Source organism: Carnobacterium funditum DSM 5970, from assembly GCF_000744185.1.
Classification (GTDB): Bacteria; Bacillota; Bacilli; order Lactobacillales; family Carnobacteriaceae; genus Carnobacterium_A; species Carnobacterium_A funditum.
Window position 1 is genome coordinate 1,857,344 of sequence record NZ_JQLL01000001.1, and the last position, 230,686, is coordinate 2,088,029.

Annotated in this window: 222 protein-coding genes and 4 pseudogenes (2 of these 226 cut by a window edge); 172 read left to right on the forward strand and 54 right to left on the reverse strand. The window is 34.7% G+C overall.

Going from position 1 to position 230,686, the window contains the following annotated elements:
• Positions 1 to 975 carry the 5' portion of a YibE/F family protein gene (locus tag BR44_RS08675; protein ID WP_084676126.1) on the reverse strand. Its footprint begins 72 nt before the window's first position, so the window shows 975 of its 1,047 coding nt (coding positions 1-975); it begins with the start codon at positions 973 to 975; its stop codon lies beyond the left edge, outside the window.
• Positions 976 to 1,443: 468 nt separating this feature from the next.
• Between BR44_RS08675 and BR44_RS08680 the strand changes: the two genes are divergently transcribed.
• From BR44_RS08680 to BR44_RS08695, 4 genes are all read left to right on the forward strand, one after another.
• Positions 1,444 to 2,115 carry a haloacid dehalogenase type II gene (locus tag BR44_RS08680; protein ID WP_034551907.1) on the forward strand — a complete coding sequence of 224 codons (672 nt, stop codon included), beginning with the start codon at positions 1,444 to 1,446 and terminating at the stop codon, positions 2,113 to 2,115.
• Positions 2,116 to 2,526: 411 nt separating this feature from the next.
• The gene (locus BR44_RS08685; protein WP_051912652.1) at positions 2,527 to 3,333 is read left to right on the forward strand and encodes a DUF6544 family protein; all 807 of its coding nucleotides are present in this window, start codon (positions 2,527 to 2,529) and stop codon (positions 3,331 to 3,333) included.
• Between the two features lie 282 nt (positions 3,334 to 3,615).
• Positions 3,616 to 3,999, forward strand: coding sequence for a VOC family protein (locus BR44_RS08690; protein WP_211249895.1), 384 nt, complete (start codon positions 3,616 to 3,618; stop codon positions 3,997 to 3,999).
• A 221-nt stretch (positions 4,000 to 4,220) separates the two neighbouring features.
• The gene (locus tag BR44_RS08695) at positions 4,221 to 5,693 is read left to right on the forward strand and encodes a multicopper oxidase family protein (RefSeq protein ID WP_034551909.1); all 1,473 of its coding nucleotides are present in this window, start codon (positions 4,221 to 4,223) and stop codon (positions 5,691 to 5,693) included.
• A 101-nt stretch (positions 5,694 to 5,794) separates the two neighbouring features.
• On the opposite strand, the gene BR44_RS08700 is transcribed toward BR44_RS08695, so the two are convergent.
• Entirely contained in the window at positions 5,795 to 7,843 is a 2,049-nt protein-coding gene (locus BR44_RS08700; RefSeq protein WP_034551911.1) for a copper-translocating P-type ATPase, read from the reverse strand.
• A 450-nt stretch (positions 7,844 to 8,293) separates the two neighbouring features.
• Between BR44_RS08700 and BR44_RS08705 the strand changes: the two genes are divergently transcribed.
• From BR44_RS08705 to BR44_RS08720, 4 genes are all read left to right on the forward strand, one after another.
• A complete protein-coding gene (locus BR44_RS08705; protein WP_051912654.1) occupies positions 8,294 to 8,578 on the forward strand; it encodes an SHOCT domain-containing protein in 285 nt (94 codons plus the stop codon).
• Positions 8,579 to 8,640: 62 nt separating this feature from the next.
• Entirely contained in the window at positions 8,641 to 9,027 is a 387-nt protein-coding gene (locus BR44_RS08710; protein ID WP_034551913.1) for a DUF302 domain-containing protein, read from the forward strand.
• A gap of 60 nt (positions 9,028 to 9,087) precedes the next feature.
• Entirely contained in the window at positions 9,088 to 9,534 is a 447-nt protein-coding gene (locus BR44_RS08715; RefSeq protein WP_034551914.1) for a DUF305 domain-containing protein, read from the forward strand.
• Positions 9,535 to 10,342: 808 nt separating this feature from the next.
• On the forward strand, positions 10,343 to 11,002 hold the full coding sequence (locus BR44_RS08720) for an undecaprenyl diphosphate synthase family protein (RefSeq protein ID WP_034551916.1): 660 nt from the start codon (positions 10,343 to 10,345) through the stop codon (positions 11,000 to 11,002).
• 426 nt (positions 11,003 to 11,428) lie between these two features.
• Here the strand turns inward: BR44_RS08720 and BR44_RS08725 are convergent, their stop codons facing one another.
• Entirely contained in the window at positions 11,429 to 12,760 is a 1,332-nt protein-coding gene (locus tag BR44_RS08725) for a DUF1576 domain-containing protein (RefSeq protein ID WP_084676127.1), read from the reverse strand.
• Positions 12,761 to 13,174: 414 nt separating this feature from the next.
• Between BR44_RS08725 and BR44_RS08730 the strand changes: the two genes are divergently transcribed.
• Both BR44_RS08730 and BR44_RS08735 read left to right on the forward strand, forming a co-directional pair.
• A complete protein-coding gene (locus BR44_RS08730; RefSeq protein ID WP_034551918.1) occupies positions 13,175 to 13,666 on the forward strand; it encodes a PH domain-containing protein in 492 nt (163 codons plus the stop codon).
• Positions 13,659 to 15,098, forward strand: a complete 1,440-nt coding sequence (locus BR44_RS08735) for a PH domain-containing protein (RefSeq protein WP_034551919.1) — start codon at positions 13,659 to 13,661, stop codon at positions 15,096 to 15,098. The genes BR44_RS08730 and BR44_RS08735 overlap by 8 nt, the downstream gene beginning before the upstream one ends.
• A gap of 445 nt (positions 15,099 to 15,543) precedes the next feature.
• Here BR44_RS08735 and BR44_RS08740 read toward each other — a convergent pair whose 3' ends face one another.
• The 4 genes from BR44_RS08740 to BR44_RS08755 form a co-directional block, all read right to left on the reverse strand.
• Complete coding sequence (locus tag BR44_RS08740) at positions 15,544 to 15,942, reverse strand: hypothetical protein (RefSeq protein WP_034551920.1); 399 nt, start codon at positions 15,940 to 15,942, stop codon at positions 15,544 to 15,546.
• A 66-nt stretch (positions 15,943 to 16,008) separates the two neighbouring features.
• A complete protein-coding gene (locus BR44_RS08745) occupies positions 16,009 to 17,226 on the reverse strand; it encodes an MFS transporter (RefSeq protein ID WP_034551921.1) in 1,218 nt (405 codons plus the stop codon).
• A 619-nt stretch (positions 17,227 to 17,845) separates the two neighbouring features.
• On the reverse strand, positions 17,846 to 18,835 hold the full coding sequence (locus tag BR44_RS08750; protein ID WP_034551922.1) for an ABC transporter permease: 990 nt from the start codon (positions 18,833 to 18,835) through the stop codon (positions 17,846 to 17,848).
• A gap of 16 nt (positions 18,836 to 18,851) precedes the next feature.
• Entirely contained in the window at positions 18,852 to 19,754 is a 903-nt protein-coding gene (locus tag BR44_RS08755) for an ABC transporter ATP-binding protein (RefSeq protein ID WP_034551923.1), read from the reverse strand.
• A gap of 1,565 nt (positions 19,755 to 21,319) precedes the next feature.
• On the opposite strand from BR44_RS08755, the gene BR44_RS08760 reads away from it, so the two are divergent.
• From BR44_RS08760 to BR44_RS08770, 3 genes are all read left to right on the forward strand, one after another.
• A complete protein-coding gene (locus tag BR44_RS08760) occupies positions 21,320 to 21,682 on the forward strand; it encodes a DUF1801 domain-containing protein (RefSeq protein ID WP_034551927.1) in 363 nt (120 codons plus the stop codon).
• Between the two features lie 50 nt (positions 21,683 to 21,732).
• Positions 21,733 to 21,960 (forward strand): hypothetical protein, encoded by a 228-nt coding sequence (locus BR44_RS08765; protein WP_034551928.1) that lies wholly within the window; start codon positions 21,733 to 21,735, stop codon positions 21,958 to 21,960.
• Positions 21,961 to 22,024: 64 nt separating this feature from the next.
• The gene (locus tag BR44_RS08770; RefSeq protein WP_051912656.1) at positions 22,025 to 22,432 is read left to right on the forward strand and encodes a YrhK family protein; all 408 of its coding nucleotides are present in this window, start codon (positions 22,025 to 22,027) and stop codon (positions 22,430 to 22,432) included.
• Positions 22,433 to 23,092: 660 nt separating this feature from the next.
• Here the strand turns inward: BR44_RS08770 and pgmB are convergent.
• Positions 23,093 to 23,788, reverse strand: a complete 696-nt coding sequence (pgmB, locus tag BR44_RS08775; RefSeq protein ID WP_034551929.1) for a beta-phosphoglucomutase — start codon at positions 23,786 to 23,788, stop codon at positions 23,093 to 23,095.
• Between the two features lie 155 nt (positions 23,789 to 23,943).
• Here pgmB and BR44_RS08780 point away from each other — a divergent pair, with 155 nt between their 5' ends.
• The 11 genes and pseudogenes from BR44_RS08780 (at position 23,944) to gtfA (ending at position 35,152) form a co-directional block, all read left to right on the forward strand.
• Positions 23,944 to 24,378, forward strand: a complete 435-nt coding sequence (locus BR44_RS08780; RefSeq protein ID WP_034551930.1) for an RDD family protein — start codon at positions 23,944 to 23,946, stop codon at positions 24,376 to 24,378.
• On the forward strand, positions 24,356 to 24,649 hold the full coding sequence (locus BR44_RS08785; protein ID WP_034551931.1) for a hypothetical protein: 294 nt from the start codon (positions 24,356 to 24,358) through the stop codon (positions 24,647 to 24,649). Before BR44_RS08780 ends, BR44_RS08785 begins: the two co-directional genes overlap by 23 nt.
• Before the next feature lie 42 nt (positions 24,650 to 24,691).
• The gene (locus BR44_RS08790) at positions 24,692 to 27,025 is read left to right on the forward strand and encodes a glycoside hydrolase family 65 protein (RefSeq protein WP_034551933.1); all 2,334 of its coding nucleotides are present in this window, start codon (positions 24,692 to 24,694) and stop codon (positions 27,023 to 27,025) included.
• An 11-nt stretch (positions 27,026 to 27,036) separates the two neighbouring features.
• Positions 27,037 to 28,317 (forward strand): sugar ABC transporter substrate-binding protein, encoded by a 1,281-nt coding sequence (locus BR44_RS08795; protein WP_034551934.1) that lies wholly within the window; start codon positions 27,037 to 27,039, stop codon positions 28,315 to 28,317.
• Between the two features lie 75 nt (positions 28,318 to 28,392).
• Positions 28,393 to 29,298, forward strand: a complete 906-nt coding sequence (locus tag BR44_RS08800) for a carbohydrate ABC transporter permease (protein ID WP_034551937.1) — start codon at positions 28,393 to 28,395, stop codon at positions 29,296 to 29,298.
• A 9-nt stretch (positions 29,299 to 29,307) separates the two neighbouring features.
• On the forward strand, positions 29,308 to 30,144 hold the full coding sequence (locus BR44_RS08805) for a carbohydrate ABC transporter permease (protein WP_034551938.1): 837 nt from the start codon (positions 29,308 to 29,310) through the stop codon (positions 30,142 to 30,144).
• Positions 30,145 to 30,300: 156 nt separating this feature from the next.
• Positions 30,301 to 30,942: a glycoside hydrolase family 65 protein gene (locus tag BR44_RS11930; RefSeq protein ID WP_245592948.1), complete on the forward strand. Its 642-nt coding sequence runs from the start codon at positions 30,301 to 30,303 to the stop codon at positions 30,940 to 30,942.
• Positions 30,943 to 30,969: 27 nt separating this feature from the next.
• Positions 30,970 to 31,614: pseudogene (locus tag BR44_RS11935) on the forward strand (hypothetical protein).
• Positions 31,615 to 31,685: 71 nt separating this feature from the next.
• Entirely contained in the window at positions 31,686 to 31,853 is a 168-nt protein-coding gene (locus BR44_RS12070; RefSeq protein ID WP_281173141.1) for a hypothetical protein, read from the forward strand.
• 372 nt (positions 31,854 to 32,225) lie between these two features.
• Positions 32,226 to 33,248 (forward strand): LacI family DNA-binding transcriptional regulator, encoded by a 1,023-nt coding sequence (locus BR44_RS08820; protein WP_034551941.1) that lies wholly within the window; start codon positions 32,226 to 32,228, stop codon positions 33,246 to 33,248.
• A gap of 458 nt (positions 33,249 to 33,706) precedes the next feature.
• A complete protein-coding gene (gene gtfA, locus BR44_RS08825) occupies positions 33,707 to 35,152 on the forward strand; it encodes a sucrose phosphorylase (protein WP_034551942.1) in 1,446 nt (481 codons plus the stop codon).
• Positions 35,153 to 35,308: 156 nt separating this feature from the next.
• Here the strand turns inward: gtfA and BR44_RS08830 are convergent, their stop codons facing one another.
• Together BR44_RS08830 and BR44_RS08835 are read right to left on the reverse strand one after the other, a co-directional pair.
• The gene (locus BR44_RS08830) at positions 35,309 to 36,055 is read right to left on the reverse strand and encodes a TraX family protein (protein ID WP_034551943.1); all 747 of its coding nucleotides are present in this window, start codon (positions 36,053 to 36,055) and stop codon (positions 35,309 to 35,311) included.
• 649 nt (positions 36,056 to 36,704) lie between these two features.
• A complete protein-coding gene (locus BR44_RS08835; protein WP_156954942.1) occupies positions 36,705 to 37,934 on the reverse strand; it encodes a dicarboxylate/amino acid:cation symporter in 1,230 nt (409 codons plus the stop codon).
• Positions 37,935 to 38,202: 268 nt separating this feature from the next.
• Between BR44_RS08835 and BR44_RS08840 the strand changes: the two genes are divergently transcribed.
• Together BR44_RS08840 and truA are read left to right on the forward strand one after the other, a co-directional pair.
• Entirely contained in the window at positions 38,203 to 38,712 is a 510-nt protein-coding gene (locus BR44_RS08840) for an SOUL family heme-binding protein (protein WP_034551945.1), read from the forward strand.
• Positions 38,713 to 38,850: 138 nt separating this feature from the next.
• The gene (truA, locus tag BR44_RS08845; RefSeq protein WP_034553183.1) at positions 38,851 to 39,591 is read left to right on the forward strand and encodes a tRNA pseudouridine(38-40) synthase TruA; all 741 of its coding nucleotides are present in this window, start codon (positions 38,851 to 38,853) and stop codon (positions 39,589 to 39,591) included.
• A 260-nt stretch (positions 39,592 to 39,851) separates the two neighbouring features.
• Here the strand turns inward: truA and BR44_RS08855 are convergent, their stop codons facing one another.
• Entirely contained in the window at positions 39,852 to 40,082 is a 231-nt protein-coding gene (locus tag BR44_RS08855) for an SHOCT domain-containing protein (protein ID WP_034551948.1), read from the reverse strand.
• A gap of 317 nt (positions 40,083 to 40,399) precedes the next feature.
• Between BR44_RS08855 and BR44_RS08860 the strand changes: the two genes are divergently transcribed.
• Both BR44_RS08860 and BR44_RS08865 read left to right on the forward strand, forming a co-directional pair.
• Positions 40,400 to 40,615 (forward strand): MerR family transcriptional regulator, encoded by a 216-nt coding sequence (locus BR44_RS08860; RefSeq protein WP_051912658.1) that lies wholly within the window; start codon positions 40,400 to 40,402, stop codon positions 40,613 to 40,615.
• 309 nt (positions 40,616 to 40,924) lie between these two features.
• A complete protein-coding gene (locus BR44_RS08865; protein ID WP_034551950.1) occupies positions 40,925 to 41,479 on the forward strand; it encodes a TetR/AcrR family transcriptional regulator in 555 nt (184 codons plus the stop codon).
• A gap of 56 nt (positions 41,480 to 41,535) precedes the next feature.
• On the opposite strand, the gene BR44_RS08870 is transcribed toward BR44_RS08865, so the two are convergent.
• The 3 genes from BR44_RS08870 to BR44_RS08880 all read right to left on the reverse strand — a co-directional run bounded on the left by BR44_RS08870 (position 41,536) and on the right by BR44_RS08880 (position 45,062).
• A complete protein-coding gene (locus BR44_RS08870) occupies positions 41,536 to 43,239 on the reverse strand; it encodes an oleate hydratase (protein WP_034551952.1) in 1,704 nt (567 codons plus the stop codon).
• Between the two features lie 374 nt (positions 43,240 to 43,613).
• Positions 43,614 to 44,150, reverse strand: coding sequence for a hypothetical protein (locus BR44_RS08875; RefSeq protein WP_034551953.1), 537 nt, complete (start codon positions 44,148 to 44,150; stop codon positions 43,614 to 43,616).
• A gap of 369 nt (positions 44,151 to 44,519) precedes the next feature.
• Positions 44,520 to 45,062: a recombinase family protein gene (locus tag BR44_RS08880; protein ID WP_034551954.1), complete on the reverse strand. Its 543-nt coding sequence runs from the start codon at positions 45,060 to 45,062 to the stop codon at positions 44,520 to 44,522.
• A gap of 179 nt (positions 45,063 to 45,241) precedes the next feature.
• Between BR44_RS08880 and BR44_RS08885 the strand changes: the two genes are divergently transcribed.
• The 4 genes from BR44_RS08885 (at position 45,242) to BR44_RS08900 (ending at position 50,331) form a co-directional block, all read left to right on the forward strand.
• On the forward strand, positions 45,242 to 46,705 hold the full coding sequence (locus BR44_RS08885; protein WP_034551955.1) for a SulP family inorganic anion transporter: 1,464 nt from the start codon (positions 45,242 to 45,244) through the stop codon (positions 46,703 to 46,705).
• A 22-nt stretch (positions 46,706 to 46,727) separates the two neighbouring features.
• Positions 46,728 to 47,147: a universal stress protein gene (locus tag BR44_RS08890; protein WP_034551957.1), complete on the forward strand. Its 420-nt coding sequence runs from the start codon at positions 46,728 to 46,730 to the stop codon at positions 47,145 to 47,147.
• A 725-nt stretch (positions 47,148 to 47,872) separates the two neighbouring features.
• Positions 47,873 to 48,691 carry a ZIP family metal transporter gene (locus BR44_RS08895; protein WP_425393581.1) on the forward strand — a complete coding sequence of 273 codons (819 nt, stop codon included), beginning with the start codon at positions 47,873 to 47,875 and terminating at the stop codon, positions 48,689 to 48,691.
• Positions 48,692 to 48,972: 281 nt separating this feature from the next.
• Complete coding sequence (locus BR44_RS08900; RefSeq protein ID WP_034551962.1) at positions 48,973 to 50,331, forward strand: FAD-dependent oxidoreductase; 1,359 nt, start codon at positions 48,973 to 48,975, stop codon at positions 50,329 to 50,331.
• A gap of 304 nt (positions 50,332 to 50,635) precedes the next feature.
• Here BR44_RS08900 and BR44_RS08905 read toward each other — a convergent pair whose 3' ends face one another.
• From BR44_RS08905 to BR44_RS08915, 3 genes are read right to left on the reverse strand one after another with little or no spacing between them, the layout of a single operon-like run.
• Complete coding sequence (locus BR44_RS08905) at positions 50,636 to 50,923, reverse strand: putative quinol monooxygenase (protein WP_034551964.1); 288 nt, start codon at positions 50,921 to 50,923, stop codon at positions 50,636 to 50,638.
• Between the two features lie 16 nt (positions 50,924 to 50,939).
• On the reverse strand, positions 50,940 to 51,578 hold the full coding sequence (locus tag BR44_RS08910) for a nitroreductase family protein (protein ID WP_034551966.1): 639 nt from the start codon (positions 51,576 to 51,578) through the stop codon (positions 50,940 to 50,942).
• Between the two features lie 19 nt (positions 51,579 to 51,597).
• Positions 51,598 to 52,005: a MarR family winged helix-turn-helix transcriptional regulator gene (locus BR44_RS08915; protein WP_034551969.1), complete on the reverse strand. Its 408-nt coding sequence runs from the start codon at positions 52,003 to 52,005 to the stop codon at positions 51,598 to 51,600.
• Positions 52,006 to 52,910: 905 nt separating this feature from the next.
• Between BR44_RS08915 and BR44_RS08920 the strand changes: the two genes are divergently transcribed.
• The 7 genes from BR44_RS08920 (at position 52,911) to BR44_RS08955 (ending at position 60,978) form a co-directional block, all read left to right on the forward strand.
• A complete protein-coding gene (locus BR44_RS08920) occupies positions 52,911 to 54,179 on the forward strand; it encodes an HlyC/CorC family transporter (protein WP_034551971.1) in 1,269 nt (422 codons plus the stop codon).
• 241 nt (positions 54,180 to 54,420) lie between these two features.
• A complete protein-coding gene (locus BR44_RS08925; RefSeq protein ID WP_034551973.1) occupies positions 54,421 to 55,662 on the forward strand; it encodes an ABC transporter substrate-binding protein in 1,242 nt (413 codons plus the stop codon).
• Positions 55,646 to 57,316, forward strand: a complete 1,671-nt coding sequence (locus tag BR44_RS11360; protein WP_084676129.1) for an ABC transporter permease — start codon at positions 55,646 to 55,648, stop codon at positions 57,314 to 57,316. Before BR44_RS08925 ends, BR44_RS11360 begins: the two co-directional genes overlap by 17 nt.
• A gap of 4 nt (positions 57,317 to 57,320) precedes the next feature.
• The gene (locus tag BR44_RS08940) at positions 57,321 to 58,259 is read left to right on the forward strand and encodes an ABC transporter ATP-binding protein (RefSeq protein WP_051912660.1); all 939 of its coding nucleotides are present in this window, start codon (positions 57,321 to 57,323) and stop codon (positions 58,257 to 58,259) included.
• Between the two features lie 26 nt (positions 58,260 to 58,285).
• The gene (locus BR44_RS08945) at positions 58,286 to 58,948 is read left to right on the forward strand and encodes a TVP38/TMEM64 family protein (protein WP_034551976.1); all 663 of its coding nucleotides are present in this window, start codon (positions 58,286 to 58,288) and stop codon (positions 58,946 to 58,948) included.
• A 4-nt stretch (positions 58,949 to 58,952) separates the two neighbouring features.
• Positions 58,953 to 59,537: a CDP-alcohol phosphatidyltransferase family protein gene (locus BR44_RS08950; protein ID WP_034551978.1), complete on the forward strand. Its 585-nt coding sequence runs from the start codon at positions 58,953 to 58,955 to the stop codon at positions 59,535 to 59,537.
• 16 nt (positions 59,538 to 59,553) lie between these two features.
• A complete protein-coding gene (locus BR44_RS08955; protein ID WP_034551981.1) occupies positions 59,554 to 60,978 on the forward strand; it encodes a dihydrolipoyl dehydrogenase family protein in 1,425 nt (474 codons plus the stop codon).
• An 82-nt stretch (positions 60,979 to 61,060) separates the two neighbouring features.
• Here the strand turns inward: BR44_RS08955 and BR44_RS08960 are convergent, their stop codons facing one another.
• On the reverse strand, positions 61,061 to 62,137 hold the full coding sequence (locus BR44_RS08960) for an FAD-dependent oxidoreductase (protein ID WP_034551983.1): 1,077 nt from the start codon (positions 62,135 to 62,137) through the stop codon (positions 61,061 to 61,063).
• A 471-nt stretch (positions 62,138 to 62,608) separates the two neighbouring features.
• On the opposite strand from BR44_RS08960, the gene BR44_RS08965 reads away from it, so the two are divergent.
• The 5 genes from BR44_RS08965 to BR44_RS08985 all read left to right on the forward strand — a co-directional run bounded on the left by BR44_RS08965 (position 62,609) and on the right by BR44_RS08985 (position 69,815).
• Positions 62,609 to 63,922, forward strand: a complete 1,314-nt coding sequence (locus BR44_RS08965; RefSeq protein ID WP_034551986.1) for an FAD-dependent oxidoreductase — start codon at positions 62,609 to 62,611, stop codon at positions 63,920 to 63,922.
• 9 nt (positions 63,923 to 63,931) lie between these two features.
• Positions 63,932 to 65,398 carry a helix-turn-helix domain-containing protein gene (locus BR44_RS08970; protein ID WP_034551988.1) on the forward strand — a complete coding sequence of 489 codons (1,467 nt, stop codon included), beginning with the start codon at positions 63,932 to 63,934 and terminating at the stop codon, positions 65,396 to 65,398.
• A 327-nt stretch (positions 65,399 to 65,725) separates the two neighbouring features.
• Positions 65,726 to 67,234: a glycerol kinase GlpK gene (gene glpK / locus BR44_RS08975; RefSeq protein ID WP_034551990.1), complete on the forward strand. Its 1,509-nt coding sequence runs from the start codon at positions 65,726 to 65,728 to the stop codon at positions 67,232 to 67,234.
• A gap of 29 nt (positions 67,235 to 67,263) precedes the next feature.
• A complete protein-coding gene (glpO, locus tag BR44_RS08980; RefSeq protein WP_034551992.1) occupies positions 67,264 to 69,096 on the forward strand; it encodes a type 1 glycerol-3-phosphate oxidase in 1,833 nt (610 codons plus the stop codon).
• A gap of 2 nt (positions 69,097 to 69,098) precedes the next feature.
• On the forward strand, positions 69,099 to 69,815 hold the full coding sequence (locus BR44_RS08985) for an MIP/aquaporin family protein (RefSeq protein WP_034551994.1): 717 nt from the start codon (positions 69,099 to 69,101) through the stop codon (positions 69,813 to 69,815).
• 61 nt (positions 69,816 to 69,876) lie between these two features.
• On the opposite strand, the gene BR44_RS08990 is transcribed toward BR44_RS08985, so the two are convergent.
• Positions 69,877 to 70,434, reverse strand: a complete 558-nt coding sequence (locus BR44_RS08990) for a DNA-3-methyladenine glycosylase I (RefSeq protein ID WP_211249872.1) — start codon at positions 70,432 to 70,434, stop codon at positions 69,877 to 69,879.
• 314 nt (positions 70,435 to 70,748) lie between these two features.
• On the opposite strand from BR44_RS08990, the gene BR44_RS08995 reads away from it, so the two are divergent.
• On the forward strand, positions 70,749 to 71,174 hold the full coding sequence (locus BR44_RS08995; protein WP_034551999.1) for a cupin domain-containing protein: 426 nt from the start codon (positions 70,749 to 70,751) through the stop codon (positions 71,172 to 71,174).
• 444 nt (positions 71,175 to 71,618) lie between these two features.
• Here the strand turns inward: BR44_RS08995 and glnA are convergent, their stop codons facing one another.
• On the reverse strand, positions 71,619 to 72,965 hold the full coding sequence (glnA, locus tag BR44_RS09000; RefSeq protein ID WP_034552001.1) for a type I glutamate--ammonia ligase: 1,347 nt from the start codon (positions 72,963 to 72,965) through the stop codon (positions 71,619 to 71,621).
• A gap of 968 nt (positions 72,966 to 73,933) precedes the next feature.
• On the opposite strand from glnA, the gene BR44_RS09005 reads away from it, so the two are divergent.
• The 7 genes from BR44_RS09005 (at position 73,934) to BR44_RS09035 (ending at position 81,306) form a co-directional block, all read left to right on the forward strand.
• Positions 73,934 to 74,380 (forward strand): CopY/TcrY family copper transport repressor, encoded by a 447-nt coding sequence (locus BR44_RS09005; RefSeq protein WP_034552003.1) that lies wholly within the window; start codon positions 73,934 to 73,936, stop codon positions 74,378 to 74,380.
• Between the two features lie 19 nt (positions 74,381 to 74,399).
• Entirely contained in the window at positions 74,400 to 76,862 is a 2,463-nt protein-coding gene (locus BR44_RS09010; protein ID WP_034552007.1) for a heavy metal translocating P-type ATPase, read from the forward strand.
• Positions 76,863 to 77,109: 247 nt separating this feature from the next.
• Positions 77,110 to 77,313 (forward strand): heavy-metal-associated domain-containing protein, encoded by a 204-nt coding sequence (locus BR44_RS09015; RefSeq protein WP_034552010.1) that lies wholly within the window; start codon positions 77,110 to 77,112, stop codon positions 77,311 to 77,313.
• 136 nt (positions 77,314 to 77,449) lie between these two features.
• Positions 77,450 to 79,489, forward strand: coding sequence for a copper-translocating P-type ATPase (locus BR44_RS09020; RefSeq protein ID WP_034552012.1), 2,040 nt, complete (start codon positions 77,450 to 77,452; stop codon positions 79,487 to 79,489).
• Between the two features lie 242 nt (positions 79,490 to 79,731).
• Positions 79,732 to 80,733, forward strand: coding sequence for a type I glyceraldehyde-3-phosphate dehydrogenase (gene gap / locus BR44_RS09025; RefSeq protein ID WP_034552014.1), 1,002 nt, complete (start codon positions 79,732 to 79,734; stop codon positions 80,731 to 80,733).
• A gap of 42 nt (positions 80,734 to 80,775) precedes the next feature.
• Positions 80,776 to 81,045: a hypothetical protein gene (locus tag BR44_RS09030; RefSeq protein WP_034552016.1), complete on the forward strand. Its 270-nt coding sequence runs from the start codon at positions 80,776 to 80,778 to the stop codon at positions 81,043 to 81,045.
• 57 nt (positions 81,046 to 81,102) lie between these two features.
• Positions 81,103 to 81,306 (forward strand): heavy-metal-associated domain-containing protein, encoded by a 204-nt coding sequence (locus BR44_RS09035; RefSeq protein ID WP_034552018.1) that lies wholly within the window; start codon positions 81,103 to 81,105, stop codon positions 81,304 to 81,306.
• A gap of 359 nt (positions 81,307 to 81,665) precedes the next feature.
• On the opposite strand, the gene BR44_RS09040 is transcribed toward BR44_RS09035, so the two are convergent.
• The 6 genes and pseudogenes from BR44_RS09040 to BR44_RS09065 form a co-directional block, all read right to left on the reverse strand.
• Complete coding sequence (locus BR44_RS09040) at positions 81,666 to 82,301, reverse strand: TIGR01906 family membrane protein (protein ID WP_084676130.1); 636 nt, start codon at positions 82,299 to 82,301, stop codon at positions 81,666 to 81,668.
• Between the two features lie 21 nt (positions 82,302 to 82,322).
• Positions 82,323 to 82,520 carry a hypothetical protein gene (locus tag BR44_RS09045; protein ID WP_034552020.1) on the reverse strand — a complete coding sequence of 66 codons (198 nt, stop codon included), beginning with the start codon at positions 82,518 to 82,520 and terminating at the stop codon, positions 82,323 to 82,325.
• Positions 82,521 to 82,547: 27 nt separating this feature from the next.
• Positions 82,548 to 82,781, reverse strand: a complete 234-nt coding sequence (locus tag BR44_RS09050; RefSeq protein ID WP_034552023.1) for a hypothetical protein — start codon at positions 82,779 to 82,781, stop codon at positions 82,548 to 82,550.
• A 45-nt stretch (positions 82,782 to 82,826) separates the two neighbouring features.
• Complete coding sequence (locus BR44_RS12205) at positions 82,827 to 83,105, reverse strand: glutamate ligase domain-containing protein (protein WP_425393582.1); 279 nt, start codon at positions 83,103 to 83,105, stop codon at positions 82,827 to 82,829.
• A gap of 45 nt (positions 83,106 to 83,150) precedes the next feature.
• A pseudogene (locus BR44_RS12210) lies at positions 83,151 to 83,674 on the reverse strand (Mur ligase family protein); the annotation flags it as partial.
• Positions 83,671 to 83,982 (reverse strand): Mur ligase domain-containing protein, encoded by a 312-nt coding sequence (locus BR44_RS09065; RefSeq protein ID WP_034552030.1) that lies wholly within the window; start codon positions 83,980 to 83,982, stop codon positions 83,671 to 83,673. The pseudogene BR44_RS12210 and the gene BR44_RS09065, both read right to left, overlap by 4 nt.
• A 444-nt stretch (positions 83,983 to 84,426) precedes the next feature.
• On the opposite strand from BR44_RS09065, the gene BR44_RS11940 reads away from it, so the two are divergent.
• The 6 genes from BR44_RS11940 to BR44_RS09080 all read left to right on the forward strand — a co-directional run bounded on the left by BR44_RS11940 (position 84,427) and on the right by BR44_RS09080 (position 88,062).
• Positions 84,427 to 84,600: a hypothetical protein gene (locus tag BR44_RS11940; RefSeq protein WP_245592951.1), complete on the forward strand. Its 174-nt coding sequence runs from the start codon at positions 84,427 to 84,429 to the stop codon at positions 84,598 to 84,600.
• 143 nt (positions 84,601 to 84,743) lie between these two features.
• Positions 84,744 to 84,833: a hypothetical protein gene (locus BR44_RS12215; RefSeq protein WP_425393560.1), complete on the forward strand. Its 90-nt coding sequence runs from the start codon at positions 84,744 to 84,746 to the stop codon at positions 84,831 to 84,833.
• An 8-nt stretch (positions 84,834 to 84,841) separates the two neighbouring features.
• On the forward strand, positions 84,842 to 85,474 hold the full coding sequence (locus tag BR44_RS11945) for a M23 family metallopeptidase (RefSeq protein ID WP_245592952.1): 633 nt from the start codon (positions 84,842 to 84,844) through the stop codon (positions 85,472 to 85,474).
• The gene (locus BR44_RS11950; protein ID WP_245592953.1) at positions 85,461 to 85,622 is read left to right on the forward strand and encodes a M23 family metallopeptidase; all 162 of its coding nucleotides are present in this window, start codon (positions 85,461 to 85,463) and stop codon (positions 85,620 to 85,622) included. Before BR44_RS11945 ends, BR44_RS11950 begins: the two co-directional genes overlap by 14 nt.
• A 106-nt stretch (positions 85,623 to 85,728) precedes the next feature.
• Entirely contained in the window at positions 85,729 to 86,556 is an 828-nt protein-coding gene (gene lgt / locus BR44_RS09075) for a prolipoprotein diacylglyceryl transferase (RefSeq protein ID WP_034552033.1), read from the forward strand.
• Positions 86,557 to 86,895: 339 nt separating this feature from the next.
• Complete coding sequence (locus BR44_RS09080; RefSeq protein ID WP_034552035.1) at positions 86,896 to 88,062, forward strand: IS256 family transposase; 1,167 nt, start codon at positions 86,896 to 86,898, stop codon at positions 88,060 to 88,062.
• Positions 88,063 to 88,260: 198 nt separating this feature from the next.
• Here BR44_RS09080 and BR44_RS09085 read toward each other — a convergent pair whose 3' ends face one another.
• The 3 genes and pseudogenes from BR44_RS09085 to BR44_RS12220 form a co-directional block, all read right to left on the reverse strand.
• Positions 88,261 to 89,655: a sensor histidine kinase gene (locus tag BR44_RS09085; RefSeq protein ID WP_034552037.1), complete on the reverse strand. Its 1,395-nt coding sequence runs from the start codon at positions 89,653 to 89,655 to the stop codon at positions 88,261 to 88,263.
• Positions 89,639 to 90,340, reverse strand: a complete 702-nt coding sequence (locus BR44_RS09090) for a response regulator transcription factor (RefSeq protein WP_034552041.1) — start codon at positions 90,338 to 90,340, stop codon at positions 89,639 to 89,641. Before BR44_RS09090 ends, BR44_RS09085 begins: the two co-directional genes overlap by 17 nt.
• 536 nt (positions 90,341 to 90,876) lie before the next feature.
• Positions 90,877 to 91,480 (reverse strand): annotated as a pseudogene (locus BR44_RS12220) (transposase); the annotation flags it as partial.
• A 463-nt stretch (positions 91,481 to 91,943) separates the two neighbouring features.
• Here BR44_RS12220 and BR44_RS09100 point away from each other — a divergent pair.
• The 9 genes from BR44_RS09100 to BR44_RS09150 all read left to right on the forward strand — a co-directional run bounded on the left by BR44_RS09100 (position 91,944) and on the right by BR44_RS09150 (position 100,786).
• On the forward strand, positions 91,944 to 92,651 hold the full coding sequence (locus BR44_RS09100) for a response regulator transcription factor (RefSeq protein ID WP_034552043.1): 708 nt from the start codon (positions 91,944 to 91,946) through the stop codon (positions 92,649 to 92,651).
• On the forward strand, positions 92,635 to 94,002 hold the full coding sequence (locus BR44_RS09105) for a sensor histidine kinase (protein WP_034552045.1): 1,368 nt from the start codon (positions 92,635 to 92,637) through the stop codon (positions 94,000 to 94,002). The genes BR44_RS09100 and BR44_RS09105 overlap by 17 nt, the downstream gene beginning before the upstream one ends.
• 1,551 nt (positions 94,003 to 95,553) lie before the next feature.
• A complete protein-coding gene (locus BR44_RS09115; protein ID WP_051912664.1) occupies positions 95,554 to 95,748 on the forward strand; it encodes an SHOCT domain-containing protein in 195 nt (64 codons plus the stop codon).
• Positions 95,749 to 95,791: 43 nt separating this feature from the next.
• A complete protein-coding gene (locus BR44_RS09120; protein WP_034552052.1) occupies positions 95,792 to 96,172 on the forward strand; it encodes a hypothetical protein in 381 nt (126 codons plus the stop codon).
• Between the two features lie 73 nt (positions 96,173 to 96,245).
• On the forward strand, positions 96,246 to 96,434 hold the full coding sequence (locus BR44_RS09125; protein ID WP_034552054.1) for an SHOCT domain-containing protein: 189 nt from the start codon (positions 96,246 to 96,248) through the stop codon (positions 96,432 to 96,434).
• 37 nt (positions 96,435 to 96,471) lie between these two features.
• Entirely contained in the window at positions 96,472 to 96,780 is a 309-nt protein-coding gene (locus tag BR44_RS09130; protein WP_034552057.1) for an SHOCT domain-containing protein, read from the forward strand.
• Positions 96,781 to 97,378: 598 nt separating this feature from the next.
• Complete coding sequence (locus BR44_RS09140; protein WP_034552062.1) at positions 97,379 to 97,909, forward strand: adenylate kinase family protein; 531 nt, start codon at positions 97,379 to 97,381, stop codon at positions 97,907 to 97,909.
• A 533-nt stretch (positions 97,910 to 98,442) separates the two neighbouring features.
• Positions 98,443 to 99,069: a class I SAM-dependent methyltransferase gene (locus BR44_RS09145; protein WP_034552064.1), complete on the forward strand. Its 627-nt coding sequence runs from the start codon at positions 98,443 to 98,445 to the stop codon at positions 99,067 to 99,069.
• Between the two features lie 571 nt (positions 99,070 to 99,640).
• The gene (locus BR44_RS09150; RefSeq protein ID WP_034552066.1) at positions 99,641 to 100,786 is read left to right on the forward strand and encodes a DUF8173 domain-containing protein; all 1,146 of its coding nucleotides are present in this window, start codon (positions 99,641 to 99,643) and stop codon (positions 100,784 to 100,786) included.
• 271 nt (positions 100,787 to 101,057) lie between these two features.
• On the opposite strand, the gene BR44_RS09155 is transcribed toward BR44_RS09150, so the two are convergent.
• From BR44_RS09155 to BR44_RS09165, 3 genes are all read right to left on the reverse strand, one after another.
• A complete protein-coding gene (locus BR44_RS09155; RefSeq protein ID WP_034552069.1) occupies positions 101,058 to 101,912 on the reverse strand; it encodes a DegV family protein in 855 nt (284 codons plus the stop codon).
• Between the two features lie 418 nt (positions 101,913 to 102,330).
• A complete protein-coding gene (gene deoD / locus BR44_RS09160; protein ID WP_034552072.1) occupies positions 102,331 to 103,035 on the reverse strand; it encodes a purine-nucleoside phosphorylase in 705 nt (234 codons plus the stop codon).
• A 169-nt stretch (positions 103,036 to 103,204) separates the two neighbouring features.
• On the reverse strand, positions 103,205 to 103,864 hold the full coding sequence (locus BR44_RS09165; RefSeq protein WP_034552076.1) for a Crp/Fnr family transcriptional regulator: 660 nt from the start codon (positions 103,862 to 103,864) through the stop codon (positions 103,205 to 103,207).
• 66 nt (positions 103,865 to 103,930) lie between these two features.
• Here BR44_RS09165 and deoB point away from each other — a divergent pair, with 66 nt between their 5' ends.
• From deoB to BR44_RS09195, 6 genes are read left to right on the forward strand one after another with little or no spacing between them, the layout of a single operon-like run.
• Positions 103,931 to 105,103, forward strand: coding sequence for a phosphopentomutase (deoB, locus tag BR44_RS09170; protein WP_034552078.1), 1,173 nt, complete (start codon positions 103,931 to 103,933; stop codon positions 105,101 to 105,103).
• A gap of 34 nt (positions 105,104 to 105,137) precedes the next feature.
• Positions 105,138 to 106,163 carry a BMP family lipoprotein gene (locus BR44_RS09175; RefSeq protein WP_051912665.1) on the forward strand — a complete coding sequence of 342 codons (1,026 nt, stop codon included), beginning with the start codon at positions 105,138 to 105,140 and terminating at the stop codon, positions 106,161 to 106,163.
• A 14-nt stretch (positions 106,164 to 106,177) separates the two neighbouring features.
• Positions 106,178 to 107,710 (forward strand): ATP-binding cassette domain-containing protein, encoded by a 1,533-nt coding sequence (locus tag BR44_RS09180; protein WP_034552081.1) that lies wholly within the window; start codon positions 106,178 to 106,180, stop codon positions 107,708 to 107,710.
• Entirely contained in the window at positions 107,703 to 108,785 is a 1,083-nt protein-coding gene (locus BR44_RS09185; protein WP_211249873.1) for an ABC transporter permease, read from the forward strand. Before BR44_RS09180 ends, BR44_RS09185 begins: the two co-directional genes overlap by 8 nt.
• Position 108,786: 1 nt before the next feature.
• Entirely contained in the window at positions 108,787 to 109,734 is a 948-nt protein-coding gene (locus BR44_RS09190) for an ABC transporter permease (protein ID WP_034552083.1), read from the forward strand.
• Positions 109,734 to 111,026, forward strand: a complete 1,293-nt coding sequence (locus BR44_RS09195; protein ID WP_051912667.1) for an NCS2 family permease — start codon at positions 109,734 to 109,736, stop codon at positions 111,024 to 111,026. The genes BR44_RS09190 and BR44_RS09195 overlap by 1 nt, the downstream gene beginning before the upstream one ends.
• An 87-nt stretch (positions 111,027 to 111,113) precedes the next feature.
• Here the strand turns inward: BR44_RS09195 and BR44_RS09200 are convergent, their stop codons facing one another.
• Genes BR44_RS09200 through BR44_RS09210 form a run of 3 tightly spaced genes read right to left on the reverse strand, consistent with a single transcriptional unit; the run spans position 111,114 to position 112,638 of the window.
• A complete protein-coding gene (locus tag BR44_RS09200; RefSeq protein WP_034552085.1) occupies positions 111,114 to 111,314 on the reverse strand; it encodes a hypothetical protein in 201 nt (66 codons plus the stop codon).
• A 33-nt stretch (positions 111,315 to 111,347) separates the two neighbouring features.
• Positions 111,348 to 112,181 (reverse strand): sulfurtransferase, encoded by an 834-nt coding sequence (locus BR44_RS09205; RefSeq protein ID WP_034552087.1) that lies wholly within the window; start codon positions 112,179 to 112,181, stop codon positions 111,348 to 111,350.
• Positions 112,182 to 112,233: 52 nt separating this feature from the next.
• Positions 112,234 to 112,638, reverse strand: a complete 405-nt coding sequence (locus BR44_RS09210; RefSeq protein WP_051912669.1) for a zinc ribbon domain-containing protein — start codon at positions 112,636 to 112,638, stop codon at positions 112,234 to 112,236.
• A gap of 239 nt (positions 112,639 to 112,877) precedes the next feature.
• Here BR44_RS09210 and BR44_RS09215 point away from each other — a divergent pair, with 239 nt between their 5' ends.
• From BR44_RS09215 to BR44_RS09240, 6 genes are all read left to right on the forward strand, one after another.
• Positions 112,878 to 113,990 (forward strand): S-(hydroxymethyl)glutathione dehydrogenase/class III alcohol dehydrogenase, encoded by a 1,113-nt coding sequence (locus tag BR44_RS09215; protein ID WP_034552089.1) that lies wholly within the window; start codon positions 112,878 to 112,880, stop codon positions 113,988 to 113,990.
• A gap of 36 nt (positions 113,991 to 114,026) precedes the next feature.
• Positions 114,027 to 114,875: an S-formylglutathione hydrolase gene (gene fghA / locus BR44_RS09220; protein ID WP_034552091.1), complete on the forward strand. Its 849-nt coding sequence runs from the start codon at positions 114,027 to 114,029 to the stop codon at positions 114,873 to 114,875.
• A 529-nt stretch (positions 114,876 to 115,404) separates the two neighbouring features.
• Positions 115,405 to 117,537 carry a type IA DNA topoisomerase gene (locus BR44_RS09225; protein WP_034552094.1) on the forward strand — a complete coding sequence of 711 codons (2,133 nt, stop codon included), beginning with the start codon at positions 115,405 to 115,407 and terminating at the stop codon, positions 117,535 to 117,537.
• 166 nt (positions 117,538 to 117,703) lie between these two features.
• Complete coding sequence (locus BR44_RS09230; RefSeq protein ID WP_034552095.1) at positions 117,704 to 118,012, forward strand: ArsR/SmtB family transcription factor; 309 nt, start codon at positions 117,704 to 117,706, stop codon at positions 118,010 to 118,012.
• Between the two features lie 142 nt (positions 118,013 to 118,154).
• Complete coding sequence (locus tag BR44_RS09235) at positions 118,155 to 119,909, forward strand: ABC transporter ATP-binding protein (protein ID WP_034552097.1); 1,755 nt, start codon at positions 118,155 to 118,157, stop codon at positions 119,907 to 119,909.
• Positions 119,909 to 121,699, forward strand: a complete 1,791-nt coding sequence (locus tag BR44_RS09240) for an ABC transporter ATP-binding protein (protein WP_034552100.1) — start codon at positions 119,909 to 119,911, stop codon at positions 121,697 to 121,699. Before BR44_RS09235 ends, BR44_RS09240 begins: the two co-directional genes overlap by 1 nt.
• Positions 121,700 to 121,779: 80 nt before the next feature.
• Here the strand turns inward: BR44_RS09240 and BR44_RS09245 are convergent.
• The 3 genes and pseudogenes from BR44_RS09245 to BR44_RS11665 all read right to left on the reverse strand — a co-directional run.
• Positions 121,780 to 122,655: pseudogene (locus BR44_RS09245) on the reverse strand (IS3 family transposase); the annotation flags it as partial.
• Positions 122,610 to 123,170, reverse strand: a complete 561-nt coding sequence (locus BR44_RS09250; RefSeq protein ID WP_034550943.1) for a helix-turn-helix domain-containing protein — start codon at positions 123,168 to 123,170, stop codon at positions 122,610 to 122,612. The pseudogene BR44_RS09245 and the gene BR44_RS09250, both read right to left, overlap by 46 nt.
• 136 nt (positions 123,171 to 123,306) lie before the next feature.
• Entirely contained in the window at positions 123,307 to 123,459 is a 153-nt protein-coding gene (locus tag BR44_RS11665; protein WP_169740202.1) for a hypothetical protein, read from the reverse strand.
• 173 nt (positions 123,460 to 123,632) lie between these two features.
• On the opposite strand from BR44_RS11665, the gene BR44_RS09255 reads away from it, so the two are divergent.
• The 6 genes from BR44_RS09255 (at position 123,633) to BR44_RS09280 (ending at position 131,001) form a co-directional block, all read left to right on the forward strand.
• Positions 123,633 to 125,309, forward strand: coding sequence for a formate--tetrahydrofolate ligase (locus BR44_RS09255; RefSeq protein WP_034552104.1), 1,677 nt, complete (start codon positions 123,633 to 123,635; stop codon positions 125,307 to 125,309).
• Between the two features lie 521 nt (positions 125,310 to 125,830).
• Positions 125,831 to 126,112 carry a YkvA family protein gene (locus BR44_RS09260; RefSeq protein WP_051912671.1) on the forward strand — a complete coding sequence of 94 codons (282 nt, stop codon included), beginning with the start codon at positions 125,831 to 125,833 and terminating at the stop codon, positions 126,110 to 126,112.
• Positions 126,113 to 126,431: 319 nt separating this feature from the next.
• Positions 126,432 to 127,325, forward strand: coding sequence for a metallophosphoesterase (locus tag BR44_RS09265; RefSeq protein ID WP_034552107.1), 894 nt, complete (start codon positions 126,432 to 126,434; stop codon positions 127,323 to 127,325).
• Between the two features lie 351 nt (positions 127,326 to 127,676).
• The gene (locus tag BR44_RS09270; protein ID WP_034552110.1) at positions 127,677 to 128,609 is read left to right on the forward strand and encodes a daunorubicin resistance protein DrrA family ABC transporter ATP-binding protein; all 933 of its coding nucleotides are present in this window, start codon (positions 127,677 to 127,679) and stop codon (positions 128,607 to 128,609) included.
• Positions 128,606 to 129,430 (forward strand): ABC transporter permease, encoded by an 825-nt coding sequence (locus tag BR44_RS09275; RefSeq protein WP_034552112.1) that lies wholly within the window; start codon positions 128,606 to 128,608, stop codon positions 129,428 to 129,430. Before BR44_RS09270 ends, BR44_RS09275 begins: the two co-directional genes overlap by 4 nt.
• A gap of 464 nt (positions 129,431 to 129,894) precedes the next feature.
• Entirely contained in the window at positions 129,895 to 131,001 is a 1,107-nt protein-coding gene (locus BR44_RS09280) for a GGDEF domain-containing protein (RefSeq protein ID WP_051912673.1), read from the forward strand.
• 447 nt (positions 131,002 to 131,448) lie between these two features.
• Here BR44_RS09280 and BR44_RS09285 read toward each other — a convergent pair whose 3' ends face one another.
• A complete protein-coding gene (locus tag BR44_RS09285; RefSeq protein ID WP_034552116.1) occupies positions 131,449 to 132,516 on the reverse strand; it encodes a helix-turn-helix domain-containing protein in 1,068 nt (355 codons plus the stop codon).
• Positions 132,517 to 132,779: 263 nt separating this feature from the next.
• On the opposite strand from BR44_RS09285, the gene ptcA reads away from it, so the two are divergent.
• From ptcA to BR44_RS09350, 13 genes are all read left to right on the forward strand, one after another.
• Positions 132,780 to 133,826 carry a putrescine carbamoyltransferase gene (gene ptcA, locus BR44_RS09290; RefSeq protein ID WP_034552118.1) on the forward strand — a complete coding sequence of 349 codons (1,047 nt, stop codon included), beginning with the start codon at positions 132,780 to 132,782 and terminating at the stop codon, positions 133,824 to 133,826.
• Positions 133,827 to 133,952: 126 nt separating this feature from the next.
• Positions 133,953 to 135,281 (forward strand): APC family permease, encoded by a 1,329-nt coding sequence (locus BR44_RS09295; protein WP_034553211.1) that lies wholly within the window; start codon positions 133,953 to 133,955, stop codon positions 135,279 to 135,281.
• A 28-nt stretch (positions 135,282 to 135,309) separates the two neighbouring features.
• Complete coding sequence (gene aguA / locus BR44_RS09300; RefSeq protein ID WP_034553214.1) at positions 135,310 to 136,422, forward strand: agmatine deiminase; 1,113 nt, start codon at positions 135,310 to 135,312, stop codon at positions 136,420 to 136,422.
• Positions 136,423 to 136,679: 257 nt separating this feature from the next.
• Positions 136,680 to 137,726, forward strand: coding sequence for a PTS sugar transporter subunit IIC (locus BR44_RS09305; RefSeq protein ID WP_156954946.1), 1,047 nt, complete (start codon positions 136,680 to 136,682; stop codon positions 137,724 to 137,726).
• A 40-nt stretch (positions 137,727 to 137,766) separates the two neighbouring features.
• Positions 137,767 to 138,693, forward strand: a complete 927-nt coding sequence (locus tag BR44_RS09310; protein WP_034552123.1) for a 2-dehydropantoate 2-reductase — start codon at positions 137,767 to 137,769, stop codon at positions 138,691 to 138,693.
• Positions 138,694 to 138,948: 255 nt separating this feature from the next.
• The gene (locus BR44_RS09315) at positions 138,949 to 139,584 is read left to right on the forward strand and encodes a helix-turn-helix transcriptional regulator (RefSeq protein WP_245592955.1); all 636 of its coding nucleotides are present in this window, start codon (positions 138,949 to 138,951) and stop codon (positions 139,582 to 139,584) included.
• A gap of 9 nt (positions 139,585 to 139,593) precedes the next feature.
• Positions 139,594 to 140,424 carry a pyruvate, water dikinase regulatory protein gene (locus tag BR44_RS09320; RefSeq protein ID WP_034552127.1) on the forward strand — a complete coding sequence of 277 codons (831 nt, stop codon included), beginning with the start codon at positions 139,594 to 139,596 and terminating at the stop codon, positions 140,422 to 140,424.
• A 77-nt stretch (positions 140,425 to 140,501) separates the two neighbouring features.
• Complete coding sequence (gene ppdK / locus BR44_RS09325; RefSeq protein WP_034552129.1) at positions 140,502 to 143,126, forward strand: pyruvate, phosphate dikinase; 2,625 nt, start codon at positions 140,502 to 140,504, stop codon at positions 143,124 to 143,126.
• A 235-nt stretch (positions 143,127 to 143,361) separates the two neighbouring features.
• Complete coding sequence (locus BR44_RS09330) at positions 143,362 to 144,558, forward strand: CapA family protein (protein WP_034552131.1); 1,197 nt, start codon at positions 143,362 to 143,364, stop codon at positions 144,556 to 144,558.
• A 310-nt stretch (positions 144,559 to 144,868) separates the two neighbouring features.
• The gene (locus BR44_RS09335; RefSeq protein WP_034552133.1) at positions 144,869 to 145,360 is read left to right on the forward strand and encodes an LURP-one-related/scramblase family protein; all 492 of its coding nucleotides are present in this window, start codon (positions 144,869 to 144,871) and stop codon (positions 145,358 to 145,360) included.
• Between the two features lie 142 nt (positions 145,361 to 145,502).
• On the forward strand, positions 145,503 to 146,282 hold the full coding sequence (locus BR44_RS09340) for a polysaccharide deacetylase family protein (protein WP_245592956.1): 780 nt from the start codon (positions 145,503 to 145,505) through the stop codon (positions 146,280 to 146,282).
• A gap of 773 nt (positions 146,283 to 147,055) precedes the next feature.
• A complete protein-coding gene (locus tag BR44_RS09345) occupies positions 147,056 to 148,696 on the forward strand; it encodes a peptide ABC transporter substrate-binding protein (RefSeq protein WP_034552138.1) in 1,641 nt (546 codons plus the stop codon).
• 369 nt (positions 148,697 to 149,065) lie between these two features.
• Positions 149,066 to 149,782: an HAD family hydrolase gene (locus tag BR44_RS09350; RefSeq protein ID WP_051912674.1), complete on the forward strand. Its 717-nt coding sequence runs from the start codon at positions 149,066 to 149,068 to the stop codon at positions 149,780 to 149,782.
• A gap of 274 nt (positions 149,783 to 150,056) precedes the next feature.
• On the opposite strand, the gene BR44_RS12225 is transcribed toward BR44_RS09350, so the two are convergent.
• Positions 150,057 to 150,194, reverse strand: coding sequence for a PAS domain-containing protein (locus tag BR44_RS12225; RefSeq protein WP_084676166.1), 138 nt, complete (start codon positions 150,192 to 150,194; stop codon positions 150,057 to 150,059).
• Positions 150,195 to 150,594: 400 nt separating this feature from the next.
• On the opposite strand from BR44_RS12225, the gene BR44_RS09355 reads away from it, so the two are divergent.
• The 10 genes from BR44_RS09355 to BR44_RS09400 all read left to right on the forward strand — a co-directional run bounded on the left by BR44_RS09355 (position 150,595) and on the right by BR44_RS09400 (position 160,219).
• Positions 150,595 to 151,233: a hypothetical protein gene (locus BR44_RS09355; protein ID WP_034552141.1), complete on the forward strand. Its 639-nt coding sequence runs from the start codon at positions 150,595 to 150,597 to the stop codon at positions 151,231 to 151,233.
• Positions 151,176 to 151,955, forward strand: a complete 780-nt coding sequence (locus BR44_RS09360; RefSeq protein ID WP_051912675.1) for a cytochrome c biogenesis CcdA family protein — start codon at positions 151,176 to 151,178, stop codon at positions 151,953 to 151,955. Before BR44_RS09355 ends, BR44_RS09360 begins: the two co-directional genes overlap by 58 nt.
• A gap of 14 nt (positions 151,956 to 151,969) precedes the next feature.
• Positions 151,970 to 152,548: a TlpA family protein disulfide reductase gene (locus tag BR44_RS09365; protein ID WP_051912676.1), complete on the forward strand. Its 579-nt coding sequence runs from the start codon at positions 151,970 to 151,972 to the stop codon at positions 152,546 to 152,548.
• Positions 152,549 to 152,579: 31 nt separating this feature from the next.
• Positions 152,580 to 152,909: a thioredoxin family protein gene (locus BR44_RS09370; RefSeq protein ID WP_034552144.1), complete on the forward strand. Its 330-nt coding sequence runs from the start codon at positions 152,580 to 152,582 to the stop codon at positions 152,907 to 152,909.
• A gap of 235 nt (positions 152,910 to 153,144) precedes the next feature.
• On the forward strand, positions 153,145 to 153,918 hold the full coding sequence (locus BR44_RS09375) for a hypothetical protein (RefSeq protein WP_034552147.1): 774 nt from the start codon (positions 153,145 to 153,147) through the stop codon (positions 153,916 to 153,918).
• On the forward strand, positions 153,915 to 154,613 hold the full coding sequence (locus BR44_RS09380) for a glycosyltransferase family 2 protein (RefSeq protein ID WP_051912677.1): 699 nt from the start codon (positions 153,915 to 153,917) through the stop codon (positions 154,611 to 154,613). The genes BR44_RS09375 and BR44_RS09380 overlap by 4 nt, the downstream gene beginning before the upstream one ends.
• Entirely contained in the window at positions 154,573 to 155,079 is a 507-nt protein-coding gene (locus BR44_RS09385; RefSeq protein WP_245592957.1) for an SIS domain-containing protein, read from the forward strand. Before BR44_RS09380 ends, BR44_RS09385 begins: the two co-directional genes overlap by 41 nt.
• 129 nt (positions 155,080 to 155,208) lie before the next feature.
• On the forward strand, positions 155,209 to 156,816 hold the full coding sequence (locus tag BR44_RS09390; RefSeq protein WP_034552154.1) for a PTS transporter subunit EIIC: 1,608 nt from the start codon (positions 155,209 to 155,211) through the stop codon (positions 156,814 to 156,816).
• A gap of 34 nt (positions 156,817 to 156,850) precedes the next feature.
• Positions 156,851 to 158,176, forward strand: coding sequence for a 6-phospho-alpha-glucosidase (locus tag BR44_RS09395; protein ID WP_034552157.1), 1,326 nt, complete (start codon positions 156,851 to 156,853; stop codon positions 158,174 to 158,176).
• Positions 158,177 to 158,692: 516 nt separating this feature from the next.
• Positions 158,693 to 160,219, forward strand: a complete 1,527-nt coding sequence (locus tag BR44_RS09400) for a gluconokinase (RefSeq protein WP_034552159.1) — start codon at positions 158,693 to 158,695, stop codon at positions 160,217 to 160,219.
• 300 nt (positions 160,220 to 160,519) lie between these two features.
• Here the strand turns inward: BR44_RS09400 and BR44_RS09405 are convergent, their stop codons facing one another.
• Entirely contained in the window at positions 160,520 to 161,413 is an 894-nt protein-coding gene (locus BR44_RS09405; RefSeq protein ID WP_034552161.1) for a fructose bisphosphate aldolase, read from the reverse strand.
• Positions 161,414 to 161,627: 214 nt separating this feature from the next.
• Here BR44_RS09405 and BR44_RS09410 point away from each other — a divergent pair, with 214 nt between their 5' ends.
• Genes BR44_RS09410 through BR44_RS09420 form a run of 3 tightly spaced genes read left to right on the forward strand, consistent with a single transcriptional unit; the run spans position 161,628 to position 164,661 of the window.
• Positions 161,628 to 162,551: an alpha/beta hydrolase gene (locus tag BR44_RS09410; protein WP_034552164.1), complete on the forward strand. Its 924-nt coding sequence runs from the start codon at positions 161,628 to 161,630 to the stop codon at positions 162,549 to 162,551.
• 53 nt (positions 162,552 to 162,604) lie between these two features.
• On the forward strand, positions 162,605 to 163,999 hold the full coding sequence (locus BR44_RS09415; protein WP_034552167.1) for an alcohol acetyltransferase: 1,395 nt from the start codon (positions 162,605 to 162,607) through the stop codon (positions 163,997 to 163,999).
• Entirely contained in the window at positions 163,996 to 164,661 is a 666-nt protein-coding gene (locus BR44_RS09420; RefSeq protein WP_034552170.1) for a DUF6320 domain-containing protein, read from the forward strand. Before BR44_RS09415 ends, BR44_RS09420 begins: the two co-directional genes overlap by 4 nt.
• A gap of 96 nt (positions 164,662 to 164,757) precedes the next feature.
• On the opposite strand, the gene BR44_RS09425 is transcribed toward BR44_RS09420, so the two are convergent.
• The 3 genes from BR44_RS09425 to BR44_RS09435 form a co-directional block, all read right to left on the reverse strand.
• Positions 164,758 to 165,741 (reverse strand): permease prefix domain 1-containing protein, encoded by a 984-nt coding sequence (locus tag BR44_RS09425; protein ID WP_034552173.1) that lies wholly within the window; start codon positions 165,739 to 165,741, stop codon positions 164,758 to 164,760.
• A 253-nt stretch (positions 165,742 to 165,994) separates the two neighbouring features.
• On the reverse strand, positions 165,995 to 166,774 hold the full coding sequence (locus tag BR44_RS09430) for an ion transporter (protein ID WP_084676133.1): 780 nt from the start codon (positions 166,772 to 166,774) through the stop codon (positions 165,995 to 165,997).
• Positions 166,775 to 166,944: 170 nt separating this feature from the next.
• The gene (locus BR44_RS09435; protein ID WP_034552175.1) at positions 166,945 to 167,760 is read right to left on the reverse strand and encodes an aldo/keto reductase; all 816 of its coding nucleotides are present in this window, start codon (positions 167,758 to 167,760) and stop codon (positions 166,945 to 166,947) included.
• A gap of 211 nt (positions 167,761 to 167,971) precedes the next feature.
• Here BR44_RS09435 and trpS point away from each other — a divergent pair, with 211 nt between their 5' ends.
• The gene (gene trpS / locus BR44_RS09440) at positions 167,972 to 168,985 is read left to right on the forward strand and encodes a tryptophan--tRNA ligase (RefSeq protein ID WP_034552178.1); all 1,014 of its coding nucleotides are present in this window, start codon (positions 167,972 to 167,974) and stop codon (positions 168,983 to 168,985) included.
• Between the two features lie 244 nt (positions 168,986 to 169,229).
• Positions 169,230 to 170,708 carry a carbon starvation CstA family protein gene (locus BR44_RS09445; RefSeq protein ID WP_034552180.1) on the forward strand — a complete coding sequence of 493 codons (1,479 nt, stop codon included), beginning with the start codon at positions 169,230 to 169,232 and terminating at the stop codon, positions 170,706 to 170,708.
• A gap of 410 nt (positions 170,709 to 171,118) precedes the next feature.
• On the opposite strand, the gene BR44_RS09450 is transcribed toward BR44_RS09445, so the two are convergent.
• A complete protein-coding gene (locus BR44_RS09450) occupies positions 171,119 to 171,859 on the reverse strand; it encodes an SDR family NAD(P)-dependent oxidoreductase (protein ID WP_051912679.1) in 741 nt (246 codons plus the stop codon).
• Between the two features lie 209 nt (positions 171,860 to 172,068).
• Between BR44_RS09450 and BR44_RS09455 the strand changes: the two genes are divergently transcribed.
• Together BR44_RS09455 and BR44_RS09460 are read left to right on the forward strand one after the other, a co-directional pair.
• Complete coding sequence (locus BR44_RS09455) at positions 172,069 to 172,371, forward strand: phasin family protein (protein WP_051912680.1); 303 nt, start codon at positions 172,069 to 172,071, stop codon at positions 172,369 to 172,371.
• A 31-nt stretch (positions 172,372 to 172,402) separates the two neighbouring features.
• A complete protein-coding gene (locus BR44_RS09460) occupies positions 172,403 to 174,001 on the forward strand; it encodes an ABC1 kinase family protein (protein WP_034552185.1) in 1,599 nt (532 codons plus the stop codon).
• A 91-nt stretch (positions 174,002 to 174,092) separates the two neighbouring features.
• Here BR44_RS09460 and BR44_RS09465 read toward each other — a convergent pair whose 3' ends face one another.
• Positions 174,093 to 174,377, reverse strand: coding sequence for a hypothetical protein (locus BR44_RS09465; RefSeq protein WP_211249874.1), 285 nt, complete (start codon positions 174,375 to 174,377; stop codon positions 174,093 to 174,095).
• 311 nt (positions 174,378 to 174,688) lie between these two features.
• Here BR44_RS09465 and BR44_RS09470 point away from each other — a divergent pair, with 311 nt between their 5' ends.
• The 48 genes from BR44_RS09470 to BR44_RS09705 all read left to right on the forward strand — a co-directional run bounded on the left by BR44_RS09470 (position 174,689) and on the right by BR44_RS09705 (position 217,148).
• Complete coding sequence (locus tag BR44_RS09470; RefSeq protein WP_245592958.1) at positions 174,689 to 176,776, forward strand: methyl-accepting chemotaxis protein; 2,088 nt, start codon at positions 174,689 to 174,691, stop codon at positions 176,774 to 176,776.
• A 182-nt stretch (positions 176,777 to 176,958) separates the two neighbouring features.
• The gene (locus BR44_RS09475; protein ID WP_034552189.1) at positions 176,959 to 177,408 is read left to right on the forward strand and encodes a chemotaxis protein CheW; all 450 of its coding nucleotides are present in this window, start codon (positions 176,959 to 176,961) and stop codon (positions 177,406 to 177,408) included.
• A gap of 26 nt (positions 177,409 to 177,434) precedes the next feature.
• The gene (locus BR44_RS09480; RefSeq protein ID WP_034552191.1) at positions 177,435 to 177,917 is read left to right on the forward strand and encodes a chemotaxis protein CheD; all 483 of its coding nucleotides are present in this window, start codon (positions 177,435 to 177,437) and stop codon (positions 177,915 to 177,917) included.
• Between the two features lie 25 nt (positions 177,918 to 177,942).
• Positions 177,943 to 178,977, forward strand: a complete 1,035-nt coding sequence (locus tag BR44_RS09485) for a protein-glutamate methylesterase/protein-glutamine glutaminase (protein WP_051912681.1) — start codon at positions 177,943 to 177,945, stop codon at positions 178,975 to 178,977.
• Positions 178,968 to 179,738, forward strand: a complete 771-nt coding sequence (locus BR44_RS09490) for a CheR family methyltransferase (RefSeq protein ID WP_034552193.1) — start codon at positions 178,968 to 178,970, stop codon at positions 179,736 to 179,738. The genes BR44_RS09485 and BR44_RS09490 overlap by 10 nt, the downstream gene beginning before the upstream one ends.
• Before the next feature lie 115 nt (positions 179,739 to 179,853).
• Positions 179,854 to 181,902 carry a chemotaxis protein CheA gene (locus tag BR44_RS09495; RefSeq protein WP_034552195.1) on the forward strand — a complete coding sequence of 683 codons (2,049 nt, stop codon included), beginning with the start codon at positions 179,854 to 179,856 and terminating at the stop codon, positions 181,900 to 181,902.
• On the forward strand, positions 181,892 to 182,500 hold the full coding sequence (locus tag BR44_RS09500) for a chemotaxis protein CheC (protein ID WP_034552198.1): 609 nt from the start codon (positions 181,892 to 181,894) through the stop codon (positions 182,498 to 182,500). Before BR44_RS09495 ends, BR44_RS09500 begins: the two co-directional genes overlap by 11 nt.
• Before the next feature lies 1 nt (position 182,501).
• Positions 182,502 to 182,864 carry a response regulator gene (locus tag BR44_RS09505; protein WP_034552200.1) on the forward strand — a complete coding sequence of 121 codons (363 nt, stop codon included), beginning with the start codon at positions 182,502 to 182,504 and terminating at the stop codon, positions 182,862 to 182,864.
• Positions 182,865 to 182,873: 9 nt separating this feature from the next.
• A complete protein-coding gene (locus BR44_RS09510; protein ID WP_245592959.1) occupies positions 182,874 to 183,290 on the forward strand; it encodes a chemotaxis protein CheW in 417 nt (138 codons plus the stop codon).
• Positions 183,291 to 183,292: 2 nt separating this feature from the next.
• Positions 183,293 to 184,291, forward strand: a complete 999-nt coding sequence (gene fliM, locus BR44_RS09515; protein WP_034552202.1) for a flagellar motor switch protein FliM — start codon at positions 183,293 to 183,295, stop codon at positions 184,289 to 184,291.
• Positions 184,291 to 185,367, forward strand: a complete 1,077-nt coding sequence (gene fliY / locus BR44_RS09520) for a flagellar motor switch phosphatase FliY (RefSeq protein WP_034552204.1) — start codon at positions 184,291 to 184,293, stop codon at positions 185,365 to 185,367. The genes fliM and fliY overlap by 1 nt, the downstream gene beginning before the upstream one ends.
• 436 nt (positions 185,368 to 185,803) lie before the next feature.
• The gene (gene flgM / locus BR44_RS09525) at positions 185,804 to 186,091 is read left to right on the forward strand and encodes a flagellar biosynthesis anti-sigma factor FlgM (protein WP_034552208.1); all 288 of its coding nucleotides are present in this window, start codon (positions 185,804 to 185,806) and stop codon (positions 186,089 to 186,091) included.
• Positions 186,092 to 186,099: 8 nt separating this feature from the next.
• A complete protein-coding gene (gene flgN / locus BR44_RS09530; protein ID WP_034552211.1) occupies positions 186,100 to 186,468 on the forward strand; it encodes a flagellar export chaperone FlgN in 369 nt (122 codons plus the stop codon).
• A 15-nt stretch (positions 186,469 to 186,483) separates the two neighbouring features.
• Positions 186,484 to 187,920 (forward strand): flagellar hook-associated protein FlgK, encoded by a 1,437-nt coding sequence (flgK, locus tag BR44_RS09535; protein ID WP_034552214.1) that lies wholly within the window; start codon positions 186,484 to 186,486, stop codon positions 187,918 to 187,920.
• A gap of 3 nt (positions 187,921 to 187,923) precedes the next feature.
• A complete protein-coding gene (gene flgL, locus BR44_RS09540) occupies positions 187,924 to 188,856 on the forward strand; it encodes a flagellar hook-associated protein FlgL (protein WP_034552217.1) in 933 nt (310 codons plus the stop codon).
• A gap of 208 nt (positions 188,857 to 189,064) precedes the next feature.
• Positions 189,065 to 190,120, forward strand: a complete 1,056-nt coding sequence (locus BR44_RS09545) for a flagellin N-terminal helical domain-containing protein (protein WP_034552219.1) — start codon at positions 189,065 to 189,067, stop codon at positions 190,118 to 190,120.
• 100 nt (positions 190,121 to 190,220) lie between these two features.
• Positions 190,221 to 190,574, forward strand: coding sequence for a flagellar protein FlaG (locus BR44_RS09550; RefSeq protein WP_245592960.1), 354 nt, complete (start codon positions 190,221 to 190,223; stop codon positions 190,572 to 190,574).
• Between the two features lie 4 nt (positions 190,575 to 190,578).
• Positions 190,579 to 192,009, forward strand: a complete 1,431-nt coding sequence (fliD, locus tag BR44_RS09555; protein WP_034552223.1) for a flagellar filament capping protein FliD — start codon at positions 190,579 to 190,581, stop codon at positions 192,007 to 192,009.
• Between the two features lie 25 nt (positions 192,010 to 192,034).
• Positions 192,035 to 192,400, forward strand: a complete 366-nt coding sequence (locus BR44_RS09560) for a hypothetical protein (protein WP_051912682.1) — start codon at positions 192,035 to 192,037, stop codon at positions 192,398 to 192,400.
• Between the two features lie 87 nt (positions 192,401 to 192,487).
• Positions 192,488 to 192,850, forward strand: a complete 363-nt coding sequence (gene fliS, locus BR44_RS09565; RefSeq protein ID WP_034552225.1) for a flagellar export chaperone FliS — start codon at positions 192,488 to 192,490, stop codon at positions 192,848 to 192,850.
• 425 nt (positions 192,851 to 193,275) lie between these two features.
• Positions 193,276 to 193,656, forward strand: a complete 381-nt coding sequence (gene flgB, locus BR44_RS09570; RefSeq protein ID WP_034552228.1) for a flagellar basal body rod protein FlgB — start codon at positions 193,276 to 193,278, stop codon at positions 193,654 to 193,656.
• A gap of 24 nt (positions 193,657 to 193,680) precedes the next feature.
• Positions 193,681 to 194,115 carry a flagellar basal body rod protein FlgC gene (gene flgC, locus BR44_RS09575; RefSeq protein ID WP_034552230.1) on the forward strand — a complete coding sequence of 145 codons (435 nt, stop codon included), beginning with the start codon at positions 193,681 to 193,683 and terminating at the stop codon, positions 194,113 to 194,115.
• A 31-nt stretch (positions 194,116 to 194,146) separates the two neighbouring features.
• Complete coding sequence (gene fliE, locus BR44_RS09580) at positions 194,147 to 194,455, forward strand: flagellar hook-basal body complex protein FliE (protein ID WP_034552232.1); 309 nt, start codon at positions 194,147 to 194,149, stop codon at positions 194,453 to 194,455.
• A gap of 27 nt (positions 194,456 to 194,482) precedes the next feature.
• Positions 194,483 to 196,120 (forward strand): flagellar basal-body MS-ring/collar protein FliF, encoded by a 1,638-nt coding sequence (gene fliF / locus BR44_RS09585; protein ID WP_051912683.1) that lies wholly within the window; start codon positions 194,483 to 194,485, stop codon positions 196,118 to 196,120.
• Positions 196,121 to 196,129: 9 nt separating this feature from the next.
• Entirely contained in the window at positions 196,130 to 197,134 is a 1,005-nt protein-coding gene (gene fliG, locus BR44_RS09590; RefSeq protein WP_034552234.1) for a flagellar motor switch protein FliG, read from the forward strand.
• A complete protein-coding gene (locus tag BR44_RS09595; protein ID WP_034552236.1) occupies positions 197,118 to 197,882 on the forward strand; it encodes a FliH/SctL family protein in 765 nt (254 codons plus the stop codon). Before fliG ends, BR44_RS09595 begins: the two co-directional genes overlap by 17 nt.
• 7 nt (positions 197,883 to 197,889) lie before the next feature.
• Entirely contained in the window at positions 197,890 to 199,218 is a 1,329-nt protein-coding gene (fliI, locus tag BR44_RS09600; protein ID WP_034552238.1) for a flagellar protein export ATPase FliI, read from the forward strand.
• A 39-nt stretch (positions 199,219 to 199,257) separates the two neighbouring features.
• On the forward strand, positions 199,258 to 199,692 hold the full coding sequence (gene fliJ / locus BR44_RS09605; RefSeq protein ID WP_245592961.1) for a flagellar export protein FliJ: 435 nt from the start codon (positions 199,258 to 199,260) through the stop codon (positions 199,690 to 199,692).
• 81 nt (positions 199,693 to 199,773) lie between these two features.
• The gene (locus BR44_RS09610) at positions 199,774 to 201,240 is read left to right on the forward strand and encodes a flagellar hook-length control protein FliK (RefSeq protein WP_034552241.1); all 1,467 of its coding nucleotides are present in this window, start codon (positions 199,774 to 199,776) and stop codon (positions 201,238 to 201,240) included.
• 23 nt (positions 201,241 to 201,263) lie between these two features.
• The gene (locus BR44_RS09615; protein WP_034552243.1) at positions 201,264 to 201,692 is read left to right on the forward strand and encodes a hypothetical protein; all 429 of its coding nucleotides are present in this window, start codon (positions 201,264 to 201,266) and stop codon (positions 201,690 to 201,692) included.
• A 96-nt stretch (positions 201,693 to 201,788) separates the two neighbouring features.
• The gene (locus tag BR44_RS09620) at positions 201,789 to 202,652 is read left to right on the forward strand and encodes a flagellar hook-basal body complex protein (protein ID WP_034552245.1); all 864 of its coding nucleotides are present in this window, start codon (positions 201,789 to 201,791) and stop codon (positions 202,650 to 202,652) included.
• An 88-nt stretch (positions 202,653 to 202,740) separates the two neighbouring features.
• On the forward strand, positions 202,741 to 202,944 hold the full coding sequence (locus BR44_RS09625; protein WP_034552247.1) for a flagellar FlbD family protein: 204 nt from the start codon (positions 202,741 to 202,743) through the stop codon (positions 202,942 to 202,944).
• Positions 202,941 to 203,741 carry a motility protein A gene (locus BR44_RS09630; RefSeq protein ID WP_034552248.1) on the forward strand — a complete coding sequence of 267 codons (801 nt, stop codon included), beginning with the start codon at positions 202,941 to 202,943 and terminating at the stop codon, positions 203,739 to 203,741. Before BR44_RS09625 ends, BR44_RS09630 begins: the two co-directional genes overlap by 4 nt.
• Positions 203,742 to 203,743: 2 nt before the next feature.
• Positions 203,744 to 204,472: a flagellar motor protein MotB gene (locus tag BR44_RS09635; RefSeq protein ID WP_034552251.1), complete on the forward strand. Its 729-nt coding sequence runs from the start codon at positions 203,744 to 203,746 to the stop codon at positions 204,470 to 204,472.
• Positions 204,473 to 204,961 carry a flagellar basal body-associated FliL family protein gene (locus tag BR44_RS09640; protein ID WP_034552253.1) on the forward strand — a complete coding sequence of 163 codons (489 nt, stop codon included), beginning with the start codon at positions 204,473 to 204,475 and terminating at the stop codon, positions 204,959 to 204,961. It abuts the gene before it with no gap.
• 23 nt (positions 204,962 to 204,984) lie between these two features.
• Entirely contained in the window at positions 204,985 to 205,374 is a 390-nt protein-coding gene (locus tag BR44_RS09645; protein WP_034552256.1) for a flagellar biosynthetic protein FliO, read from the forward strand.
• A complete protein-coding gene (gene fliP / locus BR44_RS09650; RefSeq protein ID WP_034552259.1) occupies positions 205,371 to 206,129 on the forward strand; it encodes a flagellar type III secretion system pore protein FliP in 759 nt (252 codons plus the stop codon). The genes BR44_RS09645 and fliP overlap by 4 nt, the downstream gene beginning before the upstream one ends.
• Positions 206,130 to 206,138: 9 nt before the next feature.
• Positions 206,139 to 206,402: a flagellar biosynthesis protein FliQ gene (gene fliQ, locus BR44_RS09655; protein WP_034552262.1), complete on the forward strand. Its 264-nt coding sequence runs from the start codon at positions 206,139 to 206,141 to the stop codon at positions 206,400 to 206,402.
• On the forward strand, positions 206,399 to 207,175 hold the full coding sequence (fliR, locus tag BR44_RS09660) for a flagellar biosynthetic protein FliR (RefSeq protein ID WP_245592962.1): 777 nt from the start codon (positions 206,399 to 206,401) through the stop codon (positions 207,173 to 207,175). Before fliQ ends, fliR begins: the two co-directional genes overlap by 4 nt.
• An 11-nt stretch (positions 207,176 to 207,186) precedes the next feature.
• Positions 207,187 to 208,254: a flagellar biosynthesis protein FlhB gene (flhB, locus tag BR44_RS09665; protein WP_034552264.1), complete on the forward strand. Its 1,068-nt coding sequence runs from the start codon at positions 207,187 to 207,189 to the stop codon at positions 208,252 to 208,254.
• Positions 208,255 to 208,284: 30 nt separating this feature from the next.
• On the forward strand, positions 208,285 to 210,369 hold the full coding sequence (gene flhA / locus BR44_RS09670) for a flagellar biosynthesis protein FlhA (protein ID WP_156954950.1): 2,085 nt from the start codon (positions 208,285 to 208,287) through the stop codon (positions 210,367 to 210,369).
• A gap of 53 nt (positions 210,370 to 210,422) precedes the next feature.
• Entirely contained in the window at positions 210,423 to 211,139 is a 717-nt protein-coding gene (locus tag BR44_RS09675; protein ID WP_034552265.1) for a sigma-70 family RNA polymerase sigma factor, read from the forward strand.
• Positions 211,132 to 211,890 carry a flagellar hook-basal body protein gene (locus BR44_RS09680; protein WP_034552267.1) on the forward strand — a complete coding sequence of 253 codons (759 nt, stop codon included), beginning with the start codon at positions 211,132 to 211,134 and terminating at the stop codon, positions 211,888 to 211,890. Before BR44_RS09675 ends, BR44_RS09680 begins: the two co-directional genes overlap by 8 nt.
• A gap of 12 nt (positions 211,891 to 211,902) precedes the next feature.
• Positions 211,903 to 212,658 (forward strand): flagellar hook-basal body protein, encoded by a 756-nt coding sequence (locus BR44_RS09685; protein WP_034552269.1) that lies wholly within the window; start codon positions 211,903 to 211,905, stop codon positions 212,656 to 212,658.
• Positions 212,659 to 212,815: 157 nt separating this feature from the next.
• Positions 212,816 to 213,532 (forward strand): cell division ATP-binding protein FtsE, encoded by a 717-nt coding sequence (gene ftsE, locus BR44_RS09690; RefSeq protein WP_034552271.1) that lies wholly within the window; start codon positions 212,816 to 212,818, stop codon positions 213,530 to 213,532.
• A 150-nt stretch (positions 213,533 to 213,682) separates the two neighbouring features.
• The gene (locus BR44_RS09695) at positions 213,683 to 214,642 is read left to right on the forward strand and encodes an IS30 family transposase (protein WP_034552274.1); all 960 of its coding nucleotides are present in this window, start codon (positions 213,683 to 213,685) and stop codon (positions 214,640 to 214,642) included.
• 192 nt (positions 214,643 to 214,834) lie between these two features.
• Positions 214,835 to 216,541: a methyl-accepting chemotaxis protein gene (locus tag BR44_RS09700; protein ID WP_034552276.1), complete on the forward strand. Its 1,707-nt coding sequence runs from the start codon at positions 214,835 to 214,837 to the stop codon at positions 216,539 to 216,541.
• Between the two features lie 166 nt (positions 216,542 to 216,707).
• Positions 216,708 to 217,148, forward strand: a complete 441-nt coding sequence (locus BR44_RS09705) for an ASCH domain-containing protein (RefSeq protein WP_034552278.1) — start codon at positions 216,708 to 216,710, stop codon at positions 217,146 to 217,148.
• Between the two features lie 3 nt (positions 217,149 to 217,151).
• Here the strand turns inward: BR44_RS09705 and BR44_RS09710 are convergent, their stop codons facing one another.
• From BR44_RS09710 to BR44_RS09720, 3 genes are all read right to left on the reverse strand, one after another.
• Positions 217,152 to 217,595 carry a YaiI/YqxD family protein gene (locus BR44_RS09710; protein ID WP_034553252.1) on the reverse strand — a complete coding sequence of 148 codons (444 nt, stop codon included), beginning with the start codon at positions 217,593 to 217,595 and terminating at the stop codon, positions 217,152 to 217,154.
• Between the two features lie 197 nt (positions 217,596 to 217,792).
• A complete protein-coding gene (locus BR44_RS09715) occupies positions 217,793 to 218,401 on the reverse strand; it encodes a 50S ribosomal protein L25 (protein ID WP_034552279.1) in 609 nt (202 codons plus the stop codon).
• A gap of 148 nt (positions 218,402 to 218,549) precedes the next feature.
• Positions 218,550 to 219,740: an acetyl-CoA C-acetyltransferase gene (locus tag BR44_RS09720; RefSeq protein WP_034552281.1), complete on the reverse strand. Its 1,191-nt coding sequence runs from the start codon at positions 219,738 to 219,740 to the stop codon at positions 218,550 to 218,552.
• A 303-nt stretch (positions 219,741 to 220,043) separates the two neighbouring features.
• Here BR44_RS09720 and BR44_RS09725 point away from each other — a divergent pair, with 303 nt between their 5' ends.
• Entirely contained in the window at positions 220,044 to 221,231 is a 1,188-nt protein-coding gene (locus BR44_RS09725; protein WP_034552284.1) for a hydroxymethylglutaryl-CoA synthase, read from the forward strand.
• 67 nt (positions 221,232 to 221,298) lie between these two features.
• Here BR44_RS09725 and BR44_RS09730 read toward each other — a convergent pair whose 3' ends face one another.
• On the reverse strand, positions 221,299 to 222,210 hold the full coding sequence (locus tag BR44_RS09730) for an aldo/keto reductase (protein WP_034552286.1): 912 nt from the start codon (positions 222,208 to 222,210) through the stop codon (positions 221,299 to 221,301).
• Positions 222,211 to 222,534: 324 nt separating this feature from the next.
• Here BR44_RS09730 and BR44_RS09735 point away from each other — a divergent pair, with 324 nt between their 5' ends.
• From BR44_RS09735 to BR44_RS09745, 3 genes are all read left to right on the forward strand, one after another.
• Positions 222,535 to 223,335 carry a TrmB family transcriptional regulator gene (locus BR44_RS09735; RefSeq protein WP_034552289.1) on the forward strand — a complete coding sequence of 267 codons (801 nt, stop codon included), beginning with the start codon at positions 222,535 to 222,537 and terminating at the stop codon, positions 223,333 to 223,335.
• A 20-nt stretch (positions 223,336 to 223,355) separates the two neighbouring features.
• Positions 223,356 to 224,243, forward strand: coding sequence for a sulfite exporter TauE/SafE family protein (locus BR44_RS09740; protein ID WP_034552291.1), 888 nt, complete (start codon positions 223,356 to 223,358; stop codon positions 224,241 to 224,243).
• Positions 224,244 to 224,328: 85 nt separating this feature from the next.
• Positions 224,329 to 225,321, forward strand: coding sequence for an ornithine cyclodeaminase family protein (locus tag BR44_RS09745; RefSeq protein ID WP_034552294.1), 993 nt, complete (start codon positions 224,329 to 224,331; stop codon positions 225,319 to 225,321).
• Between the two features lie 93 nt (positions 225,322 to 225,414).
• On the opposite strand, the gene BR44_RS11170 is transcribed toward BR44_RS09745, so the two are convergent.
• Positions 225,415 to 225,990 (reverse strand): general stress protein, encoded by a 576-nt coding sequence (locus tag BR44_RS11170; protein ID WP_051912684.1) that lies wholly within the window; start codon positions 225,988 to 225,990, stop codon positions 225,415 to 225,417.
• 206 nt (positions 225,991 to 226,196) lie between these two features.
• Between BR44_RS11170 and BR44_RS09755 the strand changes: the two genes are divergently transcribed.
• The 3 genes from BR44_RS09755 (at position 226,197) to BR44_RS12075 (ending at position 227,116) form a co-directional block, all read left to right on the forward strand.
• A complete protein-coding gene (locus BR44_RS09755; protein ID WP_034552296.1) occupies positions 226,197 to 226,670 on the forward strand; it encodes a Dps family protein in 474 nt (157 codons plus the stop codon).
• An 84-nt stretch (positions 226,671 to 226,754) separates the two neighbouring features.
• Positions 226,755 to 226,892 carry a hypothetical protein gene (locus BR44_RS09760; protein ID WP_156954952.1) on the forward strand — a complete coding sequence of 46 codons (138 nt, stop codon included), beginning with the start codon at positions 226,755 to 226,757 and terminating at the stop codon, positions 226,890 to 226,892.
• A 101-nt stretch (positions 226,893 to 226,993) separates the two neighbouring features.
• The gene (locus tag BR44_RS12075) at positions 226,994 to 227,116 is read left to right on the forward strand and encodes a hypothetical protein (RefSeq protein WP_281173143.1); all 123 of its coding nucleotides are present in this window, start codon (positions 226,994 to 226,996) and stop codon (positions 227,114 to 227,116) included.
• 14 nt (positions 227,117 to 227,130) lie between these two features.
• Here the strand turns inward: BR44_RS12075 and BR44_RS09765 are convergent, their stop codons facing one another.
• Both BR44_RS09765 and BR44_RS09770 read right to left on the reverse strand, forming a co-directional pair.
• A complete protein-coding gene (locus tag BR44_RS09765; protein WP_034552302.1) occupies positions 227,131 to 227,571 on the reverse strand; it encodes an acyl-CoA thioesterase in 441 nt (146 codons plus the stop codon).
• Positions 227,572 to 227,641: 70 nt separating this feature from the next.
• Positions 227,642 to 228,208 carry a hypothetical protein gene (locus tag BR44_RS09770; RefSeq protein ID WP_034552304.1) on the reverse strand — a complete coding sequence of 189 codons (567 nt, stop codon included), beginning with the start codon at positions 228,206 to 228,208 and terminating at the stop codon, positions 227,642 to 227,644.
• Between the two features lie 348 nt (positions 228,209 to 228,556).
• Here BR44_RS09770 and BR44_RS09775 point away from each other — a divergent pair, with 348 nt between their 5' ends.
• Both BR44_RS09775 and BR44_RS09780 read left to right on the forward strand, forming a co-directional pair.
• Positions 228,557 to 229,408 (forward strand): glycosyltransferase family 8 protein, encoded by an 852-nt coding sequence (locus tag BR44_RS09775; RefSeq protein ID WP_034552306.1) that lies wholly within the window; start codon positions 228,557 to 228,559, stop codon positions 229,406 to 229,408.
• A gap of 149 nt (positions 229,409 to 229,557) precedes the next feature.
• A complete protein-coding gene (locus BR44_RS09780; RefSeq protein ID WP_034552309.1) occupies positions 229,558 to 230,412 on the forward strand; it encodes a glycosyltransferase family 8 protein in 855 nt (284 codons plus the stop codon).
• Between the two features lie 199 nt (positions 230,413 to 230,611).
• On the opposite strand, the gene BR44_RS09785 is transcribed toward BR44_RS09780, so the two are convergent.
• Positions 230,612 to 230,686 carry the 3' end of a helix-turn-helix transcriptional regulator gene (locus BR44_RS09785; RefSeq protein ID WP_034552312.1) on the reverse strand. 771 nt of this gene lie beyond the right edge of the window, so only the last 75 of its 846 coding nucleotides appear in the window; its start codon lies off the right edge, out of view — the gene reads right to left on this strand; it ends in the stop codon at positions 230,612 to 230,614.

A 230,686-nucleotide genomic window follows, 5' to 3' on the forward strand; every position in this document is an offset into this window, starting at 1 on the left:
ACCGATACCTCCAACAAGTGCCCTAGTCAGTTCTAAAGATAAATTCATAGATAAAGTATAATTTAATGGAGCACCGTTTTTTAAATAGAGCAAAAGCATAGGGATACTTCCGCTAACATACGCAAAAAATAAAACGTTTGTCATACTCCCCATGATATCTTTTCCTATCGCCATACCAGATACTTTCAAGTCTTTTAGCGGAATTTGCTTGTTTTTATTATAGAGTTCATAAAGAGAAGAAGTGATCGTAATAGCAATATCCATTACCGCTCCTAAAGAACCAATTAGAATACTAGCTAAAAAAACTTTTTGAGGAGACCTTGTTACGAAAGCCATTTCCTCGTAGCGAAGTCCTTTTTCAGCCGTCAATCTCATCACGATATAAGCTATAAGTAGAGCAGAAAAAGTACCCATCAAAGTAGCTAGAATGGCCGCATATGTTTTTTCATTATGCCCACTAACCAACACTAAAGAAGCGATGGTGAAAAAAATAACCAAAACGCTACAAATAAGTAATAAGCTAGCACCTTCTGAATTTGTATAATGACTTAATGCGAGCGACAAAACGAGGACATTAATAATTAAACTGACAATTGAAAATAAACCGCTTTTTTTACCGATAATAAATACAGTCATTATAAATAACCACGCGGCTGTTAACACATAGGTATCGCGTTTTGGATAGTCAATGACCCCAGTTAAATTCCTTCCATCGCTATTTTGAATGGTGATAAATAACTCATCACCTACTTGATATTCATGATCATAAGCCCCAGAAAAAGAGTAAGTGTTTTCTAATAAAATGACTTGCCCTTTTTGCGTGCCATTTTTAATTTCCCCAACTAAATTTTGAAAAAACAAGAAATCTTTACTGTTGGGTGAACCAACAGATTCTTTTTTATCTTTAAGCGTTGCTTTGGTTATTTCGACTATGGGTTGATCATAAAATTGAAAGTTGTTTTGTACAAATACCATGGATATCAGTACGCACAGTAAAATAAAACCAGACAAAATAATCGTTTTTTTTTAGTGTTTATTCTCAAAAAAATACCTCCGTTATACAAATGACGACTGACACAATAATATAGTTAAAAACCCATTGTAACATATTCTTTTTTTACTAGAATGGACTAGTTGGAAAGAAATTTTTGAAAGGTACCCATTTTTATGAATACAATAAGCTAACTACTATCAAATCGGTGTCATAGTTCATAGTAAAGAAGAAATGAGGAAGCATAAATTTTATGAGTTTACAGTCTGAAATCCTAAGAACTTCAATAGTGATAAAAATAGTTCTGAAAAAATACTATCAACGATTGAGGCTAGGTTATAAAGAATAAAACAAAAAAATTCTTTCTATTTCGTAAGCATATTGTGCTTGGATAGGAGTTAATTTATGTTAAAATTTGAGTAAGTAAAGCAAAATCGGAAAGGGCTGAAAAAATGATAAAAACGGTATTATTCGATATGAACGAAACACTGCTAGATTTGAGCGTATTAAAAGAAAAATTTGGGAAACATTTTGAGGATAAATATGTGCTTAATTATTGGTTTGCCAAGTTGCTTCACTCCTCCACTGTCATCGGCGGTATGGATGAATACACTGATTTTGGAAAACTTTCAGAAGCTGCGTTAGAAAGTGTTTTTTTAGAGAGTGGCAAAGAGTTAACAGATGAAATCAAAACGGATATTTTAGGTTCATTTAGAAATTTACCAGCATATGATGATGTCCCTGCAGCGCTTAAATTATTAAGAGACAATGATATAAAAGTCATTTCCGTAACGAATTCTTCTTACAAAATGGTTAAGGAGCAGCTGATTCATTCAGGACTTATTGATTTATTTGATTCGTATTATTCTGTAGAGTCCGTACAAAAATATAAACCATTTAAAGATATCTACCACTATGTAATGAATGAAGAAAACATTCATGCTGATGAAACGGTCATGGTTGCGACTCATGATTGGGATTTATTTGGTGCTAAAAAAGTTGGACTTGTCACAGCTTATATCAAACGTAAAGAAGATCAATACAACCCTTACTATTTGAAACCAGATATGTCAAATAGAAACTTAGTGGATTTAGTTGGGGAGATAATAAAAATTAATCAATAAGTTCATTCTCAACTAGCTGAAAGTCAATAAAAGATACAAATGAATGAAAGTACTGTAACGAGGGAGATTTTTTATAGGTGTTTTTTCAAATTTACCAGAAAGATCAGAATTAATATCATTCTTTATGTTTTCTTTCTTTTTGACTTTCATTCCTGAAAAACGAGTATATATGATTTATAAATAGCTGTTTGAACCTCACATGATTTTAACCATGAAAGGTTTAGACAGCTATTCTCAACTAGGCTGAACGTGCATATTATTAGTGTATTTCTATATGCATTGATAAGTGTGTCTATTAGTCAGTTTAGTAGCAAAAGTAAAAAAAATACAGGTAAAATTAATGAAGCTTCAAGATTTTGAACATCATCATAGTAAGTAGTTTATCTATTGAAATAAGGAGGGAAGAGACAAGTGATTTTAAGTGGGATGCTATTTTTAATGATATGCGTTAGTGTGTATTTGAAAATTCCTTATTCACCAGTTAAGAAACACTATTGGAAAGCTATTGAAAGATTTACTGATGAGTATAAGTTGTCAACAAACAAAATCATGAAGAAAGATTTAGAACTATTACCAGAAGTTTTACAGAAATATTTTATTAAAAACGGTTACTTGGGAATAGAAAGCATAAGCAGCGTACGATTTGATTTCGAAGATGCAGACTTTTCTTTGGGAGTGAATAAACCTAATATAAAAATCGATTACACGGTATATGATTTTGTAAAAGAACCTACCAGAATAGCTTTAATAGATTCAGAAATGTATGGTATACCATTCCAAGGAATTGATACCAGTAGAGATGGGAAGGGATTTATGAAAGGCGTGCTTGCGAAACATATCACATTATTTCATGAAGACTTTAATGTTATTGACTCTGCCTATTTAGCGGAGTGTCTTATGCATCCAAGTTTAGCGCTCCAGCATAATATTACTTATAAACAGATAGATGATTATACTGTAGAAGCAACAATAAGAAAAAATAATGAAGAAACTAGAGGTGTGTTTTATTTTAATGGAAATTATGAAATGACTAGCTTTGTAGTGGAGGAAAGATTTTGTTCAGATACAAAAACTTATGAAAAATGGTCTGCACTAGTAGCTAATTATACGGTAATCAATGGAATAAACAAACCAACAAAATTTCAAGGTGTATGGAACTATGATAGTGGAGATTTAATTTATTTTAATAGTAACGGTATGAAGATTTCTTACCAGTAAATGGATTTAACTATCGAGAAGGTTCGGATAAGAATCCCGGTTTACAAATCTTAACGGATGGGAAACGGATTGTTCCAAACGTTGCAAGTGTGGCTATTAGCTTTGGTATTAAGAGGGGAAAATTAAAAAAGATTCGGTTATTGATTTTGGGAAATCAGATAAAGTCATTAAAGAAATATCTCATACGGTTTTTTTAGACACCTAATGCTAAGATAGAATGAATATCTAATAAACAGTCAGATTAAAGGATGAATAAAGGAGGATTGCCTCTTGTCAAAAGGGTTGCTTCATCATATTGAACTATATGTTTCTGATTTAAAAAGGTCAACTGATTTTTGGGGTTGGTATCTTGAGGAATTAGGCTATCATTCTTTTCAAAAATGGGAGAACGGTCAAAGTTGGAAATTAGGTGAAACGTATATTGTTTTTGTTCAAGTAGAGGAAAGTTTTCTCGATATTCCTTATCATAGATGTCGAGTAGGATTAAATCATTTAGCATTCCACGCTAACTCACGCCAACATGTGGATGATATAGCTGGAAAGTTAGAAAGTAAAGGGATCCCTATACTTTATACGAAAAATCACCCATTTGCTGGAGGAGTGGATCATTATGCGGTTTACTTTGAAGACCCAGATAGAATAAAGGTCGAACTTGTCGCACCCTAACCGGTCAATAAAATAGAAAAGATAAACCATACGATACTTTAAAAATTAGAGGATAAATCTTATTTTTAAAGTATCTTTTTTATATGTAAATTTATAGAACGTTAGCAAGCGAAATATAAAAACGGAAATGTTTACGGATGTAGTTAAATGAGGTATAGTTAGAAATAAAGAGTCATGAGTTGTTTTAATCGTACAATAAATTTTTGAAAGTAGGTGAGCATATGAAAAGAAATGGAATATGGTATCTGGCTATAGGGTTATCTTTAATCGCATTGATAGGATATGGTAGTTATCTTTTCGTTGCTAGAGAAGGAAGTTTTGAGGAAGGTATTATGGATATAAAAGCACCATCATTATCTGGAAATCAAGGAGAAAATGGCAATAAATTGCCCATTCCACCACTTCTAGAGGACAAGAACCCTGAAGAAGGAAAAGCAGAATTTGATCTAAACGTACAATATGGCGAAACAGAATTTTTTGAAGGGAAGAAAACCGATACTTTGGGATATAATGGAGACTATTTAGGTCCGATTATAAAAGTCAATAAAGGCGATGAAGTGAAGATAAACGTAAAAAATACACTGGATGAACCGACTACAGTACACTGGCACGGTTTAGAAGTACCAGCAGAAATGGATGGTGGTCCACACCAAGTAGTAGATTCTCGTTCAACTTGGACTCCTCAGTTCACGATAGACCAACCTGCATCCACACTATTGTATCATCCACACTTACTAGATAAGACGGGTGAACAAGTCTATAAAGGACTGGCAGGTCTTTTTTATATCGAAGATGAAAAATCAAAAAATTTAAACATCCCAAAAGAGCATGGCGTAAATGATATTCCTTTAGTGATACAAGATAAACGGTTTACGAAGGATGGAGATATTCCTTATGAATTGGATATGAGAGACACGATGAACGGCTTCTTTGGTGACACTATTCTAATCAACGGAGCGATAAGTCCTGAATTGGATGTAAAAAATGAAATTGTCAGACTAAGAATTTTAAACGGATCAAATGCTAGGTCATATGACTTTAACTTTAGTGACGATGCTACGTTTCATCAAATCGCTTCAGATGGAGGGTTTTTAGCAGAAAGTGTAGAAATGACTAACGTAGCGCTTGCACCAGCCGAAAGAGCTGAAATACTCGTTGATTTTTCTGACTACAAGGTTGGAGATAAAGTAACTTTTAGAGATGCTGAAAATAATCTGATGACTATAAATATAGTAGAAGAGAGCACTAAAAAAGCAGAGATTCCTAAAGACTTAGTAGAGATACCCAAGTACGATAAAGATGAGGTCGTTCGTTCAAGAGCTTTTGTCATGAGCAGTACGGGTCCAATGGTAACGATTAATGGCAAGCAAATGGATATGAACAGAATAGATGAGGAAGTAAAGTTAAATGAATTAGAAGAATGGATCGTAACCAACCAATCATCAGGAGGAATGGGAATGATGTCTTCTTCTCCCCATCCTTTTCATGTACATGGTGTACAATTCCAGATAGTAGAAAGAAACGGGAAGACCCCGCCATTGAATGAACAAGGCTGGAAAGATACAGTGATGGTTAAAAGCAATGAAGAGGTAAAATTGCTCGTCCTTTTTAAACATAAAGGACTATTTATGTACCATTGCCATATACTAGAACATGAAGATGCAGGAATGATGGGACAATTCACAGTTAAATAACCCCAATAAGAATAAGTTTGAAAGCTAGATAAACTAAAAAAACTCCAATTTCTCTTATTTTTAGAATAAGAAAAATTGGAGTTTTTTGTGTCCTTTTTAAATTAACTTTTTTGTGCCTCTTTAGTTGTTTCGTCTTTTACTTTTAGTAAACGAGCGTTAACTGCGACGATAATCGTACTTAATGACATAACAGCTGCTCCAATTGCAGGAGTAACAACAATTCCTTGATTGATTAGCACACCGGCTGCAAGGGGTATAGCAATAATATTATATCCTGCGGCCCAGATAAGATTTTGGATATTTTTTTTGTAGGTCGCTTTAGATAAGTTAATAATATTGATAACATCTCGTGGATCACTGTCTACTAATACGATATCAGCTGTTTCAATCGCTACATCTGTTCCAGCTCCAATAGCTATACCGATATCAGCTTCTGCTAGGGCAGGTGCATCATTAATACCATCTCCGACCATAGCAATTTTCTTGTTCCCGTTTTCTTTTAACTGCTGAATTTTTTTTGATTTTTCATCGGGCAGCACTTCTGCAAATACGTGTGTCAAACCTAGTTCTTTTCCAACATTAGTTGCTACCTGTTCATTGTCACCCGTAATCATAATCGATTCAATGCCTCGTTCATTTAACATTTGAATAGTTTGGAAAGCTGATGGACGAATCATATCACTTAAAGCAATCATTCCTTGTAAGGTATTTTCTTTTATTACAAAGACAACTGTTTTTCCTTCATCAGATAATTGGTTAAATGTATCGTTATCAAATGATAAGTCTCGTTCTTTCATCGTGCCTGGGCTGATGATAGATACTTGTGCACCCTCAACAGTTGCATTTAATCCTCGCCCAGTTAAATTCTCATAATCGGTTACTGATAACTTAGAAAGAGTACCTTCTTCTCCTTTACGAACAATTCCTTTAGCAATAGGATGATCAGATTGGCTTTCTAGTGAGTAGGCTAGTTGAAGTAACTCTTCTTTTGTGACACCTTCTGTAGGTAAAATAGCGTCAACTCCAAACTTGCCTTCTGTTAAAGTACCCGTTTTATCAAAAACAACCTTGTCGATAGCACGAGCGGACTCAAATTGAGTTCGATTTCGAATCAATAATCCTTCTCGTGCAGCAATAGATGTTGAAACAGAACTAACTAAAGGCATGGCCAATCCTAAGGCATGTGGACAGGCAATAATAAGAACCGTCACCATACGTTCAAGAGCAAATTCAAAGTCAGCTGCGGTCATCCAATAAGTGAGCGTCAATAAGCCTGTAACCACAGCAATATAAAATAACCACTTGGCTGCTAAATCTGCAAAACCTTGAGTTCGGGATTTGGTCGCTTGTGCATTCTTAACTAGTTCAACAACTTGAGCCAAGTACGTTTGGGAACCTACTTTTTTAACCTGTACAGTTAACACGCCGTTCCCGTTGATAGAGCCACCGATAACATCGTCTCCACTCTTTTTATCTACAGGGACTGACTCACCTGTGAGCATGGATTCATCTAAAGTAGATTCTCCTTTTAAAATCTCACCGTCTAAAGGAATTTTTTCTCCTGACTTTACTAGAATGTAATCTTCAGGTTGTAATTCTTCCACAGCTACATCAGTCGTATTTCCATCTTCATCTAATTTGTGGGCTTCGTTAGGCATAAGTTCTATTAGTTCTTCTAATGCCTTAGAAGCACCCATTTGAGACCTCATTTCTATCCAGTGTCCTAATAGCATAACAACAATAAGAGTGGCTAATTCAAAATAAAAGTCGCTTCCTGTAATAAAAAAAGTCGTTAAAGAACTATATACATAAGAAGCAATAATCGCTAGAGAAATAAGAGTCATCATTCCAGGAGTGTGGTCTTTAAAAACTTCTTTTCTAGCACCGCTCAAAAAAGGCTGGCCGCCATAGAAAAAAACAAATGAAGCTAAGGCAAAAAGAAGAATATTTGAGCCTATAAAAGAGAACTCATAATTGAATAAGTGCTGTAGCATAGGGGCAAGGATTGAAATAGGGACGGAAATAATCAAACTCACCCAAAAACGTTTTCTAAAATCTTCTATCATATGAGCATGATGATTTGCATGACCACCATGTTCATGCTGGTTCTCAGAATCATGATTGTGACTTTTTGAATCGTGGTTTTCCATAATGCTTCCTCCTTTTAAGTGAATGACCGAATAATGTTTAATTTTAAAGGGAATAATCGGAAAGATTTGGCTACATTAAGCACTACACGGCAGTCCTTTTTAATGCGATCTTATCGTAGTATAAATAGTTAAGTACAAGTATAGTCATCCTAGTTTTCACGCGGCACTTTATTAAAAATAAGACAAAAGAAAAAGTGTCTACTTTCGTGATCACATCTGTAATTTAAGCATACATGTGTATATAAATAAAGTCAAAAGTAACGTATTAATAGGACTAACAGCAGAATCGTTAAAATAGCAATGGCTACAAAAAGAGTAAGTTAAGACATGTATGCAAGTACAAGATTGGCGTAGTTGCATTTGAAGTCTTATGAATTTACATGAGTAATAGAAAGCGTTATTATTAAATTAACCTAAAAATAAAGGAAGCTGAAAAGAAAGGAGCACAATATGTATAATCGATTTGCTTACATGGGTCCCAATATGAATCCCAATACGAATCCTAATACGAGTCCTATTATTGCCCCTAATATGTTCTTAACTTGGCTCATACCGTTAGTTATTCTAATAGTGATTGGTATATCGATATATATGATAAATAAGAATAATAAAGGAAATATAGAAAATAAAGAAAATAAAGAATCCGCAATAGATATTTTAGAGAAAAGATACGCAAATGGCGAAATTGATGAAAAAGAGTATCTTAAGAAGAAAAAGTTATTAAAGAATAAATGACAGGATGATGGTATAAATACTAGCTGATTCAACCGTTAGTATAAATTTTAGGAGGTAAAGAAATGGATATTGTTTATGAGGAAAGAACAGATAAAAGTTTAAATGAAGCGATTAAATCATTAGAAGAAAATTTAAAAGAAAATAGTTTTGGAGTACTATGGCAACTTAATTTCAAGGATAAGCTTGCTGAAAAAGGTCTAGAATTCAAGGATGACTTTGTCGTCCTAGAGGTGTGTAATCCAAAACAAGCGAAAGATGTATTGGAAAAGAACGTTCATGTAGGATATGTGTTGCCGTGTAAAATGGTGGTAAGAACAGAAGATAATAAGACTTATATGGGAATGACAAGCCCTGAAACACTCATTGGCTTATTTGATGAACCAGAATTAAAAGACATTGCTAAGGATGTAGAAGCTTCTTTAAAAAAAGCTCTCACAGCTTCAATCTAGTCATCTGTGATCAAATGCTAGTATTAGAGAGGGAAGGCGAAAGAAAAAGGAGGGGAAATAATGAATAAAAGTTATGCTAAATTTCTGGGCATGATCGTCACGTCTGGAATACTCATGTATGGAGTGATGTATCTTAACACCTATGAGTTGAATCATGTATATTTTAGCGAAATGCGCTTGTATATGACGATATTATCAACGTGTGTTATGGCGATTGTTATGCTTTTGTTTATGCTACAAATGCTCAAAAATAAAAAAGCAAATATATCTATTGTTTTAGTCAGTGTTTTAGTGTTTACAGGTTCGTTCTTTTTGATGCGGAATCAAACCACAATAGATGAGGTAGATTACATGCAAGGAATGATTCCTCACCACTCTATTGCGATACTGACAAGTGAGAGAGCAGACATTAAGGATCCAAGAGTCAGAAAACTTGCGGATGATATTATTATGGCTCAAAAAAAAGAAATTAAAGAAATGGAAAAATTAATTGAGGAACTTAAATAAGAGTGTTACGTTAGTTTGAAAAGAAAGATCCTTATAGTACTAGTGTCTAATTTATGAGTTGAGGTTCATTCTTTTGAGTACTATATTGACAGAAGGACGTTTATATTTTTTTAAAATTTTGTGCGGTTAAAATTAGTGTATGGAATTAAATAGTAAATTCATGAAACAAACGGATACTATTCTTAAAGTAATATCCTAAAAAAACGTAAAAGCAGGGAGCTTCTTAACACAGCTCTCTGCTTTTTAGTTTTATCTGATAATTACCCTAACCTAACAGATGATACGCAGTGCAGGTTGAAACATATGTGTCGTAAGTTTAAAGCTAGATGAGGTAAATAGTTTACGGTATACTCATGTTAAAGGTGGAAGACGAGAAATTTCAGATGAAGGATGCCTAAAAAACTTATACCATTCAACAGATAGGTAATTATTGAAATCATTAAAATAATTGGAGCCTATTTAAATAAAATGCCTCTAACTGTTAATTAGATTAAGTATATCGCCACTGTGCACAGAAATTACATGTAGAAAATGTTACTGGATGTAAGGTTAGCTATCTTGAAAAGAATAATTTGTCTTATTTTATTTTTTTAGATAGATGATTAGAATTGTTTTTTACTAAAAAAATGGATAAAATAAGATGGTTCTAGTCGGGTAATAGTAACAAGCAGAACTCGTTTTTCACCTCCCTACCTACGGGAAAGCATCCGTATTTTTTACTTAATATTAAGTAAAAAGATTAGAGTTCGCTTCCATTTTCCTGTAAGATAAGGGGAATCATTAAATTCATCAAAGAAAGGAACTCATAATGAAAACATTTAAGCGACTACCACGGCATATCGGGGTTATTCCAGATGGGAATCGACGCTGGGCAACGTCTCATGGGATGCAAAAGCAAGATGGATACCTGCACGGCGTTGATCCCGGACTTCAACTTTATGAGGCTTGTCTAAAATTAGGTGTGGAGGAGATGACCTTCTATGGCTTCACGATGGATAATGTGAAACGCCCATCCATTCAAGCTCGTGCTTTTCAAAAGGCTTGTGTGGACTCTGTTCGAGAACTACAAAAACGCGATGCTGACTTGCTAGTTATGGGGAATACTGACTCTAAGGTTTTTCCTGAAGAACTAAAGCCTTATACGACCCGAACACGTTTTGGTGAAGGGAAGATGAAAGTGAATTTCCTTGTTAACTATGGGTGGGATTGGGATTTGAATCAGTCTTTGCAAAATGAGGAAACCCTTGTTAGCGGAAATGTGGCGAATCATATTGCTTCTAAGGATATCTCGCGTATCGATTTAATCCTACGTTGGGGAGGCCAGCGTCGCCTGAGCGGATTTTTACCGATTCAATCCGTCTATTCCGACTTTTATGTGCTGAACCAATACTGGCCAGATTACGAAGAAGAGCAACTATTTGAAGCGCTCCGTTGGTACCAAAACCAGGATATTACTCTAGGCGGGTGAACACATAAAAAGGACAGCCTCTCAAGTACAGTTATCCTCAAATACGTAAATCTAACTCTTTAATTCTAAATAGTCAACTGAGCTCATCAAGAAACGATAAAATTGTTTCTTGATAAGTTTTTTTTAGTTTAATATACTTTTCACTATACAATCAGGCTATATTAAACTTAATTATCAGGGTAAGGAAAAATAAACGTAGATAGATTTATCTCTATAGGTACTATTTTTTAGTATGGTTCCTCAAAGTATTGCTGGCTTCAGCAAAACAGACAACTGGATGTGATTTATTCATTGATTTATTTCGGGTCATGGTATCGCTATAGTAAAATAGTATGCTTCTTTACACCTGTATTATTTCAATGTGTTTTACACTAGTTGTTGTATTCAGTAGGATAAGGTATCATTCTAAAAAAATTACTGACTAGTTTATTGATTTAATTTAACTTCATCCGCTGGATCGACTTCTTTTTCCAACAGCTCATGGCCTGCTTTGTGATAATTTAGAGCCTCAAGAAAAGGAACAAGAATAGCAGCAACTAAACCTGCTGCGAATCCATTGTTATAAAGATTGATACCGCCTTGTAAAAAACCTATATTTACTACTAAAGTAAGATGAAGAGCACCAGCAATAAAACCAGCGACTGCCCCGTAGTGACCAGCTATAGGAGAAAGAGTGGTAACAAAAAGAATAGCAATTAATATTTTTGTATCTTGAATTTCAAAAAGAGTAAAGTAAGCCATTAAAGTAGCGCCCATCATAGGGGCTATAACCGTTTTGATATTTTTCCCAAATGCACCGAAACCAACTATACAAAAAATTCCACCTAGAACAGGTCCATTTAATTCTCCGCCCAGAAGCAACATGTAGAGCGTAGAAAGGATGCCCAATAATCCCATATTAAAAAAAGTAGCACCAACTCCACCTATTTCAATATAATCTGTCGAAAGCTGACCGGAACTACTAAGAATTTCTTTTAGCCCTTTCAAAGTTCCTTTGTTCACTATAAGACCCACCAGAACTAGACCTATAAAAAGAGAAAATAAAAAAATAGAGAAAGGAAGGTTGTAACCACTGGCTAGAATAGAAACGCTCTCTACCCGACGACCGAAATTTCTCATAATAGAAGTAAATACAGTTCCAATCAATCCACAAACGAATCCGATATTGTATAGACTGAAGCCCTTTGTAAAGCTAATAACATGATGTGCGAGTGGAGGCAATAGAAAGCCGACGATAAACCCGGATAAGCTGCCTAAAAAAATACCGGCAGAAAGGGGAAGACCTTCTCCAAAAGTAAGTTCACTTACTAATGGGCTCAGTGCTGTTCCAAAAAGAGCAGCGAGTAGCGACTTCTCTAAAGGGATACGAGTGACTTTTGCAAAACTGAAAGCACCTATGATGATTGGTAAGGAGTTATAGAAGTTTTTACCGAAGAAAGAGAAGCCAGTAATGATGAGTATTCCTGCAATAACAGGACCAGTAATTTTTGCTTTACACAATCGAACAATGAGTAGTGTTTCTAACGTCATAATGGAGACATTCAAAAAAGCAGCTCCTGCATTAGCGAGTTCAATGTAGTCGGTCAATAAAGTTGCTGGCGAACTCATAATAACCCAGAAACCATCCCATATTTCTTGTGGAGAATTAAAAAAAAAAGCTAACACACCAAATAATAAGGCAAATAGAGTGAAGAAGAAGAACAGCTTGGTTTCGGATAATTGGGGATAACTCTTTTTTTCTTCTGGGGTCATCATCATTGTTTCCTCCTGTCGAAAAGTTGGGGCTGGGAAATGATCACGGGTTCTTATTTTTTTGAGTGTAACAGAAAAAACAAAAAATCAACAATAAGAAACTTATTATCAGCTATGTGGTATTATTTTCATAATAGCTTCGTTAAATGACAAGATTTTTCAAATGGCCACAATAGAATAGACTTAATTCATAAATGCTTCACTGTTAGGTAAAAAAATAGCGCAGCGGATTAATCATGACACTAAATTAATCTGGGTGAATAGCGTCAAAAATAAGTTACAGAGTTTTAAAAAGATAAACAATCGCTGTATGTCTAACAAAAAATAGGTAGAATCATCATTATACAGCTAATTGTAGCTTTGTGCTGGCACTCACACTATAGTAAAATAGAATAAACTAGCTATTAAAGGAGACTAACAATGAATTATCCTCTATTAAAAAATCAATTACCCGTATCGATAAAAAAAGTTTGGAAAAAAACAAGTTTAACTACTTTCGTAGTGTTCCAATTGCTGGGTATAGGCGTTATAAGTGTATTTATGTACTTTGAAATATTAAGTGGTATGTGGAATGTGGTGTTTAGTGTTTACTTTGTACTAGTATTTGTTACCTATTTATTGAATTTTCTTCTGATAAATTATCGTTATCAATATTTTCGTTATGAAATAACGAGTAAAGAGGTTGTTTTTCAAGAGGGGTTTATTTTTCGTTCCATCACATATGTCCCTTTTACTCGCATTCAACATATAGAAACGGAACAAGGTCCATTTTTAAGAAGAGAAAATTTGATGGAATTGGTTATTCACACTGCTGCAACTGCTCATCATATCGCAGGTCTCTCTATTGAAGATTCAGAAAAGTTGCGTCAAAGCCTATTGCTGAAAGTAGAGGAGGGAACTGAAGATGAATAGCGAGCGAAAAAAATTTCATCCTTCAGTTATGCTGGTTCACTTTATTAAAGGAATTCGTAGCTGGCTATTTTTAATCTTTATTATTCTAGTAAATACTGAGGGAACAAGCATTTACCAAATAGTAGCCTTAAGTGCCATCCTGATATGGGTCATATCAACCAGTGTTTTCAAGTATGTCACGCATACATACCAGGTGACACCGCAAAAAATAATTGTCTATAAAGGAATAATAAAAAAAAGAGAAACGGATATTTCTTATGATCGCATACAAACGATTAAGCAACGACAATGGTTTTTCTTTAAACCGTTTAAAGTAGTTGAACTTTTAATTGAAACGGCCGGTAGTACTCCTGGTGAAGCTGAAGCATCTTTAACAGCAGTAGATAGTTCACTGGTAGAAACCATTGAACAGCTACGGAAAGATTCACGTACTGTCCTCAATAAAAATAAAACAACTAGGCCGTCTTCAAGGGCTTCATTCACTTTATCCAACAATCAAATTTCTTTGTATGCTTTAACAGATATGACAGTCATTCTGATTTTTGGAACAGTCTTTTCCTTTCTAATGGATTGGGTTCCAGATAGATTTTTTACAGAAATAGAATTATGGATTAACAATCTGCAGTGGATCCTGAGTGCCTTTATCTTTCTGGTAGGGGCAGTAGGAATTGCTATGTTATCTTTAATAAAAAACTTTGCCTTATTTTATCATTTCAAAGCTATACTCCAAGAGGATACCTTGTCAGTTGAGTATGGGTTATTTGAAAGAAAAATTCAAAAAATACCTTTAAAAAAAATACAAGCTATTAAAGTGCATAAGCAGATTTTACGTAATTTATTTGGAATGTCTTCAGTGGAACTCGTTCTCATGGGTGGACAGGAAAGTGATGGAGAAGGACTGGCTTCAAAAAGAGTTTTATTGTTTCCACTTATTCAAACGAAAATAGTTTATAAAACATTGGCTGAATTTCTTCCTAATATGCCAATAACAGAGCCTATTGTTCAATCTGTAACCAAAGGGAAATTATGGTATTTTTGGCGTTGGACGATAGTAGTGGGGCTACCTCTACTGGTAGGTGGGTGGTTTATAAGGAAATGGTTAAGTTTGATTATACTAGTTATTATCATTATTTTACTTGTCTATCGATGGGTTAAGAGCCAAATGCAAGGGTACACCATCCAAGAGAATCAGATACTCTGCTTGCAACAGTTCGAAGGTCTTTCAACGGTTCAATTATTTATAGCACATCAAAATGTTCAATCGTTTACTCGCTCCTCAACTAAGTGGTTAATGGAAAAAAATATCGGTCATATTCAAGTGTGGTTCAAAGCAGGAGACAGCCCAACTTATGTTGACTTACGTTTTATCCAAAAAGTGGATGAACAGTTTATCTATGAAAATTTTTGGGAAGCAGCAGTAGTTAGTGAATAAAAAAGATTTTTTATCAAAAAAAAGCAAATAGATTGAAAATAGATAAATGATAAAGATGAATGAGTGGATACATGGTAGGGATTTTGGCAATAAAGAGTCTGTTATAGGCTACCATTTAATCTTTGATTCCAATAAAGCGTTTAGCCCTATTTTTAGTTTTTTTGTAGTAATAACAACTAAATGTCTTTCATTACATTGAGTAATCATATTTTGGAGAAGTCTGTAAGAAAGTTCCCTATAGGCAAAGGGTCAGGATGCTGACTAGATAATTTCACAAAAATTCATAAGTTTAATTATAATATAGTCCCTCCTTCACAAAGGACGCTGTACTTGATAGAATCCCGCTATTGATTGTTCTTATAATGAACAAATAGGGTATTTATGTAAAAATGAAAACTAAAGTTAGATTAGTGTGGTTAGGGAATAATAGTGGGGATTTGAATACCTATTTCCTTTTCATTTTTTCTTTTAAAAATAGGATATCAATAAAAGCTATACTAAAAGATAAACCTAAGCTAGTTGAAAGAATTATGGGAAAATCTATTTCAGATTCTTTGCTTAGATAGTCAAAAGTGAAATTCAAAGCACTAAACAAAATAAATAAAGTAATAAATGTAAAGATACTTTTTCTTATCTGAATCCATGTTAACTTTCTTGCATTCATAATAGTTATAAAAGGAATATAGATAACTATTATGAATGCGAAAAATGCATATCCTACTAAAAATTTAAAAGAAACAGGGCTATCTATTTTTTTGAAAATAATAAAAAATGATAGGATAGTTGCGACTAAAAATAAGCCACAAAGAATTTTTGTGAAAAGCAATGTTTTAGTCTTTTCCATTTTACACTCTCCTCAAATTGTCATTAGCTAAGTGTTGTTCAATAACTTATGATTGCTAAGAGATTACTATGGAGTTTTTTTAACTCCATATAAGCTGGAAACAACAAAATAAATACCGGCTACTCCTAAGATAATAATATAACCGCTAATTAAGCCAGCTGTAAGATAGCCGCCTAAGGTTAGTCCAACAGCCGCTAAAAGCTGAGAACCTTGGAAGGATAGTGAACCAAAACTTAAATAAGACGCTTGTTTATCTTCCGGAATCAAGTCAACTTGTCGAGCACTCAAAATAGGGGCCGAAGCTAACTCTCCAAGTGTTGCTAAGACCATTAAAGGAATCAAAAGATAAATACTATTTGCTGAAGCCATTAAGCCGTAGCCACTAATATAGATAAACAAACCAACAATGACAACAGTTCGTTCAGTTTTTTTCTCTGTTATTTTTGAAATAATAAAAGTGAAAAATACGACCATAATGGTATTAATTACTTGCAAAATACTCAGCATCCTTACCCCATCGATGTTGATAGAAAAAAGGGTGAGTGGTTTAAACTCCTTTGACAGACGAATACCGGTATACTTTTGTAAAGAAAATTCGGCTGCACTATAAAAAGCAAACCCTAAAATTAAAAGCACCCAGCGTTTGTCTTTGGATGCAATATAGTAATTGGTGAAGAGATCATGAAAAATAGTTTTTCCTTTAGTATGTGAAACGGTATTCCGATAGTTAAGGTTTTTTTGTAGAAAAGCGGAAACTATAAACTGTAAAAAAGCAGCCCCGAAAAATAAATAAACAAGATAATGTTTAAACAGGAAGCCACCAATAGAAGCACCTAAAGCCATCGATAAGTTAAATGTCCAATATTGTAGTTGATAAACTTTTTTTCGTTCATGTGGCACAGTCGAGTCAAGCAGCACAGCATCAAACGCAGAGTAATATAAATTATAAGTTATGCCACAGATTAGATAACCACTGATTAACCAAAAATGCTGTGATAGAACGCCTGTAAAATTCAAGGCAACAATAAATAATGAGACTCCATATAAATTTTGGAAGATCAATAAGATCTTTTTACGCTGGAAGTTATCTGCTAAGTACCCTCCAATGATTCCAGCAAGAAATGATGAAATAACATTTATCATAACCAATACTCCAAGCATTTCTTTGCTGAATATACTAGCTAAATAAATAATGAGGTAAGGAATGGTACATGCATAGACTAAACTACTAAAAAAAGAGGTAACTAATGTTGTTTGAATATTTTTTGAAAAAGATGATAGCATAATAATCTCCTTATAAAGTAAAGAAACAGGTGATAACGTATTAATCCGTATCCTTAGTTAGTTTTTTTATGTTTAAATGTCGTGCTAGAGAAGCAAGTAGTGCGATTTAGTAACCGTAAAACACTTTTTGAAATCTCCTTAACAAAAAATAGCGTAGCACAATTATGAGAATAAGGAAATAGAAAAATTAAAATACGTTAATAAAACAAATGATAGATCATTTATTTAAGTTCATAGATAAAATAGGCAAATCAAAAGTTCATTCTCAATCATCCTAATTTATTCGTTTCATCTAATTCATTTAGTAAATAAGGGGATTTTTAAGCTACGTGAGTCAACACGATAGTTAAAATGATTAAGGAAGAATGGTTGTATGGTTTCATTCAAAGCAGATGAGGAATAATCTATTGAATGGCTACAACAGCATGACGAAGTATATTTCCAAAAAATTAATGGGTATAAATCGTGACTACTTAAACAAATAAACCTAAAACAATCACTTAGAAAGTGTTGTTTTAGGTTTATTTGTTGTTTTTAGGAATAGTGAGACAGATTGCTGAATTTTTCAATCAAGATAATTAGAGAAAAGCAATGAGTATTAAAAAAACATTTTCAAATTCTATGCTAATATATCCTTTTTATTAAAGGAATAATAGGCTACAGATAATAATAAAATAAGATAGATACTATTTATTGTAATCGAAAATATAAGAGACATACTTTCCATGGCAGGATAATTACCTGGTAAATAGTTCGTTAAATTCCAATTAGCCATTAATAAATATTTTGCGAACTCAGTTTTGGTGGATAAGTATAATGTTAATGGTGGCCCTAAAAATAGTACTCCTAAAGTAGCACCTAATGATAGTGCTGTATTTCTACTAACAGTGGAAAAAGTAAAGGCGACTGTTGCAATGATAATTAGATAAACCAGATTACTTGCTGTTATTCCCGTAAAATAAACCCAAAAATTAGAGTGCATATACATTCCATCAGAAGCCCGATAGACATATTCAGAAGTAGGATTCATTTGCGAAGTGAAAAGCACAACTATAATTGTTGCTAGATATAAACTTAAATAATAAGATAGGGTTACTAAAAGTGTTGCCACATACTTAGAGGTTAATATTTTTGCTCTAGAGTAAGAGCGTATAAGGAGTAACTTTATAGTGCCCATCGAAAATTCTTTAGAAACCATGGCACTTGCTATAATGGCAACAAAAATACCTATTAATAAATTCAAACTAGACGTACCTACTAAAGAATCGTATAGATTATTGATAGCTGGTGGCTTAATTCCTTCTTTTGAATGGTAGTTTAATCTTTCTATTTCACTTTGATTAATACTAACCGTCATATTCTCGTCAAAAGATAACTCTGATCCACTAGTTAACAGTGCAGTATTCTTTTCCTTTAAGTTATCAACCTGTTTTGCTACTTGAGATTGCCAATCTGTACCATATGAAATATCAGCAACTGTTTCTTCACCATTAAACAGTAATGGCATTAAGCTTAGTAAGGCAGAAGTTGCCAAAATAATTATTAAGGTTACATAATTATTTTTTCTAAAAAAAACTTTATTCCATTCATTAACAACTAAATTTAACATTTTTTCCTCCTCCTTCTTATTTCATTGTAAGATTCATAAATCTATCTTCCAACGAATTTCCTTTTGGTTCAACACTGTAAATAGCTAGATTGTTTTCAACAAATAGTTTAACGATTTCCGGAATTTCTAAATCTAAAACAGATAATTGGAATTCAAGTAGTCCTTCCGTTATATAGCTAGATAATTGATAGTTGTCCAGAAGTAATTCTTGAGCTTTATTGTTATCAGATACTTTAAATTGGTAATAGTTATGCTCATTTTTTTCTTTTAAATCTTCAATAGCTATCAGCTCACCTTCTTTAATAATAGCTACTCGATCACACATTAATTCTATTTCACTAAGCAAATGGCTAGATACAATGACCGTAACGTCTTTTTCATGGGCTAATGTTTGGATGTACTGTCTCAATTCTTTTATTCCTGCAGGATCTAACCCATTAGTAGGCTCATCTAATATCAAAACTTTCGGATCATTTAATAACGATTGAGCAATACCTAACCGTTGTCTCATCCCCAAAGAGTAAGTCTTAACTTTATCGTTTATCCTACTTTTTAAATTTACGAACTCAACTAAGTTATCTATTTTTTCTTTTGAGATATTCTGATGCATCCTGCTAAAGTACTTCAAGTTTTCTAGCCCAGATAAAAAAGGATACATTTCCGGATTTTCTACTATTGCACCAATATTTTCTAAAGCTTCTTTATGGTTTTTTTGCACATCGTGGCCACAAATCTTTACACTGCCAGAAGTAATGTCGATGAGGCCGACTATCATCCTGATAGTCGTCGTTTTCCCAGCCCCATTAGGCCCAAGGAGCCCAAAAACTTCTCCCTTTTTTATATTAAGCGATAAATCGTTAATAATCTTTTTTTTACCGATGACTTTCTCTAAATTAGATAGTTCTACATTAAATTCCATAGTCTCTCCTTTTATATAGTATTGGTTAATTAGTTATCATTCTCTAAGATTAAATTTTAGTCTCTTTTTAAGGAATACCTTACTATTTAGTGAATAGCCATTAGGTAAAAGAATGGACTAGTTTATGTAGTTATAGCTATTAAGTGCAACTATTATTTAATGGGTTATTTCATTTAGTATTAATATTTTGAATAAACTAATGCAGTGTTCTACAATTAATGTCATTCTTTTTTATCGTAGCTACTATCCTGAGTGGAGCCAAGAGCTACTAACCTAACAAAAGACCTCAATCTATCCCTTATAGACCATTCTAACCTCCCATCTAATATGGATCATATAACAAGCCTAATAAAAACTATTAAACAACTCTATTCTCATTATTTATGTTCGCCGTATCCGAAATGAATTTGTGAACTTCCTGATGGTGTTAAAATAACAAGGGATGTCCAATCCACATCTACAGTAACATAATTGAAGTGAAAGTTAAATTTTATATTAATTGTATTTTAATTGAAATTAACGACAATAGGATGAGTCATTGTTCTTTTGAAGGTGTAAAATAAGACACGATTTAATTCTAAAAATAATTTAACAAAAAGCTTTCCTGAATTTAAAGTACATAAGGATAGATTCTATGAGTAACCCTATTGAATTAATTTTAACAGGTTAAATTTTCACCACTAATGAGCTAATCGGAGGGAATTGTAAGATGTGCGTTAGATTATCGTGACTTTCTTTTAAAAGTTGCTCGTCTAGTGATGATTATCATTGTAATAAGATTAGATTATTGGTTCAATATGGTTATAGTGAAAAAGATGAAAAGGTGGTTTTTAATCATGACATATTTTTAGTCGTAGTGATGGATGCTTTCAGCTATATTGTTTACCGTAAGTCTTTTAATCTTAAATAAAGTAAAAGTAATTAGTTTTATACAAAAACTTTCTTTGAAAATAAAAGTATGAGATTCAATAATTTCTTTAGGGATAGTATTTTTATTTGGGTTTTTGCTAATGTACTTTCGGGAGTTTTATATGATCAATTTAACTTAGTAACATTTTCATTTTTGCACTTCACTTTTTAGCCATTTTATAGAGTTTATAACATTATTATTTTTCTATAGCCGTTTTTCTAAGAAGATAATAAGCTGCAATCGACAAACTATATTCGATGGCTATTTCTTGAATGACTAATGAAAATATAGCGCCACTAAAAGTAAAAGCAGAAAGAAATGTAAAAAGGAAAGACTTACCTCAACTGAATAGCTTCCCTTTAACACCCGCATTCTTTAACTCCTTTTAATATCTATAAATACGTAAAAAATAAAAGAACGCAATAACTTGCCTCTTAGCAAGCATTAGTTGTGAACGTTAATAAAACTGTTAAGTGTATATTTTTTTATTTATCAATATGCTATTATTTTTGAAATTAGCATAGAAAGAAAAAGGCACTCTGATTTCAAAGATTTCTCAGTACACGACGGTATCTAATGTCATGTATTTTATTTTCAAAATAAAGTAATGAAGAATGAAGTGTTAAATAAAAGAAATGAGAGGCGAATCAAGCAAATGGAAAATAAAGCAGAAGATAAAAACGTTCAGAAATTTTTATATGATGTTATGGAGACTGATAATGAAAAATTTAACATTTTAGAAGAATTAAGGAATAGTGTATTTACACATTGCAAAACTACGCATGAAAGAATGATGTATGGAGGCATTATGTTTTCTAATGAAAAAGACTGGGGCGGTATTTTTGTTTACAAAAGCCATGTATCTTTTGAGTTTTCAGAGGGCTTTAAATTAAATGATCCCAATAAATTATTGCAAGGTACTGGGAAAAAAAGACGTCATTTAAAAATTTATTCTTTATCAGATATCCCTGAAAAAAAAGTAGCTTTCTTTGTTAAACAAGTACTTGCTCTTAATTGAAGCAACTAATGGAATGAATAAGTAAAAATGAAAAATAGGAATGATTTAATATGAATACTAAAAAACAGTTCGTTATGGCATTAATATTAGTAGCGGTAGTAATTATTTATAGAAGTATGATAAGTTTTACCGAAGTGGTAGACAATTTAGGTATGTTATTTTTTGTATCGCTTGGTTTTTGGTTTCCTTATGATACTGCAAGAAAAAAAGATAGAACTAAATCCTGGGAAAACAAACAAGTTCAAGACATTATTCAAAGAAAATTTTCACCTTTATAGTGGCAATGAAAAATGCAAACTTGTATAATAAAAAATAGTTAAAAAGTAAATGAGGTGAAAGCATATGCCGAAAATTGAACGTAAAAAACATGAAGTTTACCAGGGCAAAGAAGAAGATATTGAAATAAAGAGCGGTCGCTTTCGATTGTACTTTCAAAACCGGTATACCCTTATATCATTAGCGACTGATCTCATCACAGGAATATTTTATATTATTGCAAGTATATCCGCTTTGACTTCTATGCCAGATATTTATGGTAAGTACCTTTATTTAATGGGAGGAATTTTCTTAACTATCCGCCCCATTTTAAAAATTATCCATAATATCTTTATCTATGACGAAAAAAAAATAGCAGAACAGGAAGAACAAAAAAACACAGAAGAATACGAGGAATACAATGAAGATTATTATGGTAAGGATAAAGAATATAAGGAGAAAGAAAATCAAGAAAACAAAAAAAAGGAAAGTTAATCTAATTTTTACAGGCACTTTTGTAAATAGTGTGGATACCTTACTTACATGTCTTCATAATTTACCTCGGAACATAGCAAAGGGTATTAATAACGCTGAAATGCCATAGTAAATAGAGCCTTAAGTAGTTGATGAATTAAACAAAAATAAAAAGAATTCAAATACTTTTAAACAAATTTACTAACAGGTTTTAGCCATGTAAGTTATTTCCTGTAAGAGCAATTGACATTTTTGCAGGGCTTACTTTTATAGGAAATAATTTTATACTAACAGATTATGATGCAATCAAAAATATACAATTGGATGTAAAGTAGAAACGAAGAATGAGTTGACACAGATACAACGAAGTATTATCCAGTTGAAATAAAAATAACCGAAAAAAAGTAGAAATAATTAAAAATCAAAGGATTTAAAAATAAAGAAGGAAATTCCTTCAATCCTAAGATAAAATTATATGACAATCAGTTAGAATATAATTTAAATAAGCCACATCTCCCCTGAGTTAGAATGGAGTAATGGCTTATTTTTGAATTATTAAACAGTTATTATCCTAAAGTATTTATAGAATGTTACTTAGCAATAATTTTATCAAATACTTAGATAAGATTGAGATTAATAGAGATACTTAAATTATTGAATCCACGGTATATGAATTCCTACTCAATCAGTCTTTACTGGAATAGTATGCTTATTTTTTTTATCATTCCAAATTTCTAATAGTTTATCAAATGTTAATTGACTAGTACTATTTAAAATATAGTCAGCATCTTTTAATGTCTGTAAATCACCTATTCCAATAGAGAGCATCTTAGAATCATTGATAGCCTGAATTCCTGAATAAGCATCTTCTATACCGATAGCATATTTTGAATGAACACCTAGCTGTTGACAAGCAGTTTCAAATGTTTCAGGTGCTGGCTTTCCATTTTTTAATGTTGACGGATCTACAATTGTATCAAAATGATTATACAAGCCAAGATTTCGTAATAGTTTAGGTGCATTTCGACTGGCAGACGCCAATCCAATTTTTATATTATTAGAACGGAGATCATTCAATAACTGATCAATACCAGGCAAAATATTTTTGGGATTAACTTGATCGATTAAAGTGATATACAAATCATTCTTTTCTTTTTCAAAAACAGCTATTTCTTCTTTTGAAAAATCATTTTCTAATCCTCCTAGGGATAGGATTCTACGTAGTGATTCGGTACGATCGACCCCCTTAAGGTGTTCATTAAAATCTTCAGTAAGAAAGATACCTAATTTTTTAGCTAAAGCTTGCCAAGCTTTAAAATGAAAATCAGCAGTATCGGTGATAACGCCATCTAAATCAAAAATAACAGTTTGAAACATAATAATTCCTCCTAAAAGCTTTTAGTCAATACGATGATTATTATAGTATATTGAATATAATTAAGCAATTTTTATATGAAAGCGCTTGTTTTAATTAAAAATGTCTGTTATTATCCATGTATAGAGAAAACGTTTTCGAAAGGTGGTGAGTTGCTATGAAGGGGAAACTGGTACTTAGAATATTGGCCATTTCGATTGATGGAATGTTCGTCTATCTTCCAAGTTATATGCTTTTGACTATTTTAGGCTTTGAGGGATTATTGCTTAAACTTCTTCCACAATTATTATTTGCAGTATACAATACAGTTTCTCTTTCTTCTTTTGATGGAAAAACAATAGGTAAGTATTTCTCTCGATTAAATGTTTATACTGAAGAATCTGGAATGATACACTTTGGCATGAGAGAATCTTCTAAGCTACTTTATTTCCTTCCTAATGTTGGTGTTGTGTTCTTAGTTTTATCAGGCTTAACTATGTTAGTTTTTAAATTAACACTTCATGACTGGATAAGTCAGAGTAGAGTGTTGCTTGATGTGGAAAGGGAAGGAATAGAAAGAGAGGGACATATTGGAAAACAACTCTATCGATGAAGTTTTGCAAAAAAGCTTCATAGCAGAAATTGACACAGGAGATTTGCTTATCCTTTTTATAATGGCTACAGCTATAGGGATATTATTGGCTCGAATGTTTAAAAATCAATATAATCCTTCAACACTAATAAAAAGCTATATGTTTTATGGCGTAGTTCATTGCTTAATTGGAATAGCCTTGTTTAAAGCACCTATAACTATTGTAATTGGTACATATCTATTAGGGGCAATATTTGCTGCGTTTCGATCAAATTATTATTTTTATGAGTAAAGATTTATTTTTAAAACTAAAACGTTTTCTTAGGAGGAAATTATGAATAGCGGAATGAAATATTACAAGGATAATCCTTGGTTGATTAGAGAAGATAGATTTAATGTAGATTGGTTAGGTAAGGTAGAAGCAGCTATGTCTTTAGGAAATGGTTACCTAGGTGTACGATCTGCAACAGAAGAAAGCTATATAGGAGAAAAACGAAACACTTTTGTATCAGGCACATTTAATAAAATTAGTGAGAATGAAGTTACTGAACTACCCAATATTCCTGACTTAATTGGGATGGAATTTCGATTGAACGGTAAACGATTAGATATAACGAAAGGGCTACTAACTGACTATCACCGCACTTTAGATTTAAAAACTGGTGAACTCATTCGCTCATTTGTTTGGGAATATGACGATATTAACGTTCAATGTAATTTTAAGCGATTTGTATCATTTTCACAAAAACATCTTATTTGTCAGTTTGTAGAATTTAAAAATTTAGGTCAATCTTTGGAAGTGGAATTTATTTCAGGGATAGATGGTCAACTAACAAATAGCGGAGCACAACATTTTACTGAAGGTGATAAAGCATTAACAGAAGGTAAATATATACAAATGATGCCCCATACCACACAATCAGACATTTTCATGGTATTATCTACAACTCATAAAATTCAAAAAGAACAGGATATTTACCAGGAAACAAAAAAACGGGTTGAAATGGGTAGACGAAAGGTATATAACCGTTATTGGATAAATCTGGATGCTGGAGAAAAAATGGAAATAGAGAAGATTTCATCAATATATACCGGAATAGATAAAGAGACAGTAGGGAAAACGATTAATGAAGTGAAACATATTGCGTTGGATGAATTAAAGCAAGCAGAAGTATCTGGTTATCAAAATTTATTTGAGAAATCTGCTAAGGCTTGGAAAGATAACGTATGGTCAGTACTACCAATCACGATAGAATCAAAAAACTTCAAAGATCAGTTAGCAATTAATTTTGCTAGATATCATCTTCATTCAATAACTCCTGCTCATGATGAGCGAATGAATATTGCCGCGAAAGGTCTCTCTGGAGAAGGGTATAAAGGACATACTTTTTGGGATACAGAAATATTTATGTTACCTTATTTCACATTCACTCATCCCGATATTGCGAAAAATCTTGTGACGTATCGATACTTAGGACTTGCAGGTGCTCATAAAAAGGCTAAAGAAAATGGATTTGAAGGAGCGCAATTCCCTTGGGAAGCAGCCTGGCCAGATGATGGCGAGACTACGCCTATCTGGGGAGCGGCTGATATTGTTACTGGACAGCAAACTAAGATTTGGTCTGGTTTCATAGAACAACATATTACAAGTGATGTGACATTTGGCATCAAGCAGTATTTGGATGTAACTGGGGATCAAAAATTTGCAAGGGAAAAAGGTTTTGAAGTCATATTAGATACAGCAAAATTTTGGGCTAGTCGACTTGAATGGCAAGAAGACAAAAAACGTTATGAAGTTTTAGAAGTTATTGGTCCAGATGAGTACAAGGAACACATCGACAACAATGCTTATACTAATTATACAGCTTATTGGAATATCAACTTAGCTATAAAACTGTATGAAGAACTGAAAGAAAATGAACAGCATATTTTCCGGAAATTGAATGAAAAGCTCAATCTAAATCAATTTTACGAACAATGGTTAGATAAAGTTAATAAGATATACTTGCCAGAACCCACTAAGGAAGGAGTGATACCTCAAGATGACAGCTATTTATCAAAAAAGATAATCGACTTAACTAAATATAAACAGAGCCCACATGTTGGTACGTTATTCCATGATTACAATTTGGAACAAGTAAATGATATGCAAGTCACTAAACAAGCTGATGTATTACTTTTATTGTTTTTATATGAAGATCTCTTTTCAAAAGAGGAAAAATTGGTTAACTGGAATTACTATGAACCGAAAACAGTGCATGACTCGTCATTATCATTATCTACCCATGCTATATTAGCTGCTGATCTTGGCAGGCTGGAGTTATCTTATGAACTTTTTAATAAAGCGATGAATATTGATATGGGAGAGGATATGTACTCCTCAGATGATGGGATTCATGCAGCCTCACTAGGAGGAATCTGGCAAATGGTTGTATTTGGATATGGAGGAGTAAGGTGTCTCAATGGCAAACTCCGAATAGAGCCACATTTACCAGAAGCTTGGAATAACTTAACATTTGGTATCATCTGGAGAGATAATCCGTTAACTATTGAGGCCACAAAAGAACGAGTTAGTGTGACAAATAATGGTTCAAATCCAGTTTCTTTTGAAGCATTTGGTTCAAAATATTGTATTTCTGCTGGCAACAAAAAAAATATAACTATATAGGAGGAATAAAGATGAAAAAGTGGAAAAAATTTATTGGGGTAGGGATTACATTATCGGCAGCGCTTCTTATGACAGCTTGCGGTGGAAGCAGCGAGAATGAAAGCGGTTCTGGAGATGAGGAATCAGATTTTAAAGGAAACACACTGACGATTGGTGTATGGGGAGGAAATGAATCAGAAGAAGGTTCGTTAGATAAAATGATTAGTGTATTTGAAGATGAAACAGGTTCAAAGATTGAGAAAAAAGTTTACACAGACTACAATACTCAAATTCAAGCAGATTTAGCAGGGAAAACGGCCCCTGATGTTTTCTACGTTGACTCATATATGTATCCTTGGTTCTCTCAAAACGGAACATTAGCAGATCTGGATGTTGATAGCTTCGAGGGGGATAAATTTTATGAAAGTTTAACGGATAGCTTTACAACTGATGGTAAATTACAGGCAATACCAAAAGATATGTCTACCTTAGCGCTATATTTAAATACTGAAATATTTGAGAAAACTGGAGTATCAGTGGATGAAATTCCATCTTCATATGAAGAATACGTAAAATGGCTACCAGGCTTTCAAGAAAAAATTGATGTTGCTTATGGTAAAGATAAAGTATTTGCAATGAGTTACAACCAGGATCTAGCTCGCAATTATCATTTAGCAGCAAGAGATGGCGGGATGCCGATAAAGGAAGATGGAACAGCGAACTTGGAGAACGAAAAAGTTGTTGAAAATTTAACAATATTAAAAGAATTGGTTGATACTAATGCTGTCGTAACCCCAGAAGAAATTGGTACTGGCTGGAATGGGGAAGCATTTGGCGCTGGGAAAATTGCAATTATGGATGAAGGTAATTGGGTGTACCAAACGTTGAAAGACGAATTTTCAGATATCCCATTTACTGTTCGTAAAATGCCTACTTACAAAGATACAGAAGGTTCTATGATGTTCTCAGTAGGCTGGGGTAAATATGCAGGGACTGAACAATCTGAATTAGCTGATAAGTGGATTCAATACGCAACAGGTGTCGAGGGTATGAAATTATGGGTTGAAGGTACAGGTACATTACCTAGTCGTCAAGATGTAGCAGATAAAGTAAAGATTACAGAAAATGCAGATTTAAAAGTTCATTTGGAGGCATGGGAATATGCTACCATTTGGCAAAATGGAACAACTCTTGATACGGTAAATAAAGCTTATCAAAATTTCTTGACTAACGCTTTAAATGGTACCAAACCATTCGAAGCAGCGATGAAACAAGCAGATGAACAAGCGAATGCTGATATTAATCCAGATTAGAGATTGGTAATTTATAAAGATTGAGGTGAGTTATTTACTTACCTCTAGTCTTTTTTTACAGAAGGGTGGCAAATTATGGAAATTCGGAAAATCAAGAAAACTAAAACACAAATGCAAGAAATTAAACAAGCATGGGTTTTTTTGGCACCAGCTATTGTAATTGTTGGAATTTTTTTTATTTGGTCGGTTCTCTTTGCGATTTATCTTTCATTTAATGATGTGAATTTATTTACAAATACTTATTCTTTTAAAGGATTTGATAATTACTTAAGAATTTTTTCTGATAAAAAGGCACTGATTGCTCTGAAGAATACAGCAACATTTGCTTTTGTGGTAGTACCTTTACAAACTTTCTTTGCATTAATTATCGCTTATATTTTGAGCAATAAAGGAATTAAAGGTAAGAAGCTCTTTCGAATGATTTATTTCTTGCCAACACTAACCTCTAGTTCTGCATTAACGATAATATTTATGTTTATTTTTAATATTTATGGACCAGTTAATGAATTCTTTATGAATATAGGACTATATGACACGCCTATTAATTTTCTGCAAGAACCAGCATATGCCCTAAGAGTTATTATGGTAATGAATATTTGGTCTACTGTTCCGTACTATATGACTATATACTTAGCTTCGCTAGTCGATTTACCTTCATCCTTGTACGAAGCTGCAGAGATTGATGGGGCAACTGCAATTGATAAGTTGAAATATATCACAATACCATATTTACGACCAATCACTACCTTTGTACTTTTGACTGGGATTATTGGCACATTTCAAATGTTTGATCAAGCGTATATTTTTTCTAACGGTTCTGGTGGGCCAAATAATTCAACGCTAACCCTTTCATTGATGATTTATCAGTATGCTTTTGGTCAGATGAATACAATGGGATACGCTGCTGCGTTGGCAATTGTCTTAGCAGTCATTATATTTATTGCTGCACGGCTAGCTGAAAAAATAAATACTGAAAGGTAGGGAGAAAAGATGAAACAGAAAAAGAAATTACAAATTCTTAAAGGAATGTTGTATATGGTTTTAGTCGGTTATGCAATACTGACATTTTATCCTTTTATTTGGGCAGTTGCGGCATCATTTAAATCATACAGTGAAATCGTATCAGGAGATATGGGATTGATTCCTAAAGAATTTACGTTAGAAAACTTTCAATATGTATTAGGAAGGTCTACTCTATTTATGCGTTGGTTTATTAATTCCGTTATAATATCCGTTATTGGGACTGCGATTAATATATTGTTGAATACAATGGCAGGATATGCTTTAGCACGACTAAATTTTCCGGGTCGGCAACGAATATACTATGGATTCCTAGCTTTAATGATGGTTCCTGCTCAAGTTCTGTTAATTCCTAATTATTTAATTTTAATGAACTTAGGAATGTTAGATAGTTTTTCTGCTTTAATTTTACCAGCTGCCATTAATATTGGAAATATTTTTATGATGAGACAATTTTTCTTATCTTTTCCAAAAGATATCGAAGAAGCAGCTGCGATTGACGGCTTAGGAAGATTTCAAACTTTTTTTAGAATTGTTATGCCGTTGGCCAAGCCTTCTATCGCTACACAAGCAGTATTTGTTTTCATGGGATTTTGGAATGAATTTATGAAACCTATGCTTTATTTGACTACACCAAGTAAATATACGCTTACTCTTGGTTTGCAGACTTTTCAGAGTAGAAATGGTGGAGTGCGATGGGATCAAACAATGGCTGCTAGTGTGATTACGATTATCCCAATTATTATCATCTATTTAATATTCAATAAGTATTTTTTACAAGGAGTACGTATGGATGGAGAAAAATAAATCTTTTCTGTTAGATATTTTTAAACTTTCCCATCGAAAGCCAGGATATCTTGAGACAATATTTTCTCTTAGGAACGGACATATTGGCGTCCGAGCAGGAAATCCAGAAGCCTTTTTTAATGGTTTTTTGAGAGTGAAAATAGTCAGTATGGAGAAGTGGCATACGGTTATGCTAAGGAGCACCAAACGATAGTTAAATTGCCAAACCTACGTGGGATAATTTTACAGATTGGTGATGAAGATTCTTCACAGGAAGAATGGGCTATTAAAATAACTAAAATACAACTTGATATGGCACAAGGTATACTTCACGAAGCGTATAGCATTCAAACTCCAAAACAAAAAACTTTTGAACTATCATTAACTTCGTTTACTTCAATGAAAAGACCAGAATTATTTGTATGGAAGTATACTGTCGGAAAATGCAATTTTAATGAGATGATTTTTATGAAGCATATGTTGAATCAAAGAGGCGAATTTTCGAATACGGATGATCCTCGAGTAGTAAGCAAATCTCATAAGTTGAATATCGAAAAAAGAGATTCTTATTATCAACTGACTACTGGAAATAGTGGTAAGACGTTAGCTATTCGAATCTTTAATGCCTCAGGTCAATTGACACAACATGAACAAATTGTTACAATTTTCCAAATTAGTAAAGTTGATAGTTGCTGTTCAAAGTCAATGTTTGTAAACAATATTGCGAACTTTGAAACGTTGATTCCTGAACAAATACAATCTTATAAAGAATTTTGGTTAATTAGTGATAGTTCTATTAAGGGGAATGACGGTTTATAAAAATGAATTCGGTTTAATCTTTTCCATTTGAATCAGGATGCAGGAAGAGACGGGAAAACGAACTTTGCAGCTAAGGGATTAACTGGAGAAGGCTATGAAGGACATTGTTTTTGGGTTACAGAAATGTATATCCTACCCTTTTTTGTCTATACAAATCCACAAATTGCAAAATCGTTGTTGACTTATAGATAGAATACAGTAGAAAATGCAAAGAAACGAGCGGATGAATTAGGCCAGAAAGGTGCTTTATTTGCTTGGCAAACAATTGATGGCCAAGAAATAAGTGCATACTATCTTGCTGGAACCGCACAAGTTCATATTAACTCAGATATCGTATATGGTTTCCAATTATATGAAAGTGTTACGGAAGATGAAGAATGTATTGCAAATTATGGACGAGATGTTGTATTTGAAACGGCAAAATTTTGGATAAGCTTTGGAGATTTCTTAACGAAGGAAGATAAGATTACTTTTTGTATCAATGGTGTCACTGGTCCAGACGAATATAGCGCTTTAGTGAATAACAATTTTTATACTAATAAGATGGCTCAAAATAATCTGAGATATGCAGTAGAGTTGGCTAATCGATATAATTTATATCAGAAGGAAAAAATAGAATGGAAGGCTGCAGCAGATTTGATGCGTTTTGGGTACGATAAAAAAATCAAATGACTAAACAAGGCGATAGTTTCTTAGACTTAGCACGCTAGCCTTTTGATACAACACCTAAGGAAAAGTACCCTTTGTTATTACATTACCATCCCTTAATCATTTATAAACATCAGGTTTGCAAACAAGCTGATACGATTCTAGCAGAAATGCTCTTTATAAGAGATTTTTCAAAAGAACAACTACAAAGAGACTACGATTTTTATGAAAAAGTGACAATGCATGACTTATCTTTGTCTTGATCAATATTCAGTATTATGGCTAGCCGGATTGGACAAAGTCAAAAGGCATATGATTATTTTACGGATACACCATTGATAGATTTAAAAGATTTATAAAAAAATGTCGTTGATGGAATTCAGGCTGCTAATATGGGTGGCAGCTGGTTAAGTCTCATATGCGGTTTTGCTGGATTGTATTACGATAAAGGTATAAGAATGACAAATTTTTTACCTGTTGCTATTAGCGAGCTAGTATTTCAGATAAAGTACCTGAATGAGGTAATTCAAGTAATTCTTACTCAAGAAGAGATCTATTGCGAATTACAACTGTTTACTAAACTTATTTTTGAACAAAATGGGAAGACTGTTTATATTAAAAGGAGATGAAAATAATTGCCTGCAACCATAAGAGATGTCGCTAAAACGGCTGGGGTATCAATCTCGACTGTTTCTAAAGTGTTCAATGAGTATACGGATATAAATCAAAAAACAAAAAAGCGAGTTTTAGCAGTTGCCAAACAACTAGATTATGCACCAAATATGGCAGCACGCACACTATCCTCTAAGACTCAAAAAACGATTGCGCTAATTTTGAGTGAATTAAATATTAATCGTAAGTCTACAATGCCTTTGGAAGTCTTAAGTGGAGTCTATAAATACACGGAACAATCAGATTTTGAATTCGTTTTTTATGGAACCAGTACTGAAAAACAGAAAGAGAAGACTTTTCGTCAGTTTTGTAATGAACATAATATCACTGGAGCAGTTGTTCAGGGTTTAAAAATGACGGATTCTTACTATCAAGAAATAAAAGAAACGAATATCCCTACTGTTTTAATTGATATTGATATGAGAAATCCGTATGTAGGAACGGTTTCAATCGATGGTGAACAAGCAGCATTTGAAGCAATTGAATATCTAATCTCTCAGAGTCACCACAATATTGGCATTATTAATGGTAGCCGTGATGCACTTGTTAGTATCTTAAGAGAAAATGGCTATCGTCGTGCATTAGTAGCAAATGGTATCCAACTTAATGAAGCGTATGTCCAATATGCAAACTTTGAAGAAGATATTGCTTTTTTGATTGCTCAAAACTTGTTAAAAAATAATAAGAAAATTACTGCTCTTTTTTGTACCAGTGATATTATGGCTATCGGTGCTATGAGAGGAATAAAGGAAATGGGATTAAATATACCAAACGATATTTCTATTATTGGTTTTGATGATATCATCCTATCCAAGTATGTCACGCCAGCACTCACAACAATTGCACAGGATGCAGAAGCACTTGGTTTTGAATCTGCTAAGTTATTGTCAGACATCATTACTGGTAATACTGGTTTACCGCAACTACGCATTATCCCTCACGAATTGAAATATCGTGATAGTGTAAAGAAAAATGAAAGAAACTAACTATGGGATTAGTATTAATAAATTATTTGATTTTATCTAATCTCCAAAGGGATTTGGGAATAGTTAAATTCTGGAAAAATAACGCGATACTACATCGCAATAACTACTTCTGAAACAGACTATTTCTATGCAGCGACTGTAAGCGTTCAGAGGCTTGATAGATTTTAACTAAGAATAACCCCAGTATTTCTCAGTTATCATAACTGAGGATGATAACAAAGACGAAAAACCTCATATTTTTCCCTGTTAATTAGACATCTAAAATAGTTGAGTCTATACCGCGAGAGTTTTATTTACTTTTAAAATAACAAATACGGATCAAAATCGTTTGGTTTTTACAATTATTTATGACTAAGTTATTCCTATAAAAGAAGGGAATGACGGAAACGAAATACTTATAAGCGACTTTTATACTGTAATGGAACTATCACTTTAATAAATGATGAAGGAGACTCATAATGAAAATAAAAAATGAAGTCATGCTAATCACATATTCAGATAGTTTAGGAAAGGATCTCAAAGAATTATCCATGGTATTAGATAAATATCTCAACGGAGTAATTGGAGGAATCCATCTGCTTCCTTTTTTTCCATCTACTGGAGATCGTGGGTTTGCTCCAAGCGACTATACCGTGGTTGATCCTGCCTTTGGAGAATGGGAAGAGATAGAAAAACTCGGAGAAACATACTTTCTGATGTTTGATTTTATGATTAATCATATTTCTAGAGAGTCAATATTTTTCGAAGATTTTAAAAAAAATCACAACCAATCCAAATATAAGGATATGTTTATTCGCATTCATGAATTTTTCCCAGAAGGAAGACCTACTCAAGCAGATATTGATTTGATTTATAAACGAAAAGATAAAGCACCATTCCAAACGGTTACGTTTACCGATGAATTATCCGAACAAGTTTGGAACACATTTGGTGAGGAGCAAATCGACCTAGACGTTACGAAAGAAGTAGTTAAACAATTTATTCGTGAGACTATTAAAGATATGGCTAGTCACGGTTGTTCATTAATTCGTTTGGATGCTTTTGCTTATGCAATTAAAAAATTAGATACCAATGATTTCTTTATCGAACCGGAAATTTGGGATTTGCTAGATGAAGTCCGAGATGAAGCAGCGAAATACGAAATTGAATTGCTTCCCGAGATTCATGAACATTATGCCATTCAAATGAAGATATCTGCTCATAACTATTACGTCTATGATTTTGCTTTGCCAATGGTGACATTGTATTCCCTATATAGTGGAAAATCAGAACGTCTTGCAAATTGGCTGAAAATAAGCCCTATGAGGCAATTTACAACACTAGATACCCATGATGGAATTGGAGTTGTAGACGCACGTGATTTGCTGACCGATGAAGAGCTAAACTATACGTCTGAAGAGTTGTATAAAGTTGGAGCTAATGTTAAGAAAAGTTACTCTAGTGCAAATTATAACAACTTAGATATCTATCAAATTAATAGTACGTATTATAGTGCTTTAGGAGATAACGACCAAAGTTATTTGATGGCAAGAGCGATTCAATGCTTTGCTCCAGGAATCCCACAAATTTATTATGTAGGGTTACTGGCAGGGAAAAATGATATTGAGCTGTTGGAACAAACTAAAGAAGGTCGAAATATCAATAGACATTATTACACATTAAAAGAAGTAGACGAACAGGTTCAACGATCAGTCGTTAACAAGTTATTTCGTTTATTGGCTTTTAGGAATACTTCAGATGCATTTGATTTAGAAGGAAGTATTGAAATCCAAACTCCTTCAGACTCGGAAATTATTATTCAGAGAAAAAGTCAAGATACAACCTTTGTAGCAGTTTTGATAGCTAATTTAAAAACAAAAGAATTTTCTATTTACGAGAATGATAAGCCAGTACTTTCTCAATAATATCTGCCAAGCCAAATTATTACTTTAACTATCACAACTGAAATTAATAAACGTAAGGCAAATTAAAAGACCACTCCTGAAAATACATGGAGTGGCCTTTTAGTTTATTTCTAGAAGGGTTATTTTATAGGTAATTTGATATAGGAATGAGTACAATCAAAATAGAATAGTCCTAATTAGAAACAATAAAAGAAGATGAGCAGGATAAAAAATATAAAAAAGAATTTTGTTTTGTTTCCCTCTTCTTCCGTTATAAAGTTGAATGAGAATCAGAGAAAATACGGCTGTCAGGTTCAGTAAAAAGAGTAATCCGTTTAAACTATTTCTTAAAGTAAAATTATCATGAAAATAATAAAAAATAAATATGCTCAATATACCTATCATAGAATAATCTACGTTGAAAATTTCACTTAGAATCATTGCTAAAATAAGTACGAGCCACTTACTAACACTTGTTTTGTTGAATCTGTCGAAAATAGCGATACATATAAGACCTATAAATAGTGTGAAGAAAATATTTTGATGAGAAAATTCAAGTATTAATCCAGTGTTAGCTAAATCAAATGGGATTTCTGATAGTAGAGCAAAAACTCCCATTTGGAAAATATATCTTTTTAGATTACTAGTATGGAGAAATCCTTCAACAAGAAGAAATGCAAAAATAGGGAAAGCTAGTCTACCTATTAATCTCAACACAATATCTATTTGGAAAAGCACATAATAAGAACTATCTGTGGGTAATCCAGTTCCGCCAAAGATTGATCCAATACCTATCCCATGATTTAATAAATAAGGTTCTAGTAAAAATGCGCCTATATGATCTATTAACATAGTTAAGATAGCAATCCATTTTAATGTGCTTCCTGTTAAGGATATCTCACCTAATTTATATGATTTTTCCATAATACCACTCCTAATTCTCTTAAACCTTTATCAATAAATAGGGGATTTAGATTATATAGCTATTAATCACTAACTTGTAAAATAATAAGCTACCTTTAGAACAGAAATCCGGTTACATTCAGTTACATACTTCAAGCTCATGTCATCACTATGATATACCTACTATATAGCAACTGAAACATAAATAATAAAAGATGAATGAGTATGATAAAATTGTTAGGAACTAGCATATTTTTCATTTTTAACTTTTTTTAGAAATGTATCACATTCGTTATTTTTATAATAGGTTACAATGAATTATGTACAATCATGTTTTTTAAAAAGAAATGAGCTATGGATTGAAAGTTGGTTGATACAAAAAGAATGAAGCTTATGTATTAGTATACAAGGTAGTCAAAGAATAGCAACTAACGATCTTTTATGTATCTGTCCATTTTTAGTATACCCATAATTGGCAGATGAAAAAGATTCTTTTCGCTGCGTTTATAGTTCAGAATATAAGTACTGATTAAGGGACTTAGGAAGAGATTCGAACATAGAAAAGTTCATTACACATAAAATCCGGATATGTGAAGAGGCTAGGACATCATGTCCCAGCCTCCTCTTTGCATAGATAGACTATTTGATGACGTTAGTTACTGGCACAATCTTAAGTTGTACTTTTAACAGGTTCAGCTCTTTTCAAAATATACTTATTATAGATTTTATCAATTACAAGTGCAATGGCGTTATCACCAGAAACGTTTGCTGCTGTACCAAAACTATCTTGAGTAATATAGAGCGAAATGAGTAGGTTGCCTAACGACCCGGTTGGATCAATACCAACCATATAAACAAACGGAAGAGCGCTCATAATAGCCCCGCCTGGTGCACCTGGTGCAGCAACAAGTGCTACGCCTAAAGTAGCGATAAAGCCAGCCATCATACCAAAACTATGCGGCATATCAAACATTAACAACACAGCGGTCACACAAGAGGTAATGGTTATCACACTTCCCATGAGATGAATAGTCGCGCTCAATGGAATAACGAATTCTCTAATTTCTTTTGACACGCCATTCTTTCGAGCACTTTCCATATTTACAGGAATGGTAGCGGCAGAAGATTGAGTACCTAAAGCAGTGAAATACCCAGGTATTTGATTTTTTAATAAAATAATTGGATTTTTACCAGTATAGAGTCCTGCGAGTATAAATAAGATGGTGATAAGTAACAATTGCAGACCAATTACGACAACGAATACTCTCCAAAAGACAGATAAAAGCGAAAAGACTGCGCCACTGTAACTTAAGTTCAAAAAATTCCCGAAAATATAAATGGGTAGACCTGGAATAATAATGGTATTTAATATTTGAGTAATGATTTCACCAAACTCAGCGAAAAAGTGATACATAACTTCGCCTTTCTTTTCTTTGCGTAACCAGGAGATAAAGACTCCGAATAAGAAAGCAAAGACGATTGCTGATGTGACACCAAATAAAGGTTCCAGAGGGAGAGAGAATAAAGGAGTCAATTCAGTGCCTTCTGTTTGAACGGTTTCTCTGACAGAAGCATCGATAAACAAAGGGAAAAGACTTGAAGCTAAAAAATAAGCAATAAAACCACCAATCAGGGTATTAGAATAGGCTAATAGAACATTGAGGCCGAGTAGCTTCCCAGCTCCATCTGTAAGGTCTGAGATACCCTTGATAACATAACCGACAATCATTAAAGGAATAATAAAGGCTAATAATTGGCTAAATAGAGCCGATATGGTGATGGGGATTTGAAGTAAGAAGTCGGGTATAAAGGTTAACTGTCCCACTAGGACCCCTAAACCAATAGCTATCAATAATTTTGGTACAAGACCGATTTTGAATTTCTTTTGTTTATCTATAATAATTCCTCCATTCTCGACTTAATTCTATATAGAATACTATTTGAATTCTGGTTTGTCAACTTAATTTAGATGAATTTGATTTAAATAAAAGGATGAATTATCCAGGAGAAAATAGATGATAAGGATAAGAATGGATAGAGAATAGTACGAGTGCCGAAAATAGAGTGATTTATGAGTAGTTTTTTTGAAGTATGATTATTAAAGATATCGGATTAAAAATGGTATAGTAGTAATGAAATCATTAACTGATGATGAATGGAGTGATTCTATGAGTAAATATGAAACACCAGATTATGATATAGTGATGAAAGAAGAGGAATATGAGATAAGAAAATATGTTGATTTTTTTACTGTTGAGTATGAAAACAGTAATGATCCAGAAATTAGAAATGGATTTGGCTCTTTGTTTAAGTATATATCTAGTGACAATAAAGAGAATGAAAAAATCTCAATGACAGTACCCGTTATTCAAGAAGAAACGCAAGAGAAAAAGAAAATGGCATTTGTTGTTCCAGGAAAGTATAGGGACCAAATACCAGAACCAAACAATCCAAATCTAAAGGTGAAAAAGTTTGATGAAGGCCTATTTGGATCAATACAATATTCAGGTTTTTCTAATCAGCCAAAAGAATTAAAAATGAAGAAAAAGCTTGAAAAGTGGATACTGGAAAAGGGCTATCAAAAGCAATCAAATTACATGTTAGCTTCTTACAATGCACCTCTTGTACCACCTATGTTCAGAAGAAATGAAATTTGGGTTAGAATTATCAAAGCTTAAGTAAAAAATGATTTTTTTAATAATCAATTAGCAATCAATTAGTATTCTTAATACTCAATTTAATAAGTAAATTGAAGCTTAAGAGTGAAGCATAGGGCATGAAAACAGGAAAAGAATAAGATGATTAAGAGGGATGAAATGAAAAACATTAAACTGACGATTGAGTATGATGGCGGTAGATATCTGGGTTGGCAAAGGCTCGGAGATTCAGACAAAACGATTCAAGGCAAAATTGAGAATGTCTTGTCAGAATTGGCAGAAACAAAAATTGAAATTGTTGGCTCGGGTCGGACGGATGCCGGAACCCATGCCAAGGGGCAGGTAGCCAATTTCAAGACGACATCTAACATGGATTTTTTGGCAATGCAAGACTATCTGAACAGGTATCTCCCACGCGATATTATTGTTAAAGAGCTAGAGGAAGTTCCAGAAAGATTCCATGCTCGCTATAATGCCGTCAGGAAGAAATACAGCTATTATGTCTGGAATAATGTCGTACCATCCGCATTTGAGCGGAATTACAGCTACTATTATCCTGGACAACTTAACGTCGACAAAATGAATGAGGCTTGCAGAAAGCTTGTCGGAACCCATGACTTCATCGGTTTTTCTTCACTCAAGAAGACGAAAAAATCAACGGTCAGGACCATTGATGAAATCACAATCCACAGAGAAGGTGAGCTGTTGCACTTTACGTTCATAGGAGACGGCTTCCTATATAAAATGGTTAGAATTATTATGGGGACGCTTCTAGAAATCGGGGCTGGAATGACGGAACCAGAATATATTGACGCCATATTTGAGAGTGGGATAAGAAGTGATGCCGGGATGACGGTTCCTTCTCACGGACTATTCCTAGATGAAGTTTGTTACGATTGACGAGGCTAGGTGGTCATCCGCTTTAAGGAGCTCTTCGGAAGGATGCAATAAAAGTAGATGGAAATGGTCGAACGGAACAGATGATACTAAAGGATTATCTACTATAAGAAAGATTCCGCCATCATCTTTCCTATCCTATAATAAGATGCAACAAAAAAAGCATGTCACTCTTATAAGAGCAGACACGCTTTTTTTATTCCAGAAAAAAAGGATATCTAAAATATAATCAGTTGAATAATAGGCAAGCAACCTATCTAGTATTAAAGATGTGTCTTTCTTTCCAAATATTCTGATTCAGAAATATTTCCCTTCGCGTATTCTTTCTGAAGAACATCTAAAGGTGTTTCTTTATCAGAAGACGGATTCTGTTTATGGCTAAAGAATTTTCCTGTTAAAAACAACACGACTACAAGTAATATTATCCAAAAAATGCCCATAAACATCATAGAACTTATGCCTCCTCGATTAAACAAATTTAAACAATCATACATCCCTATTCCTCCTTTTTCTTATTAAAACTATTTTTATTAGATTTTAGTTGTATTCATTTTTGGTTTAATCACCCTTCCTACATAATAAGGTTCTTACGGGCAACTCTACCCGCCACGTCTCCCATCCCATTTGAGGGAACCGATAGTTTATTGTATTATGAAGATTTTCCTCACATGTTTTCCTATGTTTACAATTATACAATTCAATTGTGTGGATTTTGTGTAGTTGCTATAAATTTTAGATATAACCTCTACATAATAACCTATAAAATGATATTATTGGGCTAACGGTATAAAACATTCTTGAGGTAATGTTTATGAAGAATATACGCACAAAAGAAGCAAGTGAAAAATGGGGAATAAGTGATAGAAGAATACGAGTGTTACGTCGGAATGGAAGAATTGAAGGTGCAATAAAAGTTGGTCGAAATTGGTCAATTCCTTTTGAAACGGTTAAACTTGTTGATGCAAGAGAGAAGATAGGAAAAGAATACTTTGGTACCTATTACGATTCTAGTTACATTGTCTCGTGAGCTTTCTAATCTAGACATTACCAGCTACGCAAATCACGATAGAGTTACCCATGATGGATAGGGTAGCTTTTTGGCAATAAGCTACTAGTTGTATGATGGAAAACAAAAAAATGTTTTTCTCCCATAGAGCGCATAAAAGGGAAAAGGGGCAGTCAAGCTGCAATTTTGTAAATGAAATAACGTCAAACAAGATTAGATTGTAGTTTATATTGTGAGGTTAAATATATAAGACCTACACACTAAATAGTTTCTAAAGCATTGGAAGATAAAAAATGTTAAGGTAGACTAATGATATAAGGAGTGAAACAGATGATGGAAATTACTAAAAACGCATTGGCTGAGTCACTAAAAAAACAAATGCAAACTATACCACTAGCGAAAATTACAGTTAACAATATTGTTAAAGAATGCGGATTAAATAGACGAACGTTATATTATTATTTTAATGATATATATGATCTATTAGAATGGATTTTTAAAACGGAACTTAAAGAAATGCTTGGTGAAAATAAAACATGTTCATCATGGCAAAAAGGGTTTTTAGAAATATTCAAGTATTTGTATGAGAATAAAAAAGTGGTATTAAACACTTATAATTCTATAGATAGAGATATTTTAGAGAATCATTTATATAACGAATCATTTAACATTATTTTAGAAGTTGTAAATGAGCTTGCAAAGGATTTAAATGTATCAGATAAAGATAAACGATATGTAGCTAATTTCTATAAAATCGCTTTGGTAGGGATAATAATTGATTGGATAAAAAATAATATGGTCGAAGACATTGAAGGAATTGTTAATAATCTTGACAAAATAATTAGTGGAGAAATCTACAGAGCATTATTAAAATATGAAAAATAGGGGAGTCAAATTTAATTTGACTTCCCTATTTTTCATATTTTAATTACAGTAGATAGTTATATTAACCCTTCTAAAGATGTGTTGCTTAATAACTTTTTAATGATAGGTTCAGCTGGTAACGGTCTTCCACTATACATTGCTTTAGCTGCATCAGCCACAACACGTATATCATATTGACCAGGATATATTTCAGGTGGATTTTTTTCAAGTCCAAGTAAAGTATATACAGCCATCATAGCGGAACGAACAGAATATTCAACAGTAAATACACAATCACCTTTAATCTCTGCAAATTGACCTAAAAATGCAAGATTCGTACTACCTTCAGGCACAACTTGTGGTCTATCTCCTTTTACACGAGGCATAAATTGACTTGTGATATAAGGCATCATGGCAGGAATCACAATGGATGTATCACTATATTCATGCATATCATTTTCATCAATACCTAAATGATATAAAAGTTCTTGTAATAATTCTATACCTGTACAGTCACTCATTTTCTTTTCAATAAAATCTCCTTTTTTATCAGGGAATAAACCGTATGCCCAAAGGACTATTACATCATCAGGTTGATCAATAAATTGAGGTTGTCTATTAACAGTGACACTTAATAACCAGTTTGAGTCTTTAACTGTTATTATTCCTCCGGTCACATTTTTATGTGGAGCTATTTGACGTTCAGCAAATTTCTCAATAAGTTCTCTCATTTTAGGACCTTTAGAAGTTATCGTATAGGATTCCCATTTACTTTTATCAATATCGCTACAGAATACTTCAGGTTTTCCAAATGAAGCATCTTTTTTAGCTATGTTTTTCCATAGATTCCAGCAACCGCCCTCACTTCTATCTAATTCAGGTGCTTTATCCATATTTCCAAGTGTGGTATTTTCAGTCATAGATCCATTGGTAAAGAATACTAAATCATTTTCAGTAGTTTTAATAATTTCTTCTTTTTTACCATCACGAGTTAAGTGAATTCCTGTAACTGTTTTTTTATCATTGGTTATATCCATATCTAAATCAGTTACTTGTGTATTTAAGTCAAATAGTATACCTTGTGATTCTAACGATTTTTTAAGTGGAAGAATCATTGAATCGTATTGATTGTATTTAGTAAATACTAATTTTTCCATTTTGCTCATTCCAGGCATTAAATGCATAAAGCGATGCATATAACGTTTCATTTCTACAACACTGTGCCAAGTCTCAAATGCAAACATACTTCTCCAATATAACCACATATCAGTTTCTAAGAATGAATCATCGAAAAATTGTTCAACAGTAGCTGCACCTAAAGAATCTTCTGTTGCAAGAAATAACTTAGTAAGTTGTTTAACGTGAATGTCATCTAATCCAAGAGTTGAAAAATCAAGTTTTTCTCCACGATTAGCAATTGCACGACAATTAGAATAGTTAGGATCAGCTCTGTTTAATTCTCTAAATTCATCTAAAACAGTTCTTTTAGGATCTTCTAAAGATGGTACTCCTCCAAATAAATCCCATACACATTCATAATGTTCTTCCATTTCTCTTCCGCCACGGGCAACATATCCATCCTCTGCATTTCCAGAACCGTCTAAAGCACCACCTAAAATACTATCTTGTTCTATAATAGTAATGTTTTTACCATCCATATGACCATCACGGATTAAGTATTCAGCAGCAGCTAATGAAGCGATACCTCCACCAATTAAATAGGCTTTTTTATTTTCAATTCCTTCTGGTTTTAATGTGTTCATTCTTTCATAATTTCCCATAATCCATTTGTCCTCCTTTTATTTGATAAGTTGAATCTACTTAAATAATAGGACTTTAAAACGATAGAGTAAATTATCAAAAAAGGTCAATTGTGAAGAAATGCAACAAAGTAGTTAATTTGTGTAGGGTTTTGATAAATGATTAAAACCTGAATAATTCGTATATTTGTTGAGAGCTATCCTGCTTAATGGTCCCCCTAGGAGGAGTCGGTCTAAAAATTCATCGACAAAAGCTTTACCGCAATTCATTATGAGGAAATAATAGTGAAATGTGTCATTTAGAAAAAATAGTCGAACATCCTTTATTTGGAAAACTTTTTTCAATAAAAACAGTATCATGCAGAACTATAAATTATTCAGGTAAGCTTAGTTCATTAAAACGAGATTAGTTTATCTATCCTAAAATAATTTTTTTGAGTAATCGCATGAATATAGCCATCAATGCTAAGAGAGGTAACAACGGGTTGGTTTGATTTACGCCTGTATTCAGGATTGTATTCTTCAGGTAAGTACCCATCAGGTACAGTAAATACAATGCTTTTTTCTTCACCTGATTTCAAAGAGAGTCTTTTATTCTTATCGTCCGTTAAAAGATAAAAAGGATTGTTAGATTTTGTGGTATCTTCTGAAATAAAAGCTAATAGAAAAGTAGCATTGGTAATATCCGTCTTCGAAAGATTTGTAACAGTCATTTCCATGGAGGAAGAATTATTGTTACTAAAACTATAGTGTATAGGCTCAACTTTAAGGAGATCTTTTACTTCATCTATAGAGACAGGAGTACTGTCTAAATTTGCGTCTATCGAGCTTGCATTCATAGAACTGTCCTGATTGTCTGTTTGTGGACTACAACCACTAAGTATGGTGAAGCTGAAGATAAAAAATAAAATCAATAATTTTGTTTTTTTCATTGTGGTATGTCCTCCTTTTATTAACTAATACTATCCATTAATCCATATACTATCACATTTTTTTGGGTATAATCACTAACAAGTACGTAAGTCATTACTATTATAATCCGTATTGAAATAACTTAAATGGAAATGAATCAAGTCTATAATTACCCCTATCATTCCTATTCCTAAAGAAATTACTGTATTAATATTCATTCAAGAACAAAGAGTAACTAATTACCTTGACGATGCATATGTATAGGTGTTTTCACGAAAAGATGGTTCTCCATTGTAGTGATGGAACATTAGAGTTAAATTAGATAAGAATAGCGGTAGTATTCTTATCGCTATGCTATTTCTAGTCATAATAAAGAGAATTAAGGATGTTTAATTCTCTAAATATCGATATAAAGTTGTTTTGCTAATACCAGTTTTATCTCTTATTTCAGCCAGACTATATTTTTTACTGTCATACATGATAATTGCTCGTTGTACATTTTCGTCAGGTTTTCTTGGTCGTCCGGTAGTGACGCCTTTTTGCTGTGCTTTACATAATCCTTTTTTTGTATTTTCGCTGATGACATCGCTTTGGAATTCGACAAGGTGCTTCACGATATGACTAAATGGGTATCCACTTCCATCACTTGTATCAAGTTCTTCTTTAATCGATTTGATGTAAGCTCCTTTTTCTTCAATCAACTCCAGTAATTCTACTAAATGATGTGTTGAATCGGCCAGTGAGAAAAGTTTTGCGATTACTACTTTATCCCCTTTTTTGAGGCTATCAAGCATATTTTTTAAATATTTTCTATTCTTTGCTGATGAGTATTCCTCTGCGAAGATTTCTACACAATTCGATTTTCTTAATTCTATTAATTGACTATCACAAGTTTGATCGTCATGATATGGCCTCATATATCCGATTAACATATAGACTCTCCTAACTATAAAAGAAATTTTTCTTTATCATAGCATAAAGTTTGTTTGTTTAGTACCAAAAAGGTTCCATTTTGGGGCTGGAAATGATAAACTGTTTTTATTATAAATCGATCCTGGCTTTTATAATAGTTAAAAGCCAAAAAATTCATATAGATGAGGTGTAGAATAAATTGGTAGAAAAAATAAAAAGAGAATGGTTTTCAAATGTAAGGGGAGACATCCTTGCCGGAATTGTTGTAGCATTAGCATTAATTCCTGAATCAATTGCGTTCTCTATCATTGCAGGAGTCGATCCCATGGTGGGATTGTATGCTTCATTCTGTATCGCTGTGACTATTGCCTTTGTAGGTGGACGTCCAGGGATGATTTCAGGTTCAACCGGTGCGATGTCATTGCTAATAATTCCGTTAGTTAAGGAACAGGGTTTAAATTATTTATTAGCAGCGACGGTCTTAACCGGTGTGATTCAGATGCTCTTCGGTATATTCAAGGTCGCAAAACTCATGAAATTCATTCCGAGAGCTGTAATGATTGGTTTTGTAAATGCGTTAGCCATATTAATTTTCATGGCTCAAGTACCTCATTTTATCGGTGTTTCCAATATGACCTATATTTTCGTTGCAATCACTTTGGCTATTGTTTATATACTTCCTAGATTCGTTAAAGCTGTCCCATCTCCATTGGTTGCAATTGTCGCTCTGACAGCAGTTGCCATTTATACAAACTTTGATTTAAGGACGGTAGGTGATTTAGGAGTAATCACTAAAGCATTGCCAAACTTTTTAATTCCAAATGTTCCTTTTACGTTTGAAACTTTAGCAATTGTATTTCCTTATTCGTTGGCATTAGCGATTGTTGGTTTGCTGGAATCTTTACTGACAGCTTCCATCGTGGATGATATGACGAGTACAGAAAGCAATAAAAATAAGGAATCCAGAGGTCAAGGTATTGCCAATATCATTACTGGTTTCTTTGGCGGAATGGCAGGATGTGCAATGATTGGCCAATCTGTCATAAACGTGAAATCAGGTGGACGTGGCCGATTGTCTACCCTGATTGCAGGACTGTTTTTGATATTCTTAATTATTGTGTTAGGTGATTTGGTCGTACAAATCCCAATGTCTGTTCTTGTAGGAATTATGATTATGGTGTCAATTGGTACGTTTGAATGGTCTTCATTCACATATATACTAAAAGCACCAAAAAACGATGTTGCTGTAATGTTAGTTACTGTTATTATAGTTGTAGTCACGCATGACCTATCAAAAGGAGTGATTGCGGGGGTCATCTTAAGCGCCATCTTCTTTGTGTCCAAAATATCAAAGATTGAAGTGAAAAAACGCGAAGAAAAAACAAAAATGATTTTTGAAGTGGAAGGCCAATTGTTTTTTGCTTCAGTTGAAGAGTTTGTAAGATCATTTGATTTCAGCGTTGAAAATAAAGACATCACTATCAACTTTTTAAATGCACATATTTGGGATGATTCGGCTGTAGGTGCCGTGGATAAAGTGGTTATTAAATACCGTGAAAAAAATAATGCTGTGACCATCATAGGACTGGATTCATCGAGTAAGACAATCGTGGATCAACTAGCTATATACAATAATGTGAGTTCAAAATCGATGTCACATTAAACTAATTCTGGAGGCGAAAAAAATGTACAGAAAAATATTATTGGCTGTAGATGGATCAGAAAATTCTTTACGAGCAGCGAAAGAAGCGATAAAAATTGCTTCGTTAAATACAGCAAGTAAAATTGAAATTTTGTATGTCATTGCTTACTCAAAAACTAAAAATGAAGTCTTGCATTCACATGGAAAAGAAGAATTGGAATTTTCGCGACGCAAGAAAATTTCTCCTATAGAGGAACAAGTGAAATCTGAAAATGTACCTTATGAAATTAAAATATTACATGGAGAACCTGGGCCGACAATTATAGAGTACGCAAATAAGGAACAGTTTGATATAGTGGTTATAGGTAGTCGTGGTCTGAATAGCTTACAGGAAATGGTGTTAGGAAGCGTAAGCCATAAAGTGTTGAAAAGAGTGGATTGTCCAGTTCTTATAGTGAAATAAAAGAAAAGGAATGAAAAGACAATAAATTACTATTTAGCTTTTTAGAGTACGTTTTAGAATGAAATACGGCTATGTAAAATGGCTGAGACTTTTGTCCAAGCCAATTTACGTATGTAGTGTTATTATTGGAAAATAAGAGGTTAGATGGATACATTAGTCAAAAGTATTTTCAAGCCACCAAGTAGGATAGATTAAATATATTGAAGGTATGTGTTTTGTTGCCATTTCTGTCCTTTACTAGTAGAATCAGAAAAAAATTTCTCTAAAAAATTCTTCAGCTGGCGATTTATTAGGTAATGACGTTTTAGAGCATATCATAGTTACAGAAGAGGATGCTTATTCTTTTAGAGAATTTAAATAGAAAAGACTTGAATTTCTATTTTGTACCATTCATTTGAAAGCTAGGTGTTCTAGCTTTCAAATGAATGGTTTTTTATTTAGAACGTTACACTATGGTTGAGTTAAGAAAACAAGGGTCTAAAGTGAATGGGAAATAGATAAGAAGTTATTTAAAAAACTAACATTATACAAAAAGCAGAAAGATATAGCACAAATAAAAGAAGCTATAATAAGTAAAGTTGCTAGTAAAAAACTTGCATAAAAGTTAAAATTAAATATAAAAGTCAATTTCGCAAGAACAAAGGAAATAAAGTTAAGTCCATTGTTTAGCTTGATGTGACTATTAAAAAGACTTATTAGTTTATTTAAAGGAGAGGGTATACATTATTGATACATTTGTTTCGTTTCATCCAATTTTACAGGCCTTAATAGCTGGTCTATTTACTTGGGGCTGTACAATTTTAGGTTCCGCATTTGTGTTTCTTTTTAAAACTGTTAATCGTCAGTTTTTAGATGTGATGAATGGTTTTGCAGCAGGGGTTATGATTGCTGCATCTTTTTGGTCATTATTAGCTCCATCTATTTCTTTTGCAGAACAGAATGATTATGGTTCTTGGTCTTGGTTTCCTGCTGCAACAGGATTTCTATTTGGTGGACTATTCTTAAGATTAATCGATGTAGTCATTCCTCACTTACATTTAAACGAGCCCATAGAGAACCGCGAAGGGCCTAATGTCAAAGTTTCAAAAAACTTGCTTTTATTTCTTGCCATTACAATCCACAATATACCTGAAGGATTGTCTGTTGGTGTAGCTTTTGGAGCTGCAGCAGTTAGTGCAGCAAATGGAGATGCTTTTATGAGTGCTGTCGGCCTCGCGTTAGGAATTGGAATTCAAAATATTCCTGAAGGCTCTGCTTTATCTATGCCCATCCGAGCAGCTGGAAGCACTCGCTGGAGAGCCTTTAATATTGGACAGTTATCTGCTATCGTGGAACCGATAGCTGCAGTAATTGGCGCTATCACGGTTATTTCAATCACGGCTCTTTTACCTTATGCTCTTTCTTTTGCTGCAGGAGCTATGATATTTGTTACGGTAGAAGAATTAATCCCTGAATCTCAAACAAATGGGTATAAAGATAGTGCTACTCTTGCTTTAATGGTTGGCTTTGTTATTATGATGACTTTAGATGTGGCTTTAGGATAAATAAGAGTGAAGTCATTGGAAATATAAAACAGTATGCTATTTTTGATTCAATCTCAAAAGTTAGTTTTTCTAACTTTTGAGGTGTAGTACATAAGCAAAAAAAACGGAGGTCTTTTCATTTCCTGATTAACCCTTTTCACTTTCTATCCCTTATTATCTATGATAGGGTAAATTGGTATATAAAACACATAAGCTATTTTCTGAGTGAATATCAGCTGCTTTTTTTGAACATTAAGTTCGTTGTTTTCTCTCTAAGTAGGTTAGAAATGGAGGATTTTTTAATGAAAGTTATAGTTGTCGGTTCGTCTCATGCAGGCTATGAAGCTGTCCAAACATTATTAAAAGAACTACCTGAAGGAGAAATTCATCTTTACGAAAAAGGGTCTACGGTCTCTTTCTTGTCTTGTGGTATTCAATCTTACTTAGAAGAAGTTTCGAATTCATTGGATGAATTACATTATGCTAATGAAACTTCTTATACAGAGCAAGGAGTACACGTCCATACGAATAGTGAAGTAACAAATATTGATCCTAAATCGAAAACAATCACCGTAAAAACAACAGAGGGTGAATCAAAAACAACGTATGATAAACTAATTCTTACTCCAGGTGCCAAGCCATTCCAATTACCAGTAGATGGAACGGATTTGGAAAATGTCTTTTACTTACGCGGTCGCGATTGGGCTGACCAAGTGAAAAAACGGATGGCTTCAGCGAAAAAAGCTGTCGTCATTGGTGCTGGCTATATCGGGATTGAAGTGATGGAAGCTTTTGTAAAAGCAGGAATAGAAACGACCATTATTGATACTCTTGACCGTGTTCTTCCTACCTATTTGGATAAAGAGTTCACAGATGTTTTGGATAAAGACTTAAAAGAAAGAAAAGTAAACGTCCAAACTGGGGAAATGGTTAAAGAAATTATGGGCAAAAACGGCGTCGTAACAAAAGTCGTGACAGATAAAGGCGAATATGAAGTGGATACCGTTATGATTGCAGCAGGTATTAGACCAGCGACTGAGTGGCTGAAAGAGATTGTTGAATTAGACTCTAGCGGTATGATTGAAGTAGACGAATATATGCAAACTTCTGAAGCGGATATTTTTGCTGCTGGAGATGCTACCACTATTCCTTTCAACCCTACACACAGTAGAGTGCATATCGCCTTAGCTTCTAACGCACGTCGTCAAGGCATTGTTGCAGCTAAAAACATTGTAAAACCTACGATGAAAATGATGGGTGTCCAAGGAACATCTGGATTGTCACTATTTGACTACCATTTTGCTTCCACAGGAGTTAAAGCGATTAATGCGGATCAATGTGAAAAAGAGGTTGTCAGTAGCTATGTAGAAGAAAAAATCCGTCCAGATTTCATGCATAATGAAGATAATATCGTGATGATGAAAATCTATTACGAAAAAGATGCTCATATTATTAAAGGAGCGCAATTAATGTCTAAAAAAGATGTTACTGCGTCAATAAACACAATGGCTGTTGTGGTAGAAGCAGAATGGACGCTCGAACACTTAGCTCGTGCCGACTTCTTTTTCCAACCAGAATACAACCGTCCTTGGAACTACTTGAACGTTCTTGCAATGGAAGCACTAGGAGAATCATACGGTAGTGACAACATGTTATTCTAATAAGTGAAAAAAAACAAGCGATTAGAATATTAACTATTCTAATCGCTTGTTTTTAACTTAAAAGTTTAAAATACAATCCGGTAAACAGAATGACTATCTAATTTTCTGGCTATTTAACAAGCTTTTTTCTTGCTGTTTTTTCCATGAGCATCAAATTTTTTTATCTTAAACTTTGATACTCTAAATCGTTACTATAGGTTATTTTAACTTAGATTAGCACAATGTTATCAAATCAAAGGTTCATCAAGTGGATGAATCTAAAGCTACTAGTAGAACTGAAATGATTTAAATACGTGCTATCCTTTTATTCCTCTATAGTAGAAATTCTAATAATAGCTTGTTTAGCGCTATACGTAGGCATATTTTTAAACAAATTAAGGAGTAAAGGATTTTTATTGTGTTCATTAATAGCTTCTTGGTTTTCCCAATTTTCTATCATGACAAACCTATTAGGTTCTTCAAACGACTCGTAAAGATGGTAGTCTATGCAACCTTCTTCTAGTAGAGTAGCTTCAATTAAAGGCTTAACAGTAGCTAAAAACTCATTTCTTTTATCGTCTTTTACAAAAAAAGTAGCATTAATAATTTTCATGCATAAAATCTCCTTTTTATTTAAATGTTGTTAATGCATCTGCGTTTAAACGAACAGATTGGTATCCAGCATCTATTGATTCACCAATAGATAAAATCATTACCGGCACATAACGTTCTTTGTCTAAATCAAACGCTCCAGCTAATTGGTCAGATTCAAATCCACCAATGGCATTCGTATCATATCCATGACTACGCGCAACAAGCATTAATTGCATAGCGACTAAACTAGAATCTATTTTTACAATATCATTCATTTTTTGTTTTGAAAAGTTCTTGTAGTAAGGGAGAATAACTTCTAATTGTTGATCTCTTACTTCAGAAGACATTTTATTTTCTTCGACGGCTTGGTTATAAATTTCTTCGCCATATTCATAGCACTCCATATCTCCGAAAATTAATATCATTGCAGATGAGGTATCATTTTGAGCAGTATTAAAACGAATAAGTGGTTTTAATTTCTTTTTTTCTTCTTCGCTTTCAACAATGACAAAACGCCATGGTTGCATATTTACTGAAGAGGGTGCGGTTGTGGCTTCTTGAATCATTTCTAGCATTTCTTCATGAGAAATTTTTGTATCTTTATTATATAGACGAACCGACTTTCTTTCGAAGATGATATCTGAAAAATCATTATTTTTTACTTTGTTTTCCATAGTTAAAACCTCTTTCTGTTTAGTTCATTAGTTTGTTCAATAAATAGGATAATTGATCTGCTTCTTCATCATTAAGCGAAATATCTAAAGGTTGCTGCATAGAATGATGCTTTTTCTCACAATTTTCTAAATCAATTTTTGCTTTTTCAGTTAGTTGAACATATAGTTCTCTATTGTTCATTTTATTTCGCTTTCTAGTGACATAATTTTTTTCTTCTAATACTTTTAAATGCCTAGTAACCGCAGAACTATCTATTTTTAATTCTGATTGTATTTGAGATTGAAAGCATTTCCCATTTTCTTTAAGAAACATCATCATTTCATATCTTGTCAAACTGAAACCTGTTTCTTTCTCAAAAAATGAAGTAGTTTCTTGATTTGAAATTTTTATGTTATAAAAAAGCTTGCTGATATCTTTTAATTCCATGTCTATTCTCCTCTCAAGCTAACCAAACTTAACATTTGACTAATCAATCGTTGACGAATCAAATATAAGGCAGATTAATAAAAAAGTAAAGCATTTCATACTATTATAATAATCCAAATGAGTTATAGCATTTCTGGAAACCCGCTAAGAGGCTATTGTCATGAGTTTTTTTTTTGGTTTTCCTGCCCCCCTATAATATAGAAAAAAATAGCTTTATTGAATGTATAATACTAGTTTTTTTAAGATACTGGGATTAATTGGATGACAGCATGAATTCCAAATGTATGTTTTCAATATATAATGAACCATTTTTGGTGCTGAGCGAGTCTGCCCCTCAAAATTTGGAGTTAACAAATACAACATTTAGGAGGTTTCAAAAAGATAAATTATCCATATAAACGAAAGATGAAAATTGTTGCAAGATATAATCCGAATTATTCAAAGAAGATATCCTTAGTATTACTAGTATATTAGAGTATCAATAGTTCTAAGTATTTCGGTTTATCACCTATTTGGTGTATGAAAACCCCTTTTCTGTTGATGAAGATTTTACTAAAATACATAAATAGAGGGATAAAGCATTCTCACTTTGCGAGGCAATCAATGAACATATAATGGAAATGTTCAAATACACTTAAAAATAAAGAATTATCCTCTTGTGGCGGATTAATTCTGATTCGTGAATGCCTCGAAAAAATACAGTTTGAACAATTAATGAAAAATAACCTGTATTTTGAAAATAATCCAGTTCATAAAGAACGAGAAGTATAGAAAAATTAGGATGTATAAGAAACTACGGAGAATCGTTTAGTACTATTATATTAAAATAGACTAGATACTATTTTATAACTACTCATTTATGGTAAAATGATAGCAATAAGAAATATAAGGGGGAATTCTGTCTAATGGACAGTGATAGTATAATGACGATTGTGATTTTAGTGATACTGCTATTATTATCGGGGTTTTTTTCTTCCTCGGAAACAGCTTTTACGTCCGTGAATCGAATCCGATTGCGAAATAGTGCAAAAAAAGGAGACAAACGTGCAGAATGGGCATTAAAACTTACAGAAGACTACAACAATGTTCTTTCTTCAATACTAGTAGGAAATAATATTGTGAATATTGCTTCTTCTTCCTTAGCGACACTCCTTTTCATCAGTTATTTTCCGCAATATGGAGTAACGATTTCCACAATCGTCATGACGATACTTGTATTAATTTTTGGTGAAATTACTCCGAAAGCAATTGCAAAAGACCGACCAGAAAAAGTTGCTAAATTTGCTACTCCAGTTTTAAGTATTTTAATGAAAATTTTAAAGCCGATTAACTGGATTTTTGAGAAGTGGAACAACATGTTGGCTAAACATTTGCAAACCGAAGAAACAAGGATTAGTGGAGAAGAACTTTTATCAATCGTAGATGAAGCAGAAAACGGTGGCTCACTGGAAGATGATGAACATCAGTTAATTCGATCAGCCATCAAATTCCATGATTTGGAAGTAGACAGTATTCTTAGACCGCGTGTAGACGTGGTTGCAGCTGACTTGCAAGATACAGATGAGGAAATACAGAAAATTTTTGATGAACACAGGTACTCACGTATTTTATTATGTGAAGATTCGATTGATGAAGTACAGGGTGTTTTACATGAGAGAGATTTCAATCTTTATTTGCGTAGGAAAGCAAAAGGTGAAGAAGGATTATCACTCACTGAATCAATGAAAGAAGTCATTCACATTCCAGCTATGATGAAAATATCCCGATTATTGAAAATTATGCAACAAAGCAAAGCGCACATGGCTGTGGTTTCTGATGAGTATGGAGGTACAATCGGGATAGTGACTATGGAAGATGCTTTGGAAGAGCTAGTTGGAGAAATATGGGATGAAACCGATAATATCGAAGAAGAAATCATTCTCATTGATGAAGGGAAATATCAAGTTCGCGGTGAGGCTAGTCTTGAAAAAGTTTTTGATTTATTTCAAATTCAAAACGAGGAAAGTTTTTTTTCAAATACAATCAGTGGATTCGTTTCAGAAATGTTAGGTCGTTTCCCCAAAGAAGCCGATCAAGTGATTTATGGCAATATGTTGCTTCATGTAGTGAAAGTAAAAGATACAAGAATATTGGAGATAACGGTAGAACAAAACCAATTAGAATATGTAGGATAGGAGAAAAGAGGGTGGAGCTATTTTTGCGCCAACCTCTTTTTTTCTTTTATTTAGACGCATTGTTAATTTACGAATTTTTAAAGTCCGTAAAAATAGAACTCTAACTAACAACTTTTGTTGTTAGAATGGTATATTAGATTGGAAGACCGTAAGCATCATTATTGTAAGCTTGCTTACAGTTAGAGAGTTGAAACTTTGATAAGCTATATATACATCATTCAATAGTAAGGAGTACAGGGCTATGTGGAAAGGTAGATTTTTATTAATCGGACTGACAGTACTATTTCTCTTGTCAGCTTGCTCAAATATTAAAGAAACAAGCGAAATATCAGTGGAAGAAATGATGCAAAAGAATTGGGAAACGATTGAAAAAGAAGCGGAAGAAACGACTGTAAATCTTTACATGTGGGGAGGCGACGAAGGTATTAATCAATACATCGATGATTGGGTTGCGCCACAGTTAAAAGAACAACATGAGCTCACTCTTCGCCGAGTACCTATGGATTCACCTGAAGTATTGATGAAATTATTGAATGAAAAAAAAGCGAAACAAACGAGAGGGACCATAGATGTGATTTGGCTCAACGGAGAAAATTTTGAAAATGCTAAGAAAAACGAATTATTATTTGGGCCGTTTTCTAACCAACTTCCAAATGTAAAAAACTATGTAGATACAAAGGCTTTAGATGTGCTTTATGATTTTGGAACAAAAGTAGACGGGATGGAAGCTCCTTGGGGAAAAGTTCAGTTTGTTTTTCAATATGACCAAAATAAACTGGCAGACCCTCCCAAAACTTTTGAAGAATTAAAAGAATGGGTGAAAAAGAATCCTGGTAAATTCACGTATCCTGATCCATCAGATTTCACTGGGAATGCCTTTTTACGGCATTTATTCTACGAATCAGTAGGGGATGTGCAAACGATTTTAGATAATGGATTCGATTCTACATTTGCAAAAGAAAATAGTCAAGAGATGTGGGATTTTCTGAACGAAGTGAAACCTTATCTGTGGCAAGAAGGAAAAACATATCCAAATGATCTTACACAGTTAGATCGTTTGTATAGTCAAGGAGAAGTCTCTATTACCATGGGTTATAATGAGGCAAGAGCGGAAAAACTAGTCGAAAAAGGCATTTTTCCTGACTCTACTCGATCATTTATTCTAAATTCTGGATCTATTGGCAACACTCATTTCTTAGCGATTCCCTTTAATAGCCCGAATAAAGAAGGCGCACTAACTGTTACAAATTTTTTACTATCGCCAGAGGCACAATTGAAAAAATTAGATACTTCTTATTGGGGAGACAATACATCATTGGACATACGTAAACTTTCAAAAGAAGAACAAAGTCAATTTGAAGCGATTGAGAGGGGAAAGACCGTCATACCGATAGAAATCTTGAAGGAGTTTGCCCAACCGGAAATTGATGCTAACTATGTACCATGGCTAAAGGAGAATTGGATTAATGAAGTGGTACGATAAAAATAAACCTTACCTATTAGTTGGACCTGCCATTTTGATGACAATTTTGTTAGTTGGATACGGTTTATTAATGGTCTTTGTAGAAAGTATCCTATCGAGTGGCTCCTTGAGTCTAGAAATTTATCGAACCCTGTTAAGTGATGAAATATTTCAAAGCTCCTTTCTTTTTAGTGTGCGAATCGCGGTGGTATCTACTCTATTATCACTTGGAATTGGTTTTGTACTCGTTCGATCGGCTTTTCCTGTATTAAAACGGAGCTTTCCCAGATTGATTTCTTGGTTACCCATGCTCTTTCCGCATTTTGTTTGGGGCTATATGGTTTATCTTTTATTTTCTCAAACCGGGCTTTTTTCAACCATTTTCAATGGACTTGGAATAATAGCTCTGCCAGGAGACTTTCCCAATTTATTTATGGATTCAGCTGGTTTAGGAATAATGATAACTTATATATGGAAGGGAGTTCCATTCGTTATTTTAATGCTACTCCCCGTTTATGAACAATTATCTCACTCTCAAAAGGAGTTAGTTTTTACATTAGGAGGGAAAAAAGGTGCTGTTTTTAGATACGTTGAATGGCCTTATGTCTTCCCGGTGTTGTTAGAAACTTTTTTCATCATTTTTTCTTTTGTACTAGCAGCATATGAAGTCCCAGCTCTGTTAGGCGCTACCTATCCTAAAATGATTTCCATATTAAGCTACGATTGGTTTTTTGGAACAAACTGGGAAAAACAACCTTACGCATATGCCACAATGGTTATCGTAACTAGTTTTATCGTTTTTTTTGTTAGCATCTTATCTTTTATAACAAGAAGGAGTAGAAAACACCTTTATCAAAATCAAAATGATGGAAAAAAAATAGAGTCAATAGGACACTTTTCTAACTTTTCTTTTTTAAACATAGCTTTTCTAAGTTTACTTCCTACACTTTTTTTATTTCTATCCAGTTTTGTGAGTAAATGGGAGTCCGGTATGATTCTACCAAAGACTATCTCCATTCAAGGATGGCGCGTTCTTTTTCTTGAGCAACCCCATCTTTTGGAGGCGATTCTTACGTCAATAGGTATCATCCTATTAGCGTTATTGCTTAATGTAATCATGGGTATTCCAGCGGCGAATGCTTTGGCGTTTTATGAATTTAAAGGAAAAGCAGCAATAGATACACTTCTTTTGTCTCCTTTATTCGTTCCAGTTTTAGCTGTAGCAATGGGGATTCATCTGACGTTTATACGCTTAGGGATAGCGAACCGTTGGATTGGTGTTGTTCTTATCCATCTTGTTTTAACGTTACCGTATACAATTAGGATTTTACGAGCAGGTTTTGAAAGGGTTGGGAAAAAGCAAGGAGAGCTGGCGGTATCTTTAGGAGCTAAACCGTTCAAGGCGTTTTATTTAATTTACTTGCCCCAGCTTTTACCTAGTTTGAGAAGTGTCGTTTTTATCGTTACGGTCGTTTCATTAAGCCAGTATTTTGTAACGGCACTTATAGGAGGAGGGAATATATTGACCTTACCATTACTTTATTTCCCTTTCTTTCAATCAGTAGATCAGTCAATTATGGCTAGTTTTTCGTTAATATTTGCAATCATACCGGTTGGGATATGGGCGGTTGTTGAGTTAGTGTTAAAAATAGTACTACCAAAGAAATTCGGGTGAGACCATGAAAAAGACCTATATAAAACTTACAAATTTATCGAAAATATATGAACATCAAAAAATTATAGCTATTGATCAACTATCCATCCAAAAGGGAGAAATTGTCTCTATGATTGGACCTTCAGGAATTGGGAAAACCACACTATTAAAAATGGTAGCTGGATTAGTAGAATATGATTCAGGAGAGATTATCATTGATGGTTATTCGATGAGTGGAATATCACCACAAGAACGTCCAGTCGTTTACCTGTTTCAAGAATCCCTCTTGTTTCCGCATTTGAATTTGCTTGAAAATGTAACCTTTGGACTAAAAATGGCTAAAGTAAAAAAAAAGGCACGCAATCAAATGGGCGTTGATATGTTAGAAAAAGTCGGATTAAAAGATTATACAGAGCGTTATCCTCATGAATTGTCAGGAGGACAAAAACAGCGTGTAGCTTTAGCAAGGTCGTTAGTGATGAAGCCAAAAGTACTCCTTTTAGATGAACCTTTTTCTAATTTGGATCCTGAGTTGAGGAAAGATACAAGACGCTGGATGAAGCAGTTATTAAAAGAAGAAGAAATGACTGTTTTATTCGTTACCCATGATTTAGAAGAGGCAATGGCGCTAGGAGATCGCGTGGCCATTCTTGGAGAGAGCAAATTGCAACAAGTGGCAAGTCCAAGTGAATTATATGATGCACCAATCAATTCGTATGTCACAACTTTTCTACAAAGCGGCATTTGGCGAGAAAAACGTTTTATTTCTGAAAATAGATTAGTCTTTACAGATGCTAAACGGTTAGGGAAACAAGGTTCATGGAAGGCAGAAGTAATCGAAACTTTTTATAAAGCAGGAGAGTACTATACAGTTATCCTATTGTCAGATACGGGAGAAAAATTAACCTTGAAAGGATCCAAAAAAACTTCTGTAGGAAGTGTCGTTTATATAAAAGAAAAATAGATCGCTTACTTGGAAAGGGTGAAAATATGAAGAAAAGTGATGGGCTTATTTTACTCAGTATCCTTGCTTTTTTACTCGTACTATTCTTTTTAAATCAAACCGTATTTAACATAGAAGCAGAAACGATACAAAGTGAAATAATTGAATTAGGAGTCATTGCACCGTTCGTTTATGTATTTTTTTATTCGGTACGGCCATTAATTCTTTTTCCAGCATCCGTTTTATCTTTAGCCGGAGGGCTTGCATTTGGACCCTTATATGGAACCCTTTTAACACTTACCGGTGCATCGATAGGCGCCTATCTATCCTTTTTAGTCTCACGAAAAGTTGGGAGCAAATGGATAGAAAAAAAGGGAGGTCATCGCGTTTTGAAATTGAAAGATAGTTTAGAACAGAAAGGCTTTATCGTTGTGTTGGTAATGAGACTAGTTCCACTCTTTCCATTTGATTTAGTCAGTTATACAGCAGGATTATCTAAAATAAAAACAAGAGACTTTATGTTGGCAACGGTACTTGGAATGATACCAGGTACATTCGTGTATACCTTTTTAGGGGCTAATGCATTGTCATCTAATATGGGAAGGGTTGCATTAGCAGGGGGACTGTTTATTGTTATTACGCTGATTCCAACCTTATTCCAGAAAAAAATCCGCAAACTATTAAAGATGAAGGATGAAAGTGAGGAGTAAAACAATGCTTGATACTCACGCAAGAAAATATGTTCAACCGGCTATAGAAAAAATAGCACGAATCTTTTTGAAGGTTGGATGGAGTGCAAATCAGGTAACGTGGTGTGCTTTTTTTATAGGTGTTTCTTCAGGAGTGTTTGTTTATATGCAACAACCCTTGATAGCTGTTTTAGTATTATGGATTTCTGGATTTTTAGATGCGGTAGATGGAACAATGGCGCGATTATCTAAACCCTCACTTTGGGGAACGGTACTTGATATTACGTTTGATCGAATCGTTGAGATTAGTGTCATTTTAGGATTAGCATTCGCTTTCCCAGCTTCACAAGGAGCACTTTTGTTACTCAGTGTTTCGATTATTCTGTCGATGACAATCTTTCTCACAGTAGGAGCGGTATCAGAAAAAAAGGGGATAAAAACTTTTTACTATCAAGCAGGTCTAGCGGAAAGAACAGAAGGATTCATCTTATTCTCACTCATGGTTCTCCTTAACACTTATTTGATTGGATTCACTCTTCTCTTTTTCGTGATTGAGTTAGTTACAGCAATTCAAAGACTAATGGAAGCAAGACGGATTTTAAGTAAGTAGGAAGGCGGGTAATAGGATGAAAAAATATGATGTAATCGTAATAGGTGGAGGAGCGGGCGGTCTAACCGTCGCTTCAGGGGCAAGTTCCCTTGGAGCCAAAGTAGCATTAGTTGAAAAAGGACAGTATCTCGGCGGCGACTGTCTACATGTTGGATGTGTGCCTTCAAAAGCATTGATTCAAGCCGCGAAAGATAGTTACACAGCAAGAAATAAAGCCACGAAGTTAGGACTCCATTTTTCTGGGGAGATAGATATGAAAGAAGTGAAAAAACGAGTTCAAGCATCTATTTCAACGATTCAAGAACAGGATAGTGATGAGCGTTTTTCAAATATGGGAATAGATATCTATAAAGGGAGTGGTGAATTCACTTCTAAAAATATTTTTAGGATAAAAGATACTGAAATTTATGGGAAGCGGATCATCATTGCTACCGGTTCAAGACCATTTGTTCCAAAAATTGAGGGACTAGAAGAAGCAGGATATTGGACGAATGAAACGTTATTTCAACAAGAAGTTCTACCAAAAGAATTGCTAGTACTTGGAGGTGGACCGATAGGCTTAGAGTTAGCACAGGCTATGGCTCGTTTGGGATCGGTTGTTACTGTCGTAGAACAAAAAGACTCTCTTTTGAGTACAGAAGACGCTACAATTCAAAAAGCTGCAGTAAAAGTACTTGAATCTGAATTAACGTTTTATCTGAATGCTGAAGTTAAAAAGGTTGTCGTTCAAAACGATAAAAAAATAGTGACTGTGGATAAAAATGGCCAACAGATAGAGTTAGTAGTGGATGAAATTTTAGTAGCGGTAGGACGTCTCCCAAATAGTGATTCACTTCATTTAGAGAAAATAGGTATTGAAGTGGATAAAAGAGGTCATATTTTGACGAATGAAAAGTTACAAACAAACCTTTCGACTATTTATGCGATTGGGGATGTGAATGGTAAATTTCCATTTACACACGTAGCTGGAGAAGAAGGAAAGACCGTTGTACAAAATGCTGTATTAGGATTCCCTAAAAAGATGAAATACAATCAAATACCTTGGATTATCTATACAGATCCTGAAATATTCCATATTGGTTTAACAGAACAAGATGCAAAAGAAAAAGGGATAGCAGTCTCTATTTACGAGATTCCTCTTGCAGAAGTGGATCGTTTTGTAGCGGACCATGAGGATAGAGGACTTGTCAAAATACTGACAAACTCTAAAGGGAAGATAGTAGGTGCGCATGCATTTGGCAAAGGAGCGGGTGATTGGATGCAAACCATCGTATTTGCAATCGCACAAAATCATAAGATTGGAGAACTTTCTCAAATGATTTATCCGTATCCTAATCATGCAGCGGCTATTCAACGCACAGCAGATTTATATTGGAGAGAGAAACTATTCTCGGGTTTTCTTCCGAAACTATCTAAAAAATATATTCAATGGTTTAGGTGAAGGTAGAAAAGTGAATTATTTTATAAGAAAAGCACCATTGATCCTATTGATTGAACAGTTCAATAGCGCTTTTTAAAAAAGTTTAGAAGCGAAAAGAATCTATAAAACGTTTGTCGATATGGTGCTTGATTCTCCAAGGTATCTTCCCATGTAAATAAAATGGTCCATAGGTAAGCAGTCCTTCTTGGTTGCCAGTAGATAAGATGGACAGAAATCTTTTCTGTGGAATAAAAGGAAGTAAATCCTGGTTTTCTAAATAGCGTTTTAAATTTTGTGTTAGTAATTGGCCTTGTCTCACAGCATACACCCCGTTCTTAGGCAGTAAAGGATACTCTTCTACGGTAGCACAATCGCCAGCTCCAAAAATAAAAGGATACTGTTTGTGTTGCAAGGTGTTTTTAACCAGCAGGAATCCATTAGCGTCTTTGAGGAGAATGTTTTCTGTGAATAGAGGACTTGCGACAGGTCCTGTTAAAGACAGGAGATGACTCCATTTAATTTTATGATTTCTATCTGTAATCAGAAAGTTTTGATCGAGGTGTTCGATTCTTTCATTCTCAAAAACTTCTAGTCCTTTTCTTTTTACTACTTGTCTTATTTTTATGGATGCCTTTCTTCCATAAGAAGAAAGTAGAGGAGATGAACTGATTAATTTTACATTCGCTTCTTTCTTGTTTGTCTTTCTCCAAGCGGCTGTAGTTAGTGCTAGCTCAACCCCTGCGGAACCACCTCCAATGATTACAGGCTGTTCACCTAATCTGAATGCTTCTATAATAGTAGTAAACTTATAATTCGGTTTAATACTTTTGATAGCAGTGGAGTTAACTAATTTAGAAATACTGGATCCAATGTTAACGGAAATCGTATCAAAAGAATAGGTATGACCAGAACTTCCTTCAATGGTTTTGTCTAGAGGGTTCAATCTAATGATTGTGTCCGCAACAAATTTTACAGAAGCTCTATGACAGAGTTGTTCGATGTTAACGCGGATATCTTCCTTTTCATATAGTCCTTCTGTAAACCCTGAAAACATTCCTGAATAGTACTGATAAGGGTCTGCAGAAATAAGAACAATTTCATGCGGAATAGAGGTTGTAAGTAGTTCGCGAAGAAATATAAGGTGCGCGTGACCACCACCGATAAGGACTAATTTACTCATTACTTTCACTCCAGTGTAAGTTTGAATTGTTGAAGATGGATAGGTTATATCTAAATTGTATGAGCTCTATACTATCTTAAAAGGAATAAAAGGAAAATGGAAACTTTTTATCTTATTCTAATTGAAAAATTGAAAAACTGATCCGACTAATAAAGAACGAGCAACAATCCAAACCGGTTATTCGTTGCATATGTATATGCACGAATGAGGAGTGTAATGGGTGAGCAATTATTTTAAAGTTACTTAGCTTCAATATAATCAATGAAGCAATGATAAATAAAAGCTAAAAAGACAAAAAAAATGGCTTTAATCAAAATTGAAACAACAGTTATTTTATCTATCTACGATGTAAGGATAACTACTGTTAATTAACACAACAATAAATGGTAGAATAGAATGAAATAAATAATAATGGTTCAATCAAGAGAACAAAGGTTGCCAGGTTCAAGTATAGTTTGAAGGAGGAATATCATGAATATCGTCATTGTAGGTGGTTCTTTTGCTGGGATAACTGCGGTGCTAACTGCTCGTGAAAAATATAAGGAAGCAACCATTACTCTAATAGAAAAAGAAGAGACTATTGGTTTTATTCCTGGTGCACTCTATTCTCTATTAAATGGGGAGATAGAAAGTTTAGCAGAGGCACACTTTACGACAGTAGAAGCAGTAAAACGATTAAACATTCAAGTCATTTTAAATGCAAAAGTTGAAAATATAGATACAGATAGCCAACGATTAACCTACAAAAAACTGAATCGATTAACCGTTATCTCTTATGATAAACTAATTTTAGCGACAGGGTCTGTTCAAAATTCTTATCAGATTAAAGGAATGGAATCAAATAAAATAATAAGGTATAAAACTGTTGAGAAAACGAGAATGGCACTAGAACTAGTTGAAAACAATCAAGTTTTTACAATAGTCGGTGGGGGTCAAATCGGTATTGAAATGGCAGATTGTTTGATCAATCAAAAGAAGAAGGTCCAATTGATTGAAAGCATGAATGGAATAGTCATGAAATATTTTGATCAAGAAATGGTGGAACCGCTTTTAAAAGAAATGCAAGATCAAGGGGTGGTTTTTTATTTTGATGAAACGGTAAAAGAAATCAAAGAAGTTGAAGAGCATTTGATTCTTAAAACACAAAATCATGCGATTAAAAGTGACTGTGCAGTCTTTGCGTTAAGCGTAAAACCGAATGTTCCTTATCTAGATTCTAAAATACGTTGCCATGAAGATGGAGCTATCTTTGTAGATGAGTATTTACAAACCTCAGTAGAAAATGTTTTTGCAATCGGAGATGCTATTCAAATGCCTTCAAGTTTATCTGATGAAACATTTTACATCTCTTTAATAAATAACGCCGTTCGAACAGGTGTTGTGGTAATAGATAATTTAATGAAACCCCAAACACCTTTTATTGGAACAGCTCGAACAATTGGAACCAAAGTTTTTGGCTATTATATTGCAAGTACAGGGATGACAGAAACAGAAAGTATCTTTTTTGATGAAGAGATTGCAGTTTCTCATGTTTCTCAGCCTGCTTCTTTATTTAATGGAAAACAAACAATCAATGGCAAATTGATTTATAACACTGCTTCAGGGAAAGTATTAGGTGCGCAACTCATTTCTAAAGTCAATATATTGGAAAAGATAAACACTTTATCTTTAGGTATACAAATGGGGATAACATTAAACGAACTTGCCCAAAAGGATTATTTCTTCCATCCCTCGTGGAGTACAGTGTATGACATAACAAATCAACTTGGCTTAATGAAAGACTAGGTAAAGCAGATGAAAATTGAAGATTTTTTAGAAAAAAGAGAAGCTTTTCAAATGAGAATATTAAAAAAACTCATTCTTGAAGGGGGTAGAATTACTTATGAAGAACTGCGTAAGGACCTTACCATCACCAAATCTTCATTAGAAAATTATTTAGAAGAAATGAACGATTATTTAGAAGCTTACCAAGAAGATTGCCGAGTGGATTCAGATGGAGCCTGGTTAACCTTATTTATGAGCAACCATTTTTCCATAGTGACCGTTTACAAAGACTATCTCAAACGATCGCTAAAATACCAGCTGATTGATTATATTTTTAAACACCAAGAGTTTACAGTAGTTAAAATTATCAGTGATCTTTCTATTAGTGAATCCTCTTTATTTCGGAAAATAAAAGAACTAAATGGTGTGCTCAAAGAATTTAATATTAAAATAAAAAATGGCCATATCCATGGCGAAGAGTTGCAAATTCGTTATTTTTATTTTCAAGTTTACTGGTTTGTAATGAACTACGAAGAACTCCAAGAGACAGTACTAACCAATCAAAATCAAACGTTAATCAATGGTTTTGAAAAAGAGTTAGACATTAAAATAAGTGGTTTTAGTCGAAGGCGTGTCAGCTTATGGTTTACGATTAGTAAAAAACGAACGTCCATTTCAAAAAAAATCTATAAAAATATGGTACAAAAAATGGAGCCATATAAAAATGATTATGTGAATAAACAAGTTCGAAAACTTATCCTGCTTTATTCCAGCCGTTACTCGATTGAAGTCGAGGAAGAAGAAAGTATGATTCATTTTATTTTCTTAACGACTCAGTCAGTCTTATCAGAAAAAGATTTTATTAACTATGATTTAGTTCGCAGCCGCAGAACACCAACAGCATTAGTGGATACTCTTTTAAGAGAAACAGTTCTGTTGTATTATCTGCCAACCAAACCGACTATTGTACTAGAAAGAAAAGTGACTTTTTACCTTTCACAAATTAATGGCACATTGTATTTTTTTGAAGGGGCACTTGAGATGAATGATTTAAAAGACTTTACCGCAAAAGAAAGCGAAGTCTGGGGAAAAAATTTGGAAACCTTATCTGAACAGTTATTAAAGACAGCACTTGAAACAATTGGAAAAGCAAACTCTCCAGTAGGCTCTTTGCAAAGATTAACTTTATTGGAGTATTCAACGGCTCTGTCCATTGTTGATTTCAATATTTCAAAAGAATTGTTGATCGGGATTGATTTGAATTTGATGGATATGCATGCAGAATTTTTGACACAAACACTGATGTTAAACTTAAAAAATGTTATTGGCATTACTGTCGAAGAATACCGCGATCATCACACGTATGACTTAGTTATCACGACAAATTTAGCTTCACATTTTTATTCACGAGCAACAGAAATTTACATTATTTCAGAATTTTGGTCGAAATTCGATATGAATCAAATTAAATGTCGAATCAATGAACTAAAAATATGAAATTGGTTAGATAAGCTAGGATTGAAACCGTCAACCTGCGTTAGCAAGCAACTATCGATGCAACAAATATCTTGAAAAAGTCCATTCAATTAGCAGTTGAATGGACTTTTTACTGAAAAATTAATTGATAAAAAATAATAGAGTTAAAAATTTAGTTTGCTAAAAAGTTAAAAAATACAACGGAAAGGACTAGTATGAAACAGTTCTTGAAAAATACTTTCAAAAAAGCTAGAAAAAAAGAAAAAACTTGGGAGTATTTGAGGAAGAAAAAAGATTACTATAGGTTTATAGAAAGAATACGCTTTCAAAAAACAGGAGGGTTTAAAAATGACAGAAAAAAAATACATTATGTCGATTGACCAAGGAACAACAAGTTCAAGAGCGATTATTTACGATAAGAACGGAAGAAATGTAGGGAATTCTCAAAAAGAGTTTACACAATTCTTTCCCAATGATGGTTGGGTAGAACACAGCGCGAACGAAATTTGGAATTCTGTTCAGTCTGTTATTGCTGGAGCTTTTATTGAATCAGGTATCCGGCCAAATGAAATTGCTGGTATCGGTATTACAAACCAACGTGAAACAACTGTTGTCTGGGATAAAAAAACAGGTTTACCAATATATAATGCGGTTGTATGGCAGTCTCGTCAATCTTCACCAATTGCGGATCAACTAAAAGAAGATGGGTATGCTGACTTCTTCCATAAAAAAACAGGTTTAATCATTGATGCTTATTTTTCAGCAACGAAAGTTCGTTGGATTTTAGATCATGTAGAAGGTGCACAAGAGCGAGCTGAAAAAGGGGAGTTACTTTTCGGAACAATTGATACATGGTTGGTTTGGAAATTAACGGATGGTGGTTCACACGTAACAGACTATTCCAATGCAAGTAGGACAATGATGTTTAATATTCACGAGTTAGACTGGGACCAAGAAATTCTAGACTTATTAAACATTCCTAAAGTGATGTTACCAAAAGCTTGTTCTAACTCTGAAGTTTACGGTCATACACGTAGTTTCCATTTTTACGGAGCAGAAGTTCCAATCTCAGGAATGGCAGGAGACCAACAAGCTGCATTATTTGGACAAATGGCTTTCGAACCAGGGATGGTTAAAAATACTTATGGTACAGGGTCATTTATTGTAATGAATACGGGTGAAACGCCTACTTTATCTAAAAATAATTTATTGACAACGATTGGTTACGGGATAAACGGTAAGGTTTACTATGCGATTGAAGGAAGTGTTTTCGTAACAGGTTCTGCCATTCAGTGGTTAAGAGATGGACTAGAAATAATTAAAAATGCTAGTGAAACAGAAAAAATCGCGGTGGAATCAACAAGTGCGGATGAGCTTTTTGTAGTACCAGCTTTCACTGGCTTAGGAGCACCTTATTGGGATTCTCAAGCTCGTGGCGCTATTTTCGGAATTACTCGTGGAACAACAAGATCCGATCTTGTTAAAGCAACTTTGCAATCCATTGCTTATCAAGTTAGAGATGTCATTGATACAATGAAAGAAGATACAGGCATTGACATTCCTTTACTAAAAGTCGATGGTGGCGCAGCAAACAACGATTATTTGTTGCAATTCCAAGCAGACATCTTAAATTCTTCTGTTCAAAGACCGCGTGATTTAGAAACAACTGCTTTAGGTGCTGCATTCTTAGCAGGTTTAGCTGTTGGATTCTGGAAAGATTTAGATGAATTAAAAGAATTTTATGAAGCCGGCGAAGCCTTTGAACCATCTATGCCAGCAGAAAAGCGTGAAGAGTTATATGACGGTTGGAAACAAGCTGTCGCTGCTACACAAATGTTCAAACCTACCTCAAAATAATCTCAGATAAAAAGGAGGAAATGACGATTATGAATTTTTCAAGTGAAACACGACAACAAACAATTGAAAATGTAAAAAAAACGCAATTAGATGTGTTAATTATTGGAGGAGGAATCACAGGTGCGGGTGTTGCGCTCCAAGCGAGCGCAGCTGGTATGGAGACTGCTTTAATAGAAATGCAAGATTTTTCAGAAGGCACCTCTTCTCGATCAACAAAATTAGTCCATGGCGGCATTCGTTATTTGAAGACTTTCGATGTTGAAGTAGTAGCTGATACTGTAACAGAGCGAGCAGTTGTGCAAAGCATTGCTCCCCATATTCCAAAACCAGCACCAATGCTGTTACCCATCTACGATGAAGCAAATGCTACTTTCAATATGTTTTCTGTTAAAGTTGCAATGAATTTATATGACCAACTCGCTAATGTTACGGGTAGTAAATATGCAAACTATACGTTAACGACTGAAGAAGTATTGAAAAGAGAACCTTACTTGAAGAAAGATGGTTTACTTGGTGGTGGCGTTTATCTTGATTATAAAAATAATGACGCTCGACTAGTTATTGAGAATATTAAACAAGCAGCAGCTGATGGTGGACATATGCTTAGTCGAGTAAAAGCCATTGGATTTATTTATAATCAAGATGGTCAAATAGAAGGCGTCCATGCCAAAGATAGAGTAACAAATGAGACATTTGATATTAAAGCTAACCTTGTTATTAATACAGGGGGACCTTGGGTGGATCAAATTCGCCAATTAGATAAATCAAAAGAGGTTATTCCTCAAATGAGACCCACAAAAGGGATTCATTTAGTCATTAAAAGCAGTAGATTACCTGTTCCTCAACCGACTTATTTAGATACTGGGAAAAATGATGGTCGCATGTTCTTTGTTGTTCCTAGAGAGAATAAAACGTATTTTGGGACAACCGATACAGACTACCAGGGCGATTATTTGAATCCAATGGTCGAAAAAGAAGATGTTGATTATCTATTAGAATGTGTGAACTATCGCTACCCAGCAGCTGACATAACCTTAGCAGATGTTGAATCTAGCTGGGTTGGATTACGCCCATTGATTTCAACAAATGGTGGATCAGATTATAATGGTGGCGACAATGGCAAGATTACAGACGATAGTTTTACTAAAGTCGTTGATATTGTTACAAAGTATAAAGAAAAAATGGTTGATCGATTTGCAGTAGAAGAGGTTTTAAGTGGTTTAGAAAGTGAATTATCAGAAGGCGAAGATAATCCTTCAGCTGTTTCTCGCGGAAGCGACTTAACTCGTGAAGAAGATGGGTTAATTACATTATCTGGGGGGAAAATTACAGATTATCGTAAAATGGCAGAAGGTGCTCTAATCTTAATTCAAAAGTTATTGAAATCAGAGTTCCAAAAAGAGTATACGCTAGTTGATTCTAAGACTTACCAAGTTTCAGGTGGGAAAATGGATCCACAAAAAGTTGAAGAAACGTTAGCTGAATTAGTTAAGGAGGGAATAAAAAAAGGCTTGTCAGAAAAAGAAGCGACTTATTTAGCTGATTTATATGGCACAAATGCGCCGTTAGTCTTTAGTAAAGCCAAAGAAATGAAAGCCTTCCCAGGATTAGGATTGGGCGAAAGTTTAAGTTTAGATTATGCTATGAATGCAGAAATGACGTTAACACCTGCTGACTTTTTAGTTCGTCGGACGAATTATATGTTGTTTATGCGTGATAGCTTAGACGCAGTGAAAGAACCCGTTATTGAAGCGATGGCAGATAGGCTTAACTGGACTCAAGAAGAAAAATCTAGCTATATTACTGAGTTAAACAAAGCAATTAACGACTCAGACTTAACTGAATTGAAAGAGGAGAGATAAAGATGAGTGGAGATACATTACAGATTTTCAGTGAGTTTTTGGGAACGTTGATTTTGGTTCTTTTAGGAGACGGAGTATGTGCGGCAGTTAATTTGAAACAAAGTAAAGCAGAAGCTTCCGGTTGGGTCGTCATTGCTTTAGGATGGGGTGCAGCAGTAACAATTGCAGTTTATATATCAGGATTTATGGGACCTGCTCATATAAATCCAGCGGTAACTATTGCAATGGCCATAGCAGGTAACTTTAGTTGGAGTTTGGTTATACCGTTTATACTTGCACAAGTGGCAGGTGGGATAGTTGGAGCTGTTTTAGTTTGGTTGACTTATATAGATCATTTCAAAGCAACAGAAGACCAAGGATTTATTCTGGGAACGTTTGCAACTGGACCAGCAATTAAAAATCATCCAGCCAATTTGATGACAGAAACAATTGGAACGATTGTTTTAGTGTTAGGGTTACTATCATTCTCGCAATATACTTTTGCAGATGGAATGAATCCGATGGTTGTAGGTTTGCTGATTGTTTCAATCGGACTGTCACTAGGTGGAGCAACAGGTTATGCTATTAATCCAGCTCGTGATTTAGGACCAAGAATTGCACACCAATTTTTACCAATTGCAAATAAAGGCGATTCTGACTGGGGTTATGCATGGGTACCAATCGTAGGACCAATCTTAGGTGCAGTTATAGCAGCAGCAATCTTTTTGGTTATGACGTAAACAATAGTTAAATAAAAAAAGGATTAGAACGTTGTCTAATCCTTTTTTTGTTTGTAGTAATTTATTTTTTAAAACAACTGTCTAAATGATCGTCTATTATTCCAACGGCTTGAAGATAGGAATAGACAGTAACGGGACCTAGAAATTTAAAGCCTTTTTTCCTTAAATCCTTACTGATTAAATCAGATAGGTTTGTTTGTGAGGGCACTTCTTTTGTCGTTTTATAATGATTCATAATTGTTTTGTGATCTGTGAAACTCCATATATAATAATTAAAACTGCCATATTCTTTTTGAATGTCGATAAATTTATTAGCGTTGTTTATGGCAGATTCAATTTTCTTTCGATGCCTTATAATTCCTTCATTAATAAGCAATTCAGCTATGTTAGTTTCATTATATTCAGCTATTTTTAGATAGTCAAATTGATCAAAAGCTAATCTAAAGTTTTTCCTTTTCATTAAAATAGTATTCCAACTCAATCCAGATTGCATTGATTCTAATAGTAAAAATTCAAAATGAAGCCGATCTGTATAAACTGGAACTCCCCACTCATTATCATGATAATTTAGTTGAAGTTCATTTCCTTCGCACCAGTCGCATCTTTTCAATGGTATCATCCTCCTTCAGTTAAGAGAAAAGTGAGCACATTCTATTATAACATGATAATTGCGCGAAATTATTTAATACCTTATGTCTTTAAAAAGTACACAACACCTGAATAATTCATAACTATCCTTGAAGTTAACCAACTAAATATTGTCTATTTTTGTGAATAAGATACGATAAGCTAAATGGTACTGTCAAATCTGTTAAATGATAAAGGTTTTTATTAAACTGAAGCCTTTTTTCTTGCTTTTTTATTCGAGTGGAATATACTTAGATTGTAACTGTTACAAATTGATGTTTATTCTAACTAGGAGGAATGAAAAAGATGGAACTTAGTGATAAAGAGAATGGTAAGAAACCATACGTAGTGGATATCGAAGAAGCAACTGTTCAAAATGATACGTATCGCACAACTATTTGGACAGGTGATAAATTACAAGCAACAGTGATGGCGATTCAACCCAATGATGATATTGGATTAGAAGTTCATCACGGAATTGATCAATTTATTCGTATTGAAAAAGGACAAGGTTTATGTAAAATGGGTCCAACAGAAGATAATCTAAACTTTGAACAAGCAGTCAAAGACGATGATGCGGTTTTTGTACCAGCTGATATGTGGCATAATATCTTGAATACGGGAGATAAGCCGCTGAAATTGTACACAATCTATGCAGGACCAGACCATGTTCCAGGTACAGTACATGAAACGCATGACGATGCACGAAATGACCCTAATGAGCAAGAGTAGTTTAATTCTAAAAATAGTTTAATAATTTGAAAAATACCCCAAAAATTAGAGTGAGAAATCTAATTTTCGGGGTATTTTTCGGCTAAATGCTAATGAGATAAAAAGCATGTTGTTTGAAAATGCAGTTATATGCGCTAGAGAAAAAAAGAAAAGCTTATTTAGTGAAGTGGATTTTGAATTTTTAATTTTCGAAATACTATTGAAGCGTTACTTCTCAGTTGATTTTTGTACACCTTATAAGCGTACAAAAAGAACCCCTATCTGCTATGGTTGAAGCATAAACTAAAAACCATAGAAAAGGGGTTCTAAGATTGCTTGATTCAATTTCAAGAATTGAATTAAGCATGAATAGAGATATTCACTTAATTTTCAGGTGAAAAGATTTAAAAAATCTAGTTTTTAACTCTTTTCAAAAGTATGAATAATTCAGGGAAAGGATATTGTTTAATATAAAGTCATGTATTTTTCTTGTTCCCATTTAGATACTTGTTCGCAATATTCTGCCCATTCTACTTTTTTAGAAGTGATGAAACTATTATAGATATGTGAACCAAGAGCATCTTTAATAACTTCATCTTTACTTAAATATTTTAAGGCATCGTGTAGAGTTGTTGGCAGATCAATAATGCCTTTTTCATGACGCTCGTCAGTTGTCATACGATAAATATTGCGATCAATTGGTGCTGCAGGGACCATTTCGTTTTTAATTCCATCTAATCCTGATTTTAATAAAACTGCTAATGCAAGATAAGGGTTAGCACTAGGGTCAACACTACGCAATTCAAAGCGAGTAGACATACCACGAGAGCTTGGTACACGAATCAAAGGTGAACGGTTACGTGAACTCCAAGCTACATAAACCGGAGCTTCATAACCAGGAATCAATCTTTTATAAGAGTTGACAGTTGGATTACAAACTGCCGTATAAGCTAAAGCATGATGAATTGTCCCAGCTAAAAATTGGTAGGCAACTTTACTTAATCCTAAATCATCAGATTCGTCACAAAAGGCATTGCCGTTTTCGTTGAATAAAGACATATTAAAGTGCATTCCTGATCCATTCACACCATCTAAAGGTTTAGGCATAAAGGTAGCATGAAGACCATGTTCACGGGCAACCGTCTTAACAATTAATTTAAAGGTTTGAATATTATCACAGGCTTCAAGAGCAGAAGCATACTTCCAATCAATTTCGTGTTGTCCTGGGGCTACCTCATGATGACTAGCTTCAATTTCAAATCCTAAATCTTCCAGGTACAACACTATGTCGCGTCGACAATTTTCTCCTAAGTCTGTTGGAGCAAAATCAAAGTAACTAGCATTATCGTTTAATTCAAGTGTTGGTTTGCCATTTTCATCTAGTTTAAATAAGAAAAACTCAGGTTCTGGTCCTAAATTAAACTCAGTAAATCCAAATTCTTCCATTTCTTTTAAGGTCCGTTTTAAATTAGTACGAGGGTCGCCAGCAAACGGCGTAGCATCGGGGTTGTAAATATCACAAATCAAGCGAGCAACCTTACTATTTTCGTTTTTACTTCCAATTTCCCAGGGAAAGACTAACCAAGTACCTAAATCGGGATATAAGAGCATATCACTCTCTTCGATTCGGACAAAACCATCAATTGATGATCCATCAAACATTATTTCATTATCTAGTGCTTTATTTAATTGACTAATAGGGACTTCAACATTTTTAACTGTTCCGTCTATATCAGTAAACATTAAGCGTAAAAAACGAACCTTATTTTCTTTGGCACTGGTGATTATTTCTTCTTTAGTAAAATTTTTCATAATTACAAAATCCTCCCTTTCATAGTGGAGCTTTACTTTTGTACTCTGTTCATTTATTAATGTATCAAGTCTTAATAATATTGTCAAAATTTTCATAACATGCAGATGTTAGATTTTAGACTATGACTAAGTGAGTTAAAACAAAAATAATCTTAACTAACACAACAAACCTGCTAATAGTTAAAATTTTTTTAGAATGTTATGCAAACTAATTAGTTATTTTTTTGTATACCAGACCTGTTCGAAGAATCTATGTTTTGAATGTGTAAAATACAATAAAGACTAACATCGCTTTTATTTTAAAATCAAAAGAACAAAAATAGAATGCAAAAAATTCTCTGTCCTGTAGCCAATGAGAGGAGCCTCTAGTAAGATTTTTTAGATGCTTTAACTAAATTAGATTAGGGTTCTTTTTTTACACTTTTTAACTTCAAAGAAATAAGTGAGATCGATAGTTATAAAATAACTCCATTAAAAAGATATGAATTAATGGAGATTTAGTAGTAGAAATAATTCGGAAGATTTCATCATTGAACGAAGAGGGGTGGAAAGATACAGTAATACTGAAAGCAATGAAAAAAATTATTGGCTGTTTTTAAAAAGGATGATTTCTTTCTATATAATCGTCATAGACTAGAGCATAGATATGCAAGGGTGATGAGTCAGTTTTCAGTTAACTAAAAACTGATAGAAATGAATTTTTGGAAATAGATTAGATAGAAATGACAGGTGATAATTAAATGAGCAAACTAAAAAAGCTCCTATTTCCATTATTTTTAAAAATAGGAAGTAGGAGTTTTTTACTTATCATTTTAGATAAAGTAAGTACTGAAAATGACTGTTAAAACAGTAGTACTTAATTAGTTTTACAGGTATTAAATAAACGACTTGACATATTACGTTTACGGATGTAAACTATAGATATTGAAGAAGACTACAGTTGTAATCTTAGAGGAGAGAAAAATGAAATGGAAACAACTATTCCAATTAAAATAACAGATGCAGAATGGGAAATTATGCGTGTCGCTTGGGCAAATGAATCGATTACCAGTAGAGAAATCATTACTGTTCTTGAAAATAAAAAGCAATGGAAAGCAGCAACGATCAAAACATTGATCGGTCGTTTGGTTGACAAAGGAGCGTTGCAGACTATAAAAAATAGAAATAAATTTATTTATTCAGCAGCGGTTACTGAAGAGGAAAGCGTGGATACCTATACGGATGATATTCTATCGCGAGTCTGTAATAAGCAATCGGGTCATGTTATCAGGAATATGATAGCCGATGCTACTCTAAGCAAGTCAGATATTATTAGTCTTAAGCGATTATTGGAACAAAAAGAAAATACAGCATTGGATGTGGTTCCTTGTAAATGTGTAACAGGGCAATGCGAATGCAACCTGCATCATCACTAAGGAGGGGGAGATAGATAAAATGGAAAATAAAATTTTTAATATAGAAGGAATGACGTGTGCCTCTTGTGCACAAACCGTTGAAAAGACGGTGCACAAGTTACCAGGTGTAGAAGCAGTAAATGTTAATCTAGCGACGGAAAAAATGACTGTACAGTTTGATGAGTTGAATTTGACAGAAAAAGATATTCAAAAGGCTGTAGCAGATGCTGGTTACACAGCAGTAACCACTACAATCAAAAAAGTATTCACTATAGAGGGAATGACGTGTGCTTCCTGCGCTCAGACTATTGAAAAGGCAATACAAAAGCTTCCAAGTGCAAACCAGTCAACTGTCAATCTAGCGACTGAAAAGATGACAGTGCTATATGATCCAGCTATACTAAATGTATCAGATATAACGAAGGCCGTTGCTGACGCTGGGTACGAAGCTCACGAAGAGGTAGACTCTGCTGAATCAGTTGATTTAGACCGCGCAAAGAAACAACAGCATATTAAAGAAATGTGGCACAGATTTTTAATGTCGTCTATTTTCACTGTACCATTATTGTATATTGCCATGGGGCATATGTTGGGTCTGTCGCTACCAGCAATCATTGATCCAATGCTACATCCGGTAGCTTTTTCGCTAATTCAATTAATAGTAACACTCCCAGTTATGTATTATGGCCGCAGCTTCTTTACGGTTGGATTCAAGACATTAGTTAAAGGACATCCAAATATGGATTCTCTTGTTGCACTTGGCACCAGTGCCGCATTTGTTTATAGCCTTTTTGGAACCTATATGATTTATTTGGGAGATACTAGCTTTACAACAGCTCTTTATTATGAATCTGCAGCGGTCATTTTAACACTGATTACATTAGGGAAATATTTCGAAGCCGTTTCAAAAGGTAAAACGTCAGAAGCTATAAAAAAACTAATGGGCCTAGCACCAAAAACAGCTCGCGTGTTGCGCAGCAACCAAGAAATAGAGATAGCGATTGATGAAGTACAAGTCGGTGATATCGTTGTTGTTCGACCTGGTGAAAAAGTACCGGTTGATGGAATGGTAATGGAAGGGAACACCTCAATTGATGAATCGATGTTGACAGGCGAAAGTATGCCAGTAGAGAAGAAACCAAGCGACAAAGTTATTGGCGCAAGCATTAACAAGAATGGAAGCTTCCAATACAAAGTAACAAGCGTTGGGAAAGATACCGCTTTGTCTCAAATTATTAAATTGGTGGAAGATGCTCAAGGTTCAAAAGCTCCAATTGCAAAATTAGCTGATAAAATTTCGGGTGTTTTTGTTCCAATTGTTATCGTTCTTGCTATTTTAGCTGGTTTAGCCTGGTTCTTCTTAGGGCAAGAGTCATGGATTTTTGCTTTAACCATTACGATTTCTGTCCTTGTGATTGCTTGTCCTTGTGCGTTGGGCTTGGCTACACCAACGGCTATTATGGTGGGAACGGGAAAAGGGGCTGAAAATGGAGTGTTAATTAAGAGTGGTGGGGCTTTAGAAACCACTCATAAAATTGAAACCATCATTTTTGATAAGACAGGAACCATTACAGAAGGTAAGCCTAAAGTAACCGATATCTTGACTAAAAATGGTCTTTCTGAAACGAAGCTCTTAATTTTAGCTGCTTCTGCCGAAAAAGGTTCGGAGCATCCATTGGGTGAGGCCATTGTTAACGGGGCCAAAGAAAGAAACCTAGAATTAAGTAAAACAGAATCATTTAATGCCATTCCAGGACTTGGTATTGAAGTAAATATTGATGGCCAACATTTATTGCTTGGAAACAAGAAATTAATGAATGAAAGACAGGTTTCGTTGGGAGACTTAGCGATATCTTCAGATGAATTGGCTAGTCAAGGCAAAACGCCAATGTATATTGCAAAAGATGGAGAGATTGCTGGTCTTATCGCTGTTGCGGATACCGTTAAAGAAAACAGTTTGAAAGCTATTGAAAAACTACACCGAATGGGTATTGAAGTCGCTATGATTACAGGAGACAATAAGCGGACAGCTGAAGCGATTGCTAAACAAGTTGGTATTGATCGCGTACTGAGTGAAGTATTACCAGAAGATAAAGCAAATGAAGTGAAAAAACTTCAAGCTGAAGGTAAAAAAGTGGCCATGGTCGGGGATGGTATCAATGATGCGCCAGCACTTGCACAAGCGGATATTGGTATTGCTATTGGTTCCGGCACAGATGTCGCGATGGAATCAGCTGATATTGTTCTAATGAGAAGTGATTTGATGGATGTTCCAACAGCTGTGGAATTAAGTAAGGAAACAATTAAAAATATCAGAGAAAACCTATTTTGGGCATTTGCTTACAATATTTTAGGTATTCCAGTAGCAATGGGCCTATTATATGTATTTGGTGGTCCTTTATTAAGCCCAATTATTGCAGCTGCAGCAATGAGTTTTAGTTCAGTATCTGTATTACTAAATGCATTGCGATTGAAAAGATTCAAACCTTCTATTGCTAAATAGAAGGTTCGATGGATAAGGTATTTTTGATACTCAAATAAACTCGCGACCCTTCAGCTAATTTCGTCTTTCATCCGGCCATATCGAGTGGGATGAAAGATGAAGTTAAATGATTGTTATTATTGTTTTACGGAATTTATTAAAAAATTGTAGTTAATGTACTAGAAGTAACAATATCTACTGTGGATTTAAATAGTTTTCTGTTTTCCTGTAGAAAAATTTTAAAAATAAAAAGAAAAGAGGCATATATATGAAAAAAGAACTAGTGATAGAAGGTATGAAATGTGACGGTTGTGCTAACACAGTACGAGAAAAATTTGAAGCAATTGAAGGGGTGCAATCAGTATCCATCGATCTGGCAAATAAAAAAGCGATAATTGAAAGCCAGTCAGCTATCCGGAAAGAGATTTTTGTTTCTGCTTTGTCAGAGACTAAATACGATGTGTTAACTTAATTCATTTTTGAATTAAAGGTATAGAAAATGCTTTAATTCTTCTGAAATTCAAATTAACGGTTTCGATTTTACCGAGGCGCCTTCAGAGAAAAAGTGAATACTATTCCCTAGAAGTAATCCAAAGGAGGAAAAATATATGAGCAGCAATAAGAACAATCATTCGTCTCATAACCATAAAAACCATGAACATACGGATCATAGTAATAAAGATAAGCACAACCCTCACGACCATGAGGGTCATGACAAACACGAACATCATGGGAATTTCAAGGAAATCCTTTTTAAGTCATTGCCACTCGGCATTATCGTTATGCTAATGACTCCAATTCCGGGAGTAATCGAGCGAGGTTTAATTACTTTTCCGTATTCAGATATTGTCGTTGCTCTGGTAGCAACAGTACTCATGATTTATGGCGGTCGACCATTTTTAACAGGTGCTGTTTCGGAATTTAAAAAAAGAGTTCCTGGTATGATGGCGCTTGTCTCGCTTGGTATAGGCGTGGCATATTTATATAGTATCTATGCGGTTATTTTAAGATATACAACAGGCGAATTCGTTATGGACTTCTTCTTTGAATTCGCAACGTTACTTTTAATCATGCTGCTTGGTCATTGGATTGAAATGAAAGCAGTAGGTGAAGCAGGAGATGCACAAAAGGCGCTGGCTGAGTTAGTACCGAAAGATGCGCATGTAGTGCGGGAAGATGATTCAATCGATATACTTCCTGTTTCTGATTTAAAAGTAGGGGACATCGTTCGTGTGCAGGCTGGAGAAAATATTCCGGCAGATGGAATTATAATAAAAGGCGAATCTCGAGTTAATGAAGCCTTACTAACTGGAGAATCCAAACCTATTAAAAAAGGTGTTGGAGATGAAGCTATTGGAGGATCTACGAATGGTGAAAGTGCACTGTATGTAGAAATAAAAGAAACAGGAGATCAGTCATTCATCTCCCAAGTCCAGACACTAATCAGCCAAGCGCAAAGTCAACCTTCTAGAGCAGAGAATATTGCCCAAAGAGTAGCCGGCTGGTTGTTTTATGTCGCTGTTATTGTCGCTGCAATTGCATTCTTTTATTGGATAAACGCAGTAGATGCTCGGACCGCTATTCTTTTCGCCGTAACAACTATGGTGATTGCGTGTCCGCATGCATTAGGGTTAGCAGTTCCGTTAACCGTCGCTCGCAGTACAACCATAGGTGCCAGTCGGGGATTATTAGTGAAAGACCGTGATGCGTTGGAAACAGCAAGAAATGCAGAAGTCATGATTTTAGATAAGACAGGTACGCTGACCACTGGAGAATTTAAAGTATTGAACGTTACAAGTTTAAATGAAAAATATACAGAAGCTGAAGTTGCAGCTCTAATGGCTGGTATCGAAGGTGGCTCAAGCCACCCTATTGCACAATCTATTATTAGATATGCTAAACAACAAAATGCTCAGCCCGTTCTGTTTGATTCAATTGACGTGGTATCCGGTGCTGGTGTAGAAGGTTATGCAAATAATATTAAATACCAGTTAATCAGCCAGAAAGTATTTGGAAAAGATATAGCGGTTGATGCTTCTAAAGGTGCAACACTAAGTGTTTTAGTCGAAGATGGTAAAGCCATAGGAACGGTAGCCTTAGGAGATGAACTAAAAGAAAAAAGTAAGGAATTGATGCAAGTGCTGAAGGATAATAATATTCAACCTATAATGGCTACCGGAGATAATGAAAAGGCCGCTAAAGAAGTAGCTGAGATATTAGGCGTTGAATATAGAGCCAATCAATCTCCACAAGATAAATATGATTTGGTAGAATCACTGAAAAACCAAGGGAAAATAGTGATCATGGTAGGTGACGGCGTTAATGATGCTCCCTCTCTTGCCCTGGCAGACGTCGGTGTAGCGATCGGAGCAGGAACCCAAGTCGCAATAGATTCCGCAGATGTCATTTTAACGCAATCTGATCCCGGAGATATTGAAGCCTTTATTGAATTGGCGAATAAAACAACAAGAAAAATGAAACAAAACCTTATCTGGGGTGCAGGTTATAATATCCTCGCTATCCCAATAGCTGCAGGTTTATTGGCTCCAATTGGCATTACAATAACACCTGCAGTCGCAGCGATACTGATGTCAACGTCAACTGTTATAGTCGCAATTAATGCAATGACGTTGAGATTGAAAAATTAGTAGATTTTAAAGTAAAGTCATAAGAAAAAATTTGCAAGCAATGTGTTCTTGAACAATTTAATTCATTCTGAATATAGGGACACATTGCTTGTTGATGAGTTAAAAATTCTTTATAGTCTACACCAATTTTTATAATTATTTTTTTGAAAAGAACACCGATTCAATTTATTTATTTTAGATACAAATGATCATGTTAACGTACTTTATTTTTTAAATTGATACAGAAGGAGGATGTTATATTTATGACAGTAAAAGTAGCAATTAATGGGTTTGGTCGAGTTGGTCGATTAGCTTACCGTCGAATCAAAGAATTAAATAGTACGGAATTAGAGGTGGTGGCAGTTAATGATTTAGTTGATAATGAAGACTTGGCTTATTTACTAAAATATGATACTGCTCATGGTAGGCTTCCCTATACCGTAGAAGTTAAAGAGAACATACTTTTTGTTGATGACGAAGAGGTTAAAGTATATAAAGAAGCAGATGCTAGCAAACTACCATGGGGCGAGCTAGGTATTGATATTGTACTTGAGTGTACCGGTTTCTATGCGTCTTCAGAAAAATCTAACGTTCATTTAGAGGCAGGAGCTAAAAAAGTGATGATATCTGCTCCCACTAAAGATGATGTCACAAAAATTGGCGTATATGGAGTTAATGAGAAAACCTTGACTAAGGATGACCGTATCGTTTCTGCCGCTTCCTGTACAACGAATGCGCTAGCATTGATGACAAAAGTATTAGTCGATGAATTTGGCATTCAAAGAGGACTAATGACAGGTTCGCGTGCATACACAGCCACACAATCTCTCCAAGATGCTCCTGGTGGCCGCAAGAAACGTGCAGGCGCACAAAATGTTATTCCAACAACAACAGGTGCTGCTAAAGCATTAGGGAAGGTTATACCAGAAGTGGATGGAATAATAACAGGGACTTCAACTCGCGTTCCGGTTATTACAGCAGGTTTTGTCGAACTTTATTCAGTACTCGATCAGAATGTAACGATTGATAAGATAAATAAAGCTATGAAAGCTGCTTCGAATGAGGCATATGGTTATACTCAAGATGAAGTGGTGTCCTCTGATATAGTTGGCGACACTCACGGCTCTACCTTTGATTCAACCTTGACTGAAGTAATGGATGCAAACGGTGGTCAGTTGGTGAAAACAGTTGCTTGGTATGATAATGAGTACGGGTTTGTTTCTAATATGATTCGACTACTGGAATATTTTGCAAAACTAGGTTAATTCAACAAATGAGATCCTAAATTTCACGTTAGGAGTATAGAAATGAGAACATGGATAACTATTGAAGGAATAGAGTGTACGGTCTGTTCAAAAGAAGTTGAGGCAGAACTCTTAGCTGCCCATACAGTAGAAGATGTATTTAATGGTTTACACAAAAATATACTCTTCATCCATATGAAAGAAGGCATTGCTAAGGAAGCATTTTTAAATTCGATGAGCAGGATACCCAAAATACTAAACCAAGTCATAACGCAGTATGAGTGTACCTATCAGTGTTGCGCAAATATAAAGATTGATCTCTCATTGGACTAAAAAGCTTTCTCAGTTTAGAAATTAACTAAAAAATTAAAACGAAAAGAGGGGGAAATTATGAGAAAAGAATTAGTGGTAGAAGGTATGAAGTGTGAAGGTTGCGCTAATACGGTTCAAGAAAGATTTGAAGCAATAGAAGGTGTAGAATCAGTAGAAATAAACTTAGAAAGTAAAAAAGTTAGTGTAGAAAGCAAAATAGAAATTGATAAAGAAACATTCAAATCTGCTTTGTCAGAAACAAAATATTCTGTAGTCGGATAAGAAAAAAATTGACGCTACTATTTTCTGAAAAAAATACTTTTATCTTTTTAAATCTAACGTAATTTGAACAAGAAAGGGATATGTGAGATTTTCCATAGACTTAGTTGTTGTGACTTTAGTGCTAGTGGACATTCTTTCATATCTCTATTTTTTGTATAAAAATAGGTGTGAGTGATTTTATATCACCAACACCTAGAGTATCTAATTTTTTCGAAATACGTTGAGTACCTTAAAATAGTACATAAGGATCAAGACAGTGGTATGAGGGTAAGGTAGCCGTACTTAGTTATGAAAGTTTACCTACAGTAAAGTTTGTAATAGTAAAGAAAAAATATTAAGGTAAACAACCTTTTGTATTCTTATTTTTGTTGTAATCCAGCTCTCTTTGAAATCAAATACCCGATTATAAAGAATACCTCGAATAATCCAAATGCTAATATAAAACTATGCATAAAAAAAACTTCGGGTAAGGCTAGTATAATTGGATCGGTGCTAGCATTGAACAACCAAGCATCATTGTTAAAAGATACTTTGTGGAACAAGACAAATAGTGTATCAAAATTAACAAATAAAGTGATAATCAGTAGCGGTGTTATCAATGATCCCCATCGAAAGAAACGACTAATTTTCCAAATGATGCTTCTTTTTTTCAGGTAGCTTAGAAATAAAAATGATCCTATCCCAGAGAACAATAAAATAATATAATCAAGTAGAAATAACTTTTTCACTTCGGAAAAATGAAAAAGGCCTTTTTTGGAACTTGGAAAGTTAGGCATTTCAAGTTCTGTTATCCAAGGAATAGTTAAGTAATTTAATAGGATACTGTAATTCTTTAATAGGATCTCTTTTGTCATTTCAATTCTATTGGCTATATTCAAATACTCAATATCAAATACGTATAGCGGCATAAAACTTATAGTAATGGCAATTGACACCGAAAGAACGAAAAAGAATAGACAAATGAATCCCAACAAGTATATGGCTTTTGATTTCATGATTGTTATCCCTCGTATCCGCTATCTATTTAGTTTAGATTTTATTGTATGCAGTTCTTCTCTTAATTCTTTGTTCTCTGTTTTTAATAGTTCTAAATCCTCTGAAGAGTTCTCATCATGAACCTGTTTTTTTCCGTGACCTCCGTGCATACCAGGCATCATAAACATCATTAATCCGTGTCCAACAAACATAATGATAAAAAATAAAATAAGTTCCATTAAAATCATCCTCTCTTTTCTCTGTACCTAAGTTAATTTAGTGTTAAAGTAGTCTACTAATTCATTATCTGATGTAACTGGATAATGAAATACCGTTGGATAGTTTTCGTGTCCCATACCCATTAAAACAATGAAATCTCCAGCTTGTGCATCTTTTAATGCTTTTTCAAACGCCATTGTCCGATCCATATCAATAACAATTGGCTCATTAGAAAATAAAGAGTCAACAATATCTGTTGTTTCTTTTTTTAGTTGATTCATAAGAACCCCATGCAATTCGTCTGTGGTGAGATAAACCTTTTTACTTCACAAGAGTGCCTTTTCTAAAATGAATGGACGTTTTGTTTTATCCCGTTTTCCTGTGAAGCCGAATATGCTAGATATATTGCCATTCGTTGTTAGTCTAGCAAGCGTTCGTAAACAGCTGTCTACTGACTCAGAAGTATGTGCATAATCGATAACGACTCCAATATTGTTAGGTAGTATATAGTGTTCAAATCTATCATGGACACCTTTAGAGTCTTTTAAATAGGTATTAACAGAATTAATCGGTACGCCCAATTGTTGAACAGTTGCAATAGCCATTAAAAGATTTTTAACGTTGTGGTTTCCTGGTAATGGAGAAATGATGTTAATGAATGTGTCATTTTCTTTTATCATAAAACCTTGTCCAGAGGAACTATCCGAGTAAACTCTAAAGGTACTTTTTATGTTACAACCAATTCTAATACTTTTTTTATTCTCTTGGGCTAAATTTTTTAATGATTTCCCCCCAAGAGGTGTCTCCTTGAACAATACTTATTCTTTCAGATCTCGATTTGGTAAATAGAAGAGACTTAGCTTGGAAATAATTGTCCATAGTTCCATGGTAATCGAGATGATCTTTTTGTAAATTAGTAAATAATGTAAAATCAAATGGAATATTATGCATCCTTTTTCGGACTAATCCATGGGATGAAACCTCCATTAAACTGACTAAATAAATTATAAAGTTTGCTCACACTGGGCGTTGTATTGAAAGAAGCTGGAAATATACCATTAATTTCATATCCTATCGTTCCGATTATGCCAACTTTATACCCGTGTGTTTCTAAAAAATGTTTTATAAAATAAGTAATAGTTGTTTTTCCGTTTGTACCGGTAACGCCTATTATTTTTTGTTCTTAAATGGGTCTTGACAGAATGCATATAACAACTCTCCCAAAGCTTCTCTGCTATTATCTACTTGAATATAGGGAACGGATAGATTCTTTAGGTCATGTTCTCCAACAATTAAGCTGGCTCCTTTATTGATACTATTCTGTATAAATTCGTGTCCATCTTGATCATTTCCTGAAATGACAACAAAAACACTACCTGGGAGAACGTAGTTAGAATTTTCGATAATTCCTGTAATTTCAATATTTAATTTATACGTATGCAAGCTGATATTCAGGTATTGGATAAGATCTATTAACTTCATTTCAACATCCTCTCATGATTTGGCTGGTTTCTTCAATCTTTTAACTTGAAACTGTTATTTTGTTCTATGTTACAGTTAATATTTATGAGGAGTACCTGGGATACAAATTTGTAAGTGGAGAATACTTTTCGCACCAAAGATGTGGCGGTTTGCTATGATAAAATAGACCTACCAAGCGGGTAAAAACTCCTATAATGTAATTGACTTGGTTTTTTGAATGTTAAGCTATTTTTTCTTAACAATTACAAGATAACAGATTATTATGTAGAAATTATGTAGAGATAATATTTAGACTAACTACATAAAATCCACACAATTGAGATGTATAGTAATAAAGGAGCAAGTCAGTTAGTAACATTTTTACCAAGATAAACTATTCTATGACCATAATAAGGAGGACCACATGCAAAAAAAATATTAACTGGTGTGTTTGTTGCTGCTTTAATGGTAAATTCAATTTATCTACATACTACAGTAAAAGAAGAAACGACAGAAGAATTAGAACAGAAAAAACAAGATTTCGAATCGCAGTCAACTAGTATAAACGGTAGTATTCAAGAAAAGGAAGATAACCTAAACCGTTTAAAGGAGAAAAAGAAACACTTACGAGTGAAATAAAACAATTACAGGTAGAAATTGATGAATTTGTTCTACAATTACAAAAAGAAGAAGGGAAATTTGAGAATTCAAAAATTAAGATTGAAAAAATACAAAAAGAAATTAATTAGTTGAAAGAATTAATTTTACAACGTGAAAAAAAGTTGAAAACTCAAGCCCGCGCAATACAGACAGATGGTAACGTCGCCGATCTAGTAGATGTTGTATTTTCTTCTGAAATCCAACTGATTTGATTGGTCGTATGGACATTGTCAAACAATTGATAACGGCTAATAAAGAAATTGTTAGTGTTCAAGAAAATAATGAAAAGCTTCTGGAAAAAAATGAAAAAATAGCAGAAGAAGAGAAATTGATAATTCTAAAACTAAAAGGTACTATTGAAATAAATAAAAGTAATCTTGTAGCTCAAAAATCAGAACTAGATGATAAAATCATCAAAGTCGCTGCTGCTTACAACATGACAGCGAGTGAAAAAGAGTCATTTGTGAAAGAGCAACAAGCAATAGCTACTCAAACTAGTATATTATCAGATGAATTAGAAGGAAAACGTCAGAAAATTATTGAAGAAGAAGAGGAAAGCGTGGTCGCGAGTAAGCAAGAAGTTCTCGTTGCTCCTAAAAGTCCTTCACCTACTGGAAAGCCAGTTGGAGTGAATAATTCTGGATTTATGCGACCAAGCAATGATTATACGACCTCACCATTTGGTTATCGGATTCACCCAATCACTGGAGAACGTAAGTTGCATGGAGGAATTGACTTTGCTGGAAGTGGGACTGTGTTGGTAGCTGGCTATCATAGTTCATGGGGATACTACGTAAAAATAGACCATGAGAATGGGTTGCAAACTCTTTTATGCCCATATGAAGGCTGGTAGTTTGTTAGTTTCTCCCGGGCAAATAGTATCAAAAGGTCAGCAGATAGGAACAATGGGGACAACAGGTGACTCCACAGGTGCTCACTTACATTTTGAAATTTATAAAAATAACACGCAAGTAGATCCTGCGCCTTACTTAGGCATATAGGAATAGGATTCGAGTATTTCTCAACTATTATATAGGTGAACAATTGTAAGTGAATTTACCTAGATAGTTGATCAATAGAAAATAGCGATTAGAAGGAGATTAAAAGATGAATATACTACTTGGTGAAATTAATCCTATAGCTATCTCAGTTGGACCGATTCAAATCTACTGGTATGGTATTATTATTGCCATAGCGATGCTTGTGGCCATCTCTTTGGCTATAGGAGAAGGAAAAAAGAGAGGGCTCTCAGAGGATGCGATTATTGATATATCTTTATGGGCTATTCCAATTGGTTTTGTAGGTGCTCGTTTTTATTATGTTTTATTCGAATTAGATTATTATCTGCAAAATCCAAACGAAATCTTAGCTATCTGGAATGGCGGAATTGCAATTTATGGTGGTTTAATTGCAGGTGGACTTACTATGTACATCTATACAAAGAAAAATGGGATTTCTTTAGCTCTTCTATTAGATGTTTTAGCACCTAATGTACTATTGGCTCAATCTATTGGCCGTTGGGGAAACTTTATGAACCAAGAGGCACACGGGGGGCCTGTAAGCCGTCAATTTTTAGAAAATCTCTATTTACCTGAAATCATCATCAAACAAATGGAGATCAATGGTATTTACTACCATCCTACATTCTTGTATGAGTCTTTATGGAGCTTATTGGGCTTTTTCCTGCTCATCGTTCTACGAAATCGAAAAAAATTGTTGCGCCAAGGAGAAGTAGCTTTAAGTTACATACTCTGGTATTCAATGGGAAGATTTTTTATTGAAGGAATGAGAACCGATAGCTTATGGATTGGAGAATTTATCCGAGTGTCGCAGATACTATCACTTGTTTTATTTGTTGGAGCTATCGTTACATGGTATGTTCGCAGACAAGATTATCCTCCAAAACCTTATTATCTAGAAGGAGAAGCTAATTAATGGTTAGTAAAAATATTGAATCAGATGAAATAATTTAAAAGGAAAGGGGGATAGTCAAGTATGAGTGGTAATTTTTTAATAGATGAGGAATAGAAACTATGATGTTTATAGGGATTTTTCAGATAGTATTTCTGATTTGAAAATTCTTCATAAAGAATATACAAAAGGAAACATTTCTTAGAAAGAATATTCAGAAAGAAAAAAATCTGTAATAAGGTGACTATAAATGAAGAATATTTAGATAAAGTCCATATAATTGTGTAAAAGGAAAAGGGCACATGAAAGCCTCTTTACGGTACACTGTTTTTAACCACAAAAACATACCAAGGAGGCAATCATATGACCCAAGTACATTTTACATTGGAAACGGAAGAAATACAAAGCTTAATTGAACATTCGGTAAAAGACGACACCGCCAAAAGTATTCTCAAGATGGTTTTTCATCAAGTTATGGAACAAGAACGGACAGATTATCTTCAAGTAGACGACTACGAGCGCTCAGGAAACCGTGTTAGCCAACGGAATGGCTATTATGAAAGAGAGTTAACAACACGTGTTGGAACATTAGATTTAAAGGTCCCACGGACCCGTGACGGAAAATTTTCTCCGGATATATTTGAGCGATATCAACGAAACGAGAAAGCCCTGCTGGCTTCAATGGTAGAGATGTACGTTTCTGGCGTCTCTACGCGCAAGGTCTCTCAAATCGTAGAGGAACTATGCGGAAAGACTGTATCCAAATCATTTGTTTCCAGTCTAACTAAACAGCTTGATCCACTCGTATCTGAATGGCAAAATCGGATTCTCTCGGATACGAAGTATCCATTCTTAATGATTGACGTCCTGTATATCAAGGTGCGAGAAGATCATCGTGTTCTTTCTAAAAGTTGCCATATCGCTTTGGGAATCACTGAAGAAGGCGAGCGTGAGATTATTGGCTTCATGATTCAAAATGGAGAGAGCGTAGAAACATGGACTACATTCTTTGAGTACTTGAAACAACGTGGATTGAGCGGAACACAGCTCGTCATTTCAGACGCTCACCCAGGTCTAGTTACGGCTATTCGTCAATCCTTTGCCGGGCTTTCTTGGCAAAGATGTCAGGTTCATTTCATGAGAAATATCTTAGAAACCATTCCTGAAAAAGAATCTAAGCCCTTTAGAGATTCTTTAAAAGCCGTCTTCAGATTCACCAATATCGATTTAGCTAGAGCAGCGAAAGATCAATTACTACAGGCCTATGAGGGCAAGAAAAAATATCAAAAAGCCTGCGAGAAATTAGATAGAGGTTTTGAAGATGCCTTCCAGTACGCAGTAATGGAGCAGGTCCATTCTCGATTAAAAAGTACCAACTTAATTGAACGACTCAACCAAGAAGTTCGTCGTCGTGAGAAAACCATCCGTATTTTCCCGAATGTTGCTTCGGCTAACCGATTGGTTGGCGCGGTTCTAATGGATAAGCATGAAGAGTGGATTAGTTCATCCCGCAAATATATCCAGTTCTAACACAGCTGCAACCTACAAATGAAACAATCCGTTACAAAAAAGACAGCTAATCTTTACTGTGACATTGTGCTAGAACTTTTACACAGGATTATGGACTTGACTAATATTTATTGGAGTTAATCTGTTAGTATTGAATGATTAGTACTTATAAAAAAAGTATTGCACTTTTATATAAAGTACAATACTTTTTTTCGAGTACTATTTTTTGATAGGAAGGATTACAGTAAATATAGAACCTTTTCCATAATCGCTTTGAGCCGTTATAGTTCCTTTATGGGCCTTAATGATACTTTTTACAATAGATAAACCAATTCCTTGACTGCTTAAAATATTCTTTCTTGAAGGATCAGACATATAAAATCTCTCAAAAATACGACTGATTTCTTGTGGATGAATTCCTTCTCCCGTATCTGCTACAGTCAGTATTGCTTGATTTTTTTTTTTAGAAATCCTCAGTGTTATTTTCCCTTCACTTGGAGTGAATTTAGCAGCATTTGACAAAATATTTGTAATGAGTTGACTTATTTTGTCCTTATCAGCGGTAATAAAAAGTGACTCCCCATCTAACGAATAAGAAATATCTTTCTTAGCAAAAAGAGCTTCAAAATTAGAAGATATATTCTTTGAAAGAAGATATAAATCGAAAGATGTTTTATTCAAAATATCCTGGTGACTTTCAATTTCATTAATTTTATCAATACTTCCTATAAGTCTGGTGATACGGTTAACCTCATCATAACAATTTTGAAGTCGTTCGTCTGTTATTTCCCATATCCCGTCTATCATAGCTTCCAGATTTCCTTTTAATGTTGTTAAAGGTGTTCTGATTTCATGAGCAATATTAGAAGATAATTGGTTTCTTATATCTTGCTGGCTTTCAAGCTGAGCAGAAAGATCATTTACAGATAGAATTAGATCATCTATTTCTTTAATATCCGTTTTTTCAGGAGATAAATTCACATAATCTCCTTTAGAAATTTTTTTTGTAAAATTTTTTACTTCAATTATAGGCCTACTTATTTTTTTTGCAAATAATACAGCAAAACAGGCAGAAAGAACTAAGGTAACCGTAGCTATTATAATAAGGTTATTCTTCATATCGGCAAGAAAGAAAGCGTCATGTTCTGAATAAGTTGTAGGCCCCATATAACTAAAGAGAACGTTTCCGATTTTTTGTCCACTATTAAATAAAGGAAAGTTTGTTTTTACAAAGACGTGATCCATCTCTCCCATCATCTTGTCAATATATGGAATACTATCCTGTATTTTTCGTTTATTTGCCAGCTCATCTGAAGAAGTAGGTCTCCACAGTATTTTTTGTTCATTATCATATACTTTTAATATTATTGAATTGTGTAATGACTGTAAACCTATTTGTTCGAAATCAATAGTATTTGGCCATTCTCCATTATTTTCATAAAGTTGTTCTAAATCATTGGTATACGCTACCAATTTGGACTCTTGTCTCTCGGCAACATATTTAGCAAAATGGTTATCTAATAAGATTAACGTCATCATACTAAATGCACCAATTATGATGAAAGAAACAGAAACGAATGAGAATATAAACTGCCACTTAATTGTACGATTCATCTTTTTTACCACCAAATCGATAACCCATGCCATAAACGGTTAAAATAAAATAGGGCTGTCTTGTATTATCTTCAATTTTTTGTCGTAGGTTTTTAATATGGGAATCAATAATACGATCAAGAACTTCAAATTCAATTCCTTTTACAGTTTCTAATAATTGTTCTCTAGAAAAAATTTGTTTTGGATAGGATGCTAAAAGTGTCAATAATTCAAATTCAGTAGGAGTCAATATAACCTCCTTCTGAGTTTTTAAAACTTGTTTTTTAGCAGGATAGATTACTAAATTACCTTTGTCAAATGACCACTTAGTCTCTGTTACAATAGTCATAGCTGAACGACGCAAGACGGTTTCTACACGGGCTACTAATTCTTTAGGGCTGAAGGGCTTTACCATATAGTCATCGGCACCCATCTGGAGACCGCGTAAAATGTCATACTCTGTTGACTTCGCAGTCAACATAATGATAGGAGTGTCAGAAATTTCTCGTATGTTTTGGCAAATAACGGCCCCAGATATATCAGGCAGCATGAGATCCAGTACAATTAAATTTGGTTGTACTAATTCAAATTTTTTCATTGCATCTGTACCGTTCGAAGATCGAAATATCTGATAGTTTTTTGTAGCTAGATAAGCTTCTACTATATCTAGTATTTTGGGTTCATCGTCTACGATTAATATTTTCAAAATAATTTCCTCCATTAATTTTTCTATAAGTATTATTTTACAATTTTAATCTAACTCTATTGGCTTCATGCTCTAGAATATATCAACAGTTTATGGATTTTTTTGGGGAGTAGGGTATTGCTTTATATTTAATCTTAAAAAATAGTAATATCATATCGTCTTTCCATGTGAACAATTTTTTTATTCAATCGTAGAAAGTCTGGTTTCTAACGATATCCCGTTTAAAAAACTAGTTTCCGTGAGAATCTTTGGAATTATTTGTATTTTAAGATTACAAATGTAGTCTATTGCGATGACTATAGTTTACGTTCGTAAACGTTGTGTGTCAAGTGATTTTTTTAATAAATAAGAAACAACTTAATTACTAATTTTTAGGTGCTGATTAAAGGGGATGGTTATTATTTGAAGTCCTAATAATTCTTATATCTAAGGGTATATTAATAAACTCTTATTTATTTTATCTAATAGTTATAGTTTGAGAGGGTATTAATAGTTGATAAGAACTAATGTAATAATTTTATCTGGCTAATAATTTTATTTCCTAAGGTTTCTCTTGAATCGATTATCTCTGGGATTTTTTCGATAGATACCCCTAGTATTCTCTTGTTCAGAAGATTTCTGGGTATCTTTTCTTTTGTTTTTCGAGATAATTTTTCAAGTAAATCCATATTTTTTGTGCGCATAATTCCTCGATCTATCCATTGATAAAGGGTAGTGGTGCATGGAATAATAGTTAAATCAACTAATTCTTGTTTCAAAGCAAAGCTACTAACAACGTCAGGTGACCATTATTCTTTTAACATCTTGTCATCAGCTCATTCAATAAAAACATCTGTATCTGTCCACTTCGGTCGTCTCCCGCGCAGTTCATTCGCTGTTTTTCATAGAAAGACTGTCCAGTATCTGCATCATAGACCGAAATATATTGATCGTATTTTTTTCCATTCTGTATTTGGCGGTTCAATTGAGGAATCGCCCCACGCCTAATTTCATTATTAATCGTTTGTGGGACTCGATTTAAAACATTAGCAACCTGACGGTTAGTGTACTTTTCTTTTTTAGAACAGCTATTTGACAGCGTTCTGCATACGAAAGGTGTTTTCCCTTATGTGAATCTATGTTATTATTGGTTTGCGTCATGTGAATTCATCCTTATCTATTGAGAGTTAGTGGTAACTTCAATATAACATGAATTTCACTTGGCGCTTTTTTTAGTTAGCAGTGGCTAACTTCATTCTACAATCCAGCATAGTAGAATTGAAATTCAAAACATTTTCATGTAATGTAGCCAGTGAGAGAACCCTTTTTATGCTTTAGTTTAGGCGCTTTAACCATAACAAATTAGGGTTCTTTTATGGGCGTAAAAAAAATAAGCAAAAGGTTATACAATTAAATAAAATAATGTAAAGAGAACTATTTATATTAGTGCAATCATATAATTTGAATTAAGATGCATGCTTCTCTATTGTATTCTTACTTATTTCTTGGAATAAACTATATTTAATTAATTTTACATAGTTTTTATAGTGTATTTGTGTGGAAGTTATGGGGATTATCTTATTTAATGAAAAAGATGATAAAATGACATATACGAGGTGATTTTTTGACAAAAGTTCTTATTGTTGATGATGAAAAAGTAATACGTGAAGTATTAGAAGCGTATTTTGTAAAAGAAGGATGGAAAGTTCTCTTCGCTTCGAATGGAGTAGAAGGACTTAAAAAAGTGGGAGATCAAAGCCCTGACCTTATTATATTAGATTTAATGCTGCCTGATATATCTGGTGAAGAAGTATGTAGATTAGTAAGAATGGACAGCAATATACCTATATTAATGCTTACTGCTAAATCTGCAGAGGATGATTTAATTAATGGGCTTGTGATTGGTGCGGATGACTATGTAACGAAACCGTTTAGTCCAAGAGAGGTAGTTGTGAGAGTAAAAGCTTTGATAAGAAGAACTCAACAAAGAGTAAACGAGAACAAACTTAGTTTTAATAATGACAAACTAATCATTGATTTTGTTAAAAAAGAAGTGAAACTGAACCATGCAATTCTTACTTTAACTCCAAATGAATATAAGCTTTTAACTGCAATAGTTAGTTATCCTGGGAAAGTATACAGTAGAGCAGATTTACTAGACAAATTACAAGAAAATGGCAGTTATTTTGAAGGGTATGAAAGAAACATTGATACACATATAAAAAATTTGCGTAAAAAAATAGAAACAGATACGCGTCACCCTAATTTCATCATTACTGTGTTTGGAATGGGGTATAAGTTTGGAGGGATTAAGGATGAATCTGACACTTAGGTTAAGGGTTTTGTTATATCTTTTGTTGGTCTCTTTAAGCGGTATTTTAATTGCCAGCTTTACTATTTTTTCTGGTGTTGAAAATCAATTCACGGATTATATCACGACAAATAGAGCGGAAAATATCGAAACCGTTAAAAAGGGAATAATTCAACATTATGAGGATACTGGCGAGTTAACTAACGAACCATTGGAAAATATGATGCATCAGCATGCAATGACAGAAGATTTATACTATAAACTTTATAATAATACTGGCAATTTGTTGGTTGATTCAACATCAGTGGGATCTATGATGGAGATGATGAATGGCGATCAATCTCCATCAAATTCTAACGAATATCAATCAGATTCTTACCAATTAAAAACAGAAAATCAAGTAATTGGGGACTTGACTGTCTATTATTCAGGACAATTAATAGGTGATGAATTTGTCTTTTTGAAATCAATTAAACGAAATATCATACTGGCAGTATTATTTACTGTTATTTTATCGATATTAACTAGTTTGTTATTTTCAAAACGCTTAACGTCAGGAGTTAATAAACTAATAACTGGGGTTACTGAGTTACGTAACCATCAATGGAAAACCCAAATTCCGCTTAAAAACTTGACTGGAGAGATGAAACCATTAGGTGAGTCGTTTAATCAGCTTGCAGATTCCTTAGTAAAAGAAGAAATACTAAGAAAACAGTTCACAGCCGATTTTGCACATGAGCTTAGAACGCCACTTGCAACGTTAAGGAGTCATATTGAGGCTTTTCAAGATGGTATATGGAAGCCTGATGAAATGAGATTAGAACAATTTCATGCAGAACTAATGCGCTTAGTTAGGCTAGTGAATGACTTAGAAAAATTAATTGCAGCCGAAAATCCTCAAATTAAATTAAATAAAACAAAACTAGAAACAGGGAAAATATTGTGTTTTATAGAGGAGCAGTTTACCCCATTATTTATTGAAAAAGGTGTAGAGTTAGAGGTGCAATGTAAAGAAGAATCACAATGGTTTTTAGGAGATCGTGATAAAATCATTCAAATTTTAATAAACATTGTTAACAATGCTTTACAATATACACCCCCAGGAAAGAAAGTTTCTATTTATGGAGAAGAAAAAGATAATCAAATTATTTTCGTCGTAAAAGACGAAGGGGAAGGGATAAGCGAAGATGATCTTCCTTTATTATTTCAAAGATTTTATAGAGGGGATAAATCACGTGATAGAAAAACGGGTGGGGTTGGAATTGGATTATCTATTGTAAAGGCATTTGTAGAAGCACATCGAGGAGAAATAAAAATACGTAGTCAATTAAATGTTGGTACAACGATAGAATTAAAATTTCCCAAAAAATAAAGATAAGGACATTCCCTTGTTTGATAGAAATCTATTTATTTGCGTATAAGTAGATTACGAAATAGTTAATTATGAAACTAGTATAGAAGTAAGATAAAAGATGAAGCTACTAAATTAAAGTTCTTTTCCTATGATTAGTCAGGCTAAACAAGGATTAAACTAATAAATATGGGGAAAGCTAATGAAACTTTCTTTTTCAGAGATTCGTTCTATACTACCAATAGATTAATGGTTCTAGATACCGTGTACACGTAGGCTCACATCGTATGGTGCCTCATCATGGAATGTGTGTATTTTAGGAGCTTATCCATATAGACAGCGTTGGCAACTTTACCCTTATTTGGGGAGGGGTTGCTTTTTTTAGTTTATAGTAATAATCAATAATCTGATTTGTGGCAGCTCTCTGTTAAGGAATCATGCTTTGTATAGTAAAATAGTTTCTCTTTTTCAAGTGTCTATTTTTATTAATATCATCTTGCCCAAAGTATTTTCCAGATGGATATCTTCTTCTCCTTCTTGATAAAAATGATGGTTTTCTGAAAGGTTTTACATTTCATTGAAAAGGTGGTCGAAACCGGTCAGTGTCTGTTCAAATATTCATTCTAGATCATCACAGAGAACAAAAAAATCTTTTCCATGAAGTATCTACCTATTAATCTTAGAATATTTTTTAATCGCTGTATGTTTAATAATTCTACATAATTTCCACATAACTTATCCATCAGATACATATAACTTTTAATTATAATAAGAGTAAGTAAAGAAAATAAACTACTTTACGAGTAAAAAAGCAGGAGGTGTTGAAATGTTCCGTTAGACTGTTTAAGTAAAAAGGCAATTAGTCAGATTATTCATTATTTAGAATAGAAATCATTAAAAGGAAAATAGGATAGTTTTTGAAGCTGCAATAGATAAAAGAAATTAAACAAAAAAGGTAACACACAAAGTAAGTTTATTATGTATGTAGAAAAGGGAACGCTTTCTAAGTGAAGGTGTTACTATCGATTACAAGTTAGGTTGGGTATTTATTACCATGAAAAATTATAAAACAGAAAGAAAACCAACAAATCATGGGAGTAAAGGTTAGATCTACTAAATTAATAGGTATCTTGTAAGGTTCCAGCCTTGATAATAGATTGACTGAAATCGAATAATAACTTAACGTATGTATCGATAAAATAAAACAAATGAAGGAGGGTTTTCTATTTTTAATAAAATGAATCAAAGTTTAGTTAGTGAATACCAAGAGTTTCTCAATAAAAAACCTTTTCTTACAGGATCTTGCAGTTCCTGGAAATTAGAAGAAGGAGTTTTTTGGTATACAGGCGAGAATATAACGCTAGTAAGAGTGGATGGAAATGGAAACTATCAGTGCTACAGTATGGAGATTCAAAAGTAATAATTATGGAAGTCATATCTCCATAAATTACACATAACTTACCCATAAAATCTCCATGAGTAAGAGGTATGATTGAATTAAGAAAGAGAGATAAAGCAATGTCGGAATTATGATGTTGTTTTGGAATAGGTCGTTTTGGAGGTGGATTATTTATGATGTTATTGATATTTTTGCCCATCGGGTACCTAGTCTATTTAGAAATAAATGGACGGAATTCGTTTGGTACAAAGGGAAACCAATCAGGTGAGAGCCCAGATGCATCGGAAATCGCGAAGTTTAGACTTGCAAAAGGCGAAATATCTTTTTCAGACTTTGAGCAAATTAATAAAAATATAATGCAAGAATAATGAATGCTTAATAAAAAAATGATTAAAAGGAGATTGAATAAATATGAGTATAATTAATGGAATGCTAGCTGCAACTTTAGCTGTTGCAAGCGGAACAGGGTTATCGTTTTATGCTGGAAATGATACATTAAATCAAAATACGGTAATCCAAGAGCAAGGCGTTAGATATAATGAAGTGACAGAAATGATGGAAACAACTAATTTAGAGAGTATGCAACTATTCATGGAACATACTACCATTCAATTTGATGAAATGCAGAAGTTTATGGAAGGAGATAATAGGAACTTTGGGCAAATGAAACCGTATATGAGTGAAATGCATCCTAACCTAGATAACTCGAATTTAAAAGAAATTTACAAGGGAATGCATGGAACAGGTGGTTCATCTCAAAGTAGTAATTTTGAGATCATGAATAATATGTGAAAATGATTATCGAGTCAATTAATTCAGGATTTAGGGCTACTATAAAAAATAGGAATGATAGAGGAGTGAAGGTATGTTTTTATTGCTTATTTTAATTTTTGGTTTTTACTTGTATAAAACAGGTGAATTACAAAAGTTACTTGGAAATAATGAAAAAAATGCTAATAATAGTACAAATGAACTGAAAGAAGTAATCGATTATAGATATGCATCTGGTGAAATTTCTACAGATGAATACAACAAGCTAAAAGCATTGTTATGAGATTATAATACGATGAAAAAAGAAGGGAGAAATTAGGATGATGAACGGAGGATATATGGGTAACTTTTCGAATGGTGGGTATAATGGATATAGTGGTATGCAGCAAGGGTTTAACTCATTTGATAGGATGGGAGGTAGCAATCTAATACCAATGCTTATGGTTGGACTTATTGCATTAATGGTTTATTTCCTTTTTAAGGACAAGAAAAAACAAGAACCAACACTATCATTAAATAAAGAAACGTCTTCAGTTATTAATGCTGAAGAAGTTGCAAAATTGCGCTATGCTCGTGGTGAAATATCCCATGAAGAATTTCAATATATTTTAAAGATAATAAAAGCATAATGAGGGGATGAAATCGTGTTAAACTTAATTCTTTCAATAATAATCATGTATTATCTAGTCAGAACTGGCGACTTGTTCAAATTAATAAGGATTGGTAAAAAAATATTCCGCGACTTTCTTATTAGCTTTAATAAAGAGAAATCGGGTCCGAAAACAGGGGGGAATCTTATACAGATGCTAAATATGCGCTACGTACAAGGTGAAATAAATAAAGCAGAATACGAACAAATTTTAAAAAACTTGTAATATGAAAATAGTCAACAATATAATTTTATAGTTTAGTAATGCTACTACTTTTTAGTACAAAAAATAACCCGGAAACGAAAGATTCTTTTTTGAGGATTTCGTCCCCGGGTTAAATTTTATTCGTTCATTTATCAAAGCAAGCTAGATATTTTCCGAGTTAGTACACTTCTGGTACATTTTCAGAAAGAACAGCTAAAAAAAATTGTCTGAAAGTTTACTAGTAATGTGTTTCTTTTGATAGCAGCAGTTGAGCTGACTAAATGTAATACACCAGCAGCTTCTTATCTGAAGGGCTATTGATTCTATCAGCGAACTATCTATTGTATAATAAAGTGAAAAAAAGGAGTTAGATATGATTATTATTCTAATAGGTGCACCAGGTTCTGGTAAGGGAACCATTGCTGAATTAATCCATAAGAAATATCAATTTCCAATTGTATCTTCAGGAGAAATACTACGTACTGAAATGAATAAAGGAACGGAAATAGGCAAACAAGTCTCTCGTTTCATCTTATCAGGGGAATTAGTCCCCGATGAAATCATTCATGCATTGATTGAAAAGAGAATGAAAAAACTTCCGCATGAAAAATCAGTTGTTTTAGACGGTTATCCTCGTAATCAAAATCAAGCTCTTGCATTGAATGAAGGATTGAAGTCAGAACTGGTTGTTTTTTATTTAGATCTACCAAAAAATGTTTTGGTTGATCGGCTCTTACATCGTGGTAGAATAGACGATACTGAAAAAATTATTGAACGACGTTTTGGGGTGTACTTAAAAGAGACTCAACCTCTTATAAACTATTACACACGAAAAAAAGTCTTAGTAAAAATAAATGAAGAATCTTCATTGAAGATGTTTCGGAAAATAGAAACAATTTTATAAGACTCGCTCTATATTGCTAGTGGCTAAAGCTAAAGAAAGCTACATGTCTATTTTAATAGAAAAAAATGCTAGTGTTTTTTACTCATTAACGTTGTTTCCTTCGTAGAACTAAAAAAATCAGAAACTAAATCCAAAAAAAATTTGAGGTTTAGACGACTTTAGAACTGTTTATGAGTTTATCATTGAATGGAAACTATCTCTGGTTAAATTTAACAATTGTTGGTTAAAAAAAATTCAAATTGTACTTAAGAATTACAAGATTGGTTTAATCTTATAAGTTTACCGATGCACAGTAGTGAACGGATAGAGAATGAAACAAGGTAGTAAGGTCTAGTGGTAGTTCACCTATTCTAATGGTCGAGGTGATACAATTAGGAATAACGCATGGAATATGAAAGAGTGGTTAATGAAATGGAAATAATCAAACTTAAAAAAAGAGTTTGATATCATAATCCTGGATAAAACAAAGAAGCTAACTTCTCTAGTTTAGTCTAAAAAATATGCTGTGATTTTTAATAAAGGAGACGATATAAATGAGCGATGAAACTAAAAAAATTAAAAACCGCTATAATCGTGTTTCTAAAATTTATGATGTTTTAGAAGGACCGATGGAAGCTATGACAATGAGTACATGGAGAGAAAAGTTGGTTACAACTATTGAAGGAAAGCAAGTTTTGGAAGTCGGAGTTGGTACTGGGAAAAATTTGGTTCTCTATCCGGAAGATTTGGAAATAACTGGTATAGATTTTAGTGAAAAGATGTTGGAAAAGGCCATCCAAAAAACAAAAGGAAAAGAGAATATTAGGTTAATCGAAATGGACGCCCAGGACATGAGTTTTGCGGATGATACCTTTGATACGGTCGTTACTTCTTGCGTATTTTGTTCGGTGCCGGATCCTGTAAAAGGACTAAAAGAAATAAGAAGAGTCTGTAAAGCTAACGGTAAAATTGTTATGTTGGAGCACATGAGAAGTCATCATAATGTCGCCGGGAAATTTATGGATAGGGTGAATTTCATTCCTTTACATACCTGGGGAGCTAATATCAATAGAGAGACAATTGCTAATCTTTTGAAGGCTGGATTCAAAGAAGAAGATATAGTAACCCAAGATTTATGGAGTGATATTGTAAAATTAATAGAAATAAGAAATAAGAAATAAGAAATAAGAAATAAACATGGAGCGTCCATCTTTTAAAAATGAACGCTGCATGTTTTCTTTACAAATAGTGGGTTATACAGACCAAATTTTTTCAATAAATAGGTTAACCATATTTTTAATGTGTTCTTTATCGCTTATTCTGATACGGTGGGAAAGCTAAAATTGCTACAAGATAATGTAAGGGTAACTAGTTTCTATCCGAATAAGCTGTTATAAACTAGCTCTATTTGTTATCGTTTACAAGGGTCTTGTAGTATAATAAAAGTACATAAGGCCAGATAAAAGGCTCAAAGAACAAGGGGATTTGGCAATCTTTTTCGTGATAGTCCTGTTTATTTTGTTAGGATAGGAGCATTTATACTAGCCAATTTCGCTTAGAGTTGGTCAAAATTGAATAGTGTCCTTAATGAATGAATAACAATTAAAGATAAGAAGATTACAGTTTAAAAAAAATTGAATGGAACGGTCGAGTGTTTTTGATAATGGAGTTGACTAATTTTTAGGATACTTAACTTGCAATGGGTAGTTTAGCTTAAATAGGTTTTCAAAACAATTAAAGGAGTGGGATATTATGCTAAAGTTTAAACGTAATAGAAAACTGAAAGCCTTACTTCTGTCGTTGCTCTTGGTGGCTTTATTAGTGGTTCCTTCTGTAAGCGTTCTGGCTGAAAGTATTTCTAGGGATAATATTATTATAGAGTCAGGTGAAACATTAGAAAAAACGAGTTTTCTCTCAGGTTCAAATGTTCGTGTCGATGGGAATATAAATGGAACGACATTTATCGCTGCTAGTAATATAGAAGTAAATGGGACCATTGAGGGTGATCTTTTTATAGCGGGTCAAAGTGCTACTATAAGTGGAACCGTCAGAGGAAGTGTGTTTTTTGTAGGACAAGATATTATAATCAATGGTACTGTTGAAAACACTATTTATTTAGCTGGAGCGACACTGAAAGTGCAAGCTCAAACGAATGGGAGTGCTTTTCTAGCCGGGCAAACAATCTATCTAGAAGAGGAATCAGTTATCAAAAAAGATGCTTTTATGGGGGCATCAACTATTTATCAAAATGGTACAATCAATGGTGACTTGTCTAGTTCAAGTGAATCAATATCTATACGTGGCAAAATTGGTGGGGATTTAAATTATAGCAGTCAACAAAAGGCTGATTTTTTAAATGGGTCTGAAGTTGTAGGTGAAACCACTTGGGAAAAACTGGATTCTGAGACGGTTGCATTCTCCGAGTCTATGTATACTATTTCAATCTTTGTCAGAGTTCTGCTAAGCATAGCAGCCTCTTTAATTGTATGGTTATTTGTTAAATGGATTAGACCAACTTTTTGGCCTGTATTAGCTAAAAAAATAGGGCTGAATCCAATTAGAACAGGAGGTTTTGGAGCCTTAGCAGTGGTAGTGATTCCAATAGTTTCTATACTATTAATGGTTACAATTATAGGGATACCTTTAAGTTTTATTATGTTATCACTATATGGAATGTCACTTTATGTCTCAAAGATTATTCTTTCAGTATTTATCGGTCTTTGGTTCCAAAAAAGATTTGACTGGTCTAATGCGCAATCTTTTTGGCTATTTTTACTAGGATTGATAATTTTAACAGCTTTAGGGGTTGTTCCTATAGTGGGTATGGTCACAGGTCTCGTTATCGCATCTTTTGGAGTAGGGTCGATTGTATTATCGATACTAGACCATAGAGCTTAAACTGGAAATCGTTAGTTTCAGATAGCAGATAAAAAAGTCTAACTAGCTGAATATTATAAAAGATTGGATTATTATGAACGACACAAGTCTGTTCTCGAAATCTTGGATGTTTTATTCAAATGGGTAAACATTCGGATGTTTTTTAAGAGTAAATAAAAGATAGTAGCCACTTATTTTTAGTTGCTACTATCTTTTTTGAATAAGCTAATGTATTTAAACAAACGTATACATTTTATGGTTTTCTATTCTGCATTCAATACTAAAATAGTTATTATTTCTTTTCAATTCCAATGATTCCAAAAGCTCCAGGACCGCCATGACTAGAGATAACTGCACCTGCTGAAAACCATTGAGGGTTCTCATAACCGTTCTTGTTTAAAGTAGATGCTCCTAATTGCTTATAGTCCTCAGTTAAACCGGGGGTTCCTCCAATAGTCAATGTTTCTGGGTCAATATTGTAATTTGTCACAAAGTCTTTAACAGTATTTTTCAAACAGCGCTCATAAGACCCACGGTATTTTTTAGAAGCGACTAAATAACCATTCTCTAAAATAATAGTTGGATGCAGTCTTAGTAAAGATGCGCCGAGGTAAGCAGTATTTGAAACTCGTCCTCCAGCTTTAAGATAAAGAAGGGATTGTGGAAGAAAGACGAAGCGAGTCCGTTCTCTGACATCTTCTACAAAGGCTACTATTTCTTCAGGGGTAGCCTTGGGATTGTGTTTAATAAATTTAGCTGTTGCGACAACTATAGCCGTTAATCCTCCTGAGACATTTTTACTATCGACAATATGGATGTTTTCTAATTCTCGAGCTGCAATAACGCAAGAATTGTAAGAAACAGTTGTCACTGCTGAATAAGCAACGTGGATAATATGAGCTTCAGGGTGCTCTGCAAAGATGCGCTCGAACACAACGGTACAGTCTTGAGGCGTTGAACCAGAAGTTTTTGGTAAGGTTCCTGTTTTATCGTAGAAATGATAAATATCTTCAACATCAAAGCTGCCATCATCGTAGGTTTCTGATCCCATAGTCACATGCATCGGAATAACGTGAATACCATAGCGCTCAACAAGCTGAGGAGAAATATCAGATCCGCTTTCAGTAGTAATAATATATTTTGTCATAGTGACCTCCCTAACTCAATTGTGTAACAAGTAGTCACGGTAATCATATCACATGTAGGCGAAGATGTCCTGTAGAGATTAGGCGTTTTATAATTAATAAACACCCTATTAATGTAGTCCTGAATCATTCACGATTTTTCTCGAAATTTACTAAATGGCTGCCTTAATCCAGATAGCCCATTTTCATTATTTGGTGAACAATTTTAGTACTACATTTTATCAGATGGAAAAGTAAAAGGTGAAAAATAGTTAACTCGTCTATTTTTTAGTCGGGTGCGACAAGTTAGAAAGAATTTTTTTGAAATATGTCTATGTTCATGAATGAGCTAACCAGCACTACCTCTTACCGATCAAAAAAAACCGTTATAACTGTCTTTTAAACAAAGACTTTATAACGGTTTTTCTTGTTCTATTTAATTTATTTAATGGCTGCTTCTAAAGCAACTTCAATCATTTCACTAAAGCTTGTTTGACGTTCTTCAGCTGTTGTTTGCTCGCCAGTGATTAAGTGATCGCTAACGGTTAAGATGCTAAGAGCCCGTACATGGAATTTAGAAGCTAAGTAATAAAGACCAGCTGTTTCCATGTCTACACCAAAGACATCCAGTTTTGTCATGCTGTTCATGGTATCTTTTGTATCATGATAGAACGTATCAGAAGAAAAAACATTTCCAACATGAACAGTCATATTTTTTTCAGCCCCAATATTAAAAGCGTTACTGATTAAGCTGTAATTGCCAATTGGTGGGAAGTAAATTGGAGCTAGGTCGTTAAAGATAAGTGAAGAGTCTGTTGCTGCAGCTTGAGCAATAATAACGTCGCGAATGTGTACGTCTTCTTGAATAGCGCCACATGTTCCAACGCGTATCAATGTTTTAACACCATAATCATTGATTAATTCATGAATATACAAGACTGCAGAAGGCATTCCCATTCCAGTACCTTGAACAGAAACTTTTTTACCTTTGTATGTGCCTGTATAACCAAGCATATTTCTAACGGTATTGTAACAAACTGTATCTTCTAAAAATGTTTCGGCGATATACTTTGCACGAAGCGGATCTCCTGGTAATAAAACAATATCAGCAATTTGACCCTCTTGTGCACTAATGTGAATACTCATAAATAAATTCCTCCTCTTAAGTGGTTACTACCCATGATAAAGGATATAAAGGATAAGCGTTATGAGAGCGTTATCTATAAAGGGGTAATCATGTTCACACTAATGCTGTTAGACAGTTCATCGCCAGAAAGCGCTTTCTGGTTTATTATAAAGACAAGCCGTTAGAAGATTAATGGAAATTTGCATATTCTCGTAACTTATCTCTATTAAGGACCGTTATCGTCTTCGGTTGTAGCGAAAGGATATGTTCATCTTGTAAATCTTTAAACGCTTTAGAAACTGATTCGCGGGTTACACCAATCATACTAGCAATTGTACTTTGATTGATATTTTTTATCGTTAAATTATTGGGTTCTTCATTTTTCTCAATAAAATCAAACAAAACACGGCAAACGCGAGTGTGGACACTGTAGAAAGTCAAATTTCTTATTTGCTTATTCAATGTTTCAAAACGTTGATGGTGGATCCGAAAAATATTTTCTAAAATAATGTTATTTTTATAGATTAAAGCAATAAAATCAGCCTGAGAGAGATGATAAATTTCAGCATCTTCAGTGACTTCAACAGAAGATAGGGCAGGACTTTTGGAAAAAAGCTCAACTTCCCCTATGACTTCATGTTTTCTGATAAAGTCAAGGATGATTTCTTTATCTTCATAAGTTCGATAAATTTTTAAAGCACCGCTTTTAATAATATAGACTCGGTCAATAGGATCTTCTTCAAAAATGAGGATATGATTTTTTTTATATTTTCTAACTGGAATGGAGGTCAAGATATCCTTAACTTGTTTATCTGAAAGACCATCAAACAATCGAACACTTTTACTCATGATTTCACCTCAACAAAAATTTTAATAGTACTAGGATTGTAACACTAAATGAGGAGGAAAGGTAATATGAAAAGTAAACGAATACACTTAGTTGTTTTAGATTCAGTAGGAATTGGAGAAGCTTTAGATGCTGCATCGTTTAATGATACAGGTTCACATACGCTAGGACATATCGCTGAATCAATGGAATTAATGTTACCAAATCTAGCAAAAATGGGATTAGGTAACATTGAAGATTTGAAAGGTATTGAAAAAGTTTCGACAAGTGAAGCTTATTGGACAAAACTAGCTGAAAAAAGTGTCGGAAAAGACACCATGACGGGACATTGGGAAATAGCCGGTTTACAGATTGACACACCCTTTAGAGTTTTTCCAAATGGCTTCCCAAAGGAGTTGCTAGAAAAGATTACAGCGTATTCAGGAAGAAAAATTATTGGCAATAAACCAGCCTCTGGAACCGGTATTCTAGATGAACTTGGTGAGGAACAAATGAAGACCGGTGCTTTAATCGTTTACACATCAGCAGATCCCGTTCTTCAAATTGCAGCTCATGAAGAAGTTATTCCATTAGAAGAGTTATACGATATCTGTGCGTATGTTCGAGAGATTACAAAAGAAGATCCGTATATGATTGGGCGAATCATCGCACGGCCTTACCTTGGCGAACCTGGTGCTTTTAAACGCACCGTTAACCGCCACGATTACGCGCTGAGTCCATTTGGACCAACAGTGTTAGATAAGTTGAAAAATAACGGAAAAGACGTTATTGCAGTTGGTAAGATTAGTGATATTTTTAATGGACACGGCATTACCCAAGCGGTTCGAACGAAAAGCAATAGGGATGGTGTCGATCAATTATTAAAAGTGATGGAAAAACCTTTTGAAGGGTTATCTTTTACTAACTTAGTTGATTTTGATGCTCTTTATGGACACCGGAGAGATACAAAGGGTTACGGCGATGCACTAATGGATTTTGACAAACGTTTACCAGAAATTTTGGAAAGACTTGAAGAGGACGACTTGTTAATGATTACAGCAGATCATGGAAATGATCCAACTGCTCCAGGAACAGATCATACCCGCGAATACGTTCCCTTACTTGTTTACTCAAAACAATTTAAACAACCAAAAGAATTGAAAACAGCAAACTATTTTGCGGATATTGGTGCAACAATCGCTGCAAACTTTGATTTGCCTGCAATAGAAAATGGCGAAAGCTTCTTATCAGAATTAAATTAAAGGATAAAACTAAAAAACTACAGGAGTGATACAAATGAAAAAATCAACGATTAAAACTATGGGGTTCGCTTTACTATCAATGACACTATTAGCCGCTTGTGGAAATAGCAACGCCAGTGAAGGCGAAGATAAAGAGAGCCAATCAAATTTTAAATTAGGTATGGTAACCGATTTAGGTAGTGTAAATGATAAGTCATTTAACCAAAGTGCATGGGAAGGATTGCAAAAATTAGAAAAAGATAAAGGGTATGAAGTAAAATACCTTGAACCTAAAGCGGATTCAGAAGTAGAACCAAGCTTGCTTCAATTTGTTAATAGCAAAACAGATTTAACTTGGGCTACAGCAGCAACTTTAGCTGATGCTGTGACAACGATTGCTACTAACAATCCAGATGCAAAATTAGGAATTGTGGATGCAGAAGTAGAAGGAATTGAAAACATTGTCTCAGTTTCATTCAAAGAAAACGAGGGAGCATTCTTAGCAGGAGTTGTTGCAGCTAGTATGACTGAAACAGATAAAATTGGTTTTGTTGGTGGGATGGAAATTCCAGTCATCCAACGTTTCCACGCAGGTTTTGAAGCAGGGGTTAAAGCGGTTAACCCAGACGCAACCGTTGTTGTAAACTATGTTGGTGTGTTTAACCGTGTAGATATGGGGAAATCAGCTGCTGCTACAATGTATAATGATGGCGTAGATATTATTTTCCATGCTGCAGGTGGTACTGGGAACGGTGTCTTTAATGAAGCACAAGAACGCTTTGATAATGGAGAAAAAGTTTGGGTTATCGGAGTAGATAAGGACCAATCACTAGAATTCGGCGATGATATTACGTTAACGTCTATGATGAAAAATGTAGACAATGCTGTTTATGAAATTTCTGAAAAAACAGCTGAAGGAGACTTCCCAGGTGGAGAAGTTGTTCGCTTAGGTTTAGCTGAGGATGGCGTTGGCTTAGCAACGACATCAGATAAAAATGTGCCAAAAGACGTATTAGATCTTGTAGAAGACTACAAAACAAAAATTATTTCTGGAGAGATTACTGTTCCTGAAAAACCATAAAGGAGAGTCATACTATGGAACAAAAACGAGTTGAAAAAGTATTAGAGCTTAAACACATTACAAAAAAATTCGGTAATTTTGTTGCTAATGATGACGTTTCACTGACTGTAAGACGTGGAGAAATTCACGCCTTGCTTGGTGAAAATGGCGCAGGGAAATCCACTTTAATGAATGTCGTTTTCGGGATGTATCAACCTGAAGAGGGCAGTATTTCGGTCTACGAAAATGAAACAAAAATTGAAAATCCAAATCATGCTATCCATTTAGGAATTGGAATGGTTCATCAACATTTTAAATTAATTGAAAATTTCACGGTTACAGAAAATATTATCATTGGTATGGAGCCAAAAGATGGTATTCGCTTAAATATGAAAGCGGCTGTTAAAGAAGTTAAAAATATTTCTGAAAAATACGGTTTAAAAGTAGACCCGAATAGTAAAATCGAAGATTTACCAGTTGGCATGCAGCAAAAAGTTGAAATTTTGAAATGTTTGTACCGTGGCGCAAACTTATTGATATTTGATGAGCCCACAGCGGTATTAACACCTGATGAAATTAGCGAGTTGTTACAAGTGATGCAAACATTAGTAGCAGAAGGCAAGTCCATTATTTTGATTACACATAAATTAAATGAAATTATGAAAGTAGCCGACAAATGTACCGTTATTCGTAAAGGGAAATACATTGCTACGGTTGATATAAAAGATTCGAATAAAGAAGAACTCGCAGAAATGATGATTGGTAAAAATATTTCGCGCGAGATTGATAAAGAAGCCTATAATCCTAAGCAAAATGTGTTAGAAATTAAAAATTTAACGATGTTAAGTCCAAGTAAAAAGAAAGTGTTAAACAACATTAATTTATCTGTTGCCGCTGGAGAAATTGTGGGGATTGCTGGTGTAGACGGAAATGGACAGATGGAAATAGCTGAAGCCATTGTAAAAATGCGTGGCTTTCAAGAAGGCGAAATACTAATTAATGGTGTATCTCAAAAAGATAAATCAACTCGTGAAATTTATGAATTGGGTGTCAGTTATGTACCAGCTGACAGACATAAACATGGGTTAGTATTGGATAATGATATTGCAGAGAATTTAATTTTAATTGAATACTACAAAGAAAAATACAATCAAGGAATTAAATTAAACAAAGCACTAATGTACGAAGAAGCAAGAGTAGCTATGGAAAATTATGATGTTCGTGCCGAAAATGAACGTACGATTGTGCGTGGAATGTCCGGTGGAAACCAACAAAAAGTCATTTTATCAAGAGAAATTAGTCGCGATCCAGAACTCTTAATTATTGTACAGCCAACGCGTGGACTGGATATTGGAGCGATTGACTTTATTCACCGTCAAGTTGTTCGTTTACGGGATAAAGGTGTCGCTATCTTACTTATTTCTTTTGAATTAGAAGAAATATTAACCTTATCAGATAGAATAGACATTATTTTTGATGGTCAAATCGTTGGACAAACAAAACCAACTGAAACAAATGATAGAGAATTAGGGCTAATGATGGCTGGTAAAGGATCGGGTGATGAATGAGACTATGGAAAAAATCAGAAAGAATTTAAAGAATAGTAAAGCAACTATTCCATTAATCGCTATTCTCATTGCACTTATTATCGGAGCAATCGTTATGTTGATTGGTGGGTATAACCCAATAGTGGCATATGAATCATTAGTCTTAAAGATATTTGGTTCTGTCTACGATATGGGTGAGACCGTTCGTGCTATTATTCCTCTTCTTTTAAGTGGATTTGCAGTTGCGGTAGCTAGTAAAGCTGGTATTTTTAACATTGGGGTTGACGGACAGATTATTATGGGGGCGGTTAGCTCTCTCTTAGTAGGCACGTTAATTGATTTGCCTCCTATCATACATGGGATTGTAGCCATTGTTGTTGGTGTTATCGCAGGAGGTTTATGGGGAATTCTGATCGCTAGCCTTAAAACGAAGTTCGGAATTAATGAGGTTATTAGTTCAATTATGTTGAACTATATTGCGTTATATCTGAGCCATATGTTAATCAAGAGTTTTGCAGCACAAGAAGGAACAGCACGTTCATCACTTATTAAAGAATCTGCAAGCATCGGTTTCCCCTCGTTAAATAATTTTTTTAGTGGGGCACGTATCCACTGGGGTTTTATTATTATCCCATTCATTATTTTTGGATTTTATTATTTCTTTGAAAAAACTCGCTGGGGTTATGAAACGAAAACAGTTGGATTAAATCCAGATGCAGCCAATTATTCAGGAATGCACGTTAACGGTATTTTAATACGAACAATGTTTATCTCGGGGGCACTGGGTGGTTTAATTGGTGCTTTAGATACATTAGGTGTATATGGATATGTAGCCATTGTATCTTCTACAAGTGGCATAGGGTTTGATGGTATCGCAGTTGCTCTACTAGGTGGTAATTCAACCTTAGGAACAACTTTGTCAGGTATTTTAATTGGAGCATTAGATTATGGGTCACAAGGAATGCAATTTGGTGCGGGAGTCCCAAGTGAAATTATTGGAATCGTTATTTCACTCATTATTTTCTTTGTAGCAGCTCCTGGGATTGTTAAAGCGTTATTACCAAAAAAAAAGACGCTTAAAAAGGAGGTGAAGTAAGATGACGGCCAATATTATAAGCGGAAGTTTAATTTTTGCAGCAGCCTTATTATTTGGTGGCTTAGGTGGTATGTTGAGTGAGAGGGCAGGAGTAATCAACTTAGGGATCGAAGGATTTATGATTTCTGGAGCGTTTTTTTCAGCAATTGGTGCTTATTACGCTGAATCAGCTGGTATGGGAGGACTGAGTCCTTTCATTGGCTTGTTAACAGCATTTATCTGTACGGCAATATTCTCAGGAATGCATGCTTTAGCGACACTGAAATATAAAGCGAATCATGTCATTAGTGGTGTCGTTATCAATTTATTAGCAGCAAACGTTACTTTTTTCTTAGTTAAACTTCTATTTGATGGTGCGGCAGAAACACCTCGTTTAAAAAATATGTTTTCAAAAATTTCTATCCCGTTTTTATCGGATATTCCAATAGTGGGTAAAGCACTTTTTAGGTCTTATCCTACGACCTATATTGCATTTGCAGCCGTTCTTTTAATCGGATTTATTTTCTTTAAGACTTCTTTAGGATTGCGGTTAAGAGGTGTTGGAGAAAATCCAGGGTCTATTGATACAGCAGGAATTAATGTGATGAAGATTAAATTTTGGGCCGTTATGTTGAGTGGTTCGATTGCTGCATTAGGTGGAGCGACCATCGTCTTAACAACCAATGGCAACTTCTCTTTTAATACGATTGCTGGACAAGGTTATATTGCGATTGCAGCGGTTATCCTAGGACGTTGGAATCCATATGGTGTCTTATCCGGAGCCTTATTATTTGGATTTGCACAAGCGATTAAAGATCAAATTCAAATTCTAGACTTCGCAAGTTCTATTCCAACAGAAGTATTCTATATGTTGCCTTACCTTGTTACTTTATTAGCTCTTATCTTTACTGGTAGAAAAACTCGTGCACCAAAAGCACTAGGAATTCACTATGATGCGAGTGTGAGATAATGACGATAGTGCAACAATTCTTTAAAGTAAAAGAAAGTGGCAGTACTCTACAAACGGAAGTAGAAGCTAGTATTACTTCCTTTGTTTCTATTGTTTATATAGTAGCAGTGAATGCTTTAATCTTATCTCAAACAGGGATGAATTATAATGCGGTTATGATTGCAACCATCTTGACAACGGCTTTTAGTAATATATTAATGGGATTGTATGCTAAATCCCCATTAATATTAGCTCCAGGAATGAGCGACAATGCATTCTTTACTTATATCTTAGTAGGAGCTTTTGCCTTTACTTGGCAAGAAAGTTTATCGATTGTTTTTATTGTTGGGATGATTTTTTTCCTATTGACGTATTTTAAAGTAACTGGTCTGCTTTTACGTGCAATACCAGCGACGATGATTAAAGGTATGAGTGCTGGGGTTGGTTTCTTCTTGATCTTCCTAGGTTTGAAAAACAGTGAGATAATTGTTTCTTCGCCAGATACGATTGTAGCGTTAAACAATATTTTTCAACCGATTCCTTTAACGATGTTGCTTACTTTATTAATGGGATTATTCTTATTTGTTAAAAACGTAAGAGGAAACTTTTTACTAACGATTATATTTGGAGTAATTGTTTCTATCTTTTTAGGTGTCACAGATATCAGTTCATTTTCTTATTCGTTGATTGATACTCAATCGCTCGAACCGTTTATTTTGCAGTTTGATTTCTCTAGTGTTCTGTCTATTAATTACTGGATTGCAGTCTTTTCGTTGTTGATTCTAGTAGTCTTTCAAAATTTAGGGACACAAATTAGTTTCTTGAATTCTGAAGATCCAGCTGTTTTGAAGAAAACATTGGAAGCAAATGGCTTATCTGTCGTTATGGCAAGTGTTTTGGGCTGTAGTTCTACCTGTACAAGTGCAGAAGGCGCAACGGGAATAGCTGTGGGAGCAAAGACAGGATTAACCTCATTTTTAGTTGGGATTTATTTCCTTTTCACTATTTTTTTGATTCCTTTCATTGCTCTTATTCCATTAGCTGTTATCTCTGCTTTACTTGTAATCGTAGGCTCACTGTTAGTAGCAGGTAATTTAAAAGATATTGATTTTATGGATTTCACAGAATACTTTCCAGCTATCTTGATGGTTTTAATGATGGTTTTAACGTTTAATATAGCTGATGGAATTGGATGGGGATTTTCCTTCTATACATTCCTTAAAATAAGTACTGGAAAATATAAATCCGTCTCTAAAATGATGTATGTTTTGACAGGAGTATTCATTTTGTATTTTGTATTAAAGTTTATTTAAATGATTAAAAGGTTTGAACAACGTCACATACTACCCTCCAAGCTTAGAGCGGAGGAGCGTGATACTGTTCAACCCTTTTTTTCTACATTAATTTAAAAAATATACATAATAAGCACCTTGGAAAAGTAAAATCAAATCGCCAAAAATCCCGATACAAAAAAACAGGAAATAGTAGGTTGATTTAGATATTTCTTTATTAAACAATTCCTTGAAAGCTTGGATAACAAGTTGTTCGAATTTAAATAAACTTAGAATCCAGCCAATAAGAACAAAAGCAACAATAGCCATAGTGTTTAACCCCCTTTTAAATTGTTTTTAAAATTAGTTTTTTGTTTCTACTTTATTATCTGCGTAACTAACCCAATCGCTATAACCGCCTAAGTAAAGTTTGGGATTTAAACCGACTTCTTTCATGAAAAGAATATTTACTGTGCCAGTTATGCCGGATCCACAATGAACAATCACTTCTTTATAATTTTGAAGGGGTTCAAACCTTTCTTCCAGTTCTTTTTTATTCATTAACTGTCCATTATTAACTAAGTCTGTCCAAGGATAATTAAGCGCATTTGGAATGTGCCCTGGTCTAGTATCTAAAGGTTCCACTTGACCAGCGTATCGTTCATAAGCTCTCGAATCGATTATCGCCGTATCAGTTGATCGAACAGCTCTCTTTACTTCATGAACATCAACAAGTAGAGCAGTCTTTATATTTAGACTTAGAGAATTAGATGTCACAGGTTCTTTTAAAACGTTCGTTACTTCTAATTTGTTCTCAAGCCACTTTTTCATGCCGCCTTCTAATAGATAGACGTTATCTTTACCAGCGTACTTTAATAGCCACCATAATCTTCCCGCCATTGCTAAATTCCCGTCGTCATAAATAACAACCATAGAAGAATCATTCATCCCCACTTTTTTCATAGCTGTAATGAAATTTTCCATATTTGGCAAAGGATGTCGGCCACCATGCGTCCTAATTTTTCCAGTCAGGGTGTCTTCCATAGAAACAAATTGAGCACTTTTGATATGACTTGTTTTATATTGGTTCCATCCCGCAGATGAATCCATTAATTCTGCACGAGCATCTAGTACGACTAAGTTATTATCAGTGGATATTTTCGTTGCTAACTCCGTTTGCGTTATAAAATGGTTCATATGTCCCCCTAAGTCAATAATCTACTAGAATGATACAGTCAATAGCGTATTTTTACGTTTTTTTAACAAAGCTTTCTTTACAATGTGGGCAAGTAATTTTTATCGATCCTTTTTTTCGAGGAACTCGTAATTTCTTTTTACAATTAGGGCAAGCATAGTATTTGTACTGTTTGCGCTGATAAAATTTATTGCGCAACTGATTAAATTTTTGTTTTCCACGGCGACTAAGGGCTAAATATTTTTGGTTCTCTATATAACGTTTTGTGCGGTTGCGAGATAATGCACGAAAATAACTGATTATAATCGCTACCCATCCGACTAAACCACCGAATGGTAGGTTCAATAGATTAAATAAAAAAATGAAAGCTAGTCCTACATATAATAAAATAGTTGAAAGTTTGTCCATCCCGTATCTTCCGACCATAAATTTTTGAATTTTCAATCGAATAGTTTTCATTTTATTTTTCGCCTCTTTCTCTTTCTATGTCTTTGTATTCTCGGTAATTAGTATACCATTTCCAAATAAATTTTCTACCGGCTTTAGTCTGATTTTTAATGAATTCGTACAAATCAAGCAAGTTGTCGCAATAGAAGGGACATGTTATGATTTATCTATAAGGTGCTTTTTTAACAGAAGGGTTAAATACGAAACAGATTAAATGAATGAATGAATATAAAAGAAGGAGATTAACAAAAATGAAATCACGTGCAGCAGTCGCTTTTGGGCCAAGACAACCTCTTGAAATAGTAGAAATCGATGTAGCAGGACCTAAAAAAGGGGAAGTATTAATTAAAATTACGGATACCGCTGTTTGTCATACAGATGCCTATACTTTATCGGGTACAGATCCAGAAGGCGTTTTCCCAGCAGTATTGGGTCATGAAGGTGGCGGGATTGTCGTAGAAGTTGGAGAAGGCGTAACATCTGTGCAACCAGGTGACCATGTGATTCCTTTGTACACACCTGAATGTGGCAAGTGTAAATTCTGTCTGTCAGGTAAAACGAATTTATGTCAAGCTATCCGTGAAACGCAAGGAAAAGGCTTAATGCCGGATGGAACGACACGTTTTTCATATAAAGGCGAACCGATTTATCATTATATGGGAACCAGCACATTTAGCGAATATACGGTTGTTTCTGAAATCTCTTTAGCAAAAGTTAATCCCGATGCACCACTGGAAAAAGTTTGTTTATTAGGCTGTGGTGTAACAACTGGCATAGGTGCAGTGACAAATGCAGCAAAAGTAAAAGAAGGGGATACGATTGCTATTTTTGGTTTAGGAGCAATTGGTTTAGCTGTTATTCAAGGTGCAGTTAAAGAAAAAGCTGGACGAATTATCGTTATCGATACAAATCCGGATAAATTCGAATTAGCTAAAGAATTAGGCGCAACTGATTTTGTTAATCCAAAAGAATACGATCGTCCAATCCAAGAAGTAATCATTGAGATGACGGATGGCGGTGTGGATTATAGTTTTGAATGTATTGGCAATGTAGACGTGATGCGTTCAGCTTTAGAGTGTTGCCATAAAGGCTGGGGAGAAAGTGTCATTATAGGTGTGGCTGGAGCTGGAGAAGAAATCAGCACTCGACCATTCCAATTGGTTACTGGACGCGTATGGCGCGGCTCAGCATTTGGTGGTGTAAAAGGACGCAGCGAATTACCAGGAATGGTAGAAGAAGCAATGAGAGGCGATATTCAATTAGACCCATTTATTACACACACGTTACCATTTGATAAAATTAATGAAGCTTTTGATTTATTGCATAAAGGCGAGTCAATTCGTACAGTACTTTCTTACCATTAACTCGTTTTAATGAAGTAATTTGGGGAGGAACAAATAATGCAGGAATTAGAACGACTTGAAGAACACGTTAGTTTTGATGGAGTACAATACAAATACCGTCATGACTCAACTACTCTAGGCTGTCCAATGACCTTTAGTTTATTTTTACCGGACAAAGAAAAATTTCCTGACCCACCTTTATTTTGGTGGTTATCAGGCTTAACGTGTACAGATGATAATTTCACACATAAAGCGGGTGCGCAAAAAGCAGCTGCAAGATTAGGTGTCGCCATGATTATGCCAGATACAAGCCCACGAGGGAAAGATATCTCCGATTCAAAAGATTATGATTTAGGACAAGGGGCAGGTTTTTATCTTAATGCCACCCAACAACCTTGGGCAAAAAACTATAAAATGTACGATTATATTACTGAAGAATTATCAGTCATTGCTCATAAACAGTTTAAGTTGACTGGAAAAGAGTTTATCTCAGGACATTCAATGGGAGGACATGGTGCGTTGGTTATTGGGTTGCGCAATCCTGAGCGATTCCAAGCGATATCAGCTTTTGCCCCAATTGTAAATCCAAGTCAAGTTCCGTGGGGCATAAAGGCTTTTGAAGAATATTTAGGTGACGATAAAAAAGATTGGCTTGAATGGGATGCGTTAGAATTAATGAAAAACTACAATGGCAAAAAAGTTCCAATTCTAATTGATCAAGGAAATGCCGACCCATTTTATGAAAAACAACTGCAACCATCTAAAATAGGTGCAGTCGCAAATGAGAAAGATTACCCGTTGACGCTTCGAATGCAAAAAGGGCATGACCATAGTTACTATACGATAGCGACCTTTATCGGAGAACATTTGGAATTCCATTTATCTCATTTGGCTAATACTCACTAGTGTGAGCTATATCTGAAAAACAGTCAATAATACCGTTTCGTTGGTGTTGCTGACTGTTTTTTTATTGCAATTATTTTGAAAACAAGAATAAAAGTTGAATCTGTACATCATACCTGGAAAATGTATAGATTTTCTCAAAGATTACTACCTGTCTATTGTGATGCTACTTTTTATTATTTGGTGAATAATTTCAGTAGCTTATTAGAATAGATAAGTCGGGAATTTTTTTTTGAAACGTATCCATTTTAGTGAATAAGATCCCCACGTCTATCAATTTGGAGTCATCATAGGTTGCTCCAACCCGCCATATGTCGAATAGAGTTTTTGTTCGTATGCTGCTTTGAATTTTTTTGAAAAATAACGATTATCATACCTAAAAGAACCAGAAAAGTGGTAATATAGTAACTTGTAAGAACTGTATAGGTTGGACGTAACTGAGCAATTATTATACGGTCTCTAGAACTAAAACGAGTAGCAACTAAAAAGGAAAGGGTTATAAAGAAAATAAAGTAAGGGAGATTGATAAGTAATGGGACTTACATTGATCCTTGCAGAGAAACCGTCTCAAGCGCAAGCGTATGCTGAATCTTTTGGGAACTTTTCAAAAAAAGATGGATACATTATTTTAAATCCGTCCAATGATATCATTACTTGGGGTTTTGGACACTTGATTGAATTGGCTTCTCCAGAAGACTACAAAGAGGAATGGAAAAAATGGAGTATGAAAGAATTGCCGATTCTTCCAGAGGCCTTTAAATTCAAAGTAGGACAAGGAAAAGCCAAACAATTTAATGTGGTGAAAAAATTACTCAAAGAAGCTGACCGAATTGTGATCGCCACTGATAGCGATCGAGAAGGAGAACATATTGCTCGTTCGATTATTAACCAAGCACAAGTTGGCAACAAAGAAATCAAACGCCTATGGATCAATTCACTTGAACCAGATGAAATACAAAAAGGATTTTCCAACTTAAGAGATGGAAAAGAGTTCTACTCTACTTATATTGAAGCCCAAACAAGACAAATAAGTGACTGGTTAGTGGGTATCAATTTATCCCGCATGTACACACTTTCTTTGCAGAAAAAAGGCATTAATGAAGGGGTGTTTAGTGTAGGACGTGTCCAAACACCAACCCTTTATCTCATTCATACGCGGCAAAAAGAAATTGACAATTTTATTCCAGAACCATTTTTTGAAATGCAGGCACTGGTAAAAACTGAAAATGGCATGTTTAAAGCTAAATACAATAAAAAATTTCCGACAAAAAAAGAATTACTAAATTTAATAAAAAAACATCAACTTCTGGCCAGCAATCCAGCAGTGATTTCTAATGTTGAAATGAAACACGTATCACAACTTTCACCGTTACTCTTTTCTTTAAGTGACTTGCAGAGTTTCATAAATAAGAAGTACAAAGTAAGTCCATCAGATACATTGAAACACGTCCAGTCCCTTTATGAAGCAAAACTATTAAGTTATCCGCGAAGTGACTGCCGTCATATTACCGATTCAGAGTTTCATTACTTGGTAGAAAGAATGGAAGGTTACCAAGGTCTATTGAACTATACCATTAAACAGCCGAATACAAGTAAACGAAAACGCTATGTAGACGGTTCAAAAGTTCAAGAGCATTATGCACTTATTCCAACTAAAAAGATACCGACACAAAAAGATTTAGATAAGTTGCTGTCGATTCAAAAAGACATCTATTTTACCGTTTTAAAGCGTACACTGGCGATGTTTGAAACAAACTTTAAGTATGATGAAACAATAATCACAGTGGATATTAAAGGACTTCCGTTTACTAGTAAAGGAAGAACGATTATAGAAAAAGGCTGGCGAAACTTAGAATATTCAGCTAGCAAAAATTCAGATAAAAAAGAAAGCTCAGAGCTACCTTTAGTACAAAAAAATGAAGCGGTTGAAGCAGATTTGTCTACTTCAGAAGGTTTTACTTCGCCGCCAAAAGCTTACACAGAAGGTACCTTAATCACAGCAATGAAGACATGCGGCAAAGAATTGGAAAATGAGGAAGAAAAAGAAATTCTAAAAGCAACAGAAGGAATTGGAACAGAAGCGACTAGAGCCAATGTTCTTGAAACACTCAAAAAGCAAAAATATATAGATATACAAAAAAATAATGTAACTGTTACCCAAAAAGGCACGATACTCTGTCAAGCAGTAGAAAACACTTTATTAAGCAGTCCTGAGATGACAGCCAAGTGGGAGACTTATTTAAAAAAAATAAAAAATGAGGAAGGCACTCAGCAAGCCTTCTTAGCCAATATCCAAAAGTTTATTCACCATACGTTAGTTTCAAGCACAGAAGTGATTGAAAAAAACGATTGGTCTACTCATGTAAGTAGCAACTATAATACTAAACAGATGATTGTAAAATGTCCTGCATGTGGACAGTCAATAATAAATAAAGGTAAATTGTATGGCTGCAGCGGCTACAGTAATGGATGTACCTTTACACTGCCAAAACGTTATGTAGGAAAAACCCTATCTGAAGCTATGATCAAAAATTTGATCCATACGAAAGAAACGCAAGTATTAAAAGGCTTTAAGAGCAAAGAGGGAAAACCATTTTCAGCGGCCCTGATGTTGACTGAGGATTATAAGTTACTGTTTAAACCTTACGAAAAAGTAACGAAATAAAGATAAGAGAATTTTATAAAAAAAATCATAATTGAGAAGTGATCTGTATTAGGATAGACTACTTTTTTAAGTATGATTTTTTTATAGTTGAAAAAAAAAGTTGCGCATAGATAGGATTTCATCTATATTAGTAAGGGAGCAAAATGAAGAGAAAAGAGGTCTAAGTATGGACTACGAGTCTTATGCAAATGTGATGAAAGCTTTATCTGATCCTAAGCGTGTTAAAATAGTAGAGATGCTTTCTTATAAAGCATTATGTGCTTGCGATATTCTGGAGCAATTTGATTTTACACAGCCTACTTTATCCCATCATATAAAAGTACTTGTAGCTGCGGGTTTAGTGACAGTAGAAAAAACGGGAACTTGGCATCATTATTCTTTAAATGAGAACAAAATAAATCAACTCATATTGGATACGATAAAACTCACTTCACTAAATAGGACTGTCATTCATGAAGAAGTTGAAAAAGGATGAAATGTATTGTTCTAGTTACAGGTGTAAACGTACTTTTAACGACAAAACGAAGGGAAGAATAAAAAAAGTTTCCACTAACTCTTATTTATTATGAAAAAGAGGCCGTTCAACTTAAAAGGATAAAATGAAAGGAATGAAATAAATGTTTGATACGTTAAAAAAATATGGTTGGTTTTTTAAATTACGCTGGAAAAGCTATACTTTTGGTGTAGTTGCTTTAATAGTTTGTGCCATTTTACAAGTTTTGAATCCAATCATTATTGGTAATATTATTGACCACTTTATAGCGGGAACGCTAAATTGGGAAATTTTACTTTTTTTTGTTGCACTAATACTTATTTTTTCATTGGTTATGTATGCTTTACGATACGGTTGGAGGATGGCGTTATTTGGGAATTCAACATTGATCGAGTCCATATTACGTAATCGCTTGTTTTCATTTTTCACACGTATGGATGCTGGTTTTTTTCAAAGATACCGTACAGGAGATTTAATGGCTCATGCAACAAATGATTTAGCAGCGATACGATTCGTTGCTGCCGATGGTGTCTTAACGTTAACGGACGCTTTATCTTTAGGTGGAATAACATTATTTTCAATGTTTTTTTTCATTGATTGGAAGCTGACACTTTTATCTATTTTACCGTTGCCGATTTTAATTATTGTTTCCACTTATTTGGGGAAAATGATTCATGCACGTTACCGTGGCGCTTTACAAGCTTTTTCTTCGATGAATAACCACGTTCAAGAAAGTGTGACAGGCATGAAAGTCCTCAAAACATTTGGTGAAGAAGAAGAAGATTTTTCTGCATTTAAAGAAGAGACACAAAAAGTAGTAGATAAAAATCAACGTGTTTACAAATTAAAAGCAGCTTTAAGTCCAAGTATCGAAATCATTATGGGGTCAACGTATGTAATTGCCTTATTGGTTGGTGGGAATTATGTTCAAATTGGACGCATTTCAATCGGAGATTTAGTGGCTTTTATTAGTTATATTGGCATGATGCAGTGGCCTTTATTAGCTGTAGGTGGGCTTATCAACACACTTGAACGTGGAGGTGCTGCTTATGATAGGGTGGAACTTCTACTAGCAAATAAGACTTCTATTGTGGAAGCGGAAAATCCTTATCGTCAATCTTTAGATGGGGATATTGACTTTAATATTCAATCATTTACTTATCCAGATGATGTGCATCCCGCTTTAACCAATGTTTCTTTTCAATTAGAAAAAGGAAAAATGTTGGGAGTGGTTGGTAGAACAGGTTCTGGTAAGAGCACGCTGTATAAATTATTGCTACGTGATTATGATCAATATGAAGGAACGATTTCATATAATGGTATTGATATAAAAGAGTATGCATTAGAATCATTAAAAAAAGGGATTGCTATTGTTCCGCAAGAAAACTTTTTATTTTCAACAACTATTCGTGAAAATATTCGATTTGGAAATCCGACATTATCTCAAGAAAAAGTAGAAAAGTATGCACACTTAGCTAATATCCATGAAGATATTCTACAATTTCCTGAAGGGTATGATACAAAAGTTGGGGAACGAGGTGTCTCTTTATCTGGCGGACAAAAACAACGAATCGCAATTGCTCGAGCGTTAGCTGTAGAACCAGAATGTTTGATTCTAGACGATTCTTTGTCAGCTGTAGATGCACAAACAGAAGAAACCATTTTAAGTTTATTAAAACAAGAACGACGTCACAAAACAACGATTATTTCTGCTCATCGTATCAGTTCAATCATGCATGCAGATGAAATCATTGTAATGGAAAAAGGTAAGATGAGCGAACGCGGCTCTCATCAACAATTAATTGGAATAGACGGTTGGTATAACGATATGTACCATAAGCAACAGCTTGAGAAAAAATTAGATGGGGAGGGAATGTAATGGCCGAACAGAAACAAACAGCCTTTTCCACTAGAGAATCAGGTCGGATATTGCTAACCCTGATGCGGTTTGCAAAACCGCATAAATTTCTTTTTATTATTTCTTTTGTGTTCCTGGCACTAAGCTCAGCAATTGCTGCCTATTTACCTATCATTATTCAACGTTACATTGATACGTATCTAACAAATGGTACAGCAACAATGGATATTACTATTCGTGTGGTAACCTTTTATGGAGTATTAACTGTTCTTAAAGCAGTATTTTCTTATGGGAAAGACTTTCTCTTTAATACGGCTTCAGAAAGAACGGTAGGAAACATTCGAAATCGATTATACGAAAAAGTTGGTTCACTGGGAATGAGGTATTTTGACCAAACACCTGCGGGTACAGTTGTTTCTAGAGTGACAAATGACACGGAGACTATTAAAGAGTTTTGGACAGTTTTTTTAAATATGTCTAATGGATTATTTAGTGTTATTTCAATTACGATCGCTATGTTTGCGTTGAATTGGCGTATGGCGTTAGTCTTTCTTTTCTTTATTCCTTTCATTATTTGGATGGCTGGAGTCTATCGAAAGAAAAGTACTCTTGTTTACAGTCGTATGAGAAGTGTATTAAGTCAATTGAATGCTAGTTTAAGCGAATCTATCAGTGGAATGAGTATTATTCAAAAATACCATCAAGAAGATAATTTTATAGAAGAGTTTGACGAAATCAATCAAGAGTATGTGGCCTCTCGTCGTTCGATGTACAGTATGAACGCTTTATTATTAGCACCAGCTATCAATGTGATTGAATCTATCGCTTTAGTAGCCGTCCTGCTCATTTTTGGGTATCAAGATTGGAGTCAAAATGCGGTTGATATTGGATTGGTGTATGCATTTACCGCGTATTCTCGTTCATTCTTTCAACCCATTAGTCAAATGATGAATAGTTTAAGTTCTTTACAAGATGGAATCGTTGCTGGACACCGCGTTCAAGAATTGCTGAAAAGTGATGAACTCGCTCCTCAATCCACAAAAGAAGAAAAGGGCCAGATTACAAATGGACACATTCAAGTAAGCAATTTAAATTTTTCGTATGATGGCGAGAAACAAGTTTTGCGTAACATCAGCTTTGAAGTGAAACCAGGTCAAACAGTTGCTTTAGTAGGTCAAACTGGATCAGGGAAAAGTTCAATCATCAATGTATTGATGCGCTTTTACGAGTATCATGAAGGAGCGATAACCATCGATGGTTATTCCTTGAAGGATATGCCAATAGAAGTGCTTCGAAATGAAATGGGATTAGTTTTGCAAGATAGTTTCTTGTTTTATGGAAATATTGCGGATAATATCCGTATGTACAATACCTCCTATACTGAAGAAGAAATTAAGAAAGCAGCTGAATTTGTTTATGCAGATGATTTTATATCTGAAATGGAAAATGGCTATGCATCAAAGGTCATTGAACGAGGGGCAAGTTTATCTGCCGGCGAAAAGCAGTTGATTAGTTTTGCTAGAACAATTCTACGTTCTCCGCGTATTCTAATTTTAGATGAAGCGACAGCCAATATTGATACCGAAACAGAAGGTAAAATCCAAAAAGGTTTGGCCAATATGCGTAAAAATCGGACTTCATTAATTATCGCTCATCGATTGTCCACTGTTAAAGATGCCGATAAAATCTTAGTCTTGAACAAGGGTGAAATCGTTGAACAAGGCAGTCATGATGAATTAATCAACAAAAAAGGGACCTACTTTGATATGTATCAATTGCAGACATATCAAGAAAGAACTGGCGATTATTAAATAAATTAGCGCAACTTAACCATAAAAAAGACTGAATCACACATTAGTGGGTGCTGACCCCTAAAAGTTAGAGTTTAATATTATGCAGCCAACTGGCTGGTTTGAGTTCGGTATTCTACTGGACTTAAGCCAGCCAGTTTTTGTTTTGTGCGAATAGTATTATACCAATCGATATACTCTTCTATCTGTTTCTTAAGTTGATCGTAGGTAACTAGAGGCTCGCCGTGATACATTTCTTGTTTCATAATCCCAAAGAAATTCTCCATTGAGGCATTATCAGAACAGGTGGCTTTGCGAGACATACTCTGAAAGAGCTTATTCTTTTTTAAATGGTGTCTCCATTTATTATGCTGATAATGCCAGCCTTGATCAGAGTGAATCGTAGTGCGAACTGTCCCGTTCTCTTTTACAATTTGAATGGCTTCTACTAGAGGACGTAATACTAAATCTAATGTTGGTCGTTTACTAATACCAAACGAGATGATTTCTCCATTATATAAATCATAAATTGGGTTAAGATAAAGTTTCTGATCATCAAGACATTTGAACTCAGTTATATCTGTCACTAATTTTTGCAATGCAAGCGGAGTAGAAAACCGTCGGTTTAGTAGATTTTTTGCAGTTTTTCCAACGGTTCCTTTGTAAGAGTTATACTTTCGAGTCTTACGAGTAAATTTAATACACTTCAGATCTAACTCTTTCATCAGCCGATAAATTTTTTTATGATTGATCACTAGTCCAGTTTTATTTAATTCATTCGTGATCCGTTTGTATCCATAGCGTTCTTTGAAGCGATAAAATAGCTCTGAAATCTTATTTTTTAGAGCTATATCTTGTTCGTCTGTGTTCAATCGCTTTAAATGATAATGATACGTCGCTTCGGGAATATCTACAACTACAAGGACATCCTTTAATTTGTATCCTTCTTCTTTGAGCTCGAATGCCAACGCCGCTTGTGCTTTTCGAGGTAGGCATCCGGATTCTCCTCGTAAGCTTTTAACTTTTTTAAGTAAGCATTCTCTAAGCGTAGAAGCTCATTCTCATGCTTAAGTTCTTGCTCTTTAGACATAGTTTCTTCACTTTCTATTTTTTTCTTTGGATGTTTAGACATAGGAGGTCGCCCCTTTGGTTGAAATTTCAGGCCTTCTATACCTTTTTTATTAAATGCACGATTCCAGTTCGCAATGATAGAGAATTCTCTGATTCCGAAGGAATTAGCCGTTTCTTGATAAGAAGCACCTGTTCGTTTCATAAATTGTAATACATCTAGTTTGAAATGAACAGAATAGACTTCTTTTGTTTTTTTTCGGATTAGCCCTTCTTTTCCATAATGAGTATAAAGATTGACCCATTGTTTTATAGGTGATGAACTTGGCATACCATATTTTTTTGCCAATAGATCATATGTCAACGTTCCATTTTGATACTCCTTTACAATTTTTAATTTTAAATCAGCATGATATTTAGCCATACAAAAAGACCCCCAAAAATTAGATTATTTACTCTAACTTTTGGGGGTCGGTACCGTGTCGGTCTTTTTTATGGTTCGTTTTTTAATTAGTAGAACCATATATCTAGAAAATACAATGAGTGAATATAAAAACCAGTTAAACAAAATCATCTAGAGGCTGCCAATCTTTATTGGCTAGTAGGATTGCAGCATTCACAATTGGCAAACCAAAGTATGCAGAGTATAATGATAAAATGGTACTGATTTTTGAAGAAACGAAAGCAGGCAACAAAAACTTACCGAAATTCATTTTAAAAGATATTCATTTGGTGGTTAAAGCATTTAGTAAATAGAATGTGACTAGCGACTTAGAGTTGCTACAAAAACAATGAAAATAGGTCTGTAGGATACTTAGTTGGATGTACGCATTAATTTGAATTGTAATAAATTAAGCAGAAGAAAATTTTATAGGGGGCAGCGTAGATGACTTTTTTAAGTGATATCGAAATTGCAAAAAAAAATACAATGAAGCCAATTGTTGAAATAGCAGAAAAATTAGGAATCAATTCAGATTCATTAGATAGGTATGGAAAGTATAAAGCTAAGTTAGACATTAATGAATTGGAAAGATTAAAAGACGAACCAGATGGGAAGTTGATTTTGGTGACAGCGATGACTCCCACAACAGCTGGAGAAGGAAAAACAACGACATCTGTTGGATTAGCCGATGCTTTGAATAAACAAGGAGAAAAAGTGGTTGTTGCATTAAGAGAACCTTCACTTGGACCTGTATTTGGAATGAAAGGCGGAGCTGCTGGTGGCGGTTATGCTCAAGTTGTGCCGATGGAAGACATTAACTTACATTTTACTGGCGATTTCCACGCAATTGGAGCAGCTAACAACTTACTTGCTGCTTTAATAGATAATCATATTTTCCATGGCAATGCTTTGGATATTGATAGCAGAAGAATTACTTGGAAACGAGTTGTTGACATGAATGATCGTCAATTACGTTATATTGTTGATGGCTTAAACGGCAAAGCAAATGGTGTCCCAAGAGAAGACGGATATGATATTACCGTAGCTTCAGAAATCATGGCGATTCTTTGTTTGGCCGATAGCTTAGCCGATTTAAAAACTAGAATTAAACGAGTGGTTATTGGGTATTCAATAACCGGGAAACAAGTTACAGCGGGTGAGCTAAAAGCTGAGGGTGCAATGACGGCCTTATTGAAAGATGCTATTCGTCCTAATATTGTTCAAACATTAGAGCATACACCAGCAATTATTCATGGTGGCCCATTTGCTAACATTGCTCATGGTTGTAATAGTGTACTTGCAACGAAAACAGCTTTGAAATATGCTGATTATGTTGTTACAGAAGCAGGATTTGGTGCGGACTTAGGTGCTGAAAAATTTATTGATATCAAATGCAGGAATGCCAATTTGGAACCAGATGCAGTTGTTTTGGTAGCTACTATTCGGGCATTGAAAATGCATGGTGGCGTAAAAAAACAGCAGCTATCAGAAGAAAATATAGAAGCCGTTAAAGAAGGTTTACCTAATCTATTGAAACACATCAGTAATATTAGAGATGTGTTTGGATTGCCACTAGTCGTTTCAATTAATAAATTCCCAACTGATACACAAAATGAAAGTGATGTAGTATTGAAAGCTTGCCAAGAAATCAATGTACCAGCGGTCTTATCTGACGTATGGGCAAAAGGTGGCGAAGGCGGCTTAGAAATGGCAGATAAGGTCAAAGAATTAGCAGATAGAGAAAACAATTTTAAATTCGTTTATGAATCTGAAGACTCTATCGAAGATAAGTTGCACAAGATCACAACAAAAGTATACGGGGGTGACGGAGTAGAATATTCAGTTGAAGCTAAAAAAGAGTTAAAACTGTTAACTGAAAATGGTTACGGTCACTTGCCTATATGTGTAGCTAAAACACAATACTCTTTATCAGATAATAAAGATTTATTAGGTAGCCCAGAAGGGTTTACAATGACTATCAAAAACTTGAAAGTATCTGCTGGTGCCGGATTTATCGTAGCACTAACAGGAGCCATTATGACAATGCCAGGATTACCAAAAGTTCCTGCAGCCGAAAATATCGATATAGATGAATCTGGTGAGATTATAGGACTCTTTTAAACGAAAGAATAAAAAGACAAGCAAGATTGTGAAGGATAAAATTTTCTTTGCAACCTTGTTCGTTTATTTAATTAAAAAATAGTTAAAAACTCAAGACTAAGAGGAAGGGCTCCGTATTGTTGTCTTTATGTCTTCTCTTGTTTACGTAACGGTAAGTTGCATTGTTTTAGCAAGTTCTCATTTGGAAAAATCAAAAATTTGATTTATATCTTATCTTGTACAGAAATCATTTTTAAAATCGTACTTAAGACCGATTAATTATAAATGAGAGGCTACTATACTATGAATAGAGTAACTTATTTTACCGAAATAAAGCTCTAACTTGTAAGGTTAGTCAACTAAACAGCAGTTAGCTTCATTTCTTAGTTATAGGAAGAAGGAAGTCATTCATGTATTTCTTCTTCGCTATGGCGCTAATCTTATCATACCGACCGGTTAGTTTATCGTATCTTATTCATGCTTATCCATTCTAGTATAATAATGGGCAGACTTGCTATTAACCAATAAAGGAGGATGGAAAAATGAAAGCAATTCAAAAAAAAAATAAAAGACCCGTGGGACAAGTGGAAAAATTGATTCTTTCGCTTTTCAGTAAAAAAATAAGTAGGAAAAAGAAACTAATGGCAGCAGCTATAGTCTTATATATCATTAGTCCTTTTGACTTCATTCCAGATTTCATTCCCTTAGTAGGTTATGCGGATGATGTGATTCTTCCAATCTTACTAATGATTACAGATAAGCTACTTTCAGAAAATAAAGAATCAACAAGAAATCAACCCATCAAAGAAGCAGAAAAGATTTAATTTTACTGAATGAGTGAATTAGATTTAAAACGAAATAAACAAATAGACAATAGAGGCCGGATGTTTCCTTAACCTCTATTTTTTATTGTACTAGATGCAACAGGCTATCGGAAATATCTGTCTAAAATGAGGCGGTGAATGGGCCACAATAAACAGGTTTAAATAAGAATAAGCCTATCGAATCAAGCATTTCTTTAGTTTTATAAAAAGATTTGAAAAGCATTGTAGTTGCTTATTGTTTTTACTATAAGGATAGATAAAGTATACTGAAATTAACAATGTGTGCAATTCAATAAATTACATAAAAGAAGGTGATAGAATGTTTACCAATAGACGCTTAACAGAAGCCTATAAGCATGCTAGAGTGGAATATTTTGATGAGAACTCGAAATACATCTTTTTTAGTGATGTCCATAGAGGAAATGGAAGCATGTCAGATGAATTTGCGCGAAATAGAAATATCTATCATCATGCACTAAAATATTATTACAAAAATGGCTTTACTTATGTTGAAGCAGGCGATGGCGATGAATTGCTAGAGTATCCAGATTTTAAATACACCAAAAATGCGCATCGAGAAATATTTGATGTGATTAAAGATTTTTTTGATGAAAATCGTTTGATACGCCTATATGGCAACCATGATTTGTTATTAAAGAATAAAAAATATGTAAAAGAAAATTATTATACGAATTATGATGAATACAATGAAGTCTTTTTTGATTTTCTTAAAGGATTGAAACCGATAGAAGCCTTGGTATTAAGAAACTTAGAAACGGGACAAGAAATACTAACCGTACACGGCCATCAAGGAGATGCAGCCAATGATCAATTTGCATTTTTCACAAGGCTTTCAATAAGATATTTTTGGAAATTCTTGCACGGATTTGGCATGAGAAACCCATCCAGTCCTATAAAGAACATTACAAAACGACACAAAATTGAAAAAAACTTTAATAAATGGATTAAGGAAAATAAAATGGCCTTAATTTGCGGACATACGCATAGATTTAAATACCCTAAAAGTGCAGATCTTCCTTATTTTAATTCAGGCTGTTGTGTTTATCCCAGTATTATTACGTGTATTGAATTGACTGAAGGACAAATTCAATTGGTAAGATGGAAAATTAAAGTGAATACAGATGGTGTACTGGCAATTGAAAGAGATGTAGTGAGAGGCCCTGATCCAATTGAAACATTTGATATTAGGTAAGTGACAACATTATATGAATCGTTGATTGAGAAAGCAGGCATGCACTTATCCACGTTGGAAGAACATGATAATAAAGTTAAAACAACCTGTTAATGAAAATCACTTGAAAAGAGAAAAAGAGTAAAGAAATTTTCATTAACAGTCTGAGTGTATGGTTCATGTCGTTTTTTTTTATTTTATAATGGATTCAATTTAGTTATACTATTCTTAAAAAGCGCATTCTTGACCGTATTATTTCGCATGCTTATACCAATGTTGAAAGTTACACATTAGTAACTTTTTTTAATATCGCTCTTTATATAGTGGCCTATTCTGAGCTAGTATTCAAGAGAATAAAAAGGAGTAGAAACTATGAACCCAATGATTGAAGTTAAAAACTACACTAAAAAATATGGAGAGTTTACTGCAGTTGACAATGTTTCTTTCAATGTAAAAGAAGGAAGTATCTTCGCCTTTCTTGGACCAAATGGAGCTGGGAAAAGCACAACAATCAATACCTTAGTGACGATGATGGAAAAAACATCTGGTACATTGACGATTGATGGAAAAGACGTTTCAACTGAAAAAGATGAAGTGCGAAAAGCGATAGGGGTAGTTTTTCAGTCCCCAACATTAGATGAAAAAATGACAATCACCGAGAACTTGAATATGCATTGCGTTTTTTATGACATTCCTAAAAAAGAAGTCAAAGAGCGCATCCATTTTGTATTGGATTTGGTTGATTTGCTTGAATGGAAAGATAAAATTGCAGCGACTCTATCTGGTGGAATGAAAAGACGAGTGGAGATTGCTCGTGCACTTTTACATTATCCAAAAGTTTTATTCTTAGATGAACCAACATCTGGTTTAGATCCTCAAACAAGAAATAAAATGTGGGAATACATCACAAGACTTCAAAAAGAAAAAAATATTACAATTTTTTTAACGACACATTATATGGACGAAGCAGAAATTTGCGATCATGTTGCAATCATGGATAATGGGAAAATTATGGTAGATGATACACCGGCAAACTTGAAACGTCGTTACACAAAAGATAAAGCGATTGTACAAGTGAAAAATTCAGATTCTTTTGAGAAAGAATTAGCAAAAGAAAAATTCACGTATAAAAAAGAAAAAGAATTTTTTTATGTAGATGTTGATATAGATGACATACAACAGTTTTTAGATGTTATACAAGAATTTAAAAATGAAGTAATAGATTTAGAAATCAAAAAAGGAACATTAAATGATGTGTTTTTAGAAATTACAGGTAAAGAAATAAGAGAGGAGACTTCAGAATGAGAACCATTACAGCCCTTTGGTTGAGAAATATTCGAGGATTCGTTCGTGATCGAGTAAAATTAATAACTTCACTAGTTATTCCGTTTTTTTTCCTTTACATTTTTAAATCAGTTTTTAAAATGGATCAAGTAGAAGATCCAACAGCTTTTTTATTAGCAGGAATTGTTACAGCAACAGTTTTCCAAACATCGTTAAATATTGCGACATCTACAATTGATGATACGGTTTCCGGTTTTATGAAAGAAATATTAGTTAGTCCTACTAGTCGTTTTAAAGTAGCGTTAGGACAAATATTTTCAGCAGCTACTATTGCGACTACTCAAGGCATTCTTATTTTAATTATTGGCTTATTTACGGGATTGAGATTTGACCATTGGGCAACAATCATTTATGTTCTACTAGCGTTAATTTTGGTAGGTTTGGTTTTTTCAGGGTTAGGTTTGTTTTTAGCTTCAATGGTAAAAAGTTCTTCTACTTTCCAAGTCGTACAGCAAGCAGTTGTATTGCCTTTTACATTTTTATCAGGAGCCTATATTCCACTCGCTTTTTTGCCTGATGTTCTTAGATATGTTGCCTATTTTAATCCTATGACGTATACGACAGCTTTTTTTAGAACCATCATGTTAGAAAAAGGTAATTTAACCCAAGCAGGTTGGTTGGAGCTTGGTTTAGCATTTGATTTTAATGGTGTTATAGTGACACCTTGGATGAGTGGATTTATTATCGCTGCTTTTGGAACTTTATTCTTATTATTGGCTACAAATTCTTTTGTCCGTGCAGACTTTAATAAGATATCTCGCAATCCATTAGCTCGAAAATAATGAAGAGTTAGAACAACTTAAAAAGGAATCTTTAGCTAGATTAGCTAAAGATTCCTTTTTGTTTATCTGATTTAAAGGATTCTATTATCGTAGATTAAAAGCCAAAGAATAGTCAACAATACCTTACAAAAGCAAGGGGATTATAATACGGTACGTTAATAATGTTCATTAACTATTGAAAACGTGAAATAGAGATTCATGCAGGCATCAAGCTGACACAGTTTCATAAAAGGCAAGATTATCATAAATCCAGCCTAGCTGTTCTTGTATAGCTAAAGGATACAAGAACAACAAAAGGAAATTAGTACGAATTAGACGTATTTTAATAACTGTGTACACTTTTCTACACTTTAGTGAACTAGTCGTTATTATTAAATAACTAGAGTATAATGAGAAGAATACTCTAATTGGGTAAGGATATTTAATAAACGAATAGACAGATAGATAAAAAAGGAGAGATGTCAATGTTGTCAATTTATGAAGGCTTTTTTCTAAATCTTTGTGTGTTGATTGCTTCTCTATTCATTTACAAACAATTATTCAAAAAAATGACTAAAGAATACCAAACCAACTGTTCATCAATCATTACTGGGATACTAGGTGGTCTGTTAGGTGCTATTTTGATGCATTTTAGTATCGTAAGTGGGACAAATTCAATCATTGATCTTCGAATTATTCCATTGATGTTAGTTGTTCTTTACGCGAATGGGTTGTCAGTATCTATAACAGCTCTTCTGATTATCTTAACTAGGTTCATGGTAGGCATTAGCTTGCATTCATTCTTAAATATACTTTTTATCATTACATCATGGGCGCTTTTCTCTATTTGTTTTCAAAAAATTAAAAATCGTTGGGTCTCCATAGTGGTTATGTTGGCTTTGAGCAATGTAGTTTATACAATACTCATTATTTTGTTTCCAACTAATAAGTATCTTAACCTGCCTTTAATGATAAACTACTGGATTATTTGTATAGCGGGTGGGGTTGTTGCTGTTTACATCATGGATTATTTAACAGAAAGTGAGTTTCTATTTAAACAACATAAAAATTTTGCTTTTACAGATCCATTAACGGGTCTAAACAATGTTCGCAGTTTTGATCTAGCCTTTAATAAAGCAAAAAAAAGACAAATAGAAACTAATGAAACTATTTCTATTATACTCCTAGATATTGATCGCTTTAAACAAGTCAATGATACTTATGGACACACAGAAGGCGATGTTGTATTAAAAAAGTTAGCAGCTATTTTAAAAATGAATCAAGGTTCGTATGATGTTGTTTCTAGAAATGGAGGAGAAGAGTTTTCGATTTTGCTTCATGACTATAGCCTTAAAGAAGTACATGAGCGAGCGGAGTCATTAAGAAAAATAGTCGAAAATTCATTTTTTGTTATAAAAAATAAAACATTAGCAATCCATATAACGATTTCAGTAGGGATTACAACATACAGTGATACTACAAAAGAAATTGATCAACTGTATGATAATGCTGATCAGGCATTATATGCAGCGAAAAAAAGTGGCAGAAATAAGGTTTGTTTCTATACACAGGTTCCTTCAGTCTCACATTAAAAAATTCGAAGAACACTATATAATAAAATAGGGTTCTTTTTTTTGGGGAATAGTTCCATTTTTTTTAAACGATACCTACGAAAACGAAGTGAAGTTGCAGGTTTGTTTCTTTAGCTTTCTTTAACTTAATTTATATTAGTGGTTGCACATCGTATAGGGACTATATGAAATGAAATAAAAAAGTGGGGAAATAAATTTGTACTTATCGTTAGTAAAAATTGAACGATAGCTAATGCAATCTATTCAGTTAATGGTGATGATAAAAGGTACATAGCAGATAAAGGTTAGATCTGTCAGGATGTGTAGATTATTAAGTTTAATCAATGTAAACACAATTAATCTCCGTTTTTTGTCTGTTAGCAGATATAATGGTAGTTTTTCTCGTATATTAGGTTAAAACAAGTCATTTTTTATTCGAGTATGCGTTTATTGCTCCGTATGGATGGATTATTTTTCGTGATAAGCATGGTACGCATGCAATAGATGAGTACGTTTATTTACATGAACTTTCTGATAAATGTTATGCATATGAGTTTTTACTGTTCCGATAGAGATAAACAAAATAGCACTAATCTCATCATTACTTTTATCTGCTAAAATTTCATGAAAAATATCTTGTTCTCTTGTAGTTAAATGGTAGGTTTGACAAAAGGAGTTAAAGGTATTATTGGCTTGTTCAAATTCTTCTTCGTTAGTACTTAACTCTTCTTTATCATGATTAGGTAAAAAAATATTGTGAGTATTTGAACTAACAGGTGTATAAGAAATTTCAGGTATTGTATTATTTTCTCTAAGAGTAGGGAAGGTGTGTTTTGTTTCTAAATTAAACGAACTATTATTTAGATAGTTAGAGGTATGCTTGATAGCAGCAATGCTATAGATGATGCTTAGGATATCTTCTCCAATATTTCGATTATTTATTTTTAGTAATAAAGTGGAATAGATATCAAAATTAAAAATGACAATGGTATCTTCAATCAAAATGAACAAAGAGAACCATAATGAAATTTTGAGGAGCTTTGTATAACGATTAAAAAAAGAATCTTTATATAAAACAGGGTATTTTTTCACATGATACAATCCTGTACTAGCAAGATAAGCTAGATAAAGTTGGGCGGGTAGATAATAAAGCCAAACTTTTAATGCATTGTCATTCATCATAGGGATAAATAATAAGTACACAGCATAAGCAATCAAGATAAAAGAATCAATGTAATTTCTTTTTAGCTGTAAAATATAATAATTGATTATATAGTATGAAAAAGCAGTACCTAGAACAATAATTGTCTTAAAGGCAGGAACGTCCATGAATTGCATGTTGTAAGAATGACCAAAGCCGCTTAAAAACTCAGTCATATAAATAACCGTGTTATCAAATATAAAGAGCAAAAACATAATAGCAGTATACAGGTAGATTGGTTTCTTAGTTTTTATATAAATAGCAGAAATAGAAGTCAAAGAAATAGAATACAAAACAATTAAAATAATATTGTACAAAAAAGTGAGTTCTTTCATAATAAAACTCCTCTACTTATGGAATGACCGTACTTGAATTTAAGTTTAGTATACAAGAAAATGAAAACACTTTCAATGCTTCTGGGGAAACTTAATGTTGTAAAAAAGGAAGATGAAAAGACGGGTTTAGAGGAGTTTAGAAAAGTTTAGTTGATAATCTACCTTTAGATAGATTATCAACTTTGAGAATGAGTGTTAAATTAAGGACGTCAAATTGAGAACGTTCTCAACGGACGCAATATTATTATATAGGAGGAGAAAAAATGACATACGTAAAAGATTTTATCACAACGAAAGATTATACAAAAGAAGAATTGATGGATATTATTCACTTATCTCTGAAAATTAAACAAGCGATTAAGGCAGGGTATTATCCACAATTATTAAAAAATAAAACATTAGGTATGATTTTCCAGCAATCCTCTACTCGCACAAGGGTTTCTTTTGAAACAGCAATGGAACAACTTGGTGGACATGCTCAATATCTAGCTCCTGGACAAATTCAATTAGGTGGACATGAAACAATCGAAGATACTAGCGTCGTTCTTTCTAAATTAGTCGATATTTTAATGGCACGGGTAGACAGGCATGAGAGCGTTTATGATTTAGCAAATAATGCAACGATTCCCGTTATTAATGGAATGTCTGATTACAATCATCCTACTCAAGAAATGGGAGATATCTGTACAATGGTTGAGTTTTTACCAGAAGGAAAGAAACTGGAAGACTGTAAGATTGTTTTTGTGGGAGATGCTACTCAAGTATGTACTTCTTTGATGATGATTACGACTAAATTAGGTATGGATTTTGTCCAATATGGACCGAAAAAATTCCAATTGAATGAACAGCTGCAACAACTTGCAAATAAAAATTGTGAATTATCCGGTGGATCATTTATGTTAACAGAAGACGAAGATGAAGCCATGAAAGATGCAGATTTTGTTTATACGGATGTTTGGTATGGTTTATATGATGCAGAACTTTCGGAAAAAGAAAGAATGGCAACTTTTTATCCTAAATATCAAGTGACTGATGCAATGATGAAAAAAGCATCTCCTCATGCTAAGTTTATGCATTGTTTACCAGCTTCAAGAGGAGAAGAAGTAACAGATGAAGTGCTAGATTCTGACTATTCTATTGCTTTTGAAGAAGCCGGTAACCGTTTGACAGCTATGAGGGGTCTTTTAGTTTACTTAATGGGAAAAGCTGGAAAACAACAGAAGTTTGATGAAGATAAAAAGGTAAAGTCAAAAGAAGAATTAAACGAAGTGCTTAAAGATCTTGACTTAGACTTCTTGTATCAAAGATAAAAATAGTGAATGTCGATAGGACTTACTTGTGGCTAGATTCAATCTAAAATAGCCACAAAAAGTTCTAATCACAAAAAAAGAGAGGTGCTTGTTTTGGATAAACCTAAAGAAAAGAAAAAGTTTAGAATGATAGATGCTGTTTTGTCCGTGATTTGTGTTGTATTTGTTGCAGAAGCTGCAGCTCCAGTGGCGGCTATTGGGAATTCTCAATATTTCTGGTGGATATTCTTAATGATTGGTTTTTTAGTACCGTATGGCTTGATTGCTTCTGAATTAGGAACAACCTACAACGGAGAGGGCGGATTATATGATTGGGTAAGGAAAGCATTTGGTCGAAAGATGGGAGCTCGGGTATCTTGGTATTATTGGATCAATTTCCCGTTATGGATGGCTTCTTTAGCTATTATTTTTCCAGAAATGATTTCCTTAATTAGCGGATGGGAAATTAATACAATTGTAGGTATTATGATTGAATTAATCTTTATTTGGATTGTTACAGTCATTGCTTTTTTTCCTATTAGTGATAGTGTCTGGATTTTAAATGGTGCAGCAGTGATTAAAGTGCTGCTGGCTTTAATAGTTGGAATACTTGGTATTTACGGAGCGATAACGTATGGCGTTGCTAATGAATATACCGTGCAATCTTTATTGCCATCGTTTGATGTTAAAAGCTTATCCTTTGTTTCTGTTATTCTCTTTAATTTTTTAGGCTTTGAAGTGATTACTACAATGGCTGACGATATGGAGAATCCTAAAAAACAAATACCGCAAGCGATTATTATAGGTGGATTAGTGATAGCAGCAATTTATATATTCTCAGCATTTGGTATTGGTGTAGCTATTCCGACAGAAGAAATTAGTACTAGCAGTGGATTAATTGAAAGTTTACAACTCCTAACTGGTAACCCAACAGGAATTTTTATTTCAGTTATGGGCATTTTATTTTTACTAACACTTTTTGGAAATATGATTTCTTGGTCGATGGGCGTAAATAGCGTAGCAGCATACGCAGCAGATAACGGAGATATGCCAAGTATATTTAAAAAAAGAAGAAAGAATGGTATACCCTTTGGAGCACCTATAATGAATGGGCTTGTTGCTTCATTTGTTGTGATTATCGCACCATTTATTCCGAATGAAGATCTATTCTGGAGTTTCTTTGCCCTTAATTTAGTAATGTTTTTATTGTCATACGTGCCAGTTTTTCCAGCATTTCTAAAGTTACGCAAGATAGATCCAAATACAGAGAGGCCGTTTAAAGTAGTTGGCAATAAAAATTTTTTAAGGCTATTAGCCTATACTCCAATGTCGTTAATAATCATTGCGCTTATTTTTATAGCTATTCCAATGGATAGCAGTTCAAGTACTCTAGAAGCAACTTTGCCAATTACAATAGGAGCGGTTGTTTTTATAGTGATTGGTGAGCTTATTATCAAAGTAAAGAAAATTGGTTGATCAAATTTAAAGGAAGAAGGTATGAATGATGAAAATAGTAAAAACAACTCCCAAAACAGATGGATATAGAATGCCAGGGGAATTCGAAAAACATGATGGTTGCTGGATGATTTGGCCTGAAAGACCTGATAATTGGAGATTAGGGGGGAAACCTGCTCAGAAAGTTTTTACGGAAGTGGCTGTTGCAATTAGTCAATTCGAACCGGTAACTATGTGTGTGAGCAACGAGCAATATGAAAATGCTAGAAATATGTTACCTGAACAAATTCGTGTCATTGAAATGTCCAATAATGATTCATGGATGCGCGATGTGGGAGCCACTTTTGTAATAAATGAAAAAGAAGTTAGAGGCATTGACTGGGCTTTCAATTCTTGGGGCGGTTTAGTAGATGGGCTTTATTTTCCATGGGATAAAGATGATCAAATAGCAGGTAAAATGTGTGATATAGAAAGATTAGATTGTTATCGGTTGGATGATTTTATTTTAGAAGGTGGATCCATTCATGTGGATGGAGAAGGAACAGTAATCGTTACTGAAGAATGTTTATTGAGTGAAGGGCGCAATTCCAGACTAACAAAAGAAGAAATTGAAGAGAGATTGAAAGAAAATTTGAATTTAGAGAAAATCATTTGGATTCCCCGTGGTATTTATAACGATGAAACGAATGGACATGTAGATAATATTCTCCACTTTGTGGCCCCTGGGAAAGTCGTTTTAGCCTGGACAGAAGATGAAGAGGATCCTCAATACGAGATTTGTCAAGAAGCCTATTCAATATTAAGTCAAACAGTAGATGCGAAGGGAAGAAAATTAGAAATCATTACATTAGATTTACCAGCTAATGTTTTAATTACAAAAGAAGAAAGTGAAGGAGTGGATGCTGTTAATGGAACACTTCCACGGGAAGAAGGAGATCGTTTAGCAGCTTCTTATGCCAATTTTTATATTGCTAATGGCGGTGTTCTCGTTCCACAATTTAACGATTCAAATGATAAGAAGGCTATTGAAACTATTCAAAAGGCATTTCCAAACTATAAGATAACTGGCATTTACGCAAGAGAAATTCTTTTGGGAGGAGGCAATATTCACTGCATCACTCAACAACAACCGAGTGTAAGTGAAAAAATAAGGTATGAATAAAAAATAATCAGATAGTTAATGAGGCTTGGACTGACTGACGTCCCAGTCTCTATTTTACGTTGGCTTGCGGAAGGATCCCTTTTTAGTGTAGACACTTAAAAAGGGATCATGAACGTTTATAAGGATTTTTTTTAAAACTATTTGACTTCTCTAAACTATGTGATAAAATGAATTAGTAAGTAATTCTTGTGAAGCGAATCACATACAAAAAATAACTATTTCATCATTAGATGAAATATGAGAGGTTGAGTTTAGTAATGGAAAGTAGAGTTGCGTATACAGGAAAAGATTATTTAAATAAAGTCTTAGCAGGTACAGCTTCAGGAATCGTTATTGGGTTGATTGCAAATGCGATATTGGGTTCAATCTTCAAGTCTCTTATACCCTATGGATCTGTATTCGAATTATTAGCCAATGTCGTGATGGTCATGCAGTTTATCACACCAGCAATTATTGGAGTTCTAGTAGCACTGCAATTTAAATTAAGCGGAATAGAAAGTGTCGTTATAGGGGCAGCTACCTTTTTAGGTTCAGGTGCTTACAAAGTTACTGAAACAGGAGTACAATTAGTTGGTATCGGAGACTTAATCAATGTTATGCTTGTCTCTGCTATTGCAGTATTTGTTACACGGCTTTTGCAAGGACGTTTAGGATCATTAACACTCATTTTAATGCCGATTATCGTTAGTGCTGGAGTAGGTACGTTAGGTTTGATTATGCTTCCGTATGTTGGACTGATTACTTCTTCAATTGGAAACGTAATCAACAGCTTTACTACTTTACAACCATTACTAATGACTATTTTAATTTCTATTGCTTTTTCAATCATCATTATTTCACCAATTTCAACTGTTGCGATAGGAATTGCTATTGGAGTTACCGGATTAGGAGCTGGAGCGGCGGCAGTAGGGATTACGGCATGTACTGCAATTTTAGTAATAGGTTCTTTACGAATTAATAAAACAGGGACAACATTAGCCATCTTGTTGGGAGCTATGAAAATGATGATTCCTAATTTAATTAAACACCCTAAAATTGTAATTCCAGTAGTTATGAATGCCTTTATTTCGGGAATCGGTGTCTATTTGCTGACAATTCAAGGCACACCACAATCAGCTGGTTTTGGAATCGTTGGTTTAGTTGGACCTATCCAAGCATTTAATATGGGAACAAGTATAATTAGTGTTCTTTTAGCTTACTTTGTGATACCTTTTGTAGGTGGTTATCTTATTGATTTTGTTTGTAGTAAAGTTTTGCATATTTACGAACATGATATCTTTGAATTTATACCAATTTCAAATTAAGTAAAATAAAATAGATAAACTAGATGGAGGAATAGTAAAAATGAAAATAGCAATTGCAGGTTCTGGAGCTTTAGGCTGTGGATTTGGTTACATGATGCAAAAAAATGGGAATGACGTTACCTTGATAGATTTTTGGGATGATCACATCAAAGCCATTCAAGACAATGGTTTGACAATAACGGTAAATGGAAAAGAAGATAACATGGTTATTCCAATAGGAAAACCTGTTGAAATTAAAGACACATTTGATGCTGTTTTTATTTTCACCAAATCAATGGGATTACGCCATATGTTAGAAGAAATCAAACATATCTTAACAGAAGATACTAAAGTTATCTGTTTACTAAATGGATTAGGACACGCCAAGACAATTTCTGAATACATTCCAGAAAAAAACATTATTATGGGAACAACACTCTGGACTGGTGGCTTAGATGCTCCTGGAAAAACGCATTTCATGGGTGAAGGCCCTGTGGAAGTTCAAAATGCTGATATCAACGAAAAAGAGGGTACACTTCAAATAGTGAAAATGATGGCTGACAGTGGGTTGAATGGTGTCTATAGTGAGGATGTTCATTTCACAACATGGAGAAAAGCTTGTGTCAATGGAACAATGAATGCTTTATGTTCATTATTGGACTGCAATATTAAAGAGTTATTCGAAACGACTGAAATTGATGATTTACTAAAAGGCATCGTTAATGAATTTTCAATTGTGGCTGAAACTGAAGGAGCTCGTTTAGACGTAGAAGAAACCATTAACTATTTAAAAGCGACTGCAGAAAAAGTTGGAGCACACTATCCTTCTATGTACCAAGATTTGAAAAATAGACGTTTAACTGAAATTGACTTTTTAAATGGCACGGTTGCAAAAGAGGCAGAGGATAAAGGCTTAGAAGCTCCCTATAGTAAGCAAATCACTCAATTAATTCATGCTAAAGAAGATATTTTGGGAATCAAACGTTAAGGTAAATAGTTATTTTTTTAAAATGGAAAGAGCAGCATAAAATTATATGAGTTGTTTAGTAAGAAAAAATTAAAAAATAAAGAGCTAGCACAGTATATACTGTGCTAGCTCTTTATTTTTTTTGATTCTTAGATAGTTTGTTTTCACAACCTATTAGATATTAAAATGACCCAATAGCGTAGTTATAAGTTGACAACAACTCAAATGTGTCATACTATATGTTTTATATGATGCACTATCGAAAGGAGTTACATGATGGACTTAAGCGAACGACAAAAAGACATTATTGAAATTGTTAAAAAAAATGAACCCATTTCGGGAGAAAAAATTGCTGCGTTACTAGGGTTCTCTCGTTCCACTTTGAGACCTGATTTATCACTCATGACATTGAGTGAATTATTAATTGCAAAACCTAAAGTAGGTTATTTCTATAATGCACATAGAGTAGAGCCGTTTATAATCAAGGATATAAAAGAAAAAAAAGTAGAAGATGTTATGAGTATCCCTGTAATAGTAAGCTCTGACACGTCCATCCAAGATACGATAATAAAAATGTTTTTAGAAGATGTAGGTTCAATCTACATTACAGAGCGCCATCATCTTGTCGGACTTGTCTCTAGAAAAGACTTATTAAAGACTGTGATTGGAAAAATGAATATCGAGGAAATGCCAATCAGTATGGCAATGACTAGAGTGCCCAATGTTGCCTACGCATTTAGTAACGATTCCGTTGAAAGTGCAACAAAAAAACTTGTAGAACATGAAGTTGACAGTCTTCCGGTCATAGAATTCGCTGGCGGAGAAGGGCCTAGACAGTTAAAAGTAGTTGGGAAATTTTCAAAAACATTAATTAGTCGCTTGTTTTTGAACATTATTAAAAATGAAATGTAGGAGGATTATATGAAACCTGTGGCAATTTATCTTATTTCTGACTCAATTGGGGAAACCGGCGAGCAAGTCATACACTCCATACTTTCTCAGTATTCTTTAGAAGTGGAAGAAATCAAGAAATATACTCATGTATTAACTAAAAAAAGATTAGAGACAATCCTTATTAGCATTTCTCAAGAAGAAAATGCGGTTGTTTTTTATACATTGGTTCAAGAAGAATTAAGAAAGTATTTAACAGAATTCTCAAAGAAGCAGTCATTTTTTTTAGTAGATATTTTGGGGAACGGCTTAGCTGTCATCGAGCAGGCAACCTCTTTAAAGCCATTAGGAGAACCGGGTATTATTCGGAAAATGGACCAAGAATATTTTAATAGGATTGAAGCAATCGAGTTTTCTGTCCGATACGACGATGGGAAAGATCCAAGAGGGATACTAAAAGCAGATTTAGTCATCCTAGGGGTATCAAGGACTTCTAAAACACCTCTTTCCATGTATTTAGCAAATAAAAATATTCGGGTTGCAAATATTCCACTTTTTCCTGAATCTGAACCACCAAAAGAAATTTATCAAATTTCACCAACTAGAGTTATTGGTTTAACCAATGCTCCTGAAAAATTAAACAGCATAAGGAAAGAACGGTTGAAAAATTTAGGATTGCCACAAAATGCTAGTTATGCTGAAATGAATCGTATTTTTGAAGAACTAGATTATGCTGAAAAAATTATGAAGAAAATTGGTTGTTTAATCATAGATGTTTCTGATAACGCTATAGAAGAAACAGCAAACTTAATTTTTGACTACATGAAAAAAACAGATACTACTCTATTCAATAACAATTAAAGACAGGGATAATGTTGGATAGAAGAACGTAACACATTTGCCGACAAAATAATAAATAAAAGAAAGAGGTTGAAAAAATGACTGAAAAATATGTTTATAACTTTAATGAAGGTAAAAAAGAAATGAAAGATTTACTTGGCGGCAAAGGAGCAAACTTAGCTGAAATGACTAAGATATTACTTCCTGTTCCTCCAGGCTTTACATTAACTACAGAAAGTTGTAACCGTTTTTTTTCTGAAGATCAAACTATTTGGGCTGGTTTAGATAAAGAAATCAAAGATCACTTAAAAGATTTGGAACAGATGACAGAGAAAAAGTTTTCAGATTTAAAAAACCCTTTGCTTTTATCTGTTCGATCAGGAGCAGCTCAATCTATGCCAGGTATGATGGATACTATTTTAAATTTAGGGTTGAATGATCGCTCAGTCATTGGCCTGGCTAATACGACCTCTAATGAGCGTTTTGCTTACGATAGTTATCGTCGCTTCATACAGATGTTCTCAGATGTCGTCCTAGAAATTCCTAAAGTACAATTTGAATCTATATTAGAAAAAGCTAAAAAAGAAAAAGGAGTCAAATTAGACAAAGAACTTGATGGGGACGATTTAAAGAAGATTGTTAAAAAATATAAAGAAGTATACTTACAAGAAACGGGAGAAGACTTTCCACAAGAACCGATGGTACAGTTGATACTAGCTATTAAGGCGGTATTTGCATCATGGGATAATCCTAGAGCTGTTTTTTATAGAGACATGCATGCTATCTCTAAATTAAATGGGACTGCTGTCAATGTACAATCAATGGTATTTGGAAATAAAGGAGAATCTTCTGGTACAGGAGTAGCGTTTACTAGAAATCCTGGAAATGGGGATAAAAAGTTATTTGGTGAGTTTTTATTAAATGCACAAGGAGAAGACGTTGTCGCAGGTGTTCGTACACCAAATGAGATAGCGGAACTAAAAACACTGATGCCCGAAGTCTATCAACAATTAGAAACAGCAGCAGAAAATCTTGAAAACCATTACAAAGATATGCAAGACATTGAATTTACCATTGAAAATGATGAACTCTTTTTGTTGCAGACAAGAAATGGAAAAAGAACAGCACATGCTGCGATTGCCATTGCTGTTGATTTACATCAAGAAGGGAAAATTACTAAAGAAGAAGCGATAGTGAGGATCAAACCTCAACAATTTGAACAATTGCTACACCCAAATTTTGATGCAAAAGCTATCGATAAGGCAAAAGCTTTAGCAAAAGGACTTGCAGCTTCTCCTGGAGCAGCTTCAGGAAGAATATGTTTTACTGCTGAAGCAGTAGAAGCAGCTTTTGAAAAAGGCATAAAAACTATTTTGGTGAGACAAGAAACTTCTCCTGAAGATATCTCTGGAATGGTGAAATCAGAAGGGATTTTGACAGCTAGAGGAGGAATGACCTCTCATGCTGCAGTAGTAGCCCGTGGAATGGGTAAATGTTGTGTTGCTGGTTGCTCAGAGGTGAGAATCAATGAAGATGAAAAAACGGTGCAATACAAAGGCGGAGTTTTAAATGAAGGAGCTATCATTTCCTTAGATGGAACAACAGGAATAGTTTATCTCGGTGATATAGAAAAAACTAATCCGACTTTAGGAGGGAAATTCACAGAGTTGATGGATTGGATTGATGAAATAAAAACAATGTCTGTTCGAGCCAACGCAGATACGCCAGAAGATGCGAAACAAGCATTAGAATTTAGTGCAGAAGGGATTGGACTAATCAGAACAGAGCATATGTTTTTTAAAGAAAATCGTATCTCTTCAGTCAGAAGAATGATTTTAGCTGGAACAATTGAAGAACGAGCAAAAGCGTTAAACGAACTATTGCCGATGCAAAAAAATGATTTTTACCAAATTTATCATGTTATGGGGGGACTGCCTGTAACCATTCGCCTGTTAGATCCGCCTTTGCATGAATTTATGCCTGTTAAAGAAGAGGAAATTCGTCATTTAGCTGAAACAATGTCTTTGAGCCAAGAGGAATTAAACGGACGTATTGATGAATTGCATGAAGTAAATCCTATGTTGGGACATCGAGGCGTTCGATTAGGAATAACTTATCCTGAAATTAGCAGAATGCAAGTAAGAGCCATTATGGAAGCTGCTTTAGAGTATCAGACGGATAAAAAAATCGAAATTCAACCAGAAATCATGATTCCTTTAATTAGTGATGTAAAGGAATTAGTCTATATTAAAGCAGAAATAGAAGATGAAATTAAAAAGATATTCACAGAGAAAGGCCAGACACTTAAGTATCATATCGGAACAATGATTGAAGTTCCGCGAGCTGCATTAACAGCTGATAAAATTGCAGAAGAAGCAGATTTCTTCAGCTTTGGAACCAATGATTTAACTCAAATGGGATTTGGTTTTTCAAGAGATGACTCAGGTCGTTTTATTTCTGAATACATGGATAAAAATATTTTAGAAAAAGGACCATTTGATACTATTGATCAAGAAGGTATTGGCCAGCTAGTAAAAATCGCTATTGAGAAGGGTCGCCAGACCAAACCAAATTTAAAAATTGGTATTTGTGGCGAGCATGGTGGAGACCCTGCATCTATTGAGTTTTTCCAAAGACTAGGACTAAATTATGTCTCTTGCTCTCCGTTCCGTGTACCCATTGCTCGTTTAGCAGCTGCTCAAGCAGCGATAAAGTATCGTTAATTTAAATAAAAATAGGATAAATGAGTTTTTTTATCAAAAAAATAGTGATGTAACTAGTGTAACAGGTTGGATTAAAAAAAATCTAACCTGTTTTTTCTTTTTTCATTAACTAATATCAGCATTGTACAGGGAAATCTTATTTTAGTTACAGTTCTAAGCAGATTCCAGTATAATATGACTTAGAGATGAAACTTACTAAGAAGTCATTTATTTTTATAAAATAGGGGGGTTAAGTATGAAGAAGATTGGAATGATACTAGCAGTAATGCTCTTAGGTGGTTGTGCGAATCAAGTTGTTGAAAATGAAGAGAATAGGTCATCAGTGGTAAATGAACCCAGTTTATCATCATCGAAGGAATCATCCAGTTTACGAGACGATTCCAGTGAGGAAAAGAAGATTTCTTTTGTTGGAGTGGGAGATAATTTGATTCATGATGTTATTTTTGAAGAAGCACAATTGAATAATGGCTCTTTTAATTTTAAACCAATGTTTGAAAATGTAGCGGAGGAAATCGAACAGGCAGACTTAGCCTTTATCAATCAAGAAACATTAATTGGCGGAGATGCATTTGGTTTTTCTGGTTACCCTGCATTTAATACACCAAGTGATATGGCTGATAATTTAAATGAGTTAGGGTTTGACTTAGTAAATGGAGCTTCGAATCATTCATTGGATAAAGGAAAACAAGGGGTTTTAAATACGATAGAAATATGGAACAAACAAGAAAACATGATTTTTACAGGGGTATTTGCTTCTCAAGAGAAGCGTGATGCAATTCCTGTTATTAAACGAAATGGAGTAACGTTTTCATTTCTTGCGTATACTTATGGTACTAACGGGATTAAGCCGGATAGTCCTTATCGTTTAAATTACTTTGACGAAGCTTTGATTACTCAAGATGTGGAAAAGGCAAAAGAAGTGAGTGATTTCGTTATCGTATCGGCTCATTGGGGTGACGAACAGATGTTGAAACCTAATGCATTCCAAATAGACTATGCGCAACTATTTGCAGATTTAGCAGTAGATGTCGTTGTTGGAACACATCCTCATGTGATTCAACCGGTTGAATGGATAGAAGGCAAGGATGGCAATCAAACATTAGTTGTTTATTCTTTAGGAAATTTCCTTTCAGCCATGTCAACTGGAACAGAAAACAATATCTTAGGAGGAATGGTTTCTTTTGATTTTGTAGTAAATAAGGGGGAAAAAGTTATAGAAAATGTTAATTGGGATCCTACAGTGATGCATTATATAGGCGATCAAAGCAATTATGTTGAATCAAGAAAGAACTTTAGAATTTACAAGTTAGATGATTATACTGAGGGGCTTGCAAAACGACACGTTCTTAATGGGTACCAAGAGAATCAAGTATCTAAAGCATCTTTACAGGGGACAACAGAAAACGTTATCGATGCTGAATTTCTAAAATAGACGTTCATAACCCATTAAATGAGCTAATTACCTGAATTATTCATAGCATTTTAGGGAACAAACTCATAAAAAGTATGTTTAAATCGTCTTTTCTTTTGTACGACGATCTATAAGAAAGCAGTGCCTAAATTTGTTCATCAAATAAAGCAAATGCGAATTAGGAATGAAGAGTAGCACCAAGCCAACTCTGATCAAATTTATCAAAAAAAATGACATAATAGACATTTGGTAGGTTTAGAGTAAGGAAATTAAGGTAGAATAGAAATAAAACTTGTTCTAAAAGAGTATTTTAAAAAGAAAGGTGAGAACTATGAACTATTACATCAAACAAAAAATTTTTTCTTGGAGCGATAAGTTTACAGTCAAAGACAGCCAAGGTAGAGATGTCTATTCAGTAGAAGGCGAGTTTCTTTCGTGGGTTAAGAAACTGCATGTGAGAGATATGAGCGGAAAAGAAGTGTTATATATTGAACAACAGTTATGGAAATTTTTGCCGACCTATTCACTGTATATTGACGATAAAGAACGAGCTAAAGTTAGCAAAGAATTCACATTTTTCAAACCGCGTTACACAATTGAAGGACCTGCGTGGCAAGTGGAAGGATCTATTTGGGAACACGATTATCAAATAATGAGCAATCAAAAAGTGATGGCAGATATTTCTAAAGAATGGCTAACATGGGGAGATACTTATGCCTTAGATATTAAAGACGAGGATCATGCATTATTAGCTTTAGGTGTCATCATTGTGATTGATTGTGTTATGGCAAGTCAACGAGCTGCTGCAAGCGGTGGATCTTAAAAAAACTGACTATTTTAAAAAAGCGTTCATAAAAATAATGAATACAATCAGATTTTTTAGATAATAAAGACAGAGATAGTAGTATAATGCTAAAGGATCTTTAAAAGATAAAAGAAAGCAAGTGTGTTTTCTCAATAAATTTGTGATTAAATTCACATGGAAAGAGGCGAATATGGGTTTCAATGTTTTAATGTACCATGAGTTTCGCGAATATAATGATTTAGATAGGACAAAGTCTTCAGCTATATCAGTTGCACAACAGTACCAGGATGCTCTACCAAAGGTTCTTTTCAGTTATTTGGATGATTTTAAAACACAGATGAATTATTTGAAAACAGAAGGTTACCATACCTTAACACTTCAAGAAATAAAAGATTTTTATGAAAAAGGAGTGAAGCTTCCCGAAAAATCAGTGTTGCTAACATTTGATGATGCTTTTCAATCAGTATACAAATACGCTTACCCTATTTTAAAAGAACAGCAATTCCATGCAGTCTGTTTTGTGGTATTAGGGTGGTTGTTTCAAGAAACAAAACCGTTTCAGATAGATCAATCCACCGTTATGAGCAAACAAGAACTTGAAAAAATGCGTGATGTTTTTGAATTGGCTAACCACACAACTAATTTACATATGAGGTATGAGGGTGGAAGAACTCAAATGCAGCGAGTTTCTCTTTCAGAACTGAAAGAAGATTTAACGGAATGTGGTGAATATGTAGATAGTTCAGATATATTTGCTTATCCTTTTGGAATTTATCAATCGGATGATGTGAAACGTTTAGCTGAAATAGGTGTCCACTATGCTTTTACTACTATCCCAGGTTTAAATACAAAGGAGACACCACTTTTAGAATTGCATCGCGATACGGTTACTTTGGGATGTACGCTAGAAGAATTTAAAAGGATAGTAGAAAGAAGCTGAAATAGATAAAAAAGATGTTATGCTACGGTTAATAACTTCAGTTAGATGGACAGCTAGCTTGTTCAAGTGGAAAAGAGAGCGGGAAAACTAGGGAAACAAATTAAGGTGAAAAAGCTAAACCGGATGAAGCGCTCACATCAGGTTCGTTACCGGCAGAATCGGCTATTCCAAACATTTTAGCGCAAGAAAATGGCTACTTTGAGAAGGAAGAAGTGACTGTAGAACGGACTTCTTTTAGCTCACTAAAAGATTGTATTGTAGCGATACAAAAAAATTGACAAGATAAAACAGGACTGTTAAACTAGTTTCACTTACATAAAAGAAACGAAATCAACAATTAAAAGGAGGAAGCTAAAATGAAAAAGATGAACTGTAGGAATGAGGAAGACTGTCTATGTTGTGTGAATCACTCATGTGAACAGGTTCAGTCCTTTAAATTAGCTTCTGATATACTGTCTTAACTAGTCTAATTCACTTATAGTAATCTTCTTTGTGTTTTTTGGAGAATTACATATTGTATTTGATAGTTGAAAGTGACTTCAGTATCATTGATTTGGTTGTATTTAAAGAGATGCTTTCTGTGTGCATGGGTTTTGAAGGCTCATGCACTTTTTCTGTACTTTTTTACCAACGAAGGGAGTTGAAAACATGTTATTTAAGTTAACTTTGTGTTGCAAACGATGTTAATATCTAGCCAATTAATTTATGGGATTTTTTTGATAGCAAACAAGGAATAGCATGTAAAAAAACAAGATAAAAGAGGGGTAAAATAGATGAATAAACATAAAAAAAAGAGTGCAATCATAGCAGCTTTATTCGTTGCGGTTATAAGTGGATGTGCAACAAATACGAACGAAGAGAAGACTGAAAGTCCTAAAGAAGAAAAACAAGTGTTACAAATAGCTGCAGAGTCAGAAATGGATACAATGGACACTACGATTTCAACGACTAATTTTACACCAATGAATAATGTCTTTGAAGGGCTAGTTGCATATGATCTATCGGGGGAAATAGTCCCAGCGGATGCAAAAGATATGCCGGAAATTTCGGAAGATGGATTAACCTATACATTTAATATTCGTGAAGATGCTAACTGGTCGAACGACACACCGGTTACAGCAGCTGACTATCTATTTGCTTGGCAAAGAATGGTTGATCCTGCTAATGGCTCTGGATATGCTTATTTATTTTCAGGAATCGTAAAGAATGCAGAGGCTATATTGAATGGCGAGAAGGAAGTTAATGAGTTAGGTGTTGAAGTGGTAGGGGATAAATCATTTAAAGTTACTTTGGAACAACCGGTACCTTATTTTCTTGATATGTTAACAATTCCTCCTTATTTTCCACAAAGTGAAGCTTTTGTGACAGAACAAAGCGAAAATTATGGATTAAATGCCGAAACAACGATTTATAATGGGCCATTTGTCTTGTCTGATTGGACCGCAGCTAAAGGTGATTCTTGGAAATACGTTAAAAATGATGCGTATTGGGATAAAGACTCCGTCAAGCTTGATGAAATCAATACACAAATTGTAAAAGAGGTTGGAACGGGTATTAATTTATATGATTCAGGACAATTAGACACTTTTTCTTTATCTGGAAACTTTGTTTCTCAATACAAAAATAATGATGATTTTAAAACAAATAATAAAGCTTGGATTTACTATTTGGAACTAAACCAAGAAGTACCGGAACTAGCAAATAAAAATATAAGAAAAGCATTAATGTTGTCTATCAACCGCCAAACGTTTACGGAAAATGTCTTGCAAGATGGATCTGAACCTATATATGGTCATGTTCCTAAGGGGTTAGCTAAAAATCCGGAAACAGGCATAGATTTTCGTGAAGAAGCTGGAGATATAGCCAGTTTTGATGTTGAAGAAGCACAAAAAGCTTGGGCAGTAGGTTTAAAAGAGCTAGGTGAAACGAAGATAACACTAGAATTAACAACTTCTGACAGTGAAGACAGTAAGAAATTAGCAGAATTCATTCAAAGCGAGTACCAAAAGAATCTGCCAGGTATAACCGTTAATATCCGTCAAATGCCTGATAACTCTAGACTGGACAATGTGAAAAAAGGCAATTATCAAATGGCTACCACATATTGGCTAGCAGATTTCGCCGATCCTATTAATTTTATTGAACGTTTTGATACAGCAATCAATCGAGGAAACTATTCGTTTGAAGATGTTGATCAATTGATTGAAGAAAGCAACCAACAGTTCAATGACTTGTCAGCAAGATGGGAAACAATGATTCAAGCTGAGAAGATTGCTCTGGGAGAACATTATGTAGATATCCCTATTTACCAAACAGCTGAACCGTACCTTGAAAAACCGTATGTAAAAGATATTTACCGTCCCGTTTTCGGTAGTAAAAGTTATAAATATACGTATATAGATAGTTCACAATAAAGAGTAGGAAAGTTATTTTTCGTTAGATACTATTTATATCTAATAATTAGATCATTAATTCCTATTATTTTTTAATTTATTACGTTTTAATTAGTATTAACAGAACTTGTCTATGCACTCCGTAAGTTGATTTCAGTAAATTAACTTACCGTTGAGCATGTAGATAGGTTCTTTTTTTGTCGAAGAATTATAAAAAGTATTAGATATGGAATAGTGGTTTCACTTGATAAAAAGATAAAAACAAATACATTCACTCAAAACCAGTTATTGTAGAGATTGCTAGCATTTAAGTAGACGGTAGAAATCAATCAGTAATATAGTTCTAATAATATTCGCTTTATTGATTCTTTATTATGGAAGTTTGTTACAATGAAAGCAATGATAGATAGTTTAGTATCAGATTACGGTTTAAAGATATTTGAGGAGGGGATACTGATGATTAAAGCTGTTATTTTTGATATGGATGGTGTAATTGTTGACACAGAACCCATTTACTACGAAAGGCTGCATGAATTTTTCAAGGTCAATGGCATTCATCCCGCTCTTGAAGAGTTAGATAAAATTGCAGGATCCAGTTCGACAGATACATGGGAGGCCATTCAACGTATTTGGGGTAAAACATTAGATAAAAATAAATATGAGCAGGATTACAATGATTATTTTAAGGATCGACCGGTTGCTAACAATGAAATACTAGACTCGGATATAAAAAAATTATTAGACTGGTTAACAAAGGAACAGTATCAGATTGCTTTAGCTTCATCTTCATCGATGAAAGAAATTCAAAAGGTACTAGAGGAGTGTAAGTTGGAACAGTATTTTGAGTCCATTTTAAGTGGCGATAGGTTTGAACAGTCCAAACCTAATCCTGAAATCTATTTTAAATCAGCTGCTCAGTTAAATGTAAAACCAGAAGAATGTCTCGTCATTGAAGATTCTACGTATGGTATTATAGCTGCAAAAGATGCAGGGATGTATGTTTTAGCTAAAAGGGATGACCGATTCAATTTCAATCAAAATCTTTCACATAAAATAATTGATCGTTTAACCGATGCAATAACGGAGTTGCAAGAGTTAAATAGCTAATGAACTAAAAAAATAGTAAAGAAGGCTATTGTGTTAGCTTTCTTTACTATTTTTGCTTTTGCGGATTAGTTTTATTAAAAATAATCTGCTAGCAAACAACGTTTGTTCATCATTTTTTTAATCTTAGGGATCTCTGGAGGGACTGCTAAACAACCAAGTTAATCCTAGGTTTGGTTATCGTGGATGGTGCAGTAACGAAGGTAAATCATTCGGTTGTTCATGTTAATCCAAAAGTAAGCTTCTTCTCGTTCACCAGATTTAAAGCCAACAAGAATCATTTGAACCATGTGCATACTTTTGGAGGGAGACAATGGATAACTTCACGACCAATAATAGACTCCGTTCGTGCAAAAGCCCAATCTTTGTCTACTGAATAGAATCGTACACGGTCATCTTTATCGACGAAAATCAGGTCGACAGGTTAGATACCAAAAACCCCTTTCCATTCTTTTAATTTTAGTATACCTGTCGGCAATACAATTTTTCCCTCATTCAATACGCCATTTTACTAATCATAATACTCTGTTTGGTCAATAGGGGGATTTTCAGCGATTGAGTGTGTCATACTATCCTTTATCTCTTAGATTATACGACTTTTTTTTTTGATTATAGCACAAATTGGTAAGCGGTTTAAAAAAGAGAACAAAACAAATGAAAATAACCTGATAACCCAAAAAAGTCTTAGAGTAGAACAGGTAGGTTCAAGATAATAAATGAGAAAGGAGTTAAAGTGCTTTACACGCAATACCCCTATGCGTATACTCAGGTAATGGTGATGAAAAACGAAAAAGTAAGTGAAGGAGTTTTTAGTTGTGTTGAATTTATTTTCGAATCCAGTTTTTATTCCTTTACTTTTAAGTAGCATCGGAATTATTTTGTGGTGGATCCTCTCTTCAACAACAGTAAGTGAAAAAAAGAGCGTATTAAATTTGCTAGTTGACAGAGTAGTTTATTTTTTACTGGTGGCTTTTATAGTGAATGCTTTATTTAATTTTCCTGAAATTTTAGCTTTACCGTATCGGTCATTGATATTATCGACTAAAGCACTATCATTGAGCCTACTTATCATAATAGCTTATAGTTATTGGCACTATCTTAAAGAATCCCTAGCAGATAATAAAATGATTGTTTCTGTGTTTCAGTTAGTTTCCTTATTAGGATTAGTCAATCAAGTCTATTATTACTTCTTATATAAGAGCCCTTTAATTGTTGGACTAATTTTACTGTTTTCAGGTTTACTCTTATTTTCTTCTATTGTAACCTTAAAAGGAAATGGTTGGGTGTATGCGAGTATGCTGGGGCTAGTACTCCATCTGATGGTAACTAGAAATCAAGCAGTTTTATATTTTGGTTTCGTTATTACACCAGAACTAGTTGCATTAATTTTAGCAGAATGGGGTATATTTTTAGTCATATTATTAAGGAGGCAAAGACAATCGGAACGGACGTAACTTCATGGGTAGCTTTTGGTGCGGGAGTTTTATCTTTTTTATCTCCATGTACGCTTCCGTTGCTGCCTTTATATATATCGTATATCACTGGCAAAAATGTTCAAGAAGTCAAAGAAAATCAATCATTTGCATTTAGAAAAAATGTTTTTTTACATTCTCTGGTATTCTTACTAGGAGTATCCGTTGTCTATATTAGTTTAGGTTTAGGAATGAGTTATTTAGGAGATGCATTTAGTCAGTTAATGACTGGTTCAATTAGCAGTTTATTGCAAAGATTATCTGGCTTATTAATTATCTTTATGGGTCTTTTGACAACAGGATTGCTTAAAATCCCCGCTTTATCAGGAGATTATCGTTTTTTGAAAGCAAATAAAACGATTAATTTTTCATCAACTTTTTTAGTTGGGTTAGGCTTTGCAGCTGGTTGGACTCCTTGTATTGGCCCTGTTTTTTCTTCGATTCTATTACTAGGTAATGCGGTTGGATCTCCTCCGCTGTTGTATTTAGGGCTATATGTGCTTGGTTTTTCATTACCATTCTTACTGGTCTCTTTCTTTATTGGTAAAATCAAAAATATCTTAAAATATAGCGATGTAATAATGAAAACAGGGGGAATTATCCTAATCTTGCTTGGAATGATGTTGCTTACGGGTACTTTGGAGAGTCTGTCTGAGTGGATGGCTCGCTTATTAGAAGGAACAAAATTTGAATTATTGGGATAAATGGGGTGCATGACATGAAAAAAATAATTTGGGCTATGTTAGCAATCGCCCTTGTATGGGTAATGGTTGATTTTGGAGTTAACATTAACCAAGAAAGACAAGATAAAAAACAAGCGAAAGCAGATACGAAAATACAACAACAAGCAAGTCAAAAAGAAGAAGTAGTAGAAGAAGGAAACAATTCAGGGCAATTAGCTTACGAGTTTGAAGCAGAAGATATGGATGGAAACTTAGTTAAGTTATCAGACTATCGAGGAGAAAAAGTATTCTTGAATTTTTGGGCAAGTTGGTGTCCACCTTGTCGAGTCGAAATGCCTCATCTAAAAGAGTTTTCTGAGACACAAGATGATGTTGTTGTATTAGGAGTAAATGTTACAACTTCTGAAACCGATTTAACTAACGTGCAATCTTTTTTAAATGAGTTTGACGTGGAGTATAAAAATGTTTATGGCACACAAAAAATGTTTAATCTTTACCGTGTTCAATCGTTGCCAACGTCGTACATCATTGACCGAGAAGGAGTTATTCAAGAACGAATAGTAGGACCTGTCACACAAGATATACTAGATACAAAGTTTAATTTAATAGAATAATAATGAATCATCAATAGAAAGAAGGTAGAGTATGAATACATTTCCTCAAGCTAAATCATTAGAAGAAGTTTTAGCTTTTATCAAAGAGCATCATTTTGCTTTCGTTTACATTTCAAGAGATAATTGTGGCGTTTGTCATGCTGTTCAACCGCAAGTTCAAGAAATGTTAAAAGAATTCCCAACAATTCACCCAATTCAAGTTAACGCAGATCAAATCCCTGAAATAGCCGGTCAATTCACAGTTTTCACAGTTCCAGCACTCTTGTTGTTTGCGAAAGAAAAAGAAGTTCATAGAGAAGCACGTTTTGTCGTAATGGATGATTTACATGATAAATTTAGCCAGATTGTTGAATACAATTAAGTTTTTTAAATAAAGTTAACCAATAAAAAGCCTTATCATTCATTTGATAAGGCTTTTTATTGGTTAAATCAAAATTAAATAAAAGAATGTTCTAACTAAGTCTCAATTGTGAACAAGGTTGACAAAAACAAAAGATAACAAGCTGAAATAATTGAGAACAGTAGGATTTAAAAATGAGGTATGATATAAATAATGAGAGTAACGTAGTATAGTAGATACTAGAAAGGAGGTCTATATGGAAATGTCAAAAGGAACAACTTACTTATCATTATTTATCAGTTTATTACTAGCAGATTTTTTTATGCTATTCCGTTTCGCGACATCGGAGTATTTTTTTATTTATTTCTTTATTATCTTTGTAACAGCTTTATTAATGAACGTTTTATCAACATCTAAAAATTTTATCTTGGTTTTAACGATTATATTAGTCCTAGGATTTACATTAGTTTTCTTATCTGGCACAACCTTGATTTCTCAAGCTATTTTAATAAGAGAATACCTATTAATAATGGGTGCATTACTCTTGATGTGGTTACTTTTTACAGAAGTAAGGAAAAACGATAAAGAACTAAAAGAATTTAAAATAAAAGCAAAAGAATTAGAAAAATATGTCGGCTCATCTAATTTATTGACCATTTCAGAGTTTGAAAATCGCGTCAAATTTATTTCTACGGGTACACAAAGACGCAATGAAGAAAATTATTATGTGGTTTTTAAACCAAAAGAGGTTAATAATGCAACTGAGTCACTTTCATTTTTGTTAAAAAAAACACTCTTAAAAACTGTTCGCTCAGATTTTGATTTAGTAACGAAATTAACTGATGGCTCTTATCTTATTTTTTTACAAAATACAAAAGAAAAAGGCTGTTTAAAGGTCATAGAACGTTTATTTCAAACATTGAGAACGGAGCTGAACACGATTCAACTACCACTTAATTATGAAGTATTTGATCAAGAAAAAGGGTTAGCGTATTTTGAAAAAAATAAAGTTGAGGGATTGAAGAAATGAGAATATTAATGATGGTAATCATCCTTTTTTTCTGGTTGATGTTGATTTTTTATTCAATTTTGACACTGGCTGGGGTTATTCAGAGGCTAACGAGGAGCAAAAAAATAACATTAGACCATTACCCATCTGTCGCTGTTTTTATACCGGCTCACAATGAAGGAATTGTTATTAGTGACACATTGAATGCAATGGTAAAAATTGACTATCCTGGAGAACTAACGATTTATGTGTTAGATGATAACTCAAAAGATGATACTGCTGAAATTACACGAGAGTTCAGTTACTTATTTTCTAAAATTTGTTATGTAAAAGTGCCACCTGGCGAGCCCACTGGAAAATCACGCGTTTTAAATTATGGATTGTCTATTACTAAATCTGCTTATTTTCTTGTATACGATGCTGACAATCAACCAAATAGTGATGCAGTTATAGAATTGGTTCATGCAGCGGAGACGACTGAAAATGCAGCAGGAGCAGTAGGATATGTGCGAACGGTAAATGCCAATCAAAACTTATTAACACGTATGATTGCCATTGAATTTCAAGTTTTTCAATTACTAATGCAAAGTGGCAGATGGAAACTGTTCAGAGCAGGCTCATTAGCGGGAACAAATATGTTGTTAAAAAGAACTATTATTGAAGAAGCTGGTGGGTATGATCCCTATCAGTCAACAAGATTTTTTCAAAGAAAATAGTAAAGAGGATATTGAACAATTTATTCAAAAAGTTTTGTACATGAAACAAAAATACCTTTTTATTTATGCAACGGGATTTTCTGCAATAGCGGCCGAGTATCTATATAAGAAGCTATTAGTTTTAGGTAAAAAAACGATTATCGCAACTGGAACAGATTCGATTGGTGTGTTTGAAAATAACTTGGAAGACATTGGAGCGCTTATCGTAATTTCAAAGTCAGGAGAAACGCAACTTGTAATCGATAAATTACTTGTAGCGAAAGAACAAAATATATTTACCGTTACTTTTACAAAAGAAACGACAAATAGAGCAGCAACAGTATCTGATTTGAATTTTAAAATTGTTGATAACAATAAATTGGATGATCGAAATATGTTGCCGAATAGTTTCTTTCCTAGGTTATTGATGTTAATAGAGTATATGTTTAAAATGTACCTCGATGAGATGCAACAAGAAATTGAATAGTAAACCGAAACGTGTTTCAAAACGATGAAACACGTTTTTTATGTGCCCGAAAGGGTATACATTAAATCGCTTTCAAGATATGCTAGGTTTATCAAAAGAAATGAAACAATAAAAGTTGGAGGTAAAGATATGAAAGATAGGTTAATGGATGGGATGCAGCGTTTTTCCAAAGCAATGTTTATACCAGTATTGATTTTACCAATTGCAGGTATTCTAATTGCACTCGGTAATTTGTTTACAAATGCAAAACTAATTGAAACCGTTCCCTTTTTAGATAACCCTATTACAATGGGATTTGGATCTATTTTATCCGGATCATTGGTTTCAATCTTAAGTAATCTGGGGTTAATATTTTGTATGGGCTTAGCAGTCGGCTTAGCGAATAAGAAAAAATCAGAAGCAGGATTTACAGCAGTATTAGGCTACTTAGTTTTTGTTAACGCTATGAATAAATTTATGGAACTTAGCGGAGTATTGTTTGTAGGTGAATCACTGCAAGGTACCGGACAAACGATGGTTCTAGGTGTACAAATACTTGATATGGGTGTTTTTCTTGGTATTATATTAGGAATTGTAACGGCATTAGTACACAACAAATTCTCTGATAAAGAATTTAATAATGCTTTTCAAATATATGGGGGTACACGATTTTCATTCATTATGTTAATTCCAGTAGTTGTTTTACTGGCTATTGCCTTTACTTATATTTGGCCATTTTTCCAAAATGGTATTAACAGTTTAGGAACACTAATAAATCAAAGTGGAAATTTTGGGATTTTCTTATATGGCTCATTAGAGCGTTTATTGATTCCAACTGGACTACATCACTTAGTCTATACGCCTTTCTTGTATACATCTCTAGGAGGAATTCAAGAAGTTGGAGGACAAATTTTTGAAGGAGCAAGAAATATTTATTTTGCAGAAATTGCAGATCCTTCTGTTAAAATCTTATCTTCAAGTGTTATCTGGGATGCACGTGGCATATCTAAAATGTTTGGATTAATTGGCGCATGTCTGGCTATGTATCATACAGCTAGCCCTGAAAATAAAGGGAAAGCAAGAGCAATATTAATTCCAGCAGTAGTTACTTCATTTGTAGCTGGTGTAACCGAGCCAATCGAATTTTCATTCATGTTTGTCGCACCGCTATTATTTGCGGTACATGCGGTATTAAGTGGGCTGAGCATGGTTGTATTAAATGTACTGAATGTAAGAGCCATTGGACCAAATGGTTTTATCGATTTCTTATTGTACAATGTACCGTTAGGAATTGAAAAAACAGGATGGCCAATGTATGTTCTAGTAGGATTAGTATTCTTTGCTATTTATTACTTCACATTCCGATTCTTGATTACCAAATTTAAGTTTAAAACCATTGGACGTGAAGAGACAGGAAAAGAAACAAAATTATACTCTAAGAATGAATACAATGAAAGTAAAAGTAAAAAAGCAACCTCTAATGAAGCTCAACCTCAGGGAGGTACTGGGTTAGCCAGCACAATTGTTGCGGCACTAGGTGGACCAGACAATATCAATACAGTAACCAATTGTTATACGCGTTTAAGATTAACATTAGATCAGCCAGATAAAATAGATGAGCTGGTATTAAAAAATGATACAGGAGCAAGTGGAGTCATTATTAAAGATCACAATGTACAAGTCGTTTATGGGTTACAAGTAGAAAGTGTCAGAAAAGCTGTTGATCAGTTTTTAGGAAGAGAAGCAGAAGAAGAATAACTAAATGAGCTAATTTGAAAGGAAGTAATTAAAAATGAAAAAATTCTCAATCGTAATTGCAGGAGGCGGAAGTACGTTTACGCCAGGAATTGTCATGATGATGTTGGATAATATCGACCGTTTTCCAATAAGAACGTTAAAATTATACGATAATGATGGAGATCGCCAAGCGATTCTAGGAGATGCACTTGAAATCTTATTAAAAGAACAAGCTCCCGAGATTGAATTTTCATATACAACAGATCCAGAGACGGCTTTTACAGATGTCGATTTTTGTATGGCACACATCCGAGTTGGAAAATATGCGATGCGTGAACAAGATGAAAAGATTCCATTAAAATATGGCGTAGTTGGACAAGAGACTTGTGGACCAGGTGGGATTGCCTATGGAATGAGAAGTATTGGTGGCATGTTAGAAATAATTGACCATATGGAAAAATACTCTCCAGATTGCTGGATGTTAAACTACTCTAATCCAGCTTCGATTGTAGCGGAAGCTTGTCGAGTGATGCGTCCAACCGCTAAAGTATTGAACATCTGTGATATGCCGGTAGGAACATTAAGAAGAATGTCGCAAATCATTGAGAAAGACCCAAAAGACCTAGAAGTACGCTACTTTGGACTAAATCACTTTGGTTGGTGGACAAGTGTCAAAGATAAAGAAGGACACGAATATTTACCGCAAATACGTGAATATGTTGCTGAAAATGGTTATTTAACAAAAGTAGAAGTTGATACACAACACATGGATCAAAGCTGGCAAGAAACGCATAAAAAGGCTAAAGATTTATTAGCCGTGAATCCAAGATATTTACCAAATACGTATTTGAAATATTACCTTTTCCCTGATTATGAAGTAGCACATTCAAATTGTACGTATTCTCGTGCGAATGAAGTAATGGATGGAAGAGAGAAAACAGTCTTTACAGCTGCTAAAAAAATTGTTGAACAAGGAACAGCTAAAATTAGTGGATTTACAATTGATAGTCATGCCTCATTTATTGTTGACTTAGCTCGTGCCATTGCATTCAATACACATGAAAGAATGCTGATGATTGTCGAAAACAATGGCGCAATTGCAAATTTTGATGATGATGCTATGGTAGAGGTTCCTTGTATTGTAGGTAGTGATGGACCCGAACCGCTAACGCAAGGTAAAATTCCTGCTTTTGAAAAAGCTCTGATGCACCAACAATTAATCGTTGAAAAATTAGTTGTAGAAGCCTACATTACAGGAAGTTACCAAACATTATGGCAAGCACTAACGCTTTCCAAAACGATTCCTAGTGCAGGAGTCGCTAAAGAGATATTGGATGAGTTAATTGTAGCCAATAAAGGATTCTGGCCAGAATTGAACTAAAGAGAGTAGAACTGTTTGAGGCAAGAAAAGGGGAATGTATTCGCCTTTTCTTGCCTTTTTATGGAAAAAATAAAAGAGAGAGTTATTTTTTTGTCGGAAAAAATGGCAATGGTCATTATATGAAAATAGTTCATAATGAGATTGAATAGGACAAGATGCAATCCAGAGCAGAAGGATTTAATATATGATAATTCTGAATAGGAGTTTGCCTTAGCGAATGGAGCAAAAGTATGGAATAAGGATTCGGCTGTCCGAAGCTAGTTAATAGAATTAACACAAACAATTTTCGGGAAAGATAACAAATGATAGACTATTCAATAGATGATGGCTTCTTCTGCTAAAGACAAGCGACTATTGAAGAAGCTTTAAAAATACGCATTTTCGTTCCGGTAATGACTTAAGCGTTAAGGCTACGGTAGGCTTCAATTGTTGTAGAATCGTTTGGTGAAAAAAATAGACTTATCATTGCGTAATGAATTCGGAAGACATGCAATTCAAAGTAAGGAGGACTAGAAAATGAAAGAGCAAAAAAGGTATACAATTGGTGTGGATATTGGCACTACGAGTACAAAAGCCGTTTTATACCAAGATGATTTGCAAATAAGCGATAGTGCATACGTAGGATACGATACCATTCAAACAGAAGTAGGGATGGCTGAGCAAGATCCAAAGGCAATTTTCCAAGCAGTTATGACAACTATTCGTACATTAATGGAAAACAATAAAATCAAAGACCAAATCGATTTTATCTCTTTCTCTAGTGCCATGCATAGCGTGATTATTGTAGATGAACAAAATGACTTGTTGACAAATTGTATCATCTGGGCAGATAATCGCTCAACTGAATTGGTAGCTCAACTAAAAGCGACAACAGATTGGAAATTAGTGTATCAGAAAACTGGAACGCCGATTCACTCCATGACACCATTGAGTAAAATCATTTGGTTAAGAGAGCAATACCCTGCAATTTTTAAGAAAGCCAAAAAAATTATTGGCATAAAAGAATATATTCTCTATCAGTTGACTGGCGAGTACAAAATCGATTATTCAATTGCTTCAGCTACGGGATTGTTTAATATCCATGAATTGCTTTGGGATAAAGACATCTTAAAGTTGATTGGAATAGAAGAGTTCACTCTATCTGAACCGGTAGACGTTGACTATAGATGGCATGCAATTAAAGAAGAGTATGCTGACGAAATGTCTATTGCTTTAGAAACAGATTTAGTCATTGGTGCCAGTGATGGTTGCTTATCCAATCTTGGTGTTGGAGCAATGGATCCTGGAGAAACGACCATTACCATCGGTACAAGTGGGGCTATTCGAATGGTAACCAATGAGATTGTATTGGATGCACAAGGTAGAACTTTTTGTTATTATTTATCAAAAAATCGATGGGTTATTGGTGGGGCAGTAAACAACGGGGGTAACGTGATGAGTTGGTTGGCTGCGATTTTCTCATCTGATGACAGTCCGAATACAGATGCTGAAATTGGGATAAGATTAGAGTATCTTAATCAATTAGCTGGACAAGTGAAACCTGGCGCAGATGGCTTGATTTTTTTACCTTACTTAAATGGGGAACGTGCTCCAATATGGGAATCGGAAGCTACTGGAAGTTACATTGGGTTAGCTTCTCGACATACTACCGGACACATGGTACGAGCAGCAATGGAAGGTGTGTTGTTTAATCTTTATGAGGTTTGGCAGCTTATTCAAGAAGTCGGTGGACCATCTAAAACGATTAAAGTAACAGGAGGCTTTTTAAATTCTCCCTTGTGGAAACAAATGCTTGCAGATATTTTTGACAGACCCATTCAACAACCGGTTAGCTTTGAAAGTTCTTGTTTAGGTGCAGTCTTAATTGGAAAAGGAATTGAAAAAAGCAACAGTCTATTGTTAGAAGATAGAGATGAATCAAAAGACTGGATCAAACCTAACGAGCAGGTGACAAAAAATTATCAAAATAGTATACTCGTCTTTCAAAAAGCAGCTAATGAAATGAGTAAAGTTCGTAAAATCTTAAATGAATCAAATGAGTAAGAATGACCATTAAAAAAAGTTCCTACCTGAATCATTCATAGTTGGTCTAGAAACGTATTAAAAGTCTATTGTGAAGCTAGTTGCTTGTTGATTTCCCAATATGCTTTGGATGTGCAATGGGAATAGCGTTGTTAAACATATGATAATCTTTTCTTCGTGATACAGGGGCTGAGTTGAAAGCAATATGAATCCTGCTTTCATGGTTTCAATAGTGGGCAAATAACGTAGTCTAATCTTCAATGGATTAAATAAAAAAAGAAGTCAACTCACATAGTGGGCTGACTTCTTTTAGTTTATTCATTAGTTTTTATGAATCGAAGCATCATAAATAGAGTCGATAGAATCTTTAATGGTTTTATTAAATTCTTCATTGGATTGAGTTACATTCAAGTTTTCACTTAATGCTCTAGAGAAACTAGCAATAAGATGGTTATTTCCTTTTAATTTTTTATTGGCTTCATCCCTTGCATACCCTCCAGATAAAGCTACGACACGGACAACTCTAGGGTGTTCACTTAATTTTTCATAGGTGTTAGCAACTGTTGGAAGGCTAATTTTTAACATCACATTTTCGTTTTCAGATAATAGATCCAATTGTTTTTTCAATTCTTCGTAAAGAATTTTTTCTGATGCCTCTTTATCTTTGCTGTGGATATCTACTTCTGGTTCAATAATTGGAACTAAACCAGCGGCGATAATTTGTTTGCCAACGTCAAATTGTTGTTTAACTAATTTTTTAATACCTGCTGGGTTAGCTTCTTTAATAACAGAACGCATTTTTGTACCAAAGATATGACGTTCAATGGCTCTTTTAAGCAGAGGCCCTAAATCAGTGATAGGTTTCATCAGTTGAACACCCTCTGTTAATTCTTCCATGCCGTTATCAACTTTTAAGAATGGAACAATTCCTTTTTTATTAGCTAAATAATCAGCTGTGTAGAGACCATCAATTTTACGATCCATTGTTTGTTCAAAAAGAATAGCTCCTAGAATAGAATCAGAATTAAAAGCTGGTGCAGTAATGATACGAGTTCGCATCTCATGAACCAGACTAAACATATCATCTTCATTAGAATAAGCATCTTCAAGAACACCGTATATAGCTAGTGCTTTAGGAGTACTTCCACCACTTTGATCAAGTGCCGCGATGAATCCTTTATTGTTTTTGACTTTTTCTAGTTGATCTTTGTTCATTCTTCCCACTCCTTCATAATAGATTGTATTCCTTTTATTTATATAATAATCATATAAATAGTGTAACACCAAAAGACCAAAAAGTAGAAGTGATGTGCTTTAGCTTCAGTACTAGTCTAGTTGGTTAAAAGACTGTATAATGATACTTAACAAAGAAGACAGGCATAACCCTTGTTAAGTTTAATCAGTAAAAAATCGATAAGAGGTGAAAAATATGAAACTACTCGTTAAAATAGTTTTAAAACTATTGTCTTCGCCAAAAATAAATATAGAAGAGGATTACCTTTGGATTCGTAAAATGCAACACTTTTTTTCAGGGAAACCGATTCGAACAAACTACCGAATTTTAGATCGGAAAATCTATTCAGCAGATAAAAGTCATGATATACCTGTACGCATTTTTCAACCAGTAGAAAAAAAGGATAACGAGGTGTTATTATTTTTTCACGGAGGTGGTTGGGTAATTGGAGATATCAATACGTATACCAAGCCCTGTATGAATATGGCTGATTTGACAGGAAGAACGGTCTATTCAGTAGATTATCGTTTGGCACCTGAGTACCCTTATCCAGCCGGACTAGAAGACTGCTACCGTGTGGCAGATGTGATGCTAGATAATTTATCATTAATAGGATTAACAGACGCTTCACAACTAATCTTAATTGGTGATTCAGCTGGTGGGAATTTGGCAGCAGCCGTTTCTTTGTTGTTACGAGACAACCGAAAAGATTATCCACAGCAACAAATTTTGCTTTATCCTGTTACATTCTGGGATCACACAGAGGATTCACCGTATGAATCTATTCGAACAAAAGGGACGGAATACGGACTAACTGCAAAAAAAGTAAGCGAATATATGAAATTGTACCAACCTGACAAAGAGAAACGAAAAAGTCCTTATATTGCTCCTTTAATGGCACCAAATCTTGCCAATCAACCCAGTACCCTTATTTTAACATCAGAAAACGACCCATTACGTGATGAAGGTGAAGCATATGGAGAGGCACTAAAAGAGGCTGGGAACAATGTCCGAATTCATCGAGTCAAAGAGAGCGTTCATGGATTTATTACGTATCCTAAAGTTTCAAAGTTAGTCATAGAAGCCTATCACGAAATAAATGATTTTTTAGATAAATAGCAGAGAAATAAAAGAGAAATAAAAGAGAAATAAGGCAGAATAGGAGGAATAAGATGAAACGAAAAACTTGGGTACGACTGGATAATGCTTCTAATATCTTTTTAGCTACGATGACGGACAGAGATACAAAAGTTTTTCGTTTGACAGCAGAAATGACTGATCTCGTTGACTCTAAATTGTTACAAAAAGCCTTGGATAAAACATATGAGCAATACTTGCTTTATCACAGTGTCTTAAGGCGCGGTGTCTTTTGGTATTATTTAGTGATGAGCGAAATCAAACCTAAAGTTGTTACAGAAGTGTTGCCACCCTGTACTCAACTGTATCACTTTGATCAAAAAGAACTGTTATTTAGAGTAATCTATCAAGAAAATCGCATTCACTTAGAAGTTTTTCATGTGTTATCAGATGGAATAGGAGCGACGTGGTTCTTTGAAGATCTTATTAAAGAGTATGTTTTTTTACGAGTTCATGGGATTGCTGAAAATAAGTGGGATAAAACGACTATTCAATTAGAACAGCATTTGGAAGATAGTTTTAATCAGCATTTCCGAGAGCAAGGCCAAAATACCTTTAGTGATGCCGCTCGGTCAGCCTATTTTTCAGTGATTGAAACAAGCAAGCGAGCCGGGAAAGTGGTTGTAGAATATGGTAAGAAAACATCTTCTTGGTTAGGCTCATCTGCAAAAATAGAATCCAATAAAAAACACGTTTATCAGATAAGAAAGAAGAGAACACCCGATAATCGTCCACGTGTAGTAGAGTTGAGTATGCCGCTAAAAGATGTGATTCAGTTGGCTAAAAAACAAAATGTTTCCTTAACGGTTTATTTAATGGCCCTTTTTTTTGAATCTATTCGAAAATCGGAGCCAAATTTTAAATTAACCGATACGATAGCCATTTCCGTTCCAGTCAACTTACGACAGTTTTACCAGTCAAATTCTGCACGTAATTTTTTTAGTACCATTCGATTGGAATATACGTATATGAAAGATGCAGACTTTAATCATCTTTGCACTAGTTTAAGTGAGCAATTGCACCATCATTTAGAACCAAAAAAATTAGGAGAACGATTAAACAAATTAATTAAAGCTGAGTACCATCCAATAGCGCGAGTGTCTCCAAGACCTGTCAAAGATGCTATTTTGAAATGGATTAATCGACAAAATAATCGGAAAGTAACGGTTGCGATGTCTAATTTAGGGCAGCTTGCTTTCCCATACCCCATTAGCAATCATATCAAGCAAATTTACTTTAAGACATCTGCTGTTAGGCCACAATTTTGTATGATTAGTTATGAAAACGTATTAACTCTCAGTTTTACGTCGCCTTTTATTGATGTAGCGATTCAAAAAGAATTTGCGCGTTTCTTGAGTGGAGAAGGCATACCAGTAACCGTTGCCGTTAACCAAGTAACAAACGCTGAGCTTGGAGGGGGACGAGAATGAGCTGTTGTCCAGCATGTAAAACGAATGTTGAAGGCGAGTGGACAGAATGCCCATTATGTGGTCAATCGCTTAAACATCAGGGCAAAAAAGCTGAATATAATCCTTATCCGCCTATTCCGTTACGCTTTAACAGAGAAAAAGGCTTAAGGCTATTAATGATTTTTACGATAATCAGTGGTCTTTTGTTTTTAGGAATAGAAGAAATTTGGCTTAATCAAAGTCAAGGGTTCCAATTAGCTGTTTTTGGAATAGTGAGTTTATGGACAGTGGTATACACGTTGATCCGAAAAAGAAGGAATATTGCTAAAAGTATTCTTTATCTACTAGTCCTGGTCTCTGTTATTAGCATCTATTTAGATTATTTACTAGAATGGAACGGCTGGTCAACGACATATATGATTCCAGTTATCTGTATTTTTGCTGATTTAGCCTTAACGATTTCGGTTAAAATTATTTTTCCAGAATTAGGAGATTACATCCTCTACTTGTTAATTGTTGTTATCTTAGGTTTCTTTCCAGCGGTATTTCTTTTCTTTAACTGGACGACAAATCCAATCCCATCTTTACTATCGATGGGTATTAGTACGGTTATGTTTATCGTATTGTTTGTTTCTCATAAAAATGTCATCCTCTATGAGTGGAAAAAACGAATGCAAATCTAACGGTTTCTAGTGTGTTTAAATGGTTAACGCTAATTAGTAGTCAAAAATAGCCTTCATACTCTTACAATGTAGTATCTGTAAGATAGAAGGCTTTTTTTATTTTTTTGGATGGAATAGATTAGAATTTTCAACGATAGCAGCGAACAATCCAAAGCTGATACCCAAAATTGGGAAAATCATCCAGCCTGGTGACCAAGTGTCAAAAAGTAATCCAGAAATAACATAAATTCCTACAGCAAGTGGGAAAACAATATTAGCTACTTTAGTGGTTAATCGCTCACTAGCTACTCTTTTTGGAGTGTAGTCGCCGATGGAAAGCAACTTATCATAAGTTGAATGGATAATACCGAAAAATACGAATAGGAAAACACCAATAGAAACAAAACTGAGTAAAAAAATGAGTGGCCAAAACTGTTCTGAACTGAATAAAAGTAAGGGCACCAAAAGAGAAACAAGTCCGGCAATACAAAAGAGAACACCAAAGGTAATTCCCTTAGCAAATTGTGGTTTGAATTCTTTCAATTCTTTAGCTAAATTAGATTGTGTAATAGAATCAATTGAAATGACTTTCCCTTCAATACCAAATTGTTGTTCTTTAATACCAAAAGTAATAAACAACCCGATGGCAACAGCTATTAAAACTAAAAGCGGAATCAAAGAAAACAAAATGAGTAGAGAGGATTCCAAAGCAGAAATAAAAGGCAAAAATCTAGCCATTTCTTGAATGAGTAAAGAAAGTGCTGGGGCGATTAAAATAAGGAAAATACCAAAAGCGATAGCCAAACCAAATTTTGAGCGGTGTGCTTTAAATTCTTCGACTTCATCGTTTGACCAGTTAAGAGTATTCTCATCGGGTTCACGTTCTTCAGTAGGTAAGCTAGCCATAGCAAGAAGTTCATCGGTATTGCCAAATTCGGCAATAGCCTTGGCAACAGCTTGCTGTTCGCTTTTATTTTCAGCTATTAATTGGGTGTACCTGTTTTCCATGTTTGATAGCATCTCTTGTTTTAGTTTGAACATCTCAGGGCTTTGCGGCAACCGTTCAAAAATAGAATTGACATAGTTTATAATGATAGACATGTCTCATTCTCCTTTCCTTGATGGATAAATGAACAAGGAGTTGTTCATTCTGAATAAGGTTTAACGTTTATCTAACCAGACTGAAAATGACTATTGTAATGTTTCTTTTTATGAAATCAATTAGAAGTGGTTTGCTACCGGCATGAATGTGAATGCTAAAATCCTATTTATTTTATAGTATCTGATTTGTGAAATTAGGATAGACAAAATATCTTTATTCAAGTAACTTGATTTTTTGGAAATAGCAATAGATTCACCCAATCTTTTTTCCACAATGTGGACAATAGGCGCCACGCTCTTTATCTTGGATAACGGTTAATTGTTCGACGAATCCCGCGGATAAAATACCAGTAGGAATAGCAACCATTCCGACGCCTAAAAAAGTAATAATCATTCCAAAAATTTTGCCACCTATTGTAATAGGGTAAATATCTCCGTATCCGACAGTTAATAAAGAAGAAGAAGCCCACCAAAAAGCAGAGAAAGCATTTGTGAAAATATCTGGTTGGGCGGCATGTTCAAGATTATACATAAGTAAAGAAGCGGCAGTCATTAGAATTAAGACAATGAAAATAGATGAGAATAATTGCTGGCGTTTACTCTTTAAAACTTCAGTGATGATATTTAAGGAATCATAATATTTGTTGATTTGGAATAATCGTAAAATTCGAATGATTCGAAACATTCGAAAAGCAATGGTTCCATTTGGGAAAAAGAAAGGCAAGTAGAATGGGAAAAAGGATAACAGGTCTATCAACCCAGTGAAAGAAAAGATGTACTTTAATCTAGCTCTGGTTTTTGAACTATCAGGGTAAAGGCAATCAGCAGTCCAGACTCTCAATCCATATTCAAAGGTGAATAAAAGAATGGAGATTGTTTCAATAGTATACATTAACCCAGTATATTTAGTAGAACGATCGAAAGTAGAGAAAAGAGCCAACCCCAAATTTAATAGAATAGCTAAAACAATGACAAAGTCAAAGGTTCGACTAATGATATCAGTTTCTCGTCCTATTTGAATGACTTCAAAAATTCTTTTTTTTTCATTTTAAAACCTCTTTTTCAACAGAAGGCACTAGTTTAAGACTTCAGTTTAAGATGAATGGTTTTTAGTAATGGATACATTTAAGAATGGAATAAAAATAAAGAAAGAAAAAGTTCCTTAAATTACTTTTTCTTTCTTTATTCGTTCGTGATCAATGATTATTTTTTGCGAACATCTTGAATAGTATCTAATTTTTTTACATCATCTGAAGAGATGGTGTAATCTAGTTTGCTATTTTCAATAATCCGACTTTCATGAGTTGATTTTGGTAGTGGCAAGGTCTCCTTTTCTATACAGTAGCGAATCGCCAATTGAGCAGGTGTTACATCATATTTTTTAGCCATCTCCATTACTTCTGGGCTATCTAAAAGATCACCTGTTGCTAATGGTGAATAGGCTTCAACAACAATTTCATTCTTTTTACAAAATGCTAATAAGTCTTTTTGGTCTCGTCCGATATAGAAAGGGATTTGATTGGCCATGGGCACAATGTCACAAGCATCGATTAGAGCTTGGATATCTTCTTTTGAAAAGTTGGAGACTCCAATAGCACGAATTTTACCATCATTATACAATTGTTCCATTGCTTTCCAGGTTTGAATATTTTCTTTGGTGCAATCTTTACCTATATCATTCCAAGGCCAAGGAGCGTGAATAAGATAGAGATCGAGATAGTCCATTCCTAAATTTGTTAAAGTCTTATTAAAGGCTCTCAGCGTTTGATCATAGCCTTTAATATGTGCAGGTAATTTACTCGTTACAAAGATTGAGTCACGAGATAAGCCAGAATCTTTAATGGCTTTTCCGACATTCTCTTCGTTGCGGTAAACTAAAGCAGTATCAATATGAGTATAACCATTTTTCAAGGCCATTGTTACAGCATCATAAGCATCTTTATTTGGGATCTGCCAAGTACCAAAACCGATATAGGGAATTTTAACGCCATTATGGAATACAAATTTTTTTTCTTTCACTTTAAGTTTCCTCCTTATTGGTGGGTATGTTTAGATATGAATCGCTTTCATAACTTTATTATACCAAAGAAAAGGATAGGATTGAAATATTAGGGGTTTCAAATAGAAAAGACTTTTAATTTTCTATAAATCAACGATAAGAACGCTTGAGAATATGGTATGATAAACGAGTTAAGTAAAACGAAATCAATAAAAAGTGAGGAATAAATCAATGAGTAAAATAATTCTAACAGGTGACAGACCAACTGGAAAACTTCATTTAGGGCATTACGTAGGCTCTTTGAAAAATAGAGTGTCGTTACAAAGTGATGCAGAGAACAAAAATTTTATTATGATTGCCGATCAACAAGCACTGACAGATAATGCAAAAGATCCTAAAAAAATACAAGATAGTTTATTTGAAGTCGCTTTAGACTACTTAGCTGTTGGCTTAGATCCAGCTAAATCAACTATTTTTGTACAATCTCAAATCCCTCAACTAGCAGAATTGACGATGTACTATTTAAATTTAGTGACTGTTTCACGATTAAAACGGAACCCGACAGTTAAATCAGAAATTAATGAAAAAAACTTTGGCGAAAGTATCCCAGCGGGCTTTTTCATGTATCCAGTCAGCCAAGCTGCAGATATCACGGCTTTTAAAGGTACGCACGTTCCAGTTGGTGAAGACCAAAAACCGATGATTGAACAAACCAGAGAGATTGTGAAAGATTTCAATCGAATTTATAACACAGACACATTAGTCATGCCAGAAGGTATTCTTCCTGATAAAGGACAAGAACGATTAGTCGGAATTGATGGCAAAGGAAAAATGAGCAAATCATTAAAAAATGGCATCTATTTGTCGGATTCTTCTGATGAAATCAAGAAAAAAATTATGAGTATGTACACAGATCCAGAACACATTCATGTGAATGATCCAGGTAAATTAGAGGGCAACGTTGTCTTTACGTATTTGGATGTATTTGGAACAGACAAAGAAAAAATTCAATCGTTAAAAGAACAGTACCAACAAGGTGGATTGGGAGATGTAAAAATCAAGTTGTACTTAAATGACATTTTACAAGATTTCTTACAACCAATCAGAGAAAATAGAGAACACTTTGCAAAAGACAAAGAAGAAGTCTACCGTATGCTAAAGAATGGTAGCCAAGCGGCAGAAAAAGTAGCTGCTCAAACGTTATCTGAAGTAAAAGCAGCGATGGGAATCAATTATTTTGGTTAATCTATTTTTAAATGTACGCTAAAGTTTTTCCAACACGTTTTTTAGGTGTTGGGGAGGCTCTTTTTTTTTGCCCATAATGTTAAAATCATTATTTGCCGACTCCTTTCACAGCTGATAAAGTGCATTTGAAAGGAGGATTGGGGCATGTCACCTGTCAAATCAATTAAGAACGATTTTTTTCAGTAAACTAAATACAACAGATGAAAAGGGTTTCAACATTGATTTTTAAAGGAGGAAAAGAAAAATGGTGACGTTAATCGGTGGGATAGTGCTATTAATCTTAGGGTATTTTACGTATGGGAAATACATCGAAAAAAATTTTTCAATTGATACAGAACGAGCAACTCCTGCAGAAGTATTAAAGGATGGATATGATTTTGTACCCATGTCGAAATCAAAAAATGCTATTATAGAATTATTAAATATTGCTGGAACAGGACCGATTTTTGGACCAATTATGGGTGCTTTGTATGGACCGGTAGCGTATATCTGGATCATTGTTGGTTGTATTTTTGGCGGAGCAGTCCATGATTATATGATTGGAATGATTTCACTTCGTAATAATGGAGCGCAATTACCCGAGTTAGCGAGTAAATACTTAGGGAAGCCAGTTAAACATGTCGTTAACATCTTTTCGATGCTGTTATTGATGTTAGTTGGGACTGTTTTTGTCTCGTCGCCAGCTAACTTGATTGAGAGCATTACGCCAAGCTGGGTAACTACGGGCATCATCGTGGTATTGATTTTTGTTTACTACATCATTTCTACTATTTTGCCAATTGATAAAGCGATGGGTAAAGTTTACCCATGGTTTGGTGGCATTTTGATTATTAGTACCATTGCTATCGGAGTTAGTTTACTTTTTGGTGGACATACGATACCAAACTTAACGATAGGCAACATGCAAAATTTTAATCCAGAAGGTACTCCGATATTCCCTGCTTTATTCTTTACTATTTCTTGTGGAGCAATATCAGGATTCCACGCGACACAAGCTCCAATGGTTGCACGGACGAGTACAAATGAAAGAGAAGGTCGCTTTACTTTTTATGGCATGATGATTGCGGAAGGTGTAATCGCAATGATTTGGGCAGCAGCATCGATGTCTCTATTTGATGGTCAAACACTTAGTCAAATGATTAGTGCTGGCACACCATCAGCAGTAGTGAATCAAGTTTCTATTTTACTATTAGGAAATGTAGTCGGAACAATTGCTATTTTAGGGGTAATTGTCTTACCAATTTCGTCAGGGTTATCTGCTTTTAGAAGTTTACGGATTATCTTATCAGACTATCTGCATATCAAACAAGATACGATTAAGAAGATTCTGATGGTTACTTTGCCATTGTTTGCCATCTCTTTTGCTTTAACAAATATGAATTTCACCATTTTGTGGAGATATTTCACTTGGGCAAACCAAGTGACAGCAGTGATTGCTTTGTTTATAGCCACTCGCTACTTGTTTTTGAAGAATAAAAATTACCTGGTTACATTGATTCCAGGAGTCTTTATGTTGTATGCTTGCGTGGTTTATATTATTAGTGAACCAATCGGATTGCGAATGGGACTAACAGGATTAACTTACATTTTAGCATTTCTAGTATCGTTGACTATTTTAGGGGTATTTTGGAAGACAGGACAAACACAAAAAGATGAGCTAGATCCGAATGGAGAGCTTATCAATGATCAGCGGCCAATTGGTACATTTTCGAACGTAAATTAAAAGGTTATTAAAGAAATAGGGTTTTAGAGTACGAACTCAAACAAACGATGGTCAATCATTCTTTTCTTCCTTACGATGACTCTGATTTATTCTTTTCGAGTTAATTCGTATACATTATTCGCAAAAATCGATGAGTTTCAAAGATATTCTTTATTACTGGTCTATTTTAATATAAAAATGGATGAGTTACGGATATTTTTCACTCGACTGGTCTAAAAAAATAATTTTATGGATGAGTTGATGATGTTTTGCCGCTAACTTGTCCTTTCCAAAGAGGACAGCACTGAAATTGTTCGTTAACAATGAAAATTTGAAATCGGATAGAGAGAGAACCATGATGCGATATGTAAAAAAAGACGACAGTATGTCGTCTTTTTTTTATTTGGTGTGAATCATTAGTTTGAAGGCAGTTATCTTCCGATAGTCCAGCCGCCATCTATGGTGACTTCCGACCCTTGCATGTAATTTGATTCATCTGAGGCAAGAAAGACTGCAACAGAGGCTACTTCAGCTGGTGTTCCTGCTCGTTGTGCGGGAATATCTTTTAATCGTGGATCATCAATATCTTCTGTCATTGGCGTTGCAATAAAACCTGGCGCGATTAAATTTGCTTTGATTCCTTTAGCCCCAAACTCAAAAGCCAGTTGCTTGTTAAACCCAACGAGAGCGTGTTTGCTTGTTACATAAGCAATCCCACCAGGACCTGCTACAAAAGAGCCCTGCGACCCGATAGTGATAACGGTGCCTTTTTCTTTTTCAACCATCATAGGAACCACTTCTTTTGTGATAAGAAAGACACCTGTTACATTCACTTCCCAGATTTTATCAAAACTTTCTTCATCTGCTTGGGTTACATCTTTGTATCCATCATGTATCCCAGCACTATTAAGAAGAATATCAACCGTTCCAAGTTCATCGACGACCTTTTGGATGCCAGTTTTGACTTCATCTCCTTTGGTGACGTCCATTTCTATGAAAATAGCTTTTCCGTTATCCGCAGTAATCTCTTTTACGATTTGCTGGCCATGTTCGCTGTTTCTTCCAACAACTGCAACTTTAGCGCCCTCTTTTGCAAAAGCTTTGGCAGATGCTTCACCTAAACCAGAAGTCCCACCAGTAATAACAGCTACTCGATCTTGTAATTCACCCAAATTAGTCATTCCTTTCTGATTGTTTTCTTCGATGGATTAATAGATACCGATAGATTAACAAAGGAATAGAGCAAACTTCAAATAAATAAACTTATCGTTAAAAAATTACAAATAAAATTTTTCTAAAGGCTCATTCTTCATGAGAATTCGCTTTCATGTTATACTGTGAACAACTAGATACCATTTTAAAAAAGAAAGGAAGGATAAAAATGATGGAAGAATTGAAGAAATTGGTGTTCGCAGGAATCGGAGGAGCTAGTCTAACTTATGAAAAGGCTCAAGAAGTTGTTGATCATTTAGAAAAAAAGGGCAAACTATCAGTAGATGAAGGCAAACGTCTAAAAGAAGAGTTGTTGCAACGTAAAAGCAACAAAAAGGAAGAATCACTCAATCATGATGATGTAGAAACGCAATTAATAGAAATGACTGCAACGCATAGAAAAGATATTGATGAATTGGAAAGAAAAGTAGAAGAATTAACGAAAAAAGTGGATGACTTATGGAATAAATAAATGACTGTTACCTGTCGGTGGAGGTTAAGAGATGGAAAAGTCAAGTGGTGAACGATTAAGAGAAATAGTAACTGTTCTTGCTTCATATGGGTTTGGGCACATTTATCGGACAAAGTTAAGAAATAAAGACCAAAAACAAGATGCGGTTAATCTTCGTAAAGCATTTGAAGATTTGGGGTCCAGTTTTGTTAAAATAGGACAAATAATTTCTACTCGCCCAGATTTATTGTCGCAAGACTACATTGACGAACTGTCTAAGCTACAAGACCATGTTCCCCCTTTTCCTTTTGCTGACATTCAACGGATTTTTAAAGAAGAATTTGGAGAAGCGATGGAGGCTGTTTTTGAAGAGATAGAAGAGACGGCGTTAGCGAGTGCTTCGATTGCACAAGTCCACCGTGCTAGAATGAAGAATGGCGACGAAGTTATCGTGAAAGTACAGCGTCCAGATATTGAAGAAAATTTATTGAGAGATATTCACTTATTTTCTCGGATACTATCGATGGCGCCAGGGACCATAAAGGATTTGGTTTCAGATCCAGACTTAGCTCTTAAAGAAATTGAAAAGGCTACACGAATTGAACTAGATTTTAGAAATGAAGCTACCGCATTGCTTAAGTTTAAAGTATTAAATAAAGAGATTGAGGTTGTTGGAGCTCCAAATCTAGTGAGTGAGTACGTCTCAAAAAGAGTCTTAGTAGAAGAATACATTGAGGGGATAAAAATCCTTGATTTAGCTAAATTATCAAAAGAAGGGTATATCAAAGAGGACATTGCAGAAAAATTAATTGTTTCTTTTTTTTCACAAGTCTTTAAAGACGGCTATTTCCATGGCGACCCTCATCCTGGTAATATTTTGATTCGAGATAAAAAGATTGTCTTTATTGATTTTGGCATTATGGGCGAATTAGCCGTTGGAAATAAAAAAAGTCTAATTAAATTATTGAAGGCTATCGTCTTCAACGATGTTGATATGGTCATGAATATTCTGCTTAAAATGGGTGTGACAAAGGAACGGGTTAACCAATATGAGTTTTACGAAGATCTGAACTATTTTTTTGACACGTATTTGACAGCAAGTTACCAACAAATTAATATGAGTACGCTATTTTCTGATATTTTGGAAGTAACTAAAAAACACCGCATCATGATACCCAATGATTTTACGATGTTGGTCAAATCATTGAGTATGTTGGAAGGGATTTTAGCAGAACTAGATCCAGAGATAAATGTACTGAAGGTAGCCAACCTGTATATGCAAAGCAGTGATGAACTGTCTCTTTATGATTCATTTTCTAAAGATAAATGGCTTATTTCAAGTTACCAACTGTCAAAAGATATGCTAGGACTTCCAACACAACTAAGGCAACTGTTAAATAATGCAAACAGTGGCAGAGCGAAGGTGCATATTGACTTGGTAGATGGGGATAATAAGTGGAAAGGTCTCAATAAAATGGTGAACCGACTTGTCTTTGCACTTATTATTGCAGCGCTGATTCTTTCGTCAGCAATTATTGTAGCGATGGCAACAAATTCAGGTGTTTCCATAATCGGCGTCGTTATTTTCCTCGGTGCAGGATTAATGGGTATTTGGTTGCTGATCTCTATCATACGTTCAGGTACACTTTAATAAACTAGATACAAAAAACAACGAGCGCAATTAATCATGCTCGTTGTTTTTTTTCTGTTCAAATAGAACTTTTCCATTTAAAAGAATCGTCTTATTTTTGCATTTTATTTCGATAAACGATTAGTGTCAAACCATTTAATAAAAGCGTAACGAGTAAAAGAATCGCTGATAGTAGTGCTATCGTGCCAATGGTGTCCATTAAAGCCGTGATATCTTGAATCTCAACTAAGTAAGAACTGTAAACAAGTTGAACGTACAAAGAAATAGCACAAGCAGAAAGACTCACAACAGAAAAAGAAATCCAACGACGATTTTTATTCTTTTTATAGTAAACCAGATTCAATAAAGGAAGAATCCAAGCGATTAATCCTAGCATAAGACTTGTTAAAGTAAGGATAGTTACCAGGATGATTACTCCGTTCAGATAGATGTTTTGGTGATTAAGTAGGGGTTTATCAAAATAGCAATGAAAACCTATTCTATTCTCAGTTTACCTGTTTTGTTTCTTTTAGCAATAAGTTTAAAAAAATACTAAAAAAGCGCTTAAAAAAAACAGGAACTAGCCGATATAAAGAATGGCTAGTAATTTGACATTAATCAGATTTTAATGATACAGCAGAACAAACAAGAAAATGTGCCATACATAAGAACTAGTCAGGTTTAATTACATAAGAGGAGGCTTTTTTAGTGGTTCGCAAAAAAAGAAAATCGAAAATCAAACAAATGAAGGTCAAGAAGAGAAGCATAGGAATGAAAGTTGGAGCAACCTTGTTTTTGTTGTTTATTATTCCGGTAATAGTGGTTTTGCTATTAACGAATATGAGTACTAGAAAATCTATTGCTAACCGAATCGAAGCGAGCGAGAAAAGTACCACGACTCAGGTGGCCAATCAATTTGATTGGGCAGGACAAGAATTAGAAGATACATTAGAAGTATTATCCCAAAATGCTAGTTTTAGAGATATGGAAAATGGACCAGAAATGGAAGCAGCCATATTAGAAGATTTGATGTTAGCTAAGGCAAGTGGGCTTTATATAGCGGATGCTTACTATGCACCAATAGATGGAGGATTGATCAGAGAAGAGCCAATTCCTGATTTTGATAGCGCATCAAGAGTGTGGTTTCAAAGAGCTGTTGAGCGTCGTGGCGCGATATTTTGGACTGAACCGTATACGGATTTTGTCACAGGAGAGATGGGCATAACCGTTTCTAAGGCTATTGTTAAGGAAAGTGAAGTCATTGGTGTAGTAGGATTGGATTTAAGTCTTGAAAAGCTTGCAAGAATGATTACTTCATCACAAGTTGGCAAGACAGGAGAAAATTTTGTGCTCTCAGATAAAGGGACGTATTTGATATCCAGAGATCAAGACAAGATAGGACAAGATATCTCAAATAAACCGCTTTTTAAACGAGGAGGGAATCAATATGGTTTTATCTTAGATGAAACCTTTAATAAAGATATTCAAGTTTACTATCGAAAAGTTGATAGATTAGGTGTCATCGTTTATGGGGCGGTTCATGCGAATGAGATGGCCCAAGAAAATCAAGCAAGTATCAAAAGTGGGTTGATTGTTTCTGGAGTCTCTTTAATCGTAGCACTTTTATCGGCTATTTTATTTACAATGGTTATTAAAAGGGTAGCTAACGCCATCACTTCAGCATTTAACCGAGTTGAGCAAGGGGATTTGACGGTACAAATGACGCGTTCAGATATTTCTCTAAAACCTAGAATAAAATGGTTTGGAAAATCTAAGCCCGTTAAAAATAAAGACATTAAAGCTAATGGCGACGAATTAAATCAAATCGCTTACTCATTTAATGAAATGGTAAAAAATTACAAAACAATTGTTGGCGATATCCAGAAAAACAGTCAAACAATCATGGATATGACGCTGTCGTTGACAGAAATTTCAAAACAAACGACATCTGCTACAGAAGAAGTTTCTGAAACCATTAGTGGAATTGCAGAAGCAACCAGCGTACAAACACAAGATACAGAAGAAGCAGCAACTAAAATGGAAGAACTTTCAACGATTTTAGCAGAAGTTGAAGGAAGCGTTCAGAAAATTGGTCAGAGTGCTGATGATACAACGGTAGCTAATGGACGCAATAGTGAAAAAATGGCCGATGTTTATGAAAACTGGCAAGCAAATATTCAAATGATGGTTCAGTTGACTGAAAGCATTAACGCTGTAGATGGAGATATTCAAAGTATCGAAAATATCAGCAAAGCGATTAGTGGCATTTCAGCTCAAACAAACTTGTTAGCATTAAACGCTTCTATAGAAGCAGCAAGAGCTGGAGAATCGGGTAGAGGGTTCGCTGTCGTTGCTGACGAAGTGAGGAAATTAGCGGAACAAAGTGCTAAATCAACACAAAGCATCACAGATATTATCAAGACCGTTCAAAAGAGTTCTCAGACGATGATTGCTAAGATGAGTGAATCATTTGAAGAAAGTGAAAAACAAACAAAAACAATTGATGAAGCCATTGATTCAGCTAATAGCGTTACTGATCAAATGGATGTTTTAGTAGAAAATATCATCAACGTAGTCGGGTTAAGCAGTCAAATCGAAAGACAAAAAGATGATGCCGTTGCTTCAGTTGAAAACATTGCTGCTTCAGCGCAAGAAAATTCTGCTGGGACCGAAGAAGTATCCGCCAATGCGGAAGAAATATTAGCTACAATGGAAGAATTTAGCGCAAACATTCATGATTTAGACAACATTGCAAAACGTTTGGCTGATGAAACCAATCGCTTTAAAATAGAGTAACAAAGGACTTTTAAAAATTAAAATGACGTTTCACATAGTCGTCCAGCGATAGGGCCTTAAATCAGCGGTTATTCGGCTGTGTAAAAAAGAAGCGAATGGTTCTTTTTTGCACAAAAGATTCCTGCTGGTTTTCTGTTATTCTATGTAAAAAGACGATCAAAATATGTTCTAGGAGGAACAACATGGAAAAGTTTATTGTTTTTACTAGTGGCGCTCAAAACTTTGCCATACCGATCATAGCGATCGAAAAAATTATTATGATGGAAGAGCCAACTAGAATTCCAGACACCTCTTCTTATCTATTAGGTGCTATTCCTTATAGCGACCAACTTTTGCCAATTATTGATTTATGCGAGCGATTGTTCAAACAAAAAACAACGGTGACAGACAAGACAAAAATTATTGTTGCGGAATGGAAAGAACTAAAAATTGGTTTAGTAGTAGAAGATGTTTTGTCTGTTAGCAATTTTGAAGAAGTTTCAAAAGATGAAATAGCAGAAGAAATGCGACATGCAGCCAAATATGTACGAGCTTTATTTAAAACAGAAGAAGGCATTGTATTAGTGCTCGATGTAGATGTATTGTTCTCATCAGAGAATGAAAAAGAGCTGATTGAATTAATCAATAAGTAAGAAGCTATAAGAATGGGGAAGACGGCATGATGGACGGAATAAAAGTAGGTATTTCAGACTACAAAGTAGCGAGGATGCCCGAAACATTAATGACAATTGGGCTAGGTTCCTGTGTAGGAATCGCCATTTATGATCCTAAAACAAAAATTGGCGGACTCAGTCACATTATGCTACCAGACAGCAGTTCATTTAAAAATGCGAATAAAATTGAGAAGTTTGCTGATTTAGCTATCCCACAAATGGTTTCAGAGATAAGAAAAGAAACAAACAACCAAAAACTAATAGCTAAAATTGCTGGTGGTGCGAGTATGTTTCAAACATCAAACGATACTTATATAGGAAGTATTGGTGAACGAAATGTTGCCGCAGTTGAACGTAGTCTAAAACTATTGAATATTCCTTTATTGGGAAATCATACTGGAGGAAACATGGGGAGAACAATGATTGTGGATTTAACTACCTTTACAGTTAAAGTTCGTATGGTCAACCGAGAAATTATTATATTGTAAAAGGGAATAGGAGCGAGTATAAAAAATGGGAATTAAAGTGTTGGTCGTGGATGATTCTCCGTTCATGAGAAAAATAATAACTGAAATGATATCAGAGGTAACGGGTTTAACCGTTGTTGGAACGGCTAGAAATGGTCGTGATGCGTTAAAGTCAATCCCTTTATTGAAACCAGATATCGTGACGTTAGATATCGAAATGCCAGGTTTAAATGGACTGGAGACACTTAAAATCATCAAACAAGAATATGCTATTCCGGTAGTGATGATGAGTTCCCATAGTGGAGAAGCTATAACGATTGAAGCGTTAGAACTGGGTGCAATGGACTTTATCGAAAAGCCGGTGGATTTAAAAAATCAAGCAGAAGAATTTAAAAAAGAGATTGAAAAAAAGATCAAACCGTTAGTCGAAATAAAAGAAGTGTCACCTTCTAAAAAACAAATTGAAAAAGTACCCGTAAGACAAGAATGGCAAAAAGAGGTTCCCAAACAAATAAAAGCTATTGTAATCGGTGCTTCTACCGGCGGGCCAAAAGCTTTATTGCAGGTTATTCAACACTTACCAGAAAATTTAGCCATTCCAATATTCATTGTTCAACATATGCCTAAAGGTTTTACGTTGTCGTTCGCTGAACGATTAAATATGAAATCCTCGGTTACCGTTGTTGAAGCGAAAGAAGGAATGACGATTGAAAATGGAACAGTGTATCTGGCTCCTGGAGATTATCATATGACCATCAAACAAAACAAAATTGCGTTAGACCGTTCACCTAAAATCTTAGGAGTAAGACCTGCAGTGGATTATTTATTCCAATCTGCAGCAAGTGTTTACGAATCGTCATTAGTCGGGGTTATTTTAACCGGAATGGGACATGATGGCAGTGTAGGGATGAGTGAAATTAAAAAACAGGGTGGGTTTACGCTAGCGCAAGATCGTGAAACAGCGGTTGTCTATGGCATGCCAGGAAATGCAATCAAAAAAGGCGTTGTAGATGAAGTAGCTAGTTTAACAGAACTATCGGACAGGATAAATTGGATGATAAGGATGAGACAATGGAACTAAACTACGATTTTTTTTATGAATGGACCAATAAAAATTTAAATCTTAATCTAGCTGGCTACAAAGAAAAACAATTGCAAAGAAGAATTGCAAGCGTCATGAAAAATGCTGGGGCCTTTACGTTAGAAGACTATTCAAAACGAATAGAAAAAGATGAAATGGTCAAACAACAATTTTTGGATTATATCACCATCAATGTGACTGATTTCTTTCGCAACCAAGATATCTTTGAAGAATTCGAATCCCAATTGAAGGTGCTGTCCCAAAAATATCCTTCAATGAAAGTATGGAGTGCGGCTTGCTCTACTGGAGCAGAAGCTTATTCGATGGCGATGATTTTTGATAAGCATCAATTGAGAATGGCAGAAAAAATCGTCGCTACAGACATTGATGAAACGATTCTTAAAAGAGCGAGAGAGGGCATATACAAAAATCATGAAATGAAAAATGTTCCTATAGAAGAACGGGCAACTTATTTTGACGAAAAAGAGGGAGCCTATTATTTAAAACCGGTTATTAAAAATAAGGTTCAATTCAGACGACATGATTTAATTGCCGATAAATTTGGCAAGAACTTTCATATCATTGTTTGTCGCAATGTGACCATTTACTTTAAAAATGAAGTCAAAGAAGAGCTGTACCAAAGATTTAGCGATTCGCTTGTGCAAGGGGGCATCTTTTTCACAGGTGCAACAGAAGCCATCTACAACCCAGAAATCTATGGATTGAAAAAAATATCTGCATTTATGTACGAAAAACTGTAAAATAAACGATGATTCAACTAGAAACAAAAAAACTCCAATTCGAGAGTGAAAAAATGAAAAGGAGTTGTTGGTCTCGATAGATGTGGAGGACAACAGACGAAACAGGAGGAACACTATGGATGAAAATAGTAAATACCTCGAATTATTTTTTGAGGAAGCAGATGAACATTTACAAAGTTTGAATGAACAAGTACTTGAATTAGAAAAACATCCTGAACAATCTGAAATAGTCGATGTGATGTTTAGATCCGCACACACCATTAAAGGTATGGCAGCTACTATGGGTTTCGATACGATGGCTAAGTTAACCCATAACATGGAAAATGTGTTTGATTTATTGAAATCAGATGTGGTTCAAGCGGATGAACAATCTATTGCTCTCATTTTCGACTGTTTAGATACCTTATCAGAATTGGTTGAAGACTTACGCGAAGAAAATAATGTCGAACGCGATATTTCAACATTAATTGAACAATTAAATGCTGTTGTAAATGGAGAAAGGGAAGCCATTGTTGAAGCAACAGACGCAACAGATGAACAGTTTAATCTAGATTTACATAAACTAGACGATTCCGACATTCAAGTAATAGAAAACGCGAAAGAAAGTGGTTTTAATGCATTTAGATTAGCGGTTAAAGTTGCGGAAGATAGCAGTATGAAAAATGCCCGTGTGTTCTTGGTGATGAGTAAATTAGAACAAGCAGGCGATGTGCTTTACGTTGAGCCCACTACAGAAGTGTTAGAAAATGAAGATTTTGGAGAAATATTTAAACTCATCTTTTTAAGTAAAGCAGATGAAAAGACCGTTAAGAATTTGGCATTAGACAATAGCGAAATTGATGCGGTTTTGATTGAAACCATTACAGATGCTCAAGAGTTGATTAAAACCAATTTGCCAGCACGAGTAGAACCAAAAGAAATCGCTGTTGTCGAACAAGAACTAGTTAAAATAGAGACGATCGATACTAAAAAAAGTGCAGCGAAAACGCCACAAAAACAAGCGATGAATCATTCTATACGAGTCGATATCGATAAATTAGATACCTTTATGAACCTTGTATCCGAATTGGTTATCTACCGGACACAATTAGAAGATTTCAGTACACAACTTCAATCAGCAGAACTAAATGAGCCACTTGAACAAGTTGCCCGAATCAGTTCAGAATTGCAAGAATTAGTCTTGAAAATTAGAATGCAACCTGTTAGCGCAGTGATGAGTCGTTTCCCAAGAATGGTACGTGATTTAGCCAATGATTTAAATAAAGAATTTGAATTAGTGATTGAAGGGGAAGATACAGAACTAGATCGCACCGTTGTATCTGAACTGGGAGAACCCTTGATTCACTTAATCAGAAATGCAGCCGACCATGGGGTTGAAGCACCAAGTAAACGAGTAGAGCTAGGTAAGCCTGCCAAAGGGCAAATAAAAATCACCGCTTATCAAGAAGGGAACCGGGTTGTCTTAACCGTTTCTGATGATGGCAAAGGGTTAGACCCGGTAGTCATTAGAGAAAGCGCTGAAAGAAAAGGCATTCCAACAGAAGGACTAAGCGATAAAGAATTGCAACAACTGATCTTGCATGCTGGCTTTTCTACCGCAAAAGAAGTCACCAGTATTTCTGGGCGTGGCGTTGGAATGGATGTCGTCAAACAGAAAATCAATCTGTTGGGCGGAACCATCGAAATTGACAGTGTCATTAATAAAGGAACGACTTTTAAAATTAACTTGCCTTTGACGTTGTCTATTATCCAATCGTTGTTGATTAAAGTAGGAGAAGAAACATTCGCTATGCCGCTTGGAATTGTTCAAAAAATCATCAAACCAGCAGCAGTAGATATTATTCAAGTCCACAATCGTGAGATTTATCTGTTTGAAGAAGTGGCTCTTCCAGTCATTCGCTTAAATGAAGTCTTTGATATCCCTGCGATAGAAGAGGACAATTTTCACTTGATTTTAGTTAATCAAGGAGACAAACAATACGCATTAGCGGTGGACGATATTATTAGACAACAAGAAATTGCCATTAAGAAACTAGGCAAAGAATTAAGCATAATGAAGAAATACCTAGGGGCAACGATTATGGGAAATGGCGGTATTATCATGATTTTAGATATTGCTAGTATCTGTAAAGAAACGAGTCAGGAGACTAACTATGAACTCTGAGTATTCTGCTCTAGAATTAGATGCGCTTAAAGAAGTGATTAATATTGGCGGTGGGAATGCAGCAACGAGTTTGTCTCAATTAATCGATAAACCCGTCAATATGACGGTTCCGATTATTGAGATGTTGGATTACTCAGAAGTCTATGAACAAATCATGCCAGAAGACGCAGTCGTAAAAGCCGTCATGATACGGATGTTCGGCGATGCAGATGGGATGTTTCTTTTCACCGTCGATCAAGCCGCTTCTGAAAGTATTGTCAAGATGATGATGCCAGTAGGAATAGAGTATTCAGAGCAACTAGCTGATTCAGCCTTACAGGAGTTGGTTAATATTTTAGTCCATTCGTTTTTAAATGCGATGATTAAATTATTGGATATTCACTTGTTAACTTCTGTCCCGCTATTGACAAAAGATATGTTTGGGGCGATTATGAGTAGTGTCTATTTGGAACAAGGACAATATGAAGAATCCGTTATGATCATCAAGAATGAGTTTTACTATGCTGGAGACCGATTAGAGTCTTCATTGTATTTTGTTCCTCAACCAGGAATACTAGAAAAAATGTTTGAATTATTAGGAGTCGGAGGAGAAGATTAATATGACAAAAAGAGTAATGATAGTAGACGATGCAGCATTTATGAGAATGAAACTAAAGGATATTTTACAAAAGAATGGGTATGAAGTGGTGGCAGAGGCACAAAACGGCTTAGAAGCCATTGAAAAATACAAAGTTGAAAAACCAGATTTAGTGACAATGGACATTACGATGCCAGAAATGGACGGCGTTGAAGCTTTGAAAGCAATCAAAGCTTTTGATTCAGCTTCTAGAGTAGTGATGTGTAGCGCTATGGGACAACAAGGAATGGTAATGGATGCCATCCGTTCTGGAGCAGTTGATTTTATTGTCAAACCTTTTGACACAGACCGTGTTATTAAAGCGTTAGACAAAGCAGCACTGTAGGCTAGCTAGATGACACAAATAATTGTTTTTACACTAAATAATAAGTACTACGCTTTCTTATCGGAAGACGTTGAAGAAATCTTAAAAAAAATGCCTTGGACAACCATCCCGCAATCCCCAGAATGGGTGCAAGGTTTAATTAACTTAAGAGGCAACGTGATTACGTTGATAAATTTTTACAAACTTCTTTCTCCCTCTGTTGAAACGAAAGAATTATGTTACAATAATAGTATCATTGTGAAAAACAAGGATGAAAAGTTGGCATTCATGGTGGATAATGTTGAGTGGGTCACTGAAATAGACCCAGCTGATATTCAGCAATTATCTAATCAAGCCGATGATCACATATCTGGATTGATTCAAGTAAAAGATCAGATAGTGAATATGATTAATATGGAGACACTATTTTATAAGAATGAGGGATAATAGTGAAACAAGTTTTATCACAACAAGAAATTGATTCTTTATTGGAAGCTGTTAAAAGCGGAGAAATTGATGAAAGTAGACTTGAAGAACAAGAAAACGAGAAAAACAAAGTGAAAAGTTACGACTTTAGACGTCCTGCTCGCCTTTCTAAAGAGTACATCAGTACCTTAAACATGGTCTTTGAAGAATTTTCAAAAATTGTCGGAAACCGATTATCAACCCAAGTTAGAAATAATGTTGAATTGCATCTTGCTTCAGTTGAACAAGTTAGTTTTGATGAGTTTGTCCACTCCGTTCCACGTTTTACGTTAATGGGGTTGTTCCATTCTAAACCGTTAGAAGGCACACAAATTATCGAATTAAGTCCGCAGCTTTCTCTGCAATTAATTGATCTATTGTGTGGCAGTTCTGAAGTGAGGTCTAATGATGACCAACCAAACAAAACGAGCTTTACCGATATTGAAAAAGCCATTCTGACAGATATATTGGGCGATTTTGTCCATTCTTTTGAATTGGCTTGGCGTGACGTTATCGAGCTAGATGTAAAACTAGAGACAACAGAAACCAATCCACAGCTCTTACAAAACATGTCCCCTAATGAACCGGTCATTTTAGTGACATTTACGGTTGATTTGTTCGATGTGCGGACGTTTGCTAACATTTGCGTTCCCTACATATTTTTTGAAACGATTTTAGATAAATTGAGTTTGAAGAATTGGTTTGATACTGAAAGAGGAGCGGACCGTTCTGATAACAAACGAATAGAATCCAGTTTAAATTCTGCCAAAGTAAATCTGGAAGTACTTTTAGGAGAAGCTACCATGACCTTAGAAAACTTTTTGCAGTTGGAGTTGGGTGACATTATTCCACTAGAAGGAAAAACGTCAGATCCACTGGTTATGTCAGTCGAACAACGCCCACATTATCTTGTTAAACCGGGATTGAAAGGCAAAAATAGGGCAGTAGAAGTATTACAGTATATTGAAGGAGAGATAAACTGATGAGTAATGAAATGCTATCTCAAGAAGAAATAGACGCGATGTTAAATGGGCCTACTGAAACACTAACGGATACAATGAATGCAATTGATAAAGACCAAGAAGATATCATTGGTGAAGTTGGAAATATCACGATGTCCCAAGCAGCAACGACGTTATCATCTATTTTAAGCCACCGTGTAACGATTACAACGCCACGTGTCTCTTGTGTGAAATTTGAAGAGATTATTAAAGAGAGCACGACACCTAAAGTGGTGACAACGATTGAATTTAAAGCAGGGTTAGTTGGCAGTAACTTATTAATGATGGATGTGACCGATGCCATCATTATCGCCGATCTAATGATGGATGGCGATGGCGATGCGACGGGCAAAGAATTCACGGAATTAGAATTGAGTGCAGTCGGCGAAGCCATGAATCAAATGATTGGCTCATCTTCAACAGCGATGGCAACCATGTTAGAACGAACAGTCGATATCCTACCACCAGACGTTGAAGTTTGGGAAAATATCGAAGACGTTCAATACGACAAAATTGCTGCAGATACCATTGTCTGTAAAATTGCGTTTAAAATGAAGGTTGACGACCTAATCGAAAGTGAAATCATGCAAATTTTTACACTGGATACAGTAAGTGATATTTCTAATATCATGATGAACGGGAACGATGCAGAAGTTTTAGACCATAAAAAGCCAACTGCTCAAACACAACAACCCGTTCAAGAAAAAAAACCAGTAGTAAAAACTGAAACAGCCGATCGAGTAGCCATTCAAACACCTGGATTCCAAGAATTAATCGATAACAACACATCAAATAATGTCAATAATCTGGATCTAATCATGGATGTTCCACTGCATTTCAGTGTCATGCTAGGCGAAAAACAAAAATCAATCAAAGATATCCTATCACTAGGCACAGGCTCAGTCGTCGAACTAGATAAAATGACCGACGAACCCCTACAAATATTTGTTAACAACAAACTAATAGCAGAAGGCGAAGTCGTCGTCATCAACGAAAGCTTCGGCGTCAGAATCACCAACATCCTAAGCCAAGAACAAAGAATCAAAAAACTAAAGTAAGGATGTGGAGAACTCTGCTCAGTCATGAAAGAAAAATAGGAAATGACAAAGAGGATGCTTTTTATCCTCACAGTCATTTATCATTTTTCCGAATGACTAGCGTTCGTAGCTCATTTAAGAATAGGCACAGCCCTAAAAGAACCGATACTACGTATCTTTCAACCTAGTAACACCACTCAAAAAGAACCGAAACAATTTGTTTCGGTTCTTTTTGCTTTCTAATTAAGATTAGTGATTGTTTCGTTTCCCCATTTTATGTAGAATGAACTTAGTTTAGCTCTTTTAAATTTTTGAAAAATATTAAGGGTTAAGTTTCATAAACATTATCCGATATGGATTAAGAAGAAGAAAATAAGTCTATTAATCACTTGTGAAACTGAATTTAACCCTAAAAATAAACTTTAAAAGTAGAAAAACTCAAAAGGAGTGCTGAAAAATGAAAATTGAAAATGGCTATAATAGCTACTTAAACGCGGTTCGTCAGAGCAAAGACAATATACCAACAAAAAATCTATCATCTAAAACTGAGCAGGTAAAAAAAGAAGATTCTGTTCAGGTCAATATTTCCGATACAGCTAAAAAAATGGCTCAAGCAAAATCTGCCGGTTCAAAAGATATCGATATCGAAGCAATTAAAAAATCTGTCATGGATGGAACGTACAGCGTTTCACCTGAAAAAATCGCTCAAGGTATGATCAATGCTATGAATGAGCAAGGGAAGTAAGGATAATAATGAAAAAATCAACTCAAGTGGTCGAAACACTAAAAAAATTTGAAACAGTCTTATTAGCAGAAAAAGAAGCCTTAATAAAAAATAATAGTGCTAAAGTTATCGCTGTGATAGCAGAAAAAGAAACCTTTATGGAAGTTCTTCCAACGCTTGATGCAAATGGACTCAATAAAGAAGAGTTGTCTGGAATTGTGGAAGAAATAAAACAATTACAAGAGACGAACTTATTGCTAACAAAGCAAGCTTTGCAGTATCAAGAAAAAATGATGGAAGCTATCACAGATAGCGCCAAGACATCAGGTTCAACCTACTCTAAGAACGGGCAATACAGTGCTGAAAAACAATCATCGATTATCGATCAATCCCTATAACGAGGTGGAAAAGCAATGTCAGGTTTATTTGGAATATTAAATAATGCAACTAAAGGTTTGAATGTTCAGCAATCAGCTTTACAAACAACCAGTCATAACGTAAGCAATGCAAATGCAGAAGGCTATTCAAGACAAAAAGTAAATATGGTAGCGGATAATCCCTATGCTATTTCTGGTGTTGGTCAGTTAGGAACTGGAGTGAGAATCTCATCTGTTGTGCGAATTGTAGACCCTTATGTCAATAAACAACTGTCAAATGAAAATTCATCTTTAGAGATGCACAAACAAAAATCAGATGTTCTTGGTCAGTTGGAAGGAATCTTTAATGAGCCTTCAGAAACGGGATTGAATAAAAGCATTAGCGAAGTCTTTTCTTCTTGGACACATTTAGGATCCAATCCAGAATTAGCGGCTGCTAAAACGATGGTGGCACAAAATACAGAAAATTTTACTGATAACTTGAACCATATGTCCAACCAAATAGAAAAATTGCACGATGGAACGGTTAAAAGTATTGAAAAAGACGTGTTAGATTTTAACTCAAAAGTACAACAGTTAAGTTCATTGAATAAGCAAATTTTTAATGTAGCGGTTAAAGGCGATTCACCAAACGACTTGTTAGACCAACAAGATAAGCTGTTAGGCGAACTAGCTGGAATTACTGGCGTAGAAGCCAGTTACGATAAATTTAATCGCGTAAGTATCAGCGTTGGTGGACAAGAAGTATTAAATGGAAGTACCATAAAAACGCTTGAAACATCAACAGTTTCCGTTGGAGGATTAGTAGTCAATCAAGAAAATGGGGACAAAACAGCTATTACGATTGAATCAGGCAGCATCAAAGGGTCGCAAGAATCGCTAGTAGAAATTGACAATAAAAAACAAGATTTAAATGATTTAGCTTTTACTTTTGCAACAGCCGTTAATACGATACATAGTGATGGTGGAGAAGGGATTCCTTTATTTGATTTGAGTGCAGCAACAGATGGCGATTATGCTTCAACCATTAAAGTGAATGCAGCGATCTTAAACGATGTGACTAAAATTAATGCTGGGAAAAATATTAGTGAAGTTGTTGGTGGAGACGGAACACGTGCCCAAGCGATTGCTTCTTTACAAAACACAATTTTAGGATATCCAACAGCGACTATCGAATACGATAAAGATACCATGTCTATTACCAATCAAGTTGGCGGATCAACCGTTTCGGGAGCTTATAACAGCACGGTAACGGAAATGGGAATTGTAAAACAACAAGCTGATAACATGGCTGAAAGTCAAGAAGGATTAGTAAGTCTTTTACAAGCTCGTCGTGAGTCTATTTCAGGTGTGTCTATTAACGAAGAAGTAGCTGATACAATGAAATACCAAACGGCATTTCAAGCTAATTCTCGTATTATTTCAGTCGTGTCAGAAATGCTCGATACGTTAATCAATCGAACAGGGGTGTAATGTATGCGTGTAACAGATTCTTTAATGTCACAAAGTTTTTTAAGAAATTTAAGCACAAATACAAGTAATATGATGAAATACCAAGAACAACTATCTACGCTAAAAGAAGTGAATAAGCCTTCTGATGATCCGTTGCGTGTTTCTAAGATTTTAGACTTAAATAATACCATCATCCAAAATGATCAATATAAAACCACAATTAATGACGCTGTCCAATGGACGAATGTTCAAGACTCGGCTTTAAGCAGTACAACAGAGTCTTTACAGCGAATCAAAACACTGATTCAATCTTCGGCAAACGACACGATGAGTCATTCGGATCGTCAAGCCAATAAAGCTGAAATCGAATCAGAAATTCATGGCGTTGTAGATGCATTGAATACAAATTTTGGAGGACGTTATATATTTGCAGGGATGAACACAACTGAAGTACCTTTTGAAGTTGACACGGATGATGCTGGTGAAATTACCGGTATTATCTATCATGGAACAAAAAAATCTATTGTAAGTGCTAATCTATCTCGTGAAATTGCACCTGGTGTTTCAATCGAATTGAATACGGATGGAAATGCATTGATGAATGAGAAAGGTGCTTCTGACTTACCGGATAATTTAGGTTCTTTTTTCAATGATGTATTAAAAGCTTTAGATTCCGATGATACAGAAAATTTGTCTGGATTATTGGAGAGAGCTGATCAACAACTCGAAAATGTTGTATCTAACCGTGCTAAAACTGGAGCAATTTTCAATCGTTTAGAATCGACATTAGAGCGTAATGAAAGTGAAAAGCTAAACCTCAAAACGATCTTATCTGAAAATCAAGACATTGATTTAGCTGAAAAGTATATGGAATTTACAATGGAGCAAACTGCTTATAAAGCTTCTTTATCGATGGGTACGCAAATTTTACAAACGAACATACTAGACTATCTATAAAGGTAGTCTTTTTTTTGTAAAAAATACAATTTATCCTTAAGTCCTATTTAAACCAACCGATATAAAGAGCAGAAGGTAAGTTGATCTACTAATTATCAAAAAAATTGTCAAACATAAATAAAAAAACACTTAACAGAAGATTAATCGTGCCGATATAAGAAGTAGAAGGCAACACCTTCACAAAATAGACTTTAGGAGGAACACAATCATGAGAATTAATACAAATACAGCAGCAATGAATACTTACTCTAACTTAACATCAGCTAACGCTTCAAAAAGTGGTTCATTAGCTAAATTGTCATCAGGACTACGCATCAACAAAGCAGGAGATGACGCAGCAGGTTTAGCAATCTCAGAAAAAATGAAAAATCAAATCTCAGGTATGACTCAAGCTTCACGTAACGCACAAGATGGGATTTCATTGATTCAAACAGCAGAAGGTGCTTTAACTGAAACTCACAGTATGTTAAACCGTATGCGCGACTTAACTGTTCAAGCAGCTAATGACACTAACACTAAGGACGATAAAACAGCAATCCAAGGAGAAATTGATTCTTTAACTTCTGAAATTGAACGTGTTGCAACGGACACACAATTCAATACAAAAGGTTTATTAGATGGAACTAAAGTGCTCGCAGTAGCTGTAACAGGTACAGATCCTACAGCTTTAGGAGATGTAGCAGGTTTAGCAGCAATAACAACTGCATTTTCAACTCTTGATACTCCTGTAGCAGTAACAACTGAAGCTGAAGCAGTCACTGCATTTGCAGCTGCCTCTGATGAAGACAAAGAAACTTTATTAGCAGCTTATAATGAGAAGGCTGTAGTTACTTTGGATGAAAAAGCAGTGTTAGGAACAAAAGCAAAAGTAGGAAATTCATTCTCATTCCAAATCGGAGCAAATGCTGGTGAAAATATTAGTGTTGAAATTTCAGACATGACAAAAGCTGGACTAGGAATAGACAATATCGATGTTGTAAATGGCGATACTGATGATATTCTAAGCCAAATTGATGATGCTATTTCTTCTGTATCAGGTCAACGTGCTGATTTAGGTGCTGTTCAAAACCGTTTAGATCACACAGTTTCAAACTTAGCTACAACAAAAGAAAACTTATCAGAAGCTAACTCTCGTATTACTGACGTAGATATGGCTGAAGAAATGATGAGCTTTACTAAATCAAACATTCTTGCTCAAGCATCAACTTCAATGTTGGCTCAAGCAAACCAAATGCCTCAAAGCGTCCTTTCATTATTACAATAATCAATTAAAACAGTTTAAACAGATTTCACAAAAAGCCGGCGCTTTGCCGGCTTTTAGTTTATAATGGAGTTTGTTTGCCAGAAGAATGGAGAAGACAGAGATGGATATTGTTCAAGCTATCAATACTGTGCTTCAAACACGTCCGATTGGGATTGAATCAAGTACTCAATCTAAATTCAAAGAAGAAAAAACTCAATATCAGCAAGAACAGTCACAAGAAGTGGTTTTTTCCAAAGAAGAATTGCAAAAAAAAGTAGATGAAATAAATGAGTATGTTCTAGGCTTCAATGCACAATTTTCATTTAAAGTGCACGAAGGAACAGGGAGAACATTTGTACGGTTGATTGACATGCAGACACACGATATTATCAAAGAAATTCCACCAGAAAAAATGATGGATGTTGTCGCTGGAATATGGGATTTAATGGGTATTGTAGTAGATAGAAAGGAATGAGAGCATGGCAAATGATTTAAGTTTTATGGGATCGTATTCAGGAATTGATATGAATACCGTCGATTCACTAATCCAAGCAGAGTCAGGTAAGTTGGTTCAATATACCAATAAACAAGCTACTTTGACAACTGAGAAAACAGCTTGGAAAGACATTAATACCCGTTTGAGTAGCTTGTACGAAAAGCTAGGAAGTTTACAAGAAGATGCAACGTTTAAATCTAGAGCGATTACAAGTTCTGATACAAACAAACTAACTATTTCAGCAAAAACAGATGCTCAATTAGGGGATTATTCTGTTCAAGTCAATCGCTTAGCGACTTCAACGACGATGACTTCGGGATTAATACCTTCAGCAGCTGATAAGACAGTTATGGATGCGCTCGGCTTAGCGGGAGATTTTACAATTACTAATCAGGATTTTGATTTAGCTAAACCTGAAGAAAATACTTTTTCCATCGACATCAAAGTAGAAGATAGCTTAAAAGACATTGTTGGTAAAATCAATGAACAAACTAAACTATCAGGTGTCCAAGCAAAAATTATTGATAGACAAATTATTTTGACCGATACAAAAATGGGGAATCGTACATTTACTGTAGGAGGGGATCTTGCTGATGATTTAGGTCTAGACACAAATGCAACACTCATAAACGGCCAATCATCTGAGATAGAAATCGACGGGATAACCATTACGAAAGACACAAACACGATTGAAGATGCGATTGATGGGGTGACACTAACGCTTAAAGAGCTTAGCGAAGTGGGGAAACCTACGACTGTGACCGTAAAAGAAGATACAGCAAAAACCGAGAAAGCCATTCAAGATGTAGTCGATCAATACAATTCTATCTTATCATTTGTAGGAGATCAGCTGGATGTTGGCGATCCTTCGGCAGAAAAAAATAAAACGGGTGCTTTAGTCGGCGACAGCACATTGATGCGATTGGAAATGGGACTTCGGTCTTTGATGACGGCCAATGTGAACAATGGCAGTACTTCTGTGAAAAACATGTCTGATTTAGGTATTACAGTTGATCGAGCAGGCAAAGCTACGCTAGATTCAAAAAAACTCAAAGAAGCATTAGCCAATGATCCAGCAGCAGTAAAAAATCTTTTCTTCAATACCGAGGGAATAGAAACCGCAGTTGCAGGCGAACCGTTAGCTACCGTTGAAAAAGAAAACGGCATGGCTCAAAAAATGCGGTCATTGATTGATAGTTATATTTCTGAAAAAACAGGTATCATTGCAAATAAATCTACTACTTTTGAAAATGAAATCAAAGATATCAGTAAAAGCATTACGAGTTTTAACGAGCGCTTGGAGAAAAAAAGAACGAATTATATTGCGATGTTTACACGTTTAGATACGGTGATGATGGAAGCTGAGTCACAAATGGCTTATCTAAATAGCCAGTTCAATCCACCAAGTAAGTAATAGTTCTAAAAAAGGAGGTTTTATAATGACAACAAGTAAAGAATGGAGTCAGTTGCGGTCTGATTTGTTGGAAAAGATCTGGCAATCAGTAACCTCCTGGGATGGAACAACAGAAGAAGCCTTAAAAATTACGGAAAAGAATCAAGAAAATCTTTCACAATGGCAAAAAGTGACTAAACAAGTAGCTAATGAAGAACATTTGCCTTATACTGAAACCGAAAAAGAAAAACAGGTAGACATTTTAAGTTGTCAGCAAAACATTCTAGCCGCTATTACTAGTGAACGTTCACTAGTGATGTCACAAATGAAACAAATCAATCAAAAAAATAAAGTGCGAGACAATTATGTTTCCGTCCAACGTGAGCCGTTGTTTATCGATAAAGGATTGTAAAAATAAATGGTCATCTTTGATAAGGTAATTTGTGTAGATGACTGTTACATAAGTATCATCTGACTAACAAAAAAGGAGTGCCAATTAATGGATTATAGAAACGCATCAAATGTTTACAAACAAAACCAAATCTTAAACGCCACACCCAAAAAACTAGTTATTATGTTATACGAAGGTGCCATCAAAAACTTAAAACTAGCTGAACTCTCAGCAACGGACAAGAAAATTGAAGAAACCAATAATGCCTTAATCAAAGTTCAAAACATTATTCAAGAATTGATGAGTACCTTAGATTTTAAAAATGGTGGCGAAGTTGCCGAAAATTTAAACCAGTTATATGATTATTATATGACTGAGTTAATTAAAGCCAATCGTTCTAAAGATCCTGAAAGCATCAAAAACATCCGAGTGCCATTAGAAGAGTTACGCGATACGTGGATTGAAATCTAAAAAAAGAATTGTCGTTTTTTAGACACATTTAAGTTAGCTTTTTCAATTCCCTTTAAAACGTTGAATATACGGCGTTATCTTTGCTTTTTATAAAAGCGAAGATTTTTTTATTATTTTGATTAGTAAGCGCTTGATGGTAGTTAAAGGCTAAACAACAGTTTATTTGTTAAACTGTTGTTTAGCCTTTTTTTATTTTAGAAATAAAGCAAGAAAATAACTGAAAAATAAACAAACAAAAGTTATTGCTCAATGATTCTAATTCCGTTATACTAAATTCCGTGGAGGGGATACTGATCTTTACACAAAAAACCATACGTTATTTTAATATATATACATAACATATGTATTTTTTATTTTGGTAAAAGAATTGCTTTTCACGAGAATGGTTTATAGAACAAAAACTATTTTGCAATGGAGGACATAAAATGAGCAATTCTGCGTACAATCTTATCAAGAACGCGCTTGATGCAACTGAATTGAGACAACAAATGATTTCGAGCAATATTGCGAATGTCAATACACCTGACTATAAGGTCAATAAAGTTGATTTTGAAAACAGATTAGAAAAAGCCTATGATGGAATTGGAATGAAAAAAACGAACGTTCGACATATTGGGATTGGCAGTCCAGATGAAGTTCTGCCGATTGTGACAAAGAGGACAAACTCAATCGTGAAAGAAAATGGAAACAATGTGGACATTGATATGGAAATGACAGATGAAGCCGCAACGACAATCCAATACAATGCACTTGTTGCCCAACTAAATGCCAAATATTCGATGCTTTACAGTGCAATCACAAAATGATGAAACAATCTGGAGGACAAAACAATGTCTATATTTAATTCCTTACACATTAACGCGAGCGGCTTAGGGTTAGAACGGTTAAAACTAGATACGATTTCAACCAATATTGCCAACATCAATACCACCCGCACGGAAGATGGTGGAGCTTACATAAAAAAAGAAGTCGTTTTCGAAGAAAGTCTCAAGCAAGTGAACTCTTCTTTGACAGGCAATGTAGAGAAGAAAAGTTTTGGAGTCAAAGCAACTCAGATAGCAGAAAACGATGAAGGAATTGTGATAGAATACAATCCTACTCATCCAGATGCAGATGAAAATGGTTATCTGCAACTATCAAATGTCAATATGGCAGATGAAATGATCGACATGATTACAGCGCAACGTACCTATGATGCTAATGTCACAGCTATGAACGCCAGTAAAGAAATGTTGAAAAAAGCATTAGAAATTAGAATCAGTTAATAAGAAAAAATAAGCATAAAGGAGAATTTAAGTGAACATAGAAAAATTATCTGCTAGTTTATTAACTGGCGTCACTCAACCCGCTACACCAGGCATAAAGACACAAGAAACAACCGCATCAGGATCATTTGCAGGAATGATCGAGCAAGCAATGGGTAATTTGAATGACAAACAATTAGCAGCGGACCAAGCTGTTCAGAGTCTTGCAGCAGGAGATGCCGATAATTTACATACAGTTATGATTCGAACATCAGAAGCTCAATTAACGCTAGATTTAGCCTTACAAATTAGAAATAAAGGTCTAGAAGCCTATAACGAAGTGAAGAATATGCAATTTTAATGAGTGATTAAGGGAGCTATAGCACTAATGGGAAACTTTCAAAATACAATGAATGGAATCAAAGCAGGTTGGGCAGGGTTGGGTAGGCAAAAGCGCAATAGTTTAGTCCTTTTGTTGATCCTGATTACAGCATCCGTAATAGGATTAACCTACTACACACAAAAAGTAGAATACGCGACCTTGTTTTCCAATTTAGAAGAAACAGATGCAGGAATAATTGTAAATGATTTGAAAACGAAAAAAGTGAAATACAAGTTAGAAGATAATGGAACGACTATTTTGGTTGATAAAAGCCAAGTAGACACGTACCGAATTGATTTAGCGGTTAACGATATGTTGCCACAAAACTCAACGGGCTTTGAAATTTTCGATACGACGAGTATGATGGCAACGGATGAAGATCGAAAAATTATGTACCAACGGGCGGTAACAGGTGAACTGGAACGGTCTATTTCAGCACTGGACGCAATTGAAACCGCTAAAGTCTTATTGTCGATGCCAAAAGAAAGCGTGTTTACGAGTCAAGAAGACCAAGCAAAAGCATCTGCGAGCGTTGTCTTAACGACAAGTAACGGTCAAATTCCAGATAATTCGGCTGTCCAAGGAATTGCCTCATTGATTGCTGGAGCAGTTGAAAATTTGCCGAAAGAAAACATCAAGATAGTTGATACAAAAGGCAACTTGTTAAGTGCAGCCTTAGAAGACGATAGCAGCTTAAATGCAACAGATATGGTGAGCAAATACCAAGCAATTAAAAATAGATACGAACAAGAACTAGAAGAAAAGTTAACAGAAACATTGGGTCCGATTTTTGGAGCAGAAAATGTCAATGTCGCTGTGAGTGCAGATTTGAACTTTGATTCAATTCAAAAAGAAAGGGTGACTTATTCAGATGAACCGGTCTTAAGAAGTGAAACGGTTTCTGCCAGTGGTGGAACCATTGATGTGGCTGGGGGAACAGGAATTGATAATGTCATCAATGAAATCGTTGAAGGCGATGGCGATGTAAGTTCTTCTTACGACCGAACAGCTAATTATGAGTTGGATACAGAAACCACTAGCACAGCTAAAGCACCAGGGTCACTCAATCAATTGTCGACTTCTATTATTTTGAATCAAACATTAAGTCAAGCAGAAGAAGAACAAGTGCAAGAAATAGTTAAAACAACAATTGGATTTGTCGAAGAACGAAATGATCAACTAACCGTTCAAGGGATGGAATTTGCAAAGCCAACAGAAGACATCGTGCCGACAACTCCTAAAGAGATTATTGGCAATACGATTAAAGAGACTTTGCTAAAAGATTGGCCTTATTTAGCGGGCGGTTTGGGAATACTCTTATTGCTAATCGTCCTATTAACGGTTTTGATGAAAAAATCAAAAAATAGAAACGATGATGAGTTTGATTTCGAAGAAGTCACGAATGATAAAGCAGATGGCACGTTGAATAACGAATTAGAAACAATCAGAATGCAGAAATTGAAAGAGAAACAAGACAAACTAGCAAAAAGAGAACGAATGGAAAAAAGTGATCGAGAAGCCGCAGAATTAACGGAAGAGTTGAATCAAGCCATGTCTGTTAAGGAAAAAGCAGCTAGGGAATACGCGAAAGAGAATCCAGAAGCTTCTGCAGATTTGATAAAAATTTGGATGAAAGATGAGTAGGTGGGTATTGTGCAAGAAATAGATGGCATAAAAAAATCTGCAATATTGTTGATTTCCTTAGGGTCTGAAACAGCAGCGAAAATCATGAAAACATTACCAGATAGTTACATTCAAAAAGTTAGTTACGAAATCGCTAATATCGATTATGTAAAGCCAGAAGAACGAGATGCGATTGTCAATGAATTTATCGAATTATCACAAGCCAGAGAATATATGATTGATGGCGGAATTGATTACGCTAAAAACTTATTGAATATGGCTATCGGCCCTCAAAGAGCAAAAGAAGTAATCGACATGTTAAATCAGATTCAATTACGTGAAAGACCGTTCAATATTGCTAGAAAAGCGGATCCACAGCAGTTAACGAACTTGTTGTTAAATGAACAGCCACAAACAGTTGCCTTGATTTTGTGTTACATGCAGCCCGATAAAGCGGCGTTGATTCTATCTCAATTCCCATTGCATCTGCAATCAGAGATTGCTGAAAGAATTGGGACCATCACGAGTACGTCACCGGCCATTATTGAAAAGATTGAAAAAGTCATTGAAAATAAATTTTCAAATTATATTGAAAATGACATGGAAGCTGTTGGCGGAGTGAAAACATTGGTTGAAATTCTTAACTCGGTTGGTCGAAGTACAGAGAAAAATATTATTGGTGTCTTAGAAGAAAAACAACCTGAATTGGCCGAAGAAATTAAAGCCAGCCTATTCACCTTTGAAGATATCACAACCCTTGAAAAAGGCGATGTTCAAAAAGTTCTTAGAGAAATCGATAATGATGACTTGGCATTGGCGCTTAAAGGTGGATCTGATGAAATCAAAGAATTTATTTTTGCTAATCTATCAGAACGGGCAAGCGAAACACTCAAAGAAGATCTGCAGTTCATGGGACCTTCTCGTCTATCGGCTGTAGAAGAAGCTCAACAACGAGTGGTTTCTGTTATCCGTATGTTGGATGAGAAAGGCGAAGTTTATTTGAGAAGAGGAGAACAAGATGCCATCATCTCATAATATTATTAAACGAGGGCATTCTTTTTCAGAAGAACAAACCTCATTGATTCAAACAAAATTAGCGGTTCAAAAAGTAACAATTGTTCCAAAAGAAACGCTTAGTGAAGTTCAAACGGGTGTTAACTATGAAGAATTAGCAACTGTTAAAGCAGAGGTATCGGCTGTAAAAGCTCAAAAAGAAAAGTTGATTAAAATAGCTGAAGCAGAAGCAGAAGCTTTAAAATCGGCCGCTATTGAAAAAGGATTCGTTGAAGGACAAACAACGGGCTATGAAGCAGGTTATTCAAGCGGTTACCTTGCGGGGATGCAAAAAGCAGAAGAAGAAAGCATTAAAATGAAAGAAAACGTCCAACAGATGCTGGTGGAAGCAGAAGCCTTTGTTGAAAAGTATTACAAAGAACAAAAAGAAGCTCTATTAGATCTGGCAGGACATATGGCAGAAACCATTGTCCATACAACAATCGATACTTCTTCAGAGCAAATAATGGACTTAGTCAAACCCGTTATCCATCGATTGAGACGTGAAAATCAGCTAATTACCTTATCTGTTCGACCTGAACAAAACCAACTAGTTAAAGAAGCAGTTAGTGAGTTAGAAAAAGAACATCCAGAGATTCGTTTTGCGGTACTAACAGACAATACCCTCGATAAAAATGGCTGTACGATTGAAAGTGCTCATGCGATTATTGACTTGCAAGTGCGAAAACAACTGGATGCGATGTTGGCCGAGATGAAAGAGATGGAGTGAAACAACCATGTTTAGCCTACCTTTTGAAGCGTATCACAACGAATTAAATAAAAAAAATTACCACTTAAAATTGGGTAAGGTTAGTCAGGTAACCGGTCTCATAATCAAAGTTGAAGGATTAGATGCCTTTGTTGGCGAAGTTTGCGAGATACGAATCAAGTCTTCTAGTCGAATTGCTTTGAGTGAAGTGGTGGGTTTCGTAGAAGAGACGGTCTTATTGATGCCACTGGATGAATTAGATGGGATTGGGCCAGGCTGTTTGGTACGGCCGACAGGCAAAAGATTGAAAGTCGAAATCAGTGAAAAACTGTTGGGCAATACGTTAGATGGGTTAGGCCGCCCAATGGATGAAAACCTGAAAGTAGACGGCGTATTTTATGACGTTAACCGAAGTTCACCGAATCCTTTCAAACGAAAAAAAATCCAAGATGTGATTCCGACAGGTATTAGAGCCATTGATGGTACGCTAACCGTTGGTGAAGGCCAACGCATGGGCATCTTTGCCGGTAGTGGCGTTGGAAAGAGTACCTTGTTGGGCATGATGGCTCGTTACATTGAAGCCGACATTATTGTGATTGGATTAATCGGAGAACGGGGTAGAGAAGTTCTTGAATTCATTGAAAAAGATCTTGGGGAAGAAGGGTACAAAAAATCGGTTGTCGTTTGTGCGACATCGGATATGCCACCTCTTGTTCGTTTGAAAGGCGCGTCAGTAGCGACGACGATTGCGGAATATTTTCGTGACCAAGGGAAAAAAGTGGTCTTAATGATGGATTCCGTTACGCGGGTTGCTATGGCCCAAAGAGAGATAGGACTAGCGACCGGTGAGCCACCAACAACTAAAGGGTATACTCCTTCCGTTTTTACAACGTTGCCAAAGTTAATGGAACGAAGTGGTATGTCAGAAACAGGATCGATTACCGCCTTTTATACCGTTCTTGTTGAAGGAGATGATATGAATGAGCCAATTGCCGATTCTGTACGTGGAATATTGGACGGACACATTGTCTTGTCACGTAAAATAGCTTCTGAGAATCATTACCCTGCAATCGATATCCAAAATAGTATTAGTCGTTTGATGAAGGATATCACAACAGAAAAACACTACTTAGCAGCCGGCAGATTAAAAGAAAATATGGCTGTGTATGCCGATTCGAAGGATTTAATTGATGTTGGGGCGTATCGAACAGGAAGCAATCCTTCAGTAGACAGAGCGGTTCAATTAAATAGCCCGATAAAGAATTTCTTAAAACAAAAAGTGGATGATGAAATCGCATTTGAAGATGTAGTGGCATCATTAGATACCTTATTCAAAACGTCCCAAGTGAGCGGATAACCAATCAATCGGATAAACAAAGTAAGAGAGGTGTAAGTATTGAGTAAATTCAAGTTTTCAATGGAGAAAGTTTTGGATTGGCGTTCGGATACAGAAGAAACGAAGAAAAAAAATCTTGGAGATGCCGAGAGAGAAAAAGTTCAACAAGATTCTCTGCTAAAAGATATGATTCAAGAAAACATTAAGATAAAAAATGAAAGTTTAACCACAACTCGTATCGATATTTTACGTCGTCAAAACATGTATAAAGTGATGCTAGATGAAAGAATCATCCAGCAAAAAAACCAAGTGGAAATCGCAATAAAATCAGTTGAAACAGCTCGCTTAGAGTTAATGGAGGCCCACAAAGAAAAAAAGGTCATGGAAAAGTTGAAAGAAAAAGAATTCAACTTGTTAGCAAGTCAAGAAAAAAGTGAAGAACAAAAGCAATTGGATGAGATGGCTACTTTGAGTTATGGAAGAAGTTACTATTAAGTCGTGTCTAATTTAGTTGTAGAGTAATGGATAAATATACATAAAAAAACCAAATGAAAAGAGAAGGAAGGAGGAAGCCAGTTGGATCATCCGCTCATTCAATCATTAAAAGCGATGGATACTCATCCTGGGGATAAGAGTATAAAAAAAGAGCCTGTTTCTAAAGAGCAGTTTCAAACTCATTTATCTAAGGAAACTAAAAAGCAACTAGCAGAAAAAGAAACAAAGCTGACACCTAAAAAAAATGAAGAAAAAGACCAAAAAAATTTATCAGAAAAAGAAAAAGAAAAAGAATCAGTAATGGATGGTCTATTCTCAAGTTCCATTCTGACTGTTCAAAGCGGATTGTCTAAATCTTTAAAACTAAGCATACCTGAAGTGAAAGTAGAAATAATACAAGACATAACTAAGGGATACATAAAACCGACAGACGAGATTGCGATAGAAAAGGGACGGGAAGAAACCCTACCCGTTCAAAAACAAAATCAAAAACAAGTAATGGAACTGAACAAGCCGCCAATAGACCATACTGTAGAAAAAACCCCAACCCTTTCATTTGAAGAAGAAACAACTAATAAGATAAACGACAATAAGATAAACGACAATACGATAAACGAAAACAAAACAACTAGCACACAGACGAATCCAAACAGTTCTTTAGTAGCAACTGAGAGTGGAAAAGAAGCCTCCCTTCAACTAGTGGGAGAAGAAGGTGTTTCAAATAAAGGTACGGCTGAAGTAAATGCCACGAAAGAAGACTTAAATACCAAGGTGTTTGAAACCTTGACCAGCCCACGTTTATTAACAAAGGATTGGACTCAAGTCAAAAAGCCAATTGAAGCAGAAAAAGATGTTGAGATAGAACAGGTGCTATCTAGTGAGGCAAAGGATTCCAAGAAAACAGCCAATCAACTCGAAAGCGAGTCAGTTGTTATAAATAAGAATACCGCGATAGGAAATGAGAAAAGGGTATCAACAATCGGTGTTAATGAAAAAGAACAACTCATAGTCAAAAATGAGGACATGGACTCTAACGTTAAAATAGATACAGCAGTCGCTGTTCAAAAAAATACGAGTGAGCCCATTGTGACAAAGAGTAACAACCAAGACACCATAAGGCAAAAAGTCACATATGAAGTCAATCAACTTATTTCAAAAGAAATAGAGCAGGTTCAAACAAAAGGGCAATCCAGTGCTAAAGTGACACTTTCACCAGCGGGGATGGGGGATATTTCCATTTCTTTGGAATTAAAAGATCATGTGCTATCCACAAAAATCATTGTGGATAATATAAAAATCCAAGAACTACTAACTGGTGGTGTACCAAAATTATCTGATAATCTCAATCGACACGCCATCCAAATCGGCGAAGTAACCATTCAATTAGCGACGTCAGAACAAAATGACTCTCGTTTTGAGCAAAGACAACACAAAAAAGGGCAACAAACAAAAAGAAATATAACTAGGGGATCGTTTGCTGAAAGTGCGCCAATCAAAACAGCATCAGAAACAAATGGAAAAACAGGACGGTTGAGTATTTTAGTTTAGATAGATGAAGGAGGAAAGAAAAGGTGGATATTCCAAGTGATTTTCATATTGGTTCAGTGAAAAGCTTAGAACCAACTAAAAGTAAAGGCAATGAAATTACAACAGATGATTTTTTACAAATCATGGCCGCAACAATGAAAATGCCTGCTATGCCAGGTGGAAGTGAAGGTGGCGGTGGTAGTGGGGAAACAGACCAGCTAACCCAACTAGCGACATTTAATATGCTAGATCAACTATCTCAAATTTCGGAGAAAATGAATTCTAGTTTATTAATGAGTCAACAACAACAAGCCTTTAATTTGATGGGTAAAGAAGTAAAAGTGTTGGATGGAGAAGTTTTTGCAACGGGAGTGGTTGAAAAAGTCCGGTTTGATCAAGGATATGCAACCATTCAAGTCAATGGCAAAAATTTCTATTTGAATGATATTTTAGAAGCAAGCAATAAAGCATAAAGATAAGAACGTTTAACCAACAACTAAACAGATAGAGGCTAAAATGCCTAGAATCCGTAAAATGATTAAACGGATTAATTGAATGGAGGAAGCAACATGTTAAAATCTTTGTATTCAGGTGTTACTGGAATGAAAAATATCCAAACTAAAATGGACGTTATTTCGAATAATATTGCCAATGTTAATACGACTTCTTTTAAAACGGGTAGAGTTCGTTTTGAAGACATGATTAGTCAAACCAACGCTAGAGCTCAGACTGGAACAAATGCACAACAAGTAGGACTTGGCGTGCAAGTTGGCGCAATCGATACCGTTATGTCTGGTGGCTCATTGCAATCAACCGGTAGACCGTTGGACTTTGCGATTGAAAATGGCGATAATTCATTCTTTACTGTTAACGATGGCAAAGAAACTTTTTATACTCGTGATGGTGGTTTCTACCAAGATAATACCGGCAACTTGGTAACAAGTAGTGGGTTAAATATTATGGGATATGTCGCGGGAACGCCTGTTGCAAATGTGGGTGAGATCACAATGGATAAATTCGGTGCAACACCAAGTGCTATTGTTATCAAGCAGACTTTGCCTATTGATGGAAAAAACATCAGTTTACAAGATTACACCATCGATAAAGATGGTTACATTGTAGGAACATACAGCAATGAGAAATCTTATGTGTTAGGTCGTGTTGCTTTAACTAGTTTTTCAAATCCAGATGGACTAGAAAAACAAGGCGCGAACCTTTATGCGGAGTCAGCTAACTCAGGTGCTGCAGCGTTAGGTAACCCATCAGATCCAGGATATGGTTCTGTTCGTTCAGGATTTTTAGAAATGTCGAACGTCGATTTAGCCAATGAATTTACGGACATGATTGTGACAAGTAGAGCGTATCAAGCGAATTCAAGAAGCATTACCGTATCAGATACCATGCTAGAAGAATTGATTAACCTGAAGAGATAATCAATTAAAACTAATTTATCTCGAACAATTTTATTAGATTGTTCGAGTATCTGTTTTTTATTTACAGCAATAGAAATGAGGATAATAGATGATTGCTTTAACAGATATCTCAGGGAGAGAATTTTACTTAAATTGTGAATTAATCTATAGAATAGACCGTTCTTTCGATACAATTATCACTTTAACAGATGGAAAAAAACTGAGGGTTATAGAAAAAGAACCCGAAATTGTAGAAAAGGTAATTGCTTTTAAAAGAAAAATATATAACGGTTTTTCAGAGGGGGAACAATGAAAAAAAATATCGTACCAATAATCGGTTTTATCCTAGGGGTAGGTTTAATCGTCTGGTCCATTACTTCTTCGGGAAATATAAACAGTTTTCTAGACGCTCCGTCACTGATTATTACACTAGGTGGGTCATTTAGTGCCTTACTGATTAGTTACCCGTTAAAAACCTTGAAAAAAATTCCATCTGTTCTTAAAAACTTATTCATGAATCCTAACAAAGACTATGCAAAATTAATCGAAGTATTTTCTGATTATGCTAGAAAAGCTAGAAGCCAAGGCATTTTATCTATTGAGAGTGATTTAAAAGAGGAAGACAATGAATTAGTTGTTTCTGGTTTACAAATGGTTATCGATGGAATGGATCCAGAAAACATTCAAGAAATAATGGATATAAAAATAGATAATATTGAAAAGAGACACCGAGAAGGACAAGAGATTTTCTTTAAATGGGGAGAATTAGCTCCTGCTTTTGGGATGATTGGAACACTAATCGGACTAATTATTATGCTGGGTGAATTGGATGATCCAAGTGCTATTGGTGTAGGGATGGCAACAGCATTACTGACGACTCTTTATGGTAGTTTTATGGCTAATCTAGTGTTTTTACCGGTAGCCACTAACTTGAAATTGCAAACAGATAATGAAATGCAAATGTGTGAGATGATTATAGAGGGGATATTAGCGATTCAAGCAGGTCAAAATCCACGAATCATTGAGCAAAAATTAAAGAGTTATTTACCCGACGATCATCAAGAAGAGGTCTTAGAAAAATCTGGACAACTTCAGCGTGAGGAGCAGTAAAAATGGCGAGAAGAAAAAAAGCAGAACAGAAGGCCGAAAGTTCAGGTGGATGGATTGTAACCTATTCCGATTTGATGTCACTATTGCTGACTTTTTTTATCTTATTGTATTCGATGTCAAGTGTCAGTCAAGTGAAGTTTATGGAAGCTTCTCAATCGCTTCAAATGGCATTGAATGGAAAAAGTGGCGGCTCAACTATTTTAAATGAGACGACTTCAATTGTAAAAGAGCCACCAGCTTCTCCGACAGAAGAAGTCATCAATCCTGAAATAAAAGAATTATATGAAAAAGTAACCAATTATGTAGAAGAAAATGATATGACCTCGAAAGTATCGGTTGAAATGGACAAAGATGGCGTTTATGTTGATATTCAAGAGTCCGTTTTGTTTGATTCAGGGAGCGCAGATATTTCTGAACCCGGGAAAAACACCTTGCGTATATTAGCTGAGTTAGTGAATTCATTGAAAAATGACATAGTCGTAGAAGGCTACACGGATGATGTACCGATTAAAAATGCAAATTTTTCTAACAATTGGGAATTATCATCAGGCCGGGCCATATCAGTTTTACGCTATCTAAGTGAAAAAGAAGAGGTTGATCCTCATCGTTTATCGGCTAAAGGATATGGAGAATACAATCCAAATGTACCGAACAACACAGACGAGAATAGAGCGGTGAATAGAAGAGTAAATATGGTCATTGTTTACGATAGTCAGGAGGCAAAGCGATAAATGCAAAATAAATCATCTGAGAAAAAGAATGATGGTAATGAAAATAAAAAGAAAAAAAGATGGTTAGTTCCTATGATTATTATTGTTGTCACCTTAATTATTGGTGGCATCGTTAGTTTTGGTTTTACTTCAGGAAAAGCACAAGCTTTTGTTGAGAACTTAAAAGAAGAAAAAGAAGTAGAAATAACCGTGCCATTGGAAGAGTTTTTAATTAATTTAACTCCAGAAACAGGAAAAAAAGAACAGTTTTTAAAAATTGAATTATCAGTTTATAGCAGCGAGAAAGACTCACAAGAAGTGATTGATACTAAGATACCTCAAATCAGAAATGCCGTTATTAATGTATTAAGAAAACAAACGGCTGACACCGTTTTTGGAGAGGATCAAGAATTAATCGCTCTTAAGCAAGAATTGATTAGTCAGATAAATAAAGCACTGGGTAAACCTGTCATCAGTGACATATTTATTACGAATATTATCATGCAATAAAGAAAGTGAAAGGAAGCTGAAACATGGGATTGGGTGTAGGTTTAGGGTATGTGGTGAAAAGTATCTTTGCTTTAGTGGTGATTATTTTTATAGCCAACTATAGTCTGAAATATTTAAATACTTTTATGACAAAAAAAGGAAAAGCAATTCGTATTATTGAACGGACGTCAATCAATAAAAGCTCATCAATTTGTATCGTAGAAATAGCGGGTACGTATTATGTTATGAGCTTCACGGATACGCGTAATGAAATCCTTAGAGAATTGACAGAACTTGAAAAAGAAGCTGTTATCAAATCTCAAGAAATAGCTGAAAGTAACCAAGAATACCCTGATTTACTTAAGAGTAAACCTGTCCAAATAATGAAACAGCTTCAAACCCGGTACCAAAATTTTTATGAAAAGAGGAAATAAACTTGAAAAAAAAAGTGCTATTCAGTTTGTGCTTTGTCCTCTTTTTGGTTATCTTTAGTTTTCCACAAACTGTTTCAGCTGAGGGGCTCATTGATGGGTTGACTAATGCGATTGAAAACCAATCTGATGGAACATCAGATGTTGTTAAGTTATATGTGCTAATGGGTCTTCTTAGTTTGGCACCAACCTTTCTCATTTTAACAACGAGTTTCACACGAATTATTGTCGTTTTGTCCTTTGTAAGAAGTTCGTTAGGGACACAACAAAATCCGCCTAATTTAGTCTTAACAGGGATTGCTCTATTTTTGACATTTTTTATTATGCAGCCCATCTATTCCGAAGTATCAAATGAAGCATTAACACCTTACTTGAATGAAGACATATCCGGACAAGAAGCGTTTAAAAAAGCAGAAGTCCCGTTAAAAGAATTTATGTACAGACAAACAAGAGATGAAGATATCAAACTATTTTTAGATATTTCTGAAACCAAAAAACCAGAAGATTTAAACGAATTGCCTTTAACAATTGTGATTCCAGCCTTTGCTATCAGTGAATTGCGGACAGCTTTCAGTATCGGATTTTTAATTTTCATTCCTTTTTTAGTCATTGATATTGTTGTAGCGAGCATATTAATGTCGATGGGGATGTTTATGCTATCCCCAGTTATGATTTCGATGCCGTTTAAGCTTTTATTGTTCGTAATGGTTGACGGTTGGTATTTAGTCATCGAATCACTAGTTACAGGTTTTCAATAGGGGTGTAAAATGACAATAGTAAAAGTTTTAGATATTATCAGAGAAGCATTTATGACGATGATTGTTGTAGCTGGTCCAATATTGATCATTGCTCTTGTAGTGGGATTGTTGATTAGTATCTTACAAGCAACGACACAATTACAGGAACAGACGCTAAGTTTTGTTCCAAAAATTTTGGCTGTCGTGCTTTCGTTAATTGTTTTTGGTAACTTTATGTTAAATGCTTTGATTGGGTTTACCCAAAAAATATTCGAAATGATTGCAATGCTGTGATTGAGGAAATAACAGATCTTCAAATTCAAACAGCGCTATTGATTCTGATGAGAATATCAGCATTTTTCGTCATTAGTCCAGGATTTTCGATGAAAGGACTGCCAAACTTAGTTAAAATTGGCTTATCTGCTGGACTAACCATTGCAGCGTATCCAGTGACCGCAGCGTTAACATCAGAAGTATCGTTACAAATCTTTGCTCTATTAGCAATGAAAGAAGTCGTATTAGGTTTAGCTATCGGGTTTGTTACAAAATTAATTTTTGCTACTATTGAAATGGCTGGAAACTTTGTCGACTTTCAAGTTGGCTTTCAAATGGGAGCTGTATTTGACCCAGCTTTAGGCGTGAGTGCTTCTTATTATGGGAAAATCTATTACTGGCTGTCGATTTGTATCTTCTTTATCACTGATTTACATCACTTGGTATTAAAAACGGTGATAAAAACATTTCAGTACGTTCCGATAGAAAGCACGAATCTGGGAGGATTTGGTGTTGAAGGCATGGTGAAATTGTATGCGATCGTTTTTGAATCAGCTTTAAACTTGGCAGCACCGATGATTATTGTGGCACTGTTTACAGAGGTTGTATTAGGTTTGATTTCTCGAACTGTTCCTCAAATTAATGTTTTGATTTTAGGAATGCCTCTAAAAATTATATCCAGTTTCCTCTTTATTTTATTGTTATTGCCAACTTTATTAAACAATATTCAAACGACGTTGCCAATGATGATCAAATACATCAATGAATTTATCCAGTCGTTGCCGACAACGTGAGGTGAGAAAAGATGGCAGAAAAAGATGGCAAAACAGAAAAACCTAGTCCTAAGAAGATAAAAGATTCGAGAAAAAAAGGACAAATTGCAAAAAGCCAAGATTTAACTTCTGCTGTCACCTTTATTGTTTTTGTCGGATCTTCGGCGTTTTTAGGACCGTACATATTAAAGCAAGGATTTTTATACTTAAGGGCTTATTTTTCAGAGGGACTCATAGTAGGCGGTTTGGAAAATGATTTAGGCAATATCGGCATGAAGGCGATTGTATTTATTCTAGTATTGGCGGGACCTTTCTTAGCGATTGGGTTCGTTGCCTCACTTATTGCCAGTATGCTACAAACGGGTTTTCTTTTTTCTGCTGAAGCGATAAAGTTCGACATCAAGAAAATAAATCCAGTCAGTGGCTTTAAAAACATGTTTAGTAAAAAAACGATGTTTACCTTATTAAAAAATATTATGAAACTAGGATTAGTTTTTTTTATGGCCTACTTGATGATTTCGTCATCCATTAATCACCTTGTTAATGCAGGTAATATTGGCACGCGAAAGTTATTTTTTCTAGTTATGGAACTAGTGAAAAGTTTAGGTGTTCAATTAGGGATTGTTTTATTGGTGTTAGGTATCGCAGATTATATTTATCAAGTCTATGATTACCGTAACGGATTGAAAATGTCTAAACAAGATTTGAAAGATGAGTACAAGCAAAGTGAAGGAGACCCGCAAATTAAAGGCAAACGTAAGCAATTCCATAGACAAATGACTAGTGGGATGTTGGCAGATGTGGAAACAGCCACAGCAGTCATCACCAACCCCACTCATCTAGCTATTGCCATTCGTTATGACAAAAGTCAAGATGAAGTTCCAATCATTGTTGCTAAAGGAGCCGACTATCAAGCGGCTAAGATAAGAGAGCGGGCAAAAGAATCACAGGTTCCGATAATAGAAAATAAACCAGTCGCTAGAGCGATGTATCAATCAATCGAAGTGGGGCAACCTGTTCCAGTCGATATGTACCAAGCAATTGCTGAAATTTTGGCATTGGTTTATCAGATGGAAGAAATAAACAAGCATAAAATTTAAATGTGTTTTAAAGGATGAGGGGTCGAAGAAATGTTAACTGCTTTTATGGGGAAATTTGAAAAACTAACCAATTCATTGGATGTATTAATAGCCTTTTTTGTAGTAGCTATTTTAGGGATGATCATTATTCCATTACCACCTATCCTGTTGGATTTTATGTTAGTGGTCAACATTGCTTTATCCATTACTATTTTGCTGTTGACTCTTTTTTCTAAAAGCGTATTAGAATTTTCATCATTTCCAACCTTATTACTCATTACGACCATGTTCAGATTAGCGTTAAATATTTCTTCTACGCGTCTGATTTTGACAGTCGGTGAAGCGGGAGCAGTTATTGATACATTTGCTAATTTCGTAGCAGGAAACAATGTGGTAGTCGGGGCGGTTATCTTTATCATCATCGTCATCATTCAATTAATGGTCGTGACTAACGGTGCCAGCCGAGTTTCAGAAGTCTCCGCACGATTTACGTTAGATGCTATGCCAGGAAAACAAATGTCTATTGATGCCGATTTAAACTCTGGCTTAATCAATGAAGACACAGCTAAAAAACGACGGTCAGATTTAGAACGAGAAACACAATTCTTTGGCGCAATGGACGGAGCGAGTAAGTTTGTTAAGGGTGATGCCATAGCGGGTATTATCATTACGGTTATCAACTTGATTGGTGGAATTGTCATCCATACCGTTCAAAGCGATATGGGTGTTTTGGAAGCCTTGAACCAGTTTGGGAAACTAACCATTGGTGATGGCTTAGTCAGTCAGATTCCTTCTTTATTAATTTCTGTTGCGTCAGGGATATTGGTTACCCGTTCAGGAAGTAATACAGGCTTTGGTAGTGTAGTAGGAAAAGAATTATTTAGTTCACCGAAAGTGATGTTGATGTTATCGTCTATTTTGATTATGTTTGCCATTATTCCTGGTTTTCCGACAATCCCATTTTTATTATTAGGATTAGCAGCGGGTGTTAGCGGCTACTTGACAATGGAAAATGAAAAAAATCAACAAACCGAAGACCAAGAAGACGAAATAAAAAGTCAAGCGGCCTTACGTACGAGACAAGAAAGAACTGAAGAAGAATCCATCACTTCTTTTCAAGTGGACCCGATTTCAGTTGAGATTGGTTATGGGTTGATTCCAATTGCAGATGATGCGCAAGACAATAACTTGATGGACCACATTTCTAACATCCGCAAACAAAGTGCTCAAGAACTAGGGATTCTCCTTAGTCCAATCCGCATTCGAGATAATCTGCAACTAAAAGCAAATGATTACTTGATTAAAATCAAAGGAAACACAGTAGCCAAAGGAGAATTGTTCTTAGATAAATTCTTAATAGTTGATCCAGGCGAAACTGATTTTGATTTTGATGGCATTCCAACCAAAGAACCAGCTTTTGGCTTAGATGCGATGTGGGTAAACGAGTCGGATAAAGAAGCCGCAGACTTAAGAGGCTACACCGTCGTTGAACCATTAACAGTATTGGTTACACACTTGAAAGAAACACTCTACAAGTCAAGTTATGAATTGTTAGGCAGACAAGAAGTCAAACAATTATTAGAAGGCATTAAAGATAAATATGGGGTCGTTATTGATGAGTTAATTCCAGATATTTTGCGCCTTGGCGAAGTTCAAAAAGTCTTGCAAAACTTATTGAAAGAAAAGATCCCTATCAATGATTTAGTGACCATCTTAGAAACATTAGCAGACTATGGCAATACAACCAAAGAAGCAGAGTTGCTAACAGAACACGTGCGGCAATCATTGAATAGAACAGTCGTTAAACCTCACCTAGATGAAAATGGTACACTGCAAGTCGTTACGATCCTGCCAGACACAGAAGAAATGATTAGTCGCAGCATCCAAAAATCTTCTGCTGGATCGATTCCAGTCCTTCAACCAGATATGGTGACGAAATTATTTGATAGTATTACAGCGACCCATAATCAGTTGGTTATGAGAGGGACTCCGCATGTTTTATTGTCCTCACCTAAAATCAGACCGGCTATGAAAAACTTAATTTCATACAATTTTCCTGATTTAGCTGTCTTATCTTTAAATGAAGTTCCTAATGATGTGGTCATTGAGACCGTTGGAATGATTGAAAGCCAATAAACAGTCTATAAAAGAATCGCTCCATCAAATTTTCTGAATGAGGAGGAAAGCAGATGTATTATGAAAATAACCGAGAAAAAGAAATCATAAAATACCTGCCCTTAGTTGAAAAGGTGGTGAATGGGCTGACTATCAAACGCAGTGATTATGATCGAAGTGATTTATACAACATCGGTGTGATTGGTTTGATGGATGCTCTTGAAAAGTTTGATAAAACAAAAAAGGTGCCATTTGAAGGGTATGCTTACATCAGAATCAAAGGAACCATTATTGATGAAGTTAGAAAAACAGCACCTGTCTCGCGAACAAGACTGACCAGATTAAACGAGTATTACCGTGCGAAAGAAAAACTTGAAAAATCCATGATGCGAACACCGACAGAATTAGAAGTTTGTCAGGAATTAGACATCAATGAAAAGCAATTGTCTAAAATACACGAAACGGTTCATCAATTAGCGTCTGTATCTTTAGAAAAAACGATGTTTAGCGATGATGGCAATGAGAATGAACTGATCAATTTTTTAGAAGACAAACAAGTAATGGATACCCAAGAAGTATTAACCAATAAAGAACGCCAAGGATTGCTGACGGAGCATATCGGTCAGTTAGCTGAAAGAGAACAGATGATTTTGAATATGTACTATGTTGATGAATTATCATTGAAACAAATCGCGTACGTTTTTGATATATCCGTTCCACGCGTTTCACAAATTCATGGAAAAATAATAGTGAAACTAAGAGAGTCAATGAGGAGAGAATACGATGATTAGAAGTATCGATACGCTTAGCCGAAATTTTAATATCTTGCAAAAAAGACAAGAAAATATCAGTGCGAATGTTGCCAATATTAACACCGCAGGATATAAATCACAGGAATTAATCCAAAGTACGCTTGCTTCTAAGACAATGGTCAATCATCTAGGCGGACCTCAACTGGATCAGCAACAAAAACTAGGTGGGTTTACTTTCGGAAATCAACTGGATGAAGTCTACAAGAATTTTGAACCAGGTGCATTGAAAGGAACTTCTTCGCAAACAGATTTCGCTTTAAGTGGCAATGGATTTTTTACATTAGCTGGTGATGATGGCCAGACGTATTACACAAAAAATGGCCAATTTTTAGCAAACGAGAATGGCGAACTCGTTAATCAAGATGGGCACCGGGTGATGGGCAAAGATGCAAGTGGTCAACCAACACCTATCCAGATGAATGCAACGGACTTTTCAGTAGATAGTTCTGGCATGATTAATGGAACAGGTCTACAACTGATGTTAACAGAATTTGAAAACCCAGCAGCTTTAACGAGCATGGGTGGAACATTGTATACAGGACAAGGCGGAGCAGTGATGAATGGCGAGGGAACGGTTTATCAAGGAATGATTGAGACGTCAAATGTTAAAACGGTTGATGAAATCACCAATTTAATGCTTGTTTCCAGAGAATTTGGAGCTAATCAGAAAGCGTTAAGTGCAGCGGATGAAACCTTGAAAAAAGCCGTTAATGAAATTGGAAGAGTCTAGGAGGAATAAGAAGTGAGTATACCGTTAAGTATCAGTAAAAGTGGGTTAAATGCCATTCAAACATCGATGGATGCTTTATCAAATGATATAGCTAACGTCAATACAACAGGCTACAAATCAAAAAATATTCGCTTCAATGAGTTATTGAAAAATGATCTGAAAAGTGGAAATATTCTTTTATCAGATCAAACGCAAAATAGTGGCATCAATAGAGGCACAAAAAGTGCGTATACTACCATGAATCATACACAAGGCCCTCTTGTTTCGGATGCTAACCCGTATCATTTAGCGATTGAAGGAAATGGATTTTTTGGCGTAACGGATGCCAATAATCAATTTTATTTGACTCGTGATGGCGCTTTTCAATTAAATGGAGATAAATCGATTACAAATAGCAATGGCGATCGTTTAGCGATTGAAGCAGCTATTCCAGTTGAACAATGGCCTGAAGGGGACGTCAGTATCGATGAAAATGGCGATGTTCGCATTCAAACAGTCAATGAAAATACACTAGTCGGAAAAATTCCTTTATTTAATCCAGCCAACACAGACGCGTTGGTTTCAGTAGGTGAAAATAACTTTACATACAATGGAGATTTTTCTGAACAAGACGGCTCTATCCAACAGTATTACTTAGAGGGTTCAAACACTGATTTAGCTACAGCTATTACAGATATGATGCTAGCTCAACGGTCTTATTCTTTAAACATGAAAGTTGCACAAGGAACAGATGAAATGATGTCGGTCATCAACCAATTCAAACAATAGGCTGAGATAAACGGCTTTAATAGAATCAACTAAAATAATGGAATAAGCATAATAGTATTTTCTTATCACAATTCCCTTTTGGCAAATGCATTTATGATCGTAGGTTGACTCAAAAATGGGTCAGGAAAGAATTTGAGGATAGCATAGGTGATGAAACATGATTAAGTTGGAAAATGTAGAAAAAACCTATCCTAAAGGAGTAAAAGCACTCCGGGATATATCGGTAACGATTGAAGATGGAGAATTTGTTTATGTCATTGGAGCAAGCGGCTCTGGAAAATCTACTTTTGCAAAACTGCTTATCCGAGAAGAGAAAATGACTAAAGGGAAGATGATTGTTTGTGGATACGATTTAGCAAAAATAAAGAGTAAAGATATCCCTAAACTAAGACGCCAAATTGGAGTGGTTTTCCAAGATTATAAATTATTAGAAAATCGCACAGTCTTTGAGAATATTTCTTATGCGTTAGAAGTAATTGGAACAAATCAAGAAGAAATAAAATCTCGTGTAATGGAAGCGTTAATTCAAGTTGAACTTGAAGACAAGGCCGACCAAAAACCGACAGAATTATCAGGAGGCGAACAACAAAGAGTGGGAATTGCTCGTGCCATTGTTAATAAACCAAAAATTCTTATTGCAGATGAGCCAACCGGAAATTTAGATCCTAAGACTTCTCTAGAAATTATGCGGTTGTTTTATCGTATTAATCTAACCGGTACGACCATCATCATGGTTACTCATAATCGCACTATTGTTAACAAAGTACATAATCGTGTAATCGAAATTAAGAATGGTGCGCTTGTTGGGGATAAGTGTAAAAATAATGGGAGCTTGCAATACGACTATAGTTCAGGGGATTATATCCTTATTTGAAATTTGATTATATACCTAAATGATGCTGAGACAATAGTCTTGGCTTTTTTTGATATCGTGGATTGTAAGATTAAGCTATACAAATAAAAAAGCCATTCGTGATACACTCTAATTGTATTTCCAACCATAGAAAACAAGGAGTGATCACAAATGACCTATACCCATATTACCATGGATGAACTAGTGATGATAGAAGCTTATTACCATCAAGGTATTCCAGTTGCTAAAATAGCTGCTTACTTGAATCGTACTCGAACACCGATTAATAATGTTATCAGGTTCTTCAGAGCAGGACATACAGCTTTCGAGTATTACCTACGGTATAAGAAAAACAAGAAGCAGTGTGGACGCGAAAAAGTTGTTTTACCAGAAGAACAACATCTTTATATCAAGGAAAAAGTAGCTGAAGGCTGGACGCCTGATGTCATTATTGGCCGTAAAGAAATGACAATAGACTGTTCCGTACGAACACTTTATAGACAATTTAAAGAAAAAACATTCGATGAAGCTACCCTTCCAATGAAAGGGAAAAGAAAGCCTAACGGACATCAAGAACGTAGAGGTAGACAAGCTTATAAACGAAATATCTCTGAAAGAATAATAGATTATCCAACATTTAAAGAAGAATTTGGTCATATCGAAGGAGATACCGTTGTAGGTGTCCGCCACAAAAGTGCGGTCATTACTCTAGTAGAGATTTTATCGAAAGCTATCATTACCTTAAAGCCCAAAGGGCGTAAAGCCTGCGACATTGAGAGTGCTATGAATCAATGGTTCCAATCCATACCAAAAAAATTATTCAAATCAATTACTTTTGATTGCGGTAAGGAGTTCTCCAACTGGAAATCTTTGTGCAACCAGCATGATGTCGCTATCTACTTCGCTGACCCTGGAACGCCTTCACAACGAGCTTTAAACGAGAATTCTAATGGGCTTCTTCGAAAAGATGGATTGCCAAAAGAAATGGATTTCAACGAAGTTGATCAGGCTTTCGTATCGTCTGTTGCACACAAACGGAATATAATTCCAAGAAAGTCATTAAATTACCAAACACCGCTGGAAGTTTTTATGAGTTACATGGATGAAGATATTTTGTATAGCTTAATTTGACAAATCAGATATTAAAAGATTAGATTACCTGCATTTGCTATAAAGTTTCGATTGAAAGTGCCGATATAAAGAGAGATGGGAAAATAAGGAGAGGCATGGGATAGTATTGAGGAACGTTAAAAGATACATAGATACGCGATGGATACAGGTAACTTTATAAAAACTAAACTATTAAAAAAGAGGATTGAAAAAATGAAAATTAGGAAAGAAAAAAAAAATAAAGTAAAAAGCTTAAATACAAAAATATTAGCAGGATTTGCTATTATCGTATTATTCATTATATTTCTAAGTGCATACAATGCAATAGCTTTAAATAATATCAATAAATCAATGGAAAACGATATGAAAAAAGAATTGGAATTATTAATAAACGATCAGAATCTACTAACAGATGTGCATAGACGCACAAGTTTAATGCGCGGCTATATGTTGTATGAGGATGACAGTTACCGGATGCAATTCAATGAAGAAACCAAAAATAGTATTACATTAGAGAATACAGCTCTTAAATTAAGCGATTCAATGGAATTAAAAAAATTGATTAGTAAAAAAGTCTCTTGGGGTAAGTTAACGGACGAAGCTTTTGAAGCCTACGACAATGGGGATCCAGCTAAAGCCAAAGACATTATGGATACCCAAGCTGGAGTACTTGAAAAAGAGATGGAAACAGGCTTTTCTGATTTAGTAAGTCAAAGAGAAAAAGCGATTCAAGAACTAAGCGAAGAGATTGCGAATAAGGGTGAATCGATTAGGAATTTGGGTATAATTGTGGCGGTAGTAGTAACGTTATTGTCTGCAATTATTGCTTACATGACGTCAAAAAGTATTACAAAACCAATCAAACGGGTTATGAATCAGATGAAAGAAATTTCAGATGGCAATTTAGGTGTGGAACCATTAGCTATAACTACGAATGATGAAACGGGTCAATTATCTGAATCAATGAATACGATGCAAAAAGTATTAAAAGACATGATTTATAACCTTTCTACTGCTTCAGAAACATTGACAGCCAATAGTGAAGAGTTAACTCAATCAGCATTTGAAGTGAAATCTGGTTCAGAACAAGTTGCTACAACGATGCAAGAATTGGCTACTGGTTCTGAGACACAAGCTAACACAGCTAGCAGTTTATCCATTGTGATGGGTAATTTCACTAAAAAAGTTCAAGACACCAATAAGAGAGGCGAACAAATTAATAAGACTTCTCAACAAGTTTTAGAAATGACTAATCAAGGCGCTCAATTGATGGAATCGTCTACTCAACAAATGCAAAAAATTGATCGGATTGTGCAAGATACAGTTGAAAAAATGGGTACACTAGATAATCAAACAAAAGAAATATCTGATTTGGTTTCAATCATTCAGACCGTTGCAGATCAGACAAATCTTTTAGCTTTAAATGCGGCAATCGAAGCAGCAAGAGCTGGCGAACACGGCAGAGGATTTGCTGTTGTGGCAGACGAAGTTAGAAAATTAGCAGAACAAGTTGCGGTCTCCATTGCTGATATTACTGGTTTTGTAAATATGATTCAATCAGAATCAAAAGTGGTAACCGACTCCTTACAAATAGGATATGCAGAAGTTGAAGAAGGAACTGCTCAAATTAAAACGACGGGACAAACTTTCTCTAAAATAAGCAAATCAGTGACAAGTATGGTTGGTGAAATCCAACAGGTATCTGATAACTTAGAAAGCATAGTCTTTAATGCTGAAATTATGGGAAGTTCAATTGAAGAGATTGCAGCCGTTTCCGAAGAGTCAGCTGCTGGAATAGAAGAAACTTCAGCTGCGACACAACAAATTAGCAGTTCGATGGAAGAAGTGTCTGGAAACTCTGAACACTTGGCCACATTAGCAGAAGATCTAAGTCAAATGGTTAACCAATTCAAGTTATAAAAATAAAAAAATCAACCAGTTACCTGAGATTAGTGGTTTATCTCAGGTAACTGGTTGTTTTTTTTTTGGATAAGCAGAGGACTTTGTGACATGATACAATAAAAGCATTAAGGATAATAGAAAAATTCAAGATGCATTCTAAACTAAGAAAGAAGGCCTAAGAACGATGAACGAAAAACAACTTTGGGAAAAATTTATAAAAAAACAGCCAGAATATGAAAAAGAAAAATATGTAGCTTGGCAATACGGTGTCGTACCTGACGAGCTAGCTGATTTAACCATGCGAGAAATAAAAACAGCGACTTCATCTGCTTATGATTTATATCTTTTGGAAGGAGAAGCCTTACCTAAAACAGGCGAATGGAATATTATATTAGACAGTAAGGATCAAGCGATTTGTATTACGCGTACCACAAATGTTTCAATTGTACCTTATGATGAAGTAACGAGTGAGCATGCCTTTAAAGAGGGAGAAGGCGACCGGTCGTTAGCATATTGGAGAACAGTACACAAAGACTTCTACTCAAAAGAATACAAAGAAAATAATTTGGAATTCAACGAAACGATACCCGTTGTCTGCGAAGAATTTGAGTTAATGTATAAATAGATTCTAGTAAGAAGAAAGAATGTCATTAAGCAGCTGACGAAAAGTTGAACGATTTTCTTCTGTGAAAGGTTTAGGTCCTTTAGTTCGCTTTCCACTTTTTCGAACCATGGCACTTAAGTAGCGATCTTGCAATAATTGATCAATGTTATCTGTAGTGTATCTATATCCATTATGGTGTATAACGATGGCTCCTTTGGCCAAGACCAATGAAGCTAATCCGTAATCTTGAGTAACCAATAAATCATTTTTATTGATCAAACGCATAATACGATAATCAGCAGCTTCAGCGCTATTATCTACGTAAATGGTTTCAACACCTTTTGGCTGTTCAACTGTTGAAAAATGAGAAATACTTGTTACTAGAGTGATGGGTAATTTTTTTGCCGTTCCTTCCGAGATAATAATATCTTTTACGGGGCAAGCATCGGCATCGATGTAGATAGTCATTTTTTGTTTTGCTTCCATTGTACACACTCCTTTCATTCGATAAAAACTCTTGTTCATTAAAAGACAGTTTAATTATATTCTACAAGAAATGAGTGTTAGGTGCAAAAAAGCGAGGGATAGAAATCGATCAAGATAAAAAAGTTATCCCCAACAAATTGGTTATTTGTTGGGGATAACTTTTTTTAGATAAGCTTAAATTATTCTGCTTTTTCGCCGATAACTTCTGGCTCAGCTGCTTCATCAGTTGTTTCTTCTTCTTCTTCAAGAGCAGTAGGTTGTGCTACGATAACAACTGTTTCATCCTGTTCATCGAACACAGTAACTGATTTGTCTATTTTTATGTCTCCAACAGTCAGAGAATCACCAATTGTTAATGTGCTAACGTCAAGAGTAAATTCAGTAGGAATATTTTCAGGAGTTGTTTCAATTTCTAATTCGTTTAGAGTTTGTGAAACCATACCTAATTTAACATTTTCAGTACCTTTAAGAACGATTGGAACAGTAACGGTTAATTTTTGTCCTTTTTCAATCGCTTGAAGTTCTACGTCCAAGATTTGAACTTTTATAGCAGAGCTTTGGTAATGTTTGATGATAACTTGTTTAGGTTTTTCGCCCTCAACAACAACCTCAAAAATACCATTTTTTCCTAATTTTTTTAATACTTCAATAAAATCTTTTTCGTTAAGTAAGATTGAAGTAGCCTCTTCACCTTTGTTGTATACAACAGCTGGAATGTTATGTTCTTTTCTATACCTCTTAGCTGAAGCTGTTCCAATTTCTGATCTTAATTCTGCATTTACTTTCATGAATTTTTCCCCTTTCGTATTAGCTTAGTCAAGTTACTTCACACAATTTATCTGTATCTAAAAAAGAAAAAAACGAGAACTGAGCTTTGAAATCACGTTCACTACACATTATACCAGATATTTGCGTATCAACCTAATGAAAATTTTTTCATTTTATTTCATTCAACGGATTGCTCTCAATAATTAGCGCTATACCGATGCCTCCACCGACACACAAAGAAGCAAGTCCATAACGAGTTTTATTGTTTAAAAGCTCATGGATGAGACTTACTACGATTCTAGACCCTGAGGCCCCAATAGGATGACCGAGTGCAATAGCCCCGCCGTTTGCATTAACGTTAGCCATAGTTAAATTTAAATCTCTAGCAACAGCGACACTTTGAGCAGCAAAAGCTTCATTTAATTCAATGGAATCCATTTTTTCAAGCGTTAGATTGGTTTTCTTTAAAACTTTTTTTATGGCATGGTAAGGGGCATATCCCATAATAGCAGGATCAATACCGACTTCTGCATAACCTTTGATAGTCGCTAGATAGGGGAGTTCTAATTGTTCAGCTAATGATTTTTTCATTAAGACAAGAGCGGCTGCGCCATCATTAATTCCGGATGAATTTCCAGCAGTGACGGATCCGTTTTCTTTAAAAGCGGGCTTTAGCTTTGTTAAACTATCTAGAGTGGTAGTTTCACGAATAAATTCATCATCACTAAATAGTTGCTCTTTTCCTTTAATTGGAACAGGTATAATTTCTTTTATAAATTTACCATCTTTTTGGGCGGTAGCAGCTCTTTTTTGTGATTGCAATGCAAATTGATCTTGTTCGGTTCTAGAAATGCTGTACTGTTCGGCGACTTTTTCAGCAGTTAGTCCCATAGGTAATTGGCTGAAAGCATCTGAAAGACCATCATGCATAACGCTATCTATCAAACGGTCATCGCCAGCTTTTTTGCCCCAGCGGTGTGTGTTTAAAAGATAAGGAGCCTGAGACATGTTTTCGGTACCCCCAACAACGATAACGTCAGCATCCCCTAATTGGATGGCCTGACTTCCTAGAATAATGGCTTTTAATCCAGAACCACAGACTTCGTTAACTGTCATGCCAGGAGTGACATAAGGGATACCAGAATGAACCGCAATTTGGCGCGCTGGATTTTGGCCGGAACCTGCCTGTAAGACATTGCCAAAAATAACCTGGTCAACGTTATCTGGAGTAATAGAGGCTCTTTTGATAGCTTCTTTTGTAACAATCATTCCTAATTCGACAGCGGATACATTTTTTAAACTGCCTCCGAACTTTCCAATTGGCGTTCTTGCGGCACTAACGATAACGACTTCTTCCAATAGATACCTCTCCTTTATTTACTGTAATCTGATCATTTAGTCTTTAAATGACTACGAACTACCTTTATTGTACGATATTCTCCTCAATATGACACTTTAAGTTTTTATAAAACATTTTGAGTTAAAAAAATGGCTAGAATATTAAGCTTATCTTTAATTTAACGCTAACTTCTTGTTTTTTAAACTATTGTGTACTATTCTTTAATTGAGCTACTAAGTTTAACAGGTGTAATGTGTCTATTGGTATAGTATTCATGCGCTGGATTTTTTATTCATGATAAAGGATTATTGGAGGAGATTTTTTTGGAAATAGGAATCGATAAAATTGGGTTTTATGCCCCAGATTTATATATGGATATGCGTGAATTAGCTGTTGCCAGAGGAATAGAACCAGATAAGTTTACTATTGGTATTGGACAAGAAAAGATGGCGATTGCGCCTATTACTCAAGATACGGTAACATTGGCAGCAAATGCTGCATTGAATTTATTAGATGAAAAAGATAAAGAAGCGATTGACCTAGTTATTTTTGGAACTGAGACAGGGATAGATCAATCAAAATCTGCTGCTGTTTATGTTCACGAATTACTTGGATTAGATCCAGTTGCTCGCTCCTTTGAAATCAAACAAGCTTGTTATGGCGCAACAGCAGGTATACAAATGGCAAAAGGTCATGTTGCATTAAATCCAGACAGCAAAGTTCTAGTACTGGCTTCAGATATTGCTAAGTATGGTCTGAATTCTCCAGGAGAATCGACTCAAGGAGCCGGGGCAGTTGCACTAGTTATTAGCGCGAACCCAAAAATAATGGTTTTAGAAAATAACAGCGCCTATCTTACATCGGACATTATGGATTTTTGGCGTCCAACTTACTCAGATATGGCTTTTGTTGATGGGAAATTTTCAAATGAACAATACATTTTATTTTTTGAAACAGTTTGGAAACAATATAAAGCTAAGAGTGGTTTAGGATTTAAAGACTTTGAAGCTCTTTGTTTCCATGTGCCCTATACTAAAATGGGACTTAAAGCCTTGAAACCTGTTCTAGAAGAAGAAGGAACAACTGAAGACCAAAAAAGAATGTTAGAAAATTATCAAAAAAGTATTCAGTATAATAAAATAGTAGGTAATATTTATACAGGTTCTTTATACTTAAGCTTGCTTTCTCTTTTAGAACAAAAAGAAGAGTTAAAAGAAGGTTCAAGAATTGGCTTGTTTAGTTATGGTTCAGGAGCAGTGGGAGAATTTTTCACTGGCATTATGCAGCCTGGCTATCAAACTCAATTAAACACTATCCAAAATACAGATAGGTTGTCATCAAGAAGAAAAATTAGCGTAGAAGAATACGAATCTATCTTTAAACAAGAGTTGCCAGTTGATGGATCAACTATTGAATTGGATATAGAAAAAGATTCGGCAGCAATTTGTTTAGCAGGGATGTCTGAGAATAAAAGACAGTACATCAACAAACGGACGTATGGTTCAAATTAATCAATCTTTCTACATAAAAAGGGAGTGAGACAATTGTCTCGCTCCCTTTTTTGATTAGTTAAGCTTTTTAAGGCACTGGATTTCCAGCAGATCGATAAAGTTCATACCATTCTTCACGTGTTAACTGAATATCAGATGCTAGTGCGTACTCGTTCAAACGATTAGGTGTCATTGTTCCAACAATGGTCTGAATATGAGCAGGATGACGTAAAATCCAAGCAATTGCAGCACCAGAAGAATCAAGGCCATATTTTTCACCGATTTCTTTTAGCTTAGCATTTATATCAGGGAAATTTGGATGATCAATGAAAACTTCTCCACCAGCTTTAATAGGTGACCATGCTTGAATAGTCATTTTGTTAAGGCGGCTGTAATCAAGAACACTGCCATCATGGTTGATGCTGTTGTTGTGTTTTGTATTCACGGTTATACCAGCATCAATCATGCCAGTATGCATAACACTTAATTGCAATTGATTGACAATTAATTCTTGTTCAACGGTTTGTTTCAATAATTCAATTTGCATGGGGTTGTGGTTGCTTACTCCAAAATGACGAACTTTTCCATTTTTTTCTAAAATATTAAAAGCTTCTGCTACTTCTTCTGGTTCAGCTAATGCATCAGGACGATGCAATAAGAGAACATCAAGGTAATCTGTTTTTAAGCGACTTAAACTTTCATCAACGGAATGAAGAATGTGCTCTTTTGAAAAATCATAGAAACCTTTTCGTATCGCTGTCTTGCTTTGGATAATAACTTTTTCTCGAGCAGCAGATTTTAAGTCAATCGCTTTGGAAAAGACTTCTTCTGATTTACCACCACCATAGATATCGGCGTGATCAAAAAAATTCACGCCTAAGTCCAATGCATTATCGACAACAGCTGTTGCTTCTTTTGCTGACAGACCAGCCATAGTCATACAGCCTAAACCAATATTCGAAACCATTAAATCACTTGTTCCTAATGCTATTTTTTTCATTTGCTCATTCTCCTTTTGCTTTTTTATCCATTCAATGAATGGGACACACCATACAGTATTGTAACATGTAAACGGAAACAGGTAAAATAGATGAACGACCCAACATTGTGCGATACCGAGCAAGGAATGGTGATAAAAAGATATTAATAGTTAATATATTTGTAGGTATAAGTATTTATAAGAATTAATTCAGTGAAAATAAAGTAAATTATTCACAAAATGATTGACACAAATTTTTTTTGGGATTATAGTAGTTACTGAAGGTAGCTACTAATCAATCAAAGACACTCATGTGATTAATTTCACCTTGAAGGGAGGAATAAAATGAATCGAGTAATAGCCATTATGAAAGAGTATCAATTTTCAGAATATGAAACATTGGTTTACATTGCATTACTGAAAAAAAGCGGCCAAACAGGTTATGAAGTGAGTAAAAATTCAAGTGTTCCCCGTTCGAAAGTATACAATACCTTAAATGTTTTATTAAAAAAAGGGTTAGTTATTTGTAGCAATACAGATCCAGTATTGTATATGGCTCAGCCGGTTGCCAGGGTAATAGAACAATTAAAGAGAAAAACACAAGATGATTTCAATGAAATCGAAAATAATTTAGGGAATATTGAAGAGTCAGAAATGACTGAAACATTATGGAACTTTTCAGATTATAACCAAGTTATTGAAAAAGTGAACGAGTTAATTGAAAGCTCTCAAAAAGATCTTTATTTACAAGTTTGGGAAGAAGACTTAACTAAGGAAATGATTGGATTATTAACCAAAGCAGAAAAGCGGTTAGAAAATTTCATCGTTATTTTATTTAGTCAAGAACAGCGTTATGAGTTACCATTTGCTCGGTTTTACAAACATGGGTTCGAAGAAGATAAATTGAAAGATTATGGAAGTCGCTGGATTAGCATAGTGGCAGATTCAAAAGAGGTTGTCTACGGCACATTACCGAATGACCAGCCAGATGTCATTTGGACACGCAATCATTCGATGGTGAAATTAGCCAAAGAATACATTATTCATGATGCTTATAATTTACGCATGATCAAGCAGTTGGAAGACCCAGCTAAACAAGTATTTGGAAAAGATTTAATGGATGTTAGAAATATTTATAAAAACTAAAATTATTGGAGGAAACTAGAATGACTACGGTATTATTAACGTTAATTGTAATTGTGAACTTATTTTTTGTACTATCTTTTGTGAAGGATCTAACAAAACACAAGAATGACATTATGAGTGAACCAGCTAGCACGCTAGCATTACCCTTTACTTCATTCTTTACATTTTTACTTTCCACTTTTGGCGTATCAGATTTCGCTATTGGAACAGTATTGTATCGAAAGTTGAAATGGGTGCCTTTAAAGAAACTACCAGGAACATTAAATGCACAATGTGTTATTCCAGTAGCAGCAATGGCTCTCTTATATATCACATCAATTGATGTTGGACTTAAAACATTAGCTGTTTGTATTATCAGTCAAGTTATTGGAGCGTATGTAGGACCACGTTTTGTTGTGAAATTACCAGAAAAAACAATCAAACAATTTATTTCAATCGGTTTAACCGTTGCAGCAGTGTTAATTTTAGCTGGGAAATTCAATGTGATTCCTTCTAACGGAACAGCAACAGAGTTATATGGTCTAAAATTAGTAACAGCCGGCGTTTTATTATTTGCTTATGGTGCATTAAACAATATTGGTATTGGTTCATATGCGCTAACAATGGCTACGGTTTATGCTTTAGGTATGAATCCAGCAGTAGCTTTCCCCATTATGATGGGAGCAGCCACATTCTCAGTTCCTATTGGAAGTATGCAATTCGTTAAATTTGGTCAGTATAGCCGTAAGATCACGTTATTTACCTCTACATTTGGGGTACTAGGTGTCTTAACAGCCGTTTACTTTGTTAAATCTCTAAATACTGGTATGCTACAATGGTTGGTTATTGTGATTTTACTTTACACAGCTGTTAGCATGGTTTTAGAGTTGCGTAAATCTAAAATGAACTTGGCAAACGAAATCAATTAAGAAGACAAAGTAAGCTAGAATGTAGATGAATCGAAATAGTAAGTTGAGTGATAAATAAAGTAAAGTACACAGAGGAGAGGAAAAAATGATTGTATTAACTAAAGAAGATATGCAAAAAGCTTTTTCAATGAAAGAGGCTATTCAAGCAGATAAAGAGGCATTGCGTCTTTTTTCTGAAGGGAAAAGTACCGTTCCGTTGCGTACGAATATTGATGTTCCTGAACATGGTGGCCAGAGTTTGTATATGCCTGCTTATGTTGCTGGAGATAACCAGGCTTTAGGTGTGAAAATCGTGTCTATTTATCCTGGAAATATTGGAAAAAATTTACCAAGCGTTCCAGCAACGATGGTTATGTTGAATGCTGAAACGGGAATAGTAGAAGCTATGATGGATGGAACTTACTTAACACAATTGCGTACAGGAGCTGTTCAAGGAGCCGCAACAGATATTTTAGCTCGAAAAGATGCTAAAATTGCTGCTTTATTCGGAACAGGTGGCCAAGCTGTTTCTCAATTGGAAGCGATGTTGACTGTTCGTTCACTAGAAGAAGTTAGAATAGTTGATATAGATAAAGAACGATGCCAACAATTTGTTAAAGAAATGGCAGAAAAATTTGCTCATTTTGGGACAAAATTAATTGCTGTAGATTCTGCAGAAGAGGCTGTAAAAGGAGCAGATATCATCACGTCTGTAACCACTTCTAAACGTGCAACATTTGCTGGAGAATTTGTTAAAAATGGCGCTCATATCAATGGTGTAGGAGCTTATACTCCTGAAATGCATGAGCTTCCTAGTGAAATTATCGTACGAGCAGATAAAGTTATTTTTGACACAACGCAAGGGGTATTGGCAGAAGCGGGCGATATCATTACACCTTTAAAAGAAGGATTGGTTGAAAGAAGTCATTATCAAGGAGATCTTGGAGAAGTGATGCTAGGGAAAATTTCAGGTCGTGAAAGCGATGAAGAAATTACAGTCTTCAAAACAGTTGGCACGGCTGTGTTAGACGTGGTTACTGCTGAAAAAATTCTTATAAAAGCCAAAGAACTTGGAGTTGGAACAGAAATCACATTATAAAAATAAAGAAAGTTAGTCTGATAAATAAAAAAAGCCAGCCATTGAAATTTTTCAATGGCTGGTTTCTTTCAATTTAACAACACAACTATTTTTTTATTCTTTACTAACTTTATCCTGATTTGTACCAGGTGACATGGGTATACTTGGATTCTCAATAGGATGATCCCCAGCAAATGTCCCGTCTGAGTCTTTAATTGGAATACCATCAACCGTTAACTTTTTATTTTTATTTGAAGCAGGAATATCAGCATGAGCAGCTGAATATTCACCAATAATCGGAATAGAATCTATATCATCATCTGTGGAATCACCGCTAGAATTAAATGCATCACTTGTATTTATTGGTTCTTCAACTAAAATAACATATCCGCCATTTTCGATAGCTTTATTGTAGCGTTCGGTGATAACCGGGCTCAAATGGTATTTTCCAAGCGGATTTTCTAAATCACCATCAGTAAAGACATCTCTAGTGCGGTCCCAAATAGACTGGTGGCGTGCTTGAGTTATTGGATCAACATCAGCAATGGTTAAACTTTCGATTCGTCCTTTATTTTCTTTATACGTGACAACAGTAATATCATCTGCTTCATATCCCTCTAATAGTAAATGTTCCACTTCGGCTGCAGCTTCTTCAACTGACTGATAAGCATTTCTGAAAATTTTTGACATATCTATTCCTCCTATTAGCTTAATGTTGTTCATATAAATATCCTATCAAATAATGAAAAGGTTTCCAAATATAAACGCTTATTACAAGAAAAAGTAACGAACAGATTTATTAAAAAAAGACGTATCATTAGACAACTTTAGCTCTTTTAATTATGATTATTACAAAGTGGTAATCACTTTAATACGATTGTGGGAGGAAAAGAAACATGACAAAAACGAATACCGAAGTACAAACGGCACTGAATAACTTGGTGGCAGCTCATAGCGTCTTTACTACAAAATTATATCAGCATCATTTTTACGTACAAGGCAGTCACTTCTTTACACTACATGAAAAATTTGAAGAGTTATACAATGAAACCACAGAAAAATTTGATGAGTTAGCTGAACGATTACTTGCAATTGGAGGCAAACCTTATTCAACATTACAAGAATTTTTAGATCATTCTTCTATTAAAGAAAAACCTTATACAGGCAAAGTTTCTGCTATGGATATGGTAACCTCAATAGTAATGGATTTTCGTATTATGAGAGATGAATTAGCTAAAGCCATCACGTTAACTGGCGAAGCAGGCGATAATGTGACACAAGATGTATTGATTGGTTACAAAACGGCAGTAGATAAACACATCTGGATGTTGCAAGCTTTCCTTGGAAAAGATCCACTAGAAGGCGAATAATACGTCACTTTATAAAAAAGCATCAGAACTTTTCTGGTGTTTTTTTGTAGAAAAAGACTTCTTATAAATAATCCAGAACTAATAGTGGCAGATGAACCAATGGTTAAGCTAGATACAAAGTGCGCTAAAGAAGTAGTGAAATTAAGTGCTCAAGAAGTGAAATCTAGAAGCAAAGCCGTTATTATGAGTGCTCATGCTGAACTATTAGGATGGTGTGTATAAAATTGAAGACGGTGTACTTTATTAAAAAGGGTACGGTTCTTCTTTAGATGGACAATTCGGATGAAAAATAACTCGGATTTGTCCATTTTCACCCTGCTTTCGTGTTGAAAAAGGTTAGTGGAAACTACTCGTTAATAGCAATAGGTGGAGTGGAAACCATTGCTGCTAAAGGACGTTCTTTTATCATTAATCAAAAAGCATCCGGTTTACTCAAAAAAGAGTAAATCAGATGCTTTTTTTAATTAGTGAACATATCTTTTCCAACAAGATTTTCAAATAAGTCATAAATGGGTTTATTTACCTTTTTTAAAGAGACTGGTCGGTGGTTACTATTTAAAAAGCAATGCTTGCTTTCTCCATAAGCTCTTAGTTCGCCTGATACTTTATCGATTACTCGATATGAAAGGGTTAATTTAATCCCATTGAAAAACTCGACAGCAGGAATGATATAAACGGTTTGATTATAATAAACCATTGATTTGTACTCACAATTGATAGCTAAAACAGGAATAATAATTCCCGATTCTTCCATTTGATCATAGCCAAATCCGACTGAATCTAATAAATCTGTCCGAGCTTCTTCAAACCAGCGAATATAATTAGAGTGATGAATAATGCCCATTTGATCGGTTTCATAGTATTGAGCTTTGTGTTCATAAAGCTTTAATTCATTGTTCATAAAAAACCCCTCACTTTACCTGATTAAAAAAAGTGCCCATCATAAAATGATAGGCTGGATAAGCGATAAGTCAAACTTTTGAAAGTGTCAATAAATCTGGCTTCAATGCTTGATTTGGAGTAGATGATAAGTAATCGTACAGCGAACCGGTATAGATTGATTCAAAAATAGGCAATGCTTCTAAATCTTGTGGTGTAATAAAATGAATTTCTTTTTGAAAATCATAAATCGCACTATCGGATAACAACTGAGCAACGAATTGAGAGCAAAAAAAGGTATCGTCTCGTTTATAATCAATATTAAGAGCAAGTGTCACTAATCCAATTAAATTATAATGATACATATTCTTTGTTTGTTCATAATATTGTATTAAATTAGTTAACAACGTAAATTGTTCTGGAGTCACATCACAGGAAAGAATATTGCATTGTGCACGGATAAAGTATTCTCTAGTTAAGTCTTCCTGGATAAAACCGGCAATAAAAGGATTGTTAGGCCTCTTTCTGCCAAAACTATACATATCTACCAGTGTAGAATCAAGAGCGATGGAAGCATGGTTGTATTCAGCTTTAGTATAAAACTTGATGGTTTTAGAAAGAATTGTATTTGTATCGGTTAAAACGAGATATATTTTCATGAAACTACCTTCTTTTTATAAATTAGTCAAGCTATGTTATACCTGTTTCTTTGAATAGTAAGAGTTTAAATGAGAGCGATATTAAAATAACATCATGGATAATAAAAACTATAATGACTTTCTAAGTATACACTATCCATATGTTTTTACTAGACTTCTTTAGTAAAAGACTAAAAGAAGTGAAAAGAATGTTACAAAGCTAATCTTTATGCACATTAAATGCATAAAGATTAGTGTAGCTAAGTGTTTTTATTTGCTAAAATATATAAAAGGCTATAACATATTGGTTAGAACATACTGTTTTAATGCGAGCACCCTTTAAATGTTTTTTTGAAAGGAAGATTAGGAATGAATAATAAGAAAGTAATACCCATTGTGAGTGCTGTAGATGATCATTACGCTCCGTACCTTAGTGTTATGATGATGACCTTGTTAAAGCATTTAGCTGATGATGTTGCCATCGCTTTTTATATCATTGATGATCATATTTCCAAAGCAAGCAAAGAAAAATTGAATCAAGTTGTTTCTAATCAATCATCTGTAATCCATTATTTGGAAGTTAACTCTGATTTATATGCAGATGTGTTAGAGAGTGATCATATTACTCAAACAGCTTATTACCGCATATCATTGCCAGACTTATTATCAGACAAACATTATGAAAAGGTACTGTATATTGATTGTGATGTGCTAGTGCTAGAGGATGTTTCTAAACTATACGATACCGATATTGGTGAAAATATTATTGGTGCTGTTATTGATCCAGGTCAAGCTCTTGTGTTAGAAAGATTGGGCATCGACACAGACGATTATTATTTTAACTCTGGTTTAATGCTCATTGATTTAAATAATTGGCGAAAAGCTGGCATAACTAAAAAAACGCTTACTTTTTTACAAGAAGAAGAGGATAAAATTATCTACCATGATCAAGATGCGCTTAACGCTATTCTTTATGAAAAGTGGTTTCAATTGCATCCTAAATGGAATGTGCAAACATCCTTACTATTTGAAAGACATCAACCGCCAACTGCAGAGTATAAAAAACTGTATAAAGAAGCTATCCAACATCCCTCGATTGTTCACTTTACTGGTCATGACAAACCTTGGAACTCAGATGAATACCACCCATACACTCAAATATACTTAAAAGAATTAGCCAAATCACCTTTTCAACAAAGAGAAGTAGAATCTCAACAATAATTTCTCTATGTTACTAACGAACACAACTAGCGAACATGCACTCTTTTGAGAGCTTAAAAAAGACCCTGTTTTCTAGGTCTTATTTAAGCTACGAAAAAATAGGATATGAAAAAATGAAAATAGTTTGATTTGATAGAGGAGGAACTACCATGCTTGAGTCTAAAAACATCACAATCGTTTCATCTAGTAATGAGGATTTTGTCCCTCATCTGACAACGCTGTTTCTTTCTTTATTAGTAAGCAAAAATGCGGATACTCAATTAAATTTTTATGTAATCGATGACAATATCTCATTGAACTCAAAATTATTGTTGAATCGTACTGTTAACCGACACAAAGCACGTATTAGTTATTTATCGATTGATGAATCTGAATTTGAAAATGTAGTTGAGAGTGAAAGGATTCCGAGGACTGCTTATTATAGGATTTCCATTCCAAATCTTTTAACTACTATAGATCGTGCGATTTACCTTGATTGCGATATGATTTGTTTGGAAAACATTCAAAACATATGGGAATTAGATTTAGGAGATAACTTACTAGCTGCAGTCGAAGATGCAGGCTTTCATGATCGTTTGAACGTAATGGGAGTAAACTGTCAATCAGATAGATACTTTAATTCAGGCATGATGGTTATGGATTTGAAGAAGTGGCGTGAAGAAAAAATTACAGAACAAGCTTTCGAATTTATAGAGGCTTATCCGCATTTGTTGAAATTTCATGACCAGGATACCTTAAATGCCATTTTACATGATCGCTGGTTAGGATTGCATCCTCGTTGGAATGCTCAAACGTATTTAATGTTAGATGAAAAACAACATCCAACGGAAATAGGCAGAATGAAATGGGAGAAAGCAAGACAAAACCCAGCGATTGTCCATTTTTGTGGACATGAAAAGCCTTGGCATGAAGATTCTATCCATCCTTACAGAGAAGATTATTTTGGTTTAAGAAATAAAACAGCTTTTCCGTTAGCAAGGCTAGAAAAGGCTCGCGAAAAGTAAGAGGATGAGGATATAAAACGCTGATTACTAGAACAAATAAGGGTGTAAGAAATAGCAGCGCACAACACTCACGCGCTTTTCTGTCGAATTAATGTTCTTAGGAATGTCTTCTAAAATGGTTAGTGAATAAAAACGGTTTTGAGACATTTTCTGTCCCGAAACCGTTTTTATTCATTGCTTAAAGACTAAATAGATTAGTTTATTTAACGATTGCTTTTTTTAAAAAAGCAGAAGGGGACTGGCCATAATGTTTTTTAAAGAGCTTGCTAAAGTA

Excerpts from the sequence above, each read along its gene's own strand:
- BR44_RS08680 (WP_034551907.1), top strand. The coding sequence starts at position 1,444 with ATGATAAAAACGGTATTATTCGATATGAACGAAACACTGCTAGATTTG.
- BR44_RS08695 (WP_034551909.1), top strand. The coding sequence starts at position 4,221 with ATGAAAAGAAATGGAATATGGTATCTGGCTATAGGGTTATCTTTAATC.
- BR44_RS08700 (WP_034551911.1), bottom strand. The coding sequence starts at position 7,843 with ATGGAAAACCACGATTCAAAAAGTCACAATCATGATTCTGAGAACCAG.
- BR44_RS08705 (WP_051912654.1), top strand. The coding sequence starts at position 8,294 with ATGTATAATCGATTTGCTTACATGGGTCCCAATATGAATCCCAATACG.
- BR44_RS08710 (WP_034551913.1), top strand. The coding sequence starts at position 8,641 with ATGGATATTGTTTATGAGGAAAGAACAGATAAAAGTTTAAATGAAGCG.
- BR44_RS08715 (WP_034551914.1), top strand. The coding sequence starts at position 9,088 with ATGAATAAAAGTTATGCTAAATTTCTGGGCATGATCGTCACGTCTGGA.
- BR44_RS08720 (WP_034551916.1), top strand. The coding sequence starts at position 10,343 with ATGAAAACATTTAAGCGACTACCACGGCATATCGGGGTTATTCCAGAT.
- BR44_RS08725 (WP_084676127.1), bottom strand. The coding sequence starts at position 12,760 with ATGATGATGACCCCAGAAGAAAAAAAGAGTTATCCCCAATTATCCGAA.
- BR44_RS08730 (WP_034551918.1), top strand. The coding sequence starts at position 13,175 with ATGAATTATCCTCTATTAAAAAATCAATTACCCGTATCGATAAAAAAA.
- BR44_RS08735 (WP_034551919.1), top strand. The coding sequence starts at position 13,659 with ATGAATAGCGAGCGAAAAAAATTTCATCCTTCAGTTATGCTGGTTCAC.
- BR44_RS08740 (WP_034551920.1), bottom strand. The coding sequence starts at position 15,942 with ATGGAAAAGACTAAAACATTGCTTTTCACAAAAATTCTTTGTGGCTTA.
- BR44_RS08745 (WP_034551921.1), bottom strand. The coding sequence starts at position 17,226 with ATGCTATCATCTTTTTCAAAAAATATTCAAACAACATTAGTTACCTCT.
- BR44_RS08750 (WP_034551922.1), bottom strand. The coding sequence starts at position 18,835 with ATGTTAAATTTAGTTGTTAATGAATGGAATAAAGTTTTTTTTAGAAAA.
- BR44_RS08755 (WP_034551923.1), bottom strand. The coding sequence starts at position 19,754 with ATGGAATTTAATGTAGAACTATCTAATTTAGAGAAAGTCATCGGTAAA.
- BR44_RS08760 (WP_034551927.1), top strand. The coding sequence starts at position 21,320 with ATGGAAAATAAAGCAGAAGATAAAAACGTTCAGAAATTTTTATATGAT.
- BR44_RS08765 (WP_034551928.1), top strand. The coding sequence starts at position 21,733 with ATGAATACTAAAAAACAGTTCGTTATGGCATTAATATTAGTAGCGGTA.
- BR44_RS08770 (WP_051912656.1), top strand. The coding sequence starts at position 22,025 with ATGCCGAAAATTGAACGTAAAAAACATGAAGTTTACCAGGGCAAAGAA.
- pgmB (WP_034551929.1), bottom strand. The coding sequence starts at position 23,788 with ATGTTTCAAACTGTTATTTTTGATTTAGATGGCGTTATCACCGATACT.
- BR44_RS08780 (WP_034551930.1), top strand. The coding sequence starts at position 23,944 with ATGAAGGGGAAACTGGTACTTAGAATATTGGCCATTTCGATTGATGGA.
- BR44_RS08790 (WP_034551933.1), top strand. The coding sequence starts at position 24,692 with ATGAATAGCGGAATGAAATATTACAAGGATAATCCTTGGTTGATTAGA.
- BR44_RS08795 (WP_034551934.1), top strand. The coding sequence starts at position 27,037 with ATGAAAAAGTGGAAAAAATTTATTGGGGTAGGGATTACATTATCGGCA.
- BR44_RS08800 (WP_034551937.1), top strand. The coding sequence starts at position 28,393 with ATGGAAATTCGGAAAATCAAGAAAACTAAAACACAAATGCAAGAAATT.
- BR44_RS08805 (WP_034551938.1), top strand. The coding sequence starts at position 29,308 with ATGAAACAGAAAAAGAAATTACAAATTCTTAAAGGAATGTTGTATATG.
- gtfA (WP_034551942.1), top strand. The coding sequence starts at position 33,707 with ATGAAAATAAAAAATGAAGTCATGCTAATCACATATTCAGATAGTTTA.
- BR44_RS08830 (WP_034551943.1), bottom strand. The coding sequence starts at position 36,055 with ATGGAAAAATCATATAAATTAGGTGAGATATCCTTAACAGGAAGCACA.
- BR44_RS08840 (WP_034551945.1), top strand. The coding sequence starts at position 38,203 with ATGAGTAAATATGAAACACCAGATTATGATATAGTGATGAAAGAAGAG.
- truA (WP_034553183.1), top strand. The coding sequence starts at position 38,851 with ATGAAAAACATTAAACTGACGATTGAGTATGATGGCGGTAGATATCTG.
- BR44_RS08855 (WP_034551948.1), bottom strand. The coding sequence starts at position 40,082 with ATGTATGATTGTTTAAATTTGTTTAATCGAGGAGGCATAAGTTCTATG.
- BR44_RS08860 (WP_051912658.1), top strand. The coding sequence starts at position 40,400 with ATGAAGAATATACGCACAAAAGAAGCAAGTGAAAAATGGGGAATAAGT.
- BR44_RS08865 (WP_034551950.1), top strand. The coding sequence starts at position 40,925 with ATGATGGAAATTACTAAAAACGCATTGGCTGAGTCACTAAAAAAACAA.
- BR44_RS08870 (WP_034551952.1), bottom strand. The coding sequence starts at position 43,239 with ATGGGAAATTATGAAAGAATGAACACATTAAAACCAGAAGGAATTGAA.
- BR44_RS08875 (WP_034551953.1), bottom strand. The coding sequence starts at position 44,150 with ATGAAAAAAACAAAATTATTGATTTTATTTTTTATCTTCAGCTTCACC.
- BR44_RS08880 (WP_034551954.1), bottom strand. The coding sequence starts at position 45,062 with ATGTTAATCGGATATATGAGGCCATATCATGACGATCAAACTTGTGAT.
- BR44_RS08890 (WP_034551957.1), top strand. The coding sequence starts at position 46,728 with ATGTACAGAAAAATATTATTGGCTGTAGATGGATCAGAAAATTCTTTA.
- BR44_RS08900 (WP_034551962.1), top strand. The coding sequence starts at position 48,973 with ATGAAAGTTATAGTTGTCGGTTCGTCTCATGCAGGCTATGAAGCTGTC.
- BR44_RS08905 (WP_034551964.1), bottom strand. The coding sequence starts at position 50,923 with ATGAAAATTATTAATGCTACTTTTTTTGTAAAAGACGATAAAAGAAAT.
- BR44_RS08910 (WP_034551966.1), bottom strand. The coding sequence starts at position 51,578 with ATGGAAAACAAAGTAAAAAATAATGATTTTTCAGATATCATCTTCGAA.
- BR44_RS08915 (WP_034551969.1), bottom strand. The coding sequence starts at position 52,005 with ATGGAATTAAAAGATATCAGCAAGCTTTTTTATAACATAAAAATTTCA.
- BR44_RS08920 (WP_034551971.1), top strand. The coding sequence starts at position 52,911 with ATGGACAGTGATAGTATAATGACGATTGTGATTTTAGTGATACTGCTA.
- BR44_RS08925 (WP_034551973.1), top strand. The coding sequence starts at position 54,421 with ATGTGGAAAGGTAGATTTTTATTAATCGGACTGACAGTACTATTTCTC.
- BR44_RS11360 (WP_084676129.1), top strand. The coding sequence starts at position 55,646 with ATGAAGTGGTACGATAAAAATAAACCTTACCTATTAGTTGGACCTGCC.
- BR44_RS08940 (WP_051912660.1), top strand. The coding sequence starts at position 57,321 with ATGAAAAAGACCTATATAAAACTTACAAATTTATCGAAAATATATGAA.
- BR44_RS08945 (WP_034551976.1), top strand. The coding sequence starts at position 58,286 with ATGAAGAAAAGTGATGGGCTTATTTTACTCAGTATCCTTGCTTTTTTA.
- BR44_RS08950 (WP_034551978.1), top strand. The coding sequence starts at position 58,953 with ATGCTTGATACTCACGCAAGAAAATATGTTCAACCGGCTATAGAAAAA.
- BR44_RS08955 (WP_034551981.1), top strand. The coding sequence starts at position 59,554 with ATGAAAAAATATGATGTAATCGTAATAGGTGGAGGAGCGGGCGGTCTA.
- BR44_RS08960 (WP_034551983.1), bottom strand. The coding sequence starts at position 62,137 with ATGAGTAAATTAGTCCTTATCGGTGGTGGTCACGCGCACCTTATATTT.
- BR44_RS08965 (WP_034551986.1), top strand. The coding sequence starts at position 62,609 with ATGAATATCGTCATTGTAGGTGGTTCTTTTGCTGGGATAACTGCGGTG.
- BR44_RS08970 (WP_034551988.1), top strand. The coding sequence starts at position 63,932 with ATGAAAATTGAAGATTTTTTAGAAAAAAGAGAAGCTTTTCAAATGAGA.
- glpK (WP_034551990.1), top strand. The coding sequence starts at position 65,726 with ATGACAGAAAAAAAATACATTATGTCGATTGACCAAGGAACAACAAGT.
- glpO (WP_034551992.1), top strand. The coding sequence starts at position 67,264 with ATGAATTTTTCAAGTGAAACACGACAACAAACAATTGAAAATGTAAAA.
- BR44_RS08985 (WP_034551994.1), top strand. The coding sequence starts at position 69,099 with ATGAGTGGAGATACATTACAGATTTTCAGTGAGTTTTTGGGAACGTTG.
- BR44_RS08990 (WP_211249872.1), bottom strand. The coding sequence starts at position 70,434 with ATGATACCATTGAAAAGATGCGACTGGTGCGAAGGAAATGAACTTCAA.
- BR44_RS08995 (WP_034551999.1), top strand. The coding sequence starts at position 70,749 with ATGGAACTTAGTGATAAAGAGAATGGTAAGAAACCATACGTAGTGGAT.
- glnA (WP_034552001.1), bottom strand. The coding sequence starts at position 72,965 with ATGAAAAATTTTACTAAAGAAGAAATAATCACCAGTGCCAAAGAAAAT.
- BR44_RS09005 (WP_034552003.1), top strand. The coding sequence starts at position 73,934 with ATGGAAACAACTATTCCAATTAAAATAACAGATGCAGAATGGGAAATT.
- BR44_RS09010 (WP_034552007.1), top strand. The coding sequence starts at position 74,400 with ATGGAAAATAAAATTTTTAATATAGAAGGAATGACGTGTGCCTCTTGT.
- BR44_RS09015 (WP_034552010.1), top strand. The coding sequence starts at position 77,110 with ATGAAAAAAGAACTAGTGATAGAAGGTATGAAATGTGACGGTTGTGCT.
- BR44_RS09020 (WP_034552012.1), top strand. The coding sequence starts at position 77,450 with ATGAGCAGCAATAAGAACAATCATTCGTCTCATAACCATAAAAACCAT.
- gap (WP_034552014.1), top strand. The coding sequence starts at position 79,732 with ATGACAGTAAAAGTAGCAATTAATGGGTTTGGTCGAGTTGGTCGATTA.
- BR44_RS09030 (WP_034552016.1), top strand. The coding sequence starts at position 80,776 with ATGAGAACATGGATAACTATTGAAGGAATAGAGTGTACGGTCTGTTCA.
- BR44_RS09035 (WP_034552018.1), top strand. The coding sequence starts at position 81,103 with ATGAGAAAAGAATTAGTGGTAGAAGGTATGAAGTGTGAAGGTTGCGCT.
- BR44_RS09040 (WP_084676130.1), bottom strand. The coding sequence starts at position 82,301 with ATGAAATCAAAAGCCATATACTTGTTGGGATTCATTTGTCTATTCTTT.
- BR44_RS09045 (WP_034552020.1), bottom strand. The coding sequence starts at position 82,520 with ATGGAACTTATTTTATTTTTTATCATTATGTTTGTTGGACACGGATTA.
- BR44_RS09050 (WP_034552023.1), bottom strand. The coding sequence starts at position 82,781 with ATGAATCAACTAAAAAAAGAAACAACAGATATTGTTGACTCTTTATTT.
- BR44_RS12205 (WP_425393582.1), bottom strand. The coding sequence starts at position 83,105 with ATGGCTATTGCAACTGTTCAACAATTGGGCGTACCGATTAATTCTGTT.
- BR44_RS09065 (WP_034552030.1), bottom strand. The coding sequence starts at position 83,982 with ATGAAGTTAATAGATCTTATCCAATACCTGAATATCAGCTTGCATACG.
- BR44_RS11940 (WP_245592951.1), top strand. The coding sequence starts at position 84,427 with ATGGTAAATTCAATTTATCTACATACTACAGTAAAAGAAGAAACGACA.
- BR44_RS11945 (WP_245592952.1), top strand. The coding sequence starts at position 84,842 with ATGGACATTGTCAAACAATTGATAACGGCTAATAAAGAAATTGTTAGT.
- BR44_RS11950 (WP_245592953.1), top strand. The coding sequence starts at position 85,461 with ATGAAGGCTGGTAGTTTGTTAGTTTCTCCCGGGCAAATAGTATCAAAA.
- lgt (WP_034552033.1), top strand. The coding sequence starts at position 85,729 with ATGAATATACTACTTGGTGAAATTAATCCTATAGCTATCTCAGTTGGA.
- BR44_RS09080 (WP_034552035.1), top strand. The coding sequence starts at position 86,896 with ATGACCCAAGTACATTTTACATTGGAAACGGAAGAAATACAAAGCTTA.
- BR44_RS09085 (WP_034552037.1), bottom strand. The coding sequence starts at position 89,655 with ATGAATCGTACAATTAAGTGGCAGTTTATATTCTCATTCGTTTCTGTT.
- BR44_RS09105 (WP_034552045.1), top strand. The coding sequence starts at position 92,635 with ATGAATCTGACACTTAGGTTAAGGGTTTTGTTATATCTTTTGTTGGTC.
- BR44_RS09115 (WP_051912664.1), top strand. The coding sequence starts at position 95,554 with ATGATGTTATTGATATTTTTGCCCATCGGGTACCTAGTCTATTTAGAA.
- BR44_RS09120 (WP_034552052.1), top strand. The coding sequence starts at position 95,792 with ATGAGTATAATTAATGGAATGCTAGCTGCAACTTTAGCTGTTGCAAGC.
- BR44_RS09125 (WP_034552054.1), top strand. The coding sequence starts at position 96,246 with ATGTTTTTATTGCTTATTTTAATTTTTGGTTTTTACTTGTATAAAACA.
- BR44_RS09130 (WP_034552057.1), top strand. The coding sequence starts at position 96,472 with ATGATGAACGGAGGATATATGGGTAACTTTTCGAATGGTGGGTATAAT.
- BR44_RS09140 (WP_034552062.1), top strand. The coding sequence starts at position 97,379 with ATGATTATTATTCTAATAGGTGCACCAGGTTCTGGTAAGGGAACCATT.
- BR44_RS09145 (WP_034552064.1), top strand. The coding sequence starts at position 98,443 with ATGAGCGATGAAACTAAAAAAATTAAAAACCGCTATAATCGTGTTTCT.
- BR44_RS09150 (WP_034552066.1), top strand. The coding sequence starts at position 99,641 with ATGCTAAAGTTTAAACGTAATAGAAAACTGAAAGCCTTACTTCTGTCG.
- BR44_RS09155 (WP_034552069.1), bottom strand. The coding sequence starts at position 101,912 with ATGACAAAATATATTATTACTACTGAAAGCGGATCTGATATTTCTCCT.
- deoD (WP_034552072.1), bottom strand. The coding sequence starts at position 103,035 with ATGAGTATTCACATTAGTGCACAAGAGGGTCAAATTGCTGATATTGTT.
- BR44_RS09165 (WP_034552076.1), bottom strand. The coding sequence starts at position 103,864 with ATGAGTAAAAGTGTTCGATTGTTTGATGGTCTTTCAGATAAACAAGTT.
- deoB (WP_034552078.1), top strand. The coding sequence starts at position 103,931 with ATGAAAAGTAAACGAATACACTTAGTTGTTTTAGATTCAGTAGGAATT.
- BR44_RS09175 (WP_051912665.1), top strand. The coding sequence starts at position 105,138 with ATGAAAAAATCAACGATTAAAACTATGGGGTTCGCTTTACTATCAATG.
- BR44_RS09180 (WP_034552081.1), top strand. The coding sequence starts at position 106,178 with ATGGAACAAAAACGAGTTGAAAAAGTATTAGAGCTTAAACACATTACA.
- BR44_RS09185 (WP_211249873.1), top strand. The coding sequence starts at position 107,703 with ATGAATGAGACTATGGAAAAAATCAGAAAGAATTTAAAGAATAGTAAA.
- BR44_RS09190 (WP_034552083.1), top strand. The coding sequence starts at position 108,787 with ATGACGGCCAATATTATAAGCGGAAGTTTAATTTTTGCAGCAGCCTTA.
- BR44_RS09195 (WP_051912667.1), top strand. The coding sequence starts at position 109,734 with ATGACGATAGTGCAACAATTCTTTAAAGTAAAAGAAAGTGGCAGTACT.
- BR44_RS09200 (WP_034552085.1), bottom strand. The coding sequence starts at position 111,314 with ATGGCTATTGTTGCTTTTGTTCTTATTGGCTGGATTCTAAGTTTATTT.
- BR44_RS09205 (WP_034552087.1), bottom strand. The coding sequence starts at position 112,181 with ATGAACCATTTTATAACGCAAACGGAGTTAGCAACGAAAATATCCACT.
- BR44_RS09210 (WP_051912669.1), bottom strand. The coding sequence starts at position 112,638 with ATGAAAACTATTCGATTGAAAATTCAAAAATTTATGGTCGGAAGATAC.
- BR44_RS09215 (WP_034552089.1), top strand. The coding sequence starts at position 112,878 with ATGAAATCACGTGCAGCAGTCGCTTTTGGGCCAAGACAACCTCTTGAA.
- fghA (WP_034552091.1), top strand. The coding sequence starts at position 114,027 with ATGCAGGAATTAGAACGACTTGAAGAACACGTTAGTTTTGATGGAGTA.
- BR44_RS09225 (WP_034552094.1), top strand. The coding sequence starts at position 115,405 with ATGGGACTTACATTGATCCTTGCAGAGAAACCGTCTCAAGCGCAAGCG.
- BR44_RS09230 (WP_034552095.1), top strand. The coding sequence starts at position 117,704 with ATGGACTACGAGTCTTATGCAAATGTGATGAAAGCTTTATCTGATCCT.
- BR44_RS09235 (WP_034552097.1), top strand. The coding sequence starts at position 118,155 with ATGTTTGATACGTTAAAAAAATATGGTTGGTTTTTTAAATTACGCTGG.
- BR44_RS09240 (WP_034552100.1), top strand. The coding sequence starts at position 119,909 with ATGGCCGAACAGAAACAAACAGCCTTTTCCACTAGAGAATCAGGTCGG.
- BR44_RS09250 (WP_034550943.1), bottom strand. The coding sequence starts at position 123,170 with ATGGCTAAATATCATGCTGATTTAAAATTAAAAATTGTAAAGGAGTAT.
- BR44_RS11665 (WP_169740202.1), bottom strand. The coding sequence starts at position 123,459 with ATGAATTTCGGTAAGTTTTTGTTGCCTGCTTTCGTTTCTTCAAAAATC.
- BR44_RS09255 (WP_034552104.1), top strand. The coding sequence starts at position 123,633 with ATGACTTTTTTAAGTGATATCGAAATTGCAAAAAAAAATACAATGAAG.
- BR44_RS09260 (WP_051912671.1), top strand. The coding sequence starts at position 125,831 with ATGAAAGCAATTCAAAAAAAAAATAAAAGACCCGTGGGACAAGTGGAA.
- BR44_RS09265 (WP_034552107.1), top strand. The coding sequence starts at position 126,432 with ATGTTTACCAATAGACGCTTAACAGAAGCCTATAAGCATGCTAGAGTG.
- BR44_RS09270 (WP_034552110.1), top strand. The coding sequence starts at position 127,677 with ATGAACCCAATGATTGAAGTTAAAAACTACACTAAAAAATATGGAGAG.
- BR44_RS09275 (WP_034552112.1), top strand. The coding sequence starts at position 128,606 with ATGAGAACCATTACAGCCCTTTGGTTGAGAAATATTCGAGGATTCGTT.
- BR44_RS09280 (WP_051912673.1), top strand. The coding sequence starts at position 129,895 with ATGTTGTCAATTTATGAAGGCTTTTTTCTAAATCTTTGTGTGTTGATT.
- BR44_RS09285 (WP_034552116.1), bottom strand. The coding sequence starts at position 132,516 with ATGAAAGAACTCACTTTTTTGTACAATATTATTTTAATTGTTTTGTAT.
- ptcA (WP_034552118.1), top strand. The coding sequence starts at position 132,780 with ATGACATACGTAAAAGATTTTATCACAACGAAAGATTATACAAAAGAA.
- BR44_RS09295 (WP_034553211.1), top strand. The coding sequence starts at position 133,953 with ATGATAGATGCTGTTTTGTCCGTGATTTGTGTTGTATTTGTTGCAGAA.
- aguA (WP_034553214.1), top strand. The coding sequence starts at position 135,310 with ATGAAAATAGTAAAAACAACTCCCAAAACAGATGGATATAGAATGCCA.
- BR44_RS09305 (WP_156954946.1), top strand. The coding sequence starts at position 136,680 with ATGGAAAGTAGAGTTGCGTATACAGGAAAAGATTATTTAAATAAAGTC.
- BR44_RS09310 (WP_034552123.1), top strand. The coding sequence starts at position 137,767 with ATGAAAATAGCAATTGCAGGTTCTGGAGCTTTAGGCTGTGGATTTGGT.
- BR44_RS09315 (WP_245592955.1), top strand. The coding sequence starts at position 138,949 with ATGGACTTAAGCGAACGACAAAAAGACATTATTGAAATTGTTAAAAAA.
- BR44_RS09320 (WP_034552127.1), top strand. The coding sequence starts at position 139,594 with ATGAAACCTGTGGCAATTTATCTTATTTCTGACTCAATTGGGGAAACC.
- ppdK (WP_034552129.1), top strand. The coding sequence starts at position 140,502 with ATGACTGAAAAATATGTTTATAACTTTAATGAAGGTAAAAAAGAAATG.
- BR44_RS09330 (WP_034552131.1), top strand. The coding sequence starts at position 143,362 with ATGAAGAAGATTGGAATGATACTAGCAGTAATGCTCTTAGGTGGTTGT.
- BR44_RS09335 (WP_034552133.1), top strand. The coding sequence starts at position 144,869 with ATGAACTATTACATCAAACAAAAAATTTTTTCTTGGAGCGATAAGTTT.
- BR44_RS09345 (WP_034552138.1), top strand. The coding sequence starts at position 147,056 with ATGAATAAACATAAAAAAAAGAGTGCAATCATAGCAGCTTTATTCGTT.
- BR44_RS09350 (WP_051912674.1), top strand. The coding sequence starts at position 149,066 with ATGAAAGCAATGATAGATAGTTTAGTATCAGATTACGGTTTAAAGATA.
- BR44_RS09360 (WP_051912675.1), top strand. The coding sequence starts at position 151,176 with ATGGGGTATATTTTTAGTCATATTATTAAGGAGGCAAAGACAATCGGA.
- BR44_RS09365 (WP_051912676.1), top strand. The coding sequence starts at position 151,970 with ATGAAAAAAATAATTTGGGCTATGTTAGCAATCGCCCTTGTATGGGTA.
- BR44_RS09370 (WP_034552144.1), top strand. The coding sequence starts at position 152,580 with ATGAATACATTTCCTCAAGCTAAATCATTAGAAGAAGTTTTAGCTTTT.
- BR44_RS09375 (WP_034552147.1), top strand. The coding sequence starts at position 153,145 with ATGGAAATGTCAAAAGGAACAACTTACTTATCATTATTTATCAGTTTA.
- BR44_RS09380 (WP_051912677.1), top strand. The coding sequence starts at position 153,915 with ATGAGAATATTAATGATGGTAATCATCCTTTTTTTCTGGTTGATGTTG.
- BR44_RS09385 (WP_245592957.1), top strand. The coding sequence starts at position 154,573 with ATGATCCCTATCAGTCAACAAGATTTTTTCAAAGAAAATAGTAAAGAG.
- BR44_RS09390 (WP_034552154.1), top strand. The coding sequence starts at position 155,209 with ATGAAAGATAGGTTAATGGATGGGATGCAGCGTTTTTCCAAAGCAATG.
- BR44_RS09395 (WP_034552157.1), top strand. The coding sequence starts at position 156,851 with ATGAAAAAATTCTCAATCGTAATTGCAGGAGGCGGAAGTACGTTTACG.
- BR44_RS09400 (WP_034552159.1), top strand. The coding sequence starts at position 158,693 with ATGAAAGAGCAAAAAAGGTATACAATTGGTGTGGATATTGGCACTACG.
- BR44_RS09405 (WP_034552161.1), bottom strand. The coding sequence starts at position 161,413 with ATGAACAAAGATCAACTAGAAAAAGTCAAAAACAATAAAGGATTCATC.
- BR44_RS09410 (WP_034552164.1), top strand. The coding sequence starts at position 161,628 with ATGAAACTACTCGTTAAAATAGTTTTAAAACTATTGTCTTCGCCAAAA.
- BR44_RS09415 (WP_034552167.1), top strand. The coding sequence starts at position 162,605 with ATGAAACGAAAAACTTGGGTACGACTGGATAATGCTTCTAATATCTTT.
- BR44_RS09420 (WP_034552170.1), top strand. The coding sequence starts at position 163,996 with ATGAGCTGTTGTCCAGCATGTAAAACGAATGTTGAAGGCGAGTGGACA.
- BR44_RS09425 (WP_034552173.1), bottom strand. The coding sequence starts at position 165,741 with ATGTCTATCATTATAAACTATGTCAATTCTATTTTTGAACGGTTGCCG.
- trpS (WP_034552178.1), top strand. The coding sequence starts at position 167,972 with ATGAGTAAAATAATTCTAACAGGTGACAGACCAACTGGAAAACTTCAT.
- BR44_RS09445 (WP_034552180.1), top strand. The coding sequence starts at position 169,230 with ATGGTGACGTTAATCGGTGGGATAGTGCTATTAATCTTAGGGTATTTT.
- BR44_RS09455 (WP_051912680.1), top strand. The coding sequence starts at position 172,069 with ATGATGGAAGAATTGAAGAAATTGGTGTTCGCAGGAATCGGAGGAGCT.
- BR44_RS09460 (WP_034552185.1), top strand. The coding sequence starts at position 172,403 with ATGGAAAAGTCAAGTGGTGAACGATTAAGAGAAATAGTAACTGTTCTT.
- BR44_RS09465 (WP_211249874.1), bottom strand. The coding sequence starts at position 174,377 with ATGCTAGGATTAATCGCTTGGATTCTTCCTTTATTGAATCTGGTTTAC.
- BR44_RS09475 (WP_034552189.1), top strand. The coding sequence starts at position 176,959 with ATGGAAAAGTTTATTGTTTTTACTAGTGGCGCTCAAAACTTTGCCATA.
- BR44_RS09480 (WP_034552191.1), top strand. The coding sequence starts at position 177,435 with ATGATGGACGGAATAAAAGTAGGTATTTCAGACTACAAAGTAGCGAGG.
- BR44_RS09485 (WP_051912681.1), top strand. The coding sequence starts at position 177,943 with ATGGGAATTAAAGTGTTGGTCGTGGATGATTCTCCGTTCATGAGAAAA.
- BR44_RS09490 (WP_034552193.1), top strand. The coding sequence starts at position 178,968 with ATGGAACTAAACTACGATTTTTTTTATGAATGGACCAATAAAAATTTA.
- BR44_RS09495 (WP_034552195.1), top strand. The coding sequence starts at position 179,854 with ATGGATGAAAATAGTAAATACCTCGAATTATTTTTTGAGGAAGCAGAT.
- BR44_RS09500 (WP_034552198.1), top strand. The coding sequence starts at position 181,892 with ATGAACTCTGAGTATTCTGCTCTAGAATTAGATGCGCTTAAAGAAGTG.
- BR44_RS09505 (WP_034552200.1), top strand. The coding sequence starts at position 182,502 with ATGACAAAAAGAGTAATGATAGTAGACGATGCAGCATTTATGAGAATG.
- BR44_RS09510 (WP_245592959.1), top strand. The coding sequence starts at position 182,874 with ATGACACAAATAATTGTTTTTACACTAAATAATAAGTACTACGCTTTC.
- fliY (WP_034552204.1), top strand. The coding sequence starts at position 184,291 with ATGAGTAATGAAATGCTATCTCAAGAAGAAATAGACGCGATGTTAAAT.
- flgM (WP_034552208.1), top strand. The coding sequence starts at position 185,804 with ATGAAAATTGAAAATGGCTATAATAGCTACTTAAACGCGGTTCGTCAG.
- flgN (WP_034552211.1), top strand. The coding sequence starts at position 186,100 with ATGAAAAAATCAACTCAAGTGGTCGAAACACTAAAAAAATTTGAAACA.
- flgK (WP_034552214.1), top strand. The coding sequence starts at position 186,484 with ATGTCAGGTTTATTTGGAATATTAAATAATGCAACTAAAGGTTTGAAT.
- flgL (WP_034552217.1), top strand. The coding sequence starts at position 187,924 with ATGCGTGTAACAGATTCTTTAATGTCACAAAGTTTTTTAAGAAATTTA.
- BR44_RS09545 (WP_034552219.1), top strand. The coding sequence starts at position 189,065 with ATGAGAATTAATACAAATACAGCAGCAATGAATACTTACTCTAACTTA.
- BR44_RS09550 (WP_245592960.1), top strand. The coding sequence starts at position 190,221 with ATGGATATTGTTCAAGCTATCAATACTGTGCTTCAAACACGTCCGATT.
- fliD (WP_034552223.1), top strand. The coding sequence starts at position 190,579 with ATGGCAAATGATTTAAGTTTTATGGGATCGTATTCAGGAATTGATATG.
- BR44_RS09560 (WP_051912682.1), top strand. The coding sequence starts at position 192,035 with ATGACAACAAGTAAAGAATGGAGTCAGTTGCGGTCTGATTTGTTGGAA.
- fliS (WP_034552225.1), top strand. The coding sequence starts at position 192,488 with ATGGATTATAGAAACGCATCAAATGTTTACAAACAAAACCAAATCTTA.
- flgB (WP_034552228.1), top strand. The coding sequence starts at position 193,276 with ATGAGCAATTCTGCGTACAATCTTATCAAGAACGCGCTTGATGCAACT.
- flgC (WP_034552230.1), top strand. The coding sequence starts at position 193,681 with ATGTCTATATTTAATTCCTTACACATTAACGCGAGCGGCTTAGGGTTA.
- fliF (WP_051912683.1), top strand. The coding sequence starts at position 194,483 with ATGGGAAACTTTCAAAATACAATGAATGGAATCAAAGCAGGTTGGGCA.
- BR44_RS09595 (WP_034552236.1), top strand. The coding sequence starts at position 197,118 with ATGCCATCATCTCATAATATTATTAAACGAGGGCATTCTTTTTCAGAA.
- fliI (WP_034552238.1), top strand. The coding sequence starts at position 197,890 with ATGTTTAGCCTACCTTTTGAAGCGTATCACAACGAATTAAATAAAAAA.
- BR44_RS09620 (WP_034552245.1), top strand. The coding sequence starts at position 201,789 with ATGTTAAAATCTTTGTATTCAGGTGTTACTGGAATGAAAAATATCCAA.
- BR44_RS09625 (WP_034552247.1), top strand. The coding sequence starts at position 202,741 with ATGATTGCTTTAACAGATATCTCAGGGAGAGAATTTTACTTAAATTGT.
- BR44_RS09630 (WP_034552248.1), top strand. The coding sequence starts at position 202,941 with ATGAAAAAAAATATCGTACCAATAATCGGTTTTATCCTAGGGGTAGGT.
- BR44_RS09635 (WP_034552251.1), top strand. The coding sequence starts at position 203,744 with ATGGCGAGAAGAAAAAAAGCAGAACAGAAGGCCGAAAGTTCAGGTGGA.
- BR44_RS09640 (WP_034552253.1), top strand. The coding sequence starts at position 204,473 with ATGCAAAATAAATCATCTGAGAAAAAGAATGATGGTAATGAAAATAAA.
- BR44_RS09645 (WP_034552256.1), top strand. The coding sequence starts at position 204,985 with ATGGGATTGGGTGTAGGTTTAGGGTATGTGGTGAAAAGTATCTTTGCT.
- fliQ (WP_034552262.1), top strand. The coding sequence starts at position 206,139 with ATGACAATAGTAAAAGTTTTAGATATTATCAGAGAAGCATTTATGACG.
- flhB (WP_034552264.1), top strand. The coding sequence starts at position 207,187 with ATGGCAGAAAAAGATGGCAAAACAGAAAAACCTAGTCCTAAGAAGATA.
- flhA (WP_156954950.1), top strand. The coding sequence starts at position 208,285 with ATGTTAACTGCTTTTATGGGGAAATTTGAAAAACTAACCAATTCATTG.
- BR44_RS09675 (WP_034552265.1), top strand. The coding sequence starts at position 210,423 with ATGTATTATGAAAATAACCGAGAAAAAGAAATCATAAAATACCTGCCC.
- BR44_RS09680 (WP_034552267.1), top strand. The coding sequence starts at position 211,132 with ATGATTAGAAGTATCGATACGCTTAGCCGAAATTTTAATATCTTGCAA.
- ftsE (WP_034552271.1), top strand. The coding sequence starts at position 212,816 with ATGATTAAGTTGGAAAATGTAGAAAAAACCTATCCTAAAGGAGTAAAA.
- BR44_RS09695 (WP_034552274.1), top strand. The coding sequence starts at position 213,683 with ATGACCTATACCCATATTACCATGGATGAACTAGTGATGATAGAAGCT.
- BR44_RS09700 (WP_034552276.1), top strand. The coding sequence starts at position 214,835 with ATGAAAATTAGGAAAGAAAAAAAAAATAAAGTAAAAAGCTTAAATACA.
- BR44_RS09705 (WP_034552278.1), top strand. The coding sequence starts at position 216,708 with ATGAACGAAAAACAACTTTGGGAAAAATTTATAAAAAAACAGCCAGAA.
- BR44_RS09710 (WP_034553252.1), bottom strand. The coding sequence starts at position 217,595 with ATGACTATCTACATCGATGCCGATGCTTGCCCCGTAAAAGATATTATT.
- BR44_RS09715 (WP_034552279.1), bottom strand. The coding sequence starts at position 218,401 with ATGAAAGTAAATGCAGAATTAAGATCAGAAATTGGAACAGCTTCAGCT.
- BR44_RS09730 (WP_034552286.1), bottom strand. The coding sequence starts at position 222,210 with ATGAAAAAAATAGCATTAGGAACAAGTGATTTAATGGTTTCGAATATT.
- BR44_RS09735 (WP_034552289.1), top strand. The coding sequence starts at position 222,535 with ATGAATCGAGTAATAGCCATTATGAAAGAGTATCAATTTTCAGAATAT.
- BR44_RS09740 (WP_034552291.1), top strand. The coding sequence starts at position 223,356 with ATGACTACGGTATTATTAACGTTAATTGTAATTGTGAACTTATTTTTT.
- BR44_RS09745 (WP_034552294.1), top strand. The coding sequence starts at position 224,329 with ATGATTGTATTAACTAAAGAAGATATGCAAAAAGCTTTTTCAATGAAA.
- BR44_RS11170 (WP_051912684.1), bottom strand. The coding sequence starts at position 225,990 with ATGTCAAAAATTTTCAGAAATGCTTATCAGTCAGTTGAAGAAGCTGCA.
- BR44_RS09755 (WP_034552296.1), top strand. The coding sequence starts at position 226,197 with ATGACAAAAACGAATACCGAAGTACAAACGGCACTGAATAACTTGGTG.
- BR44_RS09765 (WP_034552302.1), bottom strand. The coding sequence starts at position 227,571 with ATGAACAATGAATTAAAGCTTTATGAACACAAAGCTCAATACTATGAA.
- BR44_RS09770 (WP_034552304.1), bottom strand. The coding sequence starts at position 228,208 with ATGAAAATATATCTCGTTTTAACCGATACAAATACAATTCTTTCTAAA.
- BR44_RS09775 (WP_034552306.1), top strand. The coding sequence starts at position 228,557 with ATGAATAATAAGAAAGTAATACCCATTGTGAGTGCTGTAGATGATCAT.
- BR44_RS09780 (WP_034552309.1), top strand. The coding sequence starts at position 229,558 with ATGCTTGAGTCTAAAAACATCACAATCGTTTCATCTAGTAATGAGGAT.